Here is a 223,510-nt window from a genome sequence, read left to right as displayed (position 1 = left end):
GATGCTGACCAGGCGGATGAAGTCGGGGTGCGCCTCATGGTGGTCGAAGGTCAGCTCGGCCAGCCGCCGGATGGCCGCGACCGGGTCCAGATGCTCGACGTCCAGCTGCTGCTCGGCCTCGCGGATCACGCCGTACGCCCGCTCCAGCACGGCCGTGAACAGCTGCTCCTTGCCGCCGAAGTAGTAGTAGATCATCCGCTTGGTGGTGCGGGTGCGGGCGGCGATCTCGTCGACCCGGGCGCCGTCGTAGCCGGCCCGGGCGAACTCCTGCGTCGCCACGTCGAGGATCTCGGCCTGGGTGCGGGCGGCGTCACGGATGCGCCCGTTCGGTCGTGCCGGTTCGTCGACGCTGGTCATCGGGTTCCTTCGGGCGATGGGCAGGTGCCGAGATTGTAGAGCGGGCGTCAGGAAGGCGGTCCGGAAGGCTTCCGCTGCTCGACATGACCTGCTATGACTAACGTACTAGTTCGTACATTAGCTTTGGAGGTCCGTGGTGGCCAAGGACTCGTATCTCGTCGGACTGATCGGTTCCGGCATCGGACCCTCGCTCAGCCCGGCCCTGCACGAGCGGGAGGCCGACCGCCAGGGACTGCGCTACCTGTACCGGCTGATCGACATCGACGCCCTCGGCGTCCCACCGGACGCGGTCGGCGATCTGGTGCGGGCCGCCCGGGATCTGGGTTTCGACGGGCTGAACATCACGCATCCCTGCAAGCAGCTGGTCGTCGGGCACCTCGACGCGCTCGCCCCGCAGGCCGAGGCGCTCGGCGCGGTCAACACCGTGGTCTTCGACGACGGGCGGGCCGTCGGCCACAACACGGACGTCACCGGTTTCGCCGCCTCCTTCGCGCGCGGCCTGCCGGACGCCCCGCTGGACCGGGTCGTACAACTCGGCGCCGGAGGGGCGGGCGCGGCCGTCGCGCACGCCACGCTCACCCTCGGCGCCGGGCGGGTCACCCTCGTCGACGCGCTGCCCGACCGGGCCGCCGCCCTCGCCGGATCGCTGAACCGGCACTTCGGCGACGGCCGCGCCACCACGGCCGCCCGCGCCGAGCTGCCCGGCCTGCTGAAACGGGCCGACGGCCTGGTCCACGCCACCCCCACCGGCATGGCCGCCCACCCCGGCATGCCCCTCCCCGCCGAGCTGCTGCACCCGGGACTGTGGATCGCCGAGGTGGTCTACCGCCCGCTGGAGACCGAACTGCTGCGCACCGCCCGCGCGATCGGCTGCGCCGCTTTGGACGGGGGCGGGATGGCCGTCTTCCAGGCCGCGGACGCGTTCCGCCTGTTCACCGGCCGGGAAGCCGACAGCGCGCGGATGCTCGCGGACATCGCCGAGCTGGCGGACACCGTTCCGGCCGCGAACGTGAAGGAGGAAGTGCCGACATGAGGACCTCCATCGCCACCGTCTCCCTCAGCGGATCCCTCACCGAGAAGCTCACGGCCGCCTCCCGGGCCGGTTTCGACGGCGTCGAGATCTTCGAGAACGACCTGCTCGCCAGCCCCCTCACCCCCGAGGAGATCCGCACCCGCTGCGCCGACCTCGGCCTGCGCATCGACCTCTACCAGCCGATGCGGGACATCGAGGCCGTACCGGCGGACGAGTTCGCCCGCAATCTGCGCCGCGCCCGGCACAAGTTCGAGCTGATGCGCAGGCTCGGCGCCGACACGGTCCTCGTCTGCTCCAGCGTCTCCCCGCTCGCCGTGGACGACGACGCCCTCGCCGCCCGGCAGCTGAGCCGACTCGCCGATCTCGCCCAGGACTTCGGCATCCGCGTCGCCTACGAGGCGCTCGCCTGGGGACGGCACGTCCATACGTACGACCACGCCTGGCGCATCGTCGAGACAGCGGACCACCCGGCCCTCGGCACCTGCCTGGACAGCTTCCACATCCTCTCCCGCGGCTCGGACCCCAAGGGCATCGAGGACATCCCCGGAGAGAAGATCTTCTACCTTCAGCTCGCCGACGCCCCGCTGCCGGCCATGGACGTCCTGCAGTGGAGCCGCCACTACCGCTGCTTCCCGGGGCAGGGCGGTTTCGACGTCGCCGGGCTGGTCCGTCATGTGCTGCGCACCGGGTACGACGGTCCGCTCTCCCTCGAAGTCTTCAACGACGTCTTCCGGCAGGCCGAGGCCGGCCCGACCGCCGTCGACGCCCGCCGTTCCCTGCTGGTGCTCGGGGAGGCCGTCGGCGAGGCCGAGCTGCCCGCCCCCGTCGTGCCCACCGGCGTCGCCTTCGCCGAGCTGGTCACGCCCGACACCGAACCCGTCTCCGCCCTGCTCGCCGCCCTCGGCTTCGCCCGCGCCGCACGCCACCGCACCAAGCCGGTCGACCTCTGGCAGCAGGGCGCGGCCCGGATCCTGGTCAACACGGGACCGGCCGTCCGCCGCGGCGGCACCCAGCTCGCCGCCATCGGCCTTCAGTCACCCGACCCGGCGGCCGCGGCCGACCGCGCCGAGGCGCTCCTCGCCCCCGTACTGCCCCGCCGCCGCGCCCCGCAGGACGCACCGCTGGACGCGGTCGCGGCCCCCGACGGCACGGAACTCTTCTTCTGCGGAGCCGACGGCTGGCGCGCCGACTTCGAACACGTCGCCCACACCCCCGCCGCCACCCATGTCCGCCACATCGACCACCTCGCCCTCACCCAGCCCTGGCACCACTTCGACGAGGCGACCCTGTTCCACCGCAGCGTGCTCGGTCTGCACGCGCAGGACAGCGTCGACGTCGCCGACCCCTACGGGCTGCTGCGCAGCCGCGCCGTCACCAACGCCGACGGCAGTGTCCGCATCGCGCTCACCGTCGGCGCGGCGCCCACCGACGAGACGGTCCGCGCCCAGCACATCGCGCTGGCCACCGACGACGTGGTGGCCGCCGCCCGGCGTTTCCGGGAGACCGGGGGCCGCCTGCTTCCCGTCCCCGCGAACTACTACGACGACCTCGCGGCCCGGTACGACCTCACGGACGAGGAACTGGCGACGTACCGCGAGCTCGGCATCCTCTACGACCGTGACCCGCACGGCGTCTTCCGCCACTGCTACACGCGGACCGTCGGCCGGGTCTTCTTCGAGCTGGTCCAGCGCGACGACGGCTACCGCGGCTACGGTGCCCAGAACGCCCCGGTGCGGCTGGCCGCGCAGCACGCGGTGCAGGCGGTCACTGGCGGCTGATCATCCGGGTCACGCCCGCGGCCACCGTCGTCGCCAGGATCCAGCCGGTGAGGATGAGCACGTAGGCAAGCGCCTGGTACCCGCCCTTCGGGGCGAACGCGGGCTCCTGGCCGAAGGAGATCACCGGCAGCAGCAGGTCGAGCGTGTAGAACACCGGGTTGAAGTCGGGCGCCTCGGACGGCTTCAGCGCGGGTGGGTGGCGCAGGGCGTACACGACGGAGCCGACGCAGAGCAGCGACAGCAGCCAGCCCGCCGCCCGCAGCGGGCGGTAGCCGTAGCCGACCGTGGCGTCCTGGAGGTGTCCCCACAGTCGGCCGATGCCGGAGAGCGTGCTGCGGTGGCGGCGCTGTTTGGCGAGCTGGACCTGCCGGGCGGCACGGTCGTCGCCGATGCGCTGGTAGGCGGCGGTCAACTGCTCGTAGGCGTGCGGGACATAGCCGTCGCCGTCGCGCTCCAGCATGGGCAGGCGGCGTTCGGCGGGCTCGTGCGGGGTGAGCGAGGTGTAGGTGAGGCTGTTGAGGAGGACCCGGTCCGGCACTGTCTCCGGTTCCAGGAAGAGGACTTCGAGCTGGGCGCGCCGCAGGTTGAGGGTGCCCTCCATGGGCGGGCTCTTGCGCAGCCAGAGTTCGCCGATCGCGCTGCTGCTCACCCGCAGCGCCGACTTGCCGGGATTCGACAGGTGGGAGTACGACAGGTCGAGGCGCCCCGCGATCCGGGCGCCGCGCAGGCCGATCCAGCCCTGTACGTGCGCGTGCCGCATCAGGACATGGCCGCCGACGCTGAGCGTCTCCGCGTCGAGGGCGGGGAGTTGGGGATGGCTGAGCCGGGCCTCGTTGAGGTTGACCGTCCCGCCGACGTCCGCGCCGTTGAGCCGTATCTCACCCCGGACGCGCAGCCCGGGCGCCCACAGGTCGTCGCCCACGGTGACCTGATTGAGCTGGAGCGCCGGTTCCGTCGCGTCCGGCGCGCCGATGTCCGCGCCCTCCAGGTACAGGGTCCCGGCGATCTGCGCCCCGCCGAGCCGTACCACGCCCCGGAACCGGGCGCGTGTCATGCGCAGCACGCCCTCCACGTGCACGCCGTGGGAGACCAGCCCCGGCAGCACGGACTCGCTGAGGTTCAGCTCGCGCAGCCGGCAGCCGTAGAAGCGGGGCACCTCGTCGAAGTAGCAGTGCCGCAGCCGGGCGGGGTGGTCGAATGTGGCGTACTGGAGATCGAGCATTCCCGTGATCCGGGCGCCCGCCAGGCTGAGTGAGGCTATCTCGCCGTCCTCCTGGGGGCCGTTGAGGAGCAGCGACCGCAACACGGTGGCGCGGACGGTGCGTTCCGGCCCCCAGTCGGCCCCGGCTGTCGCGTCCTCGTCCCGCGCGGTGCGGAAGTCCACGGACTCCCCGCGCGCAAAGGCCTGCCACACGCGTAGTTCGGCCGGTGTCAGATCGTTGATCTCCATCGCGGGCGACTCTGACCCGACCGAACCCCGAGTGTCAACACAGGCCTTACGGCCGTACGTTCCACTCCGCGACGACCGGCCGGCCGTGCTCCGTCGACAACCGGCTCACCGTCCCCGTCGCCAGCTGGAACAACCGCCCGTCGGCGGGCGCCAGCCCGAGCCGGCGGGCCGTCAGGACGCGCAGGAAGTGGGCGTGCGCCACCAGGATCACGTCACCGTCGGCAAGCGCGTCCCCGACCCGGGCGAGGACCCGGTCGGCTCGGGCGCCCACCTCGGCCGGTGACTCGCCCGGATGTCCCTCCGTGCCCGGCGGCACGCCGTCCGTCCACAGGTTCCAGTCGGGACGGGTGCGGTGGATCTCGCGAGTGGTGACGCCCTCGTAGCCGCCGTAGTCCCATTCACGCAGCTCCGGGTCCGGTATGAACCCGGTCAGGCCCGCCAGTTCGGCGGTGCGGATCGCGCGGGCCAGTGGGCTGGTCAGCGCGAGAGCGAAGGTCCGGCCGGTCAGGAGGGGAGCGAGGGACTTGGCCTGTTCCTCGCCGTGCCCGGTCAGGGGCAGGTCGGTCCAGCTGGTGTGCTGTCCCGTGACGCTCCATTCCGTCTCACCGTGCCGGACCAGCAGGAGATCCCCCATGGCCCGTTACTTCTCCGCCGCCTCGACGGCATGCCCGCCGAACTGGTTGCGCAGGGCGGCGACCATCTTCATCTGCGGGGAGTCGTCCTGCCGGGACGCGAACCGCGCGAAGAGCGAGGCCGTGATCGCGGGCAGCGGCACGGCGTTGTCGATCGCCGCCTCCACCGTCCAGCGGCCCTCGCCGGAGTCCTCCGCGTACCCGCGCAGCTTCTGCAGGTGCTCGTCCGCGTCGAGCGCGTGGACCGCGAGGTCCAGCAGCCAGGAGCGGATGACCGTGCCCTCCTGCCAGGAACGGAAGACCTCCCGGACGTCGGTCACGGAGTCGACCTTCTCCAGCAGCTCCCAGCCCTCGGCGTAGGCCTGCATCATGGCGTACTCGATGCCGTTGTGGACCATCTTCGCGAAGTGCCCGGCGCCCACCTTGCCCGCGTGGACATAGCCGTACGGGCCCTCCGGCTTGAGCGCGTCGAAGATCGGCTTCAGGCGGTCGACGTGCTCCTTCTCGCCGCCGACCATCAGCGCGTAGCCGTTCTGCAGGCCCCACACGCCGCCCGAGACGCCCGCGTCGACGAACCGGATGCCGTGCTTGCCGAGTTCCTCGGCGTGCTTCTCGTCGTCCGTCCAGCGGGAGTTGCCGCCGTCGATGACCGTGTCGCCGGGCTTGAGCACGCTCGTCAGCTGGTCGATGACGCTCTGCGTGACGGCGCCGGCCGGGACCATGACCCACACCACGCGCGGCGCGGCGAGCCGGTCGGCGAGTTCGACCAGGTTCTTGACGTCGGAGAGTTCGGGATTGGTGTCGTACCCGACGACCTCGTGGCCGGCGTTGCGCAGGCGCTCGCGCATGTTGCCGCCCATCTTGCCGAGACCAACAAGACCGATCTGCATGTCAGCTCACTTTCCTCAGTTCGCGGTAGGCGGCCACCAGCGCGGCCGTGGAGGGGTCGAGACCGGGGACTTCGGTGCCTTCGGTCAGGGCGGGTTCGACGCGCTTGGCGAGGACCTTGCCGAGTTCCACGCCCCACTGGTCGAAGGAGTCGATGTTCCAGACGGCGCCCTGGACGAAGACCTTGTGCTCGTAGAGGGCGATCAGCTGGCCGAGGACCGCGGGGGTCAGCTCGGTCGCCAGGACGGTCGTGGTGGGATGGTTGCCGCGGAAGGTACGGTGCGGGACCTGCTCCTCGGGCACGCCCTCGGCCCGCACCTGCTCGGCGGTCCTGCCGAAGGCGAGCGCCTGGCCCTGCGCGAACAGGTTGGCCATCAGCAGGTCGTGCTGCGCCTTCAGCCGGTCGTCCAGCTCGTCGACGGGGCGGGCGAAGCCGATCAGGTCGGCCGGGATCAGCTTGGTGCCCTGGTGGATGAGCTGGTAGTAGGCGTGCTGCCCGTTGGTGCCGGGCGTGCCCCACACCACCGGCCCGGTCTGCCACTCCACCGGCCGGCCCTCGCGGTCCACCGACTTGCCGTTGGACTCCATGTCCAGCTGCTGCAGATACGCCGTGAACTTCGACAGGTAGTGGCTGTACGGCAGCACGGCGTGCGACTGGGCGTCGAAGAAGTCGCCGTACCAGATGCCCAGCAGGCCCAGGAGCAGCGGGGCGTTGGACTCGGCGGGGGCGCTTTTGAAGTGCTCGTCGACGAGACGGAAACCGTCGAGCATCTCCCTGAACCGCTCCGGGCCGATGGCGATCATCAGGGACAGGCCGATCGCCGAGTCGTAGGAGTAGCGGCCGCCGACCCAGTCCCAGAACTCGAACATGTTCTCCGGGTCGATACCGAACTCGGTGACCTTCCCGGCGTTCGTGGACAGGGCGACGAAGTGCTTCGCGACCGCCTTCTCCTCGCCGCCGAGACCGGCGAGCAGCCAGGAGCGGGCCGAGGTGGCGTTCGTGATCGTCTCGATGGTGGTGAAGGTCTTGGAGGCGACGATGAAGAGGGTCTCCGCCGGGTCCAGGTCGCGCGTCGCCTCGTGCAGGTCGGCGCCGTCCACGTTCGACACGAAACGGAACGCCAGATCCCGTGCCGTGTACGGCCGCAGCGTCTCGTACGCCATCGCCGGACCGAGGTCGGAGCCGCCGATGCCGATGTTGACGACGGTGCGGATCCGCTTGCCGGTGTGGCCGGTCCACTCGCCGGAGCGGACGCGGTCGGCGAAGGCGCTCATCCTGTCGAGCACGGCGTGCACCTGGGGCACCACGTTATCGCCGTCGACCTCGATCACCGCGTCCCGGGGTGCGCGCAGCGCGGTGTGCAGGACGGCGCGGTCCTCGGTGAGGTTGATGCGCTCGCCGCGGAACATGGCGTCGCGCAGCCCGAACACATCGGTGGCGGTGGCCAGTTCCTGGAGCAGGGCGAGGGTCTCGTCGGTGATCAGGTGCTTGGAGTAGTCGATCCGCAGATCGCCGACGGTGACGACGTACCGCTCCGCACGCCCGGGATCCGCCGCGAACAGCTCACGCAGGTGCGCCCTCCACTGGGCGCGATGATCCTCCAGCGCGGTCCATTCCGGCCGCCGCGTGAGCAGAGGAGTGTCAGACATGAGACACCCCCTCGCCCCGCAGGGCAACGGCGTACATCTCGTCCGCGTCGAGACGCCTGAGTTCCTCGGCGATGAGTTCGGAGGTGGGGCGTACCTTCAGCGCGAGCGTGCGGGGCGGCTGGCCCGGAAGGGACAGCGTGGCCAGCGGGCCCTCGGGGCGGTCGATGACGATCTCGCCGTTCTCCGTGCCCAGCCGGACGCCGGTCACGACCGGGCCCGCGGTCTCCACCCGGTCGACCGTGACGTGCAGCCGGGCCTCCAGCCAGCGGGCCAGCAGCTCGGCGCTGGGGTTGTCGGCCTCGCTCTCCACGGCCGCCGCGGTGATCCGCAGCCTGGCCTGGTCCAGGGCCGCCGCCAGCATCGAGCGCCAGGGGGTCAGCCGCGTCCAGGCGAGGTCGGTGTCGCCGGGCGCGTAGGACCGGGCGCGGGTCTCCAGCGCGGCCAGCGGTGCCTCCACGGCGTACATGTCGGTGATCCGGCGCTGGGCGAGCGCCCCGAGCGGGTCCTTGGCGGGCACCTCGGGCGCGTCCACCGGCCACCACACGACGACCGGCGCGTCCGGCAGCAGCAGCGGCAGCACCACGGAGTCGGCGTGGTCGGACACCTCGCCGTAGGTGCGCAGCACGACCGTCTCGCCGGTGCCGGCGTCGGCGCCCACCCGGACCTCGGCGTCCAGGCGGGACTGCTGCCGGTCGCGCGGGGTGCGGGCGTGCCGCTTGATGACGACCAGGGTGCGCGAGGGGTGCTCGTGCGAGGCCTCCTCGGCCGCCTTGATCGAGTCGTAGGCGTTCTCCTCGTCCGTGACGACGACCATCGTCAGGACCATGCCCACGGCGGGCGTGCCGATGGCGCGGCGACCCTGCACGAGCGCCTTGTTGATCTTGCTTGCCGTGGTGTCGGTCAGGTCGATCTTCATGGCCTGCGCCAGCTCCGTCCGTCTCGTGCGAGCATCTCGTCGGCTTCTGCGGGACCCCAGCTGCCCGCGACGTACTGCGCGGGCCTGCCGTGGGCGGCCCAGTACTCCTCGATCGGGTCGAGGATCTTCCAGGACTCTTCCACTTCCTGGTGACGGGGGAACAAATTGGCGTCCCCGAGGAGGACGTCCAGGATGAGCCGCTCGTACGCCTCCGGACTCGACTCCGTGAAGGACTCGCCGTACGCGAAGTCCATCGTCACGTCCCGGATCTCCATCGACGTGCCCGGCACCTTGGAGCCGAACCGCACGGTCATGCCCTCGTCGGGCTGGACGCGGATGACGATCGCGTTCTGGCCGAGCTCCTCGGTGGCCGTGGAGTCGAAGGGGGAGTGCGGCGCCCGCTGGAAGACCACCGCGATCTCCGTGACCCGGCGGCCGAGCCGCTTGCCGGTGCGCAGATAGAAGGGCACGCCCGCCCAGCGGCGGTTGTCGACGTTCAGCTTGATCGCGGCGTAGGTGTCCGTGGTGGACGCCGGATCGATGCCGTCCTCCTCCAGATAGCCGCGCACCTTCGCGCCGCCCTGCCAGGCGGCCCCGTACTGCGCGCGCACGGTGTGCTCGCCGAGGTCCTCGGGCAGCTTCACCGCCTTCAGCACCTTCAGCTTCTCCATCAGCAGCGAGGACGCGTCGAAGGAGGCGGGTTCCTCCATCGCGGTGAGCGCCATCAGCTGAAGGAGGTGGTTCTGGATGACGTCACGCGCCGAGCCGATGCCGTCGTAATAACCGGCACGGCCGCCGATGCCGATGTCCTCCGCCATCGTGATCTGCACATGGTCGACGAAGGACCGGTTCCAGATCGGCTCGAACATCTGGTTGGCGAAGCGCAGCGCCAGGATGTTCTGCACGGTCTCCTTGCCGAGGTAGTGGTCGATCCGGAACACCTGCTCCGGGTCGAACACGTCGTGCACGATCGCGTTGAGTTCCACGGCCGACTTCAGGTCGTGGCCGAACGGCTTCTCGATCACCGCGCGCCGCCAGGAGCCCTCCGGCGCTTCGGTCAGCCCGTGCTTCTTCAGCTGCTGGACGACCTTCGGGAAGAACTTCGGCGGCACGGACAGGTAGAAGGCGTAGTTGCCGCTGGTGCCCCGGGAGGCGTCCAGTTCCTCGACGGCGGAGCGCAGCTGCTTGAACGCGTCGTCGTCGTCGAAGTCACCGGGGATGAACCGCATGCCCTCGGCGAGCTGGTGCCAGACCTCCTCACGGAACGGCGTCCGCGCGTGCTCGCGCACCGCGTCCCGCACGACCTGCGCGAAGTCCTGGTCCTCCCAGTCCCGGCGGGCGAACCCGACGAGCGAGAAGCCCGGCGGCAGCAGGCCCCGGTTGGCCAGGTCGTAGACGGCCGGCATCAGCTTCCTGCGGGACAGGTCGCCGGTGACTCCGAAGATGACCAGCCCGGAGGGGCCGGCGATCCGGGGCAGGCGACGGTCCCGGGCGTCGCGCAGCGGGTTGCTCCAGTCGGGGGACGGGGCGGCGGCCGCGGACGCCTCCTCGGCGGCCTGTTCCTCAGTGGTCGGCTTGGTGCTCATTCCCCGTCAACTCCCTTACCGGTCAACGACTTCGTCACGGCGTCCAGCAGCTCCTGCCAGGCCACCTCGAACTTGGCGACGCCCTCCTCCTCCAGCTGCCGCACCACCTCTTCGTAGGAGATCCCCAGCCGCTCCACGGCGGCCAGGTCGGCCCGCGCCTGCGCGTAGCCGCCGCTCACCGTGTCGCCGTGGATGTTCCCGTGGTCGGCGGTGGCGTTCAGCGTGGCCTCCGGCATCGTGTTGACCGTGCCGGGCGCCACCAGGTCCTCTACATACAGGGTGTCCTTGTACGCCGGATCCTTCACGCCGGTCGACGCCCACAGCGGGCGCTGCTTGTTCGCCCGCGACCCGGCCAGGACGGTCCACCGGTCACCGGAGAAGACCTCCTCGTACGCCTCGTAGGCGAGCCGCGCGTTGGCGAGCGCCGCCCGGCCCTTCAGCGCGAGGGCCTCCTGCGTGCCCAGCACGGTCAACCGCTTGTCGATCTCGGTGTCGACGCGGGAGACGAAGAAGGACGCCACGGAGTGGATGCCGGCCGGCTCGATCCCCGCCGCCTGCGCCTTCTCCAGGCCGGCCAGGTAGGCGTCCATGACCTCGCGGTACCGCTCCAGCGAGAAGATCAGCGTGACGTTGACGCTGATGCCGGCGCCGATCACCTCGGTGATCGCCGGCAGGCCCGCCTTCGTCGCCGGAATCTTGATCATCACGTTGGGCCGGTCGACGAGCCAGGCCAGCTGCCGGGCCTCGGCGATCGTGGCCGCCGTGCGGTGGGCGAGGCGCGGGTCGACCTCGATGGAGACCCGGCCGTCCCGGTCGCCGGTGGCGTCGTACACCGGCCGCAGGATGTCCGCGGCGGCCCGGACGTCGGCCGTGGTCATCATGCGCACGGCCTCGTCGACCGTGACGCCCCGCACGGCCAGGTCGGCGAGCTGCTCCTCGTAGCCCTCGCCGGAGCCGATGGCGGCCTGGAAGATGGACGGGTTGGTGGTGACGCCGACGACATGCTTGGTCGCGATGAGTTCGGCGAGGTTGCCGGACGTGATCCGCTTGCGCGACAGGTCGTCCAGCCAGATCGACACGCCCTCGTCGGACAGGCGCTTGAGTGCTCCCGCGGCGGCGGATGCTTCGGTCACAGTGATCATCTTCTTTCTGGCGATCGGATCAACCACGCGCGGCAGCCAGCGATTCCCGGGCTGCGGCGACGACGTGCTCGGCGGTGAAGCCGAACTCGGTGAACAGGGTCTTCGCGTCGGCGGAGGCCCCGAAGTGTTCGAGGGAGACGATGCGTCCTGCGTCACCTACGAAGCGGTACCACGTCAGACCCACCCCCGCCTCGACAGCGACACGCGCCTTCACGGACGGCGGAAGCACCCGCTCCCGGTACTCGCGCGGCTGCTCCTCGAACCACTCCACGGACGGCATCGACACCACCCGGGTCGGCACACCGGCCTCCTGGAGCCGCTCGCGCGCCTCGACGGCCAGATGCACCTCGGAACCGGTGGCGATGAGGGCGACCTGGGGCGTGCCGCCCTCGGCCTCGAACAGCACGTAACCGCCGCGCGCCGCGTCCTCGTTCGGCTCGTACGTCGGTACGCCCTGCCGGGTGAGGGCGAGGCCGTGCGGGGCGGGGTCCGTGGTGTGCCGGCGGAGGATCTCCGCCCAGGCGATGGCGGTCTCGTTGGCGTCGGCCGGACGGACGACGTTCAGCCCCGGGATGGCGCGCAGGGCGGCCAGGTGCTCGACGGGCTGGTGGGTGGGACCGTCCTCGCCGAGGCCGATGGAGTCGTGCGTCCAGACGTACGTCACCGGGAGCTGCATCAGCGCGGACATCCGCACGGCGTTGCGCATGTAGTCGGAGAACACCAGGAACGTGCCGCCGTAGACGCGGGTGTTGCCGTGCAGGGCGATGCCGTTCATCTGCGCGGCCATCGAGAACTCGCGGATGCCGAAGTGGATCGTACGGCCGTACGGGTCGGCCTCCGGCAGCGGATTGCCTTTCGGCAGGAAGGACGAGGTCTTGTCGATGGTGGTGTTGTTCGAGCCGGCCAGGTCGGCGGAGCCGCCCCACAGCTCGGGGATCACCGGGCCCAGCGCCTGGAGCACCTTGCCGGACGCGGCCCGCGTGGCGACCGCCTTGCCCGCCTCGAAGACCGGGACCTTCTCCTCCCAGCCGGTGGGCAGCTCACCCTTGCTGATCCGGTCGAACTCGGCGGCCCGCTCCGGGTCGGCGTCCCGCCAGGCGGCGATCCGCTTGTCCCACGCGGCGTGCGCCTCGGCGCCCCGGTCCAGGGCCCGGCGGGTGTGGGCGAGCACCTCGTCGGCGACCTCGAAGGTGCGCTCCGGGTCGAAGCCCAGCACCCGTTTGGTGGCCGCGACCTCGTCCTCGCCCAGCGCGGAGCCGTGCGAGGCCTCGGTGTTCCGGGCGTTGGGCGCGGGCCAGGCGATGATCGTGCGCAGCGCGATGATGGAGGGGCGCTCGGTCTCGGTCTGCGCCGCCTTCAGCGCCGCGTACAGCGCGTGGACGTCGATGTCGCCGCTCTCGGCGGGCTCGACGCGCTGGGTGTGCCAGCCGTAGGCCTCGTACCGCTTCAGCACGTCCTCGGAGAACGCGGTCGCGGTGTCGCCCTCGATGGAGATGTGGTTGTCGTCGTAGAGGAAGACGAGGTTGCCGAGCTTCTGATGGCCCGCCAGGGAGGAGGCCTCGGCGGAGACGCCCTCCTGAAGGTCGCCGTCGGAGACGATCGCCCAGATGGTGTGGTCGAAGGGCGAGGTGCCCTCGGGGGCGTCCGGGTCGAACAGGCCGCGCTCGTAGCGGGCGGCCATCGCCATGCCGACGGCGTTGGCGACGCCCTGCCCGAGCGGGCCGGTCGTGGTCTCCACGCCCGCCGTGTGCCCGTACTCGGGGTGACCCGGGGTCCTCGACCCGTGCGTGCGGAAGGCCTTCAGATCGTCGAGGTCCAGCTCGTACCCGGCGAGATAGAGCTGGGTGTAGAGGGTGAGCGAGGTGTGGCCGGGGGAGAGGACGAAGCGGTCCCGGCCGGTCCACTCCGGATCGGCCGGGTCGTGCCGCATCACTTTCTGAAAGATCGTGTACGCCGCCGGGGCGAGGCTCATCGCGGTGCCGGGGTGGCCGTTGCCGACCCGCTGTACGGCATCGGCCGCCAGCAGGCGGGCGGTGTCGACGGCACGCCGGTCGAGGTCGGTCCACTCGAAGCTGCCGGTGCCGTCGGGTGTCTGCGTGCTCATCTGTAGGCAGTCCTCTTCAAAAGGTCATGGAAACCAGCGTTGTTGCTGGTCCAACGCGTTCGACCTTAAAAGTCTGACTTTTTTGCCGGAAGGTTGGGGTGTGCCAGCCTGTGGTGAAAGTGGGACACGCCCACGCACGTCAAGGCGGTACGAGAAGGACATGGCGGACAGAACCATCCAAGGTGGCGACAGTGGGGACGGCATCCGGACGTTCGCCTTCCCGGTCGAGCGCAGCGTCTGCGGCGTCGGCATGCAGGTCGGCCCGATGGACCCCGGCCACGTCTGGCACTCCGACGCTCCGCTGGACCGCATCCACCGCATCGACTTCCATGTCGTGATGGTCTTCAGCGGCGGACCCGTACGGCACATGGTCGACTTCACCGAGTACGAGGCGAGGGCCGGCGATGTGCTGTGGATCCGCCCGGGACAGGTGCACCGCTTCACGGCCATGAGCGAGTACCGCGGAACCGTCCTGGCCATGCAGCCCGGCTTCCTGCCCCGCGCCACGGTCGAGGCCACCGGCCTGTACCGCTACGACCTGCCGCCCCTGCTCCACCCCGACGGGGCCCAGCTCACGGCCCTGAGGGCGTCCCTGTCCCATCTCCAGCGCGAGTACGAGGACGCGGCGACGCTGCCCCTGAGCCTGCACACCGCGGTACTGCGCCACTCCCTCAGCGCGTTCCTGCTGCGCCTGGCCCATCTGGCGGCCAGCTCGGCGGAGGCGGCGGGGCAGCAGGCGGACACCACGTTCACCCTCTTCCGGGGCGCGGTCGAGCGGGACTTCGCGACCAACCACAGCGTCAGCGCCTACGCCGACGCCCTCGGCTACTCCCGCCGCACCCTCGTCCGCGCGGTCCGCGCCGCCACCGGCGACACCCCCAAGGCCTTCATCGACAAACGCGTCGTGCTGGAGGCCAAACGCCTCCTCGCCCACACCGACCTGCCCATCGGCCGCGTCGGCGCGGCGGTCGGCTTCCCGGACGCGGCCAACTTCTCCAAGTTCTTCCACCAGCACACGGACATGACGCCGGCGGCGTTCCGCGCGGAGTTGCGCTGACACGGCGAAACGTGACACGGCAACGGGGCCCACGCGCGCGTGGGCCCCGCTCGGAGCGGAGACGACCGCTCAGGTGAAAGAGCCGCTCAGCGGCCGAAGTTGAACCAGTTCACGTTGACGAAGTCCGCCGGCTGGCCGCTGGTGAAGGTGAGATACACATCGTGCGTCCCCGTCACCGAGCTGATGTTCGCCGGGACCGTCCGCCACGACTGCCAGCCGCCCGTGTTGCCGATCGCGAAGCTCCCGATGGGTGCGTTGCCACGGCTGTCCAGGCGCACCTCGACCAGCCCGCTCACGCCCGATCCGGCGCCGCTCGCGACCCGGGCGTAGAACTGCCTGGCCGGCGTGGTGCCGAAGTTGACGCCCCGGTAGAGCGCCCAGTCGCCGTTGGCGAGGGCGCCGATGTTCTGGCCGCCGCCCGTGTCGGAGGTCGACTCGGTCATCGTGCCGGACTGGCCGTCGTGCGACTCGGCCTGGATGGCGCTGTAGGCGTCCCGGTTGCCCGTCGGCGGAGGTGTGGTACCGCTCCCACCGGCCGACAGCACCTGGACGTAGTCGACGACCATCGGGTGACCCGGCACCGTGGTCGCGTCCGGGCCGCCGCCGAAGGCGTCCACGAAGCCGCCGCCCATCGCGACGTTGAGGATGATGAAGAAGCCGTGGTCCGTGGCGTTCGCCCAGGTGGTCGCGTCGACCTGGTTCTCCCGCACGGTGTGGAAGTGGGTGCTGTCGACGTAGAAGCGGATCTCCTCGACGTCGGTCGAGCGGTCCCACTCCATGCGGTACGTGTGGAAGCCGGACTGGCAGGTGGCGCCGGGGCAGGCGGTGGAACCGCCGATGCCGGTGGTCTCGTTGCACGGGCCGCCGGGGGAGGTGCCGCAGTGCATCGTCGCCCAGACGGTGTTGAGGCCCTGGACGTTCTCCAGGATGTCCAGCTCGCCGACGCCCGGCCAGTTCCAGTAGTTGCCGCGGTAGGGGGCGCCCAGCATCCAGAAGGCGGGCCAGTAGCCGCGGGCGGCGGCGCCGGTGACGTTCGGCATCTGGATGCGCGCCTCGACGCGCAGCTTGCCGCCGGCCGGGGGCTGGAAGTCGGTGCGGTTGGTCTCGATCCGGCCCGACGTCCAGTTGCCGGCCGCGTCGCGGCGCGGGGTGATACGGAGGTTGCCGCTGCCGTCGAGGGAGACGTTGCTGGTGCTGGACGTCATCGTCTCGATCTCGCCGGTGCCCCAGTTGGCGGGGCCGCCCGGGTAGCCCGTCCCGGTCGCGTACTGCCAGTTGGCCGTGTTGACGCCGGAGCCGGCGGCGCCGTTGAAGTCGTCGACGAAGACCTGCGTCCAGCCCGACGGGGGCGGTGGCGCGGCCGCGGTCGCGGTCGGCGTCACGGTCGTGGCGGCGAGCGCGGCGAGGCCCAGCGTGCTCAGTACGGCGACGAGGGCCCGCCGGTAGGGCCGGCGTCTGCCGGGGGTGCCGGAGGTTTCACTCATGGGGTGCCTCTCGGTACGGAGTGGGGATGCGCGGGTGCCTGTCGGAGAGCACCCGTGAGGGGTTCTTGAGAGCGCTCTCAAGCAGGGACTGCGCCGCCAATGTGCTCCCGGGCACTCCAGCCGTCAAGAGGTGCAACCGAGAAAGTCCTTGGAGAGCCGGGGAGTTCAAGTGATGAAGGCGGACATGCTCGGCATCTCCGCCTGGTGCGGGGGGAGTCGGGACCCGTCCCGCACGGGTGGGGCTAGCGTGCGCGTCATCGGCATGGCCCGTCGGGTGCCGGGACAGGAGGGGGAGGCATGGACGCGGTGATGGTCCACCGCCTGGTTGTCGCCGTCGTGGTGCTGGCGTGTGCCGTCGTCGCGGTCCGTGCCTGGCGACGCCGCCGGTCCGGCGGTGCTGTCGGCGTGCCGCGGCAGCGGACCGCCGACACCCGCGTGCGGTCGGGGAAGGGTTTCTCCATCACGTTCTTCGACCGGGCGACCGGCGCCCGCGTGGCAAGCGACCCGGGACTGGTCGAGGCGTTGCTGGCCAAGCACGGCCGGTACGACCTGGTGGGCGCCCGCTACTACGGGCGCCCCACCGAGGACGGATACGAGATCACGTTCGACTGACCGGCCCCGCGACCTCGGAGCCCGCTACGGGTGACGTCCGTGTCCCGGGTGGCCGAGGTCGTACGGGCGTGGATACGGCGTCGGCCGGTACGTCACGTACCGTGGCTGCGCCGCCGGTTCCTCCTGTCGTGCCCGGGCGTTGAGCGCACCCGCCGAGGCGTCCCAGTGGCCCGTGGTCAGGCGGTGCTCCAGGGTGTGCAGCGCGGCGAGCATCTCGCCGGTGGTGAAGGTGCAGTGGCCGGGGCCGTCGACGTACGCCTGGGCGAGGCGGCGGTCCGGGCCGGTGGCCCGGCGGTAGGCGCTCTCGGCCTGCACCGGGATCAGCGCGTCGCCGGTGGTGTGGATGTTCAGCTGCGGGTCCGTCAGCCGGCCGGTGAGGACGCTGGTGTCCCGCATCCACCGTACGGCGGCGGGGTCGGCGGAGATGCGGGGTGCGCGGTTCAGTGCCGCGAGGTCGGCGCGCAGGGAAGCTCCCGCCTCCTTGTAGAGCTCGGTGACCTCCTTGTAGAGCGGCGAGCGGCGCAGCATCGCCGTGTAGTCGACGCCGGTGTTCCACGACGGGTTGCCGCCTGCCCGTTGCTCGGCCTCCTGACGCCAGCTGAAGGCGGGCAGTTGGAGGAGCCCGGTGACGGCGGCGTACTGGTTGGCCTGCTGGGCGTCCCAGTCGGTCGGCGCCGGTTCCGGCTGGGCGGGGTCGTTGTGGCCGGGGATGTTGTGCAGGGCGGCCGCGAGGGCGATCCGGGCGCGGCCCTCGGGGGTCTGCTGGGCGGCGGCGACCTCGGTGGTGAGCGCCTGCGCGGCCTTCTGTGCGGCCGCCTGGTCGGCGAAGCCGGTGAGCGGGAGGTCCGCCCCGGGAGCGAGCAGCGTCCTGAGCGCGAACACCGGGTCCAGCGTGCTGTTCCAGTTGGCGATCCCGCCCTGCACCAGCCCGCACATCGACAGCGAGCCGTCGAACCGGTCCGCGTGCCGCTCGGCGAGGGTCGTGGTGACGAGCCCGCCGTAGGAGGTGCCCCAGGCGAGGGTGCGCCGGGCGGTGCCGAAGCGGGACGTGAACAGGTCCAGGGTGGCCAGTTGGTCGGGGACGGCGTCCGTGACGGCCCAGCCGGTGGTGGCGTACGAGGAGCCGATGAGGGCGTAGCCGTCGGCGAGGAGTTCGGCCCGCGTCTCGGAACTCGGTGCGTTCTCGGCCGGGTTGGGCCAGCCGGAGGCTCGGTAGCCGTGGCTGTAGAGGAGGACGGTGCCGTTCCAGTCGGCGGGCACGTCCATCAAGTACGTGGCGCCGGAGGGGAGTCGGCCCTCGATGTGCGCGTCCGTGGCGGCCTGTGCGGGCAGTGCGGTCACCGCGCACAGGCACAGGGACACGGCCGGCAGTGCGATACGGGTCCTCAACGGGGCGTCCCTTCCGGGGTCGGCGCGGCGGCTCGGGCGGTGGGGGACTCCAGGGCGTCGGCGTGCGTCTCGCGCAGCCGCCACACCGTGAGCGCGGTGATCGCCGCGCCGCCGCACAGCAACAGCGACACCGGTGCGCTGCCGCCGCCGGACGCGGCGAGCAGGCTGCCGGCGATCAGCGGGGAGAACCCGGCGCCGACGAGGGTGGCCGCCTGGTAGCCGAGGGAGGCGCCGGTGTAGCGGACGCGGGTGCCGAACATCTCGGTGAACAGCGCGCCCAGCGGGCCGTACATCGTGGACTGGGCGACACCGTGACCCAGCGCCAACGCGAGGATCAGCAGTCCGGGGGAGCCGGAGTCGACCAGCGCGAGCACCGGGAAGGCGAGCGCGGCCGAGGCGACGGCGCCGGTGAGCACCACCGGACGGCGTCCGACCCGGTCGGACAGCGCCGAGGCCAGCGGCAGCACCAGCAGCGCCACGCAGGAGGCGATGGTCACCGCGGTGAGCACCTGCGGCCGGCTGTAGCCCTGCTGGACGGCGTACGAGATCATGAATCCGGTCAGCAGCGACTGGGCCGTGAACGCGCCGATGCCGACGCCCACCGCCTGCAGGACGGGCCCCGGGCGGCGCAGCACCTCCAGGATCGGCGGCCGGTCCACCGGGGCCCGCTTGACCTCGGCGAACAGCGGGCTCTCGGCGACTTTCAGCCGGACGAACAGACCGACCGCCAGCAGCGCGATGCTCAGCAGGAACGGCACCCGCCAGCCCCAGGTGCGGAACTGCTCGTCGGGCAGTGCGGAGACGAGGGTGACCACGCCCGCGGAGAGCACCGAGCCGAGCGGTGCGCCGAGCATGGTGAAGCTGGACCACAGGCCGCGCCGGGAACCGTGGGCGCGTTCGGCGTGCTCGACGACCATCAGGGTCGCGCCGCCCCACTCGCCGCCGATCGCGATGCCCTGCACCACGCGCAGGGTGACCAGCAGGATCGGCGCCCACACGCCGATCGTGTCGTACGTCGGCAGCAGTCCGATGAGGAAGCTGCCGCAGCCCATCAGGACCATCGTCAGCAGCATCATCGACTTGCGGCCGACCCGGTCGCCGAAGTGGCCGAAGACGATGCCGCCGAGCGGCCGGGCCACGTACCCGGCGGCGAAGGTGCCGAAGGCGGCGATCGTGCCGACCGCCGGATCGGCCTCGGGGAAGAACAGTTCGCCGAAGATGAGCGCGGCGACGGTGCCGTACACGAGGAAGTCGTAGAACTCCACTGCTGTGCCGAGCAGTCCGGACAGTGCGACGCGGCGCAACTGCCGGGAATCCGGGGACGGTTGACGGGCGGACGTGCGGGATGGCTGCACGGGGGGCTCCCTGGGGACGGGGCGTGGTTGCTCCGTGAAGTTAGGCATCGCCCGTGCGGCCGTCAATCATTTGCGCAACATCAGCTGAGTCCGTCCTCCGCGATCCGCAGCAGCAGCGCGTGCAGCGTCTCCCGTTCGGCCGCGTCCAGCGGGTCCAGCAGCTCGTTGGTCACCCGCAGGCCCGCCTCGTCGGTGTCGCGCAGAAAGGCGCGGCCGTCCTCGGTGAGGACGACGATCCGGCTGCGGCGGTCGTCGGGCGCGGGGCGGCGCTCCGCGAAGCCCAGCTTCTCCAGGTCGTCGACCAGGCCCACGATCGCGCTGGGGTCGTAGCCGAGCCGGGCGCTCAGGTCGCGCTGGAGGACGCCTTCGGAGGTGGCGAGGAAACGCAGCACCGCGTAGTGGCGCAGGCGCAGCCCCGACTCCTGGAGGAAGGCGTTGAAGAGCTGCCCCGAGCGCAGGCCCAGTCGGTACAGCAGGTAGCCCGTGTCGGCATGCAGCCCTCGCATCCACGGCTCGTCCGCGTCGATGGGCTTCGGGGTGACGTTCTGGCGTGTGATGGCTGGCTCCCTGTGCTCGGTGCGTCCTGGAGATTCCAGCATCTCGCACCTGTGAGTCACAACAACTATTGACGCCAACAATTATTGCTCATAGCTTCGATCTCGAAGTCGCACCCCCATACGACTCGAAGTCGAACCCGTGTGAAGGGACCACCCACCCGTGCCCAGCATCGATCTGACCGGCAAGGTCGCCGTCGTCACCGGCAGTGGCCGGGGCCTCGGCCTCGCCTACGCGCACGCCCTGGCCGCCCACGGCGCCCGCGTGGTCGTCAACGACATCGACGAGGCCGTGGCCGAGCAGGCCGTGAAGTCCATCACCGAGACGGGCGGCACCGCCGTGGCCGAGGTGGTCCCGGTCGGTACGTCCGAGGCGGCGGACCGGCTCGTCAACCGCGCGGTCGAGGAGTTCGGCCGGCTCGACGTCCTGGTCACCAACGCGGGCATCCTGCGCGACAAGGTGCTGTGGAAGATGACCGACGACGACTTCGACGCCGTGCTCACCACGCACCTGAAGGGCACGTTCACCTGCGCCCGCGCCGCCGCCGTCCGGATGCGCGAGCAGGGCGAGGGCGGCAGCCTGATCCTGGTCGGCTCCCCGGCCGGGCAGCGCGGCAACTTCGGGCAGACCAACTACGCCGCCGCCAAGGCCGGCATCGCCGCCATGGCCCGTACCTGGTCGATGGAGCTGGGCCGGGCCAACATCACCGTCAACGCGATCGTGCCGGTCGCCGCGACCGCGATGACCGAGACCATCCCCGCCTTCGCCCCGTACGTCGAGGCGATGCGGAACGGCGAGCCGCTGCCGGACTTCCTGCGCAAGGGCGAGGGCTTCGGCACCCCCGAGGACTGCGCGGCCCTCGTCCCCTTCCTCGCCTCCGAGGCCGCCCGCGGGGTGACCGGTCAGTGCATCGGCATCGGCGGCGACAAGGTGGCACTCTGGTCGCATCCGCAGGAGATCAGGACGGCGTACGCCGACGGCGGCTGGACCCCCGGCACCCTGGCCGACGCCTGGCCCACCTCGGTCGGCGCCGAACTCCAGTCGGTCGGCATTCCGGCGCCCACGTTCCCGGAGGCGTGATGGACCTGGACGAGCTGGTCGCGATCGACGTCCACACCCACGCGGAGGTGTCCTCCAAGGGCCACTCCTCCCTGGACGACGACCTGCACGACGCCTCCTCGGCCTACTTCAAGGTCGAGGGCAAGCGGAAGCCGACCCTGGAGGAGACCGCCCAGTACTACCGCGAGCGGAAGATGGCCGCCGTGATCTTCACGGTCGACGCCGAATCCGCCACCGGCACCCCGCCCGTCCCCAACGAGGAGGTCGCCGAGGCCGCCGCCGCCAACGCGGACGTCCTCATCCCCTTCGCCTCCGTCGACCCCTTCCGGGGGAGGGCGGGCGTGCGGCAGGCCCGGCGCCTGGTCGAGGAGTACGGCGTGAAGGGCTTCAAGTTCCACCCCAGCATCCAGGGCTTCTTCCCCAACGACCGCTCGGTGGCGTACGAGTTGTACGAGGTCATCGAGGAGACCGGCACGATCGCCCTGTTCCACACCGGCCAGACCGGCATCGGCGCGGGCGTGCCCGGCGGGGGCGGGATCCGGCTGAAGTACTCGAACCCGCTGCACGTCGACGACGTGGCCGCCGACTTCCCGCATCTGAAGATCATCCTGGCGCACCCGTCCTTCCCCTGGCAGGACGAGGCCCTGGCCGTCGCCACGCACAAGCCGGGCGTGCACATCGACCTGTCCGGCTGGTCGCCGAAGTACTTCCCGCCGCAGCTGGTGCAGTACGCCAACACGCTGCTGAAGGACAAGGTCCTCTTCGGCTCCGACTTCCCCGTCCTCACCCCCGACCGCTGGCTCGCCGACTTCGCCAAGCTGTCGATCAAGGACGAGGTCAGGCCGAAGATCCTCAAGGAGAACGCCGCCCGCCTGCTCGGGCTGACGAAACCGTAAAGGGGCGCGCCGATGCGCAACGAGGGACTGGGGTCATGGCCCGCACGCCGGGCCCGCAAGACACCCCACCGCACCGCCCTGATCCACGGCGAGCAGTCGACCGACTACCGCACCCTGTACCACCGCACCACCCGCCTCGCCCACGCCCTGCGCGCCCGGGGTGTGCGGCGCGGCGACCGGATCGCCTACCTCGGTCCGAACCACCCCTCCTACCTGGAGACGCTGTTCGCGGCGGGCACGCTCGGCGCGGTCTTCGTCCCGCTCAACATCCGCCTCGCCGGCCCCGAGATCGCCTACCAGCTCGCCGACTCCGGGGCCAAGGCGCTGGTCTACGGTCCCTCCTACGCCGGGCTCGTCGCCGGGCTGCCCGGCAGCACGGACGTACGCGCGTACGTCGAGGTGGGCCCCGAGTACGAGGCCGCGATCGCGGAGGCGTGCGAGGACCCGATCGACGAACCGGTGGGCGCCGACGACACCTGCATCATCATGTACACCTCGGGGACGACCGGCCGCCCCAAGGGCGCGATGCTCACCCACGGCAACCTGACCTGGAACGCGCTCAACGTCCTGGTCGACACCGACCTGATCGCCGACGAACGCGCCCTGGTCTCCGCCCCGTTGTTCCACACCGCCGGGCTGAACATGCTGACGCTGCCGGTGCTGCTCAAGGGGGGCACCTGCGTGCTGGTCGAGGCCTTCGATCCGGCGGCCACCTTCGACCTGATCGAACGGCACCGGATCACCTTCATGTTCGGGGTGCCGACGATGTTCGACCAGGTGGCCCGGCACCCGCGCTGGCCGGACGCCGACCTGTCCTCCCTGCGGATCCTGACCTGCGGCGGCTCCCCGGTCCCGACCCCGCTGATCGCGGCGTACCAGAAGCGCGGCCTGACCTTCCTCCAGGGCTACGGCATGACCGAGGCCGCGCCCGGGACGCTCTTCCTCGACGCCGAGCACGCGGTCAGCAAGGCCGGTTCGGCCGGGGTGCCGCACTTCTTCAGTGACGTACGGGTGGTACGGCCCGACCTCGCGCCGGTGGACGTCGGCGAGGTGGGGGAGGTCGTGGTGCGCGGGCCGCATGTCATGCCCGGCTACTGGGGGCTGCCCGAGGAGACGGCCGCGTGCTTCGCCGACGGCTGGTTCCGCAGCGGCGACGCCGCCCAGGTCGACGAGGACGGTTACGTGTTCATCGTCGACCGCATCAAGGACATGATCATCTCCGGCGGGGAGAACATCTACCCCGCCGAGATCGAGGACCAGCTCCTCACCCACCCGGACATCGTCGAGTGCGCGGTGATCGGCGTACCGGACGACAAGTGGGGGGAGGTGCCGCGCGCGGTGGTCGTCCCGCGCGAGGGCGCCGCCCTGGACGCCGACGAGGTGCTGGCCTCCCTGGCCGGACGCCTCGCCAAGTACAAGATCCCCAAGTCCGTGGTGATCGCGGACGAACTGCCGCGCACCGCCTCCGGAAAGCTCCTGAAGTCCCGGGTCCGCAAGGCCTACGGCAACTCCTAGTGAAGGACAGCTACATGAGCATCACCGTCAACGGCCTCGACGAACTGAAGAAGCTCGCGGGCAGCGACCTGGGCACCAGCGAGTGGATCGAGGTCACCCAGGAGCGGATCGACACCTTCGCCGACGCGACCGGCGACCACCAGTGGATCCACGTGGACCCCGAGCGCGCCAAGGACGGCCCCTTCGGCGCCCCCATCGCCCACGGCTACCTCACCCTCTCCCTCTTCATCCCGCTGTTCACCGAGCTGCTCGACGTCCAGGGCGTCACCACCAAGGTCAACTACGGCCTGAACAAGGTGCGCTTCCCGGCCCCGGTGAAGGTCGGGTCGCGGATCCGGCTGGTGGGCAAGCTGGCGGAGGTCGAGGAGGTGCCGGGCGGGGTGCAGATCACCGTCGACGGCACGATCGAGATCGAGGGCGGTGCCAAGCCCGCCGCCGTGCTGCACAGCCTGTCGCGGTTCTACGCCTGATCGGGGCGGACCGGCACGAGGTCGAGCAGGCGTTCCGCCGAGGCGTCCGCGAGCGGGGTGAGCCGCTCGTGCACCCTCCGGAACGTCTTCTCGGCTCCCTCCGCGGGCCAGTCGTCCGGCAGATGCACGACCGGCAGCCGGGGATCGCGCCGGATCAGCCGCAGCCACTCGGCCTGCAACAGCAGCCGCAGCGCGAGCGCGTCGTCCGCATCCGGCAGTTCCGTCTCCCACGGCTGCCAGCGCCGTACGAACGCCTCGTAGCGCGCCGCCAGTTCGGTCAGCTCCCAGGTCTCCTCGATCATCGCGGCGATGTCCGTGCCGACGTCGGCGTGCGCCCGGAACACCTTCACATGGGCGGCCAGGCCCAGCTCCGCCACCAGCTCGGACACGTCGACCTCGCCGGGCGCGATCCACAGCCCGCCGAACAGCGGGCCGAAACCGCTCCAGGTGAGTTTGGAGCGCAGGTCGTGACGCTGGCGCTGCCAGGACTCCGGCAGCGAGAAGCCGAGCAGCGTCCAGGTGCCGTCCCACTGCCGGTTGACCGCGCCGGTCTGCCAGATGCGCCGCTCGCCGTCGCGCAGCACGGCCGCCGAGTGCTCGGTCAGCCCGAAGTACATCCGGCGGCCCTCACGCTGGCGGCGCAGCAGACCGCGCTGCACCATCCGGGTCAGCGTCGAGCGCGTCGCCTGCTCGCCGACGCCGGCGCGGGCGAAGACGTCGATGACGCTGCCCGAGTACACGCACACGTCCCGGCCGAGCACCTGGTCGCCCAGGAACGTCAGCATCAGGGACTGGGGCCGCAGCGACTCTTCCGTGGTCACGCGGCCCACCGTACGCCCCCGTGGGGGGAGGCGATCAGGCCCCTGCCACGTCCACGAAGATCGGGTTCGAGTAGAACCACGTGTCCGCCCACGGGTCACCGTCGCCCGGCGCGTGGGTGATCGGCCCGTGCGGGTCGACGGACGCGCCGAGGTATCCGGCGCCGTGCCGGTTGCCGTCGCTGCCGCGCAGCCGGACGTAGAACGACTCGTCCCCGGCGATGAGCGGAATGCGCAGCGTGTACGTCCCCTTGCGGCCCCCCACGTCCCGGGAGTGCACGACCTTGGTGTCGGGGGCGCGCCAGCTGTCCCGGTCGGCGGCCGGGCCGCGCACCGCGCCCCGGATGACGTCGACGTGCGCCGGCTCGGGCAGGATCCCGGCGGGGTTGCGGCGGGAGGCGGTGGTCACCGTGACGTAGAGCGTGAGCCGCTCGCCCTTGCGGACCCGCAGCCGGCCGCCCAGCGTGACGCCCCGGGAGTGGTCGCGGTCGCGCTTGAGGCGGACCTCCAGGCCGTCGAGCAGATGCCCGTGGTCGAGCCAGACCCGGCCCGCGCGCATCCCCGCCATCACCGCGCGGTAGCCGTAGCGGGTGACGCCGACGTGTGTGCGGCTGAACTGGCCGGGCCAGAAGTCGCTGCCGGGCTGCGGGGTGTCCGTGTTCACCGGGTCGGGGAGCCTGCCGGTGCTGTCGAAGGTCTGGCCCGGCTTCCAGTCGCCGTTCTTCCAGGTGTCGAAGACGATCCGGTGGGCGTCGGAGTTGGTGGTGACCGAGAACAGCCTGCCCTCGGAGAGCAACGCGTCCCACAGGCCGCCGACGGTCGCGGTCGCCCAGTCGAAGCCGCCGTAGGTGAGGTAGGCGTCCGCCGGGTAGCCGGGCCAGGACTGGTCGGACGGCTTGTTCTCGTACTCGCCCCGGATGGAGTTGGTACCGCGCCAGCCGGGGATCGCCGCGCCCTGGGCGCCGGGCGCGCCCTCCATGCCGATCATGACCTCGGGGGCGGCGTCCCGCCAGGCGCGTATCTCGTGCGGGGAGTCGATGCCGAGGCGCATCGGGTGGTTGGCGAGCACGAGCACGTCGTCGACGTACCCGGTGCGGCGCTGCTCGGCCAGCCACTGGATCGCCCTGACCGCGTGCCGCTCGTTGCGGGCGGTGTCGGCGTCGGCGGCGCCGCCCTTGTCGTAGCCGAGCAGCTTGCCGTCGTAGGCGCGCTCGAAGCGGGTGAGCAGGTCGACCTCGTTGGGGCCGGGCGCGGTGAACACCGTGCAGTGCTCGGCGGCCGGGATGTACCACTCCAGCCCCTGGAAGATCAGCCGCCGCGGGTTCTCGGCGCGGGCCCTGCGGATCTCCTCGTGCTCCAGGGCGGCGCCGAAGTCGGCGTGACCGAAGTTGGAGTGCTCGGTGAACACCATCCAGTCCAGGCCGTATGTGGCGCCCGCCTTGGCCAGCTGGGAGAAGGTGTACTTCGCGTCGTGGCTGTAGACGGTGTGGACGTGGTGGTCGCCGACGAGGTAGGCGAGGCGGGGGTCGCTGCCGCCGAGGCGGCGTTCACCGGCGGCCGCGGGGGAGGCGGCGGCCCCCAGGGCGAAGGTCGTGCCGAACAGACCTGCGGTGGCGAGGAGTTGGCGGCGGGACAGGCCCTGCGGGTCGAGCTCGGCGGGCGGGACGGACGGGTCGGCCCACTCGGGCAGCTGCTGCTCGGTCATGACGTTCCTCAAGAGGTCTCAGTGGTTCATGAACTGGGAGACGGGCAGGGCGCGTTCGACGATCCGGACGTCGCCGAGCCACCCGTTGTGGATCTGGTCGATCCGGCCCCCGTACTCGTAGCCGCCGAGCAGCCAGGGCAGCCCGAGCGAGGTGAGCCCGACCGAGCGGGCGGTGGGGTTGCGCACGACGGGGCAGCCCTCGACGTACATCGTGGTGTGCCGCCCGTCGTTGACGACCGCGACATGCCACCACGTCTCCCGGGCCGTCTCGTGGCCCCAGTTGGTGGCGATGCCCTGCTGGTTGACCGGCCGCACGGCCCACTGCGAACCGGGCCCGTCGGACAGCGACAGCGTGGCGAGCGGCTCCTCCGGGTCGCCCTCGGTCTTGCCCGCGGCACCGCCCGTGCCGGTCCGGCTCACCAGCCCGCCCCAGGCGTTGCGGGACGCGGTCCAGCTGCTCGGCACCTTGTAGAAGGCCTCGACGGTGTAACCGTGCTCGAACGTCGCCGAGTTGAGCGGCGCGCCGTCCACCGTGCGCAGATACGCGCCCACCAGCGGCGACTTGTCCCCGCGGAACCGCAGGCTGCCGTGCCCCGGCTGGTCCGGGTGGTGGTCCGCCGACCAGGTGAGGGTGCCGTCGCCCACCCGGACCACGGTCAGGTCGTTGCCCCGCCCGGACAGATCACGGACCGTGCCCTCGACGGCCGCGCCCTCGCCGTGCCCGTCGAAGCGCCAGTACGCGACCGTGCCCCGCACCAGCAGCTCCGACGCCGGGCGCGCGGGCCGGGCGGGCACCGGGGCGAAGCCCGCGAAACGCCGCCCGAAGTCGATCGCCACGGAGAACCGGTCGTCCGGGCCGGTCAGTTCGATCTCCTGCCGCTCCAGCGCGTTGAGCCCCTTGGCGGCCCGGCCCAGGATCCACGGGGAGATCGTCTCCACGTCGATGGTGTTCCGGTCGAGGTCGAACCGGTAGAGGCGGATCATCGCCGCACCGCCGTAGTAACGGTTCTGGTAGTTCGTCAGGTGCAGGTGTACGTCGTTGCCGGCGGCGTTCTTGCGGGTGGCGCGGGCGGCGGGCCAGAAGTGGCCGTTCAGGGTCAGGAAGATCTGGTCGTGGTCCTTGATCAGCTGGTCCCAGAGCTTCTGCCCGTACGAGGAGAGCGCGTCGTCGCCGTACACCAGTTCGTGCGTGGTGAGGATGACGGGGGCCTTCGGGTGCCGGGCGATGACCTCCTTCGCCCAGGCGAATCCTTTCGCCGACAGCCGCCAGTCCAGGGAGAGCACCAGCCACTCCCGCCCGGCCGCCTCGAACAGGTGGAAGGTGTTGTAGCCGTCGGGCGAGGCCCCGCCGAAGGTGCGCTTGCGCTCGAAGCGCTCCGGCCCGAAGGCCTCCAGGTACGGCGTCGGTCCGCGCTGGTCGTCAGTGGACGAGCGGACGTCGTGGTTGCCGGCCAGCACGCTGTACCCGACGCCGTGCCGGTCCAGGATCCGGAACGCCCTGCTCGCCGCCTCGACCTCGGCCGTGGTGCCGTTCTCGGTGAGGTCGCCCAGGTGGGACAGGAAGACGATGTTCTCCTCCCGGCCCTGCTCCAGCAGATAGCGCAGCGAGGCCTCGATCGGCTTCGGGTCGATGCTGGGCCCGTCGAACAGGTACTGCGTGTCCGGCATCACGACGAACGTGAAGCGCCTGCTCTCCCGATCCGGCCGCCACCCGCCCTGCCCGGCGGCCTCGGCGGCGGTGGCCGGGAGCGCGACCCCGGCGGTGGCGGCGGCGCCGATCAGCGCCGTCGCACGCAGGAAGGTGCGTCTGCCGGCGTCGGCCTGCGGGGCCTCGCCCCGGTCGTGGTCATGCGAAGTGCACACGGGAGCTCCGTAAAGGGAAACGAGGGGAAACGAGGGGGAACGAGGGGTTCAGAGAACGCGCAGGATCCAGCCCCAGCGGTGGGTGCCGGTCGGGACGAGGTACGCCGGTGAGGTGTCGGGCCCGCAGGAGGCGGTGCCCAGGCCGCGGTGGGCGGCGTCGATGTGCACGACGCAGCCGGCGCGCGGGACGAGTTCGTCGTGGTGGGCGGCCGCGGCGAGGTCCGCGGCACGGTATCGGTTGACGGAGATCTGGCTGGGCCGCCCCAGCTCCACCGCGAGACCGGTGGCGTCCGGCGCGGACAGCGTGAAGCGCCGTACGCCGTGCCGGCCACCGCTCTCCTGCGGCCGCAGATACGGAGTGAACAGCTCGTCGACGGGGAGGGAGTGATGGCCGACGGGAGCGCCCGCGCTGCGGTCCGGGTACGACTCCCAGGGGCCCTGCCCGAACCACTCCAGCAGGTTCAGCCCGGCCACCGTCTCGAACACCGACCCGACCCGGGCCACGTCGTTCAGCGCCTCGGGCAGCTCCGCCGACTCCTCGACCCGGATCCCGCCCTCGACGGCCGTGAACACCTGCTCGTGCCGGACCACCCCGGCGTCACAGACGTACTCGGCGAGCACACCGACGCCCGCGCCCGCCCGGCGTACGGCGACCAGCTTGCGGACGGGCGCGTCGAGACCCCACTCCCGCCAGCGGTCCGCCATGCCGCCCAGCTCGTCGTTGTCGGTGGGCGCCCGCCACAGCGACAGCGTGGGGGCGGCGATCAGCAGGGGGTGGACCAGCATTCCGTCCGCGTCGACCTCGACGGTGCGGTCGGGCGCGGGGAGGGTCCGCTGCACGGCAGTCGCCCGGAGCCGCACCTGCGGCAGGCACAGGACCGTGCCGCGCGGCGCCCACGGCTCGTCCCGCGCGGTCATCACCTTCAGCGTCAGCCAGGCCTCGCCCCCGCCCTCCGGCAGCTCGAACGGCAGCGGCACCGCCGCCGTCTCACCCGGGCGCAGCTCGGGCAGCTCGGCCGGGGCGGTCAGCGTCCGGCCGTCCGCGAGGGACAGCTGCCACTCGCCGGTCAGCCAGTCCAGGCCCCGGAAGTGCTGGTGGTTGGCGATGACCGGCCCCTCGTGCCGGAGGCACTCCAGCCGCACCGGCGCCGCGATCTCCCGGTGCTCGTACAGCACCGGCTTGGGCGTCCGGTCCGGAAAGACGACACCGTCCGCGATGAAGGCGCCGTCGTGGGGCACCTCGCCGAAGTCGCCGCCGTACGCCCAGCGGTGGCCGGGCCCGGCGACGCCACGCTCGTACAGCCCGGCGCCCGCGCGCCCGGCCGGTCTTCCGTCACTCACGCGCTGGAGAATGCCGTGGTCCCAGAACTCCCAGATGAAGCCGCCCTGAAGACCCGGGGTGGCCTCGATGGCGGCCCAGTGGTCGGCCAGCGTGCCGTTGCTGTTGCCCATGGCGTGCGAGTACTCGCACTGGATGAGCGGTTTCGTCTGCTTCCCGGACAGCGCGTGGGCGACGCACTCATCGATCGGCGCGTACATCGGGCAGGCGATGTCGGAGGCCACGTCCGGATCCGCCCAGCCCCGCTTGGCCGCGCCCTCGTACTGCACCGGCCGCGTCGGATCGTGCCGCCGCACCCAGCCCGCCGCCGCGTCGTGGTTCGCGCCGTAGTCGGACTCGTTGCCCAGCGACCAGATGATGACCGACGGGTGGTTCTTGTCGCGGAGCACCATCCGCGAGACGCGGTCCACGAAGGCGTTCAGATAGCGCGGATCGTCGGCGATCTCGTGGGCGTGGTCGTGGGACTCGATGTCCGCCTCGTCGACGACGTAGAAACCGAGCTCGTCGGCGAGGTCGTACAACGCCGGATCATTGGGGTAATGGGCGGTGCGGATCGCGTTGAAGCCGAACCGCTTCAGCAGCACGAGGTCCGCGCGCATGTCGTCGTACGACACCGTGCGGCCGGTCAGCGGATGGAAGTCGTGCCGGTTCACGCCCCGGACGAACACCCGCTCGCCGTTGATCAGCAGGTCCCGGCCGACGATCTCGACGTCACGGAAGCCGACGCGGTGGTACGAGGTGTCGGCGACCGTTCCATCGGGGCGGTGCAGCCGGACGGTCAGGCCGTACAGCTCCGGTGTCTCGGCGGTCCAGGTGCGCACGTCGGGGACTTTGGCCAGCAGCCGCGCCTCGCCCAGGAACTCGGACACCCGCTCGTCCTCGGCGTTGGCCCGGTCGAACTCCGTGTCCTGCGCGAGGAGCTGCCCGTCGAGGTCACCGGTGACGTACCAGCCGTCGGGAAGCGGACCGCGCACCTGGCAGTCCACGCGCAGCTCACCGCTGCGCCGCGCCCGCACGGTCACGTCCGCCAGATGCAGCGGGTCCGTGGCGTACAGCAGTACCGACCGGGTGATCCCGCCGTGCCACCACTGGTCCTGGTCCTCGATGTGCGAGGCGTCCGACCACTTCACGACGGTCAGCCGGACCACGGCGGGAAAGCCGGGACGCACGACGCCCGTGAGATCGAACTCGGCCGCCAGATGCGAGTCCTTGGAGATCCCCACCGGCCGCCCGTCCACCTGCACGAGCAGCACGCTCTCGGCGGCCCCCACCTGGAGCACGATCCGCCGCCCGGCCCACTCGCCCCGCACGTCCACCGCACGCTCGTAGACCCCGGTGGGGTTGGCGGCGGGCGCGTGCGGCGGGAACTCGGGGAACGGCATTCGCACGTTGGTGTACTGCGGCAGGTCGTCCGGGTCCTGGAGGGTCCAGGCGCCGGGGACGTACGACGATCCCCAGGCGTCACCGACGGCCGCCTCCGGCGACGGCAGCAGCTGGAAGCGCCACTCGCCGTCCAGACAGACGGCCTGGTGACGCCGGTCCACGGCACACATCGGCAGCCGCCCCCAGGAGGTCACCTCGGGTGCCTCCCAGGGGCGGAGCCAGGCAAAGGGTGCGGTCATCCGCGGACGGCCCTCTTGGCGAGGTCGCCGATGATCTGCCGGGCGCCGATCGCGAAGACGATCAGCAGCGGGACGAGGGCGAGCAGGGCGCCGGTCATCACCATGCCGTAGTCGGTGGTGCCGTGGTTGCCGTTGAGCTGGGAGAGGGCGACCTGGAGGGTCACGTTGTCGGGGTTGGTGAGGGCGATCAGGGGCCAGGCGTAGTCGTTCCACTGGGCCATGAACGTGAAGATGCCGAGGAAGGCCAGGCCCGGGCGGACCACCGGGAGCGCCACGTGCCAGTACTGGCGCAGGAATCCGGCGCCGTCCAGCTTCGCGGCGTCCAGCAGCTCGTCGTGGATCGCGCCCTTCATGTACTGGCGCATCCAGAAGATGCCGAAGGCGTTGGCCGCCGCCGGGACGATCAGGGCGGTCATGGAACCGATCCAGCCGAGCTTCGCCATGATCACGAACTGGGGGATGGCCGCCAGCTGCGCCGGCACCATGAAGATGGCCATCAGCAGCGCGAACAGCAGCTTGCGGCCCGGGAACTCGAACTTCGCGAAGACGAACGCCGCCAGCGAGTCGAAGAACAGCACCAGCACCGTCACCGCGACGGCGACCAGCAGCGAGTTGAGCATCGACCCGAAGAAGTCGATGCTGTCGAAGAGATTGCGGACGTTGTCGACGAAGTGCGAGCCGGGCAGCAGCTTCGGCGGGTAGGAGAAGATCTCGGTCGACGTGTGCGTCGACATGATCACGGCCCAGTAGAACGGGAAGGCCGACAGCAGCAGGCCGATGACGAGGACCGCGTGGAGGGCGATGCCCCGGCGCCGGGAGCCCTTGATGGTGGATGCCATGGTGACCGGCCTCCCTATGCTTCGCCCCGGCGCTGCACCAGGCGCCAGTTGATGATCGAGAAGAGGACGACGACCAGGAAGATGCCCCACGCGACGGCGGCGCCGTAACCGAAGTCGTTGTTGTCGAAGGTCTGCTGGAAGAAGTAGAGGACCATGGTCCGGCCGGCGTGGTCGGGGCCGCCCGAGAACGTCGACTCGTTCGCCGTGGTCTGGAGCAGCACCTGAGGCTCGGCGAAGCTCTGCAGTCCGGTCACCGTCGAGACGACGAGCACGAACAGCAGCACCGGCCGCATCAGCGGCAGCGTGACCCGGAAGAACGTCTGCACCGGCCCGGCGCCGTCGATGCGCGCCGCCTCGTACAGATCGCTCGGGATGGTCTGGAGCCCGGCGAGGAAGATGATCGCGTTGTAGCCGGTCCACTGCCAGGTCATCAGCGTGGCGATGGCGACCTTGATGCCCCACGGCGTGTTCAGCCACGCCACCTGGTCCAGGCCGACCGCCTGCAACAGGGCGTTCATCAGGCCGAAGTTGGTGGAGAAGACGGAACCGAAGATGATCGCGACCGCGACGATGGACGTCACGTTCGGCAGGAAGTACGCGAAGCGGTAGACGTTCTTGAAGCGCACCGCCGAGTTGAGCATCACGGCCGTCACCATGGCGAGGAAGATCATGGGGAACGTGGCCAGTGCCCAGATGACGATCGTGTTCCCGATCGACTGCCAGAAGTCGCTGTCGGTCAGCAGGTACTGGTACTGCGCCAGGCCCGCCCACTCCATCGAGCCGAGGCCGTCCCAGCGGTGGAAGGAGAGGTAGAGCGAGAAGCCGACGGGGATCAGGCCGAAGGCGAGGAAGAGGAGGTAGAAGGGGGAGATGGCGGCGTAGAGGTGCCAGTGCTTGCTAAGGCCGCTCTTCGGCCGGGCGGCGGGTGTGTCCTGAAGCACCGTCGGGGGCTTCTCCACTGCGGGGAGGGTGGTCATCAGTGGCTCACCCCAAGGTGGTCGGCGATCCGGCGGCACTTGCTCATGGCGTCACTCCAGGCTTTCTCCGGGTCCTTGCCGAGGACGCCGACGTTCTTGATCTCGTCCCGGATCGGTTGCCCGAGCGCGATGTCGTACGGGCTGTTGAAGGCGACCGGGATCTTCTCGGCGGCCGGACCGAAGACGTCCATCGTGATCTGGTCGCCGAAGAACGGGTCGGGCTCGCGCAGCTTCCTCATCTCGTACGAGGCCGGGGTGGAGGGGAACAGCCCGGCCTCGACGAAGCCCTGCGCCTGGTTGTCGGCGTTGAGTATCCAGGTGATGATCTCGAAGGCCCGTTCGGGCTCCCGGCACGCCTTGGTGATCGACAGGAACGAGCCGCCGACGTTCGAGGGGCCGCCGGGGCAGTTCGCGACCCGCCACCTGCCCTCGGTCTTCGGATACTGCAGCTTGAGGTCGCCGGCCGCCCAGGAGGCGTTCAGCTGGCTGGGCAGTTGCCCCTTCTCGGTGGCCGAGATCGAGTCGGGCGTGCCGGTCACGATGTCCGACACGATCCCGCGCCGCTTGGCCTCCACGGCTCGGTCCCAGCAGGTGCGGACATGTTCGCCGTCGCCGATGAAGTGGCGGTTCCTGTCGACGAAGCGTGTGGTGCCCTGGCCGATCGACATCTCGAAGACGCTGCCGACGTCGGTCAGGATGTACGTCCCCGGTATCCGCTTCTTGAGCTGCTCGCCCGCCGCGAAGAACTTCTCCCAGGTGTCCAGTTCCTGCGAGACGTCGTCCGGCTCGTACGGCAGCCCGGCCTTCTCGAAGACCGCCTGCTGGTAGTAGTGCACGACCGGTCCCACGTCGATCGGGAACCCGATGAGGCTGCCGTCCGGGGCGACCGCCTGTTGCCATTTCCAGTCCAGGTACTGGCTTTTGAGCTTGTCGGCGCCGAGCGTGCGCAGATCCACGAACTGGTCGGCGTTCGGCAGGTACGAGGCCATGTCCTCGCCCTTGAGCCCCGCGATGTCGGGGATGTGGGCGCGGCCGGCCATGGTGGTGATCAGCTTGGACCGGTAGTAGCCGCCGATCTGCTGGGCCTTGAGACTGACGACGTTGTCATAGCGGGCCTTGGCCTCCTTGACGACGGTGTCGCTCAGACCGCCGCTCCAGTACCACAGGACCATGTTCCGGCCGGTCGAACCGGTCGGAACGGCGCAGCCGGACGTCAGTCCGCCGAGCGCCGTGGCGGCCGTACCGGCCAGGCCCGCGCGGAGCAGGCCTCTTCGTGAGAGCCGCACAGCTCCCACCGCCTTTCGGATCTGTTCGGGACTTCGCATGAGACGTGCGTGGGGGGAGTCAGAGGTGCCGTGCGGGTGGGGTGACGGGGGCGTACGCGACGGGCGGCCCGGGGTCCGCCGGGATCCGGTCCGCCAGGAAGCCGTAGGCCCGCCTGACTTCGGGATCCTCGACCGTCCGCCACCAGCGGTCGACGCCGTACCAGCCGGGCGCGGCGAGCGCTCCGCCGTGCCGTCCCACGGACAGCCCGGCGGCCAGCACGGCGAACCGCAGCCGTTCCTCCAGGGGCCAGCCGCCGAGCGACGCCGCGACGAAACTCGCGCCGAACACGTCACCGGCGCCCGTCGCGTCCAGCACGTCGACGTCGAGGACGGGGACGTCCGCGAACTCGCCGGTGGTCTGGTCGACGGCGATCGCGCCGTCGCCGCCGCGCGTCACGACGGCCACCGGCACCAGTTCGGCGAGCGTGCCGAGGGCGGCGAGGGCGCTGTCGGTGCGGGTGTAGGCCATCGCCTCGGTCTCGTTGGGGAGGAAGGCGTGGCAGAGGGAGAGCTGGTCGAGCAGGTCGCGGGACCACTCCTGGGTGGGGTCCCAGCCGACATCGGCGTGGATGAGGGTGCCGTTCGCGGCGGCCTTGGCGAGCCAGGCGTGCGGCTCTGCCTCGAGGTGCACCAGGGCGGTGCGTGCCGGGGGCGGGTCGCCCATCAGCGTGTCCTGCGAGTACGGCGGGACGCGGCCGTGGGTGACGAGGGCGCGGTCGTGACCGTGGGCGAGGGAGACGGTGACCGGGGTGTGCCAGCCGTCCGCCGTGCGGGAGAGCGCGAGGTCGACGCCCTCCTGGCCGGCGAGGATCTCGCGGCAGTGGCCGCCGTAGAAGTCGTCGCCGAAGACGGTGGCGAGGGATGTCGACAGGCCGAACCGGGACGCGGCCACCGCCAGGTTGGCGATCCCGCCCGGGCCGCAGCCCATGCCGGTCGTCCAGATCTCCTCGCCCGGCGTCGGCGGCTTGCCCAGACCCGTGAGGACGAGGTCGTAGAAGAGCAGCCCGGTCAGCAGCACATCGGGCCGTTGATCGTCCACGCGCGCATCCTCTCGCTCAAACTTTCGCTCAAACCCTCGATCAAAAGTCGTCAACTTCGCTGACGGGAGTTGACGGGAATCGTGCGCCGCTCCGGGAGTTTGGTCAATACCCGAGCAGAAGTGAGCATAGAAATGATTGCGAATGACGAGTACTGTTCACGGCGTGCTGGCAGAACGACGACACCAACTCATCCTGCGGGCCCTGCGCTCCGGCGGCCCCGCGGCCGTGACCGATCTCTCCGAGCAGCTGGGCGTGAGCCCCGCCACCATCCGGCGCGACCTGGTGAAGCTCGAAGAGGACGGCCTGCTCACGCGCGTGCACGGCGGCGCCGTGGTCGACGAGGGCGACCAGCCCTTCGCCGAGGTCGCCGAGGTGCGGGTGCCCGAGAAGGACGCCATAGCGGTGCACGCGGCCGCGATGATCGAGGACGGTCAGTCGGTGCTCCTCGACATCGGCACCACCGCCTACCGGCTGGCCCGCCAGCTGCACGGCCGCCGCCTCACCGTGATCACCAGCAACCTCGTGGTGTACGAGGAACTCGCCGACGACGAGGGCATCGAACTGGTGCTGCTCGGCGGCATGGTCCGCCGCGAGTACCGCTCCCTGGTCGGCTTCCTCACCGAGGACAACCTGCGCCAGCTGCACGCCGACTGGCTCTTCCTCGGCACCAGCGGGGTGCGGCCGGGAGGGCAGGTGATGGACACGACCGTCGTCGAGGTTCCGGTCAAGCGGGCCATGATCAAGGCCGGTGACAAGGTCGTCCTGCTCGCGGACGCGGCGAAGTTCCCGGGTACGGGCATGGCGAAGGTCTGCGGTCCCGAGGACCTGGACGTGGTGGTGACGAACGCGCCGGTGAACGCGGCGACGCGGTCCTCCCTGGAGGAGGCCGGCGTCGAGGTGGTCGTGGCGGGAAAGGTGCAAGCGTGAAGCTGACGATTCTGGGCGGCGGCGGATTCCGGGTGCCGCTCGTGTACGGGGCGCTCCTCGGGGACCATGCCGAGGGCCGGGTGACGCACGTCGTGCTGCATGATCTGGACGCCGGTCGTCTGAACGCGGTCACCCGTGTCCTGGCCGAGCAGGCCGCCGGTGTCCCCGACGCGCCCGAGGTCACCGCCACCACCGACCTCGACGAGGCCCTGCGCGGCGCCGACTTCGTCTTCTCCGCGATCCGCGTCGGCGGCCTTCAGGGACGCGCCGACGACGAGCGGGTGGCGCTCGCGGAGGGCGTCCTGGGCCAGGAGACGGTCGGCGCGGGCGGCATCGCCTACGGCCTGCGGACCGTGCCGGTCGCCGTCGACATCGCCCGGCGTGTGGCCCGGCTCGCCCCCGACGCCTGGGTCATCAACTTCACCAACCCGGCCGGACTGGTCACCGAGGCCATGTCCCGCCACCTCGGCGACCGCGTCATCGGCATCTGCGACTCGCCGGTGGGCCTCGGTCGCCGTATCGCCCGCGTGCTCGGCGTGAAGAACCCGGCGGAGGCGTGGATCGACTACGTCGGCCTCAACCACCTCGGCTGGGTGCGCGGCCTGCGCGTCGCGGGCCGGGACGAACTCCCGCGCCTGCTCGCCGACCCTGACCTGCTCGGCTCCTTCGAGGAGGGCAAGCTCTTCGGCCCCGACTGGCTCCAGTCGCTGGGCGCGATCCCCAACGAGTACCTGCACTACTACTACTTCAACCGGGAAGCCGTCCGCGCCTACCAGCAGGCCGGGCAGACGCGCGGGGCTTTCCTGCGCGACCAGCAGGCCCGTTTCTACGAGGAGATGCGCAACCCGGACGCCGCCGCGCTGCACGCCTGGGACGCCACCCGCGCCGAGCGCGAGGCCACGTACATGGCGGAGAACCGTCAGACGGCGGGCGCCGGTGAGCGCGACGCCGACGACCTGTCCGGCGGGTACGAGAAGGTGGCGCTGGCGCTGATGCGGGCCATCGCGCGGGACGAGCGCACGACGCTGATCCTCAACGTCCGCAACCGCAGCACGCTGTCGGTGCTCGACACGGAGGCTGTCATCGAGGTCCCGTCCCTGGTCGACGCCAACGGCGCGCACCCGGTCGCCGTGGACCCGCTGCCGGACCACGCCACCGGCCTGGTCTGCGCGGTGAAGGCGGTCGAGCGCGAGGTGCTGTCGGCGGCGGACTCCGGATCCCGGCGCACCGCCGTGAAGGCCTTCGCACTGCACCCGCTGGTCGATTCGGTCAACGTGGCCCGGCGGCTCGTCGACGGTTACACAGCCGTCCACCCCGGCCTTTCGTACCTCAAGTAGCGCCCCGAGGAGGGCAGTTCCATGCACGACGAACGCCGCCGGATCGAGGAGCGCGTCGAGCGCGTCCACCACCAGCGCATCAAGCCCGCGATCTACGCGGCCACCGTTCCCCTCACCGTCGAGTCCTGGCAGGCACCGGGCGAGCCGGTCCCGTTCGCGGAGGCCGCAGCCGCCCCGTACGAGCCCTTCGCCATGAACACCCCCTGGGGCCCGCCCTGGGGGACGACCTGGTTCCGTATGCGCGGGCAGGTCCCCGCCGACTGGGCGGGCCGACGTGTCGAGGCGGTCATCGACCTGGGCTTCGTCGGCGACTGGCCCGGCAACCAGGCCGAGGCCCTGGTCCACCTCGCGGACGGCACCCCGCTGAAGGCGGTCAACCCGCAGAACCAGTACGTGCCGATCGCGCACCCGGCCGCGGGCGGGGAGCCGGTCGACTATCTGGTCGAGGCGGCGTCGAACCCCGACATCCTGGCGAACGACTTCGCGGCGCCGACTCCCCTCGGCGACGTCCTCACCGCCGGGGACCAGCCCCTCTACACCTTCAGCCGCGCCGACCTCGCGATCCTCGACGAGGAGGTCTGGCACCTCTCCCTCGACGTCGAGGTGCTGCGCGAGCTGATGCTGGAGCTGAGCGAGCACGATCCGCGCCGCCACGAGATCATGCACGCGCTGGACCGTGCGATGGACGCCCTGGACCTCGACGACATCTCGGCAACGGCGGCCGACGCCCGAGCGGTCCTCGCCCCCGTCCTGGCCAGGCCCGCGCATGCCAGCGCGCACACCCTCTCCGCCGTCGGCCACGCGCACATCGACTCCGCGTGGCTGTGGCCGATCCGCGAGACCAAGCGCAAGACCTCCCGCACCTTCTCCAACGTCACCGCGCTCGCCGAGGAGTACGAGGAGTTCGTCTTCGCCTGCTCACAGGCCCAGCAGTACGAGTGGGTGCGCGACAACTACCCGCAGGTGTGGGACCGGATCAAGAAGGCCGTCGCCGACGGCAGCTGGGCGCCGGTCGGCGGCATGTGGGTGGAGGCCGACGGGAACCTGCCCGGCGGTGAGGCCATGGCCCGCCAGCTGATCCACGGCAAGCGCTTCTTCATGGAGCACTTCGGCATCGAGACCAAGGGCGTGTGGCTGCCCGACTCCTTCGGCTACACCGCCGCCTACCCGCAGCTCGCCAAGCTCGCCGGCAACGAGTGGTTCCTCACCCAGAAGATCTCCTGGAACCAGACCAACAAGTTCCCGCACCACACCTTCTGGTGGGAGGGCATCGACGGCACCCGCATCTTCACCCACTTCCCGCCCGTCGACACCTACAACGCCGAGTTCTCCGGCAAGGAGATGGCCCACGCCGTCCGCAACTACCAGGACAAGGGCCGCGGTACGACATCCCTGGCGCCCTTCGGCCACGGCGACGGCGGCGGCGGTCCCACCCGCGAGATGCTGGAGCGCGCCCGGCGCCTCGCCGACCTTGAGGGCTCGGCGAAGGTCCGCATCGAACACCCGGACGACTTCTTCGCCGCCGCCCGCGCCGAGTACCCGGACGCCCCGGTCTGGGCCGGCGAGCTCTACCTGGAGCTGCACCGCGCCACGTACACCACCCAGGCCCGCACCAAACAGGGCAACCGGCGCAGCGAACACCGGCTGCGCGAGGCGGAGTTGTGGGCGACGACGGCGGCCCTGCACGCGCCGGGCTACGCGTACCCGTACGAGCGGCTCGACCGCCTGTGGAAGACGGTCCTGCTCCACCAGTTCCACGACATCCTGCCGGGCTCGTCGATCGCGTGGGTGCACCGGGAGGCGGAAGCCGAGTACGCGCGGGTGGCGCAGGAGCTGGAGGCGCTGACGCGGGAGGCGCTGGCGGCGCTGGGGACGGGCGAGGCGCGGGCGTTCAACACCAGCCCGTTCGACCGGCACGAGGTGGTCCGGAGCGCCGACGGCGAGACCACCGTCGTGCAGGTCCCGGCGAACGGCAGCGCGCCCCTGGACAACGCCCCGACCCCCGACATGGTGGTCGTCACCGACCGCACCCTCGACAACGGCCTCGTCCGCGTGACCGTCGGAGACGACGGCACCCTCGCCTCCGTCCGCGACCTCCGCGCGCACCGCGAGGTCCTCGCGGGCCCCGGCAATCTGCTCCGCCTCCACACGGACCTGCCCAACTACTGGGACGCCTGGGACATCGACAAGCACTACAGGAACCGCTACACCGACCTGCTGGACGCCGACTCCATCACCGTCGTGGAGCGGGACCCGCTGCTCGGCGCCCTGAAGGTCGAGCGGTCCTTCGGCCGGGGCTCGAAGATCACCCAGACGATCACCCTCCGCTCCGGCAGCCCCCGCATCGACATCGAGACCGAGATCGACTGGCACGAGGCCGAGAAGATCCTCAAGGCGGCCTTCCCGGTTGACGTCCGGGCACCCCACTCCTCCGCCGAGATCCAGTTCGGCCACGTCCAGCGTCCCACGCACACCAACACCAGCTGGGAGTCGGCCCGCTTCGAGGTCTCCGGCCACCGCTGGGTGCACATCGCCGAGCCCGGCTACGGCGTCGCCGTCCTCAACGACTCCACCTACGGCCACGACGTCACCCGCACGGTCCGCGAGGACGGCGGTACGACCACCACCGTCGCCCTCAGCCTCGTCCGCGCCCCGCGTGTCCCGGACCCGGAGGCCGACCAGGGCCGCCACCGCTTCACATACGCCCTGCTGCCCGGGGCGACCATCGAGGACGCGATCGCCGAGGGGTACGCCCTCAACCTGCCGCTGCGCGTGGCGGACTCCGCGGGCGCCCCGGAGCCCGTCGTCTCCGTGGCGGGCACGGGCGTGACCGTCGAGGCGGTGAAGCTCGCCGACGACCGCTCCGGCGACGTCGTCGTACGCCTCTACGAGTCCCGCGGCGGCCGCGCCACCGGCGTCCTGCGCACCGGCTTCCCCCTCGCGGGCGCCCAGGTGACGGACCTGCTGGAACGGCCGCTTCGGGACACGGAAATCGACGGTGACGGCGGCGTCCCCGTCTCACTGCGGCCCTTTGAGATCCTGACCCTTCGACTGGCCCGGAGCTAGCGTGCCCATGCAGCAGTGGTTCACCGACGCCAAGCTGGGGATCTTCGTCCACTGGGGCATCTACGCGTCGCCCTGTGGGACACCGCCCACGGCGCCCTGAACGTGGGCCGCGACCTGATCGCCGGATGAGGACCTGCAGTGGCGCATCCCCGAGCTGGCCGCGCTGATCCGCCAGCACCACGACCACCACCACAAGTCGGTCGACCAACTGGTCCGCTACTTCACCGAGACGATCGGCGGCGGGGGCAACCTGCTGATCCGCCGGCACGCGGAGGCCGTGTACGGGACCGTGCGCGGCCTGCCCGCCGGGCACCACTACGGTCCGAGCACCCTCTCCCCGGACCGCCGCACGCTGTACCTGACCCTCTTCGACGCCCCGCGCCGGCACCGAGCTGTCCCACCACGTGACCTGTACCGCGGGTCGGGGCGGTTCTGATCCCCCGATCGCCCAGCCAGTTGACAGGAACTCCCAGGAAGTTTTAATGATGTGGTAAAGCGCCAGGTCATGGGCGGAAAGCGGGCGTCCGTGACGCCGGCTCTTTGCCTTTTGGACACCTGGAGTTCGCCTGCTGCCCCTGACATTTGGAGGCACGGCGGCAAGAGAGAGGTGTCACGGTGCGAGACCCGCGTATGTCTTCGATAGGCAAGGGGCTGAGGCGTCGAGGGAGGCTGATGATCGAGGCGGTGAGCCCGCCGCGCCGGACCCTGAGCGCCATTCCCGCACCCCGGAGCGCCGGGCCGGAGCAGTCGTCGTACACCGCCCCGCGCGCCCCCCGGCTGGTGGACTCGCCGGTCTTCGTGCTCTCCTCGGTGCGCTCCGGCTCGACCCTCCTGCGGGTCCTGCTCAACAGCCACAGCCGCATCCGGGCCCCGCACGAGATGCACCTGCGCACGCTCCATGTGCAGCTGACCCGCAGCTTCACCGCGGCCGCCATGCAGGAACTGAAGCTCGACAAACAGGAGTTGGAGCACGTCCTGTGGGACCGCATCCTGCACCTGGAGCTGACCCGCAGCGGCAAGGACGTCATCGTCGACAAGACGCCGCCCAACACCCTCATCTGGCCCCGGCTGGAGCGATGCTGGCCGAACGCCCGGTACATCCTCCTGCTGCGCCACCCGGGCGCGATCATCGCGTCCCTGATCGAGCGTCGGGAGAACCCCGATCTCGATGCCATCCACGAAGAGGTGCTCGGGTACGCGGAGAAGCTGGAGGAGGCGCGTCGGAACCTCGACGGCGCGCACGTGATCACGTACGAGGAACTCACCGCCGAGCCGGAGAAGACGACGCGCGGCGTGTGCGAGTACCTCGGCGTCGAGTGGGAGAGCGGCATGCTCGACTACGGCAGCCGCGACCACGGCACGTTCCGCCCCCAGCTCGGCGACTGGAGCAGCACCCTCAAGTCGGGCCGCATCCAGCCCGCCCGCCCGGCGGACCTCACCACTGAACTGCCGCCCCGCCTAACGGAGTTGGCAAAGACGTGGGGCTACCCGACCTAGCACTTGAAGCGACAGAAGTGCGGCGCCGGTAAAGGGGCGCGGGGAACTGCGCGACAAGCCCCCACACCCCCGCACCTGGCACACAACCTAAAGCGGCAGCACCTCCGCCGCAGCCTGAACCGGCGCCGGCTCCGCAACGGCCGTCGGCAACACCGCGGCCTCCTCCACCCGCTGCGGCGGAACGGATACCCCCCGCACCGGCCGCGGAGCAGACACCACCGTGTAGTCCTGCCCGAGGAACGGCGGCTCGATCACCCCCGGATCATCGCCGAGGGCAACCCGCACCGCGGCCCACGGCGCATTCACCCCGCACAGCGACAGCTGGTGCAACCCACCGGCCGGACGCGTGTTGACATCCATCAGCACCGGCTGCTCACCGAACATCCGGAACTGGACGTTGGACAGATGGTGCAGCCCGAACCCCTCGGCGATCCGCCGCGCCGGCTCCACGAACCGCTCGTCCAGCGTGAACCCGCGCCGACGCCCGTTCTTCGTCCGCCCGACGGCCAGCCGGACCACGTTGTCGCGCCCGGTGAGGCAGTCGACGGACACCTCCGGCTGCTCCAGCCGCGGCATCACCAGCCAGTCCACCGGCTCGTCGGCCTCGCGCAGCGCCCGCAGCACCAGGTCGAGCTGGACGTACGGCGTCGGGAACCCGCTGAGGTGCAGCAGCGAGAAGGGGGCGCGCGTGATCACGCGGAAGCCCACCCCGCCCGCACCGGACGCCGGCTTGAAGCATGCCTTGTGCCCACCCGCCTCCAACTCCTCGACGGCGGCGAGGAGTTCGTCGGCGCTGCGCACCCGCCACCACGGCGGCACCGGCACGCCGATCGCCTGGACCGCCTCGTAGGCGATCACCTTGTCCCGGAAGACGGCCACGGCCTCCGGCGGCGGCGCCAGCAGCGCCGTACCGACCGCCTCGAACTCGGCGCGGTGCGCCACGATCGCTGCCTGGTGCAGACGCGGCACGAACACGTCGATCGCCCGCTTGGCGCACACGGCCAGGGCGAACTCGACGTACGCGGCGGGGGACAGGCCCTCGGGCTCCAGATCGGCGGTGTCGGCGGCGGCGAGGACGGGCGAGTCGGGGTCGCCGTGGGTGGCATGGATCTCGACGGCCCGGTCGCTGGGATTTCTCCGCAGCTGATCCATGAAGAACACGTTCTCCGCGTACGTGCGGTTGAGCCAGACGCGTACGCGAGAGACCATGCAGGCCGCCTTTCACGGTTCGCGGGCACGGCGGAGCGGGGCCGGCCCGGCCAGGGGGTGGTTGGAGGGACACCGAACCGCCCCGTGTGAAGGGAGGTAGTGGGCGGTGGTGTTGGGGCGATCATACGGCTTCACCGGGCCGCCGCGTGCAACGCGCGTGTTACGGAATTTCCGATCACATCCACCTGCGGCGGGGGTTCCCGATATCCCCCGGTACACTCCGGTCGCGCTTGCCGACCGAGGCGCGCATGTGTTCTCGTGGTCCCGACCGTGTGATCGTGAGGGGGCGACAGGTGACACCGACGGCCGGTGGTGCCGGGCAACTGCTGGCCATCAGCGACCTGCACATCGGGTACGCGGAGAACCGCGAGCTGGTCGAGAGGATGCGCCCCGAGACCGATGACGACTGGCTGCTGGTGGCCGGGGACGTGGCGGAGAGCGTGTCCCGCATCCGCTGGGCGCTCGAGACCCTCGCGGGCCGCTTCCGCAAGGTGATCTGGGCCCCCGGCAACCACGAGCTGTGGACCCACCCGTCCGACCCCGTCACCCTGCGCGGCGTCGCCCGCTACGAGCATCTGGTCGAGATGTGCCGTGAGCTGGGCGTGACGACACCCGAGGACCCGTACCCGGTCTGGGAGGGCCCCGGCGGCCCGGTGGCCGTGGCGCCGCTGTTCCTGCTGTACGACTACAGCTTCCTGCCCTCCGGCTGCACCACCAAGGACGAGGGGCTGGCGTACGCGCACTCGACCGGGATCGTGTGCAATGACGAGTATCTGCTGCACCCGGACCCCTATCCCACGCGCGAGGCCTGGTGCCGGGCGCGGGTCGAGGAGACCGAGCGGCGGCTCGCCGAGATCCCGGAGGACCTGCCGACCGTGCTGGTCAACCACTATCCGCTGGACCGTCACCCGACCGAGGTCCTGTGGTACCCGGAGTTCGCCATGTGGTGCGGAACCCGGCTGACCGCCGACTGGCACCGCCGGTTCCGGGTCGAGACGATGGTCTACGGCCATCTGCACATCCCACGCACCACGTACCACGAGGGTGTCCGCTTCGAGGAGGTGTCGGTGGGCTATCCGCGCGAGTGGCGCAAGCGCAAGGAGCCGCCGGGCCGGCTGCGCCGCATTCTGCCGGGCAAGGACACGACGCCGTGATCGAGGAGCTGCTGCCCGACCCGGTGGTGTCCGTGGAGGTGCACGGCGACGACGGGACCGAGCCCGCGCCGCTGTACCCGGAGGAGGCGGCGATCGTCGCCCAGGCAGTCGCCAAACGGCAGCGCGAGTTCGCCGTGGTACGCGCCTGTGCCCGCCGCGCCATGGAGAAGCTCGGCGTGCCCCCGCAGGCCGTCCTGCCCGGCGAGCGCGGCGCGCCCGGCTGGCCGGCCGGTCTGGTCGGCAGCATGACCCACTGCGACGGCTACGGCGCCGCGGCCCTGGTCCGCGCCACCGACCTGGCCTCCCTCGGCATCGACGCCGAACCGCACGCACCGCTCCCGGCCGGTGTGCTGGAGGCCGTGGCCCTGCCGAGCGAGCAGGACCGGCTGCGCCGGCTCACCGCGCGCCACCCGGGCGTCCACTGGGAGCGCCTGCTGTTCAGCGCCAAGGAGTCCGTCTACAAGGCGTGGTTCCCGCTCACCCGGAAGTGGCTGGACTTCTCGGAGGCCGACATAGAGATCGTCGTCGGCCCCGACGGGGCGGCGCAGGGCCGGTTCCACGCCGAACTGCTCGTGCCCGGTCCCGTGGTCGACGGCCGCCGTCTCGGCTCCTTCGACGGCCGCTGGACGGTCCAGCGGGGGCTGGTGGCCACGTCGGTGACGGTGCCGCACGCCTGACGACGGGCGTGCGGCCGTCGGTCCGCTCTCAGCGCTCCGGGCACCAGCTCTGCAACAGGCGGAAGAACGCCTCCTCGTTGCCCGTCAGGCCCGCCTCGGACAGCGCCTGTTCCGCCTCGGCGAGGACGGCGGGCGGGACGACGGGTGGTCGGCGGGCGTCCGGCGGGCCGGCCACGGTGTCGAACGCCGCTCGTACGGTCTGCAGCAGGCGCAGATAGGCCTGTACTGCGGTGCGTTCCCGGTCGGTCAGTACGGCAGTGGGCATCGGTCGGCTCTCCCGCCCTCGTCGTCGCAACACGTGCCCGGACGGCACGTACGCCCCCACATTCGACGGCGCACTCCCAGCTTGCCGTCCACCACTGACAATCCGGCTCGGCCGCGCCTCGGTTCGCCCGCTCAGCGGAGGGGAAACCCGATGCCGGGAGGCTGAGAGCCGGTGCGGTGAGGCTGAAGGCCGAACCTAGTGCTGCGGCCCGACGTACCCCAGCGACGCCTCGATCCGCCCCGCCAGATGATCCCGCTGCACCGGCCCTCGGACCGCCGAACCCGCCAGCCACGTGCGGCACTTGCTGGCGAGCAGCAGTCCGAAGCTCTCCGCCTCCTTCTCGTCGGCGAGGTCGAAGCGGGTGCGGGCGGCGACCTTCAGGACGGTCGCCTGGAGGTCGGCGTTGTCGTCGAGTAAGCGGGCCGCGACCGCGGCGCCCTCGACGTGATGGCTGCAGTGCCCGGCCTTCATGTGCCACAGCTCGTGCCCGAGGATCACCAACTGGTGGTCGGGTGCGGTGCGTTCCTCGATGACCACGAGGTCCTGGTCGGCCATGTCGAGCCACAGCCCGCTGGCCGTGCCGGGCGGGAAGGCGGCCGTACGGAAGTGGACGGGGCGGCCGCGGCGTCTGCTCATCGCGTCGCACAGCGCGGCGTACAGGTCGGCGGGCCGGGCCGGCGCGGGCAGCGCCAGCTCCGTGACCAGCTCGCCGCACAGGCGGCGCATTTCCTTACCGATGCCCACAGTTCTCTCCCGGATCACGACTCGGGCCGCTTGACGCTCTCCAGGAGCATGTCCAGCCACTCCGCGACCTTGTCGCGGTGCTGGTCGGTGGGCAGTTGGGCGGCCCGCCAGGCGATGCCGCGCACCCCGTGGTCCTGGAGCAGCCGCTCCAGCGGGTCGTCGGCCGCCGCGGCCGCCTCCCGCTCGCGGTCGGCGAGCTTCTGCAGCAGCTCCTGCTCGGTGCGCTGGAGGGTGTCCGCGAGCGCCTCGGGGTCCTCGGCCGTGAGGAAACCGGCGCGCACCCGGAAGAAACGCTGGATGGCGTCGCAGTGCTCCATGGTGGGGCGCCGGTCGCCGTTGATGAGGGCGCCGGCCTGCTGCCGCGACATCCCGGCGCCGTCGGCGATCTCCTGCTGGGTGTACTTGCGCCCGTTGGGTTTCAGCCGAGTGCGGCGCAGCAGGTCCAGGCGTTGCAGGAACCGCGCCTGCACATCGGGCTCGCCGGCGGGGCGGCCGCGCAGCAGGTCCTTGACGACGGGCTCGGGGACACCGCAGGCGACGGAGAGCCGGACGGTGTCGAAGACCTCCGCGTGCGGCACGCCGAGCCGGTCGGCGAGCGCGCCGACGCGGGCGATCACGGCCGGCAGGGTGGCCGTCGCCGTGGCGCCGGGAACCTCGTAGCCATCCGTCACCGACAGGTCTCCTACGTCTCTCACGTACTTCTCGCGAGCGGTTGCCGTGAACTTCCCGGAGAGTAGCGGGTGCTTCGAACTCACATCCAGGTCTCGCCACAACTGTGGCCAATTTCAGCCGTCAACCGGCATGAAATGCCACGATAGTTGACACGGAAAGCTTCGGGGCAGCAGGATCGTGGCGCCGCGTGAAGGCCGCATAGGCAAGAGGGGTGACCTCCCGATGGCACAGCAGGCAGGAGGGCAGCGGTCCGCGTTGCGGTCCGTCCCCGAGGATCCCGAGGCCCAGTCGTATCTCCAGGACTACGCCACCTTCATGGAGGCCGTGCCCTTTCCGTCCGTGGTCGTCGACCACCGCTGGGACGTCGTCCTGGCCAACAGCGCTTTCGCGTCACTCTTCCGCGGGATCGCGCCGCATCCGACGGCCATGCCGGGTGACAACTTTCTGAGGTTCGTGCTCTTCCACCCGGACGCCTCCAGTGTGCTCGGCGAGCACGAGTCGCGCTGGTGCCTGCCGATGCTGGCGCACTTCGCCGCCGCCGTGGAGCGGCACGGCCACGACCACGGCTTGCAGGCCATCCGCCGGGAGATCGCGCAGGACCCCATCATGGAGGCCGCCTACCGGCAAGGGCTGCCGCACTGGGTGCGCGCGGTCGGCGAGGCGGCCGTCGAGCACGACGGGGCCGTCCGGCCGCTGCTGCACCCCGACCCGCGCTGGGGCGCCACCGACTGCCGGATCGTCGCCGAGACGCCCAGGACCCTGCAGGACATGGGCTGCACCCGGCTCACCATGGTGCTGCGCGAGCCCCGCCGGCCCGCCCCCGCCCCGCGTCGCCGCTCCCGCGACCGCCGCACCGCGAGCCATCTCACGGTGGTACCCACCCCCGAGGCCTGACCGGGCACCGTCGGCGTTCAGGTCGCCGACGGCGCCACGGTCGGGCGCAAGTGACGCGTCACCGCCAGTGGCGCCCCCCGCGCTTCGCCGCCTGGATCTGCTCGTACACATGCGTGCGCAGGTCGGCGAAGCGCGGGGACACCCGTGTGTGCACCTGGTCGCGGTCGTCCGGCAGATCGACCTTCAGCTGGTCCTGTACGACGGTGGGGGAGGCGGACAGGACGATCACCCGTTGGCCGAGGTACACGGCCTCGTCGATGTCGTGGGTGACGAACAGGATCGTCATCGCGCGCTCCCGCCACAGCCGCCGTACCAGATCCTCCAGGTCGGCGCGGGTCTGCGCGTCCACCGCCGCGAACGGCTCGTCCATCAGCAGCACGTCCGGTTCGTACGCCAGCGCCCGGGCGATGGCCACCCGCTGCTGCATACCACCGGACAGCTGCCAGGGATACGCCCCGGCGGCGTCCGTGAGCCCGACCGAGTCGAGCGCGTCCGCGACCAGGGCGCGGCGGTGCTGCTTGCTCAAGCCCTTCTGCTTCAGGGGCAGTTCGACGTTGTCACCGACCCGCATCCAGGGGAACAGGCTGCGCCCGTACTCCTGGAACACGAACGCCGTCCCGGGCGGCGGCCCGCTCACCGCCCGCCCCGCCAGCCGCACCTCACCGGCCGTCGGTGTGAGCAGGCCGCCCACGCACTTCAGCAGAGTGGTCTTGCCGCAGCCGGACGGGCCGACGAGGCAGACCAGTTCCCCGGCCTCCACGGTGAAGGTGAGGTCGCGCACCGCCTCCGTCCGCCGTCCGGACCCCTCGTACACCTTCTTCAGGCCGCGTACGTCGAGCATGGTCCGCCCTTTCGGATACGTCACCGGGACCGCCGGGTGGATGCGCGCAGCCCGTGGTACCAGCCGAGCGCCCGCCGCTCGACCAGCCGGAAGACCACGGAGAGCAGAAAGCCGAGCAGGCCGAGCAGCAGGATCCCGGTCCACATGTCGGGGATCGCGAAGCCGCGCTGGAACTGCACGACGGTGAAGCCGAGTCCGTTGCTGGCGGCGAACATCTCGCTGATGACCATCAGGATGATCCCGATGGACAGCGCCTGCCGCAGTCCCGCGAAGATCTGCGGGCTCGCCGAGCGCAGCACCACGTGCCGCAGCCGGGCGACACCGGTGATGCCGTACGAGCGGGCCGTGTCCGCCATCACCGCGTCCACCGCCCGCACGCCCTCCACCGTGTTGAGCAGCACCGGCCAGACACAGCCGCTCGCGATGACCGCGACCTTCATGGTGTCGCCGATGCCCGCGAACAGCATGAGCACCGGCACGAGCACGGGCGGCGGCACCGCCCGCAGAAACTCCAGGACCGGCTCGCACACCGCCCGCACCCGAGGGGACGACCCGATCAGCGTGCCGAGCGCCACGCCGACCACGGCCGCCGTGGCGTAACCGCCCGCCAGCCGCAGCAGGCTGGGCAGTACGTCGGAGCGCAGGCGGTCGGCGGTCCACACGTCCGGGAACGCCCGAAGGATCGTGCGCAGCGTCGGCCAGTACACGTTCGTACTCCCGGCGGAGGCCAGCCACCACACCGTGACGAGGACGGCGGGCAGAGCGAGCAGCAGGACCACGCGGAGCAGGACACGGCTCACACCGCCACCTCCCCGCGCACCGACTGGTGCCAGGCCAGCGCCCGCCGCTCCACCGTCCGCGCGCCCACGTTGATCAGCAGCCCGAGCAGACCGGTGACCACGATCAGCGCGTACATCTCGGGCACCGCCTGCGAAGTCTGCGCGACCGCGATACGGGCGCCCAGCCCCGGGGCGCCGATGACGAGTTCGGCGGTGACGGCGAGGATCAGCGCGACGGCCGCGGCCAGCCGTACGCCGGTCATGACGTACGGCAGTGCGCTCGGCCACAGCACGTGCCGGACGCGGGCCCAGGGGCCGAGGCCGTACGACCGTGCCGTCTCGTCGGCGACGGGGTCGACGTCCTGGACGCCGTACAGGACCTGGATCAGTACCTGCCAGAAGGCGGCGTAGACGACGAGGAGGAGGACCGAGCGGAGTTCCGTGCCGTACAGCAGCACGGCGAGCGGGATCAGGGCGACGGACGGGATCGGGCGCAGGAACTCGATCGTCGAGGCCGTCGCCTCGCGCAGGTACGGCACGATTGAGATCACCACCCCGGCCAGGATTCCGGCGCTCACCGCGATCGCGAGGCCGAGCGCCCAGCCGGTGAGGGTGTCGCCGAGGGCCGTCCAGAAGGCGCCCTGAGCGAGTTCCGCGCCGAGGGCGTCGGCGATGCGGCTGGTGGGCGGGAAGTAGGCGTCGTCGACCAGGCCGAGGCGCGGCACCGCCTCGCCCAGGGCGAGGAAGGCGGCGAGCCCGGCCGCGCCGAGCGCGGCGTTCACGCCCTTCACGGCAGCAGTTGGTCCAGGTTGGGGGAGGACTTGAACAGGCCGTCCTCGTAGCCGAGCTTCATCAGGTCGATGATGGAGTCGCGGTTCGCCTCGGCGGGCCACTTCGGCAGCGTCACCTGCTCCAGCACCTCCGGCGAGATCTTGGTGTATGTGGTGACGATCTCGCGGACCTCGTCCGGGTGGGAGTCGGCATACGCGAGAGATTCCTCGGTGGCGTCCCGGAACTTCTTCACCACGTCCGGGTTCTGCTGCGCGTACCGCGTGGACGTGAAGTACATCGCGATGGTGAGGTCCGGGGCGATGTCGACGAACGGCGAGGCGATCTCCCGGCCGCCCTGGCTCTTGACGGTGGCGAGCGCGGGCTCGACCACCATGGCGGCGTCGATCCGCCCGCCGTCGAGGGCGGCCGGCATCTGGTCGAAGGCCAGCTCGACGAACTCCACCTGGTCCGGGTCACCGCCCGCCTTGCTCACCGAGGCCCGCACCGCGGTCTCGTTGATGTTCTTCAGAGTGTTGATGGCGACCTTCTTGCCCTCCAGGTCCTTCGCCGTCCGCACGGCGCTGTCCTCCTTGACCGTGAGGGCGCCGAAGTCCTTGCCCCGCACGCCGGTCGAGGCGATGCCGTTGACGACGGCCTGCACGGGCACGTTGTTGGTCTCGGCGATCATCAGCGAGGTCACGTTGGAGAACCCGAACTGGAACTGGCCGCTGACCACCCCGGGCACGATCGCGGCACCGCCCTGCGCCGGGCTCGTCTCCAGGGTCAGGCCGTGCTTGGCGAAGATGCCCTTGTGCTGGCCGAGGTAGAGCGGGGCCACGTCGACGATGGGGATCAGCCCCACCTTGACCGTGGTGGTGCCGCCGGAGCCCGAACTCCCGGGGGACGCGGAAGGGCCGGACGAGCCGCTGCAGGCCGCCGTGACGAGCAGCAGGGCGCCGGTGATGAGACCGGCGAGGGGACGACGCATGGCTCCTCCTGTACGGGCAACGCACGGACAACGGTGTTTCCGACAGGCTGTGCGTACGGCGCACAGTGGTGCTCATTCGGTGCTCAGCCGGAACCTAGAACCCACCGACCGCCGGGTCAATGGCCGTGCCGCGCAAGGTCGTTGACCATCCAGTCCGCATCCTCGGCGAGGTCGCCCGCGGCTGTGGACCGAACGGGGCGCCGCCGTGAACATCGCCGCGCACCCCGCGTACTCGCGACTTTCACAACGGCGCCACCAGACCCTTCCCTGACGTTTGGTGCTCTTGGAACACTCCTTCCGCGCGCATTCCGTCATCACCCGGCCGGTAGAACTCCCTCAGGACGAGAGGTCCCTCACTCATGCCCGAAGTCAACCGGCGCAGATTCCTCCAGATCGCGGGGGCCACCACGGCCTTCACCGCCCTGGCGAGCAGCATCGAGCGGGCCGCCGCACTGCCGGCCAACCACCGCAAGGGGACGATCGAGGACGTCGAGCACATCGTCGTCCTGATGCAGGAGAACCGCTCCTTCGACCACTACTTCGGCAAGCTGCGCGGCGTCCGCGGCTTCGGCGACCCGCGGCCGGTGACGCTCGACAACGGCAAGTCGATCTGGCACCAGGCGGACGGCGGCAAGGAAGTGCTGCCCTTCCACCCGGACGCCGACGACCTCGGCATGCAGTTCCTGGAGGGCCTGCCGCACGGCTGGAACGACGGGCAGCAGGCCTACAACGGGGGCAAGTACGACCAGTGGCTGCCCGCCAAGGGCACCACGACCATGGCGTACCTGACCCGCGAGGACATCCCGTTCCACTACGCCCTCGCCGACGCCTTCACGGTCTGCGACGCCTACCACTGCTCGTTCATCGGCTCCACCGACCCGAACCGCTACTACATGTGGTCCGGCTGCACGGGCAACGACGGCACGGGCGGCGGCCCGGTCCTCGGCAACGACGAACTGGGCTACGACTGGACGACGTACCCCGAGCGCCTGGAGCAGGCGGGGATCTCCTGGAAGATCTACCAGGACATCGGCGACGGCCTGGACGCGGGGGGCTCGTGGGGCTGGATCAACGACGCCTACCGCGGCAACTACGGCGACAACTCGCTGCTGTACTTCAACAGGTACCGCAACGCCAAGCCCGGCGAGCCCTGGTACGACAAGGCCCGCACCGGCACCGACGTCAAGAACGGCGACGGCTACTTCGACCGGTTGAAGGCCGACGTCCAGGCCGACCGGCTGCCGCAGATCTCCTGGATCGCCGCCCCCGAAACCTTCACCGAGCACTCCAACTGGCCCTCCAACTACGGCGCCTGGTACATCGCGCAGGTCCTGGACGCCCTCATCGCCAACCCCGAGGTCTGGTCGAAGACGGCCCTGTTCATCACGTACGACGAGAACGACGGCTTCTTCGACCACGTGGTGCCGCCGCTGCCGCCGAAGTCCGCCGCGCAGGGCAGGTCCACGGTCGACGTCTCGCTGGACCTGTACAAGGGCGACAGCAGCCGCCCGGCCGGTCCGTACGGCCTCGGCCCGCGCGTGCCGATGCTCGTCGTCTCGCCGTGGAGCAAGGGCGGCTACGTCTGCTCCGAGACCCTCGACCACACCTCGATCCTCCGGTTCATGGAGCGCCGCTTCGGCGTCCAGGAGCCGAACATCTCGCCCTGGCGGCGCGCCATCTGCGGTGACCTGACCTCGGCGTTCGACTTCTCCCGCAAGGACACCAGGCCGGCCGCGCTGCCCGGCACCGACGGCTACGAGCCGCCGGACCGCGAGCGTCACCCCGACTACCGTCCGACGCCGCCGGCCGACCCGGACATGCCGAAGCAGGAGCGCGGCCTGCGCCCGGCCCGACCGCTGAAGTACGCCCCGCTGGTGGACGGCTCGGTGGACGCGGCCGCCGGGAAGTTCACGCTGACCTTCGCCTCCGGCGCCCAGGCCGGTGCCGCGTTCCTGGTCACCTCCGGCAACCGAACGGACGGTCCGTGGCAGTACACCACCGAGGCCGGCAAGAGCATCTCCGACATCTGGAACTCGGCGTACTCGAACGGCTCGTACGACCTGACCGTGCACGGTCCCAACGGCTTCCTGCGCGTCCTCAAGGGGCCGAACAAGGTGGCGGGCGCGGAGGTCACGGCGCGGCACTTCGGTGACGACGTCGTGCTGACCTTCACCAACAACGGCTCCGGCACCGCGCACCTGAAGCTGGCCAACGGCTACACGGGCCGGACCAAGACCCTGAAGGTGCGTCCCGGTTCGACGGTGAAGCACGTCGTCGACCTGTCGGCGAGCCGTCGCTGGTACGACCTGACGGTCACGTCCGACGCCGACCGGGCGTTCCTGCGGCGCTTCGCGGGGCACGTCGAGAACGGGCGCCCGGGTGTGAGCGACCCGGCGATCATTACCGAGTAGCTCTCACAGCGGCGTGAGGTGCCCCGGCTGTCGCTGCCGGGGCACCAGTTTTTCCGGGTCGGGCATCGCCGGGCGGTTCTCCGGTGCCGTCCGGGACAGCAGCACCACGCCCCAGGAGGCCAGCAGCGCCCCCGTGAGCGCCATCAGCACGCCCGCCGGTCCGCCCCGAAGCCGTTCGCCGAGCAGGGAGAGACCGATCACCGCGGCCGCCACCGGATTGCTGAGGGTGACCACCGCGAGCGGGGCGCCGAGGCCACCCCGGTAGGCGGTCTGGGACAGCAGCAGGCCGCCGGTGGCGAACGCCGCGACCAGCAGCGCCACGCCGACGACCTGGCCGCTGAGCAGCGGCCCCGAGTCGTCCGTCGCGGCCACCGTCACTGTCTGGGTGAGGGCGGAGCCGACGCCGGAGGCGACACCCGACGCGGTGGCGTGCCGCAGGCCGGGCCGGGTGCCGGGCCAGGCCAGCGCGCCGATCAGCACGGACGCCGATCCCGCCACGGCCAGTGCCTCGGTCACGCCGAGCGCCTCGTCGGGCGCGGGCCCGGACGCCGTCACGAGCAGCGCGCCCAGCCCGACCAGGGTGAAGGCGGTGCCCCGCCACTCCACCGCGCTGACCCGCCGCCCCGCGAGCCGTGCCCCCATCGGCACCGCCGCGACCAGCGTCAGCGCCCCCAGCGGCTGCACCACCGTCAACGGCCCGTACTTCAGGGCGACGACATGCAGCACCGCCCCGGAGGCGTTCAGCGCCACCGACACCCACCACGCCGCCCTGCCCAGCAGCCGCAGCACACCCGAGCCGGAGGAACGGGCGGCGAGCCGTTCCTGGGCGACGGCGGCGGCCGCGTAGGCGACGGCGGAGAACAGCGACAGGACGACGGCGAGCACGGTCGCGCTCATCGGCCCGACTCCACGAGCGCCGGTTCCTGCGCCAGTACTTCCGTGGCCGGTGCTTCCTTCCCCGGTACTTCCCTCGCCGGTACTTCCTCCCCCGGTACTACGACCTGGGCGCCCGGCGCGGACGCGCGCACCGTCGGCCGGATCGCCGCGAGCGCCCCGCCCAGCAGCGCGGCCACGACGATCGAGTCGAGCCAGTAGTGGTTCGCCGTCCCCACGATCACCAGCAGGGTCAGCAGCGGGTGCAGCAGCCACAGCCACCGCCGGCGCGAGCGGGTCGCCACGATCAGGCCGATCGCCACCATCAGGGCCCAGCCGAAGTGCAGCGAGGGCATCGCCGCGAACTGGTTCGACAACTGGTCCGTCTGCGGGGAGCCGTACACCGACGGCCCGTACACCCGCCCGGTGTCCACCAGCCCCGTGGCCGCGAGCATCCGCGGCGGCGCCAGCGGGAACGCCAGATGCAGCACCAGCGCGGTGGCGGTGACCGCGGCGAGCACCCGGCGGGCCCAGACGTAGTGGCCCGGGCGCCGTAGGTACAGCCAGACGAGGAAGGCCGCCGTCGCCGGGAAGTGGACCGTGGCGTAGTAGGTGTTGGCGAGGCGCACCAGGCCCTCGCTGTGCAGCACCAGGGACTGCACCACGCCCTCGCCGGGGAGGCGAACGGCCCGTTCGAGGTCCCACACCCGGTGTGCGTTGCGGAACGCCTCGTGGGTGTGGTCGGTCGCCAGCAGTCGGCCGAACTTGTAGACGAGGAAGAGTCCCGCGACCAGCAGGAACTCCCGGACGAGAGGAGGCCGCGCTATCCCGGCGTCCTCCTCGGCAGGCTCGGTGCGGGCATTCATCCCCCGGCCCCTTCGCTGACGGTGGTGCACAAGCTGCTCATCGATACGGCTACGTACCGATACGTCAGTGTACCGATACGTGGGAGTACCGGTACACTGACGTATCGATTGCGTACGACACACTGGACTGCGGGCCCCTTGGCCGCCGGACGGGAAAGAGGAGACGGACCGATGACGTCGCAGGCCGCGGACCGACCGGAGACGGTCGGCGCCTCGCGCCGCTCCAAGCTGACGCGCGAGCGTGAGCAGGAGTTCTTCGACGCGGTGATCGAGCAGATCCGCGAGTGCGGCTACGACGCCGTGACCATGGACGGCGTCGCCACCAGCACGCGGTGCAGCAAGTCCACGCTGTACCGGCAGTGGAAGACCAAGCCGCAGTTCGTGGCGGCGGCCCTGCGCTCCCGGCGCCGGGTGAGCTTCGCCGGGATCGACACCGGCTCGCTGGCCGAGGACCTGCGGCAGGCCGCGCGGGCGGTGGGGGAGTGGTCCGGCCGGGACCACCGGCTGGTCCAGGCGCTCGGTCACGCGGTCATGGAGGACAAGGAGCTGGCGCAGGCGCTGCGTGAGGCGCTCGTCGAGCCGGAGATCGCCGCGATCGAGGAGATCCTGCGGCGCGGGGTGGAGCGCGGGGAACTCGCCGCCGACCATCCGGCGTTGCCGTACGTGGCCGCGCAGATGTTCGGCGTGCTGCGGGTGCGGCCCATCCTGGAGGGCCGGGACGCCGACCCGGACTATCTGCTGAAGTTCGTCGAGGCCGCTGTGCTGCCGTCACTCGGCCTCAAGTGAAGACCCAGGCCGCGCCGTCCCAGGGATGACGGGACGACCGGCCTGCTCGCGCCGCACCGTGGGGACGGGGGCGGCGCGCACCCCCGGCCGGGTGGGGTACCTCTGGAGCGGAGAGGTAGCCCACCCGGCCGCACCTCAGACGCTCTGCCCGTTGCCTCCGCCGGACGAGGCCTTGATGCCTTTGGTGATGTCGTCGATGAGGGACGCCTTCTGGTCGGCGTCGAGGCCGAAGCGGACCACGACCAACCGCCCCGAGTCGGCGGGCGAGGGGAAGACGAGCGACTCGACCAGGCCGTCGGCGCCCTTGCTGGTGATCGCCTTCCAGCGGACCATGTAGCCCTTCTGCCCGGCCACCGTCACCGCCTTGGACGCCAGCACCTCGTGCGAGGTGATCTTCCCGTAGCTGTTGCCGCCGTACGACTCCTCGGCGTTCGCCGCGATGTCCGCCTTGGCGACCTCCTCCGGCGTAGTGCCCTTGGTGCCCAGCAGCTCGACGGGTGCCGAGTACGCGCCGCCCTTCGTGCACGACTTGGACGTGTCGCCCGGGCACTTGTAGCTGTCGTCGGACGTCATCTGCGCGCCCACGTTGAAGGACTGACCGGTCCAGCCCTCCGGCACCGGCATGCTGATCCCGTTCACCGGGTCGGACAGCGTGCCGCCACCCTCGACCTCCGGCGCCCGAGGCGCCTCGGGCGCGGCGGACTCCCCGCCGGACCCGCCAGAACCACCGGACCCGCCCGAGTCACCGAACGGCCCGCCCTGCCCGCCGCCGGGGCCGCCGTCCTGCCCGCCCTGCCCCTGCTGCTGCGAGTCGGCGCGGCTCGCACCGCCGCCGTCGTCCTTGGTCAGCGCGTACACGCCGATGCCGATGCTGGCGAGGACCGCGGCCGCCACCGCGACGGCTATCCCGGTCCGCAGCGCCCGTCGCCGCCCGCCCGGCGGCTCGGCCGGATACCCGGGATACCCCGGATGACCGGGAAACGCCTGGTGCCCCGCATAGCCGGGAGCCCCCGCTCCCCCCGGATACACGGGATACACCGGCTGGGCCTGCTGCGCGTCGGAGGCCGGCGGAGGTCCCGCCGGGGGACCCCAGCCCGCGGCCGACCCCGCCGGACGGGTCTGCTCCGTCCATGCCTTGCCGTCCCACCAGCGCTCGGTGGCGGGACCGTCACTTGTCTGCCCGGGGTCGGGATACCACCCGGGAGGAGTCACCTGCGTCATGACCCCACCGTATGAGGCCTCGGTGAAAGCGGGATGAGAGGGCTCCCTCCCACACCCGATCCGCCCCGCTCATTCCAGCACCAGCGGCACCGGACCCTCCCGGGTGGCCGTGGGCAGCGGCAGCCCATGTCGCCCCGGCGTCACCGACCCCAGCACGCTCGGGTGCCGGGCTCCCGTGCTCGTCGGGGTTGTGCGGGGCAGGTGGTGCACATGCACGGCACGGTCTGATGCCGGTTATTCCAGGACCAGTTGCGCGGGGCCCTTGCGGGCGGCCGTGGGCAGCGGCAGTCCGTGTTGCCCCGGCGTCACCGACCCCAGCACCCTCGGGTGCCGGGCTCCCGTGCTCGTCGGGACCGTTCCGGGCAGGCCCTGCACCGTCAGGAACCCCAGCACCGCGAACGCGTACGCCTCCTTCGCGTCCGACGGCAGCCCGAGCTCGTCGGAGCGGCGCACGGCCACGCCGGGCAGCAGCTCGCCGAGCATCCGCAGCAGCACCGGATTGCGGGTGCCGCCGCCGGACGCGACGACCTCCGTGGCGCCCACCGCCCGCACGGCGTCGGCGACCGTGCGCGCGGTGAGATGGGTGAGCGTCGCGATCACGTCCTCGGCGGGCAGCGTGCCGACCCCGGCCAGCGCCTGGTGCAGATATCCGACGTGGAACAGCTCCTTGCCGGTCGTCTTGGGCGCGGGCAGCGCGTAGTACGGCTCCGCCAGCAGCCGCTCCAGCAGCGCCGGACGGATCCGGCCGCGGGCGGCCAGGGCGCCGTCCACGTCGTAGGCCAGCCGCCCGCCGCTGAAACCGTGGGCCGCCGCGTCGATCAGCGCACACCCCGGCCCGGTGTCGAAGGCGGTCCCGTCGGGTGCGGTGAGGTTGGCGATCCCGCCGAGGTTGAGGGCGACCGGCGTGCCCGGCCGCCCGCGCAGCCACAGCAGGTCGACCAGGCTGACCAGCGGTGCACCCTGGCCCCCGGCGGCGATGTCCCGGGGCCGGAAGTCGGCGACCACGGTCAGCCCGGTCGCCTCGGCGATCCACGCGGGCTGCCCGAGCTGCAGGGTGCCGTGCACCCGGCCCCCGTCGACCCAGTGGTACACCGTCTGCCCGTGCGAGGCCACCAACTCGGCCCGCCCGCCGCACAGTTCCCGGTCGGCCCGGACGGCCGCCGCCGCGAAGGCCTGCCCGATCAGGGTGTCCAGCATGCACACCTCCGCCAGCGACGTCGTCCCCGGTGGCAGTGCCGCCGCGAGCGCCGCCCGCAGGTCGTCGTCGTACGGCTCGCTCACCATGCCGAGCGGCTTCAGTACGAGGCTGTCGCCGACGAGGCTCAGCTCGGCCGCCGCCGCGTCGATGGCGTCGTACGACGTGCCGGACATCAGCCCGATCACCCGCATCCGTTCACCTCGCCTTCCTCGAAGTGCCCTTCGCCGGGAGCGTGGCGAGGGCCGGCACACTGACCACGCAGGCGGCCGCAGCGTAGTACGCGGGGATGTCCACGCCGCCGGTCCGTTCAGACGGTCTCCGTGATGATGAGCCCGGCACAGCCCGAGAACACCGCATTGGACAGGGCGTAGGCGAGTCCCAGGCCGGTGTGGCGCACGGTTGTCGGGAACCGACCTCGCGCGTGGGCGGGCGCCGAAGCTCCCGCTCCCGGCAACAGGGCCGTGCTGCGGGCTCGGTCATCCTCCTGCATCTGCCGTCACCCATGACGGCAACAACCCTCCGACCACCCACCGCAGGACCTGCCGTGGGGCTACGCTCGCTCTGTACGTCGTTCGGGCGACTTGGGGAGGTAGCGGGATGACGGAGGTACCCCCGGCCGCGGGCGCCTCGGCTTCCCTGTGGGAGCGCGACGAGGAGGTCGCCGCGGTCGTCGAGGCGATCGACGCCCTGTGCGCGGACCGCTCGTCGTCGGGCGGTCTGCTGGTGTTCCGGGGCGAGGCCGGACTCGGCAAGACCGCGCTGCTCGCCGAGACCCGCCGGCTGGCCGAGGAACGCGGCTGCACGGTGTGGTCGGCACGCGGCGGCGAGACCCTCAGGTCCGTCCCCTTCAACGTCGTACGCCAACTGCTGCAACCCGCCCTCGTGTCGCTGCTGCCCGAGGAGGCCCGCGAGTACCTCGGCGACTGGTACGACATCGCCGGACCCGCCCTCGGCATCTCCCACCCCGGCGAGCGGCAGGCCGACCCGCAGGGCGTGTGCGACGGGCTGGTCGCGGCCGTGCGCCGGCTGGCCAAACGGGACTGGCCGCTGGTGCTGCTCGTCGACGACGCGCACTGGGCCGACCAGGAGACGCTGCGCTGGCTGGCCGCCTTCGCCGAGCGGCTGCACGACCTGTCCGTGCTGGTCGTGGTGGCCCGCAGGCCGGGCGAGGTGACCGGCGAGAGCGCCCGCCACCTGGACGCGGTCGCCGCCGCCGCGGCCCGCCCGGCGACGACGCTGAGCGCCCTCACCCCCGACGCCACCGCCGGGCTCACCCGCGCGACCGTCGGCCCGCACGCCGACGACCCGTTCTGCCGCGAGGTCTGGGCCGTCACCGGCGGCAACCCCTACGAGACCGTCGAACTCCTCGCCAAGGTCCAGGACAGCGAGCTGGAGCCGGTCGAGTGCTCGGCCGGTGAACTGCGCGCCCTGAACCGCTCGGCGCGCGGCGGCGGACTCGTCGCCCGCCTCGAAGGGCTCGGCATCGACGCGACCCGGTTCGCCTGGGCGGCCGCCATACTCGGCACCGGCATCTCCGTCGGCCTGGTCGCCCGGCTCACCACCATGCGCCCCGAACAGGCGGTGCGCTGCGCCGAGTTACTGTGCACGGCCCGTATCCTCACCGCCCCCGACCCGGCGGGCGCGCAGGCCGACGACGGCGACCTGGAGTTCGTCCACCCGCTGATCGCCACCGCCGTGTACAACTCCATCCCCGACGCCCTGCGCACCGCCATGCACGGCATCGCCGCGCAGATCGTCACCGACTCCGGCCGCGGTGCCGCGGCCGCCTCCCGGCATCTGCTCCAGGTCCACCCGGACGACGACGCCGAACTCGTCGAGCAGCTGCGCGAGGCCGCGCGCGAACACCTCGCCGTCGGCGCCCCCGACGCCGCCCGCCGCTGCCTGGAACGCGCCCTGAAGGAACCGCCCCGGCCAGATGTGCACGCGCGTGTGCTCTACGAACTGGGCTGCGCCACCCTGCTCACCGCGCCCGCGAGAACCATCGACCACCTCCAGACCGCGCTCGCCATGCCCGGCCTCGACGGCCCCGCCCGCGTCGACGCCGTCTTCCGCCTCTCCCAGGCCCTGCTCCACAACGACCAGCTGGAACAGGCCGTCCGCACCGTCGAGGCCGAGGCCGCCCGGCACGAGGAGGGGCCCGCCCGGCTGCGGCTGCGGGCCGTGCAGTACATGTGGGAGGGCATCCACGCCGGTGAGGCACCTGCCCCGGGACGCTCCGAGCGGCTCGCCGACCTCGCCCGCACCTGCACCGGCCGCGACAACTCCGAGCGCGCGCTGCTCATCCTGCGCGGCTTCGACGCCATGACCCACGGCGAGAACGCCGAGGAGGTCGTCGAGGTGTGCGACCGCGCCCTCGTCAACGGGCGGCTCGCCCCCGGGCTCGGCTGGACCGACACCGAGTGGGGCGTCGAACTGCTGATGATGCTCGGCAGCTCCTACGCCTACGCCGACCGCCTGGACCGCGCCGAGAACCTGTTCGCCGAGGCCCTGCGCACCTACACCACGGCCGGCTGGAGCGGCGGCCACCTCGCCCTCGCCAACGCCTTCCTGGGCCTCGCCTTCCGCAGGCAGGGCCGCCTGAAGGACGCCGAGACCGTCCTGCGCGAGTCGCTGCGCCTCGCCGAGCGGGTCGGCCGCGGACTGCCGCTGTACTGGTCGGCGACCTGCGGCCTGGTCGACACGCTGCTCGCCCGCGGGCATGTGCAGCAGGCCTGGACGATCGCCGAGCAGTACGGCTTCACCCCGCCCTACCCGTCCACGATCGTCCTCCCCGACACCCGCTCGGTGCGCGGCCGGCTGCTGCTCGCCGTGGGCCGCACCGAGGACGGCATCAACGAACTGGAGGGCGCCGAGAAGGCCGCCGCCGCGCGGGGCGGCCACAACCCGGTGCTGGCCCCCTGGACCATCGACCTCGCCGGTGCCCTCACCACCCAGGACCCGGCCCGCGCCGCCCGGCTGGCCGCCGACGCCCGCCGCCAGGCCGAGCGGTTCGGCACCGACACCGCGATCGGCGAGGCCCTGCGCTGCGCCGCCCGCCTGGAGACCGGCCAGCGCAAGGTACGCCTCGCCGCGCAGGCCGTCACCTACCTGGAGGCCTCGCCCTGCCAGTACGAACACGCCGCCGCCCGCATCGAGTACGGCCTCGCCGCCCGCTCCACGACGGAACTCAACCGGGGCCTGACCCTGGCCCGTTCATGCGGCGCGGACGGCCTGGCCCGCCAGGCACGGGAGGGGCTGGCGGAACTGGAGGCGTAACGAGGGGCCACGTCACATGCCGAGCAACTGCTCGGTGACCACCGCCAGCCGCTCGCGCACCTGCGGGTCGTACGCCGCCGGATGCGCCCGCGCCGGGCGCGTCCCGTCACACCCCGGTGCACGGTCGCCGACAGCGCGCCCGGCGTCCTCGCGTCGGCGACCCTGATAGTTCACCGTCAGCCGCAGCTCGTGGCCGTCGGCGCCGACCTCCCGCACGGTGGTGCGCGGCCCGCCGCCCGGCACCGGTGATCAGAACGGTGGACATGTTCGCACCGTAGGCACGCGGCCCGTGCTCCGCCCGTGGTACGGCCGGTGTCCGGCCGCCCGCATCACCCGACGGCGCCGTCCTCCTCGGCGAGCACCCGCTGCGCCGCCGCGAACGCCGAGTTCGCCGCCGGGACCCCGCAGTACACGGCCGTCTGGAGCAGCACCGCCCCGATCTCCTCGGGTGTGACCCCGTTGCGTCGCGCCGCGCGGACATGCATGGCCAGCTCCTCGTAGTGGCCGTGCGCCACCAGCGCGGTCAGCGTGATCATGCTGCGTTCCCGGCGGGAGAGCGTCGGGTCGGTCCAGATCTCGCCCCAGGCGTAGCGCGAGATGAAGTCCTGGAAGCGTGCCGTGAAGGGGGTCTGGCGCGCCTGGGCCCGGTCGACGTGCGCGTCACCGAGCACCTGTCGCCGTACCTCCATGCCCCGCAGGGCGGGCCCGTCGAGGTGTGCCCGCAGAGCGGTGAGCACCGCCTCGGGGCACTGTGCGGGCGCCAGATGCGAGGCGCCGGGAAGCTCCACGAGCGCCGCCCCCGGCACCGCGTCCGCGATCTCCCGCAGATGCGCGGGCGGCGTCGCCGGGTCCTCACGGCCCGCTATCAGCAGCGTCGGCACGGAGATCTCCGTGAGCCGCTCCCGCAGATCGAACGCGGCGAGCGCGTCACAGCAGGCCGCGTACGCCTCCGGGTCGGCGTCCCGGTGGTCCCGCACCAGCCGGGGCACGGTGAACCCGGGCGTGAACCAGCGGGCGTCCGCGCTCGCGGCGAGCGAGGCCAGCCCCTCGCGCCGCGCCAGCGCGGCCCGCTCCTGCCACGGCTTCGCCCCGTTGAAGTGGGCCGACGAGCAGATCACCGCGAGGGACGACACCCGCTGGGGGTGATGCACGGCGAGGTGCAGCCCCACCGCTCCGCCCAGCGACACCCCGGCGTACGCGAACCGCTGCACGCCCAGCGCGTCGGCGAGCGCGAGCACCAGGTCGGCGAGGTCACCGACGGTGGCCCCGGCCCCGACCAGCTCGGCCGCCGAGCCGCCGTGCCCCGGCAGGTCCCAGCGGATCACCCGGTGGGTGACGGACAGCTCCGGCGCGACCGTGTCCCACAGGGCGTACGAGGTGCCCAGCGAGGGCCCGAGGAGCATCGGGGGCGCGGAAGCGGCCCCTTCGGCACAGTGGTTGAGCAGCTTCAACGTCGCTCCAGAGCACGATCGACGAGGGTTCCGGCACAGCCGGTGTAATGGGCGGGGTCGAGGTCGACGTCCTTCAGCTCCGGCGCGTCCGACAGGGGGCGCCCCTCGGCGGCCAGCCGGGTGAGCAGCTCCTTGGCGCGGGCCCGGCCCAGCACGGGCGCGAGTTCGGCGGCCAGCCGCTCCGAGACGATCAACCCCTGGGTGAGACCGAGGTGTTCACGCATGACGTCCGGGTGGACCCGGAGCCCCTCGGCCAGTTCGGCGGCATCCCGGGCGGCCCCGCCGGTCAGCCGCAGCAGCTCCCGCAGCGGCTCCCACTCCGCGTGCCAGGCCCCGGCCGGCCGCTCGTCCTCCGCGACCAGACAGGCGTACAGCGTGGCGGCGAGCTGAGGCGCCCGCCGGGCCGCCGCGGCGATCAGGGTGGACCGTACGGGATTGGCCTTGTGCGGCATCGCGGACGACCCCCCGCCACTGCCCTCCGCGACCTCGGCGATCTCGGTCCGGGACAGGGTGAGGACATCGGCGGCCAGCTTGCCGAGCGCCCCGGCCGTCAGCGCCAGACACCCCGCGAGGTCCGCGACGGGCGTCCGCAGCGTGTGCCAGGGCAGGTCCGGCGCCTGCAGGCCGAGTTCGAGCGCGTACGCCGTCGGCAGCGCGGTGGGGTCACTCGCGCCGTACTCCCCGAACGCCGCCAACGTACCGGCCGCGCCCCCGAGTTGGGCGGGCAGCGCGTCCCGTACGGCCGCCACCCGGTCCCGCGCGTCCAGCACCAGGGACCGCCAGCCGGCCGCCTTCAGGCCGAAGGTCGTCGGTACGGCGTGCTGGGTGAGCGTGCGCCCCGGCATCGGCGTATCACGGTGCTCGGCGGCCAGCCGGGCCAGCGCCCGCTCGGTGCGGGCGAGGTCGGCCAGGATCAGGTTCAGGGTGCGCGCGGCGATCAGCATGGTCGCCGTGTCCATGATGTCCTGGCTGGTAGCACCCCGATGGACGTACGGCCCGTACTCCGTACCGGCCGCCTTCGTCAGGTCGGCCACCAGCGGGATGACCGGATTGCCACCGCCACGGGCACGCTCCGCCAGGGACCGTACGTCGTACCGGCCGGCGTCGGCGGCCTCGGTGACCGCCGTCGCCGCGTCGGCCGGGGCCAGCCCGAGCGAGGCCTGTGCGCGGGTGAGGGCCGCTTCCGCGTCGAGCAGGGCCTGCAGACAGGCGGTGTCGCTCGTCGCGGACGCGGCGGGGGAGCCTGCCCACCCGGGGGCGAGCAGGCCGGTGTCGGGAACCGCAGAAGTCACTGGAACTCCAGGAAGACCGTCTCGCCTTCGCCCTGAAGGCGGATGTCGAAACGGTAGGTGCTCATGGCGCCGTCGCCCTCCGGGCGCGCGATCAGCGTGTCGCGGCGCGCCTGGGGCAGCCGGGACAGCAGCGGGTCCGCCGCCAGCGCCGCTTCGTCGCCCGGCAGGTAGATCCGCGTGAACAGATGCACCAGCAGGCCACGCGCGAAGACGCACACGCTGAGGTACGGGGCGCTGCTCCCGCGCGCACCGGGCCGGAGCGTTCGGGCGTACCAGTGGCCGCCCGCATCCGTCTGGATGCGCCCCCAGCCGGTGAACTCCACGCCGGTGCGGCCGAGGAAGCCGCCCGACGCCGGGTCGCGGCGCATCGAGCCGTCCACCTGGGGCAGTCTGCCGTCCGGGTCCGGGCCCCACAGCTCCACGAAGGCGTCGGGCAGCGGCTTGCCCTCGCCGTCCGTGATGTACCCGTGCAGGGTGATGGTGTCCGGGTGCCCGGCGGGCGCGATGTCCTCGCCGCCGGGGAAGGGCAGCGCGTATCCGTAGAACGGGCCCACCGTGTGCGACGGGGTGGGCAGCACGTGCTCCGGGCTGCTCCTGTCGATCTTCGTCATGGCGGTCAGCGTCCCTCTTCCATCCAGGTGGCGTGCGGGCCGTCGAGCACGATGTCCCAGTGGTAGCCCAGCGAGAACTCCGGCACGGACAGGCTGTGGTCGTAGGTGGCGACCAGGCGCTGCCGGGCGGCGTCGTCCGTCACGGACTGCAGGATCGGGTCGTAGGCGAAGAGCGGGTCGTTCGGGAAGTACATCTGTGTCACCAGCCGCTGGGTGAACGCCGTACCGAAGACCGAGAAGTGGATGTGCGCCGGGCGCCAGGCGTTGACGTGGTTGCGCCACGGGTAGGGGCCGGGCTGGATGGTGGTGAACCGGTAGAAGCCGTCGGCGTCGGTGAGGGTGCGGCCCACGCCGGTGAAGTTCGGGTCCAGCGGGGCGTCGTGCTGCTCGCGCTGGTGGGCGTAGCGGCCTGCCGAGTTGGCCTGCCAGATCTCGATGAGCTGACCGCGGATCGGCCGTCCGGCGCGGTCCAGCAGACGGCCGGAGACGGTGATGCGCTCGCCGATCGGCTCGCCGGTGTGCCGGCGGGTCAGGTCGTTGTCGATCTCGGTGATGTCGCGCTCGCCGAAGGCGGGGGAGGCGAGTTCCACCAGCTCCGGGTCCTTCGCCACGTCGATCGCGACCAGCGGCTGTTTCGGGTGGCGCAGCAGCGAGGAGCGGTACGGGGCGTAGTCGCGGCGCGGGTGGTGCTCGACGGGCCCGCCGTCGGCGACGCGCTTCTCGTAGGCGGCGTGCTCGGCCGCGATCTCCTGGTCGATGTCGTGCTGAGTGAGAGTCATGGGGGTCCCTGGGGGTTCTTAGCGTTCGAGGACGAGGGCGAGGCCCTGGCCCACACCGATGCAGAGGGTGGCGACGCCGGTGCCGGTGCCCTTGCGGGCGAGCTGGTGGGCGACCGTGCCGGCGAGGCGGGCACCGGAGGCGCCGAGGGGGTGACCGAGGGCGATGGCACCGCCCTGAGGGTTGAGGATCGCCGGGTCGAACTCGGGCCATTCGGCGACGCAGCCGAGCACCTGGGCGGCGAAGGCCTCGTTCAGCTCCAGGACCGACAGGTCGCCGAACCCCTTGCCCGCCTTGGCGAGCGCCCGGTTCACCGCCTCGACGGGGGCGAGGCCGAAGTAGTGCGGGTCGAGCGCGGAGACGCCGGTGGCGCCGACGCGGGCGAGGGGCTCACGGCCGGTGGCCTGCAGCCCGTCCTCGTCCACGAGCAGCAGGGCGGCGGCACCGTCGTTGAGCGGGGAGGCGTTGCCCGCGGTGACCGTGCCGTCGTCCTTGCGGAACGACGGCTTGAGCCTGGCCATCGCCTCCAGTGAGGCGTCCGGGCGTACGGATTCGTCGGCGGCGAAGACGACGGGGTCGCCCTTGCGCTGCGCAATGGCCACGGGAGCGAGTTCGGCGTCGAAGAGGCCCTGGCGCTGGGCCTCGGCGGCCTTCTGATGGCTGCGCAGGGCGAACTCGTCCTGCTGCTCGCGGGTGATCTTGTGCTTCTCGGCGATGAGTTCGGCGCTCTCACCGAGCGGGACCGTCCACTGCGGGTCCATCTTGGGGTTGACCATGCGCCAGCCCAGGGTGGTGGAGTACAGCTCGGTGTGGGCCGCCGGGAACGGCTTGTCGTTCTTGGGCAGGACATACGGCGCCCGGGTCATCGACTCCACCCCACCGGCCACCGCGACGGAGGCGTCCCCGCAGGCGATGGCGCGAGCCGCCTGGATCACCGCCTCCAGGCCGGACGCGCACAGGCGGTTGACCGTCACGCCGGGCACGGAGGTGGGCAGACCGGCGAGCAGGGCGGCCATGCGGGCGACGTTGCGGTTCTCCTCGCCGGCGCCGTTGGCGTTGCCGAAGTAGACGTCCTCGATACGGGACGGGTCCAACGCCGGGGTGCGGGCGAGGAGTTCCCGGACGGCGTGGGCGGCCAGGTCGTCCGGGCGGACGGTGGCGAGGCCGCCGTTGTAGCGGCCGATCGGTGTGCGGACGGCGTCGACGACGTAGACGTCCCTCATGACCGCCCCTCCTCGCCGACCCGCACCTTCGCGGCGGTCCTCGCGGTGATCTCCTCGGCGGTGACGCCCGGCGCGCACTCGGTCAGCACCAGCCCGCCGTCGGTCACATCGAGCACCCCGAGGTCGGTGATGACCCGGTTCACACACGCCTTGCCCGTGAGCGGAAGCGTGCACTCGTCGAGGATCTTCGGGCTGCCGTCCTTGGCGGTGTGGGTCATCACGACGATGACGGTACGGGCCCCGTGCACCAGGTCCATCGCCCCGCCGATGCCGGTGACCAGCTTGCCCGGGACGGCCCAGTTCGCCAGGTCGCCCTGCTCCGAGACCTGCATCGCGCCCAGCACGGCGACATCGATGTGCCCGCCGCGGATCATCCCGAAGGACAGCGCCGAGTCGAAGAAGGACGCGCCCGGCAGGACGGTGACGGTCTCCTTGCCCGCGTTGATCAGGTCCGGGTCGATCTGCTCCTCGGTCGGGTAGGGGCCGGTGCCGAGGATGCCGTTCTCCGACTCCAGCACCACCTCCACGCCGGGCGGGAGGTGATTGGGGATCAGCGTCGGCAGGCCGATGCCCAGATTGACGTACTGCCCGTCCTTCAGCTCACGCGCGGCCCGCGCGGCCATCTCCTCGCGTGTCCAGGCCATCAGTTGCTCACCGTCCGCTGCTCGATGCGCTTGTCGGCGGCCTGCTCCGGGGTCAGGGCCACCACCCGCTGGACGAAGATGCCGGGCACGTGCACGGCGTCCGGGTCGAGGTCACCCGGCTCGACCAGCTCCTCCACCTCCGCGATGGTCACCCGGCCCGCCATCGCCGCAAGGGGGTTGAAGTTGCGGGCGGACTTGTTGAAGACCAGGTTGCCGTGCCGGTCGCCCTTCGCGGCGCGTACGAGGGCGAAGTCGGTGCGGATGCCGTGCTCCAGCACGTACTCCACGCCGTCGAACTCCCGTACCTCCTTGGGCGGTGAGGCCACCGCGACCCCGCCCTGACCGTCGTAGCGCCACGGCAGTCCGCCCTCGGCGACCTGCGTGCCCACTCCGGCCGGCGTGTAGAAGGCGGGGATACCGGCCCCGCCCGCCCGCAGCCGCTCGGCCAGCGTGCCCTGGGGGATCAGCTCCAGCTCCAGCTCCCCGGCCAGGTACTGGCGGGCGAACTCCTTGTTCGCGCCGATGTAGGAGCCGGTCACCCGGTCGATCCGCCCGGCCGCGAGCAGCACCGCCAGGCCGGACTCCATCGCGCCGCAGTTGTTCGACACCACCGACAGCCCGCCGACGCCGCGCTCGAAGAGCGCCTCGATCAGTACGTTCGGGACACCGCTCAGCCCGAAGCCGCCCACCGCGAGCGACGCGCCGTCGCCCACATCGGCCACCGCCTCCAGGGCCGTGGCGACCACCTTGTCCATCCGAGAAGCCCCATCTCTCCCGAGGGCGATTACTCAGGACACTGAGTAATTCAGTGAAGTTTCCTTCACGCTGCCACTCGGGGGGTCCACCGTCAAGACCTGGCCGCCACCGGCGACAGCTCCGTGCTTTCGAAGGTATCGTTCAGTGCACTGACATAGACAGGACTTCGGGGAGCGGACATGGCGGCGGTGGATCTCACCAACCATCCCGGGCATCTCGCCCGGCGGCTCCAGCAGGCGCACTATCTGCTGTGGAACGCGATGGTGTCCGAGGAGATCACCTCACCGCAGTTCGCCGTGCTCAACGCGCTCGTCGACGAGCCGGGGCTGGACCAGCGCACGGTGGGGGAGCGGGTCGGGCTCGACCGGTCCACCGTCGCGGAGGTGATCAGCCGGCTCGGCCGCCGGGGACTGCTGGACAAGGTCCGCGATCCGGGCGACGGCCGCCGCTTCCTGCTGCGCCTGACCGAGGACGGCGTGCGCACCCATCGCAAGCTGGCGCTGCGCACCGCCCGGATGAACCAGGTGTTCCTCGCCCCCTTGTCCGCCGCGGAGCAGACGCGGTTCCTGGACCTCGTCCGGCGGGTCGCGGACGCGGCGGAGGGGCTCCGCAACCCGGGTGATCCGGGCGATCCGGGCAACCCGGTGGAGCCCCTCGCGGCCCGGACCTGACTCAGTCCTCTGACCTCAGTCCTCCGACCTCAGCCCCGGCTAGCCGCCCGGGCGAGCACCACCCACACCTGGCCGTCGGCGAAGTTCACCGGCTCGCCGTCCGCCGTGGTGAACCGGGTGCCGTCGTCCGGATCCGGGCGCTTCCAGAGCGCCTCGTACGACTTCCCGTCGCGCAGCACCTGCGCGGTCCCCGAGCCGACGGTCTCGGTGTACGGCGAGTTGTTGCCCCGGGAGTCGAAGTAGCCGGACGGGCGCATCCGCACGTACTGCACGACGACCGTCGAGGGCGCCACCGGCTGCCCGTCGGTCGTCACGGCGGCCGTTCCGTCCATCGCGACCCGGTAGCGGTCCCGGCTGTCGTCCCAGGTGAAGGTGAAGCGGGCCGCCGGGTAGCGGACGGTGCGGCTGGTCTCCGGCTCGCCGCCCTCGGGGGCGGGGCCGTAGGTGAAGCCGGTGGGGGTGAGGGCGGCCTTGCCCGGGGCGGAGGGCATGAGGTGGTGCGGGCGCAGGTAGAGGTTGTGCGGGGCGGCCCTGTCGGTGGCGCGGTAGTAGGCGCCGGGGGTCCGGCCGGGCGGCTCGGCGTGCAGCGGGGCACGGTCGATCAGCGGCAGCAGCTTGGTCTGCGCGCCGGAGAAGGCGAGCGTCGGGCGGTCGAACTGGCGCAACAGCTCCAGATCCGTCTCACGGGCACTGCGCACGGGTCCGACGGCCTTCGGCAACTCGCTCGCGTACACCGCGAGCAGGCGGCTCAGGCCGCCCTCGACCTGCTCGACGTAGACGATGTCCGCCGCGTCGAGTCCGGTGTGGGGCCGGGCGCCGGCCGCGTTGTCGACCTTCACGGCGAGCGCCGAGGCCGTGCGCTGCGCACTCCGGGTCGGCGACGGCGTCGGCCTCGGCTCGGGCGCCCGCCCGTCGTCGGCCGGCTTGCCCCCGCCCGTACAGCCCGCGGTGAGCGAGCCCGCCGTCACGATGCCCAACGCCGCCGCCACGGCGAGCCGCCGCATGCGCGCTCTTCGTCCCGTGCTTTCGCCCACCGCTGCCACCCGACCAGTCCTGTGCCATCGATTGTGCGCTTATCTGTTCATCGGTGGCCATACCCGATCGGATCCGGCTCCTTGCTACAAATACTCCGAACTGCACATACGCCGATCGCGCACCCCGACTAGCCCACCCGGCCCACGGTTCGGCGCCGCCCCCTCGGGTACCCGGCCCCCGCCGCAGTACCGGCAGGTGTTGTGACGGAGGGAGTGCGGTGATGAGGGCTGTGACGTGGCAGGGGAAGCGGGACGTGCGGGTGGAGAGCGTGCCCGATCCGCGCATCGAGGAGCCGACCGACGCCGTCATCCGCGTCACCTCGACCGGGCTGTGCGGTTCCGACCTGCATCTGTACGAGGTGCTCACCCCGTTCATGACGCCGGGCGACATCCTCGGTCACGAGCCCATGGGCATCGTCGAGGAGGTCGGCCCCGGCGTACCGGACCTGGCGGTGGGCGACCGCGTCGTCGTACCGTTCCAGATCGCGTGCGGCAACTGCTGGATGTGCCTCAACTCGCTGCCCACCCAGTGCGAGACCACCCAGGTCACCGGCGAGGGCATGGGCGCCGCCCTGTTCGGCTACACCCGTCTGTACGGTGCCGTACCGGGCGGCCAGGCCGGATATCTGCGCGTCCCGCAGGCCCAGTACGGACCCATCAAGGTGCCGGAGGGCCCGCCCGACGACCGTTTCCTGTATCTGTCCGACGTGCTGCCCACCGCCTGGCAGGCGGTCGCGTACGCCGACGTCCCCCAGGGCGGCTCCATCGCCGTCCTCGGACTCGGCCCGATCGGCGACATGGCCTGCCGGGTGGCCCAGGTCCGCGGCGCCGGACGGGTGTTCGGGGTCGACCTGGTCACCGAACGGCTGCGCCGGGCACAGGTGCGTGGGGTGGAGACGTACGACCTGCGGGAATTCGACCACGAGAAGGAACTCGTCGCCGCGATCCGCGACGAGACCGACGGCCGCGGCCCCGACGCCGTGATCGACGCGGTCGGCACCGAGGCGCACGGCAGCCTCGTGGCCCGCCTCGCCCAGCAGGCCGCCGGCATGCTGCCCCGCAAGATCGGCGGCCCCCTCGCCGAACGCTTCAGCGTCGACCGGCTCGCCGCCCTGCACACCGCCATCGAGCTGGTACGCCGCGGCGGCACCCTCTCACTCGTCGGCGTCTACGGCGGTACCGCCGACCCGCTGCCGATGCTCACCATGTTCGACAAGCAGCTCCAGATCCGCATGGGCCAGGCCAACGTCCGCCGCTGGACCGACGAGATCCTGCCCTACCTGACCGACGAGGACCCGCTCGGCGTCGACGACTTCGCCACCCACCGGCTGCGGCTGGAGGAGGCGCCCGAGGCGTACGAGATGTTCCAGCACAAGCGGGACGGCGCCGTGAAAATCCTGATGAAGCCCTGACGCACGCCTGCGGCACTCACGCCTGCGGCAGGCACGCACGCCTGCGGCACTCACGCCTGCGGGGCGAAGATCTCCGCGAGGTCGTACCGCACGGGCTCCTCCAACTGCGCGTACGTGCAGCTCTGCGGCGTCCGGTCCGGCCGCCAGCGGCGGAACCGGGCCGTGTGCCGGAACCGCACGCCGTTCTCCATGTGGTCGTACGCCACCTCGCACACCCGCTCCGGCTTCAGTGGCACCCACGACAGGTCCTTCTTGCCGGACCAGCGGCTCGGCGCCCCGGGCAGCCGCGCCGTCTCGTGCGCCGCCTCTTCGGCCCACGCCGCCCACGGATGCCCCGTCACGTCGTCCATGCGCAGCGGCTCCAGCTCCTCCACCAGCTCGGCACGCCGCGCCATGGAGAAGGCGGCGGACACGCCGACGTGCTGCAGGGCGCCCCCGTCGTCGTACAGACCGAGCAGCAACGAACCGACCACGGGCCCGCTCTTGTGCAGCCGGTAGCCCGCCACGACGACGTCCGCCGTGCGCTCGTGCTTGACCTTGAACATCGCCCGCTCGTCCTGGAGATAGCGCAGCGTGAGCGGTTTGGCGATCACCCCGTCCAGCCCGGCCCCCTCGTACTGCTCGAACCACTGCCGCGCCACGTCGATGTCGGTCGTCGCCGGCGCCACATGCACCGGGGCCGTCACCCCGGACAGCGCCATGACCAGCAGCGCACGGCGATCGCCGAGCGGCACGTCCAGCAGCGACTGGTCGGCCAGCGCCAGCAGGTCGAAGGCGACGAACGAGGACGGCGTCTTCTCGGCCAGCGTCCGCACCCGCGAGTCGGCCGGGTGGATCCGCTCGGTGAGCGCGTCGAAGTCCAGCCGTCCCTCCCGCGCGATCACGATCTCCCCGTCGAGCACACAGCGCTCCGGCAGCCGCTCCTTGAGCGCCGTCACCAGCTCCGGGAAATACCTGGTCAGCGGCTTGGTGGTGCGGCTGCCGAGTTCCACCTCGTCGCCGTCGCGGAACACGATCGCCCGGAAGCCGTCCCACTTCGCCTCGTAATGCATACCGGGCGGGATCTTCGCCACGGACTTGGCGAGCATCGGCTTCACGGGCGGCATCACCGGCAGGTCCATGGTTAGATTCTGCGCCCCTCAGATGTCGTTCGCCCGGTGTGCGAGACGGGTGCGGTGCGCCTACCGTGGCTCGCATGGGTGACGCGGTGGAACTGGAAGCGGGCGGCCGGACCGTACGGCTGTCCAGCCCCGGCAAGGTGTTCTTCCCGGAGCGCGGCTTCACCAAGCTGGACCTCGCCCGCTACTACATCGCCGTCGGCCCCGGCATCCTGCGCGCCCTGCGCGACCGGCCCACCACCCTGGAGCGCTACCCGGACGGCGTGACCGGCGAGTCCTTCTTCCAGAAACGGGCCCCCAAGAGCATGCCCGACTGGATCCCCACCGCCCACATCACCTTCCCCAGCGGCCGCAGCGCCGACGAGATGTGCCCCACCGAGGAGGCCGCCGTTCTGTGGGCCGCCCAGTACGGCACGCTCACCTTCCACCCGTGGCCGGTGCGCCGCGACGACGTCGACAGCCCCGACGAACTGCGCATCGACCTCGACCCGCAGCCCGGCACCGACTACGACGACGCCGTCCGCGCCGCACACGAACTGCGCGCCGTCCTCGACGAGTTCGGCGGCCTGCGCGGCTTCCCCAAGACCTCCGGCGGCCGTGGCCTGCACGTCTTCGTGCCCATCGAGCCCCGCTGGACCTTCACCCAGGTCCGCCGCGCCGCCATCGCCGTGGGCCGGGAGATGGAACGCCGGATGCCGGAGCACGTCACGATCAAGTGGTGGAAGGAGGAGCGGGGCGAGAAGATCTTCATCGACTACAACCAGACCGCCCGGGACCGCACGATCGCCTCCGCCTACTCCGTACGCCCCCGCCCGCACGCCCCCGTCTCGGCGCCCCTGCGCTGGGAGGAGGTCGGCGTCGCGCACCCGCAGGACTTCGACCTCGCGACCATGCCCGCGCGCTTCGCCGAACTCGGCGATGTGCACGCGGACATGGACGACCGTCGCTATTCGCTGGAGGCGCTGCTGGAGCTGGCCGCCAAGGACGAGCGCGACCACGGGCTCGGCGACCTGCCGTACCCGCCCGAGTACCCCAAGATGCCGGGGGAACCCAAACGGGTACAGCCGAGCCGGGCGAAGAAGAAGGCGCCCGAGGCGGGGCCTACAGCTCCTTGATCCGGATGTCCCGGTACGAGACCACATCCGTCGTGCCGTGCACCTGGAGCCCGATGTAGCCGGAGGCGAACCGCCGTCCGTCCGTGCCCGGGTCGTCCGAGCGGGGCGGGTAGAAGTCCTGACCGCCGATGTTGTCGAACTCGTTGATCAGCACGCCGTTGCGGTAGACCGAGTAGTGCTGGTCGACCACGCGGATCTCGTAGTCGTTCCACGTGCCCTTCTCGGTGACGCCCGCACCCGCGAGCCCTACCCGGTCGAAGCCGTAGACCGACCCCGTCTTGTACATGTCGCCGTCGGGCCGGTCGAGTACCTGCACCTCGTGCCCGTACTTGATGGCGACCCACTCCGGCCGTGACTCCTCCGGGTGGTCATGGACGTGCGGGAACCGAACGAACACCCCGGAGTTGGCGTTGCCGGTGCCGGGAGCGTCGTCGCGCCACTGGAGCTTCAGCGAGAAGTCGCCGTACTTGCGCTGCGGGAACCACAGCATGCCCAGCCCGGGCTCGGTGGTGCCGCTGGTCATCGTGCCGTCGGCGTTCAGCGCGAACGAACCGCCGCCCACGTGCTGCCACGTGGCGAAGGAGTCCGCGGTGCCGTCGAACAGCGAGCGGTAGCCCTCGGTCTGGCCGGGCTTGCCGATGCCGGACTGCCGGGCGGCCTTGGTGACGGCCCGGTACTCGCGCTGGTCGATCACGCCCTCGGTACGGAGCTTGTCGAGGACCGTCTTCACATGCTTGAGGAACAGCGCGTGGGACGTCCACTCCTTCTCGTCCTCGATCAGCTCGTTGATCCGGCACCGGTTGTTGGTGAGCCGGTTCGGCACGCCCGAGTCGACCGTGCCGACGATCACCGTCAGCCGCTCGTCGTACTCCGGGCAGGGCGGCGCGGGCACGCTGCCCGCGACCACCGTGAAGCTCACGGACTGCGCCGCGGAGGTGTTGCCCGCCTTGTCCGTCGCGCGGTACGCCACGGTGTGCGCCCCGGCCCGGTCGACGATCACGGGCCCGGTGTACGTGAGGTAGGGCCCGCCGTCGAGCGAGTACTCGATGCTCGCGACCTCACCGCCGTGATCGGTGGCGCTGACCGTGACCTTGGCGTTGCCCACGTACGCCCCGTCGGAGTTCCGCGTGCCCTCGACGGTCACACCCGTCACCGGCGGGGTCGTGTCCTGCGGCGGCGCGGCGACCACCGTGAACTGCACGCTCTTCTCCGCCGCCACGTTCCCCGCCTTGTCGGTGGCGCGGTAGCGGACGGTGTGGGTGCCCGCCTGATGCACCATCACCGGCTGGGTGTACGGCTGCCAGGCCCCGGACGCTCCGATGGCGTACTCGATCGAGTTGACCCCGGACCCGGTGTCGGACGCGGTGACGGTGACCGTCGCCATGTCGATGTAGGTACCGTCCGGATTCTTCTCACCGCTCACCGTCGCCGAGGTCTCCGGCGGTGCCGTGTCGTCCGTCGGCGGCGCCACCACCGTGAACTCGGCGCTCTTCTCGGCGGAGACGTTGCCCGCCTTGTCGAACGCCCGGTAGCGCACCTTGTGACTGCCGACCTGGTCGACGACGACCGGGGTGGTGTACGGCTGCCAGGCGCCGGTGTCCCCGATGGCGTACTCGATCCGGTCGACGCCGGAGCCACCGGTGTTGTCAGTCGCGTGCAGTGCCACGCTCGCCGAGCCGACGTACTGGCCCTGCTGGTTCTGCGTGCCGCTGACGTGCGCCGACGCCTCCGGCGCGGTCGTGTCCTCGCCGCTGCCCTCGGTCACCGTCAGGATGCCCTGCATCTGGCCGTGGCCGGGGATCGTGCAGTGGTAGAAGTACCGGCCCGGGGTGAGCGTGACCTCGGCGGTGTGGCGGCCGCCCTGGTCGTCGCCCGGGTTGGCGAGGATGTTGAGCTGGACGTCGCTGTTGAACTCCGGATCGCTGGTGACGAACGTCAGCGTGTGCGGCATGCCGGTGGTGTTGCCGGTGGCCTCGCTGTTCTCGAAGACGATGGTGGCCTGACCGGCCACCGCCGTCGTGGGTGCCGAGAGGTACTTGTCGATGTCGTTGCCCGCCGTCCAGGTGAGGACCTGGGCGGCATCGGCCCGCTCCGGCTCGCCCACCGCCGTGGTGGTCTGCAGCCCGAGCATCATCAGTACGGCGGCCAGCAGGGCCGTCCAGATTCTTCGTTGGCCTGTCACCGCTGTGACCCCCTCGCCAGCTGGTCGGCGGCCGGCGTCGGACCGCCGCCCTCGTACGTCACGCGCCACAGCGCCGACTTGGCGTCCGAGGTGAAGAAGCCACGCCCGTAGTCGAGGACGTACAGCGCGCCGTCCGGACCGAACTTCCAGTCCATGAGGTTCTTGATGCCGTCGTTGCCGACCGGCACGATCTTCTTCAGCGACTCCGAGTGCACCGGCAGCCCGCCGTCACCCAGGGTCTTCGGATCCATGAGCACGGCGTTGCGCGGCTGGTCGGCGTCGTAGAAGTCGCCGACGAACCACTTGCCGTCCCAGTACGCGGGCCACTTGACGTCGCTGGTGGCCGACACGTCGTCGTACCGGTACACCGGCCCGTTCATCGCGGCCTGCCCGCCGCCCTTCAGCCACGGCAGCCGGTAGGTGGCCTCGTCCTGCTGGTAGGAGGGGACGCCGCCCGCCTCGCGCGGGAAGTCGGGGGCGCCGCCCTGGGGCGAGTACCAGATGTTGTTGCCGGTGACCGGCGGAAGGTTGACGAGACCGTCGTTGTTCGGGGACTCGTTCTTCGGGCGGTCGCAGTCGTACCAGCCGAGCGGCTTCGACGGATCCGGCAGATTGCGGTCCCGGTAGGGCTGCTTGTTGCCCATGCAGTACGGCCAGCCCCGGTTGCTCGCCTCGGTGATGGCGGCGAAGGTGTCGTACTTGGCGGGGCCCCAGGTCGTGGACGGCTGCCCGGCGTCCGGGCCGACCCAGCCCGCGTACAGGATGTCGGTCTTCTGGTCGACGAAGATGCGGGCCGGGTTCCTGACCCCCATCACATAGATCTCGCCGCGCGTCTTCCCGCCGCCCTCGTCGGTCTCCTTGCCCGTGAAGAGGTTGCCGTCAGGGAGGGTGTACGTCCCGTCGGGTTCCGGGTGGATGCGCAGGATCTTGCCGTTGAGGTTGTTGGTGTTGCCGGCGGTGCGGCGCGCGTCGGCGAAGGAGACGCCCTTGTAGTTCGGCTCGGGGTTGTTGCCCGAGTAACCGTCGCTGAAGCGGCTGGAGTTGTTGTCGCCGGTGGCGATGTACAGGTTGCCCTTGGAGTCCCAGGTCATCCCGCCGCCCGCGTGACAGCAGCTGTGGATCTGCACCGGCCACTTCAGCAGCACCTTCTCGCTGCTCAGGTCGAGCTTGTTGGTGGCGAGGTCGAGGGTGAAGCGGGAGACACGCCGCTCGGCCATCCGCGTGTCGCGGTTGATCTGCGCGTGCGGCGTGTAGTGCAGGTACACCCAGCCGTTCTGCTCGAAGCGCGGGTCCAGCTCGATGCCGAGCAGGCCCTCCTCGACCTTGACCAGCTCGTCGCCGCCGCCCTTGTTGCCGAAGACGGTGAGCGCGCCCGCCAGGGTGACCTGCTTGGTCTTCGGATCGTAGACGTGGATCTCGCCCTTGCCCTTGCCGATGTCCGGGTTGTTCCAGTCGGTGATCACCGGCTGGGAGGAGTCGGCGCCGCCGCGGCCGATGTAGAGGACGCGGCCGTCGGGGGCGGTGACCAGGCCGTGGGGTTCGCCGATCTGGTCGTTCTGCCCGGGCTGGTTGGGCTTGGTCAGCCGCTCGGCCCGGTAGTTGCCGTTGATCGTCGCCTTGCAGTCGGCCTGGACCAGCCGGGTGGTCCACAGCAGGGCGCCGCGCAGATGCGTACGGAAGTCGGTCTCGTCGTACGACGACACCGTGCCGCCCATGCCGGTGTAGAAGGAGCGGCCGCCGTCGTAGTCGCGGCACCAGCTGATCGGATGGTCCCAGCCGTTGGCGCTCGCGCCGGGCTGGTATGTCGACTCGCGCACCCGCGCCACCGTGTGCACCTCGCCGGACGGGTTCTTCACCCAGTTCGGCCACTGGTCGGGGCGCTTCCACTGGACCGGCAGGTCCTTGGTGGCGGGATGCCGCCGGTCGCCGACCTCGACGGTCGCCCGCTGGACGGCCGTCGGACTGTTCGGCGCCGGGCGGGCGCCGACGAGGCCGGTGAACCAGTCGGAGTACGGCTCCGCGCGGGCCGCGTCATGGATGCCGACGAATCCGCCGCCCGCCTCCATGTAGGCCTCCAGGCCCGCCTCCTGCTCCGGCTCCAGGACGTCGCCGCCGCCGGTCAGGAACACGATCGCGTTGTAACGGCCCAGCCTGGTCTCGTTGGTGAAGACCGAGGCGTTGTCCGTGGCCTCGACCTTGAAGCGCTGCTTCGCGGGGCCGGACAGGCCGATCTGCTCGATCGCCTCGATACCGGCGTTCACCACCGGCGACTCGTCGCCGGGCGCCGCGGATCCGTAGAAGATGAGTACGCGGACGTTCGCGCCGCCGGGCGGCGACTTCACGGACATCGTTGTCAGGGAGGGATCCGGGGCCGGGAGCGCGCCCGCGGCGGGGCCGGAGAGCAGACCCGCGGTGACGAATCCGGCCGTCAAGACAGCCGTCCAGGCCCGCCTTCCGGCCCTTTTCCGGCTCAACTCCCTTGAGGTCATGGGTCTGTGGTGCGATGTGGACCGCATGTGGTCATCCACCCCTCGTCGGTCACAGCAACAGCGCCTAGGAAGCTAGACCTCTTTGCGTCGTTCGCCAATAGGTATCACCGCGATGGAACGAACTTTGTCCTGGGTGTGGATAAACGCCGCCTGTCCCGCTACCGTCTCGAATCCCGTACCGGAGTGGGGAGTTCGGCATGGACAGACGTGGGTTCAACCGGCGGGTCCTCCTGGGCGGCGCCGCCGTCGCGACATCGTTGTCCCTGGCATCCGAGGCGACCGGCGCCGGCGAGGCGGCGGGCAGCGGCGCGGCGGCGCGGACGGCCCCGGCCGGGGGCGCGGTCAGACACATCAAGCTCTACGCCGAGAAGCTCGCCGACGGGCAGATGGGCTACGGCTTCGAGAAGGGCAGGGCGACGATTCCCGGCCCGCTGATCGAGCTCAACGAGGGCGACACCGTGCACATCGAGTTCGAGAACACCACGGACGTGGCGGTGAGCCTGCACGTGCACGGCCTGGACTACGAAATCACCAGCGACGGCACCAAGTTGAACAAGAGCCATGTGGAGCCGGGCGCCACCCGCACCTACACCTGGCGCACCCACGCCCCCGGCCGCCGCAAGGACGGCACCTGGCGGGCGGGCAGCGCGGGCTACTGGCACTACCACGACCATGTGGTGGGCACGGAACACGGCACCGGCGGTCTCAGGAAGGGGCTGTACGGCCCGGTGATCGTCCGCAGGAAGGGCGACATCCTGCCGGACCGCACCCACACGGTCGTTTTCAACGACCTGCTGATCAACAACAGGCCCCCGCACACCGGCCCCGACTTCGAGGCGACGGTGGGCGATCGCGTCGAGTTCGTCGTGATCACCCACGGCGAGTACTACCACACCTTCCACATGCACGGTCACCGCTGGGCCGACAACCGCACCGGCATGCTGACCGGCCCCGACGACCCCAGCCAGGTCATCGACAACAAGATCACGGGCCCGGCCGACTCCTTCGGCTTCCAGGTGATCGCGGGGGAGGGGGTGGGTGCCGGGGCGTGGATGTACCACTGCCACGTGCAGAGCCACTCGGACATGGGGATGGTGGGGCTGTTCCTGGTGAAGAAGCCCGACGGGACGATTCCGGGGTATGAGCCGCATGAACCCCATGAGCCGCATCAGACGGACGGTGCGCACGGTGGCGCCGAGGGGGCTCACCGGCACTGAAGGGCTGCGCGGTCCCGTCGAGAGCGCTCTCTCCCACCTCCTGGCGTGCGGTTATCCTGATCGGCAAGCGCCGGTGAGGAGTCCCGAAGTGTCCGAGGCAGTGTCGCGTCCCACGCTGGAGGCCGTGGCCGCCCGGGCGGGGGTGTCGCGGGCCACCGTCTCACGGGTGGTCAACGGCGGGGACGGCGTGCGCGAGCCGCTGGTCGAGCGGGTCCGGCGGGCCGTCGAGGAACTCGGGTACGTCCCCAACCAGGCGGCCCGCAGCCTGGTGACCAGGCGGCACGACGCCGTCGCCGTCGTCATCGCCGAGCCGGAGACCCGCGTCTTCGCCGACCCCTTCTTCGCCCTCCAACTCCGCGGCATCAGCAAGGAGCTGACCGCCCACGACAACCAACTCGTGCTGCTGCTCACCGAAGGCCGCGACGACCACGCCCGCGTCGGCCGCTATCTCGCCGGCGGACACGTCGACGGCGCGCTGGTGTTCTCCCTGCACCTCGACGACGCCCTGCCCGGACTGATCCAGGGCGCCGGCGTCCCGACCGTGTTCGGCGGGCGGCCCGGCTGGAGCGACGGCGGCCTCCCGCAGGCTTTCGGCTCCGGTCCAGCAGGGGAGACCTCCACCGCGGTGTACGTCGACAGCGACAACCGGGGCGGTGCCCGTGACGCCGTACGCCATCTCGTCGGCCTGGGCCGCAGACGCGTCGCGCACATCGCCGGGGCACTCGACCAGACGTCCGCGGTGGACCGGCTCGACGGCTTCCGGGACGTCATGGCCGACGCCGACCCGCGGCTGATCGCCGAGGGCGACTTCACCCCGGCCGGGGGTGAGCGGGCGATGCGTGAACTCCTCGACCGCTGCCCCGACCTGGACGCCGTGTTCGCCGCCAACGACCTCATGGCCTCGGGAGCCCTGCGCGTGCTGCGCGAACGCGGGCGGCGGGTGCCCGAGGACGTCGCCGTGGTCGGCTTCGACGACATGCTGCCCGTCGCCGAGCAGACCGACCCGCCGCTCACCACGATCCGTCAGGACATCGAGGAGATGGGCCGCCTGATGGCCCGCCTCCTGCTCCGCCGCCTGCGCCGGAACCTCGCCGAGGCAGGGGAGGACGCGGCGACCGGTGTCGTCCTGCCGACGACCCTCGTACGCCGCGCCTCCGCCTAGGTCTTCCTGCAGGCCGCGGGAGCACCTGCGTGCAGGTCCCACCGGCAGCGGCCGGTCGCCGCATGTTCAGCGGGGACGCCGGGCTCAGTCCTGCGGCTGGGCGCTTCTGATCACCGCGAAGCGGGCGCCGAACGGGTCGGCCAGCTTGGCGATACGGCCCACGTCCGGAATGTCGATGGCCTCCATCCGGACCGTCCCGCCCAGCTCCCGCGCCGTGCTCACCGCGGCGTCCGTGTCGGTGACCTCGAAGTACGGCAGCCAGTAGGCGGCATCCTCCGCGGGGTCGTCGGCCAGCGGGACCAGGCCGCCGAACATGGCGTCCTCACTCTCCCCGGCCGGGTTGACGCACGTGTAGGAACCGCCCGGGAAGTCCACCGACGACGTCTCCCAGCCGAGCAGCGCGTTGTAGTAGCCGGCGGCCGACGCGATGTCCGGCGTGTACAGCTCCAGCCAGCACAGCGTGCCCGGCTCGTTCATCACGTCCACGCCCTTGTTCAGCACCGGCTGCCAGATGCCGAACGGCACGCCCTGCTGGTCGGCCAGGATCGCCATGTGGCCCTGTCCCATCACGTCCATGGGCTCCACGAGCACCCGCCCGTGCGCCTGCTCGGCCGTCTTGGCCGTGGCCTGCGCGTCCGGGCTCTGGAAGTACACCGTCCAGGACGGCGGGCCCTGCTCATCGGTGCTCTGCATCCCGCCGGCGACGGTCCTGCCGTCCAGTTGGAAGAAGCCGTAGCCGCCGGCCTCGGGTCCCGCCGACCGGAACTGCCAGCCGAAGAGACCGCCGTAGAAGTGGATGGCGCCGTCGATGTCGGAGGTGCCGACATCGATCCAGTTCGGAGCGCCGTTGACGAAACGGGTGGTGAGCATCTTTGCCTCCCGGAAGGGCCCGTTGCCTGCAGTGCCGAGTCTTGCATCGCCCACTGACAATCGCGTGCCCAACGCCCCGTGGGCGGTCACCGTCAGTGACACACGGGATTCCTCTTGTCTCAGCCGCTCCCGCGCGCCGCCGTGCGCCGCGTCCTGCCGCGCGGGCATCATCGGACGGCTGGAGGCCCTGAACCGGAGCGTTGAGCGGACGTTGATCGAACGTTTTTCACGCTTCGGCACGCTCTGAGGCATGCACTTCGAAACCATCACCCCCGCGGACACCGCCTGGCAGGCCCAGGCGCTGTGCGCACAGACCGGGGCCGACTTCTTCTTTCCCGAGCCGGGCAGCTCGGTGCGTGAGGCGAAGCGCATCTGCGGCCTGTGCGAGATGCGCACCGCCTGCCTCGACTACGCCCTGGCGAACGACGAACGCTTCGGCGTCTGGGGCGGCCTGTCCGAGAAGGAACGGCTCCAGCTGCGCCGTACCTCCTGCTGACCGGCTCCCGCCGCGCCGTACCTGCTACTGCCAGCGGATAATCGGTACGGCCGCCGTCCGCTGTGCGGTTACGATCCTCGGGCGCACCCGGGCGTAGCGCAGAGGCAGGCGCACTCGCCTTGCCCAGGCGAGGCACACCGGTTCGAATCCGTTCCCCGGGCGCGCAGGGGGCCCTGTAGAGCAGAGGCAGACTCGCCGCCTCGGCAGGGCGGATACGCCGGTTCGAATCCGGCCGGGGCCCCCGCCCGGACAGGTGCGTGGGGGCGTGGGACGGATGACGGACGGGGACACGGTCACCGAGGCGGAGCTGGCGGCCTTCCACCGGGTGGTGGGCAAGCTGCGCGCGCTGCCCGCCGACGACCCCGTACGGCTGCGCACCGAGCAGGTCGCCGCCGCCTTCGCCCGGGACGGCCGGCTGCGACGCCGCAAGGCCCGCGGCAGCGAGACCTCGGCAGCCGACGCGGCGGCGATGGCGGCGACCGCGACCGGCGCGCCGGACCGACGCGAGGACGCCCCGCTGACCGCGCCCGGCACCGGTGGCGTCTTCCGCAAGCCGCGCAGGTGCTACATCTGCAAGTCGCCCTATCGACAGGTCGACTCCTTCTACCACCGCCTGTGCCCGCGCTGCGCCGCCGACAACACGGCGCGCCGCGCGCTGCGCACCGACCTGCGCGGGCGCAGGGCACTGCTCACCGGCGGCCGGGTGAAGATCGGCTTCCAGCTCGCCCTGATGATGCTGCGGGACGGCACCGAACTCCTCGTCACCTCCCGCTTCCCGCACGACACCCTGCGCCGCTTCCGGGCCGCGCCGGGCAGCGAGACGTGGCTGGACCGGCTGACCGTCGTCGCCGTCGACCTCCGCGACCCGCGTCAGGTACTCGGCCTGTGCGAGGAGTTGCGTCAGGAGGGGAAGCCGCTCGACATCCTGGTCAACAACGCCGCGCAGACCGTACGTCGCCCGCCCGAGTCGTACGCCCTGCTGGCCGCCGGCGAGTACGACGCGCTGCCCGAGGGCGCCCGCCGGGCACCCGGCTTCACGCCGATGCGCATGCTGGAGGGGCTCGGGGGTTCCGTCTCCGCCCTGCCCGCCGCCCTGCGCGAGGCCGACGAGGCCGGGTTGCTGCCCGACCCGTCCCCGGAGAACTCCTGGTCGGCCCGGCTCGGCGCGCTCCACCCGGCCGAGGTCCTGGAGACCCAGCTGGTCAATGCCCTCGCCCCGGCCCTGCTCTGCGACCGCCTGCTGCCGCTGCTGCTGGCCTCCCCGCACCCGCGCCGCTACGTCGTCAACGTGACCGCCGTCGAGGGCCGTTTCGCCGTACGCAACAAGATGCCCGGCCATCCGCACACCAACATGGCCAAGGCCGCGCTGAACATGCTCACCCGCACCAGCGCCACCGAACTCGCCGAGCGGGGCGTCCACATGTGCGCCGTCGACACCGGCTGGATCACCGACGAGAACCCGGCGCCGAAGAAGGCCCGGATGGCCGACGCCGGCTTCCGCACACCGCTGGACGTCGTGGACGGCGCCGCACGCGTGTACGACCCGATCGTGCGCGGCGAGGCCGGGGACCCGGTGTCCGGGGTGTTCCTGAAGGACTACCGGGAGGCGGAATGGTGACCGACGACGGCCCTCGGGCGCCGGGCTTCGCGGGCGTGCCCCACGTGGTGCCACGCCCCGTCGTCGAACTCGCCCCGCTGCTGCGCTGGTTGCGCACCGGCGCCCCGGCGGAGGACCGCCTGGACTTCACGGCGGGCACGGCCCTGCCCGACGGCCGCCTGGACCTGTGCAAACAGGCCCTCGGGCCGCACGGCGCCCTGGCGCTCGCCGCCGCGTTGTCGGAAGGGCCCTCTCCCGTACGGCACTTGCTGCTCGGCACGGACGCCCTGGGCGACGTCGGCGCCGCCGCCGCGGCCCGCACGGGCGGGAGCGGCATCGAGACGCTCTACCTCGGCTGCAACGGCATCACCGCGGGCGGCACCTGCCGCATCGCCGACAGCCTGCGCGCCTCACCCCAGGTCGTGACCGGCGTATGGCTCAAGCGCAACCCCCTGGGCAGCGGGGGAGGCCGAGCGGCCGCCGAACTCCTTGACGCCGCCCGCTCGTTGCGGACGCTGGACCTCGTCCAGACGGGGCTCGACACGCAGGGCGTCGGCGAACTGGCCGATGCGCTGCTGGCGGCGGCGGAGGAAGGGCCAGCGGCGGAACGACTGCGGACCCGCGACGACGTCACGGGCGTCGCCGACCCGGGCGGTGCGCAGCGCACGGCCACGCGGGACAGGCGGGGGACGGAGCACGCGCAGACCGGACTCGACGTGACCAGCGCGTCCGCCGGGAACGGCGGCCTGCGGGGCGGACGGCGGATCGAGCGGCTCTTCGTCGGGGGGAATCCCCTCGGTGCGGCCGGAGCGGAGGCGCTCGCCGCTGTGGTCGCCGGGGGCGCGGTCGGTGAGTTGTACGTGTCGGCCGCCCGGCTGGGCGACACCGGGGCGCTCGTTCTTGCCGACGCCCTCGAACGGGCGCCGTACGGGCGGCTCGCGCGGCTGTCGGTCGCCAGCAACGGCATCGGTCCGCGGGCCACCGCCCGGCTGGTGACGGCGGCCACCGCCGCCGGGGTCACGCTGCTCGACCTGGGCAGGGTGAAGGCCGCCGGCGTGCTCGGCGCGGCGGACAACCGCGTCGACCTGGCCGCCGCCGACACCATCGCGCAGGCCCTCGCCGGTGCCCAGCACCGACTGGCCCACCTCGTCCTGACCCACACCGGCATGCGCAGCCGCGAGGCCCACCGTCTGCTCGACACCGCGCCCCACGCCGTCACGGCCACCCGCTTCGTGCTCGGCCGGGGCATCGCCGCCAGTGTCAAACGCCGCCTGGACGCGCTGAGCGCCCACATCCCGCCTCCGGCGGTCCCGGCGGACGTGGCGGCCGTACGCAGCGTGCACCGGACGGCGCCCCCGGCGCAGTAGTGCCCCGCCTCGACGGCCGGGGCACTACGCTCTGCCGACAAGGGCGGGGCCGTAGCGCAGAGGCAGACGCGCCGGGTCTCCAAAATCGGGAGCACGCTGGTTCGAATCCAGCCGCCCCGCCCCCCTGCTCCGGCGTCGGTCAGACCGCCCCGCGTGCCGCCATCCGGGCCTTGCGTGCCGCCAGCTTCTCGTCGAACTTCAGGGCCTCCGCGTCCAGCCCGTTCATGAACAGGCCGAGCTCCTCCTGGGCCTTGAGGCCTTCGGGGCCGAGGCCGTCGATCTCCAGGACCCTCAAGAAGCGCAGCACGGGCTGGAGTACGTCGTCGTGGTGGATGCGCAGGTTGTAGACCTCGCCGATGGCCATCTGCGCCGCCGCCCGCTCGAAGCCGGGGATGCCGTGCCCGGGCATCCGGAAGTTGACGACGACGTCCCGCACCGCCTGCATGGTCAGGTCGGGCGCCAGCTCGAAGGCCGCCTTCAGCAGGTTGCGGTAGAAGACCATGTGCAGGTTCTCGTCCGTCGCGATCCGCGCCAGCATCCGGTCGCACACCGGGTCGCCCGACTGGTGGCCGGTGTTGCGGTGCGAGATACGGGTCGCAAGCTCCTGGAAGGCGACGTAGGCGATCGAGTGCAGCATCGAGTGCCGGTTGTCCGACTCGAAGCCCTCGCTCATGTGCGCCATACGGAACTGCTCCAGCTTGTCCGGGTCCACCGCGCGCGAGGTCAGCAGATAGTCCCGCATCACGATGCCGTGCCGGCCCTCCTCGGCGGTCCAGCGGTGCACCCAGGTGCCCCAGGCGCCGTCGCGGCCGAACAGGGTGGCGATCTCATGGTGGTAGCTGGGGAGGTTGTCCTCGGTCAGCAGATTGACCACCAGCGCGATCCGGCCGATCTCGGTGACCTTGGACTGCTCCTTGTCCCAGGCCTCGCCGTCCTCGAAGAGGCCGGGGAAGTTACGGCCGTCGGTCCACGGCACGTACTCGTGCGGCATCCAGTCCTTGGCGATCTTCAGATGGCGGTTGAGCTCCTTTTCGACCACTTCCTCCAGGGCGTACAGCAGCCGGGCGTCGGTCCAGACGGAGGGGCTGCCGAGGTGCGGAGAGGTGATCGTCACGGGTACTCCAGGGGGACGTGGGACAAGGGGGAGTCGGGCCGGCGGGCGGCGCCGGAACCTACGGAATCGTAGGCTACGAATCCGTAGGTTACGAAGCCGTAGGTTAAGGGCGCTGTAAAGACCGCTGTTCAGACCCTCTTCCCAGGGACGCTCGGGCGTGCCGCAAAGCCCCGGGACTCCCAGGTCCCGGGGCGGGAACGGCGGTGGCGGCAACCGGTCAGGCGTACAGGTCCCGCAGCCGTACCGAGAGACATGTCACACACCCTTCGAGCTTCTCGAATTCGCTGATGTCCACGACGACCGGCGTGTAGCCCAGGTCCGTGAACAGCTCGGCGGTCTTCGTGGCGCTGGCCGCCATGAGCAGCTTGTCCCCGCCGAGCAGCACCACATGCGAGCCGGAGGCCTCCGGCACGTGCAGGAAACGCCCGAACAGGGACGGCGTGTCCATCAGCGGGATGTGCCCGATCACCGTCCCGTCGGGCAGCGCCGTGACCGCGGACTTCAGATGCAGCACCTTGCTGACGGGTACGGCGACCACGCGCGCCCCCAGCGGCTCGAACGCGGCCCGCAGCTGCTGGACGCCGGCCCCGTTGGTGCGGCCGCCGCGGCCGACGTAGATCGTGTCGCCGATCTTCAGCACGTCACCGCCGTCCAGCGTGCCCGGCTCCCAGATCCAGTTCACCGAGCAGCCCAGACGGGCGACGGCCTCCTCGACGCCCGCGGTCTCGTCCCGCCGGGCCTCGGCGCCGGAGCGCGCTATCAGGGCGACGTTCTTGTACATCACCACGGTGTCCTCGACGAACACGGAGTCCGGGCAGTCGTCGGCCGGATCGACCTCGATGGTCTCCCAGCCGTGCGTGCGCAGCGCCTCCGCGTACGCCTCCCACTGCCGGACCGCGAGCTCGACATCGGCCTTCTCCCGCTGGATGTGCGTCACCAGGCCTTCGGCGAGTCGCGGGCCGGGGCGACGGATGAGGGCCTTCTTGCTGGGCACGTGCGGTCTCCGTATCGGATGGGGCGTTCTTGCTGGTCCGGTTACCCGGGTGTGGCCGGAACCTGTCGGGGCCGGCCGACATCATGCAGGGACATTGTCGGGGGCGACAGCCCCGTGAGCCCGCACGGGTCGATCATTCGCCGACCCCGGACTCGAAGATCACCCGTCCGCCGCCCCGTCCAGCTTGGTGCATGCCGCCGAAGCTAGGCGGGATACCCGACAGCTTCTGGCGTGATTTCCTTCAGTTCTCCGTCCAGCAGCAGCCACCGCGTGATCCCGATCGACTCCAGGAACGGCAGGTCGTGGCTGGCCACGATCAGCGCCCCCTCGTACGACTCCAGGGCGGTGGTGAGCTGCCGTACGCTCGCCATGTCCAGGTTGTTCGTCGGCTCGTCCAGCATCAGCAGCTGCGGCGCCGGTTCCGCCAGCATCAGCGCGGCCAGTGTCGCCCGGAAGCGTTCGCCGCCGGACAGCGTGGCCGCCTGCTGGTCGGCCCGGGCGCCCCGGAACAGGAAGCGGGCCAGCTGCGCCCGGATCCGGTTGTTGGTGGCGTCCGGCGCGAACCGGGCCACGTTCTCCGCGACCGTGAGCCCGCCGTCGAGCACGTCGAGGCGCTGCGGCAGGAAGCGGAGCGGCACATGTGCCTCGGCCTCGCCCGCGACCGGCTGGAGCTCCCCGGCGATGGTGCGCAGCAGCGTCGTCTTGCCCGTGCCGTTGCGCCCGACCAGCGCGATCCGCTCGGGACCGTACAGGTCGAAACCGCCCTCGACACGGGCGCCGTACGCCGGCTGAAGGTCCCGCAGGGTGAGCACGGTCCGGCCCTGCGGCACGGCCGTGTACGGCAGGTCGACGCGGATCTCGTCGTCGTCCCGCACCGCCTCCACCGCCTCGTCGAGCCGTTCCCTGGCCTCGGCGAGCTTCTCCTCGTGCATGATGCGGTGCTTGCCCGCGGAGACCTGGGCGGCGCGTTTCCTGAGCTTCATCACGGCCCTGGGCTCGCGCTTGATCTCGTACATCTTGTTGGCGTAGCGCGTCCGCTTGGCCAACTTCGTGTGGGCTTCGACGAGTTCGCGCTTCTGCTTCTTCAGATCGGCCTCGGCCACGCGCACCATCCGCTCGGCGGCCTCCTGCTCGATCTCCAGTGCCTCCTCGTACGCCGAGTAGTTCCCGCCGTACCAGGTGATCTCCCCGGAGCGCAGATCGGCGATCTGGTCGACCAGTTCGAGCAGTTCGCGGTCGTGACTGACCACCACCATGACGCCCGGCCAGGCGGCGACGGCCGCGTACAGCCGCCTGCGCGCGTACAGGTCGAGGTTGTTGGTGGGCTCGTCCAGCAGCAGCACGTCCGGCCGGCGCAGCAGCAGCGCGGCCAGCCGCAGCAGGACGGACTCGCCACCGGAGACCTCGCCGATGGTGCGGTCCAGCTCGACATGGCCGAGGCCGAGCTCGCCGAGGGTGGCCAGGGCGCGCTCCTCGACGTCCCAGTCGTCGCCGACGGTCTCGAAGTGCTCCTCGGCCACGTCCCCGGCCTCGATGGCGTGCAGCGCGGCCCGCCGGTCGGCGATGCCGAGGGCCTCGTCGACGCGCAGGGCGGTGTCGAGGGTGACGTTCTGCGGGAGATAGCCCACCTCGCCCGTGACGCGGACGGTGCCGTCGGCCGGGGTGAGGTCCCCGGCGATCAGTTTCAGCAGGGTCGACTTCCCCGAGCCGTTGACGCCGACGAGCCCGGTCCGGCCGGGGCCGAAGGACGCGTCGAGGCCGTCGAAGACGGAGGTGCCGTCCGGCCAGGCGAAGGAGAGGGACGTACAGGTGATCGAAGTATGCATACGGGCCTCGCGGTTGCGTGATGCGGTCAGGGGCAACGCGTGTCGAGACACCGACAAGGCGGCGACCACCGGCGGGCATGGGGCCCAGGGGCGGGGGAGAACGAGAAAAGCCCTGCTCCGCAAGGACGGCTCGAACGCCGAGGTCGCACGCGGCGTGCACACCGGACGGGTGTGACGCGGTGTCTCAGGACCTCAGACGAGCAACGTCCTTCTCCAATCGGCGGCAACAGAACCGCTGTACACCGTACGAGCGGTGCGGGGGCCTGTCAACGGATTAACGAGCGGGTCAGCACGCGTCCCGCATCAGCTCGGCCAGGTCGCGGTCCAGGTCGAGGTAGGCGTGCTCCAGGCCCTCGGGCACCAGCACACGGGTCGCCTGCAGGAACTGCCGCAGCTCGCCCGAGCGGACATGCACGACGGCGGTGCCCTCGGGGGCGTGGAACTCCAGCACGGTGCGGTCGTAGCCGTACGGCCGCACGCGCACGTCACCGTGGCCCTCGGGGCCGCGCAGTCCGGCCGCCAGCAGTTCGCGGGAGAAGGTCCAGCAGACCTCCTCGCCCTCCAGGGTGGCCTGCGCCGGGAAGGTCATACGGATCGCGAACGGATCGGTCAGGTCGTAGCTCAGCGTCGCGGGGATGCTCGGCATCCGCGGCGCGGCGGCGACGAGGCGCGCCTCGACTGGCTGCTCGATGACGGTGGACATCGCCTTGCTCCCTTGTGACGGCCGGACGGACTTCCGGTGATGAGGCCGGGCACTGGGTGAGACGACGGAATCGGCGCGTCCGTGCACACGCGCGGGGTGACCTCCGTCACCGTGACCTGCCTGTGGGCGGGGCCGCGTCGCCCGTCTGGAGAGCTGGCCGCGCCCGGATTGCCGTATTCACCCACGATGGGGGTACTCGTTCACCCAATGTGAGAGGAAGTGAGCGGACATGCCAAGCGGTTCGAGCCCCAAACGAGAACGCCAGTATGAGCACATCAAGAAGAGTGCTCAGGAGCGGGGCGAGAGCACGGGTCGCGCCAAGGAGATCGCGGCGCGCACGGTGAACAAGGAACGCGCCCGCTCCGGCGAGTCCAAGACCGCGAGCCGTACATCCACCCAGGACATGTCGTCCGGCAAGCGCGGCGGCCAGCGGTCCGGCAAGGGATCCCAGGGCCCCACCTACGACCAGCTGTACGAGGAGGCCAAGCGGCGCAACATCCACGGCCGTTCGGACATGAACAAGCAGCAGCTGCAGCGGGCACTCGGTAAGTGAACTGATCCCGGGCGGCCCGGCCGACGGGCCGCCCGGCGCCGTACCCTCGTCATCACCATGACGACGACCGTACGTATCCCCGAAGGCTGGCCCACCACCGAGGAACAGGCCCGCGCCGTCCAGGACGAGTTGCGCCGCAGGGTGGTGCTGGACGAGCCGGGGCCGCCGCCCGGCACGGGCCACGTCACCGGCGTCGACGTCGCCTACGACGACGAGCGGGACGTGGTGGCGGCCGCGGCCGTCGTGCTGGACACGGCCACCCTCGACGTCGTCGCCGAGGCCACCGCCGTCGGGCGGATCTCCTTCCCGTACGTGCCCGGCCTGCTCGCCTTCCGGGAGATCCCCACCGTCCTGGCCGCCCTCGACGCCCTGCCCTGCCCGCCCGGCCTGGTGGTCTGCGACGGCTACGGCCTCGCCCACCCGCGCCGCTTCGGGCTCGCCAGCCACCTCGGCGTGCTCACCCGGCTGCCCACCATCGGCGTCGCCAAGAACCCGTTCACCTTCACCCACACCGACCCGGCACCCGCGCGCGGGTCCTCGACCCCGCTGCTGGCGGGCGACGAGGAGGTGGGCCGCGCCCTGCGCACCCAGCAGGGCATCAAGCCGGTCTACGTGTCCGTCGGGCACCGCGTCGACCTGGACACGGCCTGCGCCCATGTCCTGCGCCTCAGCCCGCGCTACCGTCTGCCGGAGTCGACCCGCCGCGCCGACGCCCTGTGCCGCCGCGCCCTGCGGGAGGCCACCGCCGGCTGAGCCGGGGGACACCGCCGGGACCTTCTGAGTACGCGGATGAGTACGCGTACGGATGCCGGTACGCCGTCATGATCGGCAGGCTCGGCCACATGACGACGCACCGTGTCCCCAAGCCCCTCGCCCGCCCGACCCGCCCCGTCGAACGCGCCGTGACGCTGGCGCTGGTCCTGGCCGTACTGGCCGGTCTCGGCTGGATCGGCGGGATGATCTACACGCTGGCGGAGTGGTCGATGTAGGGGTCCCGGGACCCTTCCCCTACCGGCTCGCCGCCACCCGGAACGTGATCCCCGCCGCGCGCAGTCGCTCCAGCAGCGCGTCGCCCATCGCCACCGCCGTGGTGACCTGTCCGGCGGCCGGCGGGAGGTCGTCGAAGGCCAGGGACAGCGCCGCTTCGGCGAACATCTTCGCCGTCTCGCCGTACCCGGGGTCGCCGCCCGCGACCTCGGTGAACACCTTCCGGCCGCCGCCCTCGCCCACGAAGCGCACGGAGAACCAGCTCTTCGCCCGCTTCTCGGCGCTCGGCCCCTGACCGGGCTTGAGCCGACCGGACAACCAGCGCCGGGCGGGAGGCAGTTGGGCGGCCGCCGCGACCGCGCCGAGCGCCGCCACCCCGCCCACCGCGACCGGCAGCCGCCGTACCGCGGCGTAGTGCCGGTAGCGGAAGTCGGGACCGTACCGCTCAAGCGCCTTCGCCGAGCGGCGCACGATCTGCGGGTCGATGGTCGGCAGCGGCAGCGCCCAGGCGCGCACGTCGGGGACGAACCGCGGCGCTCCGTTCGGCGTCGTCGCCCGCCGCCCCACCAGCCGCGGTTCGTGCCGGTGCCGCTCGCGTGCGGCGGCCGCCATCTGCCAGGGCCGCGCGAACTGGTTCAGCGCGGAGGCGAACGTCCCGCCCGAGAAGGTCGCGTGGGCGGTCACGAACCCGTCCACCGTCAGCGGCACGCCCTCCGGGAGCTGCTGGACGGTGTAGTACACGCCCAGGTCGTGCGGCACCGAGTCGAACCCGCAGGCGTGCACCAGCCGGGCACCGGTCTCCCGCGCGCGTGCGTCATGGCGGACGTACATCAGGTCGACGAACTCGGGCTCACCCGACAGGTCGAGATAGTCCGTGCCGTGCTCGGCGCAGGCGGCCACGAGTTCCTCGCCGTACGTCACATAGGGGCCCACCGTCGTGGCCACCACGCGCGCGTGCTCGGCGAGCCGGCGCAGCGAGGCCGGTTCGGTCACGTCGGCCCGCAGCACCCCGATCTCCGCGCCCTGCGGCGACAGCTCCCGCAGCCGCTCGCGCAGCCGCGCCAGCTCCAGTTCGCTCCGGCCGGCGACGGCCCAGCGCAGGTTCTTCGGGGCGTGCGCGGCGAGGTACTCGGCCGTGAGCGCCCCGACGAAGCCCGTGGCTCCGAAGAGCACGATGTCGTACGGACGGTCGGACCTGTTCGGCTTGTTCATGACACCCCTTGCTCCCGCAGCCCGCGCCGCTGTCGGTGGCTGAGGCTAGCGTGAGGGGTGCGGAGCCCGACGACGAGCCCGGAGGTGGACGGTGGCCGTGTCCAGGAACGCCCTGAAGAAGCGGGAGAAAGTGCGCGAGTTCGCGCTCGGGCTGCCCGGCGCCGTCGAGGAGTTCCCCTGGGGCGAGTCCGTCGCCAAGGTCAACAAGAAGGTGTTCGTGTTCCTCGGCGTCGACGACGGCAGCTACCCGCTGGGCATCACCGTCAAGCTCAAGGACGACACCACCCACGCCCACGCCCTGACCGCCCCCGGCGCCGAGCCCGCCGGCTACGGCCTGGGCAGGTCCGGCTGGGTGAGCATCCCGATGGAACCGCAGGACGCCCCGACGGCGGAACTCCTCTGCGATTGGGTGGAGGAGAGCTACCGCGTCATCGCCCCCAAGCGCCTCATAGCGGAGCTGGACGGACGCTGACGCCGCACCGGCGTGGTGGTGCGGCCGACCTCCTGGCACCCTGGGTGTCTAAGCGCTTGCTCGTTCAGGCCTTGTGCCCACTGGAACACGTTCTTACCATCACCGGTGTTACATCGGTTGTGTCACAGCGACAGGGGGCTGGATGACCACGGCAAAGACGCCGCCACCGCACGGCCCGCTCACCGGCGTGCGCGTGGTCGAGCTGGCCGGTATCGGCCCCGGCCCCTTCGCCGCCATGCTCCTCGCCGACCTCGGCGCCGACGTCGTCCGCGTGGACCGCCCCGGCGGCACCGGCCTCGCGATCGACCCCCACTACGACATCACCAACCGCAACAAACGCTCGGTGATCGTCGACCTGAAGTCCCCGGACGGCCCCGCCCGCGTCCTGGACCTCGCGGCCCGCGCCGACATCCTGATCGAGGGCTACCGCCCCGGCGTCGCCGAGCGCCTCGGCGTCGGCCCCGACGCCTGCCACGCCCGCAACCCCGCCCTCGTCTACGGCCGGATGACCGGCTGGGGCCAGGACGGCCCCCTCGCCCACCGCGCCGGCCACGACATCGCCTACATCGCGCTGACCGGCACCCTCGGCATGATCGGCCGCCCCGACGAGGCCCCGGCCGTCCCCGCCAACCTGGTCGGCGACTACGCGGGCGGCTCCCTGTATCTCGTCGTCGGCGTCCTCGCCGCCCTGCACCACGCCCGCGCCACGGGCACCGGCCAGATCGTCGACGCCGCCATCGTCGACGGCGCCGGCCACCTCGCCGCGATGATCCACGGCATGCTCGCCGCCGGCGGCTGGCAGGACCGGCGCGGCGCCAACCTCCTCGACGGCGGCTGCCCGTTCTACGGCACCTACGAGACCGCCGACGGCCAGTACATGGCGGTGGGTGCCCTGGAGCAGCAGTTCTACGACGAGTTCGTCACGCTGCTCGGCATCGCCGACCAGGCCCCGGCCCGCAAGGACGTCACCCGCTGGGGCGAACTGCGCGAGACGGTCGCCGCCCGCTTCAAGACCCGTACCAGGGACGAGTGGACGGCCGTCTTCGAGGGCACCGACGCCTGCGTGGCGCCCGTCCTGTCGCTGCGCGAGGCCCCGCACCACCCGCACCTCGCCGCGCGCGGCACCTTCACCGACCACGGCGGCATCACCCAGCCCGCCCCCGCACCCCGCTTCTCCGCCACCCCGACCGCCGTCCGTACCGGCCCGGCACAACCGGGCGCCGACACCGCGGACGTGGCCCGCGACTGGGACGTACCGGGCCTGACGGAGGCGAGCCCGTGACGACCCCAGCCCCCTCGCAAGCCCCTCACCGAAAGGCCCTCCAGTGACCACCGAAGCGTATGTGTACGACGCGATCCGCACCCCGCGCGGACGGGGCAAGGAGAACGGCGCCCTGCACGGCACCAAGCCCATCGACCTGGTCGTCGGGCTCATCCACGAGCTCCGCGCCCGGTTCCCGACCCTCGACCCCGCCGCCATCGACGACATCGTGCTCGGCGTCGTCGGCCCCGTGGGCGACCAGGGCTCCGACATCGCCCGGATCGCCGCCGTCGCCGCCGGACTGCCGGACACGGTGGCGGGCGTGCAGGAGAACCGCTTCTGTGCGTCCGGCCTGGAGGCCGTCAACATGGCGGCCATGAAGGTCCGTTCGGGCTGGGAGGACCTCGTCCTCGCGGGCGGCGTCGAGTCGATGTCCCGGGTGCCGATGGCCTCGGACGGCGGCGCCTGGTTCAACGACCCGATGACCAACCTCGCGGTCAACTTCGTGCCGCAGGGCATCGGCGCCGACCTGATCGCCACCATCGAGGGCTTCTCCCGCCGTGACGTCGACGAGTATGCGGCACTGTCGCAGGAGCGGGCGGCGACCGCCTGGAAGGAGGGCCGCTTCGACCGCTCGGTCGTGCCGGTGAAGGACCGCAGCGGCCTGGTCGTCCTCGACCACGACGAGCACCTGCGCCCCGGCACCACCGCCGACTCGCTCGCCAAGCTGAAGCCGTCGTTCGCGGACATCGGCGACCTCGGCGGCTTCGACGCCGTGGCGCTGCAGAAGTACCACTGGGTGGAGAAGATCGACCACGTCCACCACGCGGGCAACTCCTCCGGCATCGTCGACGGCGCCGCCCTCGTCGCGATCGGCTCCAAGGAGGCCGGTGAGCGGCACGGGCTCACCCCGCGCGCGCGGATCGTCTCCGTCGCGGTCTCCGGCTCCGAGCCCACCATCATGCTCACCGGCCCCGCCCCCGCCACCCGCAAGGCGCTCGCCAAGGCCGGGCTCACCATCGACGACATCGACCTCGTCGAGATCAACGAGGCCTTCGCCGCGGTCGTCCTGCGCTTCGTGAAGGACATGGGCCTGTCCCTGGACAAGGTCAACGTCAACGGCGGCGCCATCGCCCTCGGCCACCCCCTCGGCGCCACTGGCGCGATGATCCTCGGCACCCTCGTCGACGAACTGGAGCGCCAGGACAAGCGGTTCGGCCTCGCCACGCTGTGCGTCGGCGGCGGCATGGGCATCGCCACCATCGTCGAGCGCCTCTGACCGGCCCGTCCCAGATCCCGATACGGAGAAGCAATGACCGAGAGCACCACCATCCGCTGGGAGCAGGACGAGACCGGCGTCGTCACCCTCGTCCTCGACGACCCGGGCCAGTCCGCGAACACCATGAACCAGGCGTTCCGGGACTCCCTCGCCGCGATCACCGACCGGCTGGAGGCCGAGAAGGACTCCCTCCGCGGCATCATCTTCACGTCCGCCAAGAAGACCTTCTTCGCCGGCGGCGACCTGCGCGACTTGATCCGGGTCACGCCGGAGACCGCCCAGGAGCTGTTCGACGGCGGCCTGGCGATCAAGCGCGACCTGCGCCGCATCGAGACCCTGGGCAAGCCGGTCGTCGCCGCGATGAACGGCGCGGCCCTGGGCGGCGGTTACGAGATCGCCCTGGCCTGCCACCACCGCGTCGCCCTCGACGCGCCCGGCGCCAAGATCGGCTGCCCCGAGGTCACCCTCGGCCTGCTGCCCGGAGGCGGTGGCGTGGTCCGCACGGTACGCCTGCTGGGCATCGCCGACGCCCTCCTCAAGGTGCTCCTCCAGGGCACCCAGTACAGCCCTCGGCGCGCGCTGGAGAACGGCCTGATCCACGAAGTGGCGTCGACTCCGGAGGAGATGCTCGCCAAGGCCCGCGCCTTCATCGACGCCAACCCCGAGTCGCAGCAGCCCTGGGACCGGCCGGGCTACAAGATCCCCGGCGGCACCCCCGCCAACCCGAAGTTCGCGGCCAACCTGCCCGCCTTTCCCGCCAACCTGCGCAAGCAGACGAACGGCGCCCCCTACCCGGCCCCGCGCAACATCCTCGCCGCCGCCGTCGAGGGCTCCCAGGTCGACTTCGAGACCGCCCAGGTCATCGAGGCCCGCTACTTCGTGGAGCTGGCCGCCGGCCAGACCTCGAAGAACATGATCCAGGCCTTCTTCTTCGACCTCCAGGCCGTCAACTCCGGCGCCAACCGCCCCAAGGGCATCGAGCCCCGCAAGGTCCGCCGGGTGGCCGTCCTGGGCGCCGGGATGATGGGCGCCGGTATCGCCTACTCGTGCGCCCGCGCCGGCATCGAGGTCGTCCTGAAGGACGTGTCCCTGGAGGCCGCCGTCAAGGGCAAGGGCTACTCCGAGAAGCTGTGCGCCAAGGCCGTCGCCAAGGGCCGTACGACGCAGGAGAAGGCCGACGCGCTGCTGGCCCGGATCACCCCCACCGCCGAGGTCCAGGACCTCACGGGCTGCGACGCGGTGATCGAGGCCGTCTTCGAGGACACGGCGCTCAAGCACAAGGTGTTCCAGGAGGTCGAGCAGGTCGTCGCGCCGGACGCGCTGCTGTGCTCCAACACCTCCACGCTCCCCATCACCGCCCTCGCCGAGGGCGTGCAGCGCCAGGCCGACTTCATCGGGCTGCACTTCTTCTCGCCGGTCGACAAGATGCCGCTGGTCGAGATCATCAAGGGCGAGCGGACCGGCGACGAGGCCCTCGCCCGGGCCTTCGACCTGGTCCGGCAGATCAACAAGACGCCGATCGTCGTCAACGACTCGCGCGGCTTCTTCACCTCCCGAGTCATCGGCCACTTCATCAACGAGGGCGTGGCGATGGTCGGCGAGGGCATCGAGCCCGCGTCCGTCGAACAGGCGGCGGCCCAGGCGGGCTACCCGGCCAAGGTGCTGTCCCTGATGGACGAGCTGACGCTCACCCTCCCGCGCAAGATCCGGGGTGAGACCAGGCGGGCCGTCGAGGAGGCGGGCGGCACCTGGACCCCGCACCCGGCGGAGGCCGTCATCGACCGCATGGTCGACGAGTTCGGCCGCACCGGCCGCAGCGGCGGCGCGGGCTTCTACGACTACGGGGACGACGGCAAGCGGACCGGGCTGTGGCCGGGACTGCGCGAGCACTTCACGCGAGCAGGCGCCGAGATCCCCTTCAAGGACATGCAGGAGCGGATGCTCTTCTCCGAGGCGCTGGACACCGTCCGCCTCCTGGAGGAAGGCGTGCTGACCTCCGTCGCCGACGCCAACATCGGCTCCATCTTCGGCATCGGCTTCCCCGGCTGGACCGGCGGCGTCCTGCAGTACATCAACGGCTACGACGGCGGCCTGCCCGGCTTCGTCGCACGCGCGCGGGAACTCGCCGAGCGCTACGGGGACCGCTTCACGCCGCCCGCACTGCTGGTGGAGAAGGCCGAGAAGGGCGAGCGGTTCAGTGACTCAGCCCGTTCCTGACAGGTCCTAGGTGAGCCATTCGCCCAGCTCCTCCTTCAGCGACCGCTGGAAAGTCGTCAGGAGCGCCTGCACCACCAAGGGCTGCATATGGGCCGAGAGGGACTTCACGTCCCGCGTCCCACGCTCCGACACCTCGCCGCGGAAGAGCTGGGCGAGTTCGTGAGCCGCGGCGCGCGAGTGTTCGATGAGGACCTTGCGCGCCGCCAGGATCGCCTCCTGGGAGAGCGGCACGTCCAGCAGCCGGACGCCGAGCCGCAGCAGACCGAGGTCGACGTCGTACGCGTCGCCGCTGCTCCCGGTCCGCACCACGTCCATCGCGGCCAGCCGTTCGACCTCACCGTCGGTCAGGGCCCGTCCCGCCCGCCGCTCCAGCTCCGCACGCGTCACCGTCTCCACCGTGTCCGGCGCCCAGGAGGCCACCACCGCCCGGTGGATCGCCAGGTCGTGCGCGCTGAGATCGGGCGGCAGCTGCCGCAGATAGCGCTCGATGGCCGCCAGCGTCATGCCCTGCCGCTGCAACTCCTCGATGAGCTCAAGGCGGGCCAGATGCTCCCGCCCGTAGTGCCCCACGCGCCGCGGACCGATCACCGGCGGTGGCAGCAGACCCTTGGTGCCGTAGAAGCGGACCGTGCGCACCGTGACCCCGGCCCGGGCGGCCAGCTCGTCGATCGTGAGGGTCGGCTCCGCGGTGTCGGTCGTCATGCGCAGCAGTATTGCTGTCTCACCAGTGCTGTGAAACCTCGTACGCACCCTGTGGTGAACGGAAGGTGATCGCGGGGTGGGCATGCGGTGACTGTGTGACAAGCAACGCTCTGTGACATGGGCCATCGTCTATCGACCGATTCGTGTGGGAAGGTGCTGCCTTGGTCTGTGCCACGTCACGAGCGGGGTGCCGGACCGAGTCACGTACGGACACTCGAGCGCACCACGCTCGGGCGCACCAGAGAGTGGTACCACCCGTGAGCAAGGACGCCGTGGACACGGCCAAGGTCACCGCCGGGAACGGGGCGACCACGACGCCCGCGGACGCGGGCGACGCCGGCTACAGCAAGGACCTCAAGGCCCGCCACGTCAACATGATCGCCATCGGCGGCGCCATCGGCACCGGTCTCTTCCTGGGCGCCGGTGGCCGCCTGCACAGCGCGGGCCCGGCGCTCGCGCTGGCCTACCTCGTCTGTGGCGTCTTCGCCTTCTTCGTCGTCCGGGCCCTGGGCGAGCTGGTCCTGTACCGGCCGTCGTCCGGGTCCTTCGTGTCGTACGCGCGCGAGTTCCTCGGCGAGAAGGGCGCGTACGTCGCCGGCTGGATGTACTTCCTGAACTGGTCGACGACCGGTATCGCCGACATCACCGCGATCGCGCTCTACACGCACTACTGGAGCATGTTCACCGACATCCCGCAGTGGGTGCTGGCCCTGATCGCGTTGGCCGTCGTGCTGGCGGTGAACCTGATCTCGGTGAAGATCTTCGGCGAGATGGAGTTCTGGTTCGCGATCATCAAGGTCGCCACGCTGATCGGCTTCATGTTCGTCGGCATCTTCCTGCTGGCCACCCAGCACGAGGTGGGCGGCCAGACCCCCGGCATGAGCGTGATCACGGACAACGGGGGCGTCTTCCCGCACGGCCTGATGCCCGTCGTCCTCGTCATGCAGGGCGTGATCTTCGCGTACGCCGCCCTGGAGCTGGTCGGTGTCGCCGCGGGCGAGACCGCCGAGCCGCAGAAGGTCGTCCCGCGCGCGGTGAACTCGATCATGTGGCGCGTCGGCCTGTTCTACGTCGGTTCGGTTGTCCTCCTGGCCCTGCTGCTGCCCGGCTCGGTCTACTCGGCCGACGAGAGCCCCTTCGTCACGGTCCTGTCGAAGATCGGCGTCCCGGCGGCCGGCGACGTGATGAACCTGGTCGTCCTGACCGCGGCGATGTCGTCCCTGAACTCGGGCCTGTACTCCACGGGCCGCATCCTGCGCTCCATGGCGATGGCGGGCTCGGCCCCGAAGTTCACCGCCCGCATGAACCGCAGCCAGGTGCCCTACGGCGGCATCCTGCTGACCTGCGCGGTGTGTGTGCTCGGCGTCGGCCTGAACTTCCTCGTGCCGGCCCAGGCCTTCGAGATCGTGCTGAACATCGCCTCGCTCGGCATCATCAGCACCTGGGTGATCATCATGGTCTGCCACCTGATCTTCGTGCGCCGCGCCAAGGCGGGCCTGGTGCAGCGGCCGCACTTCCGCCTCCCCGGCAGCCCGGTCACGGAGATCGCCACGATCGCCTTCCTGCTGGCCTGCCTCGGCATGATGTGGAACGACCCCGACGTCGGCCGCAAGACCCTGCTGCTCGTCCCGCTCATCGCCCTCGCCCTCGTCGCGGGCTGGTTCGGCATCCGCCGCCGGGTCTCCCGGACAGTGGACCAGGAGCTGACGAACCTCACGAAGTAGCAGGTCAGGGCCACTGTCAGTGGCATCGCCTACGGTGGCGTCATGTCGGAGATCAATTATGTCCGGGGTGACGCCACCGTGCCGTCGGTGAAGGGCGTCAAGCTGATCGCCCATGTCTGCAACGACATCGGCGGCTGGGGGAAGGGCTTCGTCCTGGCCCTGTCGCGCCGCTGGCCGGAGCCGGAGGCGGCCTACCGCGCCTGGCACCGCGACCGAGCGTCGAACGACTTCGGGCTGGGCGCCGTCCAGTTCGTCCAGGTCGAGCCTTACGTGTGGGTGGCCAACATGATCGGCCAGCGCGGCATCCTCCCCCACGCTCGGCTTCGCTCGCGCGGAGGGACCCCCATGGGCAGCAAGGGCGTTCCCGTGCGCTACGAGGCGATCGACACCGCCCTCGGCCGCCTCGCCGACAAGGCGGCCGAACTGAACGCATCGGTCCACATGCCCCGGATAGGGTGCGGGCTGGCCGGGGGCAAGTGGTCCCGCGTGGAACCGCTCATCGCCGAGCGGCTGGTGCGGCGGGGCATCGCCGTGACGGTCTACGACCACGGGGAGGGCGGGAGTTGAGCCGCACCGACACGGACGTCCTCGTGCTGGGCGGCGCGGGCGTGGACACCATCGTGTACGTGCCGGAGCTGCCGCTTCCGTACGCGGACAGCTACATGATCGAGGACGGCATCCGCACCCGCGCGGGCCAGACCGGCGACTTCGTCGCCCTCGGACTGAGCGCCCTGGGGCTGCGCACCCACCACCTCGACCTGCTCGGCGACGACCCCGAGGGCGAACTGGTCCGGGCCCTGCACCGCGAGAAGGGCATCGCCCTCACCGCGATCCCGCAGCCCGCCGGTACCAAGCGTGCGGTCAACCTCGTCGGCCCCGACGGCCGGCGCCTCTCCCTCTACGACACGAGCCGCTCGCACGCCGACGACCGGCTGCCCGAGGCGACGGTCCGTGCACTGGCGGAGTCGAGCCGCCACGTCCACGTCTCCATCACCCAGCCCTGCGCCCACGCCCTGCCCGTCCTCCGCGAGACCGGCGTACCCCTCTCCACCGACCTGCACGACTGGGACGGCGAGAACCCCTACCACGAGCCGTTCGCCCTCGCCGCGGACATCGTCTTCCTCTCCGCCGCCCGCCTCACCGACCCGGAGCGCACCCTGCGCCGCATCGCCGAGCGGGGCCGCGCCCAGGTCGTCGTCGCCACCGCCGGCGCCAAGGGAGCCCATCTGCTGGCCGACGGCGAGCTGACGCATGTGCCCCCGGTCGCGCCCCCCGCCCCCGTGGTGGACTCCAACGGCGCGGGCGACGCCTTCGCCGCGGCCTTCCTCTTCGGCCACCTGGCCGGCGAACCGCCCCTCCGATGCGCCCTGTACGGCGCGGTGGCCGGCGCCCACGCGTGCACGGTGCCGTCCACCGAGACGGCCGCGATAGAGCGGGACGGCCTCCTTGAACGCGCCGCCCAGGTGGACCACTGAAATGCAGCTGAGGGCAGCCGCCCTCGCGCTTGTTCCGCCCTACTCGGCGTGCCCGTGCTCATGGTCGTGCACGCCATTGGTCGCCGCGATCTTCTTCCACGACTTCGGCTGCTCCGGCGCCCCCTTCGTCCCCAGCGCACGGGCCGAGATCGAGGCCTCCCGCGCCGCCGGCGTCCCCGGCTTCGACGGCTGGAACAGCCAGGTGTCGAACAGCGCGGTCAGCCGCTTCCCGGACACCCGCTCCGCGTACTTCCTGAAGTCGGCGACCGAGGCGTTGCCATGGGCGTACGTCCGTGGCCAGCCCTTGAGGACGGCGAAGAAGTCCTCGTCGCCGATCGCGTTGCGCAGCGCCTGCAGGGCCAGCGCACCCCGGTCGTACACCGCCAGATGGAACTGGTTCTCCGGTCCCGGGTCGCCGGGACGGACCGCCCAGAACGGATCGTCCGCCGGGCGCGACGCGTACACGTAGTCCGCGATCTCCTGTGCCGTCCCCTCGCCCTCGTGCTCGGACCAGAGCCACTGCGCGTACCGGGCGAAGCCCTCGTTGATCCAGATGTCCTTCCACTGGGACACCGACACCAGGTCGCCGTACCACTGGTGGGCCAGCTCGTGCACGACGACCGACGTGTTCGACCCGTTCGCGAACTGCCGGGGGCTGTAGAAGGGCCGGGTCTGCGTCTCCAGGGCGTAGCCGGTCGTGGTGTTCGGCACGTATCCGCCGAGGGCGTTGTAGGGATACGGCCCGAAGTAGTCGGTCAGCCAGTCGGCGATCTCACCCGTCCGCTCGACGCTGGCCCGTGCCGCGCCGGCGCTGTCGCCCAGGTCCTTGCTGTAGGCGTTGATGACCGGAATGCCGCTGTCCGTCGTCGCGGTCGTGACGTCGAACTTGCCGACCGCCAGTGTGGCGAGGTAGGTGGCCTGCGGCTTGTTGGACCGCCAGCTGTAGCGGGTCCACCCGGCCCGTGAACTCGTCGATTGCAGCGTGCCGTTGGAGATGGCTTGCGTACCGTCCGGCACCTGCACCGAGATGTCGTACGTGGCCTTGTCCAGCGGATGGTCGTTGCTCGGGAACCACCACCACGCCGCCTCGGGCTCACCGGCCGCGACCCCGCCGTCCGGCGTCCGGAGCCAGCTCGTGAAGCCGTACGCCTGCTCCGACGACGGCACCCCGCTGTAGCGCACCACCACGGTGACGGACTCACCCTTGGCCAGCGGTTTGCTCGGCGTGACCTGCAGTTCGTGCTGACCCGAAGTCGCGAACCTCGCCTTCGCGCCGTTGACCCGCACCTCGCTCACATCCAGCAGGAAGTCCAGGTTGAACCGGGACAGATCCTGCGTGGTCCGGGCCAGCAGGGTCGCCGTGCCCTCCAGCCGGTCGTCCGCGGGCCGGTACTTCAGCCGCAGGTCGTAGTGGGAGACGTCGTATCCGCCGTTGCCGTACGCCGGGTAGTAGGGGTCGCCGATGCCCGGAGCGCCGGGGGAGTGGCTCGCGGCCGATGCCGGGATCGCCAGCAGAAGGGAGGCCGCAGCGAGTGCGCCCGGCGTGGTGAGTCTGCGGTGCACTGAAGCTCCAAGTCGTAGGGGCGGGAGGACCGTGCGGAGCCCATTCACGCTCAGGCGTAACTGCCCTGTCCACAACAACCGCTGTCACGAGATCGCCATTCGGCCGACATACACCCGGACGCCCCAACGTCGCTTTCCCGCCACCAGCACCACTGTGAGGGTCCCTCAGTCGCCCCCTTCTGCACTTGAGTTGCGGACGGTACCGTCCGGCGCATGCCGAAACGCATGCGCTTCACGACCTGGAGACCGCTCGCGACGGCGGCCACCGCCGCCCTCACGGCCACCCTGCTCACCCCCGCCGCAGCGCACACCGCGCCTCGCACGAGCCAACCCGTCTACTCGTACGAGAACGCCGTCCGTGAGGCCGTCTGGGTGGACACCGGCCTCGACGGCGACGGCGACGGCCGGACCGACCGCGTCGCCGTCGACATCGTCCGCCCGCGCGAACCCGCCCAGCGGGGCCGGAAAGTCCCCGTCATCATGGACGCCAGCCCGTACTACTCGTGCTGCGGGCGCGGCAACGAGAGCCAGAAGAAGACGTACGACGCGAACGGCGACGTCGTCCGGATGCCGCTGTTCTACGACAACTACTTCGTCCCGCGCGGCTACGCCTTCGTCGGCGTCGACCTCGCCGGAACCAACCGCTCCGACGGCTGCGTCGACGTCGGCGGCCGCTCCGACGTCGAGTCGGCGAAGGCCGTCGTCGACTGGCTGAACGGCCGCGCCAAGGCCTACACCACCCGCACCGGCACGACCCGCGCCAAGGCCACCTGGACCAACGGCAGGACCGGGATGATCGGCAAGAGCTGGGACGGCACCATCGCCAACGGCGTCGCCGCGACCGGCGTCGAGGGCCTGGAGACCATCGTGCCGATCAGTGCCATCTCCTCCTGGTACGACTACTACTTCCAGCAGGGCGCCCCGTTGTACGACTCCGGCCCCGACTGGCTGTCGAACTACGTCAACAGCCCCGACGCCCGCGCCAAGTGCGCCGCCGTCCAGCAGCGACTCGTCGACGGTGCCCCGCGCACCGGCGACTGGACGCCGCTGTGGACCGAGCGCGACTACGTCAAGGACGCGCGCAAGGTGAAGGCGAGCGTCTTCCTGATCCACGGCATGCAGGACCTCAACGTCCGGATGAAGCACGTCGGCCAGTGGTGGGACGCCCTCGCGAGGAACGGCGTCGAGCGCAAGATCTGGCTGTCCCAGACCGGCCATGTCGACCCCTTCGACTTCCGGCGTGCGGAGTGGGTGGAGACCCTGCACCGCTGGTTCGACCACGAACTCCTCGGCTACGACAACGGCATCGACCGCGAGCCGATGGCCGACATCGAGCGCCACCCCGACCAGTGGGTCACGTCGAAGGCATGGCCGCCACGCGGCACCGACACCGTCCGCCTGAAGCCCGCCCATGGAGACCGGCCCGGCGTCGGCACCCTCGGCCTGCGCAACGGCGAGGGCACCGAGACCTTCACCGACGACCCACAGCACAGCGAGACCGACTGGGCCGCGCACATCGACCAACCCACCCCCGACAAGGCGGGCTTCGTGACCAGGCCGCTCACCCGGGACCTGCGCCTGTCCGGCTCCTCCGAGGTCACCGTCACCGCGACCCCCACCACCCGCACGGCCCACCTCTCGGCCGTCCTCGTGGACCTCGGCCCCGCCACCATCCGCGACTACGCCGACGCCGCCGAGGGCATCACCACCCTCCCCGACCGCACCTGCTGGGGACCGTCCACCACCGGCGACAGCGCCTGCTTCAAGGAGACCAGCGCCAAGACGACCGACGTCGAGCACACCATCGTCAGCCGCGGCTGGGCCGACCTCGGCAACCACGCCTCCGACCTGACGGGCCGCCCGCTCACTCCGGGCAAGCGGTACACCATCACCCTCGACCTGGCCGCGACCGACCACGTCGTCCCGGCGGGACACCGGCTGGCCCTGATCATCGCGGGCACCGACAAGGACCTCATCGACCCTCCGGCCGACACCCCGACGCTCACCCTGGACCTGTCCCGCACCTCCGCCCGCGTCCCGCTGGTCGGCGGCACGGCAGCGTTCGCCCGAGCCACGGCAGGCACCGCAGGCACCGACACGGCCGGGACCCCGGCGCCGTACAAGACGCTCGAAGGAGTCGACGCCCCGCGTTCCGCCGAGCGCGTCCCCGGTCCCCGCAACACCGACTGACTCACCCGGAGGCGGCCGGACCGGCCAACCCGGCCGCCTCCTGCGCACACCCCCACGCCACGGTCACGCCAGCGCCCCCGTGACCGTAGTTGTGCACCAGCACCCGCCCGTCCGGCAGCAGTTCGCGCTCCAGCCGCACCGCGTCCCGCACCGGCCGCAGCCCCACCCGGTGGTCCAGCACCCGCGCCCCGGCGATCTCCGGCCGCAGCGCGGCGCACCGTCGTACGATCGCCTCGGCCACCGCAGGATCCGGCGCAAGCGACCACTCGTCCTCCTCCGAGGTGCCGCCCAGCACCAGGCGCCCCGGATGCGGGAAGACATACGCCATCTCACCGGAGGCGTCCTTGCAGACGACCCAGGTACGGATCCCGGGATTCTCCACCACGACCAACTGACCGCGCACAGGGCGCACGGACGCGTCCGGCACCAGCTTCCGCGCGCCCAACCCCGTGCAGTTGACCACCACCGGCGCGTCCGCCTCCGCGAGCGCCGACACCGTGCGCTCCTCCACCACTCCGCCCGCCGCCGCCAACCGCTCCCGCAGCCATGGCAGATGAGTCGACATGTCGACCAGCGGCAGCCGCGCCCACAGACCCATCGGCCCGGCGTACTCCTCGGGCGTCGCCGCCCGCAGCCCCTTCAGCCGGCCCGCCGCCCAGGAGTCCGTCTCGTCCAGGTCGGTCTCGCCCATGACCCCCTCGACCAGGCGTACGCCGGTCACCTCCGGCCGCTCGGCCAGCTCCTCGTAGACGTCCAGCGAGCGCAGCGCCCACCTGCGCGCCGCCTCGGGCGGCTCGATGCGGTACGGCCACCACAGCGCGCCCGCCACCGCCGAGGTGGTTCGCTCGACCGGGTCCCGCGTCCACACCCGTACCCGCCGCCCGCGCTCGGCCAGCACCACGGCCGTCGTCAGCCCGATGACACCCCCGCCGATGACGATCACATCGTCCTCCGTGTCACTGTTCATGCGGGGACGGTAGCGGAATGTGTCATGCCGCGATCAGAGCGGCGTAACGGTGGGGATACTCACCGTATGTCTGCCGCGTACGCGACCTTCGGCCTGGCACCCGCGATGCGGGCCGGTGGAGTTCTCGCCGACGGTGGCTACCAGGTGCACCGGGACTTCGTGGACTTCATCGTCGACGGGCGCCCGCTGCTGTTCCAGCTCTCGGACCTGGACGCCGTCTCCCCGCTCGCCTCCGACGTCCCGCCCGCCATCTTCACCGCCCAGGTGCGCAGCCTGTTACTGGAGGCCGACGCGCCGCTGCCCGGCGGGCGGTACGTCATCTACGGCTGCCCCGAGTGCGCGGACCTGGCGTGCGGAGCGGTCACCGCGGTCATCGAGCGAGCCGACGACGACTACCTCTGGCGGGACTTCGCCTGGCAGACGGACGAACAGGTCGACCTGGAGCTGAACGGCTACCAGGGCATCGGCCCGTTCCGCTTCCACGGCGACGAGTACCGCACGGCGCTGAACTCCCTGCTGGACGCCGAGGGGACCGGCGGTCGCCGCGTCCTGCTGATCGGCGCCCGCGTCGCCCTGCTCGCCAAGCTCGCCGCCGCCCTGCGCACCATCGGCATCGGCGCCGACATCACCCGCGACGCCGACCGCGTCCCCACCGACGAGCTGCGCGGCTACGGCGCCGTCGCCTTCGGCCGCGGGGTCGGCGAGGAGGAGCGCGCGGCCGTGCGCCGGGCCTTCGAACGCGCCGGGGTGGAGGTGGCGTACGTCGACGGACTCGCCCCGATCGTCCCGTTGCTCGTCGCCCAGCTCGAACACGCCCTCGACCGCAGCCCGGTGGCGCAGCGCCGCCTCACCCGCCTGGTCACGGCCGACGGCGTGGCGGGCGTCGAGGTCACCTCGACCTGCCGGGTCCAACTCACCGCGTACCGCCTGGACCGCCTCTCCCGCCCCCACACCCACACCCTCTTCGACGGCCTCCTCGAACCGGGCCACCACCGCATCCCCCTGGACGCGAAGTCCGTGAAGGGCCAGTCGTACGTGGTGGCCAGGACGGCGGGGAGTGTGCTGGTGGAGTCGATGCCGAGGTGAACGCCGGTCCGGTCGTCGCGGGTGGTGGACAAGGGGTTTGGTGGTCGTGCGGGGTGGTGGGGGCGACGGCGCTCTCGTCGGGCGATGACCCGTGAAGATCCACCCGGTCGCCCCGCCGGGCGACGGCAAGTGTGCTGGTGGGGACGGGGACGACCTGAATACCGGCGCGACCGCCCGGCCGGGCGGGCACTAGGATCGGGGTCTGATGACTGCCACCCTCGTCGCCAAGAACCTCGCCGCCGGTCACGGCGACCGCGCGCTCTTCACCGGCCTCGATCTGGTCGTCGCGCCCGGCGACGTGATCGGGCTGGTCGGTGCCAACGGCGCCGGAAAGTCCACGCTGCTGCGGATGCTCGCCGGGCTCGACGCCCCCGAGCAGGGCGAGCTGCGCCTGTCCCCACCCACCGCCACCGTCGGTCACCTGCCGCAGGAGCCCGAGCGGCGGCCGGGCGAGACGGTACGGGAGTTCCTGGCCCGGCGTACCGGCGTCGCCGAGGCCCAGCGGGCCATGGACGAGGCCACCCAGGCGCTCGTCGACGGGGCACCCGGCGCCGACGACGCCTACGCCACCAGCCTGGAGCGCTGGCTCGGCCTCGGCGGCGCCGACCTCGACGAACGCGCCGAGGAGGTCGCCGACGCGCTCGGCCTCGCCGTCGGCCTGGACCAGCCGATGACGTCCCTCTCCGGCGGCCAGGCGGCCCGCGCCGGCCTCGCCTCCCTCCTGCTCTCCCGCTACGACGTCTTCCTGCTCGACGAGCCCACCAACGACCTCGACCTCGACGGCCTGGAGCGCCTCGAACGCTTCGTCGGTGGCCTGCGCGCCGGCACGGTCGTCGTCAGCCACGACCGCGAGTTCCTCACCCGGACGGTCACCAAGGTCCTCGAACTCGACCTCGCCCAGCAGCAGATCAACCTCTACGGCGGCGGCTACGCGGCCTACCTGGAAGAACGCGAGGTGGCCCGGCGGCACGCGCGCGAGGAGTACGACGAGTACGCCGACAAGAAGTCCGCCCTCCAGGACCGGGCGCAGATGCAGCGCGCCTGGATGGACAAGGGCGTGAAGAACGCCCGGCGCAAGGCGGGCAACGACAACGACAAGATCGGCCGCAAGTTCCGCAGCGACGCCAGCGAGAAGCAGGCCGCGAAGGCCCGGCAGACCCAGCGCATGATCGAACGGCTGGAGGTGGTCGAGGAGCCGCGCAAGGAGTGGGAACTGCGCATGGAGATCGCCTCGGCCCCCCGCTCGGGCGCGGTCGTGGCCACCCTGCGCGACGCCGAGGTCCGGCGCGGCGACTTCGTACTCGGACCCGTGTCCCTCCAGGTCGACTGGGCGGACCGGGTCGCGGTCACCGGCGCGAACGGCGCGGGCAAGTCCACCCTGCTCGGCGCCCTGCTCGGTCGCGTCCCGCTCGACGCGGGCCACGCCGCCCTCGGCTCCGGCGTGCTGGTCGGTGAGGTCGACCAGGCCCGCAAGCTGTTCCACGGCCCGGAGACGCTGCTCGACGCGTTCTGCGCGGCGGTCCCCGACACCGAACCGGTCGAGGTACGCACACTCCTCGCCAAGTTCGGCCTGAAGTCGGACCACGTCCTGCGCCCGGCGGCCACCCTCTCCCCGGGCGAGCGCACCCGCGCCGCCCTCGCCCTCCTCCAGGGCCGGGGCGTCAACCTGCTGGTCCTCGACGAGCCGACCAACCACCTCGACCTGCCCGCCATCGAGCAACTGGAGTCGGCCCTCGACGCCTACACCGGCACCCTGCTGCTGGTCACCCACGACCGCCGCATGCTGGACGCGGTCCACGTCACCCGCCGTCTGGAGGTCGCCGACGGCAAGGTGACCGAGCATTAACGAGGCGTCAGCCGCGTCGCCAGCTGCGGATAGTCGACGACGAGGCCGTCCGCGTCGACGTCCAGCTCGCTGCGGAAGTCACCCGACGCGAACCGCACCCGCCCGCCGCCGTCGGTGCGGGCGAGATGCGTGTACGTCTGGACCGAGGGCCGTACGGCAAGGTCGGGCACCGACACCCACGCCATCAGGAACTTCCGCTCACCGGCGGCCCGGTGCAACTCGTGCCGGAGCACGGGCATGGTGTTGGTCAGCGGACACAGCCCCAGATCGCAGTCGAGCGCCCCGTGCACCTCGGGCACCGGCTGCCCGTCGGCGGTCCATTCCCCCCGCCCGTCGTGCCACAGATCGAGCGTCCGCGTCAGCTCCGCGGTCTCGGCGGTCACCCGGAGCCGCCGGGTCACGTAACCGTCGCCGGTTTCCAGTTCGTACGACACCCAGTACGGCTCCGGGTCCGTCCCCACCGCCCGCCCCCGCGCCCGCAGGGTCTCCCCGTCGAACGCGACCCAGGCGGTCTCGTACCCGTGGCTCGCCGTGACGTCCCAGGTCACTGCACGCGAAGTGGTCATATCGCCACACTATGAGTGGTGGGTCGGCGGACGTCCCGCCGACACGGTTGCGCCCACCGGGCCCGAACCCCCGCAGCCGCGCGGCAGCCCGGGCCCGGTCAACATCAGGCCCGCCCGCCCTTCTTGGGGTCGAGCAGCCCCGCGCGCCGCAGGGCGTCGGCCATCGCGCTGTTCGCCGGAGCCGGAGCCGGAGCCTGGCGCCCGCCACCGCCGCCCTGGCCACCGCGCCCGCCCTGCCGCTGCTGCGGCGGGCGCCCGCCCCGCTGCGGGCGGCGTTCGCCGGAACCCCGCTCCTGGAGCGCGGCCTCGTCGTCCAGCCGCAGGGTGAGGGAGATCCGCTTGCGCGGAATGTCGACGTCGAGGACCTTCACCTTCACGATGTCACCTGGCTTGACGACGTCCCGCGGGTCCTTGACGAACGTCTTCGACATCGCGGACACGTGCACCAGACCGTCCTGGTGCACACCGACGTCGACGAACGCCCCGAACGCGGCCACGTTGGTGACCACGCCCTCCAGGACCATCCCCGCCTGAAGGTCGGAGAGCTTCTCGACGCCCTCCTTGAAGGTGGCCGTCTTGAACGCCGGCCGCGGATCGCGCCCCGGCTTCTCCAGCTCCTTGAGGATGTCGGTGACCGTCGGCAGACCGAACGTCTCGTCCACGAAGTCCTGCGGCTTCAGCGACCGCAGCACTCCCGTGTTGCCGACCAGCGCGGCCACTTCCTGGCCGGTGGTCTTCACCATCCGCCGTACGACGGGGTACGCCTCCGGGTGCACGCTGGACGCGTCCAGCGGGTCGTGGCCGCCGCGGATGCGCAGGAAGCCCGCGCACTGCTCGTACGCCTTCGGCCCCAGCCGTGCCACGTTCTTCAGCTCGGAGCGGGACGTGAACGGGCCGTTGGCGTCGCGGTGCGCCACGATGTTCTCGGCGAGCCCGGAGGAGATGCCCGACACGCGCGCGAGGAGCGGCGCGGACGCCGTGTTGACGTCGACCCCGACGCCGTTCACACAGTCCTCCACCACCGCGTCCAGCGAACGCGACAGCTTCACCTCGGACAGGTCGTGCTGGTACTGGCCGACCCCGATCGACTTCGGGTCGATCTTCACCAGCTCGGCGAGCGGGTCCTGGAGGCGACGCGCGATCGACACCGCGCCCCGCAGCGACACGTCCATGTCGGGCAGCTCCTGCGAGGCGAACGCGGAGGCCGAGTACACGGACGCGCCCGCCTCGGACACCATCACCTTGGTGAGCTTCAGCTCCGGGTGCTTGGTGATGAGTTCACCGGCGAGCTTGTCGGTCTCGCGGGACGCCGTGCCGTTGCCGATCGCGATCAGCTCGACGGCGTGCTCCTTGGCGAGCCGGGCCAGCTTCGCGATCGCCTCGTCCCACTTGTTGGCCGGGACGTGCGGGTAGATGACGTCGGTGGCGACGACCTTGCCGGTGGCGTCCACGACGGCCACCTTCACGCCCGTACGGAAACCGGGGTCGAGACCGAGCGTCGCGCGCGTGCCGGCCGGGGCGGCGAGGAGCAGGTCCCGCAGGTTCGCCGCGAACACGCCGACCGCCTCGTCCTCGGCCGCCGTACGCAGCCGCAGGCGGAGGTCGATGCCGAGGTGCACCAGGACGCGGGTCCGCCAGGCCCAGCGGACGGTGTCCGTCAGCCACTTGTCGGCGGGCCGCCCACGGTCGGCGATCCCGAACTTCCCGGCGATGATCCCCTCGTACGACGAGGGCCCCTCCGTCGGCTCCTCCGGCTCCAGGACGAGGTCGAGGACCTCCTCCTTCTCGCCGCGCAGCATCGCCAGGATGCGGTGCGACGGCAGCTCGGTGAACGGCTCGGCGAAGTCGAAGTAGTCGGCGAACTTGGCGCCCGCCTCCTCCTTGCCCTCGCGCACCTTGGCGGCCAGCCGCCCGCGCACCCACATGCGCTCACGCAGCTCGCCGATCAGGTCGGCGTCCTCCGAGAACCGCTCCGTGAGGATCGCCCGGGCACCGTCCAGGGCGGCCTGCGGATCGGCCACGCCCTTGCCGGCGTCCACGAACGCGGCGGCGGCCGCGAGGGGCTCGACGGTCGGATCGCCGAGCAGCCCCTCGGCCAGCGGCTCCAGACCGGCCTCACGGGCGATCTGCGCCTTCGTCCGCCGCTTCGGCTTGTACGGCAGATAGATGTCCTCCAGGCGCGCCTTGGTCTGCGCGCCCCGGATCTGCACCTGAAGTTCGTCGGTGAGCTTGCCCTGCTCACGCACCGACTCCAGGATCGCCGTCCGCCGCTCCTCCAGCTCCCGCAGATAGCGCAGCCGCTCCTCGATCGTGCGCAGCTGCGCATCGTCGAGCATCTCGGTCGCTTCCTTGCGGTAGCGGGCGATGAAGGGCACCGTCGAACCGCCGTCGAGCAGCTCCACGGCAGCCTTGACCTGCCGCTCCCGTACGCCGAGCTCCTCGGCGATCCTGCCTTCGATGGACCCTGCTCCCAGGGACCCGGGTGTCGTCACGATTCCCGTACCGCCTTCTCCGCTTCGGGTTGCGCGGCAATTGTGGCAGGTCGCACCGACAACGGGGGACCAGGGCGGGAACTGGCGGGGCGGCGGCTCTCAGACCCGGCGCGCGCCGCGCCTTCCGCCCCCGGAGGCGCCGCCGAGCAGGCGGGCCACGGCCCGGAACGGCAACGTCACGACCGTGGCGACGGCACCGCCGATCTGCCGCAGGACATCCGCTAGGGCACGGAACACGTGCATCCCCTTTCGTCGTGCTCTTCTTCGTCTTGCTCTTCGCTCTCTGTGGACCAGGTCTCTCTGTGGACCAGGTGATCTGCGGGTACCGCGCCCGCCGCCGGTCATGCCGTGCGATGGCAGGAAAGGTGGGGAACTCGTCATTGCGGCCATGTCCGGGCCCGCGAAGAATCGCTCGTATGGCGCAGCGAACCGTTCTGGTCGTCCTCTTCGACGGCGTGCAGAGCCTCGACGTCTCCGGCCCGGTGGAGGTCTTCGCCGGGGCCGAGACGCTCACCCCGGGGACGTACCGCATCCGTACGGCCTCCCTGGACGGCGGTCCCGTCCGCAGCTCCAGCGGGCTGACCCTCGCACCGGACGAGGCACTCGCCGACGCGTCCGCCCCGCACACCCTCCTGGTCCCCGGTGGCAGGGGCACCCGCCGGCCGGACCCGCGCCTGACCGCCTGGCTGCGTGCGCACGGGCCGCGGGCCCCGCGCCTGGTCTCCGTGTGCACCGGGTCGCTGCTGCTCGCCGAGGCGGGCCTGCTGGACGGCCGTCGCGCGACGACCCACTGGAGGTTCTGCGACCAGCTCGCCCGCGACCACCCGGCCGTCCACGTCGAACCCGACCCCATCTACGTGCGCGACGGACACATCGCCACGTCCGCCGGCGTCACCTCCGGCATCGATCTCGCCCTCGCCCTGGTGGAGGAGGACCTCGGCCGGGACGTGGCCCTCACCATCGCCCGCCACCTCGTGGTCTTCCTGCGCCGCCCCGGAAACCAGGCCCAGTTCAGCGCGCAGCTCGCCGCCCAGACGGCCTCCCGCGAGCCGCTGCGCGAGCTCCAGCGGTGGATCACCGAGCACCCCGCCGACGACCTGACCGTCGAGGCCCTCGCCGCCCGCGCCCGGCTCTCCCCGCGCCACTTCGCCCGCGCCTTCCGGTCCGAGACCGGCACGACCCCCGGCCGCTACGTCGACCGGGTGCGCCTCGAACACGCCCGCCGTCTCCTGGAGGACACGGGCGACGGAATCGAGGAGATCGCCCGCGCCAGCGGCTACGGCACGCCCGAGGCCATGCGCCGGGCCTTCCTGAAGGCCCTCGGCACCGCACCGGCCGAGTACCGCCGGCGTTTCCGTCCGGCCCCCACCCCATGAACCCCACCCCATGAAAGGGACAACCGATGCAGATCGCCATCGTCCTCTACGACGGCTTCACCGCCCTGGACGCCGTAGGCCCCTACGAGACCCTCGGCCGCCTCCCGGACGCCGAGACGGTCTTCGTCGCCGAACGCACCGGCCCCGTCCGCAACGACACCGGCAACCTCGCGCTCACCGCCGACCGGACCCTGACCGACATGCCGAGCCCCGACATCGTGGTGGTCCCGGGCGGTCCCGGCCAGGAGTCGCAGATGGTGAACGACACCCTGCTGGACTGGCTGCGCACCGCCGACGCCGGCACCACCTGGACGACGTCCGTGTGCACCGGCTCCCTGATCCTGGCCGCCGCCGGACTCCTCCGGGGACGCCGGGCGACCTCGCACTGGCTCACCCTGGACGAGCTGAAGCCCTTCGGCGTCGAGCCCACGGGAGAGCGGGTCGTCTTCGACGGCAAGTACGTCACCGCCGCCGGTGTCTCCTCCGGCATCGACATGGGCCTCACCCTGCTCGGCAGGATCGCCGGCGACGAACAGGCCCAGGCCGTCCAGCTGATGACCGAGTACGACCCGCAGCCCCCGTACGACGCCGGCTCCCCGCAGAAGGCGCCCGCGCACCTCGTGGAGATGTTCCGCGCCCGGACGGCCTCAGCCTGACGCGGTCCAGGTGAAGTGCGGCTGCCGCCGCTCCAGGAACGCGGCGACGCCCTCCGCGGTGTCGCCGCCGTCGCGCATCTGTTCGGCCCAGTACGCGTCCCGGTCGGTGCGGCCGTCGGCGAACTCCTTCGCCGCGGCCTGCGTCAGCTGCGAGCGGGACACCAGGATCCGGGTGAACTCGGCGATCCGCTTGTCGAGTTCACCCTCGGGCAGCACCTCGTCGACCAGCCCGGTGCGCAACGCCCGGTCGGCGCCGATCAGCTCGCCGGAGAACAGCAGGTACTTGGTGGTGGCCGGACCCACCAGGGACACCAACCGCCGGGTCGCGGAGGCCGGATACACGATCCCGAGCTTCGCCGGTGTCACCCCGAACAGGGCGCCCTCCTCCGCGAACCGCAGATCACAGGCCGCCGCGAGCTGCGCCCCGCCGCCCACGCAGTGCCCGCGGATCGCCGCCAGGGTCGGCTTCGGAAACGCGGCGAGCGCCTCCTCCGCCCGCACGGCCAGCCCCTGCGCCTCGGCGGGCGAGGCCCGCAGGGTGGAGATGTCGGCGCCCGCGCAGAACGTGCCGCCCTCACCCGTCAGCACCAGGGCCCGTACCCCCGGATCGGCCGCCAGGGCGTCCAGCAACTCGGGCAGCGCCCGCCACATCGCGGCCGTCATGGCGTTCCGCTTGGCCGGATGGGCGATGACGACGGTGGCCACCGAGTCGGTGACGCGGTGCAGCAGCTGGGGCTCCATGCGCGGGATGCTAGCCGCATGCCCGCTCCGTAGGATCGACGAGGGGCCCCGTGAGAGGAGGCGGCCCGATGACCAAGCCCGCGAAGGACGAGAAGGCGAAACTGCGGCGCGGCTTCGGCCGGCTGGTCGCCCTGGGTGTGCTCCTGGTCGTCGCCGGTCTCGTCGGGCTCGTCTACACCGGCGTGGCCACGCTGACGTCCATGCTCCTGTTCGGCTGGCTGCTGCTGATCGGCGGCGTGGTCGGACTGTTGCACGCCATCGAGGGGCGCGGCAGCAACTTCTTCTGGCTCGCGGTGATCGTCGCGGCCCTGAACATCGCGGCGGGTGTCGTGATCCTGAAGAGCCCCGACGCGGCCGCCGACGCCCTGGCCATGTTCGCCGCCCTGCTCTTCCTCAGCGCCGGGCTCTTCCGGCTGGTCGGCAGTCTGGTGGTGCGTGGCCCGCAGTTCGGCCTGACCCTGCTGCTGGGCGCCTTCGACCTGCTGCTGGGCATCCTGGTGCTGGGCTCCTGGCCGAGCAGCAGCCAGTACGTCATCGGTACGTTCTTCTCGTTGGCCCTGCTCTTCGACGGCCTCGGACTGATCGCCACCGGCTTCGGCGGCCGCCGGATCGTGGGTATGGTCGAGGACGCCTCAGGAGTCGGCAGGGCCGAGCCAGGGGATGCCTCGAAACCCGTACAAGCCGAATAGTTCGGAAAGTCGGCACCGGCGGGACAGGATGCAGTCCCACACCTGACTGTGTCATACGCCAACGGTCAGAAGCGTTCGATAATCGCTGACTTGTGTTCAGCTCTCCGGCAGGAGGCGGCGCGTTACCAACACTCGACGTGTGGTGACAACCGAGCACAAGGGTGGCGACCGGACGATGGACGACCACGGGCGCGGGCCCGCCCCACGCCCCGCAGGCGGCGCAGACGCAACCGTCGAGCCGAGCGCGCGCGCTCCACTGCCGTACGAGGGCGTATGGCGGTTCACCGCCCCCGCTGTCGACGCCTCGGTCCCGCAGGCCCGGCACGCCGTACGGGACCTGCTCCTGCGTCAGCGGGTGCCGGTCACGGACGACGTCGCCCAGGGACTGCTGCTGATCGTCTCCGAGCTGGTCACGAACGCCGTACGGCACGCCGCGGTGCTCTCGCCGATGCTCGCCGTGGAGGTCGCCGTCGGCGCCGAGTGGGTGCGGGTGTCCGTGGAGGACAACCACCCCTACCGGCCGACCGCCCTGGAGACCGACCACGGCCGGACCGGCGGCCGGGGTCTGCTCCTGGTGCGGGAGATCACCCGGGAGTCGGGCGGGGTGTGCGACGTCGAGCACACGACGAATGGCGGCAAGGTGATCTGGGCCGCCCTGCCGCTCAATCCCGCCCGGCTGCCCTGAGGCTCACCAGCCCTCGGACGGACCGGTCAGCTCCCTGATCGCGGGACGGGCCGCGTCCAGCACCGTCATGAACCACGCCGAGAAGGTGTCCTTGGCGTGCCGCTCCGCCAGCTCGTCCGGGGTGACGAACGCCGTGGCGTGCACCTCCTCGGGGTCCGGCCGCAGCGGGGCCTGCACGAGTCCCACGAAGAGGTGGTTGTACTCCTGCTCCACCAGGCCCGACACGGGGTCCGGGTGGTTGTAGCGCACGGTGCCCGCCTCGGCGAGCAGCGACGGGGAGACGCCGAGTTCCTCGTACGTCCGCCGGGCCGCCGCCGCGAAGGGGGCCTCGCCCGGGTAGGGGTGGCCGCAGCAGGTGTTGGACCACACACCGGGGGAGTGGTACTTGCCCAGCGCCCGCTGCTGGAGCAGCAGCCGGCCGTAGTCGTCGAACAGGAAGACCGAGAACGCCCGGTGCAGCCGGCCCGGTGGCTGGTGGGCGGCGAGCTTCTCAGCGGTGCCGATCGTCACGCCGTTCTCGTCGACCAGTTCCAGCATGATCGCTTCCGCGGTGCCGTTCGACGAGCTGTGCGTCGCGGTGGCAGGTGTGATCGGCATACCCATCCTTCGCCTCGTTCCTCGCGCCCCAGTCTGCCGTACGAATCCGGCACTCCCGGCACTTCCCGGCGCGTCTGCACCGGAAGAGGGACCCGGTGGATGATCCTGCCCGCCGCACGAAGCCAGGAACCGTCCGGTATGGGCTGTACGGGGAAGGACGGGGGCGCGCGCCGTTCTCTGCGCGCCGTGCCGGTCCTCAAGCGGTCGTGTCCGGAGCGGTCGTGTCCGGCCTCGGCGCCCGGGCGATGCGGGCGCCACCCCGGTGACTCAGTAGCACAGCCGTGCCTCGTGCTCCGCGTGGCCGCTCGGCTCCAGCTGGAACGTGCAGTGCTCCACGTCGAAGTGGTCGCCCAGGCAGCCCTGGAGTTCGTGGAGCATCTTCTCGTGTCCTATCGCGTTCAGGACGTCGGAGCGGACGACGACGTGCGCGGACAGCACCGGCATGCCCGAGGTGATCGTCCAGGCGTGCAGATCGTGGACGTCCTCCACCCCGTCGAGCGCCAGCATGTGGGCGCGCACCTCCGCCATGTCGACGCCCTTGGGCGCCGACTCCAGCAGCACGTCGAGCGTCTCGCGCAGCAGCCTCAGCGTGCGCGGCACGATCATCAGGCCGATGACCAGCGAGGCGATCGGGTCGGCCGCCTGCCAGCCGGTGGTGACGATCACCACCGCCGAGACCAGCACCGCCACCGAGCCCAGCGCGTCGGCGGCGACCTCCAAGAAGGCGCCGCGCACGTTCAGGCTCTCCTTCTGGCCGCGCAACAGCAGCGTGAGCGAGATCATGTTCGCGACCAGACCGATCAGAGCGAACACCGCGGTCAGCCCGCCCTCGGTGCCGGCCGGTGTGATGAACCGCTGGATCGCCTCGTACAGCACATAGCCGCCGACCCCGAGCAGCAGCAGACAGTTGGCGAGCGCGGCGAGGATCTCGGCGCGCGCGTACCCGAAGGTGCGGTTCGCGCTGGCCGGGAGGTTGGCGAAGTGGATCGCGAGCAGCGCCATGCCGAGGCCGAGCGCGTCGGTCGCCATGTGCGCGGCGTCCGCGATCAGCGCGAGGGAGTCCGCGAGCACACCGCCGACGATCTCGACCACCATGACGGTGAGCGTGATGGACAGCGCGATCCGCAACCTGCCGCGGTACGCCGCGGCCGCCGTACCGGTGACCGGCGCGCCGTGCGCATGCCCGTGATCGTGCCCAGCCCCCATGAAAGCCGCCTCCTGCTGATCGGTCCGGACCTCAGTGAACTACGGGCGGGGGGTACCCGGCAACGCGGCACTGAACACCGTTGTCATGTGCCCTGACCTGCGGAAATGAAGCGCAGGTCAGGGCATTGGCGCGATCAGCGGCCGTGGTGGAGCAGCCACCCCCGCCACGCCGACTCGACCATCTCGCGCACTCCGCGCCGGGCCGTCCAGCCCAGCTCCTCGGCGGCCCGGGCGGCCGAGGCGACGGCGCGCGGCGCGTCCCCGGGACGGCGCGCCTCGACGACGCCGGGGCGGGTGTCGCCGGTCACCTCACCGATCAGCGTGATCAGCTCGCGCACCGAGACGCCCTCTCCGCGGCCGATGTTCACGGTCAGATCGCCCGAGGCGTCCGGGGCGGACAGCCGCCGTGCCGCCGCGAGGTGCGCCTCGGCGAGGTCGGCGACATGGATGTAGTCACGGATGCAGGTGCCGTCCGGCGTCGGGTAGTCGTCGCCGAAGATCCGGGGGGCCTCGTCGCGGGACAGCCGGTCGAAGACCATGGGGACCACGTTGAACACGCCCGTGTCGGCCAGCTCCGGCGCGGCCGCGCCCGCCACGTTGAAGTAGCGCAGGCACACCGTCGCGATGCCGTGCGCCCGGCCCGCCGCGCGCACCAGCCACTCACCGGCGAGTTTGGTCTCGCCGTACGGGCTCATCGGGGCGCACGGCGTGTCCTCCGTGATGAGGTCCACGTCGGGGTTGCCGTAGACGGCCGCGGAGGAGGAGAACAGGAAGCGCCTGATCCCGTCGCCGGCGACCGCGTCCATCAGCGCCGCGAGACCGCCGACGTTCTCCTCGTAGTACCGGGTCGGCTGCTCCACCGACTCGCCGACCTGCTTGCGCGCCGCGAGATGCACCACACCCGTCACCGCGTGCTCGGCGAACACCCGCTTCAGCAGCTCGCCGTCCCCGGCCGAGCCCCGCACCAGAGGTACGTCCGCCGGGAGCCGCGCGGGCACCCCGGCCGAGAGGTCGTCCAGCGCCACGACGCGCTCCCCGGCCTTGGCCATGACCCGCGCCACATGCGCCCCGATGTATCCGGCACCGCCGGTGATCAGCCATGTCATGGTGGCCCACCCTAATCCCGGCCGGCATCCGGGTCGCCCCGGGCTTGAGTCCCGTATGCCGTGCTTGCCCGCATCCGGACGTGCGATTTTGTACGCCGGCCCCGGGATGCCCAATGATGATCACCGCGGATGTTCAGCAGACCGTGTGGAACCGGACTGTGAACGGCCGGTGAACACGAACTTCCCAGCATCCGATAGCCTCTGCCGACATGCCGCCGCCGGGTGCAGCTCCGCCTGCCCCACGGGGCGCCCCACCATGCACGCGACCGGCGCGGAAACGTCGGCCCCCAGGGAGTGAGTTTCGGTTGTCGACCGCCATCCTCACCGGTCAGCCGGTGCCCGGATCGTCGATCGAGGGCGATCTGCGGTCGCTCGGCTTCGAAGTGCGCATCGCCGCCGACCCCGCCGACACCGAGTCCCTCCTCGCCCAGGTGCCGGGTGACCAGCGCGTCGCCGTCGTCGACGCCCGTTTCGTCGGTCACCTGCACGCCCTGCGCCTCGGCCTCACCGACCCGCGCTTCCCGCTCGGTGCGATACCCGGCGCCGTGACGGCCCAGCCCGCCGGCCGCCAGGCCCTGATGCGCGCGCTGGCCCACGAGACCTCCACGCAGGGCACGCTGCTGGTGGACAGCCTCGCCGACCGGATCACCGGCGCACTGGACGTCGAGGTGCACCGGCCCGAGCTCGGCAGCCTGGTCGCCGCCGTCCCCGCCGACCCGCAGGCCCGCAACGAGGCGCGCCAGGCCGTCGCCGCCGTCGACGACGAGGCCGTACGCCTGAAGTCGGCCGTCAAGGCCCGCGACGGCTTCTTCACCACCTTCTTCATCAGCCCGTACTCCCGCTACCTCGCCCGCTGGTGCGCCCGGCGCGGGCTGACGCCCAATCAGGTCACCACCGCCTCCCTGCTCACCGCCCTGATCGCGGCGGGCTGCGCGGCCACCGGCACGCGCGGCGGGTTCGTCGCGGCCGGCGTGTTGCTGATCGCGTCCTTCGTGCTGGACTGCACCGACGGCCAACTGGCCCGCTACTCCCTGCAGTACTCCACCCTCGGCGCCTGGCTGGACGCCACCTTCGACCGAGCCAAGGAGTACGCCTACTACGCGGGCCTCGCCCTCGGCGCGGCCCGCGGCGGCGACGACGTGTGGGCGCTCGCCCTGGGCGCGATGGTCCTGCAGACCTGCCGGCACATCGTCGACTTCTCCTTCAACGAGGCGAACCACGACGCCACCGCCAACACCAGCCCCACGGCCGCTCTTTCGGACAAACTGGACAGTGTCGGCTGGACGGTCTGGCTGCGCCGGATGATCGTCCTGCCGATCGGCGAGCGCTGGGCGCTGATCGCCGTGCTCACGGCCGTCGCGACCCCCCGCATCACCTTCTACGCGCTGCTCATCGGCTGCGCGTTCGCCGCGACCTACACCACGGCGGGGCGCGTCCTGCGGTCGCTGACCCGCAAGGCGGTGGGGGTCCCCCCAGGCGTTGAGCACTGGGGGAGCACCGACCGCGCGGCGCGCGCGCTGGCCGATCTGGCGGACAGCGGGCCGCTGGTGGAACTGCTCGGGCGCAAGGTGCCCGTCCCGGCGCCGCTCTGCGCGGCCACCGGCGCTCTCCTCGTAGTGATCTCCGCCGCACTCTGGGGCGCGACCTGGCCGACCGTGCTCGCCGCGCTCGCCTACGTCGCACTGTCCGCGGCCGCCGTCTCACGCCCCCTCAAAGGCGCGCTGGACTGGCTGGTTCCGCCCTTCTTCCGGGCCGCCGAGTACGGGACCGTGCTGATCCTGGCAGCTGAAGCGAAGGTGAACGGAGTACTTCCCGCTGCTTTCGGGCTGGTTGCGGCTGTCGCCTACCATCACTACGACACGGTCTACCGCATCCGCGGCAACGCGGGTGCGCCCTCGCACTGGCTGGTGCGGGCGATCGGGGGGCACGAGGGCCGGACGCTGGTGGTCGTGGTGCTTGCCGTGGTGCTGACCGCAGCGCAGTTCGAGGTCGCGCTCACGGTCCTCGCCGTGGCCGTGGCCCTGGTGGTGCTCGTCGAGAGCATCCGCTTCTGGGCGTCCGCAGGGGCACCCGCCGTACACGATGAAGGAGAACCCGCATGATCGGCCTCGTGCTGGCGGCCGGCGCCGGCCGGCGTCTGCGCCCCTACACCGACACCCTGCCCAAGGCACTGGTGCCGGTGGGGCCCGCGGGCACCGAGGACGGGACCGACGGGATCACAGTTCTCGACCTGACCCTCGCCAACTTCGCCGAGATCGGCCTGACCGAGGCCGCGATCATCGTCGGCTACCGCAAGGAAGCCGTGTACGCGCGCAAGGACGCGCTGGAGAAGAAGTACGGCCTGAAGCTCACCCTGGTCGACAACGACAAGGCCGAGGAGTGGAACAACGCCTACTCCCTGTGGTGCGGCCGTGACCTGCTCAAGGACGGCGTGATCCTCGCCAACGGCGACACCGTCCACCCGGTCTCCGTGGAGCAGACGCTGCTCGCCGCGCGCGGCGACGGCAAGAAGATCATCCTCGCCCTCGACACCGTGAAGTCGCTGGCCGACGAGGAGATGAAGGTCGTCGTCGACCCCGAGCAGGGCGTCCGGAAGATCACCAAGCTGATGGACCCCACCGAGGCCACCGGCGAGTACATCGGCGTCACCCTCATCGAGGGCGACGCCGCCCCCGAACTGGCGGACGCGCTGCGGACCGTCTGGGAGAGCGACCCCCAGCAGTTCTACGAGCACGGCTACCAGGAGCTCGTCAACCGCGGCTTCAAGATCGACGTGGCCCCGATCGGTGACGTGGCGTGGGTCGAGATCGACAATCACGACGATCTGGCCCGCGGACGGGAGATCGCGTGCCAGTACTGACCCGGCTCATACCTTCGCCGGTCGTCGTGGACATCCGCCCGGGTGCCCTCGACGACCTGGCCGGCGTACTCGCCGACGAACGCATCTCGCACTCGGGCAAGCTCGCCGTCGCCGTCAGCGGCGGCTCCGGCGCCCGGCTGCGCGACCGGGTCGCCCCGCAACTGCCCGGCGCCACCTGGTACGAGGTCGGTGGCGGCACCCTGGACGACGCCGTCCGGCTGGCCGCCGACATCAAGGCCGGCCACTTCGACGCGCTCGTCGGCCTCGGCGGCGGCAAGATCATCGACTGCGCCAAGTTCGCCGCGGCCCGCGTCGGCCTCCCGCTGGTCGCCGTCCCCACGAACCTCGCGCACGACGGCCTGTGCTCCCCGGTCGCCACCCTCGACAACGACGCCGGCCGCGGCTCGTACGGCGTGCCCAACCCGATCGCCGTCGTCATCGATCTGGACGTCATCCGCGAGGCCCCGGTCCGCTTCGTCCGGGCCGGTATCGGCGACGCCGTCTCGAACATCTCCGCGATCCGTGACTGGGAGCTCGCCCACCGCGTCAAGGGCGAGAAGATCGACGGCCTCGCCGCGGCCATGGCCCGCCAGGCCGGTGAGGCGGTGCTGCGGCACCCGGGCGGCGTCGGCGACAACGACTTCCTGCAGGTACTGGCCGAGGCGCTGGTCCTCAGCGGGATCGCCATGTCGGTGTCGGGCGACTCCCGCCCGTCCTCCGGCGCCTGCCACGAGATCAACCACGCCTTCGACCTGCTCTTCCCCAAGCGGGCGGGCGCCCACGGCGAGCAGTGCGGGCTGGGCGCGGCCTTCGCGATGTATCTGCGCGGCGCGCACGAGGAGTCGGTGTACATGGCCGAGGTGCTGCGTCGGCACGGCCTGCCGGTGCTGCCGGAGGAGATCGGCTTCACCCCGGACGAGTTCGTGCGGGTCGTGGAGTACGCCCCGGAGACCCGGCCCGGCCGCTACACGATCCTCGAACACCTCGACCTGCAAACCCACCAGATCAAGGACATCTACGCCGACTATGTCAAGGCCATCGGTAGCTGAACTCCGCCCTGTCGTCCACCCCGCCGGGGTGAAGGACCGGCGCAGCGGTGAGCACTGGGCGGGACGCCTCTACATGCGTGAGGTGTCGCTGCGGGTCGACCGCTACCTGGTGAACACCAGGGTCACGCCCAACCAGCTCACGTACCTGATGACCGTCTTCGGCGTGCTCGCGGCCCCGGCCCTGCTGGTGCCGGGCATCCCGGGCGCGGTGCTCGGCGTCGCGATGGTCCAGCTGTATCTGCTGCTGGACTGCGTCGACGGCGAGATCGCCCGCTGGAAGCAGCAGTTCTCGCTGGGCGGCGTCTACCTGGACCGGGTCGGCGCCTACCTGACCGACGCCGCCGTGCTCGTCGGCCTCGGTCTGCGCGCCGCCGACCTGTGGGGCTCCGGGCGGATCGACTGGCTGTGGGCGTTCCTCGGCACCCTGGCCGCCCTCGGCGCGATCCTGATCAAGGCCGAGACCGACCTCGTCGGTGTCGCCCGGCACCAGGGCGGGCTGCCGCCGGTGAAGGAGTCCGCGTCCGAGCCGCGCTCCTCCGGAATGGCGCTGGCCCGCCGGGCCGCCGCCGCGCTGAAGTTCCACCGGCTGATCCTCGGCATCGAGGCGTCCCTGCTGATCCTGGTCCTCGCCATCCTGGACGCGACCCGCGACGACCTGTTCTTCACCCGGCTCGGTGTCGCCGTACTCGCCGGGATCGCGCTGCTGCAGACGCTGCTGCACCTGGTGTCGATCCTCGTTTCGAGCAGGCTCCGGTGAGCCCCGGCATGCGGGTCGGGGCGGTCATCATCACGATGGGCAACCGCCCCGAGGAGCTCCGCGCGCTGCTGGAGTCGGTCGCCAAGCAGGACGGCGACCCGATAGACGTGGTCGTCGTCGGCAACGGCTCGCCCGTGCCCGAGGTCCCCGCCGGCGTGCGCACCGTCGAGCTGCCCGAGAACCTCGGCATCCCGGGCGGCCGCAACGTCGGCATCGAGGCGTTCGGCCCCAGCGGCCGTGACGTCGACATACTGCTGTTCCTCGACGACGACGGCCTGCTCGCCCGCAGCGACACCGCCCAGCTGTGCCGTCAGGCCTTCGAGGCCGACCCCGAGCTCGGCATCATCAGCTTCCGCATAGCCGACCCGGACACCGGCGTCACCCAGCGCCGCCACGTGCCCCGGCTGCGCGCCTCCGACCCGATGCGCTCCTCGCGGGTCACCACGTTCCTGGGCGGCGCCAACGCGGTCCGTACCCGGGTGTTCGCCGAGGTCGGCGGCCTGCCGGACGCGTTCTTCTACGCCCACGAGGAGACCGACCTGGCCTGGCGGGCCCTGGACGCGGGCTGGCTGATCGACTACCGGTCCGACATGGTGCTGTACCACCCGACGACCGCGCCCTCCCGGCACGCGGTCTACCACCGCATGGTCGCCCGCAACCGCGTCTGGCTCGCCCGCCGCAACCTGCCCGCCCCCCTCGTCCCCGTCTACCTGGGTATCTGGCTCACCCTCACGCTGCTGCGCCGCCCCTCGCGACCCGCCCTGCGGGCGTGGTTCGGCGGCTTCCGGGAAGGCTGGACGTCGCCCTGCGGTCCCCGCCGGCCCATGAAGTGGCGTACGGTGTGGCGGCTGACTCGACTGGGCCGACCTCCTGTCATCTGACAAGCTCGTCCCTGAGAGCATTCGGGGCGTACCGCTCGGCCCCCGGCTCCTGCCGACCCGCACAGGCCGCGCATAAGACGAAAGTTTCGACTAGTGAGTGAGACCACACACGACGGCACAGTCGCGGTGACCGCGCCTCCGTCACCCGACGAGGGACTGTCCGCGGCGGATCTCGCCGCCAAGTACGGGCTGTCCGTGAGCGGCGCCCGCCCCTCCCTCGTCGAGTACGTCCGCCAGCTCTGGGACCGGCGCCACTTCATCCTCGCCTTCTCGCGGGCGAAGCTGACCGCCCAGTACAGCCAGGCCAAGCTCGGCCAGCTCTGGCAGGTCGTCACCCCGCTGCTGAACGCGGCCGTGTACTTCTTCGTCTTCGGCGTGATCCTGGAGGCCGACCGGGGCATGTCGCGCGAGGTGTACATCCCGTTCCTGGTCACCGGCGTGTTCGTGTTCACCTTCACGCAGAGCTCGGTGATGGCGGGCGTCCGCGCGATCTCCGGCAACCTCGGCCTGGTGCGCGCCCTGCACTTCCCGCGCGCCTCACTGCCGGTCTCCTTCGCGCTCCAGCAGCTCCAGCAGCTGATCTTCTCGATGATCGTGCTGTTCGCCGTGACCTGCGCCTTCGGCAGCTACCCGGACCTGTCCTGGGCGCTGATCGTGCCGGTGCTGGCCCTGCAGTTCTGTTTCAACACCGGCCTCGCACTGATCATGGCCCGGGCCGGTGCCAAGACCCCGGACCTGGCGCAGCTGATGCCGTTCGTGATGCGTACGTGGATGTACGCGTCCGGTGTGATGTACTCCATCCCGATCATGCTGGCCGAGAAGCCGGCCTGGATCGCCAACGTGCTCCAGTGGAACCCGGCGGCCATCTACATGGACCTGATGCGCTTCGCGATGATCGACGGCTACGGCTCGGAGAACCTCCCCGACCACGTCTGGGCGGTCGCCGGCGGCTGGGCCGTGCTGTTCGCCCTGGGCGGGTTCGTGTACTTCTGGAAGGCGGAGGAGAGGTACGGCCGTGGCTGACCATACGACCGAGGCACGCATCCCCACCGTCATCGCGGACGACCTGCACATCGTCTACCGCGTCAACGGCGCCAAGACCGGCAGGGGCAGCGCCACCGCGGCCCTCAGCCGCATGCTCAGACGAGGCTCCGACGGCGACGCGCGCGGGGTGCGCAAGGTGCACGCCGTGCGTGGGGTGTCCTTCGTCGCCTACCGGGGCGAGGCGATCGGCCTGATCGGCTCCAACGGCTCCGGCAAGTCGACCCTGCTGCGCGCCATCGCCGGGCTGCTGCCCGCCGAGAGCGGCAAGGTCTACACCGACGGCCAGCCCTCGCTGCTCGGTGTGAACGCGGCCCTGATGAACGACCTGACCGGTGAGCGCAACGTCATATTGGGCGGGCTCGCCATGGGCATGACCCGCGAGCAGATCAAGGAGCGCTACCAGGAGATCGTCGACTTCTCCGGCATCAACGAGAAGGGCGACTTCATCACCCTGCCGATGCGCACCTACTCCTCCGGCATGGCCGCCCGCCTGCGGTTCTCCATCGCCGCCGCCAAGGACCACGACGTCCTCATGATCGACGAGGCGCTCGCCACCGGCGACCGCAAGTTCCAGAAGCGCTCCGAGGAACGCATCCGCGAGCTGCGCAAGCAGGCGGGCACCGTGTTCCTGGTCAGTCACAACAACAAGTCGATCCGGGACACCTGCAACCGCGTGCTGTGGCTGGAGCGCGGCGAGCTGCGCATGGACGGACCCACCGACGAGGTGCTCAAGGAGTACGAGAAGTTCACGGGCAAGTAGACAGCCGTTCAGGGCCCTGCCGGAACTGCTCCGGTGGGGCCCTGCGTCGTCGGCAAAGGGCACCTGTGCCGCCCGCAAAGGAAGCGTCAACTCCGGTCGCCCGTAGGAATCTTGAAGCCAATCGGTGTGTTCTTGTGATGCGCAGGACACCCCCTCGGTCCGCGCCGCGTTGTACAACGTAAGCTGTACGGGTGCCGAAACACGGCAAGTAGGGCGATAATGCGCGACACCCTCCACCGGGACAGCGGCCGGAACACCGGGCGGCGTGTCCGAAATAGTGCGCATTGGGTCGGCAGTGTAGAACGGGAGATGTGACGGCAATGGCTACGGAAACTCCCCAGCTCCGCGAGGCATGTGCCGTCCCCGCCCTGGGCAGCAAACGGTGACGGGAACCGCCACGACGCGCACGGACGACCCGGAGCGCGCGACCCTCCACAAGGCCACGGCCGAGAACTTCCCCGTGGCCCCGTTCTTCCTGCCCAGAGCCTGGCGCACCGACCTCATGGCCGTCTACGGCTTCGCCCGCCTCGTCGACGACATCGGTGACGGCGACCTCGCCCCCGGCGGCGCCGACGCCCGGCTGCTCGGCGTGTCGCCCGAGCGGGCCGAGGACCGGCCGGCCCTGCTGGACGCCTTCGAGGCCGATCTGCGCCGCGTCTTCGACTCGGCCCCGCGCCACCCCCTGCTGCGCCGCCTCCAGCCGACCGTCCGCCGCCACTCGCTCAGCCCCGAGCCGTTCCTCGGCCTGATCGCCGCCAACCGCCAGGACCAGTTCGTCAGGCGCTACGAGACCTACGACGACCTCCTCGCCTACTGCGAACTGTCCGCGAACCCTGTGGGCCGGCTCGTCCTCGCCGTCACCGGCACCGCCACCCCCGAGCGGATCCGCCGCTCGGACGCGATCTGCACGGCCCTGCAGATCGTCGAGCACCTCCAGGACGTGGCCGAGGACCTCGGCCGCGACCGCATCTATCTGCCCGCCGAGGACATGAAGCACTTTCACGTCCAGGAGGCGGATCTCGCCACGGCGACCGCGGGCGCATCGGTGCGCGCACTGGTCGCATACGAAGCGCAACGCGCCCGCGATCTCCTGAATGAAGGCGCCCCCCTCGTGGGTAGCGTGCACGGCAGACTGAGGCTGTTGCTCGCGGGGTTCGTGGCGGGGGGAAGGGCGGCCGTCCAGGCGATCGCCGCCGCCGACTACGACGTACTTCCCGGCCCGCCCAAACCCGGCAAGCTCCGGTTGCTGCGTGAGGTGGGCGTGACTCTGCGAGGAGAGGGGTGATCCGGACCGTGGAGTCAGCGCCACACGCGTCCGCACCGGTACTCGCCGCCTACAGCTACTGCGAGGCCGTCACCGGACAGCAGGCCCGTAACTTCGCCTACGGCATCAGACTGCTGCCGACGCCCAAGCGCCGCGCGATGTCGGCGCTGTACGCGTTCTCCCGGCGCGTCGACGACATCGGCGACGGCGCGCTCACCGACGACGTGAAGTTCGCCCGGCTCCAGGACACCCGGACACTGCTCGACCGGATCCGTCAGGACGCGCTCGGCGAGGACGACACCGACCCCGTCGGTGTCGCGCTCGCCCACGCCGCCCGCCACTTCCCGATCCCGCTCGACGGACTGGACGAACTCATCGACGGCGTCCTGATGGACGTCCGCGGCGAGGCCTACGAGACCTGGGACGACCTGAAGGCCTACTGCCGCTGTGTGGCCGGCGCCATCGGCCGGCTCTCGCTCGGCGTGTTCGGCACGGAACCGGGGGCGCGCGGCGCCGAGCGCGCGCCGGAGTACGCCGACACGCTCGGGCTCGCACTCCAGCTCACCAACATCCTGCGCGACATCCGTGAGGACGCCGAGGGCGGGCGCACCTATCTGCCCGCCGACGACCTGGCCAAGTTCGGCTGCTCGGCCGGGTTCAGCGGGCCGACCCCACCGGAGGGCTCCGACTTCGCGGGCCTCGTGCACTTCGAAGTGCGTCGGGCCCGCGCCCTCTTCGCCGAGGGCTACCAGCTGCTGCCCATGCTCGACCGGCGCAGCGGCGCCTGTGTCGCCGCCATGGCCGGCATCTACCGCCGCCTCCTCGACCGCATCGAGCGCGACCCCGAGGCCGTGCTGCGCGGCCGGGTCTCGCTGCCCGGACGTGAGAAGGCCTACGTCGCCGTGCGCGGCCTGTCCGGTCTCGATGCCCGGCATGTGACCCGACGGACCGTCAGGAGGCGTGCCTGATGGAGAGCTTGGATCAAGGGGACACCGGCGGCGAAAAGCGGCGGGCAACCCTCCGTGGCCGGGCGGCGTCCCTGACTGCAACGGCCTGCCAGGGCACCTCGACACGCCACGGCGGGTGCGCAGGGGAGGGTGCACGATGACCGACGGCATGCGGTCCGAGCCCGCACGGGACACGGTGGTGGTCGGCGGAGGGCTCGCCGGAATCACCGCCGCGCTCGCGCTCGCCGACGCCGGGGTGCGCGTCACCCTGCTCGAAGGCAGGCCGAGACTGGGCGGCCTGGCCTTCTCCTTCCAGCGCGGCGAACTGACCGTCGACAACGGCCAGCACGTCTATCTGCGCTGCTGCACCGCCTACCGCTGGTTCCTCGACCGGATCGGCGGCGCGGCACTGGCTCCGCTGCAGAACCGTCTCGACGTGCCCGTCGTCGACGTCACCAAGCCCGAGGGCCGGCGGCTCGGCAGGCTGCGGCGCGACGCGCTGCCGGTGCCCCTGCATCTGGGGCGCAGCCTCGCGACGTATCCGCATCTCTCACTCGCCGAGCGCGCCAAGGTCGGCCGGGCCGCGCTCGCGCTCAAGGGCCTCGACCTCGCCGATCCGACCCTGGACGCACAGGACTTCGGCAGCTGGCTGACCGCGCACGGTCAGTCGGCGCGTGCCGTCGAGGCCCTGTGGGACCTGGTCGGGGTCGCCACCCTCAACGCGGTCGCTTCCGACGCCTCCCTGGGGCTCGCCGCGATGGTGTTCAAGACCGGTCTGCTGTCCGACCCGGGCGCGGCCGACATCGGCTGGGCGCGCGTCCCGCTGGGCGAACTGCACGACCGGCTGGCCCGCAGGGCGCTCGACTCCGTGGGCGTTCGTACCAGGATCCGTTCACGCGTCACCTCCATCTCCCAGAACGACAACGGGCGTTGGAGCGTTCGAGTTCCCGGCGAGGTCATCGAGACCGACGCGGTCGTGCTCGCCGTACCCCAGCGCGAGACATACGACTTGCTGCCGGACGGCGCGCTCGACGCACCGGAACAGCTGCTGCGGATCGGCACCGCGCCGATCCTCAACATCCATGTCGTCTACGACCGCAAGGTCGTCGACACCCCCTTCCTCACCGCGCTCGGCACGCCCGTGCAGTGGGTCTTCGACCGCACGGAGGCCTCGGGGCTGAGGACCGGCCAGTACCTCGCGCTGTCGCAGTCGGCCGCGCAGGACGAGATCGACGCGCCCGTGGCCGCACTGCGCGAGCGGTACCTGCCGGAACTGGCGCGTCTGCTGCCGCGGAGCCGCGGTGCCGAGGTGAAGGACTTCTTCGTGACCAGGGAGCGCACCGCGACCTTCGCTCCCACTCCCGGCGTCGGACGGCTGCGGCCCGGCGCCCGCACCGAGGCATCCGGCCTGTACCTGGCCGGAGCGTGGACCGCCACCGGGTGGCCCGCGACCATGGAAAGTGCGGTCCGCAGTGGCATCGGCGCGGCGGACGCCGCGTTGCGTGCCCTGGGCCGGCCCCGCCCCCGCCGGCTCTTCGACGTCGAGGAGGCGGCGTGAGGATCGAGCAGCACGCGGCAGGCCCCCGCACCTCCGGTACCGCAACAAGAGGAGAGACTGTGCCCACTGTGCCCCCGGCCTCGAAGGCCGCTCGAGAGACCGCGGTGGACGTGACCGCGCTCCTGGAGCGCGGCCGGACCCTGGCCACACCGGTACTGCGGGCGGCCGTCGACCGCCTGGCACCTCCCATGGACACGGTCGCCGCCTACCACTTCGGCTGGATCGACGCCGCGGGCAACCCCGCCGACGGCGACGGCGGCAAGGCCGTGCGCCCCGCCCTCGCCGTGCTGTCCGCCGAGGTCACCGGACGCGCACCCGAGGTCGGCATCCCCGGAGCGGTCGCGGTCGAACTGGTGCACAACTTCTCGCTGCTGCACGACGACCTGATGGACGGCGACGAACAGCGCCGGCACCGCGACACCGTCTGGAAGGTGCACGGCCCTGCCCAGGCCATCCTGGTGGGCGACGCCCTGTTCGCGCTGGCCAACGAGATCCTGCTGGAACTCGGCACCGTCGAGGCCGGCCGCGCCACCCGCCGTCTGACCACCGCCTCCCGCGCCCTGATCGACGGCCAGGCCCAGGACATCTCCTACGAGCACCGTGACCGCGTCAGCGTCGAGGAGTGCCTGGAGATGGAGGGCAACAAGACCGGCGCTCTGCTGGCCTGCGCCAGCTCCATCGGCGCCGTGCTCGGCGGCGCGGACGACCGCACCGCCGACACCCTGGAGAAGTACGGCTACCACCTGGGCCTGGCCTTCCAGGCCGTCGACGACCTCCTCGGCGTCTGGGGCGACCCGGAGGCCACCGGCAAGCAGACCTGGAGCGATCTGCGCCAGCGCAAGAAGTCCCTGCCGGTCGTGGCCGCGCTCGCGGCCGGGGGCAGCGCCTCCGAGCGGCTCGGGGAACTGCTCGCCGCGGACGCCAAGAGCAGCGACTTCGCGAACTTCTCCGAGGAGGAGTTCGCGGCCCGCGCCGCCCTGATCGAGGAGGCCGGCGGCCGCGACTGGACCGCCGAGGAAGCACGCCGTCAGCACACCATCGCCATCGAAGCCCTCGACGCCGTCGACATGCCCGACCGGGTGCGGGCCCAGTTCACGGCTCTCGCCGACTTCGTCGTCGTACGAAAGAGATGATCACTATCGGTCGAATAGCCCTCGCGTAGTCGCCGGCCGGTGTCGCGATCGGATGCGCACCGGCCGACGGCGGACCCACAGCAGACGCACCACCGCAGCACTGCACGAAGGGGAAGCCATGACAGCGACGACCGACGGAAGCACCGGGGCACTGCCGCCCCGCGCCGACGCGGCCAGCGAAACCGACAGCACCACCCCGGTGGCGGCCGGGGTCCACGAAGCCGCCGTACGCGCCGCCCTGCGCGCCACCGACTTCCTGCTCGCCCGGCAGGACGCCCAGGGCTGGTGGAAGGGCGACCTGGAGACCAACGTCACCATGGACGCCGAGGACCTGCTCCTCCGTCAGTTCCTCGGTATCCGCGACGAGTCCACGACCCGCGCCGCCGCCCTCTTCATCCGCGGCGAGCAGCGTGAGGACGGCACCTGGGCCACCTTCTACGGCGGACCGGGCGAACTCTCCGCCACCATCGAGGCCTACGTCGCCCTGCGCCTGGCCGGCGACGCGCCGGACGCGCCGCACATGGCGAAGGCGGCCGAGCGGATCCGTGCCCAGGGCGGTATCGCGGCAGCCCGTGTCTTCACCCGGATCTGGCTCGCCCTGTTCGGCTGGTGGAAGTGGGAGGACCTGCCCGAACTGCCGCCGGAACTCATCTACTTCCCGAAGTGGGTGCCGCTCAACATCTACGACTTCGGCTGCTGGGCCCGGCAGACGATCGTCCCGCTGACCATCGTCTCCGCGAAGCGCCCGGTGCGGCCCGCGCCCTTCCCGCTGGACGAGCTGCACACCGATCCGGACCACCCGAATCCGGCGAAGCCGCTGGCTCCCGCGGCGAGTTGGCAAGGCGCCTTCCAGCGGCTCGACAAGGGCCTGCACGCCGTGCGCAAGATGGTGCCGAGGAAACTGCGCAAGGCGGCGATGCGCTCGGCCGCGCGCTGGATCATCGAGCGGCAGGAGAACGACGGCTGCTGGGGCGGTATCCAGCCACCGGCCGTGTACTCGGTCATCGCGCTGCATCTGCTCGGCTACGACCTTCAGCACCCCGTCATGCGGGCCGGGCTGGAGTCGCTGGACCGCTTCGCCGTGTGGCGCGAGGACGGGGCCCGGATGATCGAGGCCTGCCAGTCGCCGGTGTGGGACACCTGCCTGGCGACCATCGCGCTCGTCGACGCCGGGGTGCCCGCGGACCATCCGCAGCTCGTCAAGGCGGCGGACTGGATGCTGGGGGAGCAGATCGTGCGGCCCGGCGACTGGTCCGTGCGGCGGCCGCAACTGCCGCCGGGAGGCTGGGCATTCGAGTTCCACAACGACAACTATCCCGACATCGACGACACCGCCGAGGTCGTCCTCGCACTGCGCCGCGTACGGCATCACGACCCGGAGCGGGTGGAGAAGGCCATCTCGCGCGGGGTGCGGTGGAACCTCGGCATGCAGTCGAAGAACGGGGCCTGGGGCGCCTTCGACGTCGACAACACCAGCCCGTTCCCCAACCGGCTGCCGTTCTGCGACTTCGGCGAGGTCATCGACCCGCCGAGCGCGGACGTCACCGCGCACGTGGTGGAGATGCTCGCGGTGGAGGGCCTCAGCCATGACCCCCGCACCCGGCGCGGCATCGAGTGGCTGCTCGCCGAACAGGAGCCGGACGGCTCGTGGTTCGGACGCTGGGGCGTCAACTACGTCTACGGCACCGGCTCGGTGGTGCCCGCGCTGACCACCGCCGGCCTGCCCGGCTCCCACCCGGCGATCCGGCGGGCGGTGACCTGGCTGGAGAGCGTCCAGAACGACGACGGCGGCTGGGGCGAGGACCTGCGCTCGTACAAGTACGTCAAGGAGTGGAGCGGCAAGGGCGCCTCGACCGCCTCGCAGACCGCCTGGGCGCTGATGGCGCTGCTGGCGGCGGGGGAGCGGGACTCCAAGGCCGTCGAACGCGGTATCGAGTGGCTGGCCGCGACCCAGCGGGAGGACGGCTCCTGGGACGAGCCGTACTTCACGGGGACGGGGTTCCCGTGGGACTTCTCGATCAACTACCACCTGTACCGTCAGGTCTTTCCGCTCACGGCGCTGGGCCGCTATGTGCACGGCGAGCCGTTCGCTCGGAAACCACTCGCCGAGGCCAAGGGGAACGCATGAGTTCCCCGTCCGCTCCGGCGCCGCTGCTGATCGCCTGCGCGCTCGGCATCGAGCGGCTGGCGTTGCGGCTGGGGGAGCGTGGTGGCGCGGGTGGGCCGGTGACCGTGCTGCGGACGGGCATGGGGCCCGGCGCGGCCGAGCGTTCCGTCGAGCGGGCGCTGGCCGACCCGGCACTCGCCGGGGCCGCCGTGCTGGCCACCGGCTTCTGCGCGGGGCTGGCGCACGGCATGCACCCCGGTGACCTGGTCGTCGCCGAGGAGACCCGGGACCCGCGCGGCACCACGCCCTGCGTGGGCACCGAGCTGCTCGTCAAGGAACTCGGGCGGGCGGTGCCCGGCCGCACCGTCCACACCGGCCCGGTCACCGGCTCCGACCACGTCGTGCGCGGTCAGGAGCGGTCCGACCTGCTGGCCACCGGCGCCATCGCGGTCGACATGGAGTCGGCGGCAACGCTGCTGAGCGCCGGGCGTGCGGGAGCACGTCCGGTTGCGGCCGTCCGGGTGGTCGTGGACGCTCCAGAACATGAACTCGTCCGAATCGGCACGGTGCGCGGTGGAATATCGGCTTTCCGCGTTCTTCGTTCCATTCTTCCCGCATTCTTTGAATGGCACCGTAATGTACTGCTCCCCAGGAGGTGAGCCCGATGGCCATGCCGCTGCGCCAGTCCATCAAGGTCGCTACATACTTGGCTGAACAGAAGCTCCGCAGGCGTGACAAGTTCCCGCTCATCGTCGAGCTGGAGCCGCTGTTCGCCTGCAATCTGAAGTGCGAGGGCTGCGGCAAGATCCAGCACCCCGCCGGGGTGCTGAAGCAGCGCATGCCGGTCGCGCAGGCCGTGGGAGCGGTGCTGGAGTCCGGTGCGCCGATGGTGTCGATCGCGGGCGGCGAGCCGCTGATGCACCCTCAGATCGACGAGATCGTACGGCAGTTGGTGGCCAAGCGGAAATACGTCTTCCTGTGCACCAACGCCATGCTGCTGCGCAAGAAGATGGACAACTTCAAGCCCTCGCCCTATTTCGCGTTCGCCGTGCACATCGACGGCCTGCGTGAGCGGCACGACGAGTCGGTCGCGAAGGAGGGCGTGTTCGACGAGGCGGTGGAGGCCATCAAGGAGGCCAAGCGGCGCGGCTTCCGGGTCACCACCAACTCCACCTTCTTCAACACCGACACCCCGCAGACCGTCATCGAGGTGCTCAACTACCTGAACGACGACCTCAAGGTCGACGAGATGATGATCTCGCCCGCCTACGCCTACGAGAAGGCGCCCGACCAGGAGCACTTCCTGGGCGTGGAGCAGACCCGCGAACTGTTCAAGAAGGCCTTCGCGGGCGGCAACCGGCGCCGCTGGCGGCTCAACCACTCGCCGCTCTTCCTGGACTTCCTGGAAGGCAAGGTCGACTTCCCGTGCACCGCGTGGGCGATCCCGAACTACTCGCTCTTCGGCTGGCAGCGCCCCTGCTACCTGATGAGCGACGGGTACGTGTCGACGTACCGCGAACTGATCGAGGACACCGACTGGGACAAGTACGGCCGGGGCAAGGACCCGCGCTGCGCCAACTGCATGGCGCACTGCGGCTACGAGCCCACCGCCGTCCTCGCCACGATGGGGTCGCTGAAGGAGTCGCTGCGCGCCATGCGCGAGACGGTCTCCGGAAACCGGGAGTGACGCCATGACCGCCATCCCCTTGGGCGTCCCCGAGGTACCGGCGCGGCCGATCGCCGAGCGGCGCGTGTCGCGGCGGATCCAGGTCGGGCCGGTGGCGGTCGGGGGCGGGGCACCGGTGTCGGTGCAGTCGATGACGACGACCCGTACGTCCGACATCGGCGCCACCCTCCAGCAGATCGCCGAGCTCACCGCCTCCGGCTGCCAGATCGTCCGGGTGGCCTGCCCCACGCAGGACGACGCGGACGCCCTCGCGACCATCGCCCGCAAGTCGCAGATCCCCGTCATCGCCGACATCCACTTCCAGCCGAAGTACGTGTTCGCCGCGATCGAGGCCGGCTGTGCGGCCGTACGGGTGAATCCCGGCAACATCAAACAGTTTGACGACAAGGTCAAGGAGATCGCCCGGGCGGCCCGGGACCACGGCACGCCGATCCGAATCGGCGTGAACGCCGGATCGCTCGACAAACGGCTGCTGCAGAAGTACGGCAAGGCCACGCCCGAGGCCCTCGTGGAATCGGCGCTGTGGGAGGCCTCGCTCTTCGAGGAGCACGACTTCCGGGACATCAAGATCTCCGTCAAGCACAACGACCCGGTCGTGATGATCGAGGCGTACCGGCAGCTTGCCGCCCAGTGCGACTACCCGCTGCACCTGGGCGTGACGGAGGCCGGTCCGGCCTTCCAGGGGACGATCAAGTCGGCGGTCGCCTTCGGCGCCCTGCTCTCGCAGGGGATCGGGGACACCATCCGGGTGTCGTTGAGCGCTCCGCCCGCCGAGGAGGTCAAGGTCGGCATCCAGATCCTGGAGTCGCTCGGGCTGCGGCAGCGGCGGCTGGAGATCGTGTCGTGCCCGTCCTGCGGGCGCGCACAGGTCGATGTGTACCGGCTGGCCGACGAGGTCACCGCCGGGCTGGACGGCATGGAGGTGCCGCTGCGCGTCGCCGTCATGGGGTGTGTGGTGAACGGGCCCGGCGAGGCGAGGGAGGCGGACCTGGGGGTCGCCTCCGGCAACGGCAAGGGGCAGATCTTCGTCAAGGGCCAGGTCATCAAGACCGTTCCGGAGTCGAAGATCGTGGAGACGCTGATCGAAGAGGCGATGAAGATCGCCGAGCAGTTGGAGCGGGACGGGGCAGCGACGGGCTCCCCGACGTCACGGGGAAACCGGCAGTGACTGTGAGCTGACGCAAGGCACGGACCGAGAGGGGGCCCGAGCGTGTCGATTCTGGAGACCATCCGGGGACCACGCGATCTGAAGGCGCTGTCCGAGGCGCAAGTCGACGAACTGTCCGAAGAGATCAGGGAGTTCCTGGTGCACGCGGTCGCCAGGACCGGCGGCCACCTCGGGCCCAACCTGGGCGTGGTGGAACTGTCCATCGCGCTCCACCGGGTCTTCGAGTCACCGGTCGACCGCATCCTGTGGGACACCGGCCACCAGAGCTACGTACACAAACTCCTGACAGGACGTCAGGATTTCTCGAAGCTGCGCGGCAAGGGTGGCCTGTCCGGCTATCCCTCGCGCGAGGAGTCCGAGCACGACGTCATCGAGAACAGCCACGCCTCCACCGCACTCGGCTGGGCCGACGGGCTCGCCAAGGCCCGCCAGGTCCAGGGGGAGAAGGGCCATGTCGTCGCGGTGATCGGCGACGGCGCGCTGACCGGCGGCATGGCCTGGGAGGCGCTGAACAACATCGCCGCCGCCAAGAACCGGCCGCTGATCATCGTCGTCAACGACAACGAACGCTCCTACGCCCCGACCATCGGCGGCCTCGCCAACCACCTCGCGGCGCTGCGCACCACCGACTCGTACGAGAAGGTGCTGGCCTGGGGCAAGGACGTACTGCTGAGCACGCCGGTCGTCGGGCACACCGTCTACGAGGCGCTGCACGGCGCCAAGAAGGGCTTCAAGGACGCCTTCGCGCCGCAGGGAATGTTCGAGGACCTCGGCCTGAAGTACGTCGGCCCGATCGACGGACACGACGTCAAGGCCGTCGAGTCGGCGCTGCGGCGTGCGAAACGCTTCCACGGGCCGGTACTGGTGCACTGCCTCACCGAGAAGGGCCGCGGTTACGAACCCGCCCTCGCGCACGAGGAGGACCACTTCCACACCGTCGGCGTGATGGACCCGCTGACCTGCGAGCCGCTCGCGCCTTCCAACGGGCCGTCCTGGACGTCGGTGTTCGGGGACGAGATGGTGAGGATCGGTGAGGAGCGGGAGGACGTCGTGGCGATCACGGCGGCCATGCTGCACCCGGTGGGCCTGGCCAAGTTCGCCGAGCGGTTCCCGGACCGGGTCTGGGACGTCGGGATCGCCGAGCAGCACGCGGCCGTCTCCGCGGCCGGGCTCGCCACCGGCGGACTCCACCCGGTCGTCGCCGTCTACGCCACCTTCCTCAACCGCTCCTTCGACCAGCTCCTGATGGACGTGGCCCTGCACCGCTGCGGCGTCACCTTCGTCCTGGACCGGGCCGGGGTGACCGGTGTCGACGGGCCCTCGCACAACGGCATGTGGGACATGTCGATCCTCCAGGTCGTGCCGGGCCTGCGGATCGCGGCGCCGCGTGACGCCGACCAGTTGCGGGCGCAGCTGCGGGAGGCGGTCGCCGTCGACGACGCGCCCACGCTCGTGCGGTTCCCGAAGGAGTCGGTGGGGCCGTGCGTCCCCGCGATCGACCGGGTGGGCGGCATCGACGTACTGCACCGGGCGGAGGCGCCGGAGGTGCTGCTCGTCGCGGTCGGGGTCATGGCGCCGGTGTGTCTGCAGGCCGCCGAGCTGCTTCAAGCCCGGGGGATCGGGTGCACGGTGGTGGACCCGCGGTGGGTCAAGCCCGTCGATCCCGCGCTGCCCGGCCTCGCCGCCGCGCACCGGCTGGTGGCCGTGGTCGAGGACAACAGCCGGGCGTCGGGGGTCGGCGCGGCGGTGGCGCTGGCGCTGAGCGACGCCGACGTGGATGTGCCGGTACGGCGGTTCGGCATTCCGGAGCAGTTCCTGTCGCATGCCAAGCGGGGCGAGGTGCTGGCCGACATCGGTCTGACGCCGGTCGAGATCGCCGGGCGGATCAGCGCGAGCCTGGCGGTCAGGGAGGAGCGGTCCGCTGTGCCGACTCAGGAGACGGTCGTACCGGAAAAGCCGTCCAAGGAGACGGTCGTACCAGCGCAGTCGTCCAAGGAGACGGTCGTTCGGGAGCAGTCCTCCAAGGCGACCGTCGCCGAGGAATCGCTGTCCAAGGAGAGCCACCCATGACCACCGCGGAACCCGCGTCCCAACCCTCGGCGTCCGACGGGGGCTTCGACCTCGGCGCGCTGCTCGCCGCGCGCGGAGCCGAGCGCTACGAGCTGCACGCCCGGTACCTCAACCACCAGTTGCCGCGCATGCTGCACACCATCGGCTTCGACAAGGTCTACGAGCGGGCCGAGGGCGCCTACTTCTGGGACGCGGACGGCAACGACTACCTGGACATGCTCGCCGGCTTCGGGGTGATGGGCCTGGGCCGCCATCACCCCGTCGTCCGCAAGGCGCTGCACGACGTCCTGGACGCCCAGCTCGCCGACCTCACCCGGTTCGACTGCCAGCCGCTGCCCGGGCTGCTGGCCGAGCGGCTGCTCGCGCACAGCCCGCACCTGGACCGGGTGTTCTTCGGCAACAGCGGTACGGAGGCCGTGGAGACCGCCCTGAAGTTCACCCGGTTCGTCACCGGCAGGCCCAGGGTCCTGTACTGCGCGCACGCCTTCCACGGCCTGACCACCGGCTCCCTGTCCGTGAACGGCGAGCCGGGCTTCCGGGACGGCTTCGCCCCGCTGCTGCCGGACACGGCCGTACCGCTCGGCGATCTCGACGCACTCGCCCGGGAGCTGAAGCGGGGCGACGTCGCCGCGCTGATCGTCGAGCCGATCCAGGGCAAGGGCGTGCACGAGGCCCCGCCCGGCTATCTGCGTGCCGCGCAGGAGCTGCTGCACCGGCACAAGGCGCTGCTCATCGCCGACGAGGTGCAGACCGGCCTCGGCCGCACCGGCGACTTCTACGCCTACCAGCACGAGGAGGGCGTCGAGCCGGACCTGGTCTGCGTGGCGAAGGCGCTGTCCGGTGGTTATGTGCCGGTGGGCGCCACGCTCGGCAAGGACTGGATCTTCAAGAAGGTCTACTCGTCCATGGACCGGGTCCTGGTCCACTCGGCCAGTTTCGGGTCCAACGCCCAGGCCATGGCGGCCGGTCTGGCGGTGCTGTCCGTCATGGAGAACGAGCAGATCGTCGCCGGCGTCCGGGCCACCGGTGAGCTGCTCAGGTCCCGGCTCGCCGCGCTGATCGACAAGTACGAGATGCTCGCGGACGTGCGCGGCCGGGGGCTGATGATCGGCATCGAGTTCGGGCGGCCCCAGTCGCTGAAGCTGCGCAGCCGCTGGGCCATGCTGCAAGCCGCCCGCAAGGGGCTGTTCGCGCAGATGGTCGTCGTACCGCTGCTCAAGCGGCACCGGATCCTCACCCAGGTCTCCGGCGACCATCTGGAGGTGATCAAGCTGATTCCGCCGCTGATCGTCGGGGAGCGGGAGGTGGACCGGTTCGTGGACGCCTTCACGGCGGTGATGGACGACGCACACAGCGGGGGCGGGCTGGTGTGGGATTTCGGGAAGACGCTGGTGAAGCAGGCGGTGGCCAACCGCTGAGCGAAGCGGTCTGGGGGTTTTGCGGGCCAGCGGGTTTGCCTCTGAGGCAAGGAAATTGCCTGAGAGGCAATCCTCCGGCTGAATGGAGGCATGAGTTCCTCCGCCTCCGAGCCCGGGGCCGAGCCGGCCGGCGGTCTGCCGGTGGTCGCCCCGCAGCTCCGCGCCCTGCGCCGCCGGGCCTCCCTCACCCTGGAGGCCGCCGCCCGTGACGCCGGGCTGTCGCCCGCCCATCTGTCCCGGCTGGAGACCGGGCAGCGCCAGCCCTCGCTGCCGATGCTGCTGGCGCTCGCCCGCGTCTACGGTACGACTGTCTCGGAGCTGCTCGGCGAGACGGTCGCCGACCGGGACGCCGTCGTGCGCGCCGCCGACATGGAACCGACCGGCGCGGGTGGCTGGACGTACTGGCAGGCCGGCGCGCCCGGGCGGGGCATGCAGGCCCTGCGGGTGCATGTGCCGTACGGCTCGCAGGGCGACATCGTGCGGGTGCACCCCGGTGAGGAGTGGCTGTACGTCCTCAAGGGGCGGCTGCGGCTGCGCCTCGGGGACGCCGCGCACCAGCTCGGCCCGGGCGACAGCGCCCACTTCGACTCGCTGACCCCGCACCGCCTCGCCGCCCAGGACCGGGGCGGGGTGGACCTTCTCTTCGTCCACACCCTGCTGCAGAGCCCCACGGCCGCGCTGTGCCTCGGCCCCACCACGGGAGACACACCATGAGCGACTACGAGCAGAAGCTTCCCCGGGCCATCTGGGTCCGGTTGGTCATCTACGTCGTCGCGGGGCACCTCTTCGCCGCCTTCCTCTACCTGCTGTTCGAGGCGGGGGCCAAGTAGGGCTCAGTCGAGCAGGCGTTCGCGCAGCAGCTCCCGGGTGTCGGGGGCGACGCCCAGGCCCCGCTCCAGATACGTGTCGACACCGCCCCAGGTGTCCTCGATGGTCTCGATCGCCGCCGTCAGATACTCGGCACGCGCGTCGAAGAGCGGGCTGAGCAGCTCCATGACCTCCGGGGAGTAGGCGGAGTCGGAGCTGCCGCTGCGGTGCACCTTGTAGCGGCGGTGCTTGGCGTTGGACTCCAGATAGTCGGCGAGGATCGCCTCGTGCTCCACGCCCAGCGCGAGCAGCGTGACGGCGATCGACAGTCCGGCGCGGTCCTTGCCCGCCGCGCAGTGCATCAGCGCGGGGACGCTGTCCTCGGCGAGCGCGTGCAGCACCTGGGAGTGCTCGGCGGTGCGCTCCTTGATGATCACGCGGTACGAGCTGATCATCCGGTCCGCGGCCTTGCCGTCCGCCAGAATCCCGCGCAGTTGCTCCACGTCGCCGTCCCGGACCATCTTCCAGAACTCGGCGCCGTCCGCCGGGTCCGTCAGCGGCAGATTGACGTTGCGCACGCCCGGCAGCTCGACGTCCGGGCCCTCCAGCTGCTGGTCCGCGGCGTTGCGGAAGTCGAAGATCGTGTGCAGCCCAAGGGAGGCGAGGAACGCGGCGTCGTCCGCGGTGGCGTGCGCGAGGTGGCCGCTGCGGAACAGCACCCCGTGTCGCACCCGGCGCCCGTCCACGGTCGGCAGTCCGCCCACGTCACGGAAGTTGCGCACTCCGGCCAGCTCCGGCTCGGTCGACGGCACCTGCTGCGTCACGGGGGCTCCCTCCCATCGGCCCCGCCGGCGCGGCTCGTCGACGGGCACGTCCCCCGACGATACGGCACGGATTCCTCGGCCAATGAGTTGTCCACAGGCGGTCACGGGGAGTTGGGGGAGTTGTCCACAGGCATTGCCCCGGGGGCTCCCCGCCCTTGATGATGTTGGTGCTTGAGCGGACCTGTCGGAATCTGTGAGGACTGAATGGTCGAGATCGCCGGGAACGAGCGTACGTGGCTGCTGTCCGGGCCCACGAGCAGCTACGCCGTGCACCTCACTGAGAACGACGAGCTGCTGCATCTGCACTGGGGCCCCAGGATCGCACTCGCCGACGCCGAAGCCCTCGCGGTGCGCCCGCTGCCGGACCACTGGCCCTTCGAGTCCCCGCTCGACGGACGGGAGGAGTACCCGATCGAAGGAGGCCCCCGCTTCGTCCGCCCCGCCCTGTCCGTGCGCACCGACGAGCGACGCGGCACCGAGTGGACCTTCGAGACGTACGAGACCGGCGACGACGAGCTGCGCCTGCGCTTCCGGGACGCGGGGCTGGCGATCACGCTGCACTACCGGATGCGTGACGACGTCGTCGAGCGCTGGGTGACCCTGCACAACGACGGGCCCGTGGTCGAGGTGCTGCGCGCCGACTCCGCCACCTGGACCCTGCCGGACCGCGACCAGTGGCGGCTGTCCCAGCTGCATGGCCGGTGGGCGGCCGAGTCCCGGCTGACCCGGTCGTATCTCACCTACGGCGAGAAGGTCATCGGCAGCCGCCGAGGTCACACCGGGCACCAACACCTGTCGTGGGTGGCGCTGGACGCCGACGCGACCGAGGAGCGCGGCGAGGTGTACGGCTGCGCCCTCGGCTGGTCGGGCTCGTGGCGGATCGCGGTGGCGCACCTGCCGGACGCGCGCGTGCAGATCACCGGCGGCGCCGGCTATGACGACTCGGGGCTGCTGCGGCTGGCCGCGGGGGAGTCCTTCACCACGCCCGTCTTCGCCGGCCTGTGGAGCGACGGCGGCTTCGGCGGGGCCAGCCGGGCGTGGCACGCCTACCAGCGCGCGTACGTCGTGCCCGACGCCGAGCGGGACCGGCCGGTGCTGTTCAACTCCTGGGAGGCCACCGAGTTCGACATCTCCGAGGAGCAGCAGCGGGCGCTCGCGCGGCGGGCCGCGGCGATCGGCGTGGAGCTGTTCGTCGTCGACGACGGCTGGTTCGGGGCGCGCACCAGCGACCGCGCGGGGCTCGGCGACTGGACACCCAACCCCGACCGCTTCCCGGCCGGTCTCAAGCCGCTCGCCGACGACGTGCACGCCCTGGGGATGCAGTTCGGGATCTGGGTGGAACCCGAGATGGTCAACCCGGACAGTGATCTCTACCGCGCCCACCCCGACTGGGTGCAGTTCCAGCCGGGACGAAAGCGGACAGAGATGCGCAATCAGCTCGTACTCAACCTCGCGCGGGAGGATGTCCAGGAGTACCTCTGGGAGCAGCTCCACGCACTCCTCTCCAGTGCGCGCATCGACTACGTCAAGTGGGACTTCAACCGCTGCTTCACGGATGCCGGGTGGCCCGGCGAGCCCTACCCGCAGCGGCTGTGGGTCGACCATGTACGTGCCTTTTATGCCCTTTTGGACCGCCTGCGGGCGGCGCACCCGGGCGTCGCCTTCGAGTCCTGCTCGGGTGGCGGCGGCCGGATCGACCTCGGAGTGCTGAGCCGCACCGACCAGGTGTGGACCTCCGACAACACCGACCCGCTCGACCGGCTCGCCATCCAGCACGGCTTCAGTCAGATCCATCCCGCGCGCGTGATGGCCGCCTGGGTCACCGACAGCCCCAACACCCAGCTGAACGGCCGGATCAGCACACTGCGCTTCCGCTTCGTCAGTGCCATGGCCGGGGTGCTCGGCGTCGGCGGCGACCTCATGCAGTGGACCGACGAGGAGCTGGCCGAGGCGCGGGACTGGGTGGCCCTCTACAAGGAGATCCGGCCCCTCGTGCAGCACGGCGACCTCTACCGGCTGCGGCCGCCGGCCGGTGGGCTCAGTGCCGTGCAGTACGTACGCGGTGACGAGTCCGTCGTCCTCGCCTGGCTTCAGGCGCAGAGCTACGGGGAACCCCTCCCGGCGCTGCGGTTGCGCGGGCTGGATCCGGCAGCGTCGTACGAATGCCGTGAAACGGGCGAAGTGCACCGAGGTGCCGTATTGCTGCATCACGGACTGCGTACGGAATTGCGGGGCGACCTTGATGCGGCTGTTTTCCGGCTGCGTCGCATCTGAGCCTTCTGTCCGAATTAGCCTCTTCATTCCAACTCGCTCTGGAATAAAGGAGCCTGGAGCAGGGTCACGTGAGCAGCGTCATATCTGTGACCCAGCGTCGCTCGTCATGTTCACGTAATTCGCATGGTTTTCAAGGGTCTTTACGGAAAACGGCGGCGCCGTAATGCACGCAGTGTGACCGGAATTCGGGTGAACGGATCACGAAAACGGCGTTCCTGCGCAACCTCTTGCTTGTCCCGTGCGTCTTGGCTCGCTTACGTTCCACACCGATCCGGGCGGAACGCCGAATCCTGCCGCCGCCCGGTGCCCGCGCAAACTCACCCGTGTTCGGCAGGAGCGGGGGACCCACAGGTAGAACCGCCTGTTCCGGTCTCCGGAACGGCTCGGGGTAAAGCCGCGTTTCGGCGCGGCCGGACATCTCCAGTCCGCACCCGACAGCTCACCTCGCAGGCGCCGGAGAGGAATTCGCCATGCCCGCGAAGGGTAAGCACCGCCGTCCGAAGACCCAGCGCTTCACCCGCTCCATCGCCGTCGCCGGAACCGGTGGCGCCGCACTCGCCCTCCCGCTCATGGGGGCCGCCGGTGCCCACGCAGCCACTCCCCAGTCCACCGCGGAAAAGGCCGTTCAGTCGGTCCCGACCCAGAAGACGGCCGTCCAGCAGAAGGCCGCCGAAAAGAAGTCCGCCGCCACGAAGGCAGGTGTGCGGACGTATTCGGTGAAGGTCGGCGACTACCTCTCGAAGATCGCCGACGAGCAGAACGTCAGCGGTGGCTGGCAGCGGCTCTACGAGGACAACCGTGAGGCCGTCGGCGAGAACCCGTCGCTCATCCACCCCGGCCTGAAGCTCACGATCGGCAAGAAGGCCGCGACGAGCAGCGGCAAGCCGTCGTCCGCTTCCGCCGCTTCGCCCAAGTCGGCGGCGTCTGCGCAGACGACGGAGTCCTCGAACGCCTCCGAGTCCGCGGCGCAGTCGTCCGGATCGTCCGAATCCGCCTCCTCCGAGGCCTCCGCCCAGGCCGCCGACACCAGCACCGTCAGCGGCTTCACCGCCCCCGTGGACGGCGCCGCCGTCGGCACCGCCTACCGCGTGGCCGGCAGCATGTGGTCCAGCGGCTACCACACGGGCGTCGACTTCGCCGCCCCGAGCGGCACCCCGCTCAAGGCCGTCGGCGCGGGCACGGTCGTCTCCGCGGGCTGGGCCGGCGCGTACGGCAACCAGGTCGTCATCAAGCTCGCCGACGGGTACTACGCGCAGTACGCCCACCTGTCCGCGCTCTCCGTCTCCAGCGGCCAGAGCGTGAGCGCGGGCCAGCAGATCGGCCTCTCCGGCTCGACCGGCAACTCGACCGGACCGCACCTGCACTTCGAGATCCGCACCACGCCGAACTACGGCTCGGACATCGACCCGGTCGCCTACCTGCGGTCGAAGGGCGTCTCCATCGGCTGACGCGCGCGCCGCTCACACCATCGAAGGCCGGACCCCGATCCCCGGGTCCGGCCTTCGGCGGGTCTTCGGTCACCGGGGCTTATTCCGCAGTTGACCAATCCTTTGGCCGTGGCCTTTGTCACCGTCCGTCAACCCCTTCCTACGGTCGCGTAGGTCACATTCGAAGGGGAATGATGTCCCGACGTGGGAGACGATTCGAAGAATGACAGCAGATCAGTGATCGGGTCGTACGTGGCGGTGGGGGACAGCTTCACCGAGGGCGTCGGCGACCCCGGCCCCGACGGGGCGTTCGTCGGCTGGGCGGACCGGTTCGCCGTACTGCTCGCGGACCGCCGACCCGAAGGCGACTTCCAGTACACCAACCTCGCCGTGCGCGGCAAGCTGCTCGACCAGATCGTGGCGGACCAGGTTCCGCAGGCCATCGAACTCGCCCCGGACCTGGTCTCGTTCTGCGCGGGCGGCAACGACATCATCCGCCCGGGCACCGACCCGGACGACGTGGCCGAGCGCTTCGAGCGGGCGGTCGCCGCGCTGACCGACGCCGTGGGCACCGTGCTGGTGACGACCGGCTTCGACACCCGGGGCGTCCCCTTGCTCAGGCACCTGCGCGGCAAGATCGCCACCTACAACGGGCATGTGCGGGCCATCGCCGACCGGTACGGCTGCCCGGTGCTCGACCTGTGGTCGCTCAAGTCCGTTCAGGACCGCCGCGCCTGGGACGACGACCGGCTGCACCTCTCGCCCGAGGGGCACACGCGCGTGGCGCTGCGCGCCGGTCAGGCACTCGGCCTCGCCGTCCCCGCCGACCCCGAGCAGCCCTGGCCGCCGCGGCCGCCGCGCGGCACCCTCGACGTGCGGCGGGACGACGTCCACTGGGCGCGCGAGTACCTGGTGCCGTGGATCGGCCGACGGCTGCGCGGTGAGTCGTCGGGCGACCATGTCACCGCCAAGGGCACGTTGTCGCCGGACGACATCAAGATGCGGATCGCGTCGGTGGCCTGAGGCCGTTCCACCGGCGGCCCCTTGGTGCCGGCGGCTCACTGCTGCTGAGCCGCCGGCACATCCGCCAGTCCCAGTTCCCGGGCCAGCGCCTCGTCCACCCACTCCTGCGCACGCGCGCGTGACACCGCTCCCGCGTAGGACGTCAGCTGTACGGCGAGCCCGTCGAGCAGGGCGGTCAGGCGCAGGGCCGCGCCCATGGGGTCGGGGCAGCGGAACTCTCCGGCCGCCACCCCCTCGGCGATGACCTCGGCGATGGCCGCCTTCCACCGCTTGTCGAGGTCCCGGGTGACCGCCCGCAGCGCGGGCTCGCGCAGCGCAGCCGCCCAGCCCTCGATCCACAGCCGCCAGCCCTTGGCCTGGCCCGTCGGCGCGTACCAGCGCACCGCCGACCGCAGCCGGCGCAGGGCCGTCGTGCGCCGGCCGAGCAGCTTGCCCAGATGGGCGAGATCGTCCTCGGCCGCGTACGCGAACGCGGCGGCGACCAGCTTCTCCTTCGTCGAGAAGTGGTACAGCACGAGAGCGTTGCTCACACCGAGCGCGGACGCCACATCGGCGATCCGCACCGCCGCCACGCCCCGCGCCTCGATCTGTTCCACGGCGGCGCGCAACAACTCCTCGCGCCGCTCCGCCACGCTCAACCGCACTCTCGCCACCCCGTCACCCTAACGGGCCACGTCCGGACCATGGCCGGGCGGTGACGTCCCCCTCAGCGGTACGACCCGAAGCGCTCCGCGAGCAGCGGGAGCCGGTCCTCTGCGACGGCGTGCGCGGCGGCACGCGGCGTGGTTCCGTCGGTCGCCGCACGCGCCAGCACGAGGTCGGTCAGGGCGCGCATCGAGCGCCGGGTGTGCGCGAACGCCTCGTCCGCGTCCGCGCCGATGTCGCCGAACAGGGTCCACCACCACCAGGCGTTCGTCCCGGAGTTGACCACCACGTCGGGCAGGACCGTGACCCCGCGCGCGGTCAGCAGCGCCTCCGCCTCCGGTACGACGGGCATGTTGGCCGCCTCGACGATCCAGCGGGCGGTGATCCGCTCCTGGTTCGTGGCCTCGACCGCGTACGAGACGGCGGCGGGCACCAGCACCTCGGCGTCGGCGGAAAGCCAGGCGTCGCCGGGCAGTTCGCGGTCGCCGGGCCGCAACGCGGCGCGGTCCACCGTGCCGTAGGCGTCCCGCGCGGCGAGCAGCGCGTCGATGTCGAGGCCCGCCGGGTTGGCGATCGTGCCCTTGATGTCGGTGACGGCCACGACCGTGAGACCCGCGCGCGTGAGGAAGCGTGCCGTGGCACCGCCCATGGTGCCCATGCCCTGCACCGCGACCCGCGTGCCCGCGCGCGGGACGCCGGCCCGGTCCAGGGCCGCGAGCGCCGACTCCGCGACCCCGCAGCCGCCGACCAGCTCGCCGAGCCCGATGCCGTCCACCTCCACCGCGAAGGCGTCGGCGAGCCGCCGCCGGGCCGCCGCCTCGTCGTCCAGCAGCGGATACACCGCCTGGATCGACGAGACGAGCCCCACCTCGGCGGCGGCCCGGTCCACCAGGTCCTGGGTGAGCCCGAGGTCCTCGCCGGTGGTCCAGAAGGTCTCGATGTACGGCCGCATGGCGCGCAGATAGCGCACCAGGAGTCCGTACGCCGCCGGGTCCCGGGGGTCGCAGTCGATGCCGCCCTTGGCACCGCCGAGCGGGACGTAACGGGCCTCGGGGTCGTAGTGCAGGGCCTCCTTCACGGTCATCCCGCGGGCGAGCCCGGCCACCTCGGCCGGCGTGCAGCCCGGGCGCATCCGCAGCCCGCCGCTGGCGACGCCGCGCACCAGCCGGTCGACGACCAGGAATCCCTGGCGGCCCGTGATGTGGTCGGTCCAGGTGAGCGACAGAAGGGGGGCGGTCACGGAAGCTCCTTGCGGCCGAGGCATGGACGAGCGATGAGTGAGCGGTCTTACGGGGCAGCACTTACTGAATCATGAGTCAGTATCGGGCATGGGCGGCGGGTGGTGTCAGTGGGGCGGACCATAATGGAGGCCACACTGACTCCCCCTGGAGGTATCGTGGCCGGTTCCCGTTCCCTGAGCTCCGGGCTCCGCGCGCTGCAGCCCGCGGCCTTCGGCGCGGAGCCGAGCGGTGAGCGCATGGCGCGCATCCGCAGATCGCCCCACTTCCGGGACGGTGTCTTCCAGAACCCCGGAGGCCCCTCGCGGATCCGGCCGTCGGGTGCGGCGCTCGACTTCGCGAAGACCTACTTCGACAAGGACGCGCGCAACCGCCGTACCCCGCACGGCGCGGTGCCCCTGCACACCACGACGGCCGCGGACCTCGCCCGGCCGCCCGCCACCGGCCTCCGCCTGACCTGGCTGGGCCACTCCAGCGTCCTCGCGGAGATCGACGGACAGCGGGTGCTCTTCGACCCCGTATGGGGCGAGCGCTGCTCGCCGTTCGCCTTCGCCGGGCCCAAGCGGCTGCACCCGGTGCCGCTGCCCCTGACGGCGCTCGGCCCGGTGGACGTCGTCGTCATCTCGCACGACCACTACGACCACCTGGACATGCCCACCATCAAGACGCTGGCCGGCACGGACACGCTGTTCGCCGTGCCGCTCGGCGTCGGCGCCCACCTCGAGCACTGGGGTGTGTCCGCCGACCGGCTGCGCGAGCTGGACTGGCAGGAGTCGGCCAAGGTCGGCGGGCTCACCCTGACCGCCACCCCGGCCCGCCACTTCTGCGGCCGCGGCCTGCGCAACACCCAGCACACGCTCTGGGCGTCCTGGGTCGTCGCGGGGGAGGAGCACCGGATATTCCACAGCGGTGACACCGGGTACTTCGAGGGCTTTCAGGACATCGGCGCCGACCACGGCCCGTTCGACGCCACGATGATCCAGATCGGCGCGTACAGCGAGTTCTGGCCGGACATCCACATGCTTCCCGACGAGGGTGTCCGGTCGCATCTGGACCTCCAGCGCGGGGAAGCCGCGTCGGGTGTGCTGCTGCCGATCCACTGGGGGACCTTCAACCTGGCGCCGCACGCGTGGGCGGAGCCCGGCGAGTGGACGAAGGACGCCGCCGAGGCGGCCGGAGCGGCGGTGGCGTTGCCGCGGCCGGGCGAGCCCTTCGAGCCGGCCGGGCAGCTTCCGGTGGACCCCTGGTGGCGCACGGTCTCCGCACCCGTCGCCCGTCACTGGCTCCCCACCGCGAGCGCCGACGCCGCGCCTCCCGCCCTCGGCGACCGCGACCTCGCGGGCGACCGGTAGCGGCCACTCCTCACGTCCGGCTTCTTGTATTGCGGCCTTCGGTCGCAATACCGCATGTGACTGGTTCTGAGCAGGTCGGATCGATCTCTTACGACACCTGCGTCATCGCCCCGACGCGCTTATCGGTCTGTCGTACGAGGCCTCATACCAGAGCAGGACGCTCCCCGTGGGAGTTTGTCAACTGCCCACCGCACATGTTGCGTTGGCGACTACTGTGAGTGTCCGTCGGGCGACGCAGGGCCGATTTCTTCGGCGTCGTCGACCGGCACCGCGCCGCCGCATGCCCGAATCGCGCAGACCGGGCCTGCCCCGGCCTCCGACCGATGGACCAGTACGAGGACGCCCGATGTCACACCTCCGCGCACCGGCCGCACGCGCAGACCGCCGCGAGGGCGGGCGGCACGGACGGCCGGTCGCCCACCCCGTTCCCTCGCTGCCCGAGGCCCACATACGGCCCCAGCTGCTGCGTCTCGCCGTACTGCCCCCGGTCGCGGTCGCCCTCAGCGCGTGCGCGGCCGTGCTGTTCACCGTCCGCTCCACCGGCGCCCGTACCAGCCTCACCCTGTGGGCCGTACTCGCCGGCGCCGTCTGCGTGACGCTCGTCGGTATCGCGATCGCCGTGGTCGCCGCCGGCCGGGCCGCCCGGGGCGTGCACGAACGGGTCGGCGCGCTGCGCCGCAGCAGCGCCCGCCGTGAGGCCGATCTCCGCGCCCTCGTCGAGGCGTTGCGCCGCGGCGAGGTGCCGCCGCCGCGCAAGCCGCGCGGCGGTCCGCCCGAGGACGCCGACGACTTCGAGCTGCTCGCCGCCGACCTCGCCCGGGCGCACGACGGCGCCGTCACCGCCGTCGTGCAGGCCGCCCAGCTCTCCAGCCAGGCCGGCAGTGAACAGAAGCTGGAAGTGTTCGTCAACCTCGCCCGGCGCCTTCAGTCGCTGGTGCACCGCGAGATCGCGATCCTCGACGAGCTGGAGAACGAGATCGAGGACCCCGACCTGCTCAAGGGCCTCTTCCACGTCGACCACCTCGCCACCCGCATCCGCCGCCACGCCGAGAACCTCGCCGTGCTCGGCGGCGCCGTCTCCCGCCGCCAGTGGAGCAACCCGGTCTCCATGACCGAGGTGCTGCGCTCGGCCATCGCCGAGGTCGAGCAGTACTCGCGCGTCCGCCTGGTGCCGCCGATCGACGGCACCCTGCGCGGCCACGCCGTCGCCGACGTGATCCATCTGCTGGCCGAACTCGTCGAGAACGCCACGGTGTTCTCCGCCCCGCACACCCAGGTGCTGCTGCGCGCCAACCTCGTCACCTCCGGCCTCGCCGTCGAGGTCGAGGACCGCGGCCTCGGTCTGCCCGTCGCCGAGCAGCACAAGATGAACGCCCTGCTCACCGACCCCGACCAGGTCAATGTCGCCCGCCTGCTCGCCGACGGCCGCATCGGACTGTTCGTCGTCTCCCAGCTCGCCCGGCGACACGGCATCACCGTCCGCCTGCAGACCAACATCTACGGCGGTGTCCAGGCCGTCCTCGTCGTGCCGCAGGCGCTGCTCGGCAGCCGGCCCGACACCTCCCGCCCCGCCCCGCCCCCACAGCACCACCAGCCCGCACCGGACGCCGTTACGGCACCGGCGTCCACCGCCACCGGACCCTCGCCCCTGCCGGTCCGCGGCGCTCGGGAGGAGCGGCCCAACCCGGCCGAGGCCGTACCCGGCATCCGGTCCGAAAACCGGCCGGCCGTCGAGGACCACACCGGCGCACCACCCACGCCGCCCACCGGCACCGTCCGCGGCACCATGGGCAAGCCCCAACTGCCCCGGCGTCGCGCCCAGCAGCACATCGCTCCCCAACTGCGCGGCGGCCCCGCACCCCGCCAGGACGCCGAGGACCTCGTCGGCCACGACCCCGGCCTGATGGCGGCGTTCCAGCGCGGCATCGGCCTCGCCGAGGCCCAGCAGCAGGCACGGTCGGTCAATTCGGCGTCCGGCAATTCGGCGTCCGGCAATTCGGCGTCCGGCAATTCGGCATCCGGGCACTCGGGGTCCGGGCACCAGGAGTCCCCGCACACGCCGCCGCGCATGGAGCGCCCGCACCTGGAGCCCCCGCGCATGGAGCGCCACCACACGCCCCCGGCCTCCCCACCGGACGCCCGCCCCACAGGCGTGACCCCCATGCCGACGCAACTCCCCATGGCCGTACCGCACATGGACGTGCGACACACGGGCGGACGGCACATGGATGGGACGCGTACGGGGGCTACCCCGCCCATGGATAGGACGCATACAGGCGCGCCCTCACCCATGGATGGACGGCACATGGAGCCAACGCACGTGGACGCGCCCCCGCACATGGAGGCCGCCCGTATGACCCCTGACCACCCCGCCCGGCACGACGGGAGCGGGCCAGCCGGATGACCACCGCAGCTGCCTCAGCCGTCGTCACCCCCACCGCAATGACCGTCGGCGCACCCACGGGCGCGCCCGCAGACCTTCGTATCCCAAGGAGTCGATCCACCATGGCGACCGATGCCCCCACCGGCCATGTATCCGATCTCGACTGGCTGATGAGCGGCCTCGTGCAGCGCGTACCGCACACCACCAGCGCGGTGCTCCTCTCCAGCGACGGGCTCGTGAAGTCGGTGCACGGCCTCGACCCCGACAGCGCCGACCACATGGCCGCCCTGGCCTCCGGGCTGTACTCCCTCGGCCGCAGCGCCGGGGTCCGGTTCGGCGACGGCGGTGAGGTCCGGCAGGTCGTCGTCGAACTCGACTCGACCCTGCTGTTCGTCACCACCGCGGGCTCCGGCACCTGCCTCGCCGTGCTGGCCGGCCGCGAAGCCGACGCCGCGGTGCTCGGCTACGAGATGGCGATGCTGGTCAAGAGCGTCCGCCCCTACCTGGTGACCGCTCCCCGGCAGCAGTCCGTCGAACCCACGGCGATGAGGCCTTGAGCGTGACGGCGGCCGGCGACGGGCCCTGGCTCGACGACGCGGCCGGACGGCTGGTGCGCCCGTTCACGGTGAGCAACGGCCGCACCCGCCCCACCGTCGCGCTCGACCTCATCTCGCAAGTGAGGGCCACCGGGGCCACCCCCTTCGGCTACCTCGGCCCCGAACACGCCCAGGCACTCGACCTGTGCCGGGCACCCGTCTCGGTCGCCGAGGTCGCCGCCCACCTCAAGCTGCCGGCGGTGGTCACCAAGGTGCTGCTGTCGGACCTCGTCGACTGCGGGGTGCTCACCACCAAGCCCCCGGAGTTCCACCACAACCCCACGGACCGGGCCCTTCTGGAGGCAGTGCTCGATGGACTACGACGACAGCTCTGACCACGACTACCGCTCCGGCTACGACTCCGGCTACGACGACGGCGCCGACCCGTTCCCCACCGCGCTCAAGATCCTGGTCGCGGGCGGGTTCGGGGTCGGCAAGACGACCTTCGTCGGTGCCGTCAGCGAGATCGCGCCGCTCAGCACGGAGGAGTTGCTCACCACGGTCAGCGCCGCCACCGACAACCTCGACGGGATCGAGAACAAGGTCGAGACGACGGTGGCCATGGACTTCGGCCGCATCACCCTCGACGCGGACCACGTCCTGTACCTCTTCGGCACGCCGGGCCAGGAGCGGTTCTGGTTCATGTGGGACGAGCTCTGCGAGGGCGCTCTCGGCGCGGTGATCCTCGCCGACACCCGGCGCCTGGAGGACTGCTTCGCGGCCGTCGACTTCTTCGAGGAGCGCGGCCTCGGATTCATCGTCGCCGTCAACGAGTTCGACGGCGGCCACCGCTACGACCCCGAGGAGGTGCGCGCCGCCATCGACCTCGACCCGGAGATCCCCGTCGTGTGCTGCGACGCCCGGATCTCCGCCTCCGGCGTCCAGACCCTGCTCACCCTCGTACGCCATCTCATCGCCCACGCACCCGTCACCCCCGCGCCGAGCCATGGCGCCCACATGTGACACCCGCACACACCGCAACGGAGCTGCATATGACGTACGCCCACAGCGACGGGACCCTGCCATGAGGTACGACCCGCCGCGCCCGGCCGGTCGGCTGCTGCTCACCCCCGAGGACAAGGAGGCGCCCGAGCGAACACGGCGGCTGCGGCGACTGGGCCTGGGGGAGCGTCCGGAGCCCGCCCTCGACGCCTTCGCGAGCCATCTGGCGACGCTGACCGGTGCGCCGTACGCCATGGTCAACTTCCTCCACGTCAGCGGCCAGTTCTTCGCCGGCTTGCACGCGCCCGACGTCGGACTCGTCGTCAAGCAGGACGGGACCCGGCCGGTGATGGGCCGCTGCATGCCCCGCGACCACGGGTTCTGCCCCCATGTGGTGGTCCGGCGCAAGGCGCTGGTGCTGGAGGACGTCCGCGACTATCCGCGCTTCGCGGGCAACCCGGTCGTCGACGAGTACGGCATCCACTCCTATCTCGGCGCGCCGCTCATCGACACCACGGGCATGGTGCTCGGCACCATCTGCGTCGCCGATGCCTCGCCCCGGCCCTGGGGGCGCTCCGGTCTGGAGACCATCAAGGCGACGGCCGCGGATCTCGTCGTACGGCTCGAATCCCCCGAGACCGGCGGGCTCCCGCTCTGACCACGGTGAACGCCAGGCCGGGGGCGTGAAGGAAACCTGCGGCGGCGGTTAAGAAATCCTCGATGGACCAGGGCGGCGGCGTACGGCAGATTGCTGTGCGATTCCACTCCTCTCCCCGTCCGGGGGCTTCTTCGGCATGCCCGCGGGCGGGATCTCACGGTCAGGAGCCGTACCGTTGAAGGCGCTGGTCAAGGACAATGCGGAACCCGGGCTCCGGCTCATGGACATCCCGGAACCCGAGGTCGGACCCGGCGACGTACTGATCAAGGTGCTGCGCACCGGCATCTGCGGCACCGACCTGCACATCCACGCCTGGGACGGCTGGGCGCAGCAGGCGATCCGCACCCCGCTGGTCCTCGGGCACGAGTTCGTCGGCGAGGTCGTCGACACCGGCCGCGATGTCACCGACATCGACCTCGGCGACCGGGTCAGCGGGGAGGGCCACCTGGTGTGCGGCAAGTGCCGCAACTGCCTGGCCGGGCGACGCCACTTGTGCCGGGCCACGATCGGACTCGGGGTCGGACGGGACGGGGCCTTCGCGGAGTACGTCGTGCTGCCCGCGACCAACGTGTGGGTGCACCGCGTGCCGGTGGACCTCGATGTGGCGGCCATCTTCGACCCGTTCGGCAACGCCGTGCACACCGCCCTGTCGTTCCCGCTCGTCGGCGAGGACGTGCTGATCACCGGCGCCGGCCCGATCGGGCTGATGGCCGCCGCCGTGGCCCGGCACGCGGGCGCCCGCAACGTCGTCATCACGGACGTCAGTGAGGAGCGGCTCGACCTCGCCCGCAAGATCGGTGTCAGCCTCGCCCTCAATGTGCGCGACGCGCGGATCGCGGACGGGCAGCGGGCCCTCGGCCTGCGGGAGGGCTTCGACGTCGGCCTGGAGATGTCCGGCCGTGCGGAGGCCCTCCAGGACATGATCGCGAACATGACGCACGGGGGGCGGATCGCGATGCTCGGCCTGCCCGCGCAGGAGTTCCCGGTCGACTGGGCCCGGATCGTCACCTCGATGATCACCCTCAAGGGCATCTACGGCCGGGAGATGTTCGAGACCTGGTACGCCATGTCGGTGCTGCTGGAGGGCGGCCTCGACCTCGCGCCCGTGATCACCGGCCGGTACGGCTACCGCGACTTCGAAACGGCGTTCGCCGACGCGGCGAGCGGCCGCGGCGGCAAGGTCATCCTCGACTGGACCGCGTAAGTCATCCGCCTTCGGCGTAAGTCACTGCCTTCCTAGGAGCTTTGCGATGTTCGACTCCGTGCGCGACGACCTGCGCGCCACCCTCGACGAGATCCGCGCCGCCGGTCTGCACAAGCCCGAACGCGTCATCGACACCCCGCAGTCCGCGACCGTGAACGTCTCGGCGGGCGGCCGTCCGGGCGAGGTGCTCAACTTCTGCGCCAACAACTACCTCGGCCTCGCCGACCACCCCGAGGTGATCGCCGCCGCCCATCAGGCCCTGGACCGCTGGGGCTACGGCATGGCCTCCGTCCGCTTCATCTGCGGCACCCAGGAGGTGCACAAGGAACTGGAGGCGCGGCTGTCCGCGTTCCTCGGGCAGGAGGACACGATCCTGTACTCCTCCTGCTTCGACGCCAACGGCGGGGTGTTCGAAACGCTGCTGGGCCCGGAGGACGCGGTGATCTCGGACGCCCTGAACCACGCCTCGATCATCGACGGCATCCGGCTGTCCAAGGCCCGCCGCTTCCGGTACGCCAACCGTGACCTGGCGGACTTGGAGCAGCAGTTGAAGGAGGCGCAGTCGGCGCGGCGGCGGCTGATCGTCACCGACGGCGTCTTCTCCATGGACGGTTACGTGGCGCCCCTGCGCGAGATCTGCGACCTCGCCGACCGCTACGACGCCATGGTCATGGTCGACGACTCGCACGCCGTCGGCTTCGTCGGCCCCGGCGGCCGCGGCACGCCCGAGCTGCACGGTGTGATGGACCGGGTCGACATCATCACCGGCACGCTGGGCAAGGCGCTCGGCGGCGCGTCGGGTGGTTACGTCGCCGCCCGCGCCGAGATCGTCGCGCTGCTGCGGCAGCGCTCCCGGCCGTACCTCTTCTCGAACACCCTCGCCCCGGTGATCGCGGCCGCCTCGCTGAAGGTGCTCGACCTGCTGGAGTCGGCGGGCGACCTGCGCGAGCGGCTCGCCGAGAACACCGCGCTGTTCCGGCGCCGGATGACCGAGGAGGGCTTCGACGTCCTGCCCGGCGACCACGCGATCGCGCCGGTGATGATCGGCGACGCGGCGCGGGCCGGCCGGATGGCGGAGCTGCTGCTGGAGCGGGGCGTGTACGTGATCGGCTTCTCGTACCCGGTCGTGCCGCAGGGGCAGGCGCGGATCCGCGTCCAGCTGTCCGCGGCGCACTCGACGGAGGACGTCAACCGCGCGGTGGACGCGTTCGTGGCGGCGCGGGCGGAGCTGGCGGGCTGACCTGAGAGAATCGATCCCGTGATCGAAGCGCGGCGGCTCCACATCCTCCGTGCGGTGGCCGACCACCGCACGGTGACGGCGGCTGCCGCCGCGCTGTATCTCACGCCCTCCGCCGTGTCCCAGCAGCTCACGGCCCTGGAGCAGGAGACGGGGCACCGGCTGGTGGAGCGCGGCGCCAAGGGGGTACGGCTCACCCCGGCCGGCGAGATCCTGCTCAGCCACACCAACGCCGTCCTGGCCCAGCTGGAGCGGGCGGAGGCGGAGCTCGCCGCGTACAGCTCGGGCGCCGCCGGCACGGTCACCGTCGCGTCCTTCGCGACCGGCATCGCCCAGGTCGTCGCACCGGCCGTGGCCCGCCTCGCACAGACCGCGCCCGGCATCCGTCTCCGCGTCCGGGACGCCGAGGGGGACGCCAGTCTGCCGATGGTCCTTGACCGGCAGGTCGATGTCGCGGTCGCCGTCGAGTACCGCGGGGCTCCGCCTGCCGACGATCCGCGGCTTGCGCATGTTCCGCTGTACGCCGAGCCGTTCGACGCGGTGGTGCCCGTCAGTCACCGGCTGGCGGAGGCGGGCGAGGTGCCGCTGGCGGAGCTGGCCAAGGATCCGTGGATCGGCCCGTACCCCGGCAATCCCTGCCATGACGTGGTGGTGCTGGCCTGTGAGAGCGCCGGGTTCCAGCCCCGCCTCGAACACTCCTCGGACGACTTCCGCGCGGTCGTGGCCCTGGCGTCGGCGGACGCGGGAGTCGCCCTCGTACCGCGCTCCGCGCTGCGCGGGATGGACCTCACGGATGTCGTCGTACGGCCCGTGGACGGGGTGGCGCCCACGCGCCGGGTCTTCGCCGCCGTGCGCCGGGGCGCGGAGGGGCATCCGCTGATCCGGCCGGTGCTGGAGGCGCTGCAGGAGGCGGCACAGGCGTGAGCCTTCCGTAATACCGCCGTCTCATATCCGGGATAAGGTCCCGAATGTGAGACACGAAGAATCCGACGCCTCGCACGACGTCGACGCCCGGCTCGGCGCGCGGCTCGCCGAACTGCGGGCCGAACGCGGCTGGTCCCTGGGGGAGTTGGCGGAGCGCAGCGGGGTGAGCCGGTCGACGCTGTCCCGTGCGGAGCGGGCGGAGATCAGTCCCACGGCCGCGCTGCTGAACCGCCTGTGCGCCGTGTTCGGGCGCACGATGTCCCAGCTGCTCAGCGAGGTCGAGGGGGAGTCCGCGCTGCTGGTTCGGGCGGCCGACCAGCCGGTGTGGGAGGACCGGGCCTCCGGATTCGTACGACGGTCTGTGTCGCCGCCGCACACCGGGATGCGCGGTGAACTCGTCGAGGGGCGGCTCGTGGTGGGCGCGGACATCGCGTACGACCGGCCGCCGGTGCCCGGTCTGGAGCAGCACATCTGGGTGCTGGAGGGGGCCCTCGCGGTGACCGTGCAGGACGCCGAGCATCGCCTCGACGCCGGGGACTGTCTGCGGTTGCGGGTGTGGGGGGCGACGCGGTTCCGGTGCGCCGGTGACGAGGATGTGCGGTACGTGCTGGCGGTGGTGTCGCCGTGACCGTGGAAGCGCTGGACGCGGGTCAGGTGCTCGGTCGGTCCGGGGAGTTGGCCGAGCTGCTGGTGGACGCGGTCGACGGCGGCGCGTCGGTGGGCTTCCTCGCGCCGCTCGATCGTGCCGGGGCCCAGGCGTGGTGGCAGGGGCGGGCTGCCGGTGTGGCCGCCGGTGAGCTGGCCGTCTGGGCGGCGTACGAGGGGACGCGGCTGGTCGGCACCGTGAGCCTGGCCTTTCCGGACAAGCCCAACAGCCGGCACCGGGCGGAACTGGTGAAGCTGATGGTGCACCGCACGGCGCGCGGGCGGGGCCTGGGGCGGCGGCTCCTGGACACCGCCGAACGGGCGGCCGTCGCGGCCGGTGTCACGCTCCTGCATCTGGACACCGAGACCGGCAGTCCGGCCGAGCACCTGTACCGGACGGCGGGCTGGACCCGGCTCGGCGCGATACCCGACTACGCGGCGAGCCCTGTGGGGGTGCTGCGGCCGACGACCATCTACTACAAGCAGGTCGGGGCGGCGGCTCTCGCTGGGGAACCGTCAGGCGGGTGACTGTCAGGGGGACGGGTGACTGTCAGTGGCAGGCGCTACCTTGCGTCTCATGCCGGATGCCGAAGACGTACGCCGAATCGCCCTGTCCCTGCCGGACACGACGGAGAAGATCGCCTGGAGCATGCCCACGTTCCGGGTCGCGGGGAAGATGTTCGCCACGTTGCCGGAGGACGAGACCTCCATCGCCGTGCGCTGCCCGAAGGAGGAGCGCGACGAACTGGTCCTGGCCGAGCCTGAGAAGTTCTGGGTGGCCGATCACGAGGCGCAGTTCGCGTGGGTGCGGGCGCGGCTGGCCGCGCTGGAGGACGAGGACGAGCTGCGGGACATCCTCGCCGACTCGTGGCGGCAGGCCGCGCCGCCCCGACTGCTGGAGGCCCATCCGGAGTTGGGGCTGCCTGCCGGGGGGTGACATTCGCTCCGGGGTTGTCCGTGGGGGGTGGCATGATCCGAACGGGTGGGGCCGTGGCTGCCGGGGCGGGGGCGCCGGTGGGCCATGGCGGGACCCGTGGGAAGGGCGAGCGCTCACACGCGCACCGGCATCCGTGTCCCCGTCGTGAACCCCACGATCCGCTCCCGCAGCGACCGCGCGTCGAGCCCGTGCGCGGCGATGTGTTCCTCGATCGTGCCGTACCGGCGCAGCTCACGGCGGCCCACACCCAGCCCCAGCACCCGGTGCGGTACGTCGGCGAGGGCGTCGTTCGCGACGGCAGTCGACGTGCCGGCCAGGTAGGGCTCGACGAGCACGACGTCCGTCCCGGCCGTCGCCGTGGCCCGGCGCAGGGCGGCCGCGTCGAAGGGCCGTACGGTCGCCGCGTACAGCACGGTGACGTCGAGGCCGGACGTGGCGTCGAGCACCGCGCCGAGCATGGGCCCGACGGCGACGACCACGCCGGAACGCCCCTCGCGGACGGTGTGGAAGCGGGCTCCGTCGACGGGGAGGGCCTGGGCGTTCGACTGCGCGGACAGCCGGACGTACACCTTGTCGTCGCCGGCGGCCACCGCGTGCCGCAGCAGCGTCCCGGCCTCGTCCGGGTGGCCGGGCACGTGCACGGTCCAGCCGTCGAGGGTGTCGAGCAGCGCCACGTCGCCGGGAGCCATGTGCGTGTAGCCGCCCGCGGGCCAGTCGAAGGACGCGCCGGCGCTCACCAGCACCGCGCCCACGCCCTGGTGGCCGAGGTCGAGCTTGACCTGTTCGAAGGGCCGCTCCACCAGGAAGCCGGCGAAGGTGTGCACGATGGGGCGCATGCCGGTCAGCGCGAGTCCCGAAGCCGCCCCGATCAGGAGCTGCTCGCGGATGCCGACGTTGATCACCCGGTCGGGATGGCGGCGCCGGGCCTCGACGAAGCCGGCCGCGCCGATCTCGGCGAGGACGACGGCGACGCGGGGATCTTCGTCGAGCAGCCGCAGGGCTACGGGGGCGAAACGGTCACGCATGGTGTCCATGGCTGTGGATTCCCTTCTTGAGACTGGCGTGTCACTCGGATCTTGAGACTGGCGTGTCACTCGGACTTGGGGGTCACTCGGACTTGGGCTCGACCTGGGCGACGACCGCGTGCGGGCGGCCCGGATGCGGCGTGGTGAAGGCGGTGTACAGCGCCTCGTGGTCGCGGCCGTCGACCGTCACGGTGGACCAGCCCGCCGCCTCGAACCGCGCGGCGATGTCACCGGGCCGGGCATGGCTGGCGGAAGCGTTGTCGATGACGACGGTGTGCAGCCGCTCCAGCCCGGCGGGCCCGGCGAAGGCGATGGCCTCATGGTTGCTGCCCTCGTCCAGTTCGGCGTCCCCGATCAGTACCCACACCCGCGGCTCGTGCAGCCCCTGGGCGCGCAGCCCCAGCGCCGTACCGACGCCGATCGGCAGCCCGTGCCCCAGTGAACCGCTGCCGATCTCTACGCCCGGCACCAGCATCCGGTCGGGGTGGTGGCCGAGTGGCGAGTCGTAGGAGCCGAAGCCCGGCAGCCGGTCCACGGGCACGAAGCCCTTGGCGGCCAGGACGGCGTAGTACGCCATCGGACCGTGCCCCTTGGACAGCAGGAACCGGTCCCGCCCGGGATCCTCCAGCCGCTCCGGGCCGATCCGCAGCACCCGGTCGTGGAGGACCCACAGCACGTCGAGCGTGGATGTCGCCGCGGGGCCGTGCTTCTCGTCGCCGGTCATGAGCGCCATCAGGCGCGGCAGGTCGGTGTATCCGTACGTACGCTCGTGTTCTTCGGTGATCGTCATGCAGACGATCATTCAACCTCAACCAAACTTGAGGTCAAGTGCCGCTGGGCCATGTCCGGCGGCCACAAACCGGTGCGCGACCACCGACCCGAGTGCGGTATTGTTTCCATGCGCGTTCGCCCGGGGGAAACCCCAGGTCAGCCCGCACCGGGACGTGGCGCAGCTTGGTAGCGCACTTGACTGGGGGTCAAGGGGTCGCAGGTTCAAATCCTGTCGTCCCGACGGTGTGAAGGGTCTTCGCAGGCGGGAGCCTGTGAGGGCCCTTCTTCTTGCCTGGGGGGCTCTTGCACGTGCGGGCGTCACCGTTCAGAATGGTGATATGAGGCATCCCTTCCCTGGCGGCACACTGGCGCTCGACTTCCCCGGGACGCTGCGCTACAGGCACCGCTCGGAGCCCAGGGAGGACCTCGGTTCACCGGAGCGGCTCAGCGAGTGGTTCCAGCAGGCCGGGATCACGCAGGACGAAATCCCCTGTGGACCGGCGGATCTCGCCGAGGCCATCGAGCTGCGAGAGGCGGTCTATCAGCTGGTCCTCGCCAGGATGTCGAACAAGGCGTACGACCAGGACGCGCTCGCGCGGGTGAACGAGTACGCCCGCAAACCGACCCCGGTGCCGCAGCTCACCGCGGACGGGCGCCAGGTGCAGGCCACCGTCGAGCAGGCGCTTGCCTCTGTGGCCCGGGAAACGGTCATGGCTCTCAGCGGCCCGGACGTGTCACTGTTCAAGGAGTGCAGCAACCCGGAGTGCTCACAGGTCTTCATCGACCGTTCCCGAGGTGCGCGACGGGAATGGTGTGCCATGGACCCGTGCGGCAACAAGATCAAGGCTGCCGCTTACCGGGCCCGTAAGCGGGCCGGCGAACGGATGGCGGTCGCCGGGCGCTCGCGGTAGCGCGTCGGCGGAGTTCCGCCGTTGCGCCCAGTGCCCGGGCCCGACGGCGACCGGCTGAGCGATGGATGCCGTCCGGTTCCTTCGTCGGGCAAGTGACATGGCGTCATGTCACGCGTCGGACGGAATCCCGGCCTCACTGTGAACCTGTCCGAGGCCCCGGACCGGCAGTTGCGCATGAGCGATCTCGCGCCCCTCCTCACCGACGCCGGACGGGCCCTGTTGGAGGAGGATCCTGCCGCCGCCGCGCGACCGCGTCGCCGTTGACTTCGAAACGGGCGTACCCACCGCGGACGTTGGGGCTGTTCTCGTAGATCTCATACATCCTGCCCGGCGGATTCACAGTGCAGGGCGGCCATGCCGGCTGCTCTTCACTGCACGTTTCTGTATCGTGCGATTCGTCACCTGTTTGACAGGTGACGAATAGCGTGTGACCATCGACAGGACGAAACGGCTGCCACCCACCGTGGTGCCTCACTGCATGGAGGGAGATGTCGAAGTGGGACACGAAGCCAAGGCCGAGGCCCCGGCGCAGGAAATCCGGCGCCTGCGGTTCGGCACGCTGCCGGAGCGCATCCGCCCGGAAGACATGATCGAAGAACGGCCGGCGGTGGCGCACGATCCGACGAGAGAGGCGTACGACGCCGACGAGTGGCTGGTGCGCGTCTGCCTCTGAGCCCCCGGCCGCGACCCGCCTGATCCTCAATGTGTCCCTGTCGAGGGCGCGGAGGGCCGAACCATCTCCCTTTCCCAGGAGGCCCAGTGAAGATCCGCAAAACCCTGACCGCCCTCGTGTCGGTGTCGGCCGCCGCGGTGATTGCCTGCGGCTGCTTCCTTCAGGTGTTCTGACGGCCGAACTAGCCAGAACGTCCATCACCAGTCAAACTGGTGACTTACCGACTTTACCGACTTACCGACTGACTGAGCTGTGTGGCCATGGTGAGCGACGTCCCGCACACGGCTCTGGCGACGACACAGAGAAACAGGTGACACGACATGGCTGACACCGAGCAGAAGGCCCTGCTGGCGGGCGGCTGCTTCTGGGGCATGCAAGAGCTGATCCGGACGTTCCCCGGCGTCCTGTCCACGCGGGTTGGGTACAGCGGAGGCGACATCGAGCGACCGACATACCGCAATCACGAGGGTCACGCCGAGTCGATCGAGATCGTCTTCGATCCGGGCGTGACGGACTACCGGACCATCCTGGAGTACTTCTTCCAGATCCACGACCCGACCACGAAGAACCGCCAGGGCAACGATGTGGGACTCAGTTACCGGTCCGCCATCTTCTACCTCGATGACGAGCAGCGGCGCATCGCTGAGGACACGATCGCGGACGTGGACGCGGCGGGGCTGTGGCCGGGGCCGGTGGTCACCGAAGTCGTGCCCGCCGGGCCGTTCTGGGAGGCCGAGCCCGAGCATCAGGACTACCTTCAGCGCTACCCGGACGGCTACACCTGCCACTTCCCCCGTCCCGGCTGGCGGCTGCCGCAGCGTCGGGCCTCCTGACCTGCTGAGCCTCCGGGGCCACCAAGGCGCTTGCCCCTGATCGAAAACTGCCGCGGAGCCACAGGCGCGGGATCGCGGGCCGACTCGGCTGCGCTGCTGACGCAGCCGAGTCGGCCCGCGACGTGTTTCCGGCCTCAGAGCGTGTGACTTCTCGCGGTGAGGCCCGAGGCGGTCTCTTCCAGCGCGGCCCGGTGACCGAACAGTCCCGTGCGGGCTGTCCGGTTCAGGGCGGCCACGACCGGCTCGGTCAACGCGCCGTAGCTTCGCCGACCTGGTCCGCTCGCAGCCGAAGCGAGTCCGGGGTGTGAGCCGTGCCGGACAGGTCGGAGACGAACGCGGACACGATGCCCGCCGGATCGGTCACGGCGCCGCAGTGGACGCCCATCACCCCGTCGGTGCCGAGCGCGTGGACCAGGCCGGCCATGGTGCCGCCGGAACCCAGGCCCACCACGACGGTGTCCAGGTCGGGGGCCTGGGCGAGCAGCTCGCGTCCGCACACGCTGTAGCCGCGGGCGCCGAGCGCGCTGGAGCCTCCGAAGGGGATCAGCGCTGGTACGGGGCCGTCGGCCCGCAGTCGCGCGGCCACTTCCGCGGCGGCAGCGCTGAGCGCGTCGCCATGGATGGCGCCGGCCCAGACGACGGTGGCACCGAAAAGGGCGTCCAAGGCGAGATCGTCCGCGCCGAGACCGAGTTCCTGGGCGAGCCGGGGCATGGGCTCCAGAGGAGTGGGCCAGGTGCCGAGCGTAACCGGCTCGGGGTCGTCGCTTGCGGAGGTAGTGATCACGTGATCGCACCGGGTGCCTGTCACCCTGCTCTTTCGTCGTCGATCTTCCCGCGTACAGCTCTTCGGGTGTCGGTCGAGACCTCTCTCTCGTCACCCGCTTGACGGGTGACGAGTCGAGTGGCATGCTCGTCACCAGTTAAACCGGTGACGCTCTCTCGTCCCGGATCCCCAGTCCATGGAAAGTGGATGAAGAAGATGGACCTGAAGCTGGAACTCCTCGTTCTCCCCGTCTCGGACGTCGACCGGGCCAAGGCCTTCTACGAGAAGGCGGGCTTCCGCCTGGATGTCGACAAGGCTCCCACCGAGGACTGGCGCGCGGTGCACCTCACACCGCCGGGATCCGAGGCGTCGATCATCTTCGGCAAGGGCCTCACCTCCGCCGAGCCAGGCTCCGCACAGGGCCTGTACCTGATCGTCTCCGACATCGAGGCGGCCCGCGAGGAACTGCTCGGGCGCGGCATTGAGGTGAGCGAGGTGTTCCATGACGCCCGAGGACTGCTCTTCCACGGCCACACCGGCGGCACGGTCACCCACGACCTGCCGGGCCAGGAGCGGCTCGCGGGCAGGCATCCCGAGGGCACCTCCTACGGCTCCTACGCCACCTTCAGCGACCCCGACGGCAATGGCTGGGTCCTCCAGGAAATCACCGAGCGGCTCCCCGGCCGCTGACACCGCCCCGCAATCTCAGGAGTAGGGATGAATGCATCAGCGGCGAGTGGTGCCGGCCGTGAGTACGACGTGATCGTCATCGGAGCGGGTCCCGTCGGCGAGAACGTGGCCGAGCGTGCTCGCGCCGCCGGTCTCAGCAGCGTGATCGTCGAGCGTGAACTGCTCGGTGGTGAATGCTCGTTCTGGGCGTGCGAGCCGAGCAAGGCGCTGTTGCGGCCGGTGGTGGCACGCGCCGACGCGCTCCGCGTCCCTGGGCTGCGCCAGGCGGTGGCCGGGCCGCTGGACGTCGACGCGGTTCTGGCCCACCGCGACAAGATGGCCTCCTACTGGAAGGACGAAAGCCAGGTCGACTGGCTGGACTCGGTCGACGTGGACCTGATCCGCGGGCACGGTCGGCTCGACGGTCCCCGGCAGGTGGCGGTGCACAGGGAGGACGGCGACGTCGTCCGGCTGGCCGCCCGGCACGCCGTCGTTCTCAGTACGGGGACCAGCGCGGCCCTGCCCCGGATCCCCGGACTGGACAGCGTCCGGGCCTGGAGCAGCCGCGAGGCGACCAGCGCGGAGCGGGCGCCCGGCAGGTTGGCCGTCGTTGGCGGTGGTGTGGTCGCCGTCGAGATGGCCACCGCCTGGCAGGCCCTGGGATCTCAAGTGACCATGCTGGTTCGCGAGGACCGGCTGCTTCAGCGGATGGAGCCGTTCGCCGGCGAGATGGTCGCGGACGGCTTGCGTGAGGCCGGCGTGGACATCCGGTACGACACCTCGGTGGCGTCCCTGCGCCGCGAGGACGGCGAGGTGCGGATCACCCTGGCGAACGGTCAGGAACTGGCGGCGGACGAGATCCTGCTGGCCACCGGCCGTGTCCCGCGAACCGCGGACGTGGGCCTGGAGACGGTCGGCCTGACCCCCGGTGACTGGCTCACCGTGGACGACACCTTCCGGGTGACCACCATCCCGGACGGCTGGCTCTACGCCGTCGGCGATGTCAACGGGCGCGCTCTGGTCACCCACCAGGGCAAATACCAGGCCCGGATCGCCGGCGCCGCCATAGGCGCCCGCGCCGGCGGCGAGCCCGTCGACGACTCCCGGTGGGGTGCGCACGTCGCGACCGCCGACAGCACGGCCGTACCGCAGGTCGTCTTCACGGTCCCCGAGGTCGCGGCAGTCGGGCTGACCACGCAGGAGGCCGAGCGCACCGGGCGCCGGGTCGACGTCGTCGACTACGACATCGGGCGCGTCGCCGGAGCCCACCAGTACGGCGAGGGCTACCGCGGCAAGGCGCGGATGCTGGTCGATCCGGACCGCGGCACCGTGGTCGGAGTCACCTTCGTCGGGCCCGGAACCGGCGAACTGCTCCACTCGGCCACGATTGCCATCGCCGGCGAGGTCCCGCTGGAACGGCTCTGGCACGCCGTACCCGCCTTCCCGACGATCAGCGAGGTCTGGCTGCGGCTCCTGGAGACCTACCGCGGCTGAAACCGAGGACACAACTGAAAGAGGACACAACTGAAACAGAAGCGCGGCCGGTGAGGAAGGCTCAGATCGCCCCCCGGAAACGACCGAGGCCGTCCAGACCCGGCCCCCTTCGGGGGCCCGGCCGGACGGCCTCAGTTCTGACTCAGATCAGTCTCAGACCAGGTCGAACCGGTCGAGGTTCATGACCTTGTCCCACGCGGCGACGAAGTCCTGCACGAACTTCTCCTTCGCGTCGTCGCTCGCGTAGACCTCCGCCAGCGCGCGCAGCTCGGAGTTCGAGCCGAAGACGAGGTCGGCGCGGGTGCCGGTCCACTTGACCTCGCCCGTGGCGGCGTCCAGGCCGTCGAACGTGGTCTGGTCCTCGGACGTCGACTTCCACGTCGTACCCAGGTCGAGGAGGTTGACGAAGAAGTCGTTCGTCAGCTTGCCGGGGTTCTCGGTGAGCACGCCGTGCTTCGACTGCTGGTGGTTGGCGCCCAGGACGCGCAGGCCACCGACCAGCACCGTCATCTCGGGGGCGCTCAGCGTCAGCAGGTTCGCCCGGTCGAGCAGCAGGTACTCGGCGGGAAGGCGGTTGCCCTTGCCGAGGTAGTTGCGGAAACCGTCCGAGGTCGGCTCCAGCGCGGCGAACGACTCGGCGTCGGTGTGCTCCTCCGTCGCGTCGACCCGGCCCGGGGTGAAGGGCACCTCGATGTCGTGGCCCGCGTCCTTGGCGGCCTTCTCCACGCCCACGCAGCCGCCGAGCACGATCAGGTCGGCCAGGGAGACCTTCTTGGCGGAGCCCGCGTTGAACTCCTGCTGGATGTTCTCCAGGGTGCGCAGGACCGTGGCGAGCTGGTCGGGGTCGTTGACCTCCCAGCCGCGCTGCGGCTCCAGGCGGATCCGGGCGCCGTTGGCACCGCCGCGCTTGTCGCTGCCGCGGAACGTCGAGGCCGACGCCCACGCCGTGCCGACCAGCTGCGAGACGGTCAGGTCCGAGTCGAGGAGCTTGGCCTTGAGGGCCGCGATCTCCTCGGCGCCGATGACCTCGCCCTCCGCCTCGGGCAGCGGGTCCTGCCACAGCAGGGTCTCCTCCGGGACCTCCGGGCCGAGGTAGTGCGACTTCGGGCCCATGTCACGGTGGGTCAGCTTGTACCAGGCCCGGGCGAAGGCGTCCGCGAACTCCTCCGGGTTCTCGTAGAACCGGCGGGAGATCGGCTCGTAGATCGGGTCGAAGCGCAGCGACAGGTCGGTGGTGAGCATCATCGGGCGGTGCTTCTTCGACGGGTCGTGCGCGTCCGGCACGATCTCCGGAGCGTCCTTGGCCACCCACTGGTGGGCGCCGGCCGGGCTCTGGGTGAGCTCGTACTCGTACTCGAAGAGGTTCTTGAAGAACCCGTTGCTCCACTGGGTCGGGGTCGTGGTCCAGGTGACCTCCAGACCCGAGGTGATGGCGTCCGCGCCCTTGCCGGTGCCGAAGGTGCTCTTCCAGCCCAGGCCCTGCTCCTCCATGGAGGCGGCCTCGGGGTCGTTGCCGACGTGGTCCGCCGGGCCGGCGCCGTGGGTCTTGCCGAAGGTGTGGCCACCGGCGATGAGGGCGACGGTCTCCTCGTCGTTCATCGCCATCCGGCGGAACGTCTCACGGATGTCGCGGGCCGCGGCCAGCGGGTCCGGGTTGCCGTTCGGGCCCTCCGGGTTGACGTAGATGAGGCCCATCTGGACCGCGCCGAGGGGGTTCTCCAGCTCGCGGTCACCGCTGTAGCGCTGGTCGTCCAGCCAGGTGGTCTCGGGACCCCAGTAGACGTCCTCCTCCGGCTCCCAGACGTCCGCACGGCCACCGCCGAAGCCGAAGGTCTTGAAGCCCATCTGCTCCAGGGCGACGTTGCCGGTGAGGATCATCAGGTCGGCCCAGGAGATGCTCTGGCCGTACTTCTTCTTGACCGGCCACAGCAGACGGCGGGCCTTGTCGAGGTTGCCGTTGTCCGGCCAGCTGTTGAGCGGGGCGAAGCGCTGCTGGCCGGCGCCGGCACCGCCGCGGCCGTCGCTGATGCGGTAGGTGCCCGCGCTGTGCCAGGCCATACGGATCATCAGCGGGCCGTAGTTGCCGAAGTCGGCGGGCCACCAGTCCTGCGAGGTCGTGAGCACCTCGGCGATGTCCCGTTTCACGGCCGCGAGGTCCAGTGCCTTGAACGCCTCGGCGTAGTCGAACTCCTCACCGAGCGGGTTGGCCACGGGAGGGTTCTTGGCGAGGATCTTCAGGTTGAGGCGCTCCGGCCACCACTGGCGGTTGCCACCGCCCTGCGTGGGGTGCGGGGCGCGCCCGTGCGCGACCGGGCAGCCTCCTGTGCCCTCCGTCTTGGGGTCGGTGACGATTGCATCAGGGTTCTCAGCCATGGGAATCCTTCTTCCGGACGGTGTGGATCACGGTGCTCAGGAACTGCGGGTGGAACAGTCGGGGCACAGGCCCCAGTAGATGACCTCGGCCTCGTCGATCGAGAAGCCGTGGTCGTCGGAGGCGGTCAGACAGGGAGCCTCGCCGGTGGCGCAGTCGACGTCGGTGACCGTGCCGCAGGACCGGCACACCAGGTGGTGGTGGTTGTCGCCGACGCGCCCCTCGTAGCGGGCGGGGCTGCCGGCCGGTTCGATCCGGCGGACGAGTCCCGCCGCGGTCAGCGCGTGCAGGGCCTCGTACACCGCTTGCAGCGAGATGTGGCCTACGCGATCGCGCACCCCGGATGCGATCGCGTCGACGCCCAGGTGGTCACCTTCCCGGACGGTTTCGAGCAGTGCGACGCGGGCGGCCGTCACCCGCAGGCCGGCACCGCGCAGCTCGTCGGCGGTGGTCGGGTTCTGGGATGCGGTCATGGCGGAGAACCTATCGCGATAAACACGAACGGTTCAAGAAAACGAAAGGTTAAATCATGAGCCGGGTCAGACGGCGTCCGTCCGTACACCTTCGAGGACCGGACGGGGACGGTCGGGCTGCTCGACCTACCAACTACCTCCACCTCACCCCGCTCGGCCGCCAGGAGGCCTGGTGGGGGCCGAAGGGGCGCGCGGAACCGCTCTGCCTGCGCGTCGGCGGCCCCGCGCTACGGCTCCCCGACGAGTACGACACCACGGCCGGCGTCACCCCGCCGCGAGGGACACCTCCGTCGCCTTGATCAGGGCGACGACGGGGGCGCCGGGGGCGAGTCCCAGGTCGTCGACGGCGTCCTTGGTGATCGCGGACGTCAGCTCGCCGCCCTCCGTCGCGACCTTGACGGAGGCCATCGCGCCGCCCGTGCCGACCCCCAGCACCGTGCCGCGCAGCCTGTTACGGATGGACAGTCCGTCCACCGCGCCGGTGGCGAGGGCGACCTCCGTGGACTTGATGAGGGCGCGTACGGCGGACCCCTCCGTCAGCCCCAGATCCCGTACCGCGTCCACGGTGATCGCCGCGGTGATCTCCTGCCCGCCGTCGAGACGGACCGCGACGGTCGCCATGACCTCGCCGTGGGTGATGGCAGTGACGGTGCCGGGCAGCTGGTTGCGGATGCTCAGGGCCATGGTGAAACACCTCAAACGGGGAGAAATGGTGTTCGCTGCGCCTACCGTAGCCGGGCCACCCTCCAGTGTGATCCGTCCCACACCGGCGGCGCGGAACTCCGCCCGTCCCGTATCCGACTCCTGGACCGCACGGCGCGAACCGAGTGACGCCGTGCGACGCGATCAGGAGACCCGTGATGGACGACTCCCGACCACCCGCCCCCGGCACCATCAGGGCGCTCCGGGACCTGCTGCCCCCGCCCGCCCTCGGCGGATTCCTGTTGCTGCTCGCTGTCGTCTTCGGGGTGTCGTACGCCGTCGGATCCACCGTCGGCCCGGACGCCCCCGGTGTGCAGCGCACCGACAGCGGCACGAGCGACGCGGAAACCCCCACCGGCACTGGCACTCACGGCGACCATCCGAGGGCCACGCCCCATGACCCCCAGTCGGCGCCCGCCCTAGGTGTATTGACCCGCAGGGTTGTTCACGCGGGTGATGGGTGGCTGGCCGCCGAGTGCGGTGTGGCAGCGGTGGTGGTTGTAGGTGTGCAGGAAGTCTGCCAGGGCGTCAGTGCGTTCGGTGTTGCTGGTGTAGGGCCGCACGTAGGCCCACTCATCGAGCAGGGTGCGGTTGAAGCGTTCGACCTTGCCGTTGGTCTGCGGCCGGTAGGCGCGGGTGAGTTTGCCGGTTGCGCCGAGGTCGGCCAGTGCCTGCTGCCAGGCGAAGCTCTTGCGGTAGGGCCAGGCGTTGTCGGTCAGGACCCGCTCGATGCGGTCGATGCCGCAGGCGGTGAAGAAGGCTGCGGCCCGGCGCAGGAAGTCTGCGCAGGTGGCGGCCTTCTCGTCGCCGTGGATCTCGCTGTAGGCCAGCCGGGTGTGGTCGTCGACGGCGGAGTGGACGTAGTCGAAGCCCATGCTGTTGCGCGTGGCGCGGCCGGCCTGGCGGCCGAGGACCTTGTGGCCGCCGCCGTCGGGGATCCGGCCGAGTTTCTTGACGTCGACGTGGAGCAGTTCGCCGGGCCGGTCGCGTTCGTAGCGGCGGATGACCTGCCCGGTGGGCCGGTCCAGGTGGGCCAGCCGGTTCAGGCCGTGGCGGACCAGGATGCGATGCGTGGTGGAGGCGGGCAGGCCCAGGATCGGGCCGATGCGGGCGGGCCGAGCTTGTGGGTCTGTCGCATCCTGCACACGCGGGCCTCCACGGTGGCCGGGGTGCGGTGGGGTGTGGTGTGTGGCCTGCTGGGGCGGTCGATGAGTCCTGCCTCGCCGCTTGTGCGCCAACGGCGTAGCCACTTGTGGGCCGTGGCTCGTGAGATGCCCATCTCGGCAGCTACGTGGGCGACCGGTCGTCCAGAACACACGCGTTCGACGAGCAGCCGCCTGCCATGAACGGTCAACCGGGCATTACGGTGGGACACGAAGGCCTCCGTGCGGTGAAGATTCGACACCTCCACCACACACGGGGGCCTTCGCCACGATCAAGACCTGTGACCGTCAACAACGCTCGTGATCAATACACCTAGGGCCTGTTGCGAAAGTCCCGCCTGCCCCGCGACGCCCGGCACGCTCCCCCACTGCCTTGAGGGCGTGGGAGGTGCCCCCACTCGCCGCACCGCGCGAAAGCCCACGTAGCGCCTCCCCCACTCTCGACTTCGCTCGAGCGGGGGGACCCCCATCGACGACTTCCGCGCGGCACGCCGAGAGCACGCACCGAACGCCGCAGGGCCCGCCCTCCGGCGGACGACGGGACTTTCGCAACAGGCCCTAGCCCTGCCGGCGTGCGGGCCGGCCGAAGCGCACCGCCACCCCCGGTGAGTACAGGACACTCACCGGTTCGCCGACCGGCTCGGGCAGGCCCGCCGCGGCGATCAGGTCCTCCTCGCACTTGAGGAGTTCGGCGCGGTGCAGGGGCCAGCGCGAGTGGGTGTTCGGGAGGTGGACGGGGCGGCCGAGGACGGTGGTGGGCATGCCCCAGCGAGCGGTCACGAAGTGCTCGAGCTCGGTGGGCTCGGCGATGCGCTCGCCGACCCGCACGGTGATCCTGCTGTACGCGCTCCGGGGGCCGGGCAGCCGCCGGGTGCTGGTGTAGGTGAGGACGGTGTCGTCGCGGGACACGGCCATCCTCGACCAGACGTAGGGAAGCCGGAACGCCGACCGGCCGATCGCCACCGGCAGCAGACGGGAGGCGTCCATCGAACGGAAGACCACGCCGCGCCGGCCGTGGCTGTCGACCGAGTAGAGCCGGACGTTGGTCTCCGGAAAGCTCCCCAGATACGGCACGCCGGGCAGGCGCAACCAGCCGACCCGATGCATCCGGAACGCCACGAGACCGACGTACGACACCCCGCCCAAGGTGTCCGGCACGCACCCGGACGGCAGCAGCGGCGCCACGTCCACGGGATCGGCGGCCCAGTGCAGGAAGGCCAGATCGAGCCATGACTGGGTGAGCAGGGGGCGGGGCGTGGAACCGGGCGGATCGGCCGTTATCGGCTCGGGGTCGGGCTCGGGCAGCGGGAGGGGCACGACTCGAGAATGCCAGAGGGGGAGCTGGGCCAGGGAGTACGTCGTCGCCATCAGTGGTCGTCCCACAGGCCGTGCCGGTTCCGGCATATGTGTGTGGTCTGTATCACAGGTCTCGGATTGAGTCGCCGACACCAGCCTTTTCCGTACCCACCGTTGACGACCGGGCGCCGGATGCAAGGATGAGGGCCGTCATGACTGCTGGGTGGTGCTCGCGCACGGTTCGGGCCGCGGTGTTCGCGGCCGTCTGTGTGCTGCTCGCCGCCCTCGGGCACGTGTTGATGTCCGGCCATCATGTGCCCTGGTGGGCACTGGTCACCGGCGCCGCCGTGACCGGCGCCGCGGGCTGGGGGCTGGCCCGCCGGGAGCGCGGGCTGCCGTTGATCGTGACCGTCGTGGTCACCGCCCAGACGGCACTGCACTCCGCCTTCTCCGTCGCCCAGTCGGCGGCCGCGGAGCAGGACGCGGTCCACATCCACACGGGTGCCATGGGCCACGACATGTCGGCGATGCCCATGGGTGCCGCGCACATGTCGTCGATGCCCATGGGCTCGACGCACACGCACTCCATGGACGCCATGGATCTCGGCCCCATCGGGGGCATGAGTTCCGTCATGGACGGCTCGTCGTCGTTCGGCATGCTCGCCGCCCACCTGCTGGCCGCGCTGCTGTGCGGCCTGTGGCTGGCACACGGCGAGCGCGCCGCGTTCCGCATTCTGCGGGCCGTGGCCGGATGGCTGGCGGCACCGCTGCGGCTTCCGCTCGCCGTGCCCGCCCCGCCGCACCGCCCGCGCCCCCGCCCGCGGCGCCGCGCGTCGGCGCGGTCACCGCGACGGCTCCTCCTCGTCCACGCGATCACCTCTCGGGGTCCGCCCCTGGGGAGCGCTGTCTGACGGCAGCCGGTAACCCGAGGCAGCCGTACGCGCCTCGGGTCACGGTCGTACGCCCGCGCAGGCATCCGACGCCGCGCAGGACGCCGTACGGCCGACTCCCCACGCACCGGATCACGGACCGCACGCGCGCCCACGCGCCACCGGTCGGGATCCGGGATGACCGAGAAGGACACCAGGTGATCACTCCTGCCCTGCCCGCCCCACGCGAGAGAACCGAGGAGTACGAGAATGCCGAGGAGCATGAGAAAGACGAGGACCACGAGAAAACCGAGGATCAGGAGAATGCCGAGGAGCATGAGAACGCCGACGACTCGATAACGGCGTGGGCGCTGGCCGCCCGGGCCGGTGACCCGGACGCCGTCGACCGCTTCGTCCGCGCCCTGCACCGCGATGTCCTGCGTTACGTCGCCCATCTGTGTGCCGACCCGCAGGCCGTCGACGACCTGGCGCAGGACACGTTCCTGCGGGCGCTGGGCAGCCTGCACCGGTTCGAGGGCCGTTCCTCCGCGCGGGCCTGGCTGCTGTCGATCGCGCGGCGTGCGGTGATCGACAGCTATCGGTACGCCGCCGCCCGGCCCCGCCTGAGCGACGTACCGGACTGGCGGCTGGCCGTGGAACTGGCCCAGCCGCGCGACCTGCCCGGTTTCGACGACGGGATCGCCCTGCTCGACCTGCTGGCCGCCCTGCCCGAGGAGCGCCGGGAGGCCTTCGTCCTCACCCAGCTGCTCGGGCTGCCGTACGCGGAGGCCGCCGCACTGAGCGACTGCCCGATCGGCACGGTCCGGTCCCGGGTGAACCGGGCCCGCGCCACGCTCATCGACCTGCTCACGGCAGCCGACGAGCCGGCCGTACTGGTCGCCTGACCGACGGGAGGGTGCCGGTTCCGACCGGCACCCTCGGATCTCAGATCGCTGCCGTCGCCGTGGGGAGTTCGTGCGCGCAGGTGTCGTCGATGCCGTAGGTGTCCCAGGCCGGGAACGGGTCGTCGGACGGAGGCGCCTCGCCCTCGCGCAGCAGACAGGCGGCCAGCGCGGCGTGCAGGGCGTCGGGCTTCAGCTCCGTGCCGATGAAGACCAGTTCCTGGGCGTACGGGGCGTCGTGGTCGCGGGCGGCGGACGGTTCGAAGCGGGCGACGGAGCCCGCCTGCGACCACAGGCCCGTCACGTGCGGGCGGCTGGCCAGGGTGAAGAAGCCCTTGGAGCGCAGCACGCGCCCGTGGCCGCCGCCGTCCAGCTCCTCCATCACGAAGGTCCACAACCGGCCGGGGTGGAAGGGCAGTTCCGAGCGGAAGACGGTGGAGGAGATGCCGTACTCCTCGGTCTCCGGAACATGGTCGCCGTTCAGTTCCCGGACCCAGCCCGGCGCCTGCTGGGCGCGGGCCAGGTCGAACAGGCCGGTGTCCAGGACCTCGTGGAGGTCCACGCGGCCGTGTGTGGCGGGGACGACGCGGGCGGCCGGGTTGAGCCGCGTCAACGTCGCCCGCAGCCGGTCGGCGGTGGCGGCGTCGACGAGGTCGAGCTTGTTCAGCACGATGACGTCCGCGAACTCGACCTGGTCGATCAGCAGATCGCTGACGGTGCGTTCGTCGTCCTCATACTGGTCGAGGCCGCGCTCCACCAGCTCGTCGCCACTGTCCAGCTCGGCCAGGAAGTTGGCGGCGTCGACCACGGTGACCATGGTGTCGAGGCGGGCGAGGTCGCCGAGCGTGGCGCCGTCGTCGCGGGCGAAGGCGAAGGTGGCGGCCACGGGCATTGGTTCCCAGATACCTTGCCTAGGCCCACAACTATGTTGTGAACTCAGCTCGTGACACATCAGCTGAATGGCGGGCGCCTGGTCGCGCGCGAGTATCGCCGCCTGTCCGACGCCAAGGGCGGCACGAGTATCGAAGACCAGGGCAGCGACAACACCACAGCGGCCGACGAGAACGACTGGGATCTCCACGGCGAGCCGTACATCGACGAAGGCCTGAGTGCATCCCGTTACGCGCGGAAGCGGCGCGACGACTTCGACCAGTTGGTGGCCGACCTGAGCAGCGGATCGACGGGCCGTGAGAGCCGGTTCGGAGCGGACATCCTGATGCTTTGGGAGAGCTCGCGTGGCTCTCGCCGAGTGGGTGAGTGGGTCTCCTTCATCGAGCTCTGCGAGGAGAAGGGCGTCAAGATCTGGGTCACGACGCACGAGCGGCTGTACAACCCCGCCAACGGCCGTGACCGCAAGGCGCTGATCGACGACGCCAACGACTCGGAGTACGAGTCGTACAAGACCCACAAGCGCGTCAGCCGTACCGCAGCCAACCAGGCCAGGAAGGGCAGGCCGTACGGCGAGGCGCCGTACGGGCTCATGCCGGTCTATGACGCGACCACGGGCAAGCTTGTGAACTGGACTGAGGATCCGCTGCGGTCGATGGTGCCCCGGGAGTTGTTCCGGCTGCTGGAGCGGCGGATACCCATGGCCGAGATCGAGCGAAGGTTCGAAAGACGTGGGTACCGGAACCGGTCGGGACGGCCTTTCATCCATGCCCATCTTGCGGACATGGCGCGGCGCCACTCGTACACCGGCCTGCGCTACTACAAAGGCGTAGCCTACGAGGCCACTTGGGACGCAATCGTGCCGAGGAAGCGCTTTTGGAACGTGCAGCGCTTCCTCGACACCCCGGGGCGCGCCACATACAAGGGCGGCGGCGCCCAGTACGAGCTGACGGCCGGCTTGCGGTGCAGTCGCTGTGGGGCCCTTTTCCGCGTCGAGAGACACGAGGGCCCCAGGGCCAGGGCCAGCAGGGCCAACAGGAAGCCTGGCTACAAGTGCACCAACGGCTGCCTGAACATCGAGAAGAAGCCCGTCGACGAACTGATCATCGGCAAGCCAGGGGACCTCGGCGTGCTGTTGTCGTACCTCGCCCGCGAGGACATATACGAGGTGCTGCGGGCGCCCGGCAGCGACGACGCCACCGTACGGCAGGTGCAGGCTCAGCTGGCGACGGCCCGGGCTGAGCGGGACGAGATGAGGCAGGCCAAGGGCTCCAACATGGCGCAGGTCCTGGTGCTGGCGAATTCCCTCGCGGCCAAAGAGAAGGAGGTTGCTGAGTTGGAGGCGCGGGAGCGGGAGCTGACTCTGCCGTCTTCCATCCTCAGCGTCATCAAGCCCGGGGCCGACGTCTGGACGTCCTGGCACGAAGCGTCGATCCTCGCTCGCCGCGACGCCGTACGACTCATCCTCGCTCCGCGGTATCTCGGCTACCCCTACGTCCTTCCCAGCCCTCGCACTGGGCCCAACCAGCCCATCGCCGAACGCATCGTGTGGCGACACGTTGAGGGGCCCATTCCCGCGCTCGCCAAGGTCCCGCCGAAGGGAGTCGAAGACGCCGGCGCCCACGGCGAGTAGCAGCGGCACGCTGGCGCGAGCCCGGCTCCCGGCTGACGGCCGGGAGTCGGGCGGAACGTTACGCCAGCGTCAGCGGTGCACCGGGCACCGTGAGGAGCGGCGCGGGGCTGGCGAGGGGCGGCGGAGGTCGGCGGCCAAACCAGCACTGGATCCACAGCCCGTCGCCGACGAGGCGCAACAGCAGATCGTTCATGTCGTTCTGCGCCTGCCTCGTGCACTCGTCCTCGTCGACGAGCCAGACGATGCTGCCGTCCTCCTCGACGCCGACGACGACACGGCCGGACGGCATCATGTGGCCCGGCACACGCTCCCAGCGGGATACGGCCAGCATGAGGCCCTGGGCCGGGTGTCTCCTCCTGCTGTCAGCGGTCCATATCTGCCGCCAGGAGCCGTGCACGATCTGATGCATGGACGTGCGAGTGAACCCGTCGGCGAGCCGTCGACTGCAGTGACCGGGTGCGAAGAGGACTCCAGCCTGCCCCCCTGGCTGATTCTGGATATCAACAGTTCGGCCGTCCGGTATCTCGCCGCGTGCTGCGACCCGGTACTGCACCTGTATGTGTGGCCTGTAGGACATTCGTCCCCCCTGTACACCCGCGCCACCACTGATACAGAAGTGGCAGCACGGACCTGTGTGCCTTCCGCTGCCACGCGGGGCACCCATCTTGCACAGGACAAACACTTTTGGCCACACAATCCTCACACTCTGTTAGGGGAGTGCTCTCAACTGCGGTTATGTGGCGTCGAGTTGAGGATTTCGAAAGTTTTCAGCCATCACGCCGCTGCGGCGTCTTGCGGTACAGGCGCATCAGTTCCTGCATCTTCGCGGCGTCCTCGGCGCTCGGTTCACCCTCCACCAGACCCCGGGCCTGACCGTCGTCGCTCCACGTGGTGTAGACGCCCATGAACTGGACGCCGGCCGCGTCCTGCACCTGGGCAGGATCCAGATGCAGAACGGCGACCAGCGCATCCAGCTGCGGATACTCCGGATACTCGCTCGGGTCGAGTGCCGCCCGCTCCAGGCGGTCCAGCCAGTCGGCCTCGACCAGGCGCTCCCCGCTGCCGGGGTCGACCGTGGCGGCCGCCACCGCCTCCAAGCTCATCCCCACCTCGGCGCGACGCACACGGACCAGGTCGGAGAGGTCCGTAGGTCGGGTCTCGGGGGGTGTCGTCTCCTCGAGGTCCCGACGCACGAGACGCATTACCTCATCGACGCCTTCAGGGGTCACGCCGAGCTCCTTCGCCGAAGAGCGCACGACGCGCCGCAGAGCCTCGCTGGGTGAGAGCCCTGCGGGCGCCGGCGGCTTCGAAGTCTCGTCTCGCTCTGAAACGGCCTCAAGAGGGGTGGGCTCGCCGCCGTTGAGGATGGCGTAGACACTCCCGGGCGCCCAGCGGAGCGCCTCGTCTAGCCCGCGCGCTGTGAGTTCGGCGGGCCTGTAGTCGCCGCGCCGCACGGCGCGCAGCGCCTCGTAGGAGATGCCTGCAGCTTGCGACACCTCACGCCAGTTCATGCGCAATTCGAGGCGACGCTGACTCATCGCCTCATCCAGCCGCTCATGCGGTTCCGGCATCAGCACCCCTTCTGACCAGCAAAACGCAGGGTAACGCAACTTACCGCAGCGCGACATCGCCCCTGACTTGTGTATGCCTGTGTCCTGAGCCTTGCTAACGTGTGTTGTCCTGCGTTATGTTGTGGTCCATGCCCAGCGAAACCACAAGTCGAGTGAAGCAGCAGCGGCTGCGGCGCGGCATGACTCAGCAGGATTTGGCCGAGAAGTGCGCTCAAGCGGGCGTGCCCGTGGATGAGTCGCAGATCAGCCGGATTGAGCGCGGGATCTACACGCCGCGTCCCAAGCTGCGTGCCCTCCTGGCGGAGCTCCTCGAACTCGACGTCGACGACTTCGGGAGAGCGGCGTGACGCGCGAGGAGCGGCGGGCCTACATCCGCAAGATCGTCGATGCCGCCCCGCCGCTTTCCGCAGAGGATGCCGACCTGCTGCGCGCTCTCATCCCGATGGGCGGCCGCCTCGCCGCCGAGCGCGCTTCCGGCGCACGTCCACAACCGGCCACCGCCCGTAGGGCAGCCGCCTGATCAAACAAAGCGGGGCCGTGCCCGGCTCCACCCGCGCACGACCCCTCGGCACATCCACACCCAAACCTCTCACCAGGAGTGGAGACCGTGACCGCATCATCCCAGAACCCGCCCGGGGCCCTGCCCCCGGAAAGTCCGCAGCAGCCCCCGTCGGTGCAGGCCGCGTTCGCCACGTTCGGCGTCGCGCTGCCCGTCCCGGTCGGAGACCCGGCCGCGCCGGCGCCCTCGAACCCGGGCGTGCCCGCGCACCTGGTGGTGGACCGCCCGGAGCCGCTGTTCCCGCAGTGCGCCGACTGCGGAACCCGCAAGGGTCCGCTGACGCCGTGCCCGCAGGGACGCCGCTACCTGTCCGGCGGCCAGGTCCTGCACTGCACGGACCACGCCCCCGCCATCACCCCCGTACAGGCCGCCACGGGCGTGCTCACCGCAGCGATGAAGAACGGCCACGAAGCCCCGCACGAGCTCGCACAGGCCGAGCAGGACGCCGGCATCCTCTTCGACCCGCAGCGGGCCAAGGCCATCGAGGACGCCGCCCGCGAGCAGGCCCGCGCCGAGTACGCCGCCGAGCTCGCCGAGCGCGGCGAGCAGCTGGCCATCATGACCGACTTCAAGCACCGCCTCGACCGCGTCATGCGCGCGATCGAGGGCCGCCCGGACAACGACACCATGCTGGTCCGCGAGATCCTCGCCGCCGCCCACGACACCGCCCCCTACGCCGACGTCCCCATGACGCTGGCCTGGACCCGCAGCGTCGATGTCCCCGAGCAGGGGGCGGAGGACCAGCGGGCCGTGGTGGACTGCGTGACCGCGCACGGCGGCCGCGCCCACCTCGTCCTCACCCGCGACGAGCGCCAGGCCCTCGCCTCCCTCCTCGACGCGGAGATCGTCCGGGACATCCACGCGCCCTGCCCCCACTCGCAGGCCTGCGGCACGGACCACGACCTCGACCCCGCCGACCTGTTCGGCTGGACCCGCGTCCAGATCGGCGGACTCGACGAGCCCGCCCGCTGGTACTGCACCCCGGCCTGCGTCTCCCGCGCCCTCACCCGCGCCGGCGAACAGCTCGCCGACGCCGACGACCGCGCCGACCTGGACGGTGGACTGTGACTACCGTTCAGGCCACCTATCTCGGCTGGGAGCAGCCGGAGCACCTCGCGGCCTGCAAGCGGCCGCAGTGGCTGGTCGACTTCCGCACCGACGAGGGCGAGTTCCGCGAGCGGTACAGCGGCGACGCCCACAAGTGCCCCAATGACCAGTGCGGACACGCCGACCGATACTCGCGCACCACGGTGCGGATCGTGTGCCCGTCCTGCCAGGCCGCGTTCGTCTTCCGCGGCGAGGGCGACTTCAGCAGCGGAATGACCGCGAACACCACGCACGGCTACGGCCTGCCGCCCCGCAAGGTGGCCGGGCTGCTGCTGTGGCCGGGCGAGCCGTTCCTCAACTTCGGCCGCCTGTCCAGTGACGAGCCGTACGACTTCCTCGTCACCCGTCCCGGCGTCACGCGGGTCACCCGCGCCGACGTCGTCGGCGCGATCATGCAGTCCCGCGGCAAGCTCGGCGGCGTCACCTGGACGGCGGCCACCGACCCGCGTGACTCCAAGTACCTGCGTGGCCGGATCGACTGGGCCCGCAACAGCGGTGGCGACAAGCCGCTGCGGTCGGTGACGGCGGCCGCGAAGTGGATCGCCGCCCAGCTCCCCCCGTCGGGTGGTGAGGGCCGGTGAGCACCCGCGAGTCGAACCTGCGCGAGTCCTGCGGGCTCGGCGTGGGCGTTGGGAAGTGCACCCGCGACGGCAGCCAGCCGTCTGCGGGCGGAGCCACCCAGCCCACCGCAGTCCTCACCGACAGGGCGATCGCGCAGATGCGCCGGGCGGGCCTGGTCCGGCCGCGGCCGCCCTACCCCGGGCAGGAGTGGCGGCCGCGCACGGAGGCCGAGCAGCACCTGCTCCGCGAGGGCTACCGCCTGGACCGCCTGCGGCTAGTGCTGCTGGAGGAGGTCGGACGGCTGCGCCAGGCGGCCGCCCTGGCCCCGCGCGCGGAGGTCCTCGCGGCCGCGGCCCGCACTGCGGATCGGCTGCGGGACTGCCCGCTGTCCTCGGCGGAGCTCGGTGCGATCGCCGCGGCCGCCGCCGGTGAGTCACCGGAGGAGACCGCGAGCCGCTTGTGCCTGTCGTACGACGCGGTCCGCTCGCAGCGCAAGCGCGCGGTCTCGCGCCTGCAGGCGCGCAGCGTCGCCCAGGCGGTGGCCTTGTGCATGGCCGCCGGATGGATCACCCCACAGCAGATCACCGGGGGTGTCGCCCCGTGATCTGGTTACTGGCCTTCGCCGTCGCCATGGGCGTCTTACTGGCCGTGGCGGTGATCGCCGACCACTGGCCCGTGTGGTCCGTACGCCGCCAGCTGCCGCCGATCGGCCAGCCCGTCCGGGCCGTCCCGCCGCCGCTCCCGCCGTCCCGGTGGGGGCACGCCGACCACCCGCACACCCGCCTCCCCGGCCCCGGCCGCCATCGCGCACCTGGAGGTACCCCGTGACCACCCGCGCCGACACCATCGCCACCGTCCTGCGCCGCCCCGTCCTGCACCGCCGCCTCCTCGCGCACGAGCTGCGTGAGCGCCTGGTGCAGGGGCTCGGCCCCGGCTCCACGGACGCGGAGTGGACGGCGACCGTGCCGCAGCTCGCCGAGGCCCTCGACACCGCCCTCACCAAATGGGACGCGGCCACCGCCGGCGCCCTGGCCGGAAGCGAGGCAGCGGGTCACGCCCTGGTCGTCTCGTACGAGGGCAGCGACCTGGTCGGCCGCTGCCAGTGCGGCCCCGTCCTGGGCCGCGTCCGCCCTGGCACCGCGCTCGACTCGCTCGCGGTGCCGTGGGTGCGGCACACCAGCCTCGACCTCGCCGCCGCCGCCATCCGCGCCAGCGCCTGACCGTGCCCTCCCCGATCCCCCGGGCGGCCGGGACGTGCCCTGACAACCGTCCCGTTCGTCCGGCCACAACTGAAGGAGCATCACATGCGCCGTACCGAGGCGCTGAAGGCCATCACCCGTGTTCTCAAGCAGCCCGTCGAGAACGTGCCTGCCGCTGACTTGATCTACGGGCGTGCGCTGGCTCATATCGAGGACCCCAACCACCCAGAGGCCCCCAAGCCGTGGGCCATGCAGGTCGACGTCCTCGCGCTGAAGATCGCTGCCCAGCTGCACCTGACCGACGCCAGCCGGGAGGCGAGCCCGGTCGAGCAGGCCGAGGACGCCAAGCGCCGCCGCGACATCGTCGGCGAGGTGGGCGCGCTGATGGACGGGCACGCCCAGCTCACCTCGGCGCCCTGGTACCCGGGGCGCCCCGGTGACCTGGTCCACGTCCACTACGAGGCGGTCGGCGACATGGCCGCGTTCGGCGAGACGTACGTCATCGCCGCGGGCGACGGCGGCTTCCTGTCCATGCAGCTGCTCGCCCACACGCTGCCCGAGGCCACCGACCAGAGCATGGTGGGCTGCTTCGCCGTCGAGGACGACCCGGACCCGCTTTCGGAGTTGTGGATGGAAGCGGGCCCGCACCGGCTCACCATCGTCCGCGACGGCCGCCCCGTCCACATCGGGGGTGAGCGGTGAACACGCGCACCCTCCCGCACGATCCGTACATCACCGCCGTCTGCGACGCACTCACCGCCGCCGGACTGGAACTCACCGACCGGTGCTGGACCGACGACGGCGAAACCCGCGGCACGTACTGCTACCTCGACGCCGTCATCACCCTCGACCCGAGCAACACCCACGACCTCGACCACGACGACATCCCGACCGACGCCGCATGGCCGCACGGACTGCTGCTGATCTGGGAGTGGCACACCGGCATCGAGGAGGAGCACGGCGAGCCGGAACGTGGCCCGCTCTGGCAGTTCGCCGAGCTGAAGGACGACGGATCCAACGAGTACCCCACGGTGCTCCCCGTCTACGGCTACGCCAGCCCGGCCGCCGTGGTGGAGGCCGCCCGCAAGGTCATCTCCCGCGAGATCGGAGCCGGGCACTTCCACAACGGGGGCCTGGCGAAGTGGGACGGCGGCATCATCGGCGACTCGTGGGAGCGGCACGCCGAGCTGGACGCCGCGTGCGAGGCGTGGGCCGCCGACGAGGTCGTCGAGTGAGCGCCGTCGACCCGCACGCCGAGGCGCACCGGCTGAAGAACGAACGCAGGTGGGGCGCCCGCCGGATCGCCCGGGAGCTCGGTATCAGCCGGTACGAGGCCGAGAAGCTGCTGAAGCGGCCGCTGCCTCAGCCGGTGGCCGAGGTCACTCGTGCGGTGGCTGAGCCGGTGGCCGAAGTGGCCGACGAGGAACGGCCGGTGGCTGACAAGGTGGCTGGCCACCTCGACACCCTGGTCGGCCACACCCCCACCGGCGGCCGCCGTCTGGTGATCGACCTGGACCAGTTCCCGGGCCTGGCCGAGGACCTGGCGCTGCTGCAGCGCACCGGAGCCAAGTCCCCGGCCCACGTCGTGGACTTCGCGGTCGACCGCCTCGCCACGGCCTATCGCACGGCGAGGGCTCGCGGACTGCTGCGCGACGGCCAGGCCTTCGAGGTCGTGTCCATGTGGCTGCGGCCGACGGCCCGGGTACGGCGGGCCGCCTGATGACCGGGCCGTCCGCCCCGTCCCTCCCCCCGCTGCGGGGCGGCCGGCCCACCCCACGCACGACCGATCTCTCTTGGAGGTGGCTGGTGTTGATCCGTGCCTACGCGGTGCTGGCCGGGGCCGCGGCCGCCGTGCTGCTGATCGTGGCCGGCCTCGACGGGGCGCCGTCGGCCGCCGTCCCGCAGCCCAGCCCGAACCCGCCCCCGTACCCGCCTGTTTCGGCTGTCGGGGACGGCAGGTAAGCGCCGTGGCTGGCTGGTGGGCGCCCGCCGAGCTGTACGGCCTGTGGGTCGACTGCGGCGACTGGCACCACCGCCGCGGTAAGTGGCTGAGCCTGCCCTGGGCCCGGTTCACCTGCCGCCACGGCTGCAGCAGCGAGGCCTTCGGGGCCGCCGACGTCGCCTACTTCACCGAGCACATCGATGACGACCACGCCCGGACCTGCCCGGGCACGGCCAAAAGGAGTTCCTGATGCCCGAGTTGTTCGGCAGAGCCATACCGACACCCCGTGACATCGCCACCGGCGTACGAGGCCAGGCCGCCCCGATGCCCACCGCGCCGCGCTACGACCGGCGTGTGTGGGAGCAGGCCGTGATGGCCGGCGACCTGCACGCGAACGCGCGTCTGGTCGCGCTGATCCTGGCGCACCACGCCGGGGACAGCGGCTACCTGGCCGCCGGGAACGTCCAGGACGCCCGGAACCTGACCGTCGAGGCGGGGCTGCGCGGCCGATACGTCCGCCTGTCCCTGACCCAGCTGGAACACGACGGCTACATCTCCCGCCCGTCCATCCACGGCTGGGACGAGCCGCGGCCGCGGCCGGTCACCCTCACCCTCCCGGCGGCGGCCACGCGCAAGGAGCCCCCGAGTACCGCACGTGCCGGGGGCCCTGCGTGACCGACATCCACGTGCCCGGCCAGTTACCACTGCTGCCCGCCGACCCGGCCCGCTGGGGCGGCCCCTCCGCCGTCCCAGCGGGCCCGATCAAGACCAGAAACCGCATCGAGTACGCCGTGCCCTGCGACGGCGACGGCGGCTGCGGCATGGTCCACCGCCACATCAGCCCCGGCATCCGCACGGGCCCGTGCGGCGCCACCTACACCGTCCCCGGCGGCGAGGAACTCGCCGACGACACCAGTTAGGACCTCGTGAACCGTCTGCCCGCCAGCGCTGCTGAGCCCCGCCACGTCCGTGGTGGGGCCGGTGGTGCTGGCCGGGCAGAAACGGTCCTGCCGCCCTGGCACGGGCAGAAGGTCAAGCTCGCGAAGCGGGTGTGGGGCAGCGGGCACTACTCGCACGGCGCGGTCCGCTACGCCGCCCAGGTCGCCGCTCTGGCGCAGCGCGGCCGCCGCTGCCGCGCCACGGTCGCCACCCTCGCCGCGTACATGGGTGACGGCAAGCGCACCGCCGAGCGGCGCCTGGCCGAGCTCGCCGCCCAGGGCCCGGACGGTGTGCCGGAGATGGAGGTCACCCGGCACACCGCCGCCGGCGGGAAGGGCGAGAGCGCCGAGCGCCGCATGCGGCCCGTCGCACCGGGCGAGCACTTCGCGTACGTGCCCGTGGCCGCGGCCAAGACGCTGCGTCCGGCCCTGTTCGCCGCGTACTGCGCCCTCACCTACGCCGACGCCACGAACACGCCTGCGACGGCCGCCGAGCTCGCCTCACTCCTGGGCGTCACGGAGCGGTCGGCGCGGCGCCTGGTCGACGAGCTGGAGGCGCTGGGCTGGATCACTGTCCACCGCCGTGAGGGCCGTCAGGGACGCCACCAGATCACCGTCCACGACCACCCCCTCCACCCGGTCCCCGACCCTGCGGGACCGGACACAGATGGCGGATCGGGTCCGGACCCGGATGGCGGATCCCTCGCGATCAAGGAAGACACTGGACTGACTGACGGGAGCACCACGCAGGTGGGTGGGGCTTTCCGCCGTAGGCGAGGTACCGGTAGTAAGCCCGCCACTCCTGTGGATACCGCCGGTAACGGTTCTGGGTGTAACTATCCGGTAGCCGCTCACGCCCCGGTGACGTTCCGCCCGGCCGTGCCCCGGCCACGCCGCCCGTACGACGGCCCCCAGCTGACCCTCAGCCCGCGTGTGTGGACGGTCCTGGAGCCCGTACGCGACCTGCTGCCCGGCATCAGCCCGTACCTGGTCCGGCGGATCGCCCGCGAGATCGGCCGCCAGCTCGATGACGGCATCTGGGCCGAGGACATCCGCGACCAGCTCGCCAGGATGCGCCGCTGGACACCCACCGAGGAGATCCGCGACCCGGGCCGGTGGCTCCTCGGCGCTGCCCTCCCCCCACGTCCCGGCAAGTGCGGCACCACCGACTGCCACTACGGCTTCCAGCGCTACACCGGCCTCCCCTGCAAGGCCTGCGCCGAACTCGAAGCCGACCGCGCCCGCGGCGCCCACCCCCCGCATACCGCCCCCTGGCACGAGTGCACCGAATGCCAAGCGCCCTCCCGCCAGCCCCTCCCCGGCGGCCTGTGCCACACCTGCACAGCCGCATGACCCCGCCGAAAGGACCCGATGCGATGCCCTACCCGACCACGCGCCCGCCCGCCCCCAACGGGCCTGCCACCTGTCCCAGATGCCTCGCCCTGGTCATCTGGTGCGTGACCGTGAACCAGAAGGCCCAGATGGTCGACCGCGACCGCAACCCCGACGGCAACCAGGCCGTACGCGTCGACCACACCGGCCGCTGGCTCGTGCGGCAGCTCACCCGCGAGCGGCCCACCCCCGAGGCCGGCGAGAACCTCCACATGCCCCACGTCGTGACCTGCCCCGTCCCCGCACCCCGCCGCACCCCCACACCCGGCATCCCACGCGGCCGCCGCGGCGTACGACCCGTGCGCAGGTGGGGCCGGTGAACATCCGCCAGGACCTCGCCGACCTCCTCCGTGCCGGAGCCACCTACGCCGAGATCAAGCAGCAGCTGCACGTCAGCGACGGCGCGATCAGCCACGCCCGGCACGCCCTGGGTATCCCCGTGCCGCCCGGCCGGGCCAAGCGCACCCGCGCCGAACTCGCCGCCCTCGAGGACCAGGCCGTCACCATGCTCCGCAACGGCGCCACCCACGCCGAGATCTACGCCGCCACCCGACTCAGCCCCAACCGCATCTGCGACCTGCGCAAGGCACACGGCATCCCCGTGCCCGGCCTCCACAACGTCTGGGGCGCCCGACGACTCACCGTCGACCAGGCCTTCACCCGGCACGCCAAACCCGACGCGACCGGCGAGCACCTGCTGTGGACCGGGCCCCGCGCCGGCCGCGGCTTCACCCTGACCGCCTCCGGCCGCACCTACAACGCCCGCGCCGTCGCGTTCGAGAAACACCACGGCCGCGAACCCGAAGGGCACCTGCGCCGCACCTGCGAGGAACCCGACTGCATCGCCGGCGCCCACCACACCGACCACCGCATCCGCCAAGCCCACGCCCGCGCCGACCACGCCTACACCGCGATCTTCGGACCAGACGCATGACCACCGACTACACCCTCACCAGCCTCGCCATCGCGGCATTCCTCGGCATCGCCGCCGCGCTCACGATCCTCCTCGCCGGCGCCTATGTCGCCGTCTGCCGCGCCCTCGACACCCGCACCGTGCGCGCGTGGGCCGACGCGAACGGGATCGACTGCCCGCGCGTCGGCCAGATCCCCAAGCGCGTCCTCGAGGCCTGGCGTACCGCCAACAAGCCCGAGTGAGCACGCGTACGGCCGCCCCTGCGGACATCAGGGGCGGCCGCCCGCCCATCCCACCACACCCACCAGGAGCCACACCATGACCGACCCGACCGCCGCCGACCAGAACCGCAAGTTCCTCACCACGCTGGCCAATCTCGGCATCGCCACCCACCGACTCGACCAGATCCGCGACGCTGCCCGTCTCCACCGGAAGCAACTGATCGGCCTCAGCGAGCTGTACGCGGTGATCGACGCGGACGCGGCCGCCGAGCAGACGCCCGCCACCAACCGGGCCGCGCTCCGCGACCGCATCGCGGAGGCCCTGTACGAGCGCGAGCGCCCGCCCCGTGACCCGCACTGGGCTGACGCCTACGCAGCCGACCGCGAGGTGTTCGAGGCGATGGCTGACGCGGTGCTGGCCGTGCTGCCCGAGCCCGCCGACGTGCTGCCCGAGGCCGCCGACCGGGGCGCCGTCCTCCGCGAAGGCGCCGACCGGCTGGACGCGGGCATGGAGCGGTTCTTCGCCAAGTGGCCCGACGAGCCCCGGAACTCGCCATATGCGCTGGGTCAGAAGGACGCCGCCGCCGAGCTGCGCCGCATGGCCGACGAGACACCGGCTGCCGCAGACGACGGCGAGGGAGACGAACTCGTCTGCGTCGACATGTGCGGCAACTGCGACGCCTGCGGGATGGAGCCCTTCGGCACGCCCGCCGAGGGATGGCGTGAGGCCGCCCGGTACTTGCGCCGCACGGCCCGCGAGTCCGGCAACCGGGCGGCCTCGCTGTACGGGGCCCAGGTGATCGAGGCCGAGCTGCGCCGCATGGCCGACGAGGCGCAGCAGCAGGAGACCGACGCGGACGTGGTCGAGGCGCACCGTCTCGCCCTGTCCTTCGCGCTCGGCCTCGGCACCAGCGCCCCGTGGGACGCCATCCGGGAACGGGCTGCCGAACTCCACGGAGCCGAGGCGCAGCCCACCGAGACCGACGACACCGTCCACGCGTGCCCCGGCCGGTGGGGTGGCCCGGACTGCCGCTGCTTCGACACCGAGCTCGCCGACGAGGCGCAGCAGCAGCCCGACACCGAGACGCCTGCGGACCCCAAGTGCGTGTGCGGCCACCCGACCCGACTCCACCACGAAGACGCCTGCCTCCTCAGCGGATGCGGCTGCGGCGACTGCCTGGAGACCAGCGCGCTCCCAGAGGCCCTCGAAGCCGTCCTCACGAAGCGGTTCACCGAACTCGGCAACCAGTTCGCCGAGATGCGCGTGCACGAGCAGGGCCCCGACGGATGGCCCGCCAGCCGCCTCGTCAGCCCGCGCATGGTCGCCGAGGTGCTGCGGGAACTCCTCGCCGCTGGCCGGGGCGCCGACGGCAGGCCGGAACTCCGCCTCCCCGACCACACCGTCAACGAGGAAGAAGCCCCAGACGCCGAGCGCCCCGACGAGGCCGCCGAGGCATGGACCTGCAAGTGCCCTGCCGAGATCTGCGGCTGCGCCCACCACTCGCCCGCCGCCGGGGCGCGGCAGGACGGGGCGCAGACGTGATCGGGGAGGCCGTCGACACGCTCCTCACCCTCGGCTGGGGCCTCCTCGCCTGGATCGTCCTCACCTCGCTCGCCGCAGCCCTCGCCCTGCACGCCGTGATCGCGGTCGCCTGGTGGACCGTACGGGCCACGTGGCGCGCACTCCGGCGGCCCCTCAGCGGCCCGTCGTGGGCACGCGGACGCCTCCAGGCCCGACGCATCGCCCGCGCCCGCGTCAAGCCGCCACACGACTACCAGGAGGCCGCGTGATCGCCCGAGCCATCGGCATCGGCATCGCCGCCGCCCCATTCATCAGCGCCGCCCTCCTCGGCCTCCACCGAGCCGCACACGCCATCACCACCCGCACCAGGAAGGACCAGACCACGTGACCGACCCGACCATCACCGACCTCCGCCGCGAACTGGCGAAGGCCGAAGACGCCCTCAGCAACTGCCTCCTGCACCTCTCCCGGCACGCGCAGGCCAACGCCGCACTGCACTGCTCCGAGCGCGTCATGTACTCGCCGCTGCACGCCAAGGTCGAAGCCGTCATCGCGGGCATCGTGCACGCCCTCAAGCGCACCGAACCGCAGCAGCTGCCCACGCTCGACCACCGCAGCAGCGACGGCGTATGGGCCGCCCTCGTCGCCGACCTAGACCGCTGCAAGCACGGCCGCCACCAAGGCGACGCATGCGGCCCCGCCGACGCCTGCACGGGCACGTCTGCCGGGAACCCCCACCTCCGCCCCGGCCAGGTCATCGGCTACGGCCTGCGCGGCGACCACATCGTCATGCCGGACCGGGAGCACAAGCACGACCCGACCGCGTGGCGAGTGCAGCCGGACGGCGGTGAGCAGCGATGACCGACCGCCACACCGTCGACACGATCACCAGCGACCAACTCGACGCCCTCCAGCTCCGCGCCGCCCGCATGGAACACGCCACCAAGCAGGCCGCCGAACTGGCCGTGCGCCTGGAGGACGCTGAGGCCACCGCCGAGCAGCACGCCCGCAACACGGAGACCGTGGCCCGCGAGCGCGAGACCTACCGGCAGGCGTGGAAGGAAGCGCAGCGCATGCGCGCCAAGGCCGAGCAGCGCACCAAGCAGGCCGAGGCCGCCATCGCCCGCGTGCGCAAGCTGGCCTCCCGATGGGCTGTCCTCCGCGCCTATGGCGGCGCCGCGACCGAGCTGCGCGCCGCACTGGACGAGCCCAAGGTGGACGACTCCAGCCCGGCCGCGCCCATCGTCGACCGGCCGTTCCGCTCCCACCGGAAGCCCGCCAACCCGACCGCCGCCGAGCCCGTCTGCGGCTGCACGTACGGCGACCGCTGCCCCAACTGCCGCGACTGAGGAGCTGACCATGACTGCCACACTCGCCATCGACTTCGACGGCGTCATCCACACCTACGAGCGCGGCTGGGCCGACGGCACCATCTACGGCGACTACAAGCCCGGCGCCCTCACCGCACTTCACCACCTGATCGACCACTACGCGGTGTTCGTCCACACCACCCGCAACCCGCGGCAGGTCGCCCGCTGGATCGAGCGCACTTCCGGCTACAGCATCGACTGCACGACCCGTCTGCCGCGCACCTGGTACGGCCGCCGCAAGCCGTTCTGGAACGTTCGCGGCCTACTGCTGGTCACCGACCGGAAGTTCCCTGCCGTCGCTTACCTCGACGACCGCGCCGTCCACTTCACCGACTGGAGCCAGGCGCTGACCGACCTTGCTGTCGAGTCCTCGCTCATCGAGGGCCTCGCGCGGCAGCAGATCGACGAGCACCTCGGCAACGCCTGAGCACGAGGAAGGGGCGCGCGCCACGGCGCCCACACCCAGCACACCCAGACCACCGAAGCGATCAACGACACCGTCATCGACGTCCTCCACGCCGCCTGCTGTGAGACCTGGTGGACCAGCTGCGGCTTCCACCACGACCCCACCTGCCCCAACCACACCCGCAAGGAACCGAGATGAGCAGCCCCGACAAGCGCCTGCGCGCCGCCGACTTCACCGCCGCCCACTGGCACCAGCACGCCATCAACAGCAGCAACATCCCCGCCGCCCACGCCATCGCCTGCATCCGCGCAGCACTGCAAGGCGAGACCGACCCCAACCAACTTGGCCTCGACGACGAAGCCCACGACGCGTTCAGCGCCGCCCTGGACGAGCCCAAGGTGGACGACTCCGGCCCGGCCGCGCCCAACCTCGTCCACCCCGAGCCGAAGCCCCAGGCCAGCGAGCCGCGCACGGTGGACGAAGAACCCGCCCTCGACGAGCCGTCCAGTCCGGCAGCGACCGAAGCGACCCAGGCCGAGAAGACCACACGCGTCCTCGCCGCGCTCCATCGATCCGCCGAACAGGACGTGAGCCGCGTCATCACCCTCTACGAACGCTGGGTGAAGGCCGGACCGCCGCTCGGCACGTCCATGACCGGCTACTTCCAGTGGTGGCGCGAGCACCTGGCCGAGCTGCACGACGCGATCCGCCCGCCCGCCGAGCCGTCCGGCACGGGGGACGACACCAGCCGGATCATCGTCGACCGGCCGTTCCGCTCCTACCGGAAGGCCGCCAGCACGGCAACGCCCCGAGTCCTCGCCGAGATCGGCTACGAACGCACCCGCCAAGACGCCAAGTTCGGCGAGCAGAACCACCCCGACGGCACCGGCAACAGGGACCAGCAGGACGCCGCCGAGAGCGCGCGCCGCTGGTGCCAGGACTCATTCGGCGCGGGCTACGGCACCTGGTCCGCCGTGCTCGCCGAAGAGGTCGCCGAGGCCAACGCCGAACGCGACCCGGCTCGACTGCGCGCCGAGCTCGTCCAGGTCGCCGCCGTCGCCGTCGCCTGGATCGAAGCCATCGACCGACGCACGACCGCCGGCGCCCTCGACGAGCCGAAAGACCAGACGAGATGACCGACTGCCCGCCCAACGCGTTCTGCCCCGACCACACCGAGGCCGTCGCCGCCGCGGGCCTCGCCGCCGGCATCTTCGCCGCCGTCGCCCTGGCCCTCGCCGCCACCCTGGCCATCCGCGGCACCCTCGGCGCCCTCACGCGCGCACGCGCGCACCTGCGAACACGCGCGCGAAACGCAGACGCGCGTACGCGCGCGAACCCCACCCCTACCCGCCAGTACGAATGACCGCGCCCCACCGCCCCGAAAGAACGATCATGATCAAGGCCGTCATCCGAGACCACACCGGCCCCGTCGTCCTCCTGGGCTTGTCCGGCGAGAACGTCACCCGCCTCATGGCCAACGAACCGATCCTCGTCAACCTCGCCGAGCTCGGCCTGCCGCCCCTGCGCATCGCCATCGTCGGCGGCCGTACCGAGGCGCACATCGTCGCTCAACTCGACCAGCAGTACGGCCCGCTGCCGTTCAGCTGCCCCCGCTGCCGCCGCACCTCCCACCACCCCGACGACAAGCGCTACGGCTACTGCGCCCACTGCCACACCTACACCGGAGCACCCACCCCATGAAGCAGCCCGCCACCGACGACCTGGCGCAGATCCGCGACCAGCTGCGCGAGGAGATCCGCGAAGCCCGCGGCACCCTCAAGGACCTCCGCTACGAGATCAAGACCGCCCGCGAGCTCATCGAGTCCACCCACGACCTCGCCACCCAGCTCTGCCGGGAGAAGGTCGAGGCCGCCATGAAAGCCGAAGTCACCGCCGCGATCGACGCCGTGAGGAAGGCGACCAGCGAGCAGATGCGCACGTCCACCGCGAAGGTCATCGCCGAGTTCGACAAGCTCCGCGACCTCCTCCTCGGCCACGACCGCGTCGCCGACGGCCGCGAGGAACGCTCCATCCCCGAACTCCTGCAGGACCCCGCCATCCTCACCCACGCCCGCCGAGCAGCCAGCCGCAACCACGCCGAGGCCAACCGTGACTAGGCCGACCCGCGGCGAACTCGTCATCTACCGATGGCGCTGCCCCTACTGCACGAACGGCGACATGGGGCCCGCCACCGGCCGCTGCCTGCACTGCCACGGCACCGGCCTCACCAACGACGTCGGCGGCTGGGCCGAAAACGAGCTCACCCCAGCCCCACGGCCACCCGGCGTCATGCGGAAGGCCTGCATCGACTGCGCGTTCCGCCGCGGCTCACCCGAACTCGAAAACGCCGGCATGCAGCTCCCCGAAACCGAGGACGGCCCGTTCTGGTGCCACCACGGCATGACCACCGGCCACGGCGGCACCTACCAGCCCCTCGCCACCTACCGACCCGCCGGCGCCACCAAGGAACTCCCACTCGGCGAACTCATCTGCGCCGGATGGTGGGCCCTCCACACCGGCCAGCAACTCCCCACCGAGCCCTACCGCGAACCCGCCACACCCCGCACCACCCCCGAGGCCCACCGTGAGTAACTGCATCATCTGCACCCGCACCGCGCCCGACGGCTCCCGCGCCTGCCAGCTCCACGCCGACGAACTACGCGCGTGGCTCACCGAACTCCCACGCCAAGCCGCCCTGCTGGAGGCCTTCGTCGCACCCTCCGCACGCCCCACAGCCGGCCGTATCGGGGGCACCGGCCGCGCCCACGCCCCCATCCCCGCCGACCTCCGCGTCCTGACCCTCCTCGGCCCCGGCCGCTACGACCCCACCGGCCCCGACGACGACGGCACCGCGCCCATCACCGCCACCCTCGGCGCCTGGGCCGGCCACATCGCCTACCACTACCCCGCCGCCACCCGCGACCCCCACGGCACCGCCCACACCACACCCTGCGAACAGGCATGGCCCACCCGAGGCGAAACCATCACCGGCTGGTGCAACTGGCTCCTCGCCTACCTCCCCTTCACCCTCACCCTCCCGCTCGTCGACGACTTCCACGAGCAGCTCGGCAACCTCATCCGCCGCATACGCGACCTCACCCACGCCACACCCCACCGCCACGCCATGGCCGCGCCCTGCCCCCAGTGCGAGGCCCTCGCCCTGGTCACCGTCGACGGGCAGTGGGACATCCGCTGCGAGGCCTGCGGCCACCACCTCGAACGCGAGGCGTACGACGAGCACGCGAACGCCGTCCTCGCCAGGCTGGCAGAACGTCAGCAGGCCCCGTAGACAGGGGCATTGTCAGACCCCCACGGAATCATGGAAATCGAACGCCCTGGCGACGGCTGTCCTCCGTCCCAGGGCACGGCCGATCCGTGAAGGGAAGACCGGCATGCCGGAACCTACCGTGCGCTGCGCCTGCGGCAGAACCATGTCCCCCGACGCACCCCGCGGCCGCGGCCACTACCGCTGCGGCTGCGGCAACCGCATCCACCTCACCATCCCCGCCCAACGCAGCACCCAATGCGTCGGCGCCCACCGCGGCGAACCCTGCCGGCTGCCGCCCGCCATCACCGAACCCCTGCCGCTGTGCGACGACCACTTCACCTCCACCGGCCTACGCCGCTACGCCAGCTGGTGGACACGCCCAGACGATGAACTCGCCACCCTCATCGCCATCGAACGCACCCGCATGCAGCTGGAAGCGATGGAATACGAGCAGCCCTTCATCGATCACTGGATGCGCGAGGTTGCAGAGCGGGACAGGCAGCTGCAGCAACGCCGCACCCCCGAAGGACGACAGCGAGACCGCGAGCAAGCCGACCAGGAGGCGCACGGCCTCGTTTACTTCGTCCGCTCCGGCACAGCCGTCAAGATCGGCAAGACACTCAACCTCGCCCAGCGCATGCGCGACATCAACGCCCCCGAAACCGAACTCCTCGCCACCGAACCCGGCTACACGCGCCGCGAACGCGAGCTCCACCAGGCCTTCGCCCGCTACCGCCTCAACGGCGAATGGTTCCGCCTCACCCCGCCGCTCATCGCCTACATCAGCGACCTGCGAGGCGCCGAACGCCTCCGGCCCGTCTCACCTGCACCAACCAACATCGACAACCCCGCACCCACGCTGTAACGTCGAAACAGCAGCCACCCCCTGCCCAAAAACCACCCCAGGCCCCGCGAGCACCGCTCCGGGGCCTGCGCCACACCCGGGGGAGGTGAGACTGTGCCTCCCGCCGAGCCGAAGTTCCCCAACCCGCCCCTCGACGAGATCCAGCCCGGCACCCTCTTCACCGTCGCCCAGGCCGCGGCCCACTTCGGCGTCAAACCCGTCACCATCCGCCAATGGGCCCACCGAGGCAAGATCACCCACGTCCCGCTGTCCGGCAATGGCCCCCGCCTCTACCACCTCGGCCCCCTCGCCCAAGCCGAACGTGACGCCTGGGAGAACGGCGCCGACCGCGCCAAACGCGGCGGCCGCCACCCCGACTGGAAACCCTGCACCGACACACCGCTCAGCGGCGTCGCAGGATACGCCTCCGCGCTGGCCAGTCACTTTCAGCGGGACGGAGCACCTTGCGACACCCAGCGGTGAAGCCGTCGAGCATCTGCTCTGCATCGCTTTGGTCCCGGAGAGCGAACTGCAGCTGGCTCTGAAGCAGTTCGTTGCGGTCGCGGCCGCCGGCGACTATGACGACCCAGTCGCGAAGTCGTCCGGACAGCAGCTCGATGGCCTGGGAGGCGATCTGAGCACGGTGGGCGACATTGTGTGGGCCCTCGATGGCCACTGCGCCGACAGCCCGCGCGACGATGGCACGCTGCTCGTCAACGTCCTGGAGCCGTGCCTGCACGGCGCCCTGGTCGAAGTCCTCGTCCCTGAACACCTCCAGGAGTGCGGTCGCAGCGTCCTGCCGGGCGAGGAGAGCAGTCGCGCACGCGCTGTACGCCTGTCGACGGGCCTTCTGTTCTTCCGTCTCGGCCTGCGCCCGACTGGTGATCCTGGCCGCGCCCAGCACGCCAAGCGCTCCGACTACCGTCCCAAGGAGCGTTCCGCTGATGCCTGCCACGCCGAGCAACATCGTTGAGTCCACCGCGCTATTCTCCGCCCTACGCCTCGTCGGCATCAGCACCCACTGACACGGACTCTCGAACGAACCGTCACAGCCCCGTCACAGGACCCACACACCCGGGCCCGCGCCGCGCATCATGGCCCCTCAGCCACACCACTCCCAGGGGGGACCATGCGCATCCGCACCATCGCCGCCGCACTCGCCGCCGTCGCAGCACTCACGCTCACCGCCTGCGAAAGCACCAGCGACAGCAGCTCCAGCAAGCCGGACACCGCTACCGAGGACACCAGCGGCCAGACGAAACCGGACACCAACACCACCGAGACCGACACGCCCGCCACCGAGACCGACACGGCCGCGCCCGCCACCGACGCCAGCGCCGACGAGACCGAGCCGGAGACCAGCGAGGTGCCCGACGTCGTCGGCATGAACCACGGCGAGGCCCAAAGCCTGCTACGCAGCAAAGGCTTCATGGTCAACGAGGAGGACGCGTCGCCCGAGGGCCGCTGGATCCTCGACAACAGCAACTGGAAGGTCTGCCGCCAGGACCCGGCGCCCGGCGCCACAGACGCCCTCCGCGTCGCCATCTACTCCGTCAAGCTCGACGAGACCTGCTGACCACCCAACAGCCGCCGCCTGCCACGTACCAACGAGGCAGTGACGCGCCTAGGTGACGCAGGCGGCTCCCCACGACACACGGGGGCGCCTCCGGTGACCTGAACCCGGAGGCGCCCCCGTGCAACGAGAGGAGCAGCCGTGGCCGACCACGACGACGAGGACCAGGAGCACGACAAGGTGGCGGCCGAAGTCCACGACGCCATCGCCACCGTCCTGCACCGCACCAAACACGAAATGCTCCTCAACACGGTCGTCATCACCGTCACCGCCGACCAACAAGGCGAGAAGACCCTCAGCTGCTTCACCAGCCCCGACCAACGCACCTGGGAAACCCTCGGCCTCCTCGAATTCGTTCAGCTCGACCACGGCGCCTTCCTCACCGAACGCCGCATCGTCGACGACGACTAACCACACCGTCAGCCAGAATGGCGGCATGACAGAGGACCTGGCACGGTGGCTCGGCGAGCAGCTCGACACCGACGAGCGCACCGCGCGGGCAGCGGAGGGCCACATCAGCGAGCTGCTCTCCTGGCTAGAGATCAGCCTTCCCGCAGTCGAACGGCACATCGAAACCCACGAGCCAGCTCGGGTACTGCGCGAGATCGAAGCCAAACGGCAGATCCTCCGAGGGCTGGAAAGCGCAGAGGTCGCGCTACGCAACACGGAACCCGGCAGGGAGCCGCACGAGCTAATGACGGGCGCCACCAACTCCCAGCGCGCGATTGTGCGAACGCTCGCCGCCGTGTACGCCGACCGGCCCGGCTACCGCGAGGAGTGGCGGCCGTGATCCGACCCATGCAGAAGGTAGTGACCATGAGCGACGAGCGCAGCCTCACTCTTGCCCGTGTCGTCCAGACATGCCACGCCTGCCCATCCCAATGGGACGCCTGGACGACCGAAGGCCAGTACCTCTACCTCCGCTACCGGCACGGCATAGGCAGCGTCGACGCGCAGCCCAGCGAAGACCCCGACACCTGGGACCTGAACAAGCTGCCCATCATCGAATGGCACGACGACAACGGCAACAGCGACATCGACCTGGACGAGTTCCTCCAGAAGGCCGGGCTCCAACTCGCCCAAAACGCGCACGTCAACTGACCCACGCAGGAGGCGACGCGCAATGCCCCCCACCCCTGCAGACGGGCACTGGAAAGAAGAACCCTCACAATGGCGCACCACCCCCAGACCCCGGGGATGGAAAGCCCTCAGGGCCGAAGCCCTGGAACGCGACGGCAACCAGTGCACGTGGATCGACGACGGCCAGCGCTGCACCAACCAGGGCACAGACGCCGACCACATCGGCGACCCAGACGATCACCGCCTCGACAACCTACGCACGCTCTGCGGCTACCACCACCGCAAGCGCACCGCACTACAGGCCCGCGCCGCACGCGGCGAACTCCCCAGCCGACAACGGCCACGCCCCGCTCACCCAGGCCTGATCACCACGCAGCGAGCGCCGAGCGCACGTCGAGACGTCTCTCGAAATGATCTTGATCTTCCGCCGTTTTGAAAGGGATCTCCCAAATGGGGTGGGGGGTGCCCCCGCTCGTCTCTCGCTCTGGCCCCCGGTGCGGCATAGCAACTCGCGCCGTGTACGGGTTCCGGAGTCTGGCCCCGCGCCGGGGCGAGGCGGGGGCGTGCGTGGCCTGAGGCAGAGGCGCCGGGGTGATCGCACCCCCTGTACGGCAGACGGGCACACAGGCCCTCGACCTCCACGGGGTGCAGCATCTTTGCTGGTCAGCGCCTCATTTCGTTACACGCCCTGGTAGGCTGGGAGGCGTGATCCGGACGGCGTGCGAGTACGAGCCCTGCGGCGCCGAGCTGCGCCGTACCGGCGTCGGCCGGCCCCCGCGGTTCTGCAGCACCCGCTGCCGAGTGGCCGCGCATCGTGCCCGGAACGCCGTCCCTGCTGAGCTCCGCGAGCGTCGGCGGTGGGTACGCCGCGGCGACGACAAGGCGCCCCTGCGAGCGGACACCGGGCGCCGCGCCTCCACCACGGCGCCGTCGACCTGGCGCACGCACGCCGAGGCGGCGCGCTCGCCGCACGGTGCCGGGCTCGGCTACGTCCTGGCCGACGGTGACGACGTCGTCGTCCTGGACCTCGACCACTGCCTCGACGGCGGCCGGCTCGCCCCGTGGGCGGCCTCGATCCTCAAGAGCTGCCCGGCCACGTTCGTCGAGGTCTCGCCCTCGGGGACCGGGTTGCACATCTGGGGCCGCGGGCGCCTGACGCGCGGCCGCCGCATCCGCCGGCCGGACGGCGCCTGCATCGAGGCCTACAGCTCCGGCCGGTACATCGCCCTCGGCCACCGCTACCACCAGGCGCCGCTGCACCTGGCCGACTTGACCGACGTCCTCGACTCATTGCTCTGACCGGAGGGCCCGATGCCCGAGCTGTTCACCGCCGCTGACCTTCGTGCACTCGCTGATGCCGTCGAGCGTCTCAGCGGCACGACGCAGACGACCGGCGTCGTCATCAGCGGCTGGGGACACGGCGAGATCCGGCTGAAGGACGTCGTGATCCAACTGCAGTGGCGCAAGGACGACGACGCGCCCGACGTCCGCACCTACCAGGGACCCGAGCCCGCTGCCCGAGGCGAGTACGTCATCGAGTTCCCCGACCCCAGCTGAGGGCGCCCGCGCCGCCCTCCCGCCGAGGAGGTGACGGCGATGCCCGGACCGCTGCCCGCGGAGAACAAGCGGCGCCGCAACGCGCCCACCGTCCCCACCACGAAGCTCCCGGTCGGCGGCCGCACTGCACCCACGCCGCGGCCGCCGACCTGGGCCAAACTCGGCAAGGTCGGCCGCGCATGGTGGAAGTGGGCCTGGTCCACGCCGCAGGCGTGCGCCTGGGCCCCGGGCCACGAGGCGATGATCGCGCGCCGCGCGTCCCTCGAGGACGACCTCGCCGCGCTCGGCACCGTCAACTCCCTCGAGCTGTCCGAGCTCCTGGACGCCGACGCCGCCGGCGCCAACGAGCTCAAGGGACTGCTGCAGCGGCTCGCCGCCCTCGCCTCCGGCAGGCTGGCGATCTGCCGCGAGATGCGTGAGCTCGACGACCGCCTCGGCCTCACCCCCAAGGGCATGGCCGCGTTGCGGTGGACCGTCGTCGACGACGGCACCGCACAGACCGCCCCCGCGGCGACGCCCCCGGAGGGCGTGGCCGATCTGACATCGCGCCGGCGCAGGCTGACCGACGCATCGTGACCGGGAGGTATTCATGGCGCAGTTGGTGAAGCTGGAAGCCGGCGACGTGCTGGTGCTGGCGAATGTCGGGGACACCGCCGCCGAGGACCTGGAGTATCCCCTCTCGTGGCTGAGGGAGCGTCTTGGGCTGGCGGAGGTCGTGGTGTTCGCCGGGGATGTCGACTTGTCCAAGCTTCCTCCTCGCGATGCCTCGTGAGCTCGTCCGGCACCCTGAGCACACGCGGCGTCGGGCGCTCGGGGTGGTGCTGGCGTGGATCGAGTGGTTCTGCGTCCACGGCCCCGGTGACGTCCAGGGACGCGGACTGCACCCCCGGCACGGCCTCGACGCACTCCCGCTGGACGATGAGTTCGCCGGCCTGATCCTCGACTGCTATGCCCACGACCAGACCGGGCGGCGCCTGTACGACACGGTCGCGATCTCGCGTGCGAAGGGCCGCGCGAAGTCGGAGCTGGCGGGGTTCATCGGTCTGGCCGAGGCGTTCGCGCCGGTGCGGTTCGCCGGGTGGGCGACTGGTGGTGAGCGGTACCGGTGGCGGGATTTCGTCTACGAGTACGAGCCGGGCGAGCCGATGGGGCGCCCGGTGACGTACCCGTTCATCCGCTGCCTGGCCACCGAGGAGTCCCAGACCGGGAACACGTACGACAACATCAACTTCAACCTCGAGCACGGTCCCCTGTCGGAGGGGCTCCCGTCAAACACGGCCGGCATCACCCGGGTGTTCCTGCCGCAGGGCGGCGAGGTGCGGCCGTCGACGGCGGCCGCCGCCTCCCGCGACGGCGGTAAAGAGACGCTCGCGATCTTCGACGAGCCACACCTCTACGTCCTGCCGGAGCTGCGGCAGATGTACCGCACCGTCGACCGCAACCTGCGCAAGCGCCGCGAGGCCGCGCCATGGGCGCTGCTGACGTCAACGATGTACCAGCCGGGCGAGAACAGCGTGTTCGAGAAGCTGCACGAGCGCGCGAAGCTGATCGCCGAGGGAAAGACGCGCGAACGCAGGCTGCTGTGGGATCACCGCGAGGCGCCGGCCGACGTCGACCTGACCGACATGGACGCCATGGTCGCCGCGCTGCGTGAGGTGTACGGGCCGTTCGCCGACGCGCTGGACCTGCGGGGCATCGTCGAGTCGGAGTTCTGGAACGTCGAGAAAGACCCAGAAGAGTCACAGCGCTACTTCTTCAACCAGCCGACCGCGGCCCGGGACGCGTGGACGACGAAGCCCGACTGGGCAGCGTGCGCGCAGCCCGAGCTGCTCGTCGCCGAGGACGCGCCGATGGTGATGTTCTTCGACGGCTCCAAGACCGACGACGCCACCGGCCTCGTCGGCTGCGACGTCGAGACCGGCCACGTCTTCGTCCTCGGCTGCTGGGAGAAACCGCTGGGCCCGGAAGGGGAGCACTGGGAGGTCGACCGGGCGGACGTCGACCGCGTCGTCCGCGCAGTCTTCGAGGACCGCAACGTGCTGGCGTTCTTCGGGGACGTGAAGGACTTCGAGTCCTACATCGACACCTGGGCTCAGGACTTCGGCGAGCAGCTGCTCATCCAGGCCACCGTCGGAGCCCGAGCGCACCCGGTCGCCTTCGATATGCGCGGCCGAGTGCGGGACTTCACCGAGGCCTGCGTGCGCGCGGAGATCGATATCCGCGAGCGGGACCTGACGCACGACGGCGACTCGCGGCTGCAGCGGCACGTCCTCAACGCGCGGCGCCGGCCGAACCGGTACGGCGTCAGCATCGCCAAGGAGAACCGCGAGTCCCCGCACAAGATCGACCTCGCGGTCTGTGCGATCGGCGCGCGGATGGTGCGCCGGCTGCTGCTCGCCTCACCGGCGTGGACGAAGTACAAGGCCGAACGCGCGAAGAAGAAGCGCCGTACGGGGCGTGTGATCGGGTGGAGGTGAACCGGTGGCTGCTGAGGACCTCCGCTCGGAGAAGGACATCCGGGAAGCGGTGACGGCGCTCCTGCAGGCACGGCAGACGGAGGCCCGGCGCCTGGACCCGATCCACGCCGCGGTGCGTAACAAGGTGAACGACATCTACGTGCCGCAGAAGGCGACCCAGGAATACCGGCGGCTGGTCGACCAGTCCCGGTTCAATGTGCTGCCGCTGGTGGTGACGCAGCTCGCGCAGGCCCTGTATGTGGACGGCTACCGGCCATCGGGAGAGGTGGACAACTCGCCTGTGTGGGATGCCGTGTGGCAGCCCAACCGGATGGACGCCCGGCAGGGGGGCCTGTACCGGGCGGCGATCCAGTACGGCGTCTCCTACGCGCTGGCGCTCCCCGGGGCGCCGGTGCCGGTGATCACGCCGCTGTCGCCGCGGCGGTGCACCGCGCTGTACAAGGACCCGATGATGGACGAGTGGCCGGAGATGGCGCTCGTTCGCCAGCGCGGCAACCGGTACACGCTCTACGACAGCGTGGGGAAGTACCCGGTCACGGTGGAGCAGGACAGCGACACCATCACGCTGGACAAAGGGGAACAGCCCAAGGTGCATGGCCTTGGGGTGTGTCCGGTGGTGCGGTTTCTGGACTCCTACGACGATCTCGACGACGGGCCGATGGGCAAGGTCGAGCCGCTGCTACCGGTGCAGCGGCAGCTGAACCAGACCACCTACTCGCTGCTGATGGCGCAGCAGTACGCCGCATTCAGGCAGCGCTGGGTCACTGGCATGACGATCGAGGAGGACGTCGACGGCAACCCCCGCGAGCCGTTCGACGTCGGCGTCGACCGGCTCTTCCACGCCGAGGACCATGAGGCCCGGTTCGGCGAGTTCGGGCAGACCGACCTCAAGGGCTATCTCGACTCCAGGGACAAGGCGCTGCTGTACATCGCGAGTACGGCGCAGATCCCGCCGCACAACCTGATCGTCGGATCCGGCATCAGCAACATCTCCGCGGAGGCCCTGGCCGCGCTCGAGGCCGGCCACCGCCAGGACGTCGCCGAGCACCAGTCGAGTTTCGGTGAATCGGCCGAGCAGCTGCTTCGCCTGTGCGGGCTGGCGATGGGCGACACGGGAACCTGGGAGGACACCTCTGCTCAGGTGCGCTGGCGCGACACCACGCCGCGGTCGCTGGCGCAGGTGGCGGATGCGCTGGGCAAGCTCGCGCAAGGGCTCGAAGTGCCCCCGCGGGCGCTGTGGGAGATGATCCCCGGGGTGACGGACACCGACATCCGGCGGTGGGAGCGCCTCGCCGGGGACGGTGACGCGATGGCGGCGGTGCAGCAGCTGCTCGCCACGCCGCTGGAAGCGCCGGCGCCCGAGGGCGAGCCGGCGCCGGAGGTAGCCGGTGCCGTCGCCTGAAGCCATGGCGCTCACGCGCCAGTTCCAGCAGCAGGTGATGCGCGTCGCGATGCTGCTGGCACGCCGTCTGCAGACGGCGGCGCTGCGCGCGGACGCCGACAACATTGACGGATGGTGGGAACGCATCAGCCCCCGCATCCAGCAGGAGATCCTCACCGGCTCCTCCGCACTCGCCCGGCTCGGGCGCCAGTACCTCATCGAGCACGCCCGCATCGAGGGCGTACAGGTCGAACCCGTCGAGGCCGAAGTGCCCGAGGAGCAGATCGCCACCGCCCTGCTCGTCACCGGTCCCGTCGCTTTCAAGCGGCACATCACGCGCACAGGCAGCGAAGAGGGCGCGCGGCGGGTGATGGCCACCACCTTGTCGGGGGCCGGGCAGCGCCTGGTCCTCGCCGGTGCCCGCGAGACGGTGACCCGCACCGTCGGTGAGCGCCGCGAGTACGCCGGGTGGCGCCGGGTTTCGGACGGGGATCCGTGTGCGTTCTGCGCCATGCTGATCAGCCGCGGCGCCGTGTACTCCCAGACCACGGTGGACTTCCAGGCACACGACCACGACGGCTGCTTCCCCGAGCCCTTGTACCGCAGGGAGCCGGAACCGCCGGAGGTGCGGCGCCTGTACGAGCAGTGGCAGCAGGTCACTGAACAGACACAGGGGCAGGCGTCGGTCGACGCGTGGCGCCGGTTCTGGAACAACCGGCAGACTCAGACAGGAGGTTGAGAGGGATGCCGGCGATTCCCGTGCATCACACGGCCACGGTTCAGGAACCGTGGGACGGCCCGGGCGCGATGGCCGCGGCGCCGAACGAGGCGCGCGTGCTGCGCTACATGAGCGCATGGCGGTCCGCGGACGGTGATCCGGACCTGAAGAGCAGCTACAAGTTCCCGCACCACGAGCCGGGCACCGACACTGCGGCGAACCTCGACGCGGTCCGTAACGGGCTGGCCCGGCTGTCGCAGGCCGACATCCCGGCCGCTGACCGGGCCGGTGTGGAGGCGCATCTGCGGGCCCACCTGGAGGACGCCCGCGAGGGCAGGTGAGAGATGTCCGTGCCCGAACCCCGGGCACGGTGCGTGGACGGCCCGCGCTGAAGAGGCCGGTGACGCGTGGACGACCAGCGCTGATTGGTCGGGATGGAGAAACGCATGAGTACAGCTGTTGAGCCGGCGGGGCAGCCGGAGGGTGTCCCTAACCCGGCGGAGACGCAGAACAACCCCCCGGCGGGGGGCGAGCCTGCGGCCAAGACCTTCGACCAGGACGCCGTCGACCGCATCGTGGCGGAACGGCTGGCCCGCGAACGGGCCAAGTACAGCGACTACAACGACCTCAAGTCCCAGGCCCAGCGCCTGGCCGAGATCGAGAACGCGCAGAAGACCGAGCAGCAGCGGCTGACCGAGCGCGCCGAGCAGGAGACGCAGGCACGCGCGGCCGCCGAGCAGCGCGCCCAGGAGCTGGAGGTACAGCTGCTGCGGCACAAGGTCGCCGGCACCAAGGGTCTTACGCCGGCGCAGGCGGCGCGGCTGCAGGGCACGAGTGAGGAGGAGATCGCGGCGGACGCCGACGCGCTCCTCGCGGCCTTCGCTCCCGCGCAGCCGCAGCAGCCTGCTGCGCGGACGCCGGTGGAGCAGCTGCTCCCCGGGGCTGTGCCGTCCGACGGCAGTGCGCCGGCGGACATGAACGAGTGGATGCGGCAGAGAGCCCCCCGCACCAACTGAACCGGCCGGGCAGCCCCCGGCCTTTTGTGACCTGAGCCCCGCCCGAGTGCGGGGTTTTCGCATGGAAGGAGGGGGCTATGCCCCTGAACAGTGACCCGGATCTGCTCCCCATCGAGTGGTCCCAGGAAGTCATCAAGGAGATGGCCCACACCTCGGCGGTGATGGGCCTGTCGATGCAGCGGCGTATGTCGACGCGGCAGCAGCGGATCCCCGCCACCGCCGTCCTCGCGGACGCCTACTGGGTCGGCAACTCCGGCAACGACTTCACGAACCTCAAGCAGGAGGCGCTCGCCCAGTGGAAGGGCGTCAACCTGATCGTGGAGGAGCTCGCCGCGCTGGTGGCGATCCCTCACGCCTACATGGACGACAACTCCTTCCCCGTGTGGGAGGAGGCGCGGCCGCAGATCGTCGAGGCCATGGGGCGGCGCCTGGACCAGGCGGCTCTGTTCGGCGTCGGCACGCCGCCGACCTGGCAGACGGCGATCCTGCCGTCGGTTCAGGCGGCAGGGCAGACGGTGACGGAGGGCACCACCGATGACATCGCCGCGGACGTGGCGCTGTCCGCGCGCATTCTGAAGCAGCGCGGTTTCAACACCACCGGGTGGGCTGCCGAGCCCGGCTTCCAGTGGCGGCTGATCGGGATGCGGGATGCCGACGGCTCCCCGATCTACCAGCAGGACCTGGCCGGACCGATCCGTACCGGCCTGTACGGGCGGCCGATCCTGGAGGTCATGAACGGTGCCTGGGACGACACCGAGGCGCTGATCATCCACGGTGACTGGTCGAAGTCCATCGTCGGTATCCGGCAGGACATCACGTTCACCCGGCACGAGTCCGGCGTCATCGGCGACTCCGGCGGCAACATCGTGTTCAACGCGATGCAGCAGGACGCCACCATCTGGCGGGCGGTGTTCCGCGTCGCCTGGGCGCGCGCGAACCCCGCGACCCGGCTCGGCCCGCAGGCGGACCAGTCCGGCGACAACTCGCCCGCGTCCGCGGCGGCGCCGGCGAAGTTCCCGTGGGCCGCGGTCGTTCCGGCCACCAGCTGACGACGGCACGCGGGGCTGGCCGCTCGTGGCTGGCCCCGCGTGGCGCGGTGAGGAGGAGGAGTCGTGGCGCCGGTACGTGACAGCGGCGGGGACCTGGTCGGCCGGGCGGTCCCGTATACCGATGGTGATCCGGCCGTTCCTTTGGCGGGTGATGAGGTGAGTGGTCCGATCCGTACGGCGGACGGCGAGCTCGTGGGGCGTACGGCGCTGTATCAGGTGGCCGGTGGTGTGGCGGTCCCGGTCACCGAACTGGGCGGCACGGCCGCCGAGCAGGTGTCCGCGGACGCGCCGCTGGTCGCCACCCCCTCCGGTGACAATGTGACCTTGTCGGTCACGACCGATCAGGCCGGGGGCGTGCCGCTGCTGGACGGCTCCGGGCTGATCAAGCTCTCCCAGATGCCGATCTCGGGGCTGAACTACCACGGCAACTGGGACGCCTCGACGAACACGCCGACGCTGGTCAACGGCACCGGCACCGCGGGCGACATGTACCGGGTGCACGTCGCGGGGACGCAGGATCTCGGTGGCGGCGCGATCACGTTCGATGTGGGCGACCTCGTCGTCTACGAGGGCGCCGAGTGGCAGAAGTTCGAGGCCGCCACCGGGGTCATCAGCGTCAACGGCAAGACAGGCGCGGTCGAGCTGGTGAAGGGCGACGTCGGCCTCGGCAACGTCGACAACACCAGCGACGCCGACAAGCCGATCAGCACGGCGACGCAGGCGGCGCTGGACACGAAGCTCACCACCCCTGGTCCGCTGATCGCTGGCGTGGTGCTCGGCACCACCCTGTCGACCAACACGATCGGCATGGTCGGCTACGACCAGGACGTCCTCGGCGACACGCTGGTCATGCGGCAGTTCGGCGGCCAGGTCTCCACCGCTGCTCCGCAGGCCGACACGGACGCTGCGACCAAGGCGTATGTGGATACGGCCGTCGCGGGTGCGGGGGGCGGCGCAGCGTGGGGCGACATCACCGGAACACTCAGCTCCCAGACAGACCTTCAGCAGGCCCTCGACGGCCGCGTCTTGCTGACGTCCAAGGCGACTGATGCCGACACCGATACCGGCACTGCTGACGACAAATGGATGACGCCGCATGGCGTGACCAGGGCGATCAACAACCACGCTCAAGCACTCCCTGATGTTGAGACCGGTTACGAGACGCTCGATGCGGGCAACAACAGCCCTTCAACACCGATCGCCGCGCTCATCGGCCCAACTCCCTCAGACGCGAACGCCGAGGACTGGACGGTCGACTGGTACTTGTTCGTATCCGCCGACACCCCTGGGAACGTGACCTTCTCGCTCGCTGACCAGGCAGCGATCACAGCGCAGACTTCAGGGTTCGGACCCGCTACAGGCTCAAGCGGGGGATCGCCGGTAGTTTCCGCTTCCGAAGCGGACCTGACTTTCCGCGCCGACACGGTCAAGCGCCTCATCCGTCTCACATCGCATGTCCACTCCAACCCCGCAGACGGAACGCCCGGGCCTCTCGTACTCAACTTCGTAAGCCCGGACAGCGTCGCCATCACAGTCCACGCCGGGTCACACGTGGTCGCCCACAAGCTCCTGACGGCATCCTGAGGGGAGGGGACATGGACCTCGTTCCTGCCGCACAGCAGACGCTGCTGTCGCTGTGCCACACCCGCCAGGGGTGTGGCCGCTGCGCGGGCTGCCACGCGGTGCTGTCGGTCGCGCGCCGCATGGCACCCCCGGCGGGGGAGCCGGAGCGGCCTGCCGTGCGCGCGGCGAAGGCAGCGTGGGTCGAGTACGGCACAGCCCGCGGGATGGATCGTGACGCCGCTGAGGGCATGTCGAAGGCAGCACTCGTAGAGATGCTGTCGTAGAGATGCCCGTCTCGCACCATGAGGGCCGCGGCTGGGTGGCCGAGCGGCTCGCCGCCACGCGCCCCAGCCTGGTGATCGACGTCGGCCCCGGCGAGGGCATCTACTCCATGCTCATGCGCCCGTACACCCCGGGTGCCCGCTGGGAGTGCGTCGAGATCTGGGAGCCCTACGTCGACGAGTTCGACCTGACCGCGAAGTACGACCAGGTCCACGTGGGCGACGTCCGCGACTTCGCCTTCCCGGACAGCGGCTACACAGCGCTGCTCGGGGACGTAGTCGAACATCTGCCCGAGCCGGATGGGCGCAGGCTGCTCGCCGATCTGAAGCAGCGCGCGGACCACCTCATGGTGTCCGTACCGATCGTGCACATCGAGCAGGGAGCCGTGCACGGCAACCCGCACGAGGCGCATTTGTACCACTGGTCGTGGGAGGAGATGGACGAACTCATGGACCGCTGCGACGCGTTCCGAGGTGACGTACTGGGAAGGTGGTGGTGGTCCCGGTGAAGATCGTTGCCCTGGTGCACTTCGCCGTCCCGTTCCGCATGGCCGGGTCAGAGACGATGCTGCACACCCTGCTGGAGGCGCTTGCCGAACGGGGTCACGACGTGGTGGTGGTGACCACGCACACCCCGCAGGCGCCGCAGCACTGGCGGTGGGGACGCATCCGCGGCCTGTCACGTCAGGGCCCCACAGCTGCCGCGCTGACCGTGCGCGGCGAGCGCCCGGACGTGGTCGTCACCCACCACGACAACGCCGCGCTCGCCATCGACCTCGCGCCGTCCATCGGGGCGAAGTCGGTGTTCCTCATGCACAACGACTTCGACATCAACCTCCAGCTGCTCTCCAAGCGCCCGGACTTGACCGTCTTCAACACGCAGTGGATCGCGGACCGCTACGCCGACCGCGTGCCGTCCTGGGTGGTGGTGCATCCGCCGGTGCGGCCGGCGGACCACGCCACCGCCCCGGGCACGTTGGTGACGCTGGTCAACCTCAACGAGCACAAGGGCGCATCCGTGCTGTACGAGCTGGCGCGACGCATGCCCAAGACCCGGTTCCTGGGTGTGACCGGTGGCCACGGCGAACAGATCAAGATGAAGCGGCCGAACGTCGAGATCATCCGCCAGACCACCGACATGCGCCGCCATGTGTGGTCGCGCACCCGCGTGCTGCTCATGCCGTCGCTCTACGAGTCCTACGGCATGGTCGGTGTCGAGGCCCTCGCGTCCGGTATCCCGGTCATCGCCAACCCCACCCCCGGGCTGCGTGAATCCCTCGGCCACGCCGGCGTGTTCGTCGACCGCGCCGATGTGGACGGCTGGGAGCGCAAGCTGCGCCAGTTGCTGGAGGACCCGGTGGCGTGGACGGCGGCCTCCGAGCGGGCACGCAGCCGCAGCGCCGAACTCCACCCGGCGCCCGAACTGCAGGCGTGGGTGCGCGCCGTGGAGGAGGTGGCAGCCCATGGATCCCCTCGCCACCGTTGAGGACCTTGAGGCCCGGCTCGGCCGCCCCCTCACACCAGAGGAGGCCGCGCGGGTAGCTGCGCTCCTGGACGACGCCTCCGCCCTCGTACGCGCCTACACCGGCCAGGACTTCACCCTCACCGTGGGCGACGTAATCACGCTGCGGCCGGTCGGCACCGTCGTACGGCTTCCGCAACGGCCGGTGCAGCAGGTCACCCAGGTCGTCGCCGTCGGCGGCTCAACCGCCATCCCCGACATCGTCCTGCCCGCCGGGGCGTGGACGTTCGACGGGATCGACAAGGTCGACATCTGGCCCCCCGACAGCTCATGGTTCCTGTCGCTGCCCGAGAGCTGGACGGACGGCTGGGGCGCGGTGGACACCTACCGCCTCACCTACGACCACGGCTACGCCACCAGCCCGGCCGACGTCGTCGCGATCGTCTGCGCGATCGTGCTGCGCACCCTGCTCTCGCCATCGATGACGCCCGGCATGGTGTCCGAGCGGATCGGCACCTACAACTACCAGCTGCAACAGGGCAGCGGATCGGCCGGCGCGAGCGTACAGCTGACGCCGGGCGACCGGGACGCGCTCAAGCGCTACCGGCGCACGGCCACCACGATCCAGACCAGGGCGCGCTGATGGGGAGGTGGTCATGACCCGGAAGATCAGCCGCGCCGCGCCGAAGAGGCGGTGACCATGAGCACCGTGCACATAGTGCCTGTCGACGACCTGATCGAGCACGACACCAGCACGGCAGAACCGGACTGTGTCTGCGGACCGCGAGTCCATCCGGTGGAGGCCAACGACCACGGCATGAACTGGGCGCTGGTCCACAGCTCGCTTGATGGTCGTGAAGCGAGGGGGACGGCATGAGCACCGCTGTTCCGGGCAGGCTGCTGCCGCACACCGTGACGATCGTCGACCCCGCCGTGTCGACGGACGGCTACAACGACACCGTCTACGACTACGGCGCCTCCGCGACGCGCACGCAGGTGCAGGCGTGGCTGGAGCAGCGGCAGCGCACGCAGGTCACGGCCGACGGCGCCGATCCGCTGCAGGAACGCTGGCTGATGGTCACCAACCACAGCCCTATCAACCGCCGTGCCCGCATCGAATGGAACTCCCCCTCCGGGCCCGTGGTGTTCGAGCTCGACGGTCAGCCGGGCCCGTTCTACAACCCGCTCGCCATGGCAGCCGGCGGCACCACGAGCCCGCACCACCAGGAGCTCACGTTGAAAATCGTCGACGGCTGAGAGGTGATGGTGATGGCGTCCAACGTGCGGTTCCGCATGAACTCCCGCGGAGCCAAGGCCCTCCTGAAATCGGACGGAGTACGCCGCCACCTGCAGACCAGGGCAGGGGCCATCAAGGCGGTAGCCGCACCGGCGTTCGAGAACGCCACCTCGGACATCTGGACCCGCTCCCCAATCCGTGTGGTCGCCGACACCGCGGAGGGATCTGGGCGTGTGTTCGCCACCGTGATCGTGATCCACCCCGCCGCGCTGCGTATCGAGCGGGACCAGCGGATTCTGGGAGGTGCCACCGATGCAGCACGCTTCTGACCCGGCCCCGCTCGAAGCCGGCTTCCGGGTGCGGTGGCCGAAGTTCTCCGGCTCCAGCGGCTGGAAGGACAGCCTCGACAAGCCGCGGGTGGAGGAGAACTGCCTGATCCTCAAGACCGCGCCCGGGCGCTGGCTGTGGGTGCCCCTGCACACGATCACGGGCCCCATCGAAGTCGAGAAGCTCTGATGTTTCCCAACGTCAACGAGGCCCTCATCGCCTACCTGACGCCGCTGCACAACCCGGTCAAGGTCGTCGCACGGGTCCCCGACCCGCGGCCCGTCAGGCTGCTGCAGGTGCGCCGCGTCGGCGGCGTGGCGACGGTGCCCGTGCGGGATGCGGCCCGCATCGACGTCAAAGCCTGGGACGCCACCGACGCCGGCGCCATGGAGCTCGCGCTCGCCGCGCGCACGAACATCTGGAAGCTGGCCGGCACCAGCCTGCTCGGCGGTCTCGCCTGCTACCGGGTGGAGGAGTTCCTCGGCCCGCGCCTGGACGACGACCCCGTGACCAACTCGCCCGTCGCCTGGGCCACCTACTCGCTGCTGGTACGCGCGAACGACGCCGTCGTACCGGCCCCCTGACATTTCTGTTCCCCCGGTGTTCCGCGCGCCCGGGTGACCTTCCATGCCCACAGTGAGGAGATCACCATGGCACTCGTTGCCGACGAAGTCCGGGTGGCGATCAGCGGGGAGCTGCTGAGCGCCCCCCGCGGAACGGCTGCCCCCACCAACGCCAGCGACCCCCTGGACCCGGCGTTCAAGGGGCACGGGTACGTGTCCGAGGACGGCGTGACGGAGAACTGGGACGACTCCACCGACAACATCGTCGCGTGGCAGAACGCCGTCACCGTCCGTGCCGCCCGCACGGAATCCACGCTCACTCTGGCGTGCACCCTCATCCAGACCCGCGGATCCAACCTGGAATTCTTCTACCCGGGCTCGCAGGTGGAGGCGAACGGCGGCGAGTGGAAGATCGACGTCAAGCCGCCGACCAGCGACCCGCGGGCGTTCGTGCTGAACGTCCTCGACGGCACCGACCTGATCCGCATCTATGTCGGCAACGCCGAGCTCACCGAACGCGGTGAGGTCATGTACCAGAACGGCGAGCCCATCGGCTACCCGGTGACCGTCACCGCCTACCCGGACGACGACGGCAACCTCATGACGAAGTTCTCCAACTCCGCTGCGTGGGGAATCGACATCTCCTGACGGCCGCAGCCCGAAGACGGCCCCGGGGGCATCTCGCGCGGAGTGCCTCCGGGGCTTCAACCTCAGGTCCGCGCACGCATGTAAGGAGATCCGCGCATGGTGTTCGACGCCCGCAAGGTCGTACCGTCCCGCGAGCCATTCCCGTTCATCGGCATGGACGGCCAGCGCTACGAGCTGCCCAACATCAACACACTGACCGGCGAGCAGATGAACCGGCTGCAGGGCGGTGACGAATCCGTCATGGAAGAGATCGCCGACGAGGACGCGCTGGACGCGATCGAGGCGATGCCGCTGGCAGCGCGAATGCAGCTCGCGCAGGCCTGGGCCGTTCACGGCGGACGGCCGGGAAAAGCGGCCTCGCCGTCCTCGAGGACGCCCGGGCGCAAGAGGCGCTCGCGCTAGACCTGATCCTCCGGGGCGCCGACCCCGACCTCAACACGCTTGAGGTCGGCCGGATCGGCGCCCTGTACGAGGTGCTGTGCAACGACCCCACCAGCGTCACCGGCCGGCTCGCCGGCGGCGACGGCTACAGCCGCCTGGAACACCTGCTGTTCCTGGCCGTCGACGAGCTGCGTGTTGCGAACTGGCAGCGCAGCAAGGACGGCACCAAGGGCCGCAACAGGCCCAAGCCCATCTCCCCGCTGGCGCAGAAGCCGGGGCTGCGTACGGGCCGCACCGACCGCTCGCCGCGTGAAGTGCAAGAGCTGCTCGCCCGCTTCGGGCCGGCCCGCGCAGAGGCCGCCGCCACCGGCGGCGCATAGACCGACAACTCCACAGCCGAAGGGGGTGACGCTCCCTATGGCCGAGGAGATCGGTTCCGCATTCGTGCGCCTCCTGCCCAGCCTCAGGGGTTTCGGGGCGGAGGTGCAGCGGCTGCTCGACGGTGAACTCGACGGCATCGGCGTCCGCGTTGGCGCGCAGATCGGCGACGACCTGGCCGACGGCATCGGCGACGGCGCGGACGAGGCGCGGGGCTCGCTGCGTTCCCTGGCCACCACGATCGGTGGCCTGTCCGCCGGGCTGCCTGTGGTGGCCGCGGTCACCACCGCGGTGATGGGCCTGGCAGCCGGGTTCGCTGCCGCGGGGATCGCCGGGAAGGCCTTCCAGCTCGCGGTCACGCCGCAGCTGGAGGCCGTCACCGAGGCCTCGCAGGCTGCGGAGAAGGCGGAGGCCGCGCACGAGAAGGCCGCCCTCAAGACGGCCGCGGCGCAGAAGCTCGCCGCGAAAGGCGGCGACGAGTACGAGGCCGCGCTGCGCGAGGCAGAAGCGGCGACCAGGGCTGCAGCTGACGCGGACGCCGCCTACGAGCAGCAGCTGGCCGCGCTGCCCGCGCCGACGCGGGAGTTCGCCAAGGCCCTGGACGGCCTGAAGTCCGACCACGAGGAATGGTCGAACGAGCTGGCCAAGGACACGATGCCCGTCTTCACCAAGGGCATCGAGCTCGCCCGGTCCTTGTTGCCGCAGCTGACACCGTTCGTGAAGGCCGCCGCCTCTGCGTTCGGGGGTTTCCTCGACGAGGTCGCCGCCGGCGTGAAGTCCGCCGGGTTCAAACAGTGGGCGGCGGACATGTCGGCCGCCGCGGGCCCTGCGCTGCGCGACTTCCTGACCGTCATCAAGAACCTGGCCACCGGATTCGGTGGGCTGCTGCAGGCCTTCCTGCCCGCATCCGCCGGGGTGACCGGCGCCCTGGTCGGGATGACCGGCGCGTTCGCCCAGTGGGCCACCGGGCTCAAGGACAGCCAAGGCTTCGCCCAGTTCCTGGAACTGGCCCGCGAGGGCGGCGACGCGCTGCTGAACGTGGCCACCGCGGCGGGCAACGTGCTTGTCGCCCTGGCGCCCGTCCTCGGCGTGACCGCGACCCTGGCCAACGCATTCGCCACCGTCATCAACAACACCCCCACCCCGGTGCTGACGGCGATCGCCACCACGCTACTCGCGGTCAAGGTCGGGATGATGGCCTACAGCACGGGCGCCGCGATCGTGGCCACAGCCAACCGGATCATGGCGAGCTCCACCTACACGGCCATCGCTGGCTGGATGCGGATGATGGGCGTGGGCCTGATGGCCTACGCGCGCATCGCTGGCGCGGCGATCGCGTCAGCGGCCCGTACCGCCGCGGCGTGGGCCGGGGCCGCACTGCGGTCCATGGCGACGTTCGCAGCGCAGATCATCCGTACCGCGCTGGTGGCGGTGGCACAGTTCGCGCTGATGGCCGCACGCGCCGTGATCTGGGCGGCGATCATGGCCGCGCAGTGGCTGATCGCCATGGGCCCCATCGGCTGGGTCATCGCCGCCATCGTCGGCCTCGTCGCGCTGATCATCGCGAACTGGGACACCGTCAAGCGGTGGACGCAGCAGGCGTGGGACTGGGTCTGGCAGAAGATCAAGGGCGCTGTCGGGTTCATGCTCGCCGCCGTGAAACTGCTCGGGAAAATCCCCGGCTGGGTGAGCGGCTGGTTCACCAGCATGAAGAACCTCGCCGTCCGCAAAGCGCTGGAGCTCGTGTCGTGGCTGACCGGGCTGCCCCGGCGCATCGGTTCCGCGATCGGCGCCATGGCCAGCGTGCTGCACTCCCGCGCATCATCCGCGTTCCAGTCCATGCGCAACGCCGCCGCCGCCAAGGTCACGTCCTTCATCGGCTGGGTGCGCGGCCTGCCCGGACGCGTGGCCCGGGCCGTCGGCAACCTCAACAGGCTGCTGTACAGCAAGGGGCAGGACGTGGTGCGCGGCCTGTGGAACGGCATCAAGTCCATGGGCGGCTGGATCTACAGCAAGGCGAAGAGCTTCGTCAGCGGCATCGTCGACGGAGTCAAGTCCGGCTTCGGGATCTTCTCGCCGTCCCGGGTGATGGCCAAGGAAGTCGGCCGTTACATCCCGTCCGGCATCGTCAAGGGCTGGGAGTCGAACATGGGTGACGTGCGGGCCATGGCCGCGCAGACGGCGGCCGCCGCCACCTCGGTGCTGCCTGCCGGTGCGGGCGCCGTCTCGCGGGCTGCGGCGGCCGCCGCCCCGACCGTCGTGATCGATGCCGGCAACCTGCCGCGCGCCCTGGCCGAGTGGCTGCGCTACGCCATCCGCACCGAGGCCGGCGGCAGCGCCGAGAAGTTCTTCAAGCCCGCGCGATAAGGAGGCACACGTGGCGTTCCCCGAGGACCGTATGCCGATCCGGGTGCGCGCAGCGTTCGGCGCGGACGCCGAAGCCGCTCCGTCCACTTGGCCGTGGACGGACATCACCGCCGACGTGAACGCCCAGCAGGTCACCATCACCCGCGGGCAGGCCAACGAGGGGGGCGAGCCGTCTCCCACCAGCATCAGCCTGGTGCTGGACAACCCGCACGGCAACTACACCCCCGACAACGCGCTCAGCGACTACTACCCGAACGTCGACCAGGGCGTCCCACTGGAGTACTCCATCGGCGCCAGCCAGCCGTACATGCGGCTGGAGTTCTCCACCAGCCGTGCCACCACTCCCGATGCCGCTCAGGTGGATGTGACAGGCGATCTGGACGTGCGGCTGGACTGCGCGCTCGACACCTGGCAGGCACGCCCGGGATCGCTGCTGGAGCTGTGCGGCAAGTACGCCATCAGCGGCGACCAGCGGTCCTGGCTCCTGGTCCTGGGATCCGACGGCACGCCCATCTTCCGGTGGAGCACCGACGGGGTATCCGTCCTGCAGGTGGGCGCCACCGCCCAGCCCTCTGCGCCGTCGACCGGACGGCTCGCGCTCCGCGTCACCCTCGACGTCGACAACGGGACCGGTGGCCACACCCTCACCTTCTACACCGCACCCACCATCGACGCGGAAAACTGGACCCAGCTCGGCGACCCTGTCACCGGCTCCGGTACGACGTCCGTGTTCAACAGCACGGCCCCGCTGACCGCCGGGGACATCCAGATCCTCGGCTTCGACAGCCCCGTCGGGAACTACTACGCGATGCAGCTGCGTAACGGCATCGACGGCACCCTCGTCGCGGACGTCGACTTCACCGCCCAGACCGTCGGCGCAACCACCTTCACCGACTCCACCGGCCTGCAATGGACCCTGGCCAATGGAGCGGAGATCACCGAGTGGCAGCGCCGGTTCATCGGCCACATCGACAGCTGGGAACCCGTGTGGCCCTACGGCGACCTGTCCCGCACCGACGCCAACGGCGAGCTGGAGTACGAGGGCGAGTCACAGGTCACCATCACCGCATCCGGCATCCTGCGCCGCCTCGGACAGGGCGAGGAACCGCTGCAGTCCACCCTCCGACGTCGCATCCCGAGCTTCAACCCGGTGGCGTACTGGCCCCAGGAAGAGGGCCGCAACGCCACCAGCATCTCCAGCCCCATCGAAGGCGTGGCGGCCTTCACGCCCACCGGCTTCGACTTCGCCGCCGACGACACGCTGCCCGGCTCCTCACCGCTGCCGTCCATCGCCGCCACCGCATCGTTCGCCGCGAACGTGCCCCCCGCGACGCCAGGCGTATGGCAGGTCGAACTCGTGTACTTCCTGGAGGCGATGCCCGCCTCCCTGACGACCCTGTTCGAGGTACGGGCCACCGGCACCGGCCGCCGTGTGCGGGTGCGCGTCGCAACCGACAACGTCACCCTGCAGGGCTTCGACGCCAACGACAACGAGCTGTTCTTGAGCTCGACCCTTGCGCCGCAGTTCACCGGCGCGTGGAACCGGCTTCAGATCAAAGCGGTGCCCGACGGTGGCAACGTCACATACGTCGCCCGGTGGATCGTCATCGGTGGCAGCGGCTTCGCAGCTATCGCGACCATCGCCGGCAGCGCCGGCTACGCCACGCAGGTGAGCTCCGCCTTCGGCAGCGGCCTGGAAGGCCTGCGTTTCGGCCACCTGGCCGTGTTCGACACCGAGACCGATGCCCCGTTCAACGCGGCTGACATGGCGTTCAACGGCGAGAACGCAGCCGATCGCATGATCCGCCTGTGCCAGGAGGAAGGCATCCCGTTCGTCCTCACCGGCGACGCCACCACCACCCAGGCAATGGGCCCGCAACGTCCCGCCACCCTCACGGATCTGCTCGCCGAATGCGCGGCCGTCGACGGAGGCCTCCTCGGCGAACAACGAGCCTCCTACGGGCTCGCCTACCGCACCCGGGCCAGCCTCTACAACCAGACGCCGCGCCTGGTCCTGGACGCCGCACAGAACGAGATCACCAACCCGTTCGCGCCGGTCCTGGACGATCAGCGGCTGCGCAACTACATCACTGTCTCGCGAGAGGGCGGCTCCTCAGCGACCGCGGTCGACGAGGCCTCCGTCATGCGGCGCCGCCAGTACAAGGCCTCGGTCACGGTCAACGCCTTCAGCGACGACCAGCTGCCCGCTCTCGCCGGGTGGCGTCTGCACCTGGGCACCTGGCCCGGCATGCGCTACCCGTCCGTCTCCACAGAACTGTCCATCGCCCCGCAGCTCATCACCGACTGGCTGGAGCTCGACTACGGCGACCGCCTGCACGTGGTCAACCTGCCGCCGCAGCACCCCAGGGACACTGTCGACCTGCTCCTGCAGGGCTACAGCGAGACGATCTCACCCACCCGGTGGACCGTGCAGGCCAACTGCTCGCCCGGCGGCCCATGGACCGTCGGCGCGGTCGCGCTCGCCGAGGACTTCAGCGACTCCACCTACGCGTTCCCGATCACCGCTGGCGGGAACCTGCCGTGGTTCCGGTCGCAGGCGCACTACAACTCGGCGTCGTGGTCGCTGCGGTCGGGCGCGATCGGCAACAACCAGACCAGCGATGCCATCGTGACGGTGCCCACCGGCGCGACGGCGTTGACGTTCTGGTACTGGACGAGCAGCGAGGAGGCCGGGCCCGGGTTTGAGGGTGACCGTCTGCTGGTCCTGGTCGACGGGGTGCAGGTGCTGCGGGCGCAGGGCATCACGCCGTGGACGCAGACCACCATCGACGTCACCGGCAAGAGCGCGGTCACCTTCCGGTACGCCAAGGACAACTCGGCGGCGGCCGGTGAGGACGCCGTCTACATCGACGACCTCGTGTTCACGATGCCGGCGCCGAGCCGCGTGGACGCCAACCCCGGCGCGTCCACGCTCGCTCTGGCGTCAACGGATACCGCGACGCAACTGCTCGTGCACACCCCCGCGCGGGGCGTCGGGAAGAACCCCGTGCCGTGGATCACCTCGGCCGGCGTGGCGCCCACCTACCCGCAGGACTTCCCGCTCGACATCCGGTTCGGAGGGGAGGTCGCCCGCCTGCAGAAGTGCGAGCCCGTCGCGTGGGACACCTTCACCCGCACCGTCGCGAACGGGTGGGGCACCGCCAGCAGCGGGCTGTCCTGGGTGGATGCGGGCGGCGTCGCCTCGGACCGGTCGGTCAACGGCTCGGCTGGCGTGCTCACGCTGGCCGCGAACCGCGACACCGTCCGCTTCGAGCGGATCGTCGGCAACATTGCCGACTGCGAGGTGCTGACGAGGGTCAGCGTCGACCAGGTCGCCACCGGCGCCGCTCTGCTCCCGGCGATCCTGCTGCGCTACACCGACCCGTTGAACTTCTACCGGGCCCGGCTGCACTTCGGGACGTCCGGGACCATGGCCGTGTCGGTCACCCGAGGCACCACCACCATCGGCACCACCCCAGCCATCCCCTACCCCTACAGCGCCGGACAGTGGTTCTGGCTGCGCGCCCGTCTCACCGGGCACCGGGTACAGATGCGAGCGTGGCCGGACGGCCGGGTCGAGCCCGGCGAGTGGCACGCCGACCAGACCATCACCACCGACCCCATCAGCTCGGGGCAGGTGGGTGTCGCCGGGTCGGCGTTCTCCACCAACACGAACACCAATCCGCAGTTGCGGTACGACGATTTCCGGATCCCGACGCCGCAGCTGATGACCGTGGAGCGCTCCCGTAACGGCGTCGTCAAGGCGCACGCGGTCGGCACCGAGGTGCGCGTTGACCGACCCGCCGTCATCGCACTGTAGGAAGGGGGCACTGTGACTTTCATCGAGTTCCCGGGCTGGCAGCCCGGAATGGAAATCACCGAGGAGCGGGCCAACAGCTCGGCTCTGGTCGGCAGGACCGTGTTCATGGCGACGAGGGACACCAGCCAGTCCATCCCCTCCGGGTCGGACTCCGTCGCCAACGCGCTCGTGTGGGAAGGCATCGGCCTGGACCTGCTCGGCGGCTGGTCTGCCGGGCAGCCCTCACGGTGGACCGCGCCGATGAGTGGTTGGTACGTGCTGGAGGGCGCCGTCAGCTTCAACGGCGCCGCGGGCGGCACCGTCCGCGAGGGCGTCTGGTACCTCAACGGCGCGCTGCAGGCGTACGGGCGAGCCAGGACGTACACCACCACCGCCATCGCCGCTAGCCCGCTGACCGTGGAAGCACGGACGATGCCAATTCTGCTGTCCGCGGGCAACTACATCCAGCTGGTGCCCGCGCACAACTTCGCGAATCCCGACCCCGCACCGCTGAACACGGCCACAGGCAGCTTCCGTCCCTACATGTCGGTCATCTACGCCGGGCCCGCTTAGAAGGAGCATCGATCATGTCGCAGTTCACCGATGGTTACACGCCCACCGAGATCGGTGGGTCGATGTCCGTTCTGGACGAAACGTACTCCCCCCGGATCGAGGTGTCCTTCCAAGTAGAAGCTCTGCCAGGGGAGTACCCGAGCGAGGTCGCCGATGCCGTCGTGGCAGGCCTGGCAGCCATGAAGGCCTCCCTGGAGACTTCGTTCCCGGGGGTCACCGTGTCCGGCGGATACGTCGGGGCCAGGGGCGTTAAGCCGATCAGCTGAGAGACCAAGCAGTAGGCGCAGCATCCCCACTGCCCCAGCCCGTCCGCACGCCCCGTGCCTGTCTGGCCGGGGCGTTCTTCATGCCCTGCAGGAGGACCCAATGAAGCTGGTGACGCGCTCCGCGTGGGGCGCCCGACCACCACGCTACGACCTCGCCTACATCGCCAGCACCCTCGGTGTGAAGGTGCACTACGAGGGCACCTACGTGCCCAAGTCCCTCGCGGCCGCCAGCGCGCACGGCACCTGCGCCGGCCGCATGCGGGATATCCAGGCGAGCCACCTCAACCACCCGACGGAGAACTACTCCGACATCGCCTACAACGCCGTGGTCTGCCCGCACGGGACCGTGTTCGAGGGCCGCGGCCCGCACCGCAAGACCGGCGCCAACGGCAACTCCCAGCTCAACGCCGACGACTACGCGGTGTGCGCGATGCTCGGCGCCTCCGGTCTGGTGCAGCCGCCGGACGAGATGCTCGACGGCCTGGTCGACGCGATCCAGTGGCTGCGCAGCGCGGGCAGCGCGGGGAAGCGGGTGCTCGGCCACCGCGACGGTAAGGCGACGGAGTGCCCGGGGGATCCGCTGTATGCGTGGGTGCAGGCCGGCGCACAGCGGCCGGACGGCACGAGTCCGCAGGGCGGGAGCAGCGGTGAGGTTCCGGCCGGCGGGGGTGCTTCGGTCGCCCGGTACCGGGTGCGGATCAACGGGCTGGAGTACGGGTACGGGGCGCGCGGCGAGCACGTCACCGAGGTCGGCCACACTCTTGTCGGGAAGGGGTTCGGTCGTCACTACAAGGTGGGCCCGGGCCCGACCTGGTCGGACGCCGACACCCTCAACTACAGCGACTTTCAGCTGTCGTTGGGGTACGAGGGGACGGCGCCGCACGAGGATGCCGACGGTGTCCCGGGTGAGGTGAGCCTGCACCAGCTGCTCGGCCGTCTGCCCGGCAAGAAGCCGACGGCCGTGGTGCCGCCGTTCCCGGGCCGCAGCGCGTTCGTGCTCGGCCGCACCAACCCGGCCGTCACCGTCCTGGACCGCGGCCTGATCAAGAAGGGCTACGCCCGGCACCACGACGGTGACGGCTACCAGCCCGGGCCCCGCTTCACCGAGCACACGCGCAGGAACGTCGCCGACTTCCAGCGCGCCACCCCCGCCCTCGCGGGTGACCCGGACGGCTACCCCGGGCCACTCACCTGGCGCCTCCTGCTCTCCTGAAAGGGCACCATCATGCAGAACCTGTTCATTTCCTTCATGCGCACCGTGGTGCCCTGGGGCGTCGCCCTGGTCTTCGGCGTCACCGGCTGGCTCGGCATCCCCATCGACAGCGACGCCGCCGCGGCCGCCGTGACCATCGTGCTGGGCGCGGTGTACTACGCGGTGTTCCGCGGGCTCGAGGAACTCGCCGAGCGGATGGCGTGGCGGCCGCTGCAGCTGGCTGCCGGGCTGCTGCTGGGGTGGGCGCGGCCGCCCGCGTACGAGCAGCCGCCCGTGCTGCCGGTGAAGTTGAAGCTCGATATGGACGCGATGCGCGAGGACCTGGCGGCGATGCGGCGTGTCCTCGGCGTCGACGAGGACCGCAGATGACGCCGCCGGAATCCCACGACGTCGCCCTCGAACTGTCTGAGCTGCGGCGCACGATGGAGGTGGGGTTCGCCCAGCAGGCCGGGCAACTGGCTCTCCTGGTGCAGCGTGGTGACCAGACGGACAAGAAGCTCGACGACCACGAGCAGCGCCTGGACACGCTGGAGCGGTCGCGGTGGCCGCTGCCGTCCGTGGCTGCTGTGATCAGTCTCGCTGCGCTGGGGCTGACCCTGTATGAGATCACCGGACGCTGATCCACAAAGCCCCTCGTACGGCCCAACGGCCGTACGAGGGGCTTTCTTTCCGTTAACGATCAGGCTGAAGGCACGGGGAAGAGCCCGTCGCCCCCGAACTCGTAGGGCTCTTCCAGCCAGACCCCTTGGTATTGCTCACCCGAACTGAAGTCCCGGAAGTTCCGGCTGAGGAACACCTCGCACTCCGTGTGGATGGCGGTGGCGAGGTGGAGGGCGTCCATTCCCTTGATGCGCGGTCGTTCGATGCTGATCGCGCGTGCGCGAAGGCCGATACGGCGGGTGACGTCGACCAGGGTCACATATGGTTCCTGCAGTAGCTGTCGGATCCTCTGTTCCCCGGCCAGGTCCTGGTGACCGTTGTTTCCCGTACCGCGGGCCTCGGCGAACATCGCAGTTGAGGCGATGATCTGCACCTGCCCCTTCCGCGCAGCGAGAAGCCAGGTCTCGCTGGCAGCGGAGCTGTGCTTGCCTTCGGCCCAGTCTATGTAGCAGCACGCATCGAGGTAGACGCGCTGTGGACGGTCAGGCCTCGCCACGGATCACCGCCAGGTGATCAAGAGCCCCGAGGCCGCCTGTCATGTCCGGCCAGAACCCTCCGTGCAGGTCGTCCGGTGATAGCGAAGGATCGGTGGGCAGCAGCTCGATGTCGTCCACCCTGATGCTTACCACCTGTCCCTGCGCGTTCTCCGTGATCCGTCCTGTGACCTCGACCCGGTCATGCCCCCAGGCCTGGCGCAGCAGCTCACGCTGGTCCTTTTCGCAGATGAGCGGGATCCGCTCATGTCCTACTTCCGACCACAGCACGGCCCTCAGCTTCCCCTTCGCGTCCGAAAGGCCTCCAAGGTGACCACGGCGCGAACCCAGTGTGATGTAGCGAGCCCTGACCGCGTCCTGGAGATGCCGGCGGGCCCGCTCCGTCACTTCGGCTTCAGCGACCACGTCCCCGTTGACGCGCAGCGCCAGGTGCATCCCCACGTCGCGGGAAGCCCCCAGGGTGCGAGCCACTGCCTTCCCGAACTGTGCGGCCTGCACTGTCCAGTCCGCGGGGATCTCTGGCCGGTCCTCGGCCGCGGCGAAGCCCTCGACGGTCTGGTAGAGGACTCGGTCCACTTGCTCATAACTGGAATCGTCAGGCACGAGCAGCGGCGCAAGAGCCGCGCGTGTGCTGCCCAGGCCCAGCTGGGTGAACGTCCATCGCGTGTGTGCAGGACGCCGTACGGCCGTAGACGACGGGTGAGGTCGTGGAGAACGCTGAGTCTCTGTGGTCTCCAGCTCTTTGAGCAGGAGCAGCAGGGCTTCCATTGCTTTGAGGGTGGCGGCCGCGTCCATGCCAGCGTGGGGGCCACGGAGCGTTACGTCGAGTTCGGATCCCACGAGGCTGCCTCCCCTCGACCTATGTCGTTCGTGATGCGCCACTATGCCGTCGTCCATGGCCATCCTCCCCCAGACCGCACCGCTATTCACCCCGAGGAGTGGCACGGTACCGGGGGCGGCACCTTGCCGACAGGCCACCCCAGGTACGACAGCCCGTGGCTGGCTATCGGCCAGTGCAGGAACGGTTTGCCCCCACTGCCCTCGCGGGCGGGAGGGGGCCTTTCGTCATGTCCTGGGGCATTGACGCCCGCCGTACGCTGGCCTCACCGGCACCGGCACCCGAGGGGGTACGCGTGGACCTGTCATCAGACCTCAGCGTTGGCGATCGAATCAAGGTGCTGCGCGAGTCACGCGGCATGTCGAGGCCCACCCTCGCGCAACTGTGCGGCCGCGGCCCCGACTGGCTCAAGAAGATCGAGACCGGTGAGCGGGAGCTGAGGAACCACGAGCTGCTCCTGCGCCTGGCCGCCGCCCTCCAAGTCCACGACCTGTCCGTCATCACCGGCAACGACGACGGCCCCGCCGCGACCGTGCCCCTCGGACGGCTCAACCACCCAGGCATGCCCGCCATCTGGGCAGCCGTCATGCAGCGCACCATGGCACCCAAGGCACCCCGCCCGTTCGACCCGGCGATCCTCCAAGGCCGCGTCGACCAGAGCTGGAACCTGTGGCACACCTCCCAGCACAACCGAACCGAAGTCGGCGCGCTCCTACCCGACCTGATCCGGGACGCCGAGGCGGCCGTGCGTGCCCTTGACGGCGCCGATCGGCGCGCCGCCCTCGTCGCCCTGTCCGACGTCTACCGGCTCACCGGCCAAGCCACTGCCTACGTGGCGCCGGCCGAACTCGCCTGGGTCGTGGC

At 71.1% G+C, this 223,510-nt stretch carries 230 protein-coding genes, 4 tRNA genes, 4 pseudogenes and 1 riboswitch (2 of these 239 cut by a window edge); of the genes and pseudogenes, 160 read left to right on the top strand and 78 right to left on the bottom strand.

The features are described from left to right. On the bottom strand, window positions 1-357 hold the 5' portion of the coding sequence (locus HJD23_RS05015) for a TetR/AcrR family transcriptional regulator (RefSeq protein WP_171113899.1). Its footprint begins 309 nt before the window's first position; the window shows 357 of its 666 coding nt (coding positions 1-357); its start codon is at window positions 355-357; its stop codon lies off the left edge, out of view. Between the two features lie 136 nt (window positions 358-493). On the opposite strand from HJD23_RS05015, the gene HJD23_RS05010 reads away from it, so the two are divergent. Together HJD23_RS05010 and HJD23_RS05005 are read left to right on the top strand one after the other, a co-directional pair. Continuing rightward, window positions 494-1,390: a shikimate dehydrogenase gene (locus HJD23_RS05010; protein WP_171113898.1), complete on the top strand. Its 897-nt coding sequence runs from the start codon at window positions 494-496 to the stop codon at window positions 1,388-1,390. Continuing rightward, window positions 1,387-3,168 (top strand): sugar phosphate isomerase/epimerase and 4-hydroxyphenylpyruvate domain-containing protein, encoded by a 1,782-nt coding sequence (locus HJD23_RS05005; protein WP_171113897.1) that lies wholly within the window; start codon window positions 1,387-1,389, stop codon window positions 3,166-3,168. Before HJD23_RS05010 ends, HJD23_RS05005 begins: the two co-directional genes overlap by 4 nt. Here HJD23_RS05005 and HJD23_RS05000 read toward each other — a convergent pair. From HJD23_RS05000 to tkt, 8 genes are read right to left on the bottom strand one after another with little or no spacing between them, the layout of a single operon-like run. Next, on the bottom strand, window positions 3,155-4,618 hold the full coding sequence (locus HJD23_RS05000; protein WP_171113896.1) for a membrane-associated oxidoreductase: 1,464 nt from the start codon (window positions 4,616-4,618) through the stop codon (window positions 3,155-3,157). The two genes, HJD23_RS05005 and HJD23_RS05000, sit on opposite strands and share 14 nt — an antisense overlap. A 46-nt stretch (window positions 4,619-4,664) precedes the next feature. Next, window positions 4,665-5,252 carry a histidine phosphatase family protein gene (locus HJD23_RS04995; protein ID WP_171113895.1) on the bottom strand — a complete coding sequence of 196 codons (588 nt, stop codon included), beginning with the start codon at window positions 5,250-5,252 and terminating at the stop codon, window positions 4,665-4,667. Window positions 5,253-5,258: 6 nt separating this feature from the next. Next, on the bottom strand, window positions 5,259-6,140 hold the full coding sequence (gnd, locus tag HJD23_RS04990) for a phosphogluconate dehydrogenase (NAD(+)-dependent, decarboxylating) (RefSeq protein WP_171113894.1): 882 nt from the start codon (window positions 6,138-6,140) through the stop codon (window positions 5,259-5,261). A 1-nt stretch (window position 6,141) separates the two neighbouring features. Beyond that, window positions 6,142-7,788, bottom strand: a complete 1,647-nt coding sequence (pgi, locus tag HJD23_RS04985; RefSeq protein WP_171113893.1) for a glucose-6-phosphate isomerase — start codon at window positions 7,786-7,788, stop codon at window positions 6,142-6,144. Then, window positions 7,781-8,704 (bottom strand): glucose-6-phosphate dehydrogenase assembly protein OpcA, encoded by a 924-nt coding sequence (opcA, locus tag HJD23_RS04980; protein ID WP_171113892.1) that lies wholly within the window; start codon window positions 8,702-8,704, stop codon window positions 7,781-7,783. The genes pgi and opcA overlap by 8 nt, the downstream gene beginning before the upstream one ends. Then, window positions 8,701-10,290 (bottom strand): glucose-6-phosphate dehydrogenase, encoded by a 1,590-nt coding sequence (gene zwf / locus HJD23_RS04975; RefSeq protein ID WP_171113891.1) that lies wholly within the window; start codon window positions 10,288-10,290, stop codon window positions 8,701-8,703. The genes opcA and zwf overlap by 4 nt, the downstream gene beginning before the upstream one ends. Further along, window positions 10,287-11,432: a transaldolase gene (gene tal, locus HJD23_RS04970; RefSeq protein WP_171113890.1), complete on the bottom strand. Its 1,146-nt coding sequence runs from the start codon at window positions 11,430-11,432 to the stop codon at window positions 10,287-10,289. Before tal ends, zwf begins: the two co-directional genes overlap by 4 nt. A 19-nt stretch (window positions 11,433-11,451) precedes the next feature. Next, window positions 11,452-13,536 carry a transketolase gene (tkt, locus tag HJD23_RS04965; RefSeq protein WP_171113889.1) on the bottom strand — a complete coding sequence of 695 codons (2,085 nt, stop codon included), beginning with the start codon at window positions 13,534-13,536 and terminating at the stop codon, window positions 11,452-11,454. A gap of 160 nt (window positions 13,537-13,696) precedes the next feature. On the opposite strand from tkt, the gene HJD23_RS04960 reads away from it, so the two are divergent. Further along, on the top strand, window positions 13,697-14,593 hold the full coding sequence (locus HJD23_RS04960; protein ID WP_171113888.1) for an AraC family transcriptional regulator: 897 nt from the start codon (window positions 13,697-13,699) through the stop codon (window positions 14,591-14,593). Between the two features lie 86 nt (window positions 14,594-14,679). Here HJD23_RS04960 and HJD23_RS04955 read toward each other — a convergent pair whose 3' ends face one another. Continuing rightward, window positions 14,680-16,077 carry a glycoside hydrolase family 16 protein gene (locus HJD23_RS04955; protein ID WP_171113887.1) on the bottom strand — a complete coding sequence of 466 codons (1,398 nt, stop codon included), beginning with the start codon at window positions 16,075-16,077 and terminating at the stop codon, window positions 14,680-14,682. A 297-nt stretch (window positions 16,078-16,374) separates the two neighbouring features. Here HJD23_RS04955 and HJD23_RS04950 point away from each other — a divergent pair, with 297 nt between their 5' ends. Further along, window positions 16,375-16,689 (top strand): hypothetical protein, encoded by a 315-nt coding sequence (locus tag HJD23_RS04950; RefSeq protein ID WP_171113886.1) that lies wholly within the window; start codon window positions 16,375-16,377, stop codon window positions 16,687-16,689. 24 nt (window positions 16,690-16,713) lie between these two features. On the opposite strand, the gene HJD23_RS04945 is transcribed toward HJD23_RS04950, so the two are convergent. The 3 genes from HJD23_RS04945 to HJD23_RS04935 form a co-directional block, all read right to left on the bottom strand. Beyond that, on the bottom strand, window positions 16,714-18,078 hold the full coding sequence (locus HJD23_RS04945; protein ID WP_197972965.1) for a prolyl oligopeptidase family serine peptidase: 1,365 nt from the start codon (window positions 18,076-18,078) through the stop codon (window positions 16,714-16,716). Then, complete coding sequence (locus HJD23_RS04940; RefSeq protein ID WP_240980631.1) at window positions 18,075-19,433, bottom strand: MFS transporter; 1,359 nt, start codon at window positions 19,431-19,433, stop codon at window positions 18,075-18,077. Before HJD23_RS04940 ends, HJD23_RS04945 begins: the two co-directional genes overlap by 4 nt. A gap of 80 nt (window positions 19,434-19,513) precedes the next feature. Beyond that, a complete protein-coding gene (locus HJD23_RS04935; RefSeq protein ID WP_171113883.1) occupies window positions 19,514-20,032 on the bottom strand; it encodes a MarR family transcriptional regulator in 519 nt (172 codons plus the stop codon). 118 nt (window positions 20,033-20,150) lie between these two features. On the opposite strand from HJD23_RS04935, the gene HJD23_RS04930 reads away from it, so the two are divergent. The 4 genes from HJD23_RS04930 to HJD23_RS04915 are packed head-to-tail and all read left to right on the top strand — an operon-like array spanning window position 20,151 to window position 23,928. Beyond that, window positions 20,151-21,068, top strand: a complete 918-nt coding sequence (locus HJD23_RS04930) for an SDR family oxidoreductase (RefSeq protein WP_277347768.1) — start codon at window positions 20,151-20,153, stop codon at window positions 21,066-21,068. After that, entirely contained in the window at window positions 21,068-21,943 is an 876-nt protein-coding gene (locus HJD23_RS04925; protein ID WP_171113882.1) for an amidohydrolase family protein, read from the top strand. The genes HJD23_RS04930 and HJD23_RS04925 overlap by 1 nt, the downstream gene beginning before the upstream one ends. Before the next feature lie 12 nt (window positions 21,944-21,955). After that, a complete protein-coding gene (locus tag HJD23_RS04920) occupies window positions 21,956-23,458 on the top strand; it encodes a long-chain fatty acid--CoA ligase (protein ID WP_171113881.1) in 1,503 nt (500 codons plus the stop codon). Window positions 23,459-23,472: 14 nt separating this feature from the next. Beyond that, a complete protein-coding gene (locus HJD23_RS04915) occupies window positions 23,473-23,928 on the top strand; it encodes a MaoC family dehydratase (protein ID WP_171113880.1) in 456 nt (151 codons plus the stop codon). Here the strand turns inward: HJD23_RS04915 and HJD23_RS04910 are convergent. From HJD23_RS04910 to HJD23_RS04875, 8 genes are read right to left on the bottom strand one after another with little or no spacing between them, the layout of a single operon-like run. Next, window positions 23,919-24,749, bottom strand: coding sequence for a PaaX family transcriptional regulator C-terminal domain-containing protein (locus HJD23_RS04910; RefSeq protein WP_240980630.1), 831 nt, complete (start codon window positions 24,747-24,749; stop codon window positions 23,919-23,921). The genes HJD23_RS04915 and HJD23_RS04910 overlap by 10 nt on opposite strands. Window positions 24,750-24,783: 34 nt before the next feature. Beyond that, entirely contained in the window at window positions 24,784-26,451 is a 1,668-nt protein-coding gene (locus HJD23_RS04905) for a PHP domain-containing protein (RefSeq protein WP_171113879.1), read from the bottom strand. Window positions 26,452-26,469: 18 nt separating this feature from the next. After that, window positions 26,470-28,314 (bottom strand): LamG-like jellyroll fold domain-containing protein, encoded by a 1,845-nt coding sequence (locus HJD23_RS04900; RefSeq protein WP_171113878.1) that lies wholly within the window; start codon window positions 28,312-28,314, stop codon window positions 26,470-26,472. Window positions 28,315-28,362: 48 nt separating this feature from the next. Continuing rightward, window positions 28,363-31,275, bottom strand: a complete 2,913-nt coding sequence (locus HJD23_RS04895) for a glycoside hydrolase family 2 TIM barrel-domain containing protein (protein ID WP_171113877.1) — start codon at window positions 31,273-31,275, stop codon at window positions 28,363-28,365. Continuing rightward, window positions 31,272-32,114 carry a carbohydrate ABC transporter permease gene (locus HJD23_RS04890; RefSeq protein ID WP_171113876.1) on the bottom strand — a complete coding sequence of 281 codons (843 nt, stop codon included), beginning with the start codon at window positions 32,112-32,114 and terminating at the stop codon, window positions 31,272-31,274. Before HJD23_RS04890 ends, HJD23_RS04895 begins: the two co-directional genes overlap by 4 nt. A 14-nt stretch (window positions 32,115-32,128) precedes the next feature. Further along, window positions 32,129-33,091 carry a sugar ABC transporter permease gene (locus HJD23_RS04885; RefSeq protein WP_171113875.1) on the bottom strand — a complete coding sequence of 321 codons (963 nt, stop codon included), beginning with the start codon at window positions 33,089-33,091 and terminating at the stop codon, window positions 32,129-32,131. Further along, a complete protein-coding gene (locus HJD23_RS04880) occupies window positions 33,091-34,377 on the bottom strand; it encodes an extracellular solute-binding protein (RefSeq protein ID WP_171118727.1) in 1,287 nt (428 codons plus the stop codon). Before HJD23_RS04880 ends, HJD23_RS04885 begins: the two co-directional genes overlap by 1 nt. Before the next feature lie 58 nt (window positions 34,378-34,435). Next, window positions 34,436-35,455: a carbohydrate kinase family protein gene (locus tag HJD23_RS04875; protein WP_171113874.1), complete on the bottom strand. Its 1,020-nt coding sequence runs from the start codon at window positions 35,453-35,455 to the stop codon at window positions 34,436-34,438. 163 nt (window positions 35,456-35,618) lie between these two features. On the opposite strand from HJD23_RS04875, the gene HJD23_RS04870 reads away from it, so the two are divergent. The 6 genes and pseudogenes from HJD23_RS04870 to HJD23_RS04850 all read left to right on the top strand — a co-directional run bounded on the left by HJD23_RS04870 (window position 35,619) and on the right by HJD23_RS04850 (window position 42,283). Beyond that, window positions 35,619-36,383, top strand: coding sequence for a DeoR/GlpR family DNA-binding transcription regulator (locus tag HJD23_RS04870; RefSeq protein ID WP_171118724.1), 765 nt, complete (start codon window positions 35,619-35,621; stop codon window positions 36,381-36,383). After that, window positions 36,380-37,720 (top strand): 6-phospho-beta-glucosidase, encoded by a 1,341-nt coding sequence (locus tag HJD23_RS04865; protein ID WP_171113873.1) that lies wholly within the window; start codon window positions 36,380-36,382, stop codon window positions 37,718-37,720. Before HJD23_RS04870 ends, HJD23_RS04865 begins: the two co-directional genes overlap by 4 nt. 21 nt (window positions 37,721-37,741) lie before the next feature. After that, on the top strand, window positions 37,742-40,786 hold the full coding sequence (locus tag HJD23_RS04860; protein WP_171113872.1) for a glycoside hydrolase family 38 C-terminal domain-containing protein: 3,045 nt from the start codon (window positions 37,742-37,744) through the stop codon (window positions 40,784-40,786). A gap of 7 nt (window positions 40,787-40,793) precedes the next feature. Beyond that, window positions 40,794-40,886 (top strand): alpha-L-fucosidase, encoded by a 93-nt coding sequence (locus tag HJD23_RS43445; protein WP_240980971.1) that lies wholly within the window; start codon window positions 40,794-40,796, stop codon window positions 40,884-40,886. A gap of 30 nt (window positions 40,887-40,916) precedes the next feature. Beyond that, window positions 40,917-41,168 (top strand): annotated as a pseudogene (locus HJD23_RS04855) (alpha-L-fucosidase); the annotation flags it as partial. Between the two features lie 290 nt (window positions 41,169-41,458). Next, window positions 41,459-42,283 carry a sulfotransferase gene (locus HJD23_RS04850; RefSeq protein ID WP_232107948.1) on the top strand — a complete coding sequence of 275 codons (825 nt, stop codon included), beginning with the start codon at window positions 41,459-41,461 and terminating at the stop codon, window positions 42,281-42,283. 87 nt (window positions 42,284-42,370) lie between these two features. On the opposite strand, the gene HJD23_RS04845 is transcribed toward HJD23_RS04850, so the two are convergent. Beyond that, window positions 42,371-43,492 (bottom strand): ATP-grasp domain-containing protein, encoded by a 1,122-nt coding sequence (locus HJD23_RS04845; protein ID WP_171113870.1) that lies wholly within the window; start codon window positions 43,490-43,492, stop codon window positions 42,371-42,373. Window positions 43,493-43,785: 293 nt separating this feature from the next. On the opposite strand from HJD23_RS04845, the gene HJD23_RS04840 reads away from it, so the two are divergent. Beyond that, window positions 43,786-44,646 (top strand): metallophosphoesterase, encoded by an 861-nt coding sequence (locus tag HJD23_RS04840; RefSeq protein ID WP_171118722.1) that lies wholly within the window; start codon window positions 43,786-43,788, stop codon window positions 44,644-44,646. Continuing rightward, the gene (locus tag HJD23_RS04835) at window positions 44,643-45,323 is read left to right on the top strand and encodes a 4'-phosphopantetheinyl transferase superfamily protein (RefSeq protein ID WP_171113869.1); all 681 of its coding nucleotides are present in this window, start codon (window positions 44,643-44,645) and stop codon (window positions 45,321-45,323) included. The genes HJD23_RS04840 and HJD23_RS04835 overlap by 4 nt, the downstream gene beginning before the upstream one ends. A 28-nt stretch (window positions 45,324-45,351) precedes the next feature. On the opposite strand, the gene HJD23_RS04830 is transcribed toward HJD23_RS04835, so the two are convergent. The 3 genes from HJD23_RS04830 to HJD23_RS04820 form a co-directional block, all read right to left on the bottom strand. Beyond that, window positions 45,352-45,588, bottom strand: a complete 237-nt coding sequence (locus HJD23_RS04830; protein ID WP_171113868.1) for a hypothetical protein — start codon at window positions 45,586-45,588, stop codon at window positions 45,352-45,354. 195 nt (window positions 45,589-45,783) lie between these two features. After that, window positions 45,784-46,314, bottom strand: coding sequence for a toxin-antitoxin system, toxin component (locus HJD23_RS04825; protein ID WP_171118720.1), 531 nt, complete (start codon window positions 46,312-46,314; stop codon window positions 45,784-45,786). Between the two features lie 32 nt (window positions 46,315-46,346). Beyond that, window positions 46,347-47,003, bottom strand: coding sequence for a helix-turn-helix transcriptional regulator (locus HJD23_RS04820; RefSeq protein ID WP_171118719.1), 657 nt, complete (start codon window positions 47,001-47,003; stop codon window positions 46,347-46,349). 223 nt (window positions 47,004-47,226) lie between these two features. Between HJD23_RS04820 and HJD23_RS04815 the strand changes: the two genes are divergently transcribed. Then, window positions 47,227-47,898, top strand: coding sequence for a hypothetical protein (locus HJD23_RS04815; RefSeq protein ID WP_171113867.1), 672 nt, complete (start codon window positions 47,227-47,229; stop codon window positions 47,896-47,898). A gap of 58 nt (window positions 47,899-47,956) precedes the next feature. Here HJD23_RS04815 and HJD23_RS04810 read toward each other — a convergent pair whose 3' ends face one another. The 4 genes from HJD23_RS04810 to HJD23_RS04795 are packed head-to-tail and all read right to left on the bottom strand — an operon-like array spanning window position 47,957 to window position 51,277. Continuing rightward, entirely contained in the window at window positions 47,957-48,739 is a 783-nt protein-coding gene (locus HJD23_RS04810; protein WP_171113866.1) for an ABC transporter ATP-binding protein, read from the bottom strand. A gap of 20 nt (window positions 48,740-48,759) precedes the next feature. After that, window positions 48,760-49,539 carry an ABC transporter permease subunit gene (locus HJD23_RS04805; RefSeq protein ID WP_171113865.1) on the bottom strand — a complete coding sequence of 260 codons (780 nt, stop codon included), beginning with the start codon at window positions 49,537-49,539 and terminating at the stop codon, window positions 48,760-48,762. Continuing rightward, on the bottom strand, window positions 49,536-50,309 hold the full coding sequence (locus tag HJD23_RS04800) for an ABC transporter permease (protein WP_171113864.1): 774 nt from the start codon (window positions 50,307-50,309) through the stop codon (window positions 49,536-49,538). Before HJD23_RS04800 ends, HJD23_RS04805 begins: the two co-directional genes overlap by 4 nt. Then, on the bottom strand, window positions 50,306-51,277 hold the full coding sequence (locus tag HJD23_RS04795) for an ABC transporter substrate-binding protein (protein WP_171113863.1): 972 nt from the start codon (window positions 51,275-51,277) through the stop codon (window positions 50,306-50,308). The genes HJD23_RS04800 and HJD23_RS04795 overlap by 4 nt, the downstream gene beginning before the upstream one ends. A 359-nt stretch (window positions 51,278-51,636) precedes the next feature. Here HJD23_RS04795 and HJD23_RS04790 point away from each other — a divergent pair, with 359 nt between their 5' ends. Continuing rightward, window positions 51,637-53,688 (top strand): phospholipase C, phosphocholine-specific, encoded by a 2,052-nt coding sequence (locus tag HJD23_RS04790; protein WP_171113862.1) that lies wholly within the window; start codon window positions 51,637-51,639, stop codon window positions 53,686-53,688. 3 nt (window positions 53,689-53,691) lie between these two features. Here HJD23_RS04790 and HJD23_RS04785 read toward each other — a convergent pair whose 3' ends face one another. Next, window positions 53,692-54,585, bottom strand: a complete 894-nt coding sequence (locus HJD23_RS04785) for a DMT family transporter (protein ID WP_171113861.1) — start codon at window positions 54,583-54,585, stop codon at window positions 53,692-53,694. Next, window positions 54,582-55,427: a phosphatase PAP2 family protein gene (locus tag HJD23_RS04780; protein ID WP_171113860.1), complete on the bottom strand. Its 846-nt coding sequence runs from the start codon at window positions 55,425-55,427 to the stop codon at window positions 54,582-54,584. Before HJD23_RS04780 ends, HJD23_RS04785 begins: the two co-directional genes overlap by 4 nt. 171 nt (window positions 55,428-55,598) lie before the next feature. Between HJD23_RS04780 and HJD23_RS04775 the strand changes: the two genes are divergently transcribed. Further along, window positions 55,599-56,213, top strand: coding sequence for a TetR/AcrR family transcriptional regulator (locus tag HJD23_RS04775; protein ID WP_171113859.1), 615 nt, complete (start codon window positions 55,599-55,601; stop codon window positions 56,211-56,213). Window positions 56,214-56,348: 135 nt separating this feature from the next. On the opposite strand, the gene HJD23_RS04770 is transcribed toward HJD23_RS04775, so the two are convergent. The 3 genes and pseudogenes from HJD23_RS04770 to HJD23_RS04760 all read right to left on the bottom strand — a co-directional run. After that, window positions 56,349-57,434 carry a DUF2510 domain-containing protein gene (locus HJD23_RS04770; RefSeq protein WP_171113858.1) on the bottom strand — a complete coding sequence of 362 codons (1,086 nt, stop codon included), beginning with the start codon at window positions 57,432-57,434 and terminating at the stop codon, window positions 56,349-56,351. 234 nt (window positions 57,435-57,668) lie between these two features. After that, on the bottom strand, window positions 57,669-58,823 hold the full coding sequence (locus HJD23_RS04765) for an anhydro-N-acetylmuramic acid kinase (RefSeq protein WP_171113857.1): 1,155 nt from the start codon (window positions 58,821-58,823) through the stop codon (window positions 57,669-57,671). 4 nt (window positions 58,824-58,827) lie between these two features. After that, window positions 58,828-59,041, bottom strand: a pseudogene (locus HJD23_RS04760) (metabolite-proton symporter); the annotation flags it as partial. 188 nt (window positions 59,042-59,229) lie between these two features. On the opposite strand from HJD23_RS04760, the gene HJD23_RS04755 reads away from it, so the two are divergent. Beyond that, window positions 59,230-61,908, top strand: coding sequence for a tetratricopeptide repeat protein (locus HJD23_RS04755; RefSeq protein ID WP_171113856.1), 2,679 nt, complete (start codon window positions 59,230-59,232; stop codon window positions 61,906-61,908). Window positions 61,909-61,920: 12 nt separating this feature from the next. Here HJD23_RS04755 and HJD23_RS43440 read toward each other — a convergent pair whose 3' ends face one another. From HJD23_RS43440 to HJD23_RS04715, 8 genes are all read right to left on the bottom strand, one after another. Next, window positions 61,921-62,151: a hypothetical protein gene (locus HJD23_RS43440; protein WP_240980629.1), complete on the bottom strand. Its 231-nt coding sequence runs from the start codon at window positions 62,149-62,151 to the stop codon at window positions 61,921-61,923. An 86-nt stretch (window positions 62,152-62,237) separates the two neighbouring features. Beyond that, window positions 62,238-63,359, bottom strand: a complete 1,122-nt coding sequence (gene pcaD, locus HJD23_RS04745; protein WP_171113855.1) for a 3-oxoadipate enol-lactonase — start codon at window positions 63,357-63,359, stop codon at window positions 62,238-62,240. Continuing rightward, window positions 63,356-64,651 carry a 3-carboxy-cis,cis-muconate cycloisomerase gene (pcaB, locus tag HJD23_RS04740; RefSeq protein ID WP_171113854.1) on the bottom strand — a complete coding sequence of 432 codons (1,296 nt, stop codon included), beginning with the start codon at window positions 64,649-64,651 and terminating at the stop codon, window positions 63,356-63,358. Before pcaB ends, pcaD begins: the two co-directional genes overlap by 4 nt. Beyond that, entirely contained in the window at window positions 64,648-65,262 is a 615-nt protein-coding gene (gene pcaG / locus HJD23_RS04735) for a protocatechuate 3,4-dioxygenase subunit alpha (protein WP_171113853.1), read from the bottom strand. Before pcaG ends, pcaB begins: the two co-directional genes overlap by 4 nt. A 5-nt stretch (window positions 65,263-65,267) precedes the next feature. After that, the gene (pcaH, locus tag HJD23_RS04730) at window positions 65,268-66,041 is read right to left on the bottom strand and encodes a protocatechuate 3,4-dioxygenase subunit beta (protein WP_171113852.1); all 774 of its coding nucleotides are present in this window, start codon (window positions 66,039-66,041) and stop codon (window positions 65,268-65,270) included. An 18-nt stretch (window positions 66,042-66,059) separates the two neighbouring features. Then, window positions 66,060-67,262, bottom strand: coding sequence for a thiolase family protein (locus HJD23_RS04725; protein WP_171113851.1), 1,203 nt, complete (start codon window positions 67,260-67,262; stop codon window positions 66,060-66,062). Then, window positions 67,259-67,906, bottom strand: a complete 648-nt coding sequence (locus tag HJD23_RS04720) for a CoA transferase subunit B (RefSeq protein WP_171113850.1) — start codon at window positions 67,904-67,906, stop codon at window positions 67,259-67,261. Before HJD23_RS04720 ends, HJD23_RS04725 begins: the two co-directional genes overlap by 4 nt. Beyond that, entirely contained in the window at window positions 67,906-68,661 is a 756-nt protein-coding gene (locus tag HJD23_RS04715) for a CoA transferase subunit A (protein ID WP_171113849.1), read from the bottom strand. Before HJD23_RS04715 ends, HJD23_RS04720 begins: the two co-directional genes overlap by 1 nt. Window positions 68,662-68,841: 180 nt before the next feature. Here HJD23_RS04715 and HJD23_RS04710 point away from each other — a divergent pair, with 180 nt between their 5' ends. Further along, window positions 68,842-69,333 carry a MarR family transcriptional regulator gene (locus HJD23_RS04710; RefSeq protein WP_171113848.1) on the top strand — a complete coding sequence of 164 codons (492 nt, stop codon included), beginning with the start codon at window positions 68,842-68,844 and terminating at the stop codon, window positions 69,331-69,333. 29 nt (window positions 69,334-69,362) lie between these two features. On the opposite strand, the gene HJD23_RS04705 is transcribed toward HJD23_RS04710, so the two are convergent. Beyond that, entirely contained in the window at window positions 69,363-70,337 is a 975-nt protein-coding gene (locus HJD23_RS04705; RefSeq protein WP_171113847.1) for a DUF3048 domain-containing protein, read from the bottom strand. Window positions 70,338-70,588: 251 nt separating this feature from the next. On the opposite strand from HJD23_RS04705, the gene HJD23_RS04700 reads away from it, so the two are divergent. Continuing rightward, window positions 70,589-71,779 (top strand): zinc-dependent alcohol dehydrogenase, encoded by a 1,191-nt coding sequence (locus tag HJD23_RS04700; protein WP_171113846.1) that lies wholly within the window; start codon window positions 70,589-70,591, stop codon window positions 71,777-71,779. Between the two features lie 50 nt (window positions 71,780-71,829). On the opposite strand, the gene HJD23_RS04695 is transcribed toward HJD23_RS04700, so the two are convergent. Continuing rightward, window positions 71,830-72,900 carry an ATP-dependent DNA ligase gene (locus HJD23_RS04695; protein ID WP_171113845.1) on the bottom strand — a complete coding sequence of 357 codons (1,071 nt, stop codon included), beginning with the start codon at window positions 72,898-72,900 and terminating at the stop codon, window positions 71,830-71,832. Window positions 72,901-72,974: 74 nt separating this feature from the next. Here HJD23_RS04695 and ligD point away from each other — a divergent pair, with 74 nt between their 5' ends. Further along, the gene (gene ligD, locus HJD23_RS04690; protein WP_171113844.1) at window positions 72,975-74,012 is read left to right on the top strand and encodes a non-homologous end-joining DNA ligase; all 1,038 of its coding nucleotides are present in this window, start codon (window positions 72,975-72,977) and stop codon (window positions 74,010-74,012) included. On the opposite strand, the gene HJD23_RS04685 is transcribed toward ligD, so the two are convergent. Together HJD23_RS04685 and HJD23_RS04680 are read right to left on the bottom strand one after the other, a co-directional pair. Then, window positions 73,999-76,146 (bottom strand): family 16 glycoside hydrolase, encoded by a 2,148-nt coding sequence (locus tag HJD23_RS04685; RefSeq protein WP_171118717.1) that lies wholly within the window; start codon window positions 76,144-76,146, stop codon window positions 73,999-74,001. The genes ligD and HJD23_RS04685 overlap by 14 nt on opposite strands. A gap of 44 nt (window positions 76,147-76,190) precedes the next feature. Continuing rightward, the gene (locus HJD23_RS04680) at window positions 76,191-78,683 is read right to left on the bottom strand and encodes a ThuA domain-containing protein (protein WP_171113843.1); all 2,493 of its coding nucleotides are present in this window, start codon (window positions 78,681-78,683) and stop codon (window positions 76,191-76,193) included. Window positions 78,684-78,880: 197 nt separating this feature from the next. Here HJD23_RS04680 and HJD23_RS04675 point away from each other — a divergent pair, with 197 nt between their 5' ends. Together HJD23_RS04675 and HJD23_RS04670 are read left to right on the top strand one after the other, a co-directional pair. Then, the gene (locus tag HJD23_RS04675; RefSeq protein WP_171113842.1) at window positions 78,881-79,900 is read left to right on the top strand and encodes a multicopper oxidase domain-containing protein; all 1,020 of its coding nucleotides are present in this window, start codon (window positions 78,881-78,883) and stop codon (window positions 79,898-79,900) included. Window positions 79,901-79,988: 88 nt separating this feature from the next. Then, complete coding sequence (locus HJD23_RS04670; protein ID WP_171113841.1) at window positions 79,989-81,062, top strand: LacI family DNA-binding transcriptional regulator; 1,074 nt, start codon at window positions 79,989-79,991, stop codon at window positions 81,060-81,062. An 84-nt stretch (window positions 81,063-81,146) separates the two neighbouring features. On the opposite strand, the gene HJD23_RS04665 is transcribed toward HJD23_RS04670, so the two are convergent. Then, the gene (locus HJD23_RS04665; protein ID WP_171113840.1) at window positions 81,147-81,932 is read right to left on the bottom strand and encodes a VOC family protein; all 786 of its coding nucleotides are present in this window, start codon (window positions 81,930-81,932) and stop codon (window positions 81,147-81,149) included. Window positions 81,933-82,182: 250 nt separating this feature from the next. Here HJD23_RS04665 and HJD23_RS04660 point away from each other — a divergent pair, with 250 nt between their 5' ends. The 6 genes from HJD23_RS04660 (at window position 82,183) to HJD23_RS04635 (ending at window position 85,513) form a co-directional block, all read left to right on the top strand. After that, the gene (locus HJD23_RS04660; protein WP_171113839.1) at window positions 82,183-82,428 is read left to right on the top strand and encodes a WhiB family transcriptional regulator; all 246 of its coding nucleotides are present in this window, start codon (window positions 82,183-82,185) and stop codon (window positions 82,426-82,428) included. 86 nt (window positions 82,429-82,514) lie between these two features. Further along, window positions 82,515-82,589, top strand: a tRNA-Gly gene (locus HJD23_RS04655). An 8-nt stretch (window positions 82,590-82,597) separates the two neighbouring features. Beyond that, a tRNA-Ala gene (locus tag HJD23_RS04650) sits at window positions 82,598-82,669 on the top strand. Window positions 82,670-82,702: 33 nt separating this feature from the next. Beyond that, on the top strand, window positions 82,703-84,046 hold the full coding sequence (locus HJD23_RS04645; protein ID WP_171118714.1) for an SDR family oxidoreductase: 1,344 nt from the start codon (window positions 82,703-82,705) through the stop codon (window positions 84,044-84,046). After that, window positions 84,040-85,392 (top strand): ribonuclease inhibitor, encoded by a 1,353-nt coding sequence (locus HJD23_RS04640; protein ID WP_171113838.1) that lies wholly within the window; start codon window positions 84,040-84,042, stop codon window positions 85,390-85,392. Before HJD23_RS04645 ends, HJD23_RS04640 begins: the two co-directional genes overlap by 7 nt. Before the next feature lie 43 nt (window positions 85,393-85,435). Next, window positions 85,436-85,513 (top strand) — tRNA-Trp (locus tag HJD23_RS04635). A gap of 18 nt (window positions 85,514-85,531) precedes the next feature. Here HJD23_RS04635 and HJD23_RS04630 read toward each other — a convergent pair. From HJD23_RS04630 to HJD23_RS04615, 4 genes are all read right to left on the bottom strand, one after another. Then, on the bottom strand, window positions 85,532-86,506 hold the full coding sequence (locus HJD23_RS04630) for an acyl-ACP desaturase (protein ID WP_171113837.1): 975 nt from the start codon (window positions 86,504-86,506) through the stop codon (window positions 85,532-85,534). Window positions 86,507-86,723: 217 nt separating this feature from the next. Then, window positions 86,724-87,500 (bottom strand): dimethylargininase, encoded by a 777-nt coding sequence (gene ddaH / locus HJD23_RS04625; RefSeq protein WP_171113836.1) that lies wholly within the window; start codon window positions 87,498-87,500, stop codon window positions 86,724-86,726. Between the two features lie 203 nt (window positions 87,501-87,703). Further along, window positions 87,704-89,326, bottom strand: a complete 1,623-nt coding sequence (locus tag HJD23_RS04620; protein WP_171113835.1) for an ABC-F family ATP-binding cassette domain-containing protein — start codon at window positions 89,324-89,326, stop codon at window positions 87,704-87,706. Between the two features lie 286 nt (window positions 89,327-89,612). Next, window positions 89,613-90,029 (bottom strand): SsgA family sporulation/cell division regulator, encoded by a 417-nt coding sequence (locus HJD23_RS04615; RefSeq protein ID WP_171113834.1) that lies wholly within the window; start codon window positions 90,027-90,029, stop codon window positions 89,613-89,615. Between the two features lie 229 nt (window positions 90,030-90,258). Between HJD23_RS04615 and HJD23_RS04610 the strand changes: the two genes are divergently transcribed. The 3 genes from HJD23_RS04610 (at window position 90,259) to HJD23_RS04600 (ending at window position 91,571) form a co-directional block, all read left to right on the top strand. Continuing rightward, window positions 90,259-90,582 carry a plasmid stabilization protein gene (locus HJD23_RS04610; protein WP_141307285.1) on the top strand — a complete coding sequence of 108 codons (324 nt, stop codon included), beginning with the start codon at window positions 90,259-90,261 and terminating at the stop codon, window positions 90,580-90,582. Between the two features lie 57 nt (window positions 90,583-90,639). Beyond that, window positions 90,640-91,335, top strand: coding sequence for an endonuclease V (locus HJD23_RS04605; RefSeq protein WP_171113833.1), 696 nt, complete (start codon window positions 90,640-90,642; stop codon window positions 91,333-91,335). A gap of 89 nt (window positions 91,336-91,424) precedes the next feature. Further along, entirely contained in the window at window positions 91,425-91,571 is a 147-nt protein-coding gene (locus HJD23_RS04600) for a hypothetical protein (RefSeq protein ID WP_171111897.1), read from the top strand. 19 nt (window positions 91,572-91,590) lie between these two features. On the opposite strand, the gene HJD23_RS04595 is transcribed toward HJD23_RS04600, so the two are convergent. After that, window positions 91,591-92,781, bottom strand: a complete 1,191-nt coding sequence (locus HJD23_RS04595; RefSeq protein WP_171113832.1) for a saccharopine dehydrogenase NADP-binding domain-containing protein — start codon at window positions 92,779-92,781, stop codon at window positions 91,591-91,593. A 91-nt stretch (window positions 92,782-92,872) separates the two neighbouring features. On the opposite strand from HJD23_RS04595, the gene HJD23_RS04590 reads away from it, so the two are divergent. The 4 genes from HJD23_RS04590 to HJD23_RS04575 all read left to right on the top strand — a co-directional run bounded on the left by HJD23_RS04590 (window position 92,873) and on the right by HJD23_RS04575 (window position 98,010). Continuing rightward, window positions 92,873-93,253 (top strand): MmcQ/YjbR family DNA-binding protein, encoded by a 381-nt coding sequence (locus HJD23_RS04590; protein ID WP_171113831.1) that lies wholly within the window; start codon window positions 92,873-92,875, stop codon window positions 93,251-93,253. A gap of 142 nt (window positions 93,254-93,395) precedes the next feature. Beyond that, window positions 93,396-94,535: a CaiB/BaiF CoA-transferase family protein gene (locus tag HJD23_RS04585; RefSeq protein WP_171113830.1), complete on the top strand. Its 1,140-nt coding sequence runs from the start codon at window positions 93,396-93,398 to the stop codon at window positions 94,533-94,535. Window positions 94,536-94,578: 43 nt separating this feature from the next. Continuing rightward, on the top strand, window positions 94,579-95,793 hold the full coding sequence (locus HJD23_RS04580) for an acetyl-CoA C-acetyltransferase (RefSeq protein ID WP_171113829.1): 1,215 nt from the start codon (window positions 94,579-94,581) through the stop codon (window positions 95,791-95,793). Between the two features lie 33 nt (window positions 95,794-95,826). After that, window positions 95,827-98,010 carry a 3-hydroxyacyl-CoA dehydrogenase NAD-binding domain-containing protein gene (locus HJD23_RS04575; RefSeq protein ID WP_171113828.1) on the top strand — a complete coding sequence of 728 codons (2,184 nt, stop codon included), beginning with the start codon at window positions 95,827-95,829 and terminating at the stop codon, window positions 98,008-98,010. Between the two features lie 6 nt (window positions 98,011-98,016). On the opposite strand, the gene HJD23_RS04570 is transcribed toward HJD23_RS04575, so the two are convergent. Beyond that, window positions 98,017-98,712, bottom strand: a complete 696-nt coding sequence (locus HJD23_RS04570; RefSeq protein ID WP_171113827.1) for a MerR family transcriptional regulator — start codon at window positions 98,710-98,712, stop codon at window positions 98,017-98,019. Between the two features lie 257 nt (window positions 98,713-98,969). Here HJD23_RS04570 and HJD23_RS04565 point away from each other — a divergent pair, with 257 nt between their 5' ends. The 3 genes from HJD23_RS04565 to HJD23_RS04555 are packed head-to-tail and all read left to right on the top strand — an operon-like array spanning window position 98,970 to window position 101,911. Further along, window positions 98,970-100,436 carry an amino acid permease gene (locus HJD23_RS04565; protein WP_171113826.1) on the top strand — a complete coding sequence of 489 codons (1,467 nt, stop codon included), beginning with the start codon at window positions 98,970-98,972 and terminating at the stop codon, window positions 100,434-100,436. Between the two features lie 42 nt (window positions 100,437-100,478). Next, window positions 100,479-101,003, top strand: coding sequence for a macro domain-containing protein (locus HJD23_RS04560; protein ID WP_171113825.1), 525 nt, complete (start codon window positions 100,479-100,481; stop codon window positions 101,001-101,003). Then, complete coding sequence (locus HJD23_RS04555) at window positions 101,000-101,911, top strand: PfkB family carbohydrate kinase (protein WP_171113824.1); 912 nt, start codon at window positions 101,000-101,002, stop codon at window positions 101,909-101,911. Before HJD23_RS04560 ends, HJD23_RS04555 begins: the two co-directional genes overlap by 4 nt. A gap of 39 nt (window positions 101,912-101,950) precedes the next feature. Here the strand turns inward: HJD23_RS04555 and HJD23_RS04550 are convergent, their stop codons facing one another. Continuing rightward, complete coding sequence (locus HJD23_RS04550) at window positions 101,951-103,474, bottom strand: M1 family metallopeptidase (RefSeq protein ID WP_171113823.1); 1,524 nt, start codon at window positions 103,472-103,474, stop codon at window positions 101,951-101,953. A 213-nt stretch (window positions 103,475-103,687) separates the two neighbouring features. Here HJD23_RS04550 and HJD23_RS04545 point away from each other — a divergent pair, with 213 nt between their 5' ends. Continuing rightward, entirely contained in the window at window positions 103,688-105,664 is a 1,977-nt protein-coding gene (locus HJD23_RS04545) for a Xaa-Pro dipeptidyl-peptidase (protein ID WP_171113822.1), read from the top strand. A gap of 1 nt (window position 105,665) precedes the next feature. Here the strand turns inward: HJD23_RS04545 and HJD23_RS04540 are convergent, their stop codons facing one another. Beyond that, window positions 105,666-106,631 (bottom strand): FAD-dependent oxidoreductase, encoded by a 966-nt coding sequence (locus tag HJD23_RS04540; RefSeq protein WP_171113821.1) that lies wholly within the window; start codon window positions 106,629-106,631, stop codon window positions 105,666-105,668. 66 nt (window positions 106,632-106,697) lie between these two features. Here HJD23_RS04540 and HJD23_RS04535 point away from each other — a divergent pair, with 66 nt between their 5' ends. Continuing rightward, on the top strand, window positions 106,698-107,717 hold the full coding sequence (locus HJD23_RS04535; protein ID WP_171113820.1) for an oxidoreductase: 1,020 nt from the start codon (window positions 106,698-106,700) through the stop codon (window positions 107,715-107,717). A 205-nt stretch (window positions 107,718-107,922) separates the two neighbouring features. After that, window positions 107,923-109,563 carry an ABC-F family ATP-binding cassette domain-containing protein gene (locus HJD23_RS04530; protein WP_171133986.1) on the top strand — a complete coding sequence of 547 codons (1,641 nt, stop codon included), beginning with the start codon at window positions 107,923-107,925 and terminating at the stop codon, window positions 109,561-109,563. On the opposite strand, the gene HJD23_RS04525 is transcribed toward HJD23_RS04530, so the two are convergent. The 3 genes from HJD23_RS04525 to HJD23_RS04515 form a co-directional block, all read right to left on the bottom strand. Beyond that, window positions 109,560-110,129, bottom strand: coding sequence for a putative glycolipid-binding domain-containing protein (locus HJD23_RS04525; protein WP_171113819.1), 570 nt, complete (start codon window positions 110,127-110,129; stop codon window positions 109,560-109,562). The two genes, HJD23_RS04530 and HJD23_RS04525, sit on opposite strands and share 4 nt — an antisense overlap. 104 nt (window positions 110,130-110,233) lie before the next feature. After that, window positions 110,234-112,621: a Tex family protein gene (locus HJD23_RS04520; protein ID WP_171113818.1), complete on the bottom strand. Its 2,388-nt coding sequence runs from the start codon at window positions 112,619-112,621 to the stop codon at window positions 110,234-110,236. A 99-nt stretch (window positions 112,622-112,720) separates the two neighbouring features. Then, on the bottom strand, window positions 112,721-112,858 hold the full coding sequence (locus HJD23_RS04515) for an LPFR motif small protein (protein WP_171113817.1): 138 nt from the start codon (window positions 112,856-112,858) through the stop codon (window positions 112,721-112,723). Window positions 112,859-113,037: 179 nt separating this feature from the next. Between HJD23_RS04515 and HJD23_RS04510 the strand changes: the two genes are divergently transcribed. Beyond that, the gene (locus HJD23_RS04510; protein WP_171113816.1) at window positions 113,038-113,997 is read left to right on the top strand and encodes a GlxA family transcriptional regulator; all 960 of its coding nucleotides are present in this window, start codon (window positions 113,038-113,040) and stop codon (window positions 113,995-113,997) included. Window positions 113,998-114,023: 26 nt separating this feature from the next. Next, window positions 114,024-114,653: a DJ-1/PfpI family protein gene (locus tag HJD23_RS04505; protein ID WP_171113815.1), complete on the top strand. Its 630-nt coding sequence runs from the start codon at window positions 114,024-114,026 to the stop codon at window positions 114,651-114,653. Here the strand turns inward: HJD23_RS04505 and HJD23_RS04500 are convergent. Continuing rightward, the gene (locus HJD23_RS04500; RefSeq protein WP_171113814.1) at window positions 114,645-115,394 is read right to left on the bottom strand and encodes an enoyl-CoA hydratase/isomerase family protein; all 750 of its coding nucleotides are present in this window, start codon (window positions 115,392-115,394) and stop codon (window positions 114,645-114,647) included. The two genes, HJD23_RS04505 and HJD23_RS04500, sit on opposite strands and share 9 nt — an antisense overlap. Window positions 115,395-115,462: 68 nt before the next feature. Between HJD23_RS04500 and HJD23_RS04495 the strand changes: the two genes are divergently transcribed. Further along, window positions 115,463-116,083 (top strand): DUF308 domain-containing protein, encoded by a 621-nt coding sequence (locus tag HJD23_RS04495; protein ID WP_171113813.1) that lies wholly within the window; start codon window positions 115,463-115,465, stop codon window positions 116,081-116,083. Between the two features lie 175 nt (window positions 116,084-116,258). Next, window positions 116,259-116,768: an ATP-binding protein gene (locus HJD23_RS04490; protein WP_171118713.1), complete on the top strand. Its 510-nt coding sequence runs from the start codon at window positions 116,259-116,261 to the stop codon at window positions 116,766-116,768. A gap of 3 nt (window positions 116,769-116,771) precedes the next feature. Here HJD23_RS04490 and idi read toward each other — a convergent pair whose 3' ends face one another. The 3 genes from idi to galE all read right to left on the bottom strand — a co-directional run bounded on the left by idi (window position 116,772) and on the right by galE (window position 119,677). Next, window positions 116,772-117,365 carry an isopentenyl-diphosphate Delta-isomerase gene (gene idi / locus HJD23_RS04485; protein ID WP_171113812.1) on the bottom strand — a complete coding sequence of 198 codons (594 nt, stop codon included), beginning with the start codon at window positions 117,363-117,365 and terminating at the stop codon, window positions 116,772-116,774. 267 nt (window positions 117,366-117,632) lie between these two features. Beyond that, on the bottom strand, window positions 117,633-118,571 hold the full coding sequence (locus HJD23_RS04480) for a cation diffusion facilitator family transporter (protein ID WP_171113811.1): 939 nt from the start codon (window positions 118,569-118,571) through the stop codon (window positions 117,633-117,635). Window positions 118,572-118,705: 134 nt separating this feature from the next. Next, window positions 118,706-119,677 carry a UDP-glucose 4-epimerase GalE gene (gene galE, locus HJD23_RS04475; protein ID WP_171113810.1) on the bottom strand — a complete coding sequence of 324 codons (972 nt, stop codon included), beginning with the start codon at window positions 119,675-119,677 and terminating at the stop codon, window positions 118,706-118,708. A gap of 305 nt (window positions 119,678-119,982) precedes the next feature. Here galE and HJD23_RS04470 point away from each other — a divergent pair, with 305 nt between their 5' ends. The 19 genes from HJD23_RS04470 (at window position 119,983) to HJD23_RS04380 (ending at window position 141,210) form a co-directional block, all read left to right on the top strand. Next, window positions 119,983-121,779, top strand: coding sequence for a DUF5941 domain-containing protein (locus HJD23_RS04470; protein WP_171113809.1), 1,797 nt, complete (start codon window positions 119,983-119,985; stop codon window positions 121,777-121,779). Continuing rightward, window positions 121,776-122,537, top strand: coding sequence for a phosphocholine cytidylyltransferase family protein (locus tag HJD23_RS04465; protein WP_171113808.1), 762 nt, complete (start codon window positions 121,776-121,778; stop codon window positions 122,535-122,537). The genes HJD23_RS04470 and HJD23_RS04465 overlap by 4 nt, the downstream gene beginning before the upstream one ends. Further along, the gene (locus HJD23_RS04460; RefSeq protein WP_171113807.1) at window positions 122,525-123,586 is read left to right on the top strand and encodes an iron-containing alcohol dehydrogenase family protein; all 1,062 of its coding nucleotides are present in this window, start codon (window positions 122,525-122,527) and stop codon (window positions 123,584-123,586) included. Before HJD23_RS04465 ends, HJD23_RS04460 begins: the two co-directional genes overlap by 13 nt. Next, window positions 123,564-124,343: a CDP-alcohol phosphatidyltransferase family protein gene (locus tag HJD23_RS04455; RefSeq protein ID WP_171113806.1), complete on the top strand. Its 780-nt coding sequence runs from the start codon at window positions 123,564-123,566 to the stop codon at window positions 124,341-124,343. The genes HJD23_RS04460 and HJD23_RS04455 overlap by 23 nt, the downstream gene beginning before the upstream one ends. Before the next feature lie 8 nt (window positions 124,344-124,351). Beyond that, on the top strand, window positions 124,352-125,224 hold the full coding sequence (locus HJD23_RS04450) for a glycosyltransferase (protein WP_171118711.1): 873 nt from the start codon (window positions 124,352-124,354) through the stop codon (window positions 125,222-125,224). Between the two features lie 93 nt (window positions 125,225-125,317). Further along, complete coding sequence (locus HJD23_RS04445) at window positions 125,318-126,247, top strand: ABC transporter permease (RefSeq protein WP_171113805.1); 930 nt, start codon at window positions 125,318-125,320, stop codon at window positions 126,245-126,247. Continuing rightward, the gene (locus HJD23_RS04440) at window positions 126,240-127,028 is read left to right on the top strand and encodes an ABC transporter ATP-binding protein (RefSeq protein WP_171113804.1); all 789 of its coding nucleotides are present in this window, start codon (window positions 126,240-126,242) and stop codon (window positions 127,026-127,028) included. Before HJD23_RS04445 ends, HJD23_RS04440 begins: the two co-directional genes overlap by 8 nt. Before the next feature lie 382 nt (window positions 127,029-127,410). Beyond that, window positions 127,411-128,313, top strand: coding sequence for a squalene synthase HpnC (gene hpnC, locus HJD23_RS04435; RefSeq protein WP_240980628.1), 903 nt, complete (start codon window positions 127,411-127,413; stop codon window positions 128,311-128,313). Beyond that, a complete protein-coding gene (hpnD, locus tag HJD23_RS04430; RefSeq protein WP_171113802.1) occupies window positions 128,310-129,260 on the top strand; it encodes a presqualene diphosphate synthase HpnD in 951 nt (316 codons plus the stop codon). The genes hpnC and hpnD overlap by 4 nt, the downstream gene beginning before the upstream one ends. A 136-nt stretch (window positions 129,261-129,396) precedes the next feature. Then, entirely contained in the window at window positions 129,397-130,797 is a 1,401-nt protein-coding gene (gene hpnE / locus HJD23_RS04425) for a hydroxysqualene dehydroxylase HpnE (RefSeq protein WP_171113801.1), read from the top strand. Between the two features lie 68 nt (window positions 130,798-130,865). Then, the gene (locus tag HJD23_RS04420) at window positions 130,866-131,930 is read left to right on the top strand and encodes a polyprenyl synthetase family protein (RefSeq protein WP_171118709.1); all 1,065 of its coding nucleotides are present in this window, start codon (window positions 130,866-130,868) and stop codon (window positions 131,928-131,930) included. Between the two features lie 118 nt (window positions 131,931-132,048). Next, window positions 132,049-134,058 carry a squalene--hopene cyclase gene (shc, locus tag HJD23_RS04415; RefSeq protein ID WP_171113800.1) on the top strand — a complete coding sequence of 670 codons (2,010 nt, stop codon included), beginning with the start codon at window positions 132,049-132,051 and terminating at the stop codon, window positions 134,056-134,058. Further along, the gene (locus HJD23_RS04410; RefSeq protein ID WP_171113799.1) at window positions 134,055-134,696 is read left to right on the top strand and encodes a 1-hydroxy-2-methyl-2-butenyl 4-diphosphate reductase; all 642 of its coding nucleotides are present in this window, start codon (window positions 134,055-134,057) and stop codon (window positions 134,694-134,696) included. The genes shc and HJD23_RS04410 overlap by 4 nt, the downstream gene beginning before the upstream one ends. 5 nt (window positions 134,697-134,701) lie before the next feature. Then, a complete protein-coding gene (gene hpnH / locus HJD23_RS04405; protein ID WP_171113798.1) occupies window positions 134,702-135,724 on the top strand; it encodes an adenosyl-hopene transferase HpnH in 1,023 nt (340 codons plus the stop codon). 4 nt (window positions 135,725-135,728) lie between these two features. After that, window positions 135,729-136,892, top strand: coding sequence for a flavodoxin-dependent (E)-4-hydroxy-3-methylbut-2-enyl-diphosphate synthase (gene ispG, locus HJD23_RS04400; RefSeq protein ID WP_171133985.1), 1,164 nt, complete (start codon window positions 135,729-135,731; stop codon window positions 136,890-136,892). 42 nt (window positions 136,893-136,934) lie between these two features. Further along, the gene (gene dxs / locus HJD23_RS04395) at window positions 136,935-138,962 is read left to right on the top strand and encodes a 1-deoxy-D-xylulose-5-phosphate synthase (RefSeq protein WP_240980627.1); all 2,028 of its coding nucleotides are present in this window, start codon (window positions 136,935-136,937) and stop codon (window positions 138,960-138,962) included. After that, on the top strand, window positions 138,959-140,380 hold the full coding sequence (locus HJD23_RS04390) for an aspartate aminotransferase family protein (RefSeq protein ID WP_171107314.1): 1,422 nt from the start codon (window positions 138,959-138,961) through the stop codon (window positions 140,378-140,380). Before dxs ends, HJD23_RS04390 begins: the two co-directional genes overlap by 4 nt. A 90-nt stretch (window positions 140,381-140,470) precedes the next feature. Next, window positions 140,471-141,094: an XRE family transcriptional regulator gene (locus HJD23_RS04385; RefSeq protein ID WP_171107316.1), complete on the top strand. Its 624-nt coding sequence runs from the start codon at window positions 140,471-140,473 to the stop codon at window positions 141,092-141,094. Further along, window positions 141,091-141,210 carry a DUF6126 family protein gene (locus HJD23_RS04380; protein WP_141307242.1) on the top strand — a complete coding sequence of 40 codons (120 nt, stop codon included), beginning with the start codon at window positions 141,091-141,093 and terminating at the stop codon, window positions 141,208-141,210. The genes HJD23_RS04385 and HJD23_RS04380 overlap by 4 nt, the downstream gene beginning before the upstream one ends. A 3-nt stretch (window positions 141,211-141,213) precedes the next feature. Here the strand turns inward: HJD23_RS04380 and HJD23_RS04375 are convergent, their stop codons facing one another. Next, on the bottom strand, window positions 141,214-142,011 hold the full coding sequence (locus HJD23_RS04375; RefSeq protein ID WP_171107318.1) for a tyrosine-protein phosphatase: 798 nt from the start codon (window positions 142,009-142,011) through the stop codon (window positions 141,214-141,216). Between the two features lie 204 nt (window positions 142,012-142,215). Between HJD23_RS04375 and HJD23_RS04370 the strand changes: the two genes are divergently transcribed. From HJD23_RS04370 to HJD23_RS04360, 3 genes are all read left to right on the top strand, one after another. After that, window positions 142,216-144,285 carry an alpha-galactosidase gene (locus HJD23_RS04370; RefSeq protein ID WP_171107320.1) on the top strand — a complete coding sequence of 690 codons (2,070 nt, stop codon included), beginning with the start codon at window positions 142,216-142,218 and terminating at the stop codon, window positions 144,283-144,285. Window positions 144,286-144,593: 308 nt separating this feature from the next. After that, window positions 144,594-144,751: riboswitch (cyclic di-AMP (ydaO/yuaA leader) on the top strand. A 4-nt stretch (window positions 144,752-144,755) separates the two neighbouring features. Continuing rightward, entirely contained in the window at window positions 144,756-145,733 is a 978-nt protein-coding gene (locus HJD23_RS04365) for a LysM peptidoglycan-binding domain-containing M23 family metallopeptidase (RefSeq protein ID WP_171107322.1), read from the top strand. Between the two features lie 216 nt (window positions 145,734-145,949). Continuing rightward, window positions 145,950-146,735, top strand: coding sequence for an SGNH/GDSL hydrolase family protein (locus tag HJD23_RS04360; RefSeq protein WP_171111324.1), 786 nt, complete (start codon window positions 145,950-145,952; stop codon window positions 146,733-146,735). 35 nt (window positions 146,736-146,770) lie between these two features. Here HJD23_RS04360 and HJD23_RS04355 read toward each other — a convergent pair whose 3' ends face one another. Continuing rightward, window positions 146,771-147,388 (bottom strand): TetR family transcriptional regulator C-terminal domain-containing protein, encoded by a 618-nt coding sequence (locus tag HJD23_RS04355; RefSeq protein ID WP_171107324.1) that lies wholly within the window; start codon window positions 147,386-147,388, stop codon window positions 146,771-146,773. 53 nt (window positions 147,389-147,441) lie between these two features. Continuing rightward, a complete protein-coding gene (locus HJD23_RS04350; protein ID WP_171107326.1) occupies window positions 147,442-148,620 on the bottom strand; it encodes a glutamate dehydrogenase in 1,179 nt (392 codons plus the stop codon). A gap of 156 nt (window positions 148,621-148,776) precedes the next feature. Here HJD23_RS04350 and HJD23_RS04345 point away from each other — a divergent pair, with 156 nt between their 5' ends. The 12 genes from HJD23_RS04345 to HJD23_RS04290 all read left to right on the top strand — a co-directional run bounded on the left by HJD23_RS04345 (window position 148,777) and on the right by HJD23_RS04290 (window position 159,496). After that, entirely contained in the window at window positions 148,777-149,970 is a 1,194-nt protein-coding gene (locus HJD23_RS04345; protein ID WP_171107328.1) for an MBL fold metallo-hydrolase, read from the top strand. Between the two features lie 346 nt (window positions 149,971-150,316). Beyond that, complete coding sequence (locus tag HJD23_RS04340) at window positions 150,317-152,374, top strand: ATP-binding protein (RefSeq protein WP_171107330.1); 2,058 nt, start codon at window positions 150,317-150,319, stop codon at window positions 152,372-152,374. A gap of 101 nt (window positions 152,375-152,475) precedes the next feature. Beyond that, complete coding sequence (locus HJD23_RS04335; RefSeq protein WP_141307228.1) at window positions 152,476-152,910, top strand: roadblock/LC7 domain-containing protein; 435 nt, start codon at window positions 152,476-152,478, stop codon at window positions 152,908-152,910. Between the two features lie 2 nt (window positions 152,911-152,912). Further along, window positions 152,913-153,284, top strand: a complete 372-nt coding sequence (locus tag HJD23_RS04330; RefSeq protein WP_171111326.1) for a DUF742 domain-containing protein — start codon at window positions 152,913-152,915, stop codon at window positions 153,282-153,284. Further along, window positions 153,262-153,912 carry an ATP/GTP-binding protein gene (locus HJD23_RS04325; RefSeq protein WP_171107332.1) on the top strand — a complete coding sequence of 217 codons (651 nt, stop codon included), beginning with the start codon at window positions 153,262-153,264 and terminating at the stop codon, window positions 153,910-153,912. Before HJD23_RS04330 ends, HJD23_RS04325 begins: the two co-directional genes overlap by 23 nt. A gap of 61 nt (window positions 153,913-153,973) precedes the next feature. Then, window positions 153,974-154,549: a GAF domain-containing protein gene (locus tag HJD23_RS04320; RefSeq protein ID WP_171107333.1), complete on the top strand. Its 576-nt coding sequence runs from the start codon at window positions 153,974-153,976 to the stop codon at window positions 154,547-154,549. Between the two features lie 175 nt (window positions 154,550-154,724). After that, window positions 154,725-155,753 (top strand): L-threonine 3-dehydrogenase, encoded by a 1,029-nt coding sequence (gene tdh / locus HJD23_RS04315; protein ID WP_171107335.1) that lies wholly within the window; start codon window positions 154,725-154,727, stop codon window positions 155,751-155,753. 46 nt (window positions 155,754-155,799) lie between these two features. Then, complete coding sequence (locus HJD23_RS04310) at window positions 155,800-156,993, top strand: glycine C-acetyltransferase (protein ID WP_171107337.1); 1,194 nt, start codon at window positions 155,800-155,802, stop codon at window positions 156,991-156,993. 18 nt (window positions 156,994-157,011) lie between these two features. Further along, a complete protein-coding gene (locus HJD23_RS04305) occupies window positions 157,012-157,914 on the top strand; it encodes a LysR family transcriptional regulator (RefSeq protein ID WP_171107340.1) in 903 nt (300 codons plus the stop codon). 46 nt (window positions 157,915-157,960) lie between these two features. Then, a complete protein-coding gene (locus HJD23_RS04300; RefSeq protein WP_171107342.1) occupies window positions 157,961-158,542 on the top strand; it encodes an XRE family transcriptional regulator in 582 nt (193 codons plus the stop codon). Continuing rightward, the gene (locus HJD23_RS04295) at window positions 158,539-159,087 is read left to right on the top strand and encodes a GNAT family N-acetyltransferase (protein WP_171107343.1); all 549 of its coding nucleotides are present in this window, start codon (window positions 158,539-158,541) and stop codon (window positions 159,085-159,087) included. Before HJD23_RS04300 ends, HJD23_RS04295 begins: the two co-directional genes overlap by 4 nt. Window positions 159,088-159,136: 49 nt before the next feature. After that, window positions 159,137-159,496, top strand: coding sequence for an MmcQ/YjbR family DNA-binding protein (locus HJD23_RS04290; protein ID WP_171107345.1), 360 nt, complete (start codon window positions 159,137-159,139; stop codon window positions 159,494-159,496). A 113-nt stretch (window positions 159,497-159,609) separates the two neighbouring features. Here HJD23_RS04290 and HJD23_RS04285 read toward each other — a convergent pair whose 3' ends face one another. Continuing rightward, the gene (locus tag HJD23_RS04285) at window positions 159,610-160,530 is read right to left on the bottom strand and encodes a transketolase (RefSeq protein ID WP_171107347.1); all 921 of its coding nucleotides are present in this window, start codon (window positions 160,528-160,530) and stop codon (window positions 159,610-159,612) included. Window positions 160,531-160,603: 73 nt separating this feature from the next. After that, window positions 160,604-161,311: a transketolase gene (locus HJD23_RS04280; protein WP_171107349.1), complete on the bottom strand. Its 708-nt coding sequence runs from the start codon at window positions 161,309-161,311 to the stop codon at window positions 160,604-160,606. Window positions 161,312-161,459: 148 nt separating this feature from the next. On the opposite strand from HJD23_RS04280, the gene HJD23_RS04275 reads away from it, so the two are divergent. From HJD23_RS04275 to msrA, 5 genes are all read left to right on the top strand, one after another. Then, window positions 161,460-161,533 (top strand) — tRNA-Pro (locus HJD23_RS04275). 97 nt (window positions 161,534-161,630) lie between these two features. Then, window positions 161,631-162,203 carry a CGNR zinc finger domain-containing protein gene (locus HJD23_RS04270; protein ID WP_171107351.1) on the top strand — a complete coding sequence of 191 codons (573 nt, stop codon included), beginning with the start codon at window positions 161,631-161,633 and terminating at the stop codon, window positions 162,201-162,203. Between the two features lie 105 nt (window positions 162,204-162,308). Further along, window positions 162,309-162,467, top strand: a complete 159-nt coding sequence (locus HJD23_RS04265) for a hypothetical protein (RefSeq protein WP_171107353.1) — start codon at window positions 162,309-162,311, stop codon at window positions 162,465-162,467. A 214-nt stretch (window positions 162,468-162,681) separates the two neighbouring features. Further along, window positions 162,682-162,876 (top strand): hypothetical protein, encoded by a 195-nt coding sequence (locus tag HJD23_RS04260; protein WP_171111328.1) that lies wholly within the window; start codon window positions 162,682-162,684, stop codon window positions 162,874-162,876. Between the two features lie 320 nt (window positions 162,877-163,196). Continuing rightward, a complete protein-coding gene (gene msrA / locus HJD23_RS04255) occupies window positions 163,197-163,709 on the top strand; it encodes a peptide-methionine (S)-S-oxide reductase MsrA (RefSeq protein ID WP_171107355.1) in 513 nt (170 codons plus the stop codon). A gap of 247 nt (window positions 163,710-163,956) precedes the next feature. Here the strand turns inward: msrA and HJD23_RS04250 are convergent, their stop codons facing one another. Further along, the gene (locus HJD23_RS04250; RefSeq protein ID WP_240980626.1) at window positions 163,957-164,493 is read right to left on the bottom strand and encodes a pyridoxal-phosphate dependent enzyme; all 537 of its coding nucleotides are present in this window, start codon (window positions 164,491-164,493) and stop codon (window positions 163,957-163,959) included. 195 nt (window positions 164,494-164,688) lie between these two features. Between HJD23_RS04250 and HJD23_RS04245 the strand changes: the two genes are divergently transcribed. Together HJD23_RS04245 and HJD23_RS04240 are read left to right on the top strand one after the other, a co-directional pair. Continuing rightward, window positions 164,689-165,162, top strand: coding sequence for a VOC family protein (locus tag HJD23_RS04245; RefSeq protein WP_171111330.1), 474 nt, complete (start codon window positions 164,689-164,691; stop codon window positions 165,160-165,162). Between the two features lie 27 nt (window positions 165,163-165,189). Beyond that, complete coding sequence (locus tag HJD23_RS04240) at window positions 165,190-166,635, top strand: NAD(P)/FAD-dependent oxidoreductase (RefSeq protein WP_171107357.1); 1,446 nt, start codon at window positions 165,190-165,192, stop codon at window positions 166,633-166,635. A gap of 153 nt (window positions 166,636-166,788) precedes the next feature. On the opposite strand, the gene katG is transcribed toward HJD23_RS04240, so the two are convergent. From katG to HJD23_RS04215, 5 genes and pseudogenes are all read right to left on the bottom strand, one after another. Further along, on the bottom strand, window positions 166,789-169,008 hold the full coding sequence (gene katG, locus HJD23_RS04235; protein WP_171107359.1) for a catalase/peroxidase HPI: 2,220 nt from the start codon (window positions 169,006-169,008) through the stop codon (window positions 166,789-166,791). 36 nt (window positions 169,009-169,044) lie between these two features. Then, the gene (locus HJD23_RS04230) at window positions 169,045-169,479 is read right to left on the bottom strand and encodes a Fur family transcriptional regulator (protein ID WP_171107362.1); all 435 of its coding nucleotides are present in this window, start codon (window positions 169,477-169,479) and stop codon (window positions 169,045-169,047) included. 264 nt (window positions 169,480-169,743) lie between these two features. Continuing rightward, window positions 169,744-170,163: a TOBE domain-containing protein gene (locus HJD23_RS04225; RefSeq protein ID WP_171107364.1), complete on the bottom strand. Its 420-nt coding sequence runs from the start codon at window positions 170,161-170,163 to the stop codon at window positions 169,744-169,746. A 437-nt stretch (window positions 170,164-170,600) separates the two neighbouring features. Then, window positions 170,601-171,556 (bottom strand): annotated as a pseudogene (locus tag HJD23_RS04220) (IS481 family transposase). A 346-nt stretch (window positions 171,557-171,902) separates the two neighbouring features. Beyond that, a complete protein-coding gene (locus HJD23_RS04215; protein WP_240980625.1) occupies window positions 171,903-172,661 on the bottom strand; it encodes a DUF2071 domain-containing protein in 759 nt (252 codons plus the stop codon). A 191-nt stretch (window positions 172,662-172,852) separates the two neighbouring features. Between HJD23_RS04215 and HJD23_RS04210 the strand changes: the two genes are divergently transcribed. Both HJD23_RS04210 and HJD23_RS04205 read left to right on the top strand, forming a co-directional pair. Beyond that, window positions 172,853-173,551: a hypothetical protein gene (locus HJD23_RS04210; protein ID WP_171111295.1), complete on the top strand. Its 699-nt coding sequence runs from the start codon at window positions 172,853-172,855 to the stop codon at window positions 173,549-173,551. A 176-nt stretch (window positions 173,552-173,727) separates the two neighbouring features. Next, window positions 173,728-174,414: a sigma-70 family RNA polymerase sigma factor gene (locus HJD23_RS04205; protein ID WP_240980624.1), complete on the top strand. Its 687-nt coding sequence runs from the start codon at window positions 173,728-173,730 to the stop codon at window positions 174,412-174,414. Window positions 174,415-174,454: 40 nt separating this feature from the next. Here the strand turns inward: HJD23_RS04205 and HJD23_RS04200 are convergent. After that, window positions 174,455-175,318: pseudogene (locus HJD23_RS04200) on the bottom strand (GTP-binding protein); the annotation flags it as partial. 36 nt (window positions 175,319-175,354) lie between these two features. On the opposite strand from HJD23_RS04200, the gene HJD23_RS04195 reads away from it, so the two are divergent. After that, window positions 175,355-176,932, top strand: coding sequence for a recombinase family protein (locus HJD23_RS04195; RefSeq protein ID WP_171111293.1), 1,578 nt, complete (start codon window positions 175,355-175,357; stop codon window positions 176,930-176,932). A gap of 58 nt (window positions 176,933-176,990) precedes the next feature. Here the strand turns inward: HJD23_RS04195 and HJD23_RS04190 are convergent, their stop codons facing one another. Further along, window positions 176,991-177,341, bottom strand: coding sequence for a hypothetical protein (locus HJD23_RS04190; RefSeq protein WP_171111290.1), 351 nt, complete (start codon window positions 177,339-177,341; stop codon window positions 176,991-176,993). A 358-nt stretch (window positions 177,342-177,699) separates the two neighbouring features. Beyond that, window positions 177,700-178,503: a helix-turn-helix domain-containing protein gene (locus tag HJD23_RS04185; protein WP_171111288.1), complete on the bottom strand. Its 804-nt coding sequence runs from the start codon at window positions 178,501-178,503 to the stop codon at window positions 177,700-177,702. Window positions 178,504-178,631: 128 nt separating this feature from the next. On the opposite strand from HJD23_RS04185, the gene HJD23_RS04180 reads away from it, so the two are divergent. The 67 genes from HJD23_RS04180 to HJD23_RS03855 all read left to right on the top strand — a co-directional run bounded on the left by HJD23_RS04180 (window position 178,632) and on the right by HJD23_RS03855 (window position 221,274). Beyond that, a complete protein-coding gene (locus HJD23_RS04180) occupies window positions 178,632-178,850 on the top strand; it encodes a helix-turn-helix transcriptional regulator (RefSeq protein WP_171111286.1) in 219 nt (72 codons plus the stop codon). Then, complete coding sequence (locus tag HJD23_RS04175) at window positions 178,847-179,023, top strand: hypothetical protein (protein WP_171111284.1); 177 nt, start codon at window positions 178,847-178,849, stop codon at window positions 179,021-179,023. Before HJD23_RS04180 ends, HJD23_RS04175 begins: the two co-directional genes overlap by 4 nt. Window positions 179,024-179,110: 87 nt before the next feature. Beyond that, window positions 179,111-180,130, top strand: coding sequence for a hypothetical protein (locus HJD23_RS44665; RefSeq protein ID WP_171111282.1), 1,020 nt, complete (start codon window positions 179,111-179,113; stop codon window positions 180,128-180,130). Further along, window positions 180,127-180,750, top strand: a complete 624-nt coding sequence (locus tag HJD23_RS04165; protein WP_171111281.1) for a hypothetical protein — start codon at window positions 180,127-180,129, stop codon at window positions 180,748-180,750. Before HJD23_RS44665 ends, HJD23_RS04165 begins: the two co-directional genes overlap by 4 nt. After that, a complete protein-coding gene (locus HJD23_RS04160; protein ID WP_171111279.1) occupies window positions 180,747-181,334 on the top strand; it encodes a LuxR C-terminal-related transcriptional regulator in 588 nt (195 codons plus the stop codon). Before HJD23_RS04165 ends, HJD23_RS04160 begins: the two co-directional genes overlap by 4 nt. Next, window positions 181,331-181,558, top strand: a complete 228-nt coding sequence (locus HJD23_RS04155; protein WP_171111277.1) for a hypothetical protein — start codon at window positions 181,331-181,333, stop codon at window positions 181,556-181,558. The genes HJD23_RS04160 and HJD23_RS04155 overlap by 4 nt, the downstream gene beginning before the upstream one ends. Further along, the gene (locus HJD23_RS04150) at window positions 181,555-181,950 is read left to right on the top strand and encodes a hypothetical protein (RefSeq protein ID WP_171111276.1); all 396 of its coding nucleotides are present in this window, start codon (window positions 181,555-181,557) and stop codon (window positions 181,948-181,950) included. Before HJD23_RS04155 ends, HJD23_RS04150 begins: the two co-directional genes overlap by 4 nt. Before the next feature lie 84 nt (window positions 181,951-182,034). After that, window positions 182,035-182,631, top strand: coding sequence for a hypothetical protein (locus tag HJD23_RS04145; protein WP_171111274.1), 597 nt, complete (start codon window positions 182,035-182,037; stop codon window positions 182,629-182,631). Next, complete coding sequence (locus HJD23_RS04140) at window positions 182,628-183,164, top strand: hypothetical protein (RefSeq protein WP_171111272.1); 537 nt, start codon at window positions 182,628-182,630, stop codon at window positions 183,162-183,164. Before HJD23_RS04145 ends, HJD23_RS04140 begins: the two co-directional genes overlap by 4 nt. Continuing rightward, complete coding sequence (locus HJD23_RS04135) at window positions 183,161-183,649, top strand: hypothetical protein (protein ID WP_171111270.1); 489 nt, start codon at window positions 183,161-183,163, stop codon at window positions 183,647-183,649. Before HJD23_RS04140 ends, HJD23_RS04135 begins: the two co-directional genes overlap by 4 nt. Window positions 183,650-183,735: 86 nt before the next feature. Further along, window positions 183,736-183,891, top strand: coding sequence for a hypothetical protein (locus HJD23_RS04130; protein WP_171111268.1), 156 nt, complete (start codon window positions 183,736-183,738; stop codon window positions 183,889-183,891). A gap of 5 nt (window positions 183,892-183,896) precedes the next feature. Then, complete coding sequence (locus HJD23_RS04125; RefSeq protein WP_171111267.1) at window positions 183,897-184,121, top strand: hypothetical protein; 225 nt, start codon at window positions 183,897-183,899, stop codon at window positions 184,119-184,121. Next, entirely contained in the window at window positions 184,121-184,546 is a 426-nt protein-coding gene (locus tag HJD23_RS04120) for a hypothetical protein (protein ID WP_171111266.1), read from the top strand. The genes HJD23_RS04125 and HJD23_RS04120 overlap by 1 nt, the downstream gene beginning before the upstream one ends. After that, window positions 184,543-184,791, top strand: coding sequence for a hypothetical protein (locus tag HJD23_RS04115; RefSeq protein WP_171133984.1), 249 nt, complete (start codon window positions 184,543-184,545; stop codon window positions 184,789-184,791). The genes HJD23_RS04120 and HJD23_RS04115 overlap by 4 nt, the downstream gene beginning before the upstream one ends. Before the next feature lie 6 nt (window positions 184,792-184,797). Continuing rightward, the gene (locus HJD23_RS04110) at window positions 184,798-186,162 is read left to right on the top strand and encodes an SgrR family transcriptional regulator (RefSeq protein WP_171111264.1); all 1,365 of its coding nucleotides are present in this window, start codon (window positions 184,798-184,800) and stop codon (window positions 186,160-186,162) included. Between the two features lie 23 nt (window positions 186,163-186,185). After that, window positions 186,186-186,521, top strand: a complete 336-nt coding sequence (locus HJD23_RS04105; protein ID WP_171111263.1) for a hypothetical protein — start codon at window positions 186,186-186,188, stop codon at window positions 186,519-186,521. After that, window positions 186,518-187,135, top strand: a complete 618-nt coding sequence (locus tag HJD23_RS04100) for a hypothetical protein (RefSeq protein WP_171111261.1) — start codon at window positions 186,518-186,520, stop codon at window positions 187,133-187,135. Before HJD23_RS04105 ends, HJD23_RS04100 begins: the two co-directional genes overlap by 4 nt. After that, a complete protein-coding gene (locus HJD23_RS04095; RefSeq protein ID WP_171111259.1) occupies window positions 187,132-187,356 on the top strand; it encodes an Lsr2 family protein in 225 nt (74 codons plus the stop codon). The genes HJD23_RS04100 and HJD23_RS04095 overlap by 4 nt, the downstream gene beginning before the upstream one ends. A 76-nt stretch (window positions 187,357-187,432) precedes the next feature. After that, window positions 187,433-188,878 carry a hypothetical protein gene (locus HJD23_RS04090; protein ID WP_171111257.1) on the top strand — a complete coding sequence of 482 codons (1,446 nt, stop codon included), beginning with the start codon at window positions 187,433-187,435 and terminating at the stop codon, window positions 188,876-188,878. Further along, the gene (locus tag HJD23_RS04085; protein ID WP_171111255.1) at window positions 188,875-189,126 is read left to right on the top strand and encodes a hypothetical protein; all 252 of its coding nucleotides are present in this window, start codon (window positions 188,875-188,877) and stop codon (window positions 189,124-189,126) included. Before HJD23_RS04090 ends, HJD23_RS04085 begins: the two co-directional genes overlap by 4 nt. After that, the gene (locus HJD23_RS44660) at window positions 189,123-189,245 is read left to right on the top strand and encodes a hypothetical protein (RefSeq protein ID WP_277347767.1); all 123 of its coding nucleotides are present in this window, start codon (window positions 189,123-189,125) and stop codon (window positions 189,243-189,245) included. Before HJD23_RS04085 ends, HJD23_RS44660 begins: the two co-directional genes overlap by 4 nt. Beyond that, a complete protein-coding gene (locus HJD23_RS04080; protein WP_171111253.1) occupies window positions 189,242-189,718 on the top strand; it encodes a hypothetical protein in 477 nt (158 codons plus the stop codon). The genes HJD23_RS44660 and HJD23_RS04080 overlap by 4 nt, the downstream gene beginning before the upstream one ends. Continuing rightward, on the top strand, window positions 189,715-190,206 hold the full coding sequence (locus tag HJD23_RS04075; protein ID WP_171111251.1) for a hypothetical protein: 492 nt from the start codon (window positions 189,715-189,717) through the stop codon (window positions 190,204-190,206). The genes HJD23_RS04080 and HJD23_RS04075 overlap by 4 nt, the downstream gene beginning before the upstream one ends. A 10-nt stretch (window positions 190,207-190,216) precedes the next feature. Next, window positions 190,217-190,654 (top strand): hypothetical protein, encoded by a 438-nt coding sequence (locus tag HJD23_RS04070; protein WP_171133983.1) that lies wholly within the window; start codon window positions 190,217-190,219, stop codon window positions 190,652-190,654. A gap of 173 nt (window positions 190,655-190,827) precedes the next feature. Further along, a complete protein-coding gene (locus HJD23_RS42985) occupies window positions 190,828-191,769 on the top strand; it encodes a hypothetical protein (RefSeq protein WP_206326043.1) in 942 nt (313 codons plus the stop codon). Beyond that, a complete protein-coding gene (locus HJD23_RS04060) occupies window positions 191,766-191,996 on the top strand; it encodes a hypothetical protein (protein ID WP_171110606.1) in 231 nt (76 codons plus the stop codon). The genes HJD23_RS42985 and HJD23_RS04060 overlap by 4 nt, the downstream gene beginning before the upstream one ends. A gap of 29 nt (window positions 191,997-192,025) precedes the next feature. Continuing rightward, window positions 192,026-192,334, top strand: coding sequence for a hypothetical protein (locus tag HJD23_RS04055; RefSeq protein ID WP_171110607.1), 309 nt, complete (start codon window positions 192,026-192,028; stop codon window positions 192,332-192,334). Continuing rightward, window positions 192,331-192,750 carry a hypothetical protein gene (locus tag HJD23_RS04050; RefSeq protein WP_171110608.1) on the top strand — a complete coding sequence of 140 codons (420 nt, stop codon included), beginning with the start codon at window positions 192,331-192,333 and terminating at the stop codon, window positions 192,748-192,750. Before HJD23_RS04055 ends, HJD23_RS04050 begins: the two co-directional genes overlap by 4 nt. Continuing rightward, window positions 192,743-193,225, top strand: a complete 483-nt coding sequence (locus HJD23_RS04045; RefSeq protein ID WP_171110609.1) for a hypothetical protein — start codon at window positions 192,743-192,745, stop codon at window positions 193,223-193,225. Before HJD23_RS04050 ends, HJD23_RS04045 begins: the two co-directional genes overlap by 8 nt. Further along, entirely contained in the window at window positions 193,218-193,922 is a 705-nt protein-coding gene (locus tag HJD23_RS04040; RefSeq protein ID WP_171110610.1) for a hypothetical protein, read from the top strand. The genes HJD23_RS04045 and HJD23_RS04040 overlap by 8 nt, the downstream gene beginning before the upstream one ends. 103 nt (window positions 193,923-194,025) lie before the next feature. After that, complete coding sequence (locus tag HJD23_RS04035; protein WP_171110611.1) at window positions 194,026-194,766, top strand: GIY-YIG nuclease family protein; 741 nt, start codon at window positions 194,026-194,028, stop codon at window positions 194,764-194,766. 93 nt (window positions 194,767-194,859) lie between these two features. Beyond that, entirely contained in the window at window positions 194,860-195,228 is a 369-nt protein-coding gene (locus HJD23_RS42980; RefSeq protein ID WP_206326044.1) for a helix-turn-helix domain-containing protein, read from the top strand. Window positions 195,229-195,256: 28 nt separating this feature from the next. Further along, on the top strand, window positions 195,257-195,718 hold the full coding sequence (locus HJD23_RS04025) for a hypothetical protein (protein WP_171110612.1): 462 nt from the start codon (window positions 195,257-195,259) through the stop codon (window positions 195,716-195,718). 156 nt (window positions 195,719-195,874) lie between these two features. After that, complete coding sequence (locus HJD23_RS04020; RefSeq protein WP_171110613.1) at window positions 195,875-196,321, top strand: PASTA domain-containing protein; 447 nt, start codon at window positions 195,875-195,877, stop codon at window positions 196,319-196,321. Window positions 196,322-196,459: 138 nt separating this feature from the next. Beyond that, entirely contained in the window at window positions 196,460-196,729 is a 270-nt protein-coding gene (locus HJD23_RS04015; RefSeq protein WP_171110614.1) for a hypothetical protein, read from the top strand. A gap of 25 nt (window positions 196,730-196,754) precedes the next feature. Next, window positions 196,755-197,108 (top strand): DUF6221 family protein, encoded by a 354-nt coding sequence (locus tag HJD23_RS04010; RefSeq protein ID WP_171110615.1) that lies wholly within the window; start codon window positions 196,755-196,757, stop codon window positions 197,106-197,108. Between the two features lie 26 nt (window positions 197,109-197,134). Continuing rightward, window positions 197,135-197,419: a hypothetical protein gene (locus HJD23_RS04005; RefSeq protein WP_171110616.1), complete on the top strand. Its 285-nt coding sequence runs from the start codon at window positions 197,135-197,137 to the stop codon at window positions 197,417-197,419. A gap of 684 nt (window positions 197,420-198,103) precedes the next feature. Beyond that, on the top strand, window positions 198,104-198,697 hold the full coding sequence (locus tag HJD23_RS04000) for a DNA primase (RefSeq protein WP_171110617.1): 594 nt from the start codon (window positions 198,104-198,106) through the stop codon (window positions 198,695-198,697). A gap of 12 nt (window positions 198,698-198,709) precedes the next feature. Continuing rightward, window positions 198,710-198,955, top strand: a complete 246-nt coding sequence (locus HJD23_RS03995; RefSeq protein WP_171110618.1) for a hypothetical protein — start codon at window positions 198,710-198,712, stop codon at window positions 198,953-198,955. Between the two features lie 39 nt (window positions 198,956-198,994). Further along, window positions 198,995-199,531, top strand: a complete 537-nt coding sequence (locus HJD23_RS03990; RefSeq protein ID WP_171110619.1) for a hypothetical protein — start codon at window positions 198,995-198,997, stop codon at window positions 199,529-199,531. 13 nt (window positions 199,532-199,544) lie between these two features. Continuing rightward, the gene (locus HJD23_RS03985) at window positions 199,545-199,727 is read left to right on the top strand and encodes a hypothetical protein (RefSeq protein WP_171110620.1); all 183 of its coding nucleotides are present in this window, start codon (window positions 199,545-199,547) and stop codon (window positions 199,725-199,727) included. Then, window positions 199,717-201,432 carry a Terminase gene (locus HJD23_RS03980; protein WP_171110621.1) on the top strand — a complete coding sequence of 572 codons (1,716 nt, stop codon included), beginning with the start codon at window positions 199,717-199,719 and terminating at the stop codon, window positions 201,430-201,432. Before HJD23_RS03985 ends, HJD23_RS03980 begins: the two co-directional genes overlap by 11 nt. A gap of 4 nt (window positions 201,433-201,436) precedes the next feature. Then, on the top strand, window positions 201,437-202,834 hold the full coding sequence (locus tag HJD23_RS03975; RefSeq protein ID WP_171110622.1) for a phage portal protein: 1,398 nt from the start codon (window positions 201,437-201,439) through the stop codon (window positions 202,832-202,834). A gap of 4 nt (window positions 202,835-202,838) precedes the next feature. After that, on the top strand, window positions 202,839-203,552 hold the full coding sequence (locus HJD23_RS03970) for a hypothetical protein (protein ID WP_171110623.1): 714 nt from the start codon (window positions 202,839-202,841) through the stop codon (window positions 203,550-203,552). Window positions 203,553-203,557: 5 nt separating this feature from the next. Beyond that, the gene (locus tag HJD23_RS03965; RefSeq protein WP_171110624.1) at window positions 203,558-203,872 is read left to right on the top strand and encodes a hypothetical protein; all 315 of its coding nucleotides are present in this window, start codon (window positions 203,558-203,560) and stop codon (window positions 203,870-203,872) included. Between the two features lie 105 nt (window positions 203,873-203,977). After that, window positions 203,978-204,547: a DUF4355 domain-containing protein gene (locus HJD23_RS03960; RefSeq protein WP_171110625.1), complete on the top strand. Its 570-nt coding sequence runs from the start codon at window positions 203,978-203,980 to the stop codon at window positions 204,545-204,547. 77 nt (window positions 204,548-204,624) lie between these two features. Continuing rightward, on the top strand, window positions 204,625-205,596 hold the full coding sequence (locus tag HJD23_RS03955; protein ID WP_171110626.1) for a phage major capsid protein: 972 nt from the start codon (window positions 204,625-204,627) through the stop codon (window positions 205,594-205,596). Between the two features lie 63 nt (window positions 205,597-205,659). Further along, the gene (locus HJD23_RS03950; protein ID WP_171107100.1) at window positions 205,660-207,180 is read left to right on the top strand and encodes a hypothetical protein; all 1,521 of its coding nucleotides are present in this window, start codon (window positions 205,660-205,662) and stop codon (window positions 207,178-207,180) included. Window positions 207,181-207,191: 11 nt separating this feature from the next. Continuing rightward, a complete protein-coding gene (locus HJD23_RS03945) occupies window positions 207,192-207,443 on the top strand; it encodes a hypothetical protein (RefSeq protein ID WP_171110627.1) in 252 nt (83 codons plus the stop codon). 2 nt (window positions 207,444-207,445) lie between these two features. Further along, window positions 207,446-207,949, top strand: a complete 504-nt coding sequence (locus HJD23_RS03940) for a class I SAM-dependent methyltransferase (RefSeq protein WP_171110628.1) — start codon at window positions 207,446-207,448, stop codon at window positions 207,947-207,949. Further along, complete coding sequence (locus HJD23_RS03935; protein WP_171110629.1) at window positions 207,946-208,926, top strand: glycosyltransferase family 4 protein; 981 nt, start codon at window positions 207,946-207,948, stop codon at window positions 208,924-208,926. Before HJD23_RS03940 ends, HJD23_RS03935 begins: the two co-directional genes overlap by 4 nt. Continuing rightward, window positions 208,904-209,545: a hypothetical protein gene (locus HJD23_RS03930; RefSeq protein WP_171110630.1), complete on the top strand. Its 642-nt coding sequence runs from the start codon at window positions 208,904-208,906 to the stop codon at window positions 209,543-209,545. The genes HJD23_RS03935 and HJD23_RS03930 overlap by 23 nt, the downstream gene beginning before the upstream one ends. A gap of 57 nt (window positions 209,546-209,602) precedes the next feature. Next, window positions 209,603-209,779 carry a hypothetical protein gene (locus HJD23_RS03925; RefSeq protein ID WP_171110631.1) on the top strand — a complete coding sequence of 59 codons (177 nt, stop codon included), beginning with the start codon at window positions 209,603-209,605 and terminating at the stop codon, window positions 209,777-209,779. Further along, a complete protein-coding gene (locus HJD23_RS03920) occupies window positions 209,776-210,159 on the top strand; it encodes a hypothetical protein (protein ID WP_171110632.1) in 384 nt (127 codons plus the stop codon). The genes HJD23_RS03925 and HJD23_RS03920 overlap by 4 nt, the downstream gene beginning before the upstream one ends. 12 nt (window positions 210,160-210,171) lie before the next feature. Further along, window positions 210,172-210,468 carry a hypothetical protein gene (locus HJD23_RS03915; RefSeq protein ID WP_171110633.1) on the top strand — a complete coding sequence of 99 codons (297 nt, stop codon included), beginning with the start codon at window positions 210,172-210,174 and terminating at the stop codon, window positions 210,466-210,468. Beyond that, complete coding sequence (locus HJD23_RS03910) at window positions 210,452-210,655, top strand: hypothetical protein (protein ID WP_171110634.1); 204 nt, start codon at window positions 210,452-210,454, stop codon at window positions 210,653-210,655. The genes HJD23_RS03915 and HJD23_RS03910 overlap by 17 nt, the downstream gene beginning before the upstream one ends. Further along, window positions 210,655-211,050: a hypothetical protein gene (locus HJD23_RS03905; protein ID WP_171110635.1), complete on the top strand. Its 396-nt coding sequence runs from the start codon at window positions 210,655-210,657 to the stop codon at window positions 211,048-211,050. The genes HJD23_RS03910 and HJD23_RS03905 overlap by 1 nt, the downstream gene beginning before the upstream one ends. A 66-nt stretch (window positions 211,051-211,116) precedes the next feature. Next, complete coding sequence (locus tag HJD23_RS03900) at window positions 211,117-211,677, top strand: phage tail protein (protein ID WP_171110636.1); 561 nt, start codon at window positions 211,117-211,119, stop codon at window positions 211,675-211,677. A 96-nt stretch (window positions 211,678-211,773) separates the two neighbouring features. Then, the gene (locus HJD23_RS03895; RefSeq protein ID WP_171110637.1) at window positions 211,774-212,079 is read left to right on the top strand and encodes a hypothetical protein; all 306 of its coding nucleotides are present in this window, start codon (window positions 211,774-211,776) and stop codon (window positions 212,077-212,079) included. Window positions 212,080-212,150: 71 nt separating this feature from the next. Beyond that, window positions 212,151-212,438, top strand: a complete 288-nt coding sequence (locus tag HJD23_RS03890; protein WP_171110638.1) for a DUF5361 domain-containing protein — start codon at window positions 212,151-212,153, stop codon at window positions 212,436-212,438. 37 nt (window positions 212,439-212,475) lie between these two features. Continuing rightward, a complete protein-coding gene (locus tag HJD23_RS03885; protein WP_171110639.1) occupies window positions 212,476-214,803 on the top strand; it encodes a hypothetical protein in 2,328 nt (775 codons plus the stop codon). A 10-nt stretch (window positions 214,804-214,813) separates the two neighbouring features. Beyond that, window positions 214,814-218,623: a hypothetical protein gene (locus HJD23_RS03880; RefSeq protein WP_171110640.1), complete on the top strand. Its 3,810-nt coding sequence runs from the start codon at window positions 214,814-214,816 to the stop codon at window positions 218,621-218,623. A gap of 12 nt (window positions 218,624-218,635) precedes the next feature. After that, window positions 218,636-219,175, top strand: coding sequence for a hypothetical protein (locus tag HJD23_RS03875; protein WP_171110641.1), 540 nt, complete (start codon window positions 218,636-218,638; stop codon window positions 219,173-219,175). Between the two features lie 14 nt (window positions 219,176-219,189). Continuing rightward, the gene (locus tag HJD23_RS03870) at window positions 219,190-219,441 is read left to right on the top strand and encodes a hypothetical protein (RefSeq protein ID WP_171110642.1); all 252 of its coding nucleotides are present in this window, start codon (window positions 219,190-219,192) and stop codon (window positions 219,439-219,441) included. Window positions 219,442-219,541: 100 nt separating this feature from the next. Beyond that, entirely contained in the window at window positions 219,542-220,654 is a 1,113-nt protein-coding gene (locus HJD23_RS03865; RefSeq protein WP_171110643.1) for a peptidoglycan-binding protein, read from the top strand. Between the two features lie 12 nt (window positions 220,655-220,666). Then, window positions 220,667-221,023, top strand: coding sequence for a hypothetical protein (locus HJD23_RS03860; RefSeq protein WP_171110644.1), 357 nt, complete (start codon window positions 220,667-220,669; stop codon window positions 221,021-221,023). Next, entirely contained in the window at window positions 221,020-221,274 is a 255-nt protein-coding gene (locus HJD23_RS03855) for a hypothetical protein (protein ID WP_171110645.1), read from the top strand. The genes HJD23_RS03860 and HJD23_RS03855 overlap by 4 nt, the downstream gene beginning before the upstream one ends. 59 nt (window positions 221,275-221,333) lie before the next feature. Here the strand turns inward: HJD23_RS03855 and HJD23_RS03850 are convergent, their stop codons facing one another. Both HJD23_RS03850 and HJD23_RS03845 read right to left on the bottom strand, forming a co-directional pair. Continuing rightward, window positions 221,334-221,810: a PIN domain-containing protein gene (locus HJD23_RS03850; protein WP_171110646.1), complete on the bottom strand. Its 477-nt coding sequence runs from the start codon at window positions 221,808-221,810 to the stop codon at window positions 221,334-221,336. Continuing rightward, on the bottom strand, window positions 221,797-222,576 hold the full coding sequence (locus tag HJD23_RS03845) for an OB-fold nucleic acid binding domain-containing protein (protein ID WP_171133982.1): 780 nt from the start codon (window positions 222,574-222,576) through the stop codon (window positions 221,797-221,799). The genes HJD23_RS03850 and HJD23_RS03845 overlap by 14 nt, the downstream gene beginning before the upstream one ends. Before the next feature lie 299 nt (window positions 222,577-222,875). On the opposite strand from HJD23_RS03845, the gene HJD23_RS03840 reads away from it, so the two are divergent. After that, window positions 222,876-223,510 carry the beginning of a helix-turn-helix transcriptional regulator gene (locus tag HJD23_RS03840; RefSeq protein ID WP_171110648.1) on the top strand. It continues 661 nt past the right edge of the window, so the window shows 635 of its 1,296 coding nt (coding positions 1-635); the start codon lies at window positions 222,876-222,878; its stop codon lies off the right edge, out of view.

It is taken from the genome of Streptomyces sp. Z423-1, assembly GCF_013009255.1.
Taxonomy (GTDB): Bacteria; Actinomycetota; Actinomycetes; order Streptomycetales; family Streptomycetaceae; genus Streptomyces; species Streptomyces gossypiisoli.
This window is presented reverse-complemented; position numbering and strand designations above follow the sequence as displayed.

What these genes read in the sequence shown, in the direction of transcription:
- HJD23_RS05005 (WP_171113897.1), top strand. Translation starts at nt 1,387, where the DNA reads ATGAGGACCTCCATCGCCACCGTCTCCCTCAGCGGATCCCTCACCGAG.
- HJD23_RS05000 (WP_171113896.1), bottom strand. Translation starts at nt 4,618, where the DNA reads ATGGAGATCAACGATCTGACACCGGCCGAACTACGCGTGTGGCAGGCC.
- HJD23_RS04995 (WP_171113895.1), bottom strand. Translation starts at nt 5,252, where the DNA reads ATGGGGGATCTCCTGCTGGTCCGGCACGGTGAGACGGAATGGAGCGTC.
- gnd (WP_171113894.1), bottom strand. Translation starts at nt 6,140, where the DNA reads ATGCAGATCGGTCTTGTTGGTCTCGGCAAGATGGGCGGCAACATGCGC.
- pgi (WP_171113893.1), bottom strand. Translation starts at nt 7,788, where the DNA reads ATGTCTGACACTCCTCTGCTCACGCGGCGGCCGGAATGGACCGCGCTG.
- opcA (WP_171113892.1), bottom strand. Translation starts at nt 8,704, where the DNA reads ATGAAGATCGACCTGACCGACACCACGGCAAGCAAGATCAACAAGGCG.
- zwf (WP_171113891.1), bottom strand. Translation starts at nt 10,290, where the DNA reads ATGAGCACCAAGCCGACCACTGAGGAACAGGCCGCCGAGGAGGCGTCC.
- tal (WP_171113890.1), bottom strand. Translation starts at nt 11,432, where the DNA reads ATGATCACTGTGACCGAAGCATCCGCCGCCGCGGGAGCACTCAAGCGC.
- tkt (WP_171113889.1), bottom strand. Translation starts at nt 13,536, where the DNA reads ATGAGCACGCAGACACCCGACGGCACCGGCAGCTTCGAGTGGACCGAC.
- HJD23_RS04960 (WP_171113888.1), top strand. Translation starts at nt 13,697, where the DNA reads ATGGCGGACAGAACCATCCAAGGTGGCGACAGTGGGGACGGCATCCGG.
- HJD23_RS04955 (WP_171113887.1), bottom strand. Translation starts at nt 16,077, where the DNA reads ATGAGTGAAACCTCCGGCACCCCCGGCAGACGCCGGCCCTACCGGCGG.
- HJD23_RS04950 (WP_171113886.1), top strand. Translation starts at nt 16,375, where the DNA reads ATGGACGCGGTGATGGTCCACCGCCTGGTTGTCGCCGTCGTGGTGCTG.
- HJD23_RS04935 (WP_171113883.1), bottom strand. Translation starts at nt 20,032, where the DNA reads ATGCTGGAATCTCCAGGACGCACCGAGCACAGGGAGCCAGCCATCACA.
- HJD23_RS04925 (WP_171113882.1), top strand. Translation starts at nt 21,068, where the DNA reads ATGGACCTGGACGAGCTGGTCGCGATCGACGTCCACACCCACGCGGAG.
- HJD23_RS04920 (WP_171113881.1), top strand. Translation starts at nt 21,956, where the DNA reads ATGCGCAACGAGGGACTGGGGTCATGGCCCGCACGCCGGGCCCGCAAG.
- HJD23_RS04915 (WP_171113880.1), top strand. Translation starts at nt 23,473, where the DNA reads ATGAGCATCACCGTCAACGGCCTCGACGAACTGAAGAAGCTCGCGGGC.
- HJD23_RS04905 (WP_171113879.1), bottom strand. Translation starts at nt 26,451, where the DNA reads ATGACCGAGCAGCAGCTGCCCGAGTGGGCCGACCCGTCCGTCCCGCCC.
- HJD23_RS04895 (WP_171113877.1), bottom strand. Translation starts at nt 31,275, where the DNA reads ATGACCGCACCCTTTGCCTGGCTCCGCCCCTGGGAGGCACCCGAGGTG.
- HJD23_RS04890 (WP_171113876.1), bottom strand. Translation starts at nt 32,114, where the DNA reads ATGGCATCCACCATCAAGGGCTCCCGGCGCCGGGGCATCGCCCTCCAC.
- HJD23_RS04885 (WP_171113875.1), bottom strand. Translation starts at nt 33,091, where the DNA reads ATGACCACCCTCCCCGCAGTGGAGAAGCCCCCGACGGTGCTTCAGGAC.
- HJD23_RS04860 (WP_171113872.1), top strand. Translation starts at nt 37,742, where the DNA reads ATGCACGACGAACGCCGCCGGATCGAGGAGCGCGTCGAGCGCGTCCAC.
- HJD23_RS43445 (WP_240980971.1), top strand. Translation starts at nt 40,794, where the DNA reads ATGCAGCAGTGGTTCACCGACGCCAAGCTGGGGATCTTCGTCCACTGG.
- HJD23_RS04850 (WP_232107948.1), top strand. Translation starts at nt 41,459, where the DNA reads ATGATCGAGGCGGTGAGCCCGCCGCGCCGGACCCTGAGCGCCATTCCC.
- HJD23_RS04845 (WP_171113870.1), bottom strand. Translation starts at nt 43,492, where the DNA reads ATGGTCTCTCGCGTACGCGTCTGGCTCAACCGCACGTACGCGGAGAAC.
- HJD23_RS04830 (WP_171113868.1), bottom strand. Translation starts at nt 45,588, where the DNA reads ATGCCCACTGCCGTACTGACCGACCGGGAACGCACCGCAGTACAGGCC.
- HJD23_RS04825 (WP_171118720.1), bottom strand. Translation starts at nt 46,314, where the DNA reads ATGCGCCGCCTGTGCGGCGAGCTGGTCACGGAGCTGGCGCTGCCCGCG.
- HJD23_RS04815 (WP_171113867.1), top strand. Translation starts at nt 47,227, where the DNA reads ATGGCACAGCAGGCAGGAGGGCAGCGGTCCGCGTTGCGGTCCGTCCCC.
- HJD23_RS04810 (WP_171113866.1), bottom strand. Translation starts at nt 48,739, where the DNA reads ATGCTCGACGTACGCGGCCTGAAGAAGGTGTACGAGGGGTCCGGACGG.
- HJD23_RS04795 (WP_171113863.1), bottom strand. Translation starts at nt 51,277, where the DNA reads ATGCGTCGTCCCCTCGCCGGTCTCATCACCGGCGCCCTGCTGCTCGTC.
- HJD23_RS04790 (WP_171113862.1), top strand. Translation starts at nt 51,637, where the DNA reads ATGCCCGAAGTCAACCGGCGCAGATTCCTCCAGATCGCGGGGGCCACC.
- HJD23_RS04785 (WP_171113861.1), bottom strand. Translation starts at nt 54,585, where the DNA reads ATGAGCGCGACCGTGCTCGCCGTCGTCCTGTCGCTGTTCTCCGCCGTC.
- HJD23_RS04780 (WP_171113860.1), bottom strand. Translation starts at nt 55,427, where the DNA reads ATGAATGCCCGCACCGAGCCTGCCGAGGAGGACGCCGGGATAGCGCGG.
- HJD23_RS04775 (WP_171113859.1), top strand. Translation starts at nt 55,599, where the DNA reads ATGACGTCGCAGGCCGCGGACCGACCGGAGACGGTCGGCGCCTCGCGC.
- HJD23_RS04770 (WP_171113858.1), bottom strand. Translation starts at nt 57,434, where the DNA reads ATGACGCAGGTGACTCCTCCCGGGTGGTATCCCGACCCCGGGCAGACA.
- HJD23_RS04765 (WP_171113857.1), bottom strand. Translation starts at nt 58,823, where the DNA reads ATGCGGGTGATCGGGCTGATGTCCGGCACGTCGTACGACGCCATCGAC.
- HJD23_RS04755 (WP_171113856.1), top strand. Translation starts at nt 59,230, where the DNA reads ATGACGGAGGTACCCCCGGCCGCGGGCGCCTCGGCTTCCCTGTGGGAG.
- pcaG (WP_171113853.1), bottom strand. Translation starts at nt 65,262, where the DNA reads ATGACGAAGATCGACAGGAGCAGCCCGGAGCACGTGCTGCCCACCCCG.
- pcaH (WP_171113852.1), bottom strand. Translation starts at nt 66,041, where the DNA reads ATGACTCTCACTCAGCACGACATCGACCAGGAGATCGCGGCCGAGCAC.
- HJD23_RS04725 (WP_171113851.1), bottom strand. Translation starts at nt 67,262, where the DNA reads ATGAGGGACGTCTACGTCGTCGACGCCGTCCGCACACCGATCGGCCGC.
- HJD23_RS04720 (WP_171113850.1), bottom strand. Translation starts at nt 67,906, where the DNA reads ATGGCCTGGACACGCGAGGAGATGGCCGCGCGGGCCGCGCGTGAGCTG.
- HJD23_RS04715 (WP_171113849.1), bottom strand. Translation starts at nt 68,661, where the DNA reads ATGGACAAGGTGGTCGCCACGGCCCTGGAGGCGGTGGCCGATGTGGGC.
- HJD23_RS04710 (WP_171113848.1), top strand. Translation starts at nt 68,842, where the DNA reads ATGGCGGCGGTGGATCTCACCAACCATCCCGGGCATCTCGCCCGGCGG.
- HJD23_RS04705 (WP_171113847.1), bottom strand. Translation starts at nt 70,337, where the DNA reads ATGCGGCGGCTCGCCGTGGCGGCGGCGTTGGGCATCGTGACGGCGGGC.
- HJD23_RS04700 (WP_171113846.1), top strand. Translation starts at nt 70,589, where the DNA reads ATGAGGGCTGTGACGTGGCAGGGGAAGCGGGACGTGCGGGTGGAGAGC.
- HJD23_RS04695 (WP_171113845.1), bottom strand. Translation starts at nt 72,900, where the DNA reads ATGGACCTGCCGGTGATGCCGCCCGTGAAGCCGATGCTCGCCAAGTCC.
- ligD (WP_171113844.1), top strand. Translation starts at nt 72,975, where the DNA reads ATGGGTGACGCGGTGGAACTGGAAGCGGGCGGCCGGACCGTACGGCTG.
- HJD23_RS04685 (WP_171118717.1), bottom strand. Translation starts at nt 76,146, where the DNA reads ATGATGCTCGGGCTGCAGACCACCACGGCGGTGGGCGAGCCGGAGCGG.
- HJD23_RS04680 (WP_171113843.1), bottom strand. Translation starts at nt 78,683, where the DNA reads ATGACCTCAAGGGAGTTGAGCCGGAAAAGGGCCGGAAGGCGGGCCTGG.
- HJD23_RS04675 (WP_171113842.1), top strand. Translation starts at nt 78,881, where the DNA reads ATGGACAGACGTGGGTTCAACCGGCGGGTCCTCCTGGGCGGCGCCGCC.
- HJD23_RS04665 (WP_171113840.1), bottom strand. Translation starts at nt 81,932, where the DNA reads ATGCTCACCACCCGTTTCGTCAACGGCGCTCCGAACTGGATCGATGTC.
- HJD23_RS04660 (WP_171113839.1), top strand. Translation starts at nt 82,183, where the DNA reads ATGCACTTCGAAACCATCACCCCCGCGGACACCGCCTGGCAGGCCCAG.
- HJD23_RS04645 (WP_171118714.1), top strand. Translation starts at nt 82,703, where the DNA reads ATGACGGACGGGGACACGGTCACCGAGGCGGAGCTGGCGGCCTTCCAC.
- HJD23_RS04640 (WP_171113838.1), top strand. Translation starts at nt 84,040, where the DNA reads ATGGTGACCGACGACGGCCCTCGGGCGCCGGGCTTCGCGGGCGTGCCC.
- HJD23_RS04620 (WP_171113835.1), bottom strand. Translation starts at nt 89,326, where the DNA reads ATGCATACTTCGATCACCTGTACGTCCCTCTCCTTCGCCTGGCCGGAC.
- HJD23_RS04615 (WP_171113834.1), bottom strand. Translation starts at nt 90,029, where the DNA reads ATGTCCACCGTCATCGAGCAGCCAGTCGAGGCGCGCCTCGTCGCCGCC.
- HJD23_RS04610 (WP_141307285.1), top strand. Translation starts at nt 90,259, where the DNA reads ATGCCAAGCGGTTCGAGCCCCAAACGAGAACGCCAGTATGAGCACATC.
- HJD23_RS04605 (WP_171113833.1), top strand. Translation starts at nt 90,640, where the DNA reads ATGACGACGACCGTACGTATCCCCGAAGGCTGGCCCACCACCGAGGAA.
- HJD23_RS04600 (WP_171111897.1), top strand. Translation starts at nt 91,425, where the DNA reads ATGACGACGCACCGTGTCCCCAAGCCCCTCGCCCGCCCGACCCGCCCC.
- HJD23_RS04595 (WP_171113832.1), bottom strand. Translation starts at nt 92,781, where the DNA reads ATGAACAAGCCGAACAGGTCCGACCGTCCGTACGACATCGTGCTCTTC.
- HJD23_RS04585 (WP_171113830.1), top strand. Translation starts at nt 93,396, where the DNA reads ATGACCACGGCAAAGACGCCGCCACCGCACGGCCCGCTCACCGGCGTG.
- HJD23_RS04575 (WP_171113828.1), top strand. Translation starts at nt 95,827, where the DNA reads ATGACCGAGAGCACCACCATCCGCTGGGAGCAGGACGAGACCGGCGTC.
- HJD23_RS04570 (WP_171113827.1), bottom strand. Translation starts at nt 98,712, where the DNA reads ATGACGACCGACACCGCGGAGCCGACCCTCACGATCGACGAGCTGGCC.
- HJD23_RS04560 (WP_171113825.1), top strand. Translation starts at nt 100,479, where the DNA reads ATGTCGGAGATCAATTATGTCCGGGGTGACGCCACCGTGCCGTCGGTG.
- HJD23_RS04545 (WP_171113822.1), top strand. Translation starts at nt 103,688, where the DNA reads ATGCCGAAACGCATGCGCTTCACGACCTGGAGACCGCTCGCGACGGCG.
- HJD23_RS04540 (WP_171113821.1), bottom strand. Translation starts at nt 106,631, where the DNA reads ATGAACAGTGACACGGAGGACGATGTGATCGTCATCGGCGGGGGTGTC.
- HJD23_RS04535 (WP_171113820.1), top strand. Translation starts at nt 106,698, where the DNA reads ATGTCTGCCGCGTACGCGACCTTCGGCCTGGCACCCGCGATGCGGGCC.
- HJD23_RS04530 (WP_171133986.1), top strand. Translation starts at nt 107,923, where the DNA reads ATGACTGCCACCCTCGTCGCCAAGAACCTCGCCGCCGGTCACGGCGAC.
- HJD23_RS04525 (WP_171113819.1), bottom strand. Translation starts at nt 110,129, where the DNA reads ATGACCACTTCGCGTGCAGTGACCTGGGACGTCACGGCGAGCCACGGG.
- HJD23_RS04510 (WP_171113816.1), top strand. Translation starts at nt 113,038, where the DNA reads ATGGCGCAGCGAACCGTTCTGGTCGTCCTCTTCGACGGCGTGCAGAGC.
- HJD23_RS04505 (WP_171113815.1), top strand. Translation starts at nt 114,024, where the DNA reads ATGCAGATCGCCATCGTCCTCTACGACGGCTTCACCGCCCTGGACGCC.
- HJD23_RS04500 (WP_171113814.1), bottom strand. Translation starts at nt 115,394, where the DNA reads ATGGAGCCCCAGCTGCTGCACCGCGTCACCGACTCGGTGGCCACCGTC.
- HJD23_RS04495 (WP_171113813.1), top strand. Translation starts at nt 115,463, where the DNA reads ATGACCAAGCCCGCGAAGGACGAGAAGGCGAAACTGCGGCGCGGCTTC.
- HJD23_RS04490 (WP_171118713.1), top strand. Translation starts at nt 116,259, where the DNA reads ATGGACGACCACGGGCGCGGGCCCGCCCCACGCCCCGCAGGCGGCGCA.
- idi (WP_171113812.1), bottom strand. Translation starts at nt 117,365, where the DNA reads ATGCCGATCACACCTGCCACCGCGACGCACAGCTCGTCGAACGGCACC.
- HJD23_RS04480 (WP_171113811.1), bottom strand. Translation starts at nt 118,571, where the DNA reads ATGGGGGCTGGGCACGATCACGGGCATGCGCACGGCGCGCCGGTCACC.
- galE (WP_171113810.1), bottom strand. Translation starts at nt 119,677, where the DNA reads ATGACATGGCTGATCACCGGCGGTGCCGGATACATCGGGGCGCATGTG.
- HJD23_RS04465 (WP_171113808.1), top strand. Translation starts at nt 121,776, where the DNA reads ATGATCGGCCTCGTGCTGGCGGCCGGCGCCGGCCGGCGTCTGCGCCCC.
- HJD23_RS04455 (WP_171113806.1), top strand. Translation starts at nt 123,564, where the DNA reads ATGTCAAGGCCATCGGTAGCTGAACTCCGCCCTGTCGTCCACCCCGCC.
- HJD23_RS04450 (WP_171118711.1), top strand. Translation starts at nt 124,352, where the DNA reads ATGCGGGTCGGGGCGGTCATCATCACGATGGGCAACCGCCCCGAGGAG.
- hpnE (WP_171113801.1), top strand. Translation starts at nt 129,397, where the DNA reads ATGACCGACGGCATGCGGTCCGAGCCCGCACGGGACACGGTGGTGGTC.
- shc (WP_171113800.1), top strand. Translation starts at nt 132,049, where the DNA reads ATGACAGCGACGACCGACGGAAGCACCGGGGCACTGCCGCCCCGCGCC.
- HJD23_RS04410 (WP_171113799.1), top strand. Translation starts at nt 134,055, where the DNA reads ATGAGTTCCCCGTCCGCTCCGGCGCCGCTGCTGATCGCCTGCGCGCTC.
- hpnH (WP_171113798.1), top strand. Translation starts at nt 134,702, where the DNA reads ATGGCCATGCCGCTGCGCCAGTCCATCAAGGTCGCTACATACTTGGCT.
- ispG (WP_171133985.1), top strand. Translation starts at nt 135,729, where the DNA reads ATGACCGCCATCCCCTTGGGCGTCCCCGAGGTACCGGCGCGGCCGATC.
- HJD23_RS04390 (WP_171107314.1), top strand. Translation starts at nt 138,959, where the DNA reads ATGACCACCGCGGAACCCGCGTCCCAACCCTCGGCGTCCGACGGGGGC.
- HJD23_RS04385 (WP_171107316.1), top strand. Translation starts at nt 140,471, where the DNA reads ATGAGTTCCTCCGCCTCCGAGCCCGGGGCCGAGCCGGCCGGCGGTCTG.
- HJD23_RS04380 (WP_141307242.1), top strand. Translation starts at nt 141,091, where the DNA reads ATGAGCGACTACGAGCAGAAGCTTCCCCGGGCCATCTGGGTCCGGTTG.
- HJD23_RS04370 (WP_171107320.1), top strand. Translation starts at nt 142,216, where the DNA reads ATGGTCGAGATCGCCGGGAACGAGCGTACGTGGCTGCTGTCCGGGCCC.
- HJD23_RS04365 (WP_171107322.1), top strand. Translation starts at nt 144,756, where the DNA reads ATGCCCGCGAAGGGTAAGCACCGCCGTCCGAAGACCCAGCGCTTCACC.
- HJD23_RS04340 (WP_171107330.1), top strand. Translation starts at nt 150,317, where the DNA reads ATGTCACACCTCCGCGCACCGGCCGCACGCGCAGACCGCCGCGAGGGC.
- HJD23_RS04335 (WP_141307228.1), top strand. Translation starts at nt 152,476, where the DNA reads ATGGCGACCGATGCCCCCACCGGCCATGTATCCGATCTCGACTGGCTG.
- HJD23_RS04325 (WP_171107332.1), top strand. Translation starts at nt 153,262, where the DNA reads ATGGACTACGACGACAGCTCTGACCACGACTACCGCTCCGGCTACGAC.
- HJD23_RS04320 (WP_171107333.1), top strand. Translation starts at nt 153,974, where the DNA reads ATGAGGTACGACCCGCCGCGCCCGGCCGGTCGGCTGCTGCTCACCCCC.
- HJD23_RS04310 (WP_171107337.1), top strand. Translation starts at nt 155,800, where the DNA reads ATGTTCGACTCCGTGCGCGACGACCTGCGCGCCACCCTCGACGAGATC.
- HJD23_RS04290 (WP_171107345.1), top strand. Translation starts at nt 159,137, where the DNA reads ATGCCGGATGCCGAAGACGTACGCCGAATCGCCCTGTCCCTGCCGGAC.
- HJD23_RS04285 (WP_171107347.1), bottom strand. Translation starts at nt 160,530, where the DNA reads ATGGACACCATGCGTGACCGTTTCGCCCCCGTAGCCCTGCGGCTGCTC.
- HJD23_RS04280 (WP_171107349.1), bottom strand. Translation starts at nt 161,311, where the DNA reads ATGACGATCACCGAAGAACACGAGCGTACGTACGGATACACCGACCTG.
- HJD23_RS04270 (WP_171107351.1), top strand. Translation starts at nt 161,631, where the DNA reads ATGAGGCATCCCTTCCCTGGCGGCACACTGGCGCTCGACTTCCCCGGG.
- HJD23_RS04265 (WP_171107353.1), top strand. Translation starts at nt 162,309, where the DNA reads ATGTCACGCGTCGGACGGAATCCCGGCCTCACTGTGAACCTGTCCGAG.
- HJD23_RS04260 (WP_171111328.1), top strand. Translation starts at nt 162,682, where the DNA reads ATGGAGGGAGATGTCGAAGTGGGACACGAAGCCAAGGCCGAGGCCCCG.
- msrA (WP_171107355.1), top strand. Translation starts at nt 163,197, where the DNA reads ATGGCTGACACCGAGCAGAAGGCCCTGCTGGCGGGCGGCTGCTTCTGG.
- HJD23_RS04245 (WP_171111330.1), top strand. Translation starts at nt 164,689, where the DNA reads ATGGACCTGAAGCTGGAACTCCTCGTTCTCCCCGTCTCGGACGTCGAC.
- HJD23_RS04240 (WP_171107357.1), top strand. Translation starts at nt 165,190, where the DNA reads ATGAATGCATCAGCGGCGAGTGGTGCCGGCCGTGAGTACGACGTGATC.
- katG (WP_171107359.1), bottom strand. Translation starts at nt 169,008, where the DNA reads ATGGCTGAGAACCCTGATGCAATCGTCACCGACCCCAAGACGGAGGGC.
- HJD23_RS04230 (WP_171107362.1), bottom strand. Translation starts at nt 169,479, where the DNA reads ATGACCGCATCCCAGAACCCGACCACCGCCGACGAGCTGCGCGGTGCC.
- HJD23_RS04225 (WP_171107364.1), bottom strand. Translation starts at nt 170,163, where the DNA reads ATGGCCCTGAGCATCCGCAACCAGCTGCCCGGCACCGTCACTGCCATC.
- HJD23_RS04210 (WP_171111295.1), top strand. Translation starts at nt 172,853, where the DNA reads ATGACTGCTGGGTGGTGCTCGCGCACGGTTCGGGCCGCGGTGTTCGCG.
- HJD23_RS04190 (WP_171111290.1), bottom strand. Translation starts at nt 177,341, where the DNA reads ATGCATCAGATCGTGCACGGCTCCTGGCGGCAGATATGGACCGCTGAC.
- HJD23_RS04185 (WP_171111288.1), bottom strand. Translation starts at nt 178,503, where the DNA reads ATGCCGGAACCGCATGAGCGGCTGGATGAGGCGATGAGTCAGCGTCGC.
- HJD23_RS04180 (WP_171111286.1), top strand. Translation starts at nt 178,632, where the DNA reads ATGCCCAGCGAAACCACAAGTCGAGTGAAGCAGCAGCGGCTGCGGCGC.
- HJD23_RS04145 (WP_171111274.1), top strand. Translation starts at nt 182,035, where the DNA reads ATGCGCCGTACCGAGGCGCTGAAGGCCATCACCCGTGTTCTCAAGCAG.
- HJD23_RS04120 (WP_171111266.1), top strand. Translation starts at nt 184,121, where the DNA reads ATGCCCGAGTTGTTCGGCAGAGCCATACCGACACCCCGTGACATCGCC.
- HJD23_RS04105 (WP_171111263.1), top strand. Translation starts at nt 186,186, where the DNA reads ATGCCCTACCCGACCACGCGCCCGCCCGCCCCCAACGGGCCTGCCACC.
- HJD23_RS04095 (WP_171111259.1), top strand. Translation starts at nt 187,132, where the DNA reads ATGACCACCGACTACACCCTCACCAGCCTCGCCATCGCGGCATTCCTC.
- HJD23_RS04090 (WP_171111257.1), top strand. Translation starts at nt 187,433, where the DNA reads ATGACCGACCCGACCGCCGCCGACCAGAACCGCAAGTTCCTCACCACG.
- HJD23_RS04075 (WP_171111251.1), top strand. Translation starts at nt 189,715, where the DNA reads ATGACCGACCGCCACACCGTCGACACGATCACCAGCGACCAACTCGAC.
- HJD23_RS04070 (WP_171133983.1), top strand. Translation starts at nt 190,217, where the DNA reads ATGACTGCCACACTCGCCATCGACTTCGACGGCGTCATCCACACCTAC.
- HJD23_RS42985 (WP_206326043.1), top strand. Translation starts at nt 190,828, where the DNA reads ATGAGCAGCCCCGACAAGCGCCTGCGCGCCGCCGACTTCACCGCCGCC.
- HJD23_RS04060 (WP_171110606.1), top strand. Translation starts at nt 191,766, where the DNA reads ATGACCGACTGCCCGCCCAACGCGTTCTGCCCCGACCACACCGAGGCC.
- HJD23_RS04055 (WP_171110607.1), top strand. Translation starts at nt 192,026, where the DNA reads ATGATCAAGGCCGTCATCCGAGACCACACCGGCCCCGTCGTCCTCCTG.
- HJD23_RS04050 (WP_171110608.1), top strand. Translation starts at nt 192,331, where the DNA reads ATGAAGCAGCCCGCCACCGACGACCTGGCGCAGATCCGCGACCAGCTG.
- HJD23_RS04035 (WP_171110611.1), top strand. Translation starts at nt 194,026, where the DNA reads ATGCCGGAACCTACCGTGCGCTGCGCCTGCGGCAGAACCATGTCCCCC.
- HJD23_RS04020 (WP_171110613.1), top strand. Translation starts at nt 195,875, where the DNA reads ATGCGCATCCGCACCATCGCCGCCGCACTCGCCGCCGTCGCAGCACTC.
- HJD23_RS04010 (WP_171110615.1), top strand. Translation starts at nt 196,755, where the DNA reads ATGACAGAGGACCTGGCACGGTGGCTCGGCGAGCAGCTCGACACCGAC.
- HJD23_RS04005 (WP_171110616.1), top strand. Translation starts at nt 197,135, where the DNA reads ATGAGCGACGAGCGCAGCCTCACTCTTGCCCGTGTCGTCCAGACATGC.
- HJD23_RS03995 (WP_171110618.1), top strand. Translation starts at nt 198,710, where the DNA reads ATGCCCGAGCTGTTCACCGCCGCTGACCTTCGTGCACTCGCTGATGCC.
- HJD23_RS03990 (WP_171110619.1), top strand. Translation starts at nt 198,995, where the DNA reads ATGCCCGGACCGCTGCCCGCGGAGAACAAGCGGCGCCGCAACGCGCCC.
- HJD23_RS03985 (WP_171110620.1), top strand. Translation starts at nt 199,545, where the DNA reads ATGGCGCAGTTGGTGAAGCTGGAAGCCGGCGACGTGCTGGTGCTGGCG.
- HJD23_RS03980 (WP_171110621.1), top strand. Translation starts at nt 199,717, where the DNA reads ATGCCTCGTGAGCTCGTCCGGCACCCTGAGCACACGCGGCGTCGGGCG.
- HJD23_RS03970 (WP_171110623.1), top strand. Translation starts at nt 202,839, where the DNA reads ATGGCGCTCACGCGCCAGTTCCAGCAGCAGGTGATGCGCGTCGCGATG.
- HJD23_RS03965 (WP_171110624.1), top strand. Translation starts at nt 203,558, where the DNA reads ATGCCGGCGATTCCCGTGCATCACACGGCCACGGTTCAGGAACCGTGG.
- HJD23_RS03960 (WP_171110625.1), top strand. Translation starts at nt 203,978, where the DNA reads ATGAGTACAGCTGTTGAGCCGGCGGGGCAGCCGGAGGGTGTCCCTAAC.
- HJD23_RS03955 (WP_171110626.1), top strand. Translation starts at nt 204,625, where the DNA reads ATGCCCCTGAACAGTGACCCGGATCTGCTCCCCATCGAGTGGTCCCAG.
- HJD23_RS03945 (WP_171110627.1), top strand. Translation starts at nt 207,192, where the DNA reads ATGGACCTCGTTCCTGCCGCACAGCAGACGCTGCTGTCGCTGTGCCAC.
- HJD23_RS03940 (WP_171110628.1), top strand. Translation starts at nt 207,446, where the DNA reads ATGCCCGTCTCGCACCATGAGGGCCGCGGCTGGGTGGCCGAGCGGCTC.
- HJD23_RS03930 (WP_171110630.1), top strand. Translation starts at nt 208,904, where the DNA reads ATGGATCCCCTCGCCACCGTTGAGGACCTTGAGGCCCGGCTCGGCCGC.
- HJD23_RS03925 (WP_171110631.1), top strand. Translation starts at nt 209,603, where the DNA reads ATGAGCACCGTGCACATAGTGCCTGTCGACGACCTGATCGAGCACGAC.
- HJD23_RS03920 (WP_171110632.1), top strand. Translation starts at nt 209,776, where the DNA reads ATGAGCACCGCTGTTCCGGGCAGGCTGCTGCCGCACACCGTGACGATC.
- HJD23_RS03915 (WP_171110633.1), top strand. Translation starts at nt 210,172, where the DNA reads ATGGCGTCCAACGTGCGGTTCCGCATGAACTCCCGCGGAGCCAAGGCC.
- HJD23_RS03910 (WP_171110634.1), top strand. Translation starts at nt 210,452, where the DNA reads ATGCAGCACGCTTCTGACCCGGCCCCGCTCGAAGCCGGCTTCCGGGTG.
- HJD23_RS03905 (WP_171110635.1), top strand. Translation starts at nt 210,655, where the DNA reads ATGTTTCCCAACGTCAACGAGGCCCTCATCGCCTACCTGACGCCGCTG.
- HJD23_RS03900 (WP_171110636.1), top strand. Translation starts at nt 211,117, where the DNA reads ATGGCACTCGTTGCCGACGAAGTCCGGGTGGCGATCAGCGGGGAGCTG.
- HJD23_RS03895 (WP_171110637.1), top strand. Translation starts at nt 211,774, where the DNA reads ATGGTGTTCGACGCCCGCAAGGTCGTACCGTCCCGCGAGCCATTCCCG.
- HJD23_RS03885 (WP_171110639.1), top strand. Translation starts at nt 212,476, where the DNA reads ATGGCCGAGGAGATCGGTTCCGCATTCGTGCGCCTCCTGCCCAGCCTC.
- HJD23_RS03870 (WP_171110642.1), top strand. Translation starts at nt 219,190, where the DNA reads ATGTCGCAGTTCACCGATGGTTACACGCCCACCGAGATCGGTGGGTCG.
- HJD23_RS03865 (WP_171110643.1), top strand. Translation starts at nt 219,542, where the DNA reads ATGAAGCTGGTGACGCGCTCCGCGTGGGGCGCCCGACCACCACGCTAC.
- HJD23_RS03860 (WP_171110644.1), top strand. Translation starts at nt 220,667, where the DNA reads ATGCAGAACCTGTTCATTTCCTTCATGCGCACCGTGGTGCCCTGGGGC.
- HJD23_RS03855 (WP_171110645.1), top strand. Translation starts at nt 221,020, where the DNA reads ATGACGCCGCCGGAATCCCACGACGTCGCCCTCGAACTGTCTGAGCTG.
- HJD23_RS03845 (WP_171133982.1), bottom strand. Translation starts at nt 222,576, where the DNA reads ATGGAAGCCCTGCTGCTCCTGCTCAAAGAGCTGGAGACCACAGAGACT.